The following is a 203,360-nucleotide window of genomic DNA, read 5'->3' as shown; positions in this document are numbered from 1 at the left end:
CGTCGCGCTGACGGCCCAGCTCGGATGTGATCGAGCCAAACAGCTCAGGATCACGGTCGGCAAGGGACTGGGTGAAAAAACCGGTATCACGAAGATTGGCGTTCATGGGGGCTCCACATGGCAGGAATTATCTTGCGGATTTCCTATCGGAAACGGCACATCTGCAAAAGCAGTAAAGCGACGATTTGGCCCGCTGTGGCGTCAAGACTGGCCTATCGGGGAAAGGTATGTTTGTTTCGGAACCAAATGTGCAAGACCGGAAACCGGAAAAGATGACGAAGAGAATCGCCTTTCTCGCCAGCGACGCCAAAGTGGCGCAAACTGCGCGGGACAGCCTTGTGAAACTTTATGGCAATGCCGCCCCCCGGGATGCGGATGTCGTGGTCGCCCTGGGCGGTGACGGGTTCATGCTGCACACACTGCACAACATGCAGCACCTCGATACACCTGTTTATGGCATGAATCGGGGCACCATCGGGTTCCTGATGAATGAGTTTCATGAGGCCGACCTGATGGATCGTTTGGCAGATGCCGAAGAAGAGGTGATCAACCCTCTGGCGATGCAGGCCATGGATCAGTCCGGCAAGCTACATGAAGCGCTGGCCATCAACGAGGTGTCTTTGTTGCGCGCCGGCCCGCAGGCGGCGCGGCTAAAGATCAGCGTCGACGGGCGGGTGCGGATGGCTGAGCTGGTCTGTGACGGCGCCTTGCTGTCTACGCCAGCAGGATCAACGGCTTACAACTATTCGGCGCATGGACCGATTCTGCCGATTGGGTCGGATGTGTTGGCCCTGACGGCAATCGCTGCATTTCGACCCCGCCGGTGGCGCGGGGCGCTTTTGCCCAAGATCGCCAAGGTTCGATTCGACGTGTTGGACGCCGACAAGCGCCCGGTGATGGCAGATGCGGATTCGGTGTCTTTTGCCGATATCGACTGGGTCGAGATCCGCTCGGAACCGTCTATCCAGCACCGCATTCTGTTCGACCCGGGGCACGGGTTGGAAGAGCGTCTGATCTCGGAACAGTTCACCTGAAGCTTTGGGGTCAAGGCTTTTTTCGGCTTATGTGACCCAGTTCACAGGCGTTTGATTCATCTTTTGATAATCTTAACTTGCCCGGAGAACACGCCTAGGTGGGAGTGAGTGGCCACCAAGCGGCGTTGTCGAATAATTGCGCAGTTTTCGCGCCGGCGAGGGTAGGTGGTGCTACGCTCGTTGACCGATCTCCTGGTTTATTTGAGTAAGCGGGCCCCGGGTACAAAAACCCGGGGTCAATTTCTTTGGTTGGGTTAGTTTATACGGTCTTAACCATTCTGTCCCAAAGCGGCAGGCACATCTGACCTACACGCGCCTCGATTGCGGCGGCGGCATCCACGGCCATATCTTCGCGCCAGCGCCGGGCGGCAATCTGGACGTTGATCGGTTGCGGTCCCTGCGGCAGATCAGCCAACCGCGCTGGAACGCAGGCGGCGGGCAGGCCCAGAAAATTCATTGCATAGGAATACACCGCGCAGCCGAGAACCTCGTGCACACCTTCGGCACCTTCGGTGTCCCGGTCGGGTTTGAAAAATGGCTGCGGCAGGAAGGGAGACAGGACCAAAGGGTAATCCTGCATGAACAGTGACCATTCCCGCGCATAATGGGTGCGCTTAGCCAGCATCTGAACCAGATCGGTGCCGACGATGGGCGGGAATTCCTGAAAATAGACGTCAAAGATATCGCGTATGGTCTCGGACCCCGCGGCCTCAATATCGCCCTTCAGTAGGGTGAGGACTTCACCCATCAGCGTGCGGTATCCCGTTCTGCCGCAATCGAACACGTCGGGCGGGCTGGCCTCTTCGACCTGATACCCCGCATCGATCAGAGCGTCGCGGGCCGTGTCCAGCGCCTTGTCGACCTCAGGGTGCAGGGCATAGCCGAACGTGTCCTTGGTGAAGGCGACCTTGATGGGACCGACCGGCGTTTCTCCGCGCCAGGGCATTGGCACATGGAACGGATCGCGCGGGTCGGCTGCGATAAGGCTGGGCATCGACAGGTGCAGATCGGCGGCGCAGCGTGTGATCAGCCCTTGCACGGACATGGATTGCGCCAGAAGTCCACGCTCGGCCTGTTGGCTGGGATTCCAAGCGGGTACGCGGCTGAGGCCGGGCTTTACCGTGACGGCCCCGTTGGCGGCGGCGGGAAAGCGCAGGCTGCCACCAATATCGTTGCCATGGGCCAGCGCACCAATTCCGGCCATCACGGCGGCGCCAGCACCCCCCGAAGACCCGCCGGGTGAGATATGCCGTCCCCATGGGTTATGCGTGCGGCCGTGCAGCAGATTGTCGGTGTCGGCCCGGAACGAGAACTCGGGCGTGTTGGTCCGACCGACCACCACGGCCCCTGCGTCTTGCAAGTTGCGTACGACGGGCGCGTCATCAGGGGCGATCACGTCTTTCAAAGCCACGACACCGTTTGACGTGGCGTGGCCCTTTTGATCGACGTTGATTTTTATGGTCACGGGCACGCCATGCAGCGACCCTGTCGGCGCTCCTTTCGCCCGCGCCTGATCAAGGCCGCGCGCACGTTCCAGCGCATCTGCGCTCAGATCCTCGACCACCGCGTTCAGGTCCGGGTTAACCTGATGCATCCGCTCAATGGACGCGCGTACGGCGTCTTCGGCGCTCAGGTCTCCGCTGCGGGTGAGGGCGGTCAGGTCGGTGGCGCTCAGTCGCCAGATGTCGGAATGTGTCATGCGGCCTCTTTGTCTTGGTCAGACAGTAGGGGCCTTGGTCCCGGTTGCAAGGGAAAGGCGCATAGCGGGCGATCAGAGACCGCCCGCAGCGCGTTTACTGGGCGTAGCCGATGGATTTCAGCGCCACGGTGATCTCGTCCAGAATGGCCGGATCGTCGATTGTTGCGGGCATCTTGTAGTCCTGACTGTCCGCAATCGACACCATCGTGCCGCGCAGGATTTTGCCCGAGCGGGTCTTGGGCAGGCGATCCACCACGACCGCCTGTTTGAAGGCGGCCACCGGGCCGATCTTTTCGCGGACCAGCTTGACCACATCCTGCACGACCTCACCGTGGTCACGGTCGCAACCTGCGTTCAGGCACAGGAAACCAACCGGCATCTGCCCTTTGAGCTGATCGGTCACACCAATCACGGCGCATTCGGCCACGTCGGGGTGGGCGGCCAGAACCTCTTCCATCCCGCCGGTGGACAGGCGGTGGCCCGCGACGTTGATCACGTCATCGGTGCGCGCCATGATATAAAGGTATCCGTCCTCATCAATCATGCCCGCATCGCCGGTTTCGTAGTAGCCGGGGAAGTGTTCTAGGTATGAGCTTTTGAACCGCTCTTCTGCGTTCCACAAAGTCGGCAAGGTGCCCGGAGGCAGCGGCAGTTTGACCGCAATCGCGCCCAGTTCGCCCGGCTTCATCGGGTGGCCGCCTTCGTCCAGGATCTGCACGTCATAACCCGGCATCGGCTTGGCCGGAGAGCCCAGCTTGACCGGCAGTTCCTCGATCCCCAGTGGGTTACCCGCGATGGCCCAACCGGTTTCCGTCTGCCACCAGTGGTCGATCACCGGAACCTTCAGCGCATTCTGAGCCCATTCGATCGTATCGGGATCGGCGCGCTCACCTGCCAGATACAAGGCGCGCAGGTTGGACAGGTCGTATTTCTCCAGCATCTCGCCCTTGGGGTCTTCGCGTTTGACGGCGCGGATGGCAGTGGGGGCTGTGAAGAAGCTTTTGACCTTGTGCTCGGAAATCACCCGCCAGAACGTGCCCGCGTCGGGGGTGCCGACCGGTTTGCCTTCGAAGACGATAGTGGTGTTGCCATGGATCAGGGGTGCGTAGCAGATGTAGGAATGCCCCACGACCCAGCCCACATCGGACGCCGCCCAGAATACGTCGCCGGGATCGACATCATAGATGTTCTTCATCGTCCAGTTCAGCGCAACCAGATGGCCTGCGGTCGGGCGCACGACACCCTTGGGCGCACCCGTGGTGCCCGAGGTGTAGAGGATATAGGCCGGATCGTTGCCATCCACCGGAACGCACTCCGCCGGTTCGACGCCGTATTGGAACCCGTGCCAGTTATAGTCACGCCCCTCGACCAGCTGCGCTACTTCCTGTTCGCGCTGGAAGATCACGCAGAAATCGGGCTTGTGGCTGGCCATGTCGATGGCGCCGTCCAGCAGGGGTTTGTAGTGCACGACGCGGCCCGGCTCCATCCCGCATGAGGCGGCGATGATTGCCTTGGGTTTTGCATCGTCAATCCGGACGGCCAGTTCGTTGCTGGCAAAGCCGCCGAATACCACCGAATGCACGGCGCCAAGACGAGCGCAAGCCAACATTGCCTCAAGCGCTTCGGGGATCATCGGCATGTAGATGATGACCCGGTCACCTTTTTCGACACCCTTGGCCCGCAGAGCGCCGGCCAGGTTGGCCACGCGGTTGCGCAGCTCGACATAGGAAATCTCGCGCTTGGTGTGGGTGATCGGGCTGTCATAGATGATGGCCGTCTGCTCTCCGCGGCCGTTTTCGACGTGGCGGTCCACCGCGTTCCAGCAGGTGTTGACCTTGGCATCGCAGAACCACTCATACATCGGCGCGTTGTCGTCAAACAGTGCTTTGGTCGGAGGTTGAACCCAGTCGATCCCTTTGGCGGCCTCCATCCAGTATGCCTCTGGATCGGATTTCCAGCTTTCGTAAACGTCCTGATAAGCCACGTTGGTCTCCTCCTTAAATCCCTTGCGCAGTGTGTAAGGTGGGTAGGGGGGCACACACAAGCGAGGGACATAACGGGGCGTCACTTTATCGCAAAATCTTTGCAGGATACGCCGAATTCGCCTGCAAATTTTTGCAAAGTGTTTTAAGAGGGCAAAGTTGCGCGTCTGGAGAGGAGGCTTTTGCAAATCTGCAAAGTTAGGCGTGCAAAGAATCACTGACGCCCGGGATTTGCTCAGGTGCCGTCGCGGGCACCCGAGCCCCTGTTTTCGGCGTTAGCCGTAATGCGCCACCGGCGTTCCGGCAATGGCGGCCATGTTCAACAACCCGCGGGCCGTGATGGATGGGGTCACGATATGCGCCTTGTTGCCCATGCCCATCAGGATCGGCCCGACTTCCAGTCCGTCAGCTTTCATCTTCAGGATATTGCGCACACCGCTGGCCGCATCTGCATGGGCGAAGATCAGTACATTTGCCGTGCCTTCCAGGCGCGAGTTCGGGAAAATCCGCGACCGCAGCTCTGGGTCCAGCGCCAGATCGAGGTTCATTTCACCTTCATAGGTAAAGTCGCGTGGTTCGGCATCCAGGATCTCCAGCGCGGCGCGCAGACGTTTGCCAGAGCCTTCGGCCTGATTGCCGAATTGCGATTGCGAGCAGAAGGCGATCTTGGGTTCGATACCGAAACGGCGCACGTGGCGCGCGGCCCCGAGTGTGGATTCGGCCAGTTCTTCGGGTGTCGGCAATTGCCGGACATGGGTGTCGGCGATGAACAGGGGTCCGTCCTCGAGGATCATCAGGGACAGCGCGCCGTGCGGGCGCAAGTCGCCATCGGCCAGAACCTGTTGCACATAGTTCAGATGCCAGCGGTATTCGCCGAAGGTACCGCAGATCAAGCTGTCAGCTTCTCCCCGGTGCACCATGATGGCGGCAATCGCAGTGTTGTTCGTTCGCATGATCGCCTTGGCCAGATCGGGCGTCACGCCGCGGCGCTGCATAAGCGCGTGGTACGAGTTCCAATAGTCATAGTACCGCGGGTCATCCTGCGGGTTCACGATCTGGAAATCCTCACCGGGGCGAACCGTCAGGCCCATCCTCTCGCACCGGGCGCTAATAACGTCGGGACGGCCAATCAGGATAGGTGTTTCTGTGGTTTCCTCCAGAATGGCCTGCGCGGCGCGCAGCACGCGTTCATCTTCACCCTCGGCAAATACGATCCGGCGCGAAGCGACTGCGGCAGCCTCGAATACAGGCCGCATGATCAGAGCGGATTTGAATACGGTCTGGTTCAGGCGTTCTTTATACGCCTCGATATCGTCGATCGGGCGCTTGGCGACGCCGCTGTCCATCGCTGCCTTAGCCACGGAGGAGGACACGACGCCTACCAGACGCGGGTCAAACGGTTTCGGGATCAGATAATCCGGGCCGAACGTCAGTTGCTCGCCCTTATAGGCCGCAGCGGCTTCGGCGCTGGTGGTGGCGCGGGCCATCTCGGCGATACCGTCCACGCAGGCAATCTGCATCTCGTCGTTGATCTCGGTTGCCCCCACATCCAGCGCGCCCCGGAAGATAAAGGGGAAACACAACACGTTGTTGACCTGATTGGGGAAGTCGCTGCGACCAGTGGCGATGATCGCATCCGGTGCGACCTCGCGCGCGGCCTGCGGCAGAATCTCGGGCGTCGGGTTGGCCAGCGCGAAGATGATCGGGCGCTTGGCCATTTTCTCGACCATCTCGGGCTTGAGCACATTGGGGCCGCTGAGGCCCAGGAATAGGTCGGCATCGCCAATCACGTCATCCAAAGTGCGCAAATCGGTTTTCTGTGCGAACTGGTCCTTGTGCGGGTTCATATCTTCGGCACGGCCTTCGTAGACCAATCCGTGAATGTCACACAGCCAGATATTCTCTCGTTTGACGCCCAGTTTGACCAGCATCATCAGGCAGGCAATGCCCGCCGCGCCACCGCCGGTCGAGACGACTTTGACATCCTCGAACTTCTTGCCTGCCACATGCAGCGCGTTCTTCGCGGCCGCGCCGACCACGATGGCAGTGCCGTGCTGATCGTCGTGAAAGACCGGAATGTTCATCCGCTCACGGCACAACTTTTCAACGACAAAGCAATCGGGGGCCTTAATGTCTTCCAGATTGATGGCACCAAAGGTTGGCTCCAGCGCGCAGACGATATCGGCCAGCTTTTCCGGGTCGGGCTGATCGACCTCGATGTCGAAACAATCGATGCCGGCGAACTTCTTGAACAGTACCGCCTTTCCCTCCATCACCGGTTTCGAGGCCAGCGCACCGATATTGCCCAGCCCCAGAACCGCCGTGCCGTTCGAGACAACCGCCACCAGATTGCCACGCGCGGTATAGCGTTCCGCGTTGGATGCATCCGCCTTGATCTCGAGGCTGGCCTCGGCCACACCGGGTGAATAGGCGCGCGCCAGATCACGACCGTTGGCCATCGGCTTGGTCGCCTTGATTTCCAGCTTCCCGGGTTTTGGATGGGCGTGGTATTCAAGCGCGGCCTGCCGCAAACTGGGTGTATCCGACATCGAAATTCAGCTCCCTTCTGAAATTTGATTTAGCCTTAAACTAATTTTTTGGGCTTGGCTACGCTGCGTCACTTAAGAACGCAAAGCGGGCCGATTTGCCGCTGTGCTTGATTTCTGTCGCAAAACATTTACATTCCCGCAACTTTCGAACCCACCCCGTTTGCATCGAGAAAACCTGCATGAGCTATCAGAAAAACGTCGAGACGGTCGCACACCTCTCGTCGAACAAAAGCAAATTTGGATCCGTGCTCAGCGCGGCCATTGTTCTGGGCATAGTGATCCTGTGCGCCATCTCGCTGTGGCCGATGCAGGCAGCGGAGTTTAACCAAGAGGGTGGCCTGATCGAGACCGGCTCGGCCGCGGCGTTGCTGGCCGCTGGTTTGGTGGCGCTCTACCGGTATCGCGGGATCAGCCGCCTGTATATTGGCGTGGTTCTGCTGTTGCTGGCGGAACGAGAGCTTGAGGCCGATATTTATGCGGTGGACAGCACGCCTTACTTTATTCTGAACGGTCTGGATGGCCTGCTGGATATGACGGTGGTACGGGTGGTGCTAGCGGTGATCGTGTTGGGCGGTCTGGTTTGGCACGGAATCCCGAACGGATGTCGAGCGTTCAAAGAACGGGCACCGTTTCTGCTGGTGTTCTTTCTGGCCGGTATGTGCGCTGTCATCGCGCAGGGGTTGGAAGAGGTCAGCAGCGCCATCGGCGCCGAGATGACAGCCGTCATGGCGACCCGTCTGTTCGTGCTGGAAGAAACGCTCGAGATGTTCTTTTCGGTTGGCATTTTGGCCGCCGTTCTGATCGGATGGCCGAAAGCCAAGGCCGATGAGACCATCCATGAACAAACCGCACGCCCAGACCCAAGCTGAATTCCGCCTGCCGACGCAGGAATTGCGCGACGACATTCCGTTCTTCACCAAGGTTCTGGGGATGCGGATGGACATGATCTATCCCGCCGACGATCCGCGCATCGCTGTGTTTTCGGGCCACGGCCTGCGTCTGCGGATCGAAAAAGACGCGCCCGAACCTCCCGGAACATTGCGCATCCTGACAGAAAGCCCGGATGAATTCGCGGGTGGTCAGCGCAGCCTTGTGGCCCCCAACGGCACCCGAGTGGAGATCGACGAGTTGAACCCACCTCTGGTCATGCCGGAGACGGTCCATTCTTTCGTGGTGCGCAGGCTCAAGGACCAGGCGCCTTGGATCATTGGCCGGGCCGGGATGCATTATCGCGATCTGGTGCCGGACCGGCTGGGTGGCTCGATCATCGCCAGCCATATTCGCATTCCGGACGGTGGGCCGGTTCCTGATATGGTGCATTTCCACAAGGTCGGGTTTCAGCTGATCTTCTGCATCCATGGCTGGGTCGATGTGGTCTACGAGGATCAGGGTGAGAAAATGCGCCTGACTGCGGGAGATTGCTTTATCCAGCCGCCGGAAATCCGCCATCGTGTGCTTGAGGCCTCGGACAATGTGCAGGTGATCGAGATCGGCGTGCCGGCCGAACATGTCACCGAGATCGATCATGAGATGGACTTGCCCACACCACACTACCGCCCGGAACGGGAATGGCAGGGCCAACGGTTCGTCTTCAATCAGTCCCAAGGGGCCGAATGGGGCCCGTTCCGCCTGCCGGGCTATATCTGTCGCGACACGACCATTGCCGAGAACACCAATAGTGTTGCCGGGGTGCAGGTCGTGCGCAAAGGGCAGGGCGATCCGGTCTGGGCTGCTCATTACACGGATATCCACTTTACCTTTGTAATGAATGGGGAAGTCACGCTGGAGGGTGAAGGCCGCGATCCGTTCCGGCTTGAACAGGGGGATGCTTTTGTCATTCCGCCCGGTATGCTTACCCGGCTGGCCGATCCCTCGGACGATGTTGAACTGCTCGAAGTGACCCTGCCGGGCACGTTCAATACGACGCTGGGCTAAGGAATCTGTCGCTCGGGGCTTCAACTCCCCGGATGGTTTCATTTAGGGTATGTCTTTCTGACCAGATGATCAAAAATTGGGGAATCGCCATGACTTTGAAAGACGCCGCACTGTCCGTCCGCGAGAAAGCATATGCGCCCTATTCGAATTTCAAAGTTGGCGCGGCGATCCGGTCGGCCTCGGGCGAGGTTTATTCCGGCTGCAACGTCGAAAACGTGGCCTATCCCGAAGGCACCTGTGCCGAGGCTGGCGCCATTGCCGCCATGGTCGCTGCGGGCGAACAGAGCCTGACTGAGGTTTACGTGGTCGCGTCCTCTCCGCAACCGGTGCCGCCCTGTGGGGGGTGCCGCCAGAAGCTGGCCGAATTCGGCAAGCGCGACGTCAAGGTGACGCTGGCCACGGTCGACGGGGCCGAGTTTGAAACCACCATCGGTGACCTGCTGCCTGGCGCGTTCGACGCCTCTCATTTGGAAGACATCTGAGCCCATGGACGCCCGTTCGATCATCGCAAAGCTGCGCCGGGGGCAGGTGCCCACCGGTGAGGAACTGACATGGTTCGCGCAGGGTCTGGCCGATGGCGGCGTCAGCGACGCGCAGGCCGGGGCCTTTGCCATGGCCGTTTGCATGGGCGGGTTGGGTGCGCAGGGGCGCGCTGATCTGACCGTGGCCATGCGCGAAAGCGGCGATGTATTGAGCTGGGATTTCGACGGTCCGGTGATCGACAAACACTCGACCGGAGGGGTGGGCGACAGCGTTTCTCTGGTGCTGGCCCCGGCACTGGCTGAACTCGGCGCATATGTTCCGATGATCTCGGGCCGTGGGCTGGGGCACACCGGTGGCACGCTGGATAAACTGGAATCCATTCCGGGCGTCAGCACGCAGATCGGGCAGGAACGTCTGACCCAGATCTTGCGCGACACCGGCGCAGCCATCGTCGGTGCAACGGGGCAGATTGCCCCCGCGGACAAGCGACTCTACGCGATCCGCGATGTGACGGCGACGGTGGAAAGTCTGGACCTCATCACCGCGTCGATCCTGTCCAAGAAACTGGCCGCCAGCCCCGAGGCCTTGGTGCTGGACGTCAAGGTTGGCTCTGGCGCGTTCATGAAGACGCTTGAAGATGCCTGCAATCTGGCGCGGGCCCTTACGGAAACGGCCAATGCCGCGGGGTGCAGGACCTCGGCCGTGATCACCGATATGCACCAACCTTTGGCCCCGGCGCTGGGCAACGCGCTGGAAGTGGCGGAGGTGATGAAGGTTCTGACCAGGGCGCATTATGAACCGCTGGCCGAAATCTCGGCCGAGTTGGGCGGGGTGCTTCTGGCCGATGTTGGTATGTTCGCAACCGCTGATGAGGGGCGCGACAAGATCACCGACGTTATCCGCGATGGTCGTGCGGCTGAACGGTTTGGCCGTATGATGGCCGCGGTCGGTGGACCCTTACAGTTTGTCGATAATTGGTCCCGCTACTTGCCCGAAGCCAGTGTGATCCTTGAGGTGCCCGCTGATACCGGCGGCTACGTCACTGAAATAGATGGCGAGGCGCTGGGCCTCGCCGTGGTCGCGCTGGGCGGCGGTCGGCAGGTCGAAGATGACGTGATCGATCCGGCGGTTGGTCTTTCGTGCATTGTCCGGCTGGGTGACAGGATCGAAAAGGGCGCGTCTTTGGCGGTGGTCCACGCTTCCCGTGAAGATGCTGCGCGGCAGGCTGCCGATGCAGTGAAAAAGGCCATTGTGATTGGCCCGGATGCAGGGCCGATGCCGACACTTGTGCACGAGAGGATCACGCAATGACCCGTACCTTTCTTGTGGTGATGGACTCGGTCGGAATTGGCGGCGCGCCGGATGCAGATCGGTTCTTTAACGGCGAAACCCCGGATACTGGCTCCAACACCCTGGCGCATATCGCGCAAGCCTGCGCCGAAGGCCGGGCAGAGGAGGGGCGCTCTGGCCCTCTGCACCTGCCCAACCTCGATGCGCTGGGACTGGGGGCCGCGACGCGTTTGGCTTCGAGCGCAGAAACGCCGGGATTACTGGCCGAACCCGCGGGCCTTTGGGGCTGCGCGCGCGAGCATTCGCGGGGCAAGGACACGCCCTCGGGCCATTGGGAGTTGGCCGGGCTGCCGGTGCCGTGGGATTGGCATTACTTCCCGGACACGACGTCGTCCTTTCCCGCCGATCTGAGCCGCGCAGCTGCAGAGGCCGCAGGAACCGATGGCATACTAGGTGATTGCCATGCCTCGGGCACGGCGATCATTGCCGAATTGGGGGCCGAGCACATGCGCACCGGCTGGCCGATCTGCTACACTTCGGCCGACAGCGTGTTCCAGATCGCCGCGCATGAGGAGAGCTTTGGTCTCGACCGCTTACTGAACATGTGCAAGGCGCTGGCCCCGCGTCTGCATGAGATGAAAGTCGGCCGAGTCATCGCGCGGCCTTTTGTGGGAACGTCCGAACAGGGCTTCACCCGCACCACCAACCGCAAGGACTTTGCCATTCTGCCGCCCGCGCCGGTCCTGACGAACTGGGCGCAGGATGCCGGGCGCCGCGTGCACGCGGTGGGCAAGATCGGTGACATCTTCTCGATGCAGGGGATCGACACCCTGCGCAAGGGTTCGGATGCCGAGCTGATGGGTTACCTGTCCGATTTGGTCAATGAGGCCGAAGAGGGCAGCCTGACCTTCGCCAATTTCGTCGAGTTTGACAGCCTCTATGGTCACCGCCGCGATATCAGCGGATATGCCCGCGCGCTGGAGTGGTTCGACCGTGAGATCGGCACGATCCTGTCGCGTCTGCGCCCCGGCGACCTGATGCTGTTGACCGCCGATCATGGCAATGACCCCAGCTGGATCGGAACCGATCACACGCGCGAACAGGTTCCTGTTCTTATTGCCGGGCGGGGCGCGGGTCAGATCGGCGCGGTTAATTTCACCGACGTGGCCGCCAGCATCGCGCACCATTTGGACATTCCGGCGCAAGGACCGGGGAAGAGTTTCCTATGACAGTCGCAGACCTGCCCAAGATCGAGCTTCACCTGCACCACGAGGGCGCGGCCCCGCCTGCTTTTATCCGTCAGCTGGCGCATGAAAAGCGCATCGATCTGAGCGGGATTTTCAAGCCCGACGGCAGCTATGACTTCCGCGACTTCGCGCATTTCCTCAGCGTTTATGAGGCCGCCTGTGAAGTGCTGAAAACGCCCGAGGATTTCCGTCGCCTAACGCTGGCGATCCTCGAAGAAAGCGCCGCCAACGGAGTGGTTTACTCAGAGACCTTCCTCAGCCCCGATTTCTGTGGAAGCGGTGACCTGCATGCTTGGCGCGATTACCTGAATGCGATTCAGGACGCGGCGGATGAGGCCGAGCGCAAGTTTGATATCACCCTGCGCGGTGTCGTGACTTGCGTGCGCCATTTCGGGCCCGAGCAAGCCAAGCGCAGCGCCCATTGCGCCGCCGAGACGGCGGGAGACTGGATCACCGGCTTTGGCATGGGTGGCAACGAATCCGTCGGCACGCAGGGCGATTACAAGTGGGCCTTCGACTGCGCCCGAGAGGCTGGGCTGCGCCTGACCACCCATGCCGGTGAATTCGGCGGGCCGGAAAGCGTGCGCGATGCGGTGCGCGATCTGGGGGTGGAGCGTATCGGCCACGGCGTCCGAGCCGTTGAAGACCCCGACCTGATCCGGGAACTGGTCGACCGTGAGGTGACACTGGAGGTTTGTCCGGGCTCGAATGTGGTTCTGGGCCTGTTCCCCGATTTCGCGACGCACCCGATTGCCCGGTTGCGCGACCATGGGGTCAACGTCACAATCTCAACCGACGACCCGCCGTTTTTCCACACCACCATGCGGCGCGAGTATGAAATGCTAAGCCAAGCCTTTGGTTGGGAGGCCGAAGACTTTACTGCCCTAAATGAAACGGCCCTGAACGCGGCCTTCTGCGATGAAGAGACCCGCGCGCGGGTCAAGAAAAGACTGGAGAGAACATGAGCGAACACCTGACCGTCGTTGACCACCCGCTGGTGCAGCACAAACTGACGCTCATGCGGGACAAGGGCACCTCGACCGCCGTTTTCCGGCAGTTGCTGCGCGAGATCACCCTGCTGCTGGCCTATGAGGTCACGCGCGAGCTGAAGCTGACCACCCGCCGCATAGAAACCCCGATGGAGGAGATGGACGCCCCCATTCTGGCAGGCAAGAAACTGGCGCTGGTGTCGATCCTGCGGGCCGGCAACGGGATGCTGGACGGAGTACTGGAACTGGTCCCCTCGGCGCGTGTCGGGTTTGTCGGGCTCTATCGTGACGAAGAGACCCTGAAGCCGGTGCAGTATTATTTCAAGGCGCCCGAAGGGTTGAAGGACCGTCTGGTGATTGCCGTTGATCCGATGCTGGCCACCGGCAACAGCTCGGCCGCGGCGATTGATCTGCTGAAAGAGGCGGGCGCGACCGATATCCGATTCCTCTGCCTGCTGGCCGCGCCCGAGGGTGTGGAACGTATGAAAGAGGCGCATCCGGATGTGAAAATCGTTACCGCATCTCTGGACCGCGAGTTGAATTCGAAGGGTTACATCATGCCCGGTCTTGGCGATGCGGGCGACCGGATGTTCGGAACCAAGTAACGCCTACTCTCCGCAGATATTTTGCAGCCGGACCCAATCGCGGTCCGGTAGAACCTGTTGCAAAGGACGGCCCGCCATCGGGTCAGCCTCGATCAGGCCCAGCACCGTCTCACCGGTGACATCCATCGCATAGGCATAAGGTGTCGACGGTAACGCGGCCTGCGCGAATACGGCCAGAAGATCGTCATCAGGCAAGGTCGGGCGCGGTTCGGCCAGCACCTGTTCGGTGTAGTTGTCGACAATCTCGGGCGTCAGTTCTCCGGTCGTCAGCAGGCGGAAGGCGGTTGTGACACCGGTGCGATCCAGCAACTCGTCCAGCGGATCCTGCGTCTGCGCCCGGGCGCGTTCGGCGATGATGTACCCAGCCGCGACCGAGGGGTCTTCGTGATCCTCGACCAAAGCCCGGTTCAGCAGAACGATGCCGCCTGGCAGGCTGAGGCTGTCTTGCACCCCGGCAGGCAGAATGATGACTTTTCGCACTCCGGTACGTGCGGCCAACTGGTCCAGCGCCGCCTCTGCATCCTCAGACGTGCAGGCTCGCCCCGAAACCCGCTCGATCCGGTGCAGAATCGCGTTGCCGATATCCTCGCGTTTAATCTCGGGCACGACCGAGACGACGTGGTTTTGCAAAGCCGACGGCATCCACAGCAGCAACAGCGCGGCCACGGCGGCCACCACACCCGCGACGCTGAGCCAGCGCAACCGCCCCGGATGGGGTCGCGCCCGGTCGATGGCCCGTTGCAGGCGGTCGATAGCCTCGATCATCGTGGTTTCGGAATCCTCCAGTTCCAACGTTTCATCCGGGTCGCCATCGGGGTTGAAGATCGCGGGGAACACACCCGGGTTCTGCCGTTCCAACGCGGCCAGAGACCAATGGGTCAACGCCTGTTCGTTGAAGTCCGAGATCGTCAGCGTAGCCTCACCAAGCGACACCACCACCTCTCGCCGCTGCGCATCGGGCGAGGGGCGCCACAGACCGGTGGCTTCGATCCGCTGGTACTGTTTAAGTGCCGTTTTCAAGATGAGGTATGCTCGTGATTATTTTGAGTTAGCTTAGCATGGTAAAATCCAAAGGCGCAAACCTGTTGCGCGCGGATTGTTAAATGTGCTGGATAACACGATGCGCGGCACTTAACGCCGCTTTGTAACCGGGGCTTTGAATGCAAGCGGAAAGTCAGACTTCACCGGTTTTGGCCTCGGTTCTGATGGTCAGTGCCATGGCCATCATCGGGGTGATCGACAACGTGGTAATCCTGCTGGCCGACACAATTGGCCTTTGGCAATTCCACCTGAGCCGCGCCCTGCTGATGTTACCGCTGATCGGTGGATTGTCGCTGTTAGGGATGGGCAGTTTGCGCCCGCAACGGCTGGGGCCTGTGATCCTGCGCAGCGTTCTGATCACACTGGCGATGCTGTTCTACTTTGCATCACTCGCGCTGATGCCGATTGCGCAGGCGCTGGCGGGGTTATTCACCTCGCCGATCTTCGTGCTGCTGATCTCGGCCCTTGCAATGGGCCAGAGGATCGGCCCGTGGCGCATTCTGGCCGTTCTGATCGGGTTTGCTGGTATTCTCTGTGTGTTGCAGCCCAATCCCCATGAATTCGATACCCAAACCCTGCTGCCGGTGGCCGGAGGACTTTTCTACGCGCTCAGTTCGATCATCACACGCAGCCATTGTGCTCAGGAAAGCACTGTCGCGCTGTTGGCGGCGATGATCACTACCCTTGGGATGGCCGGAGCGATAGGCCTGATCGTGTTTTCGACCCTGCCGCATTCCTTCCCCGATGGTTTTGTGACGCGGGGGATGGTCTGGCACATGCAACCGGCGCTGTTCTGGATCGTCGTGCAGGCCGTTGGATCGACGATTGCCGTTTTCATGCTGATCAAAGCCTATCAGATTGGTGAGACCTCCTATGTTGCGGTGTTCGAATACTCGGTGATGATCTTCGGTCCGCTCTTCGCCTGGGTCGCGCTGGGTCAGGTGATTGGTGTCATGCAGATTGCCGGGATCGGGTTGATCGCCGCAGCCGGAGCGTTGCTGGGCTGGCGATCAAGGCGCGCAGCCGCATTGGAGGACACAGCGTGATCATCTCGCGTGGGCGGCGCTATGTGTTCGTTCACATCCCCAAGACAGGCGGTACGTCGCTGGCGCAGGCGCTGGAACAGCGGGCGATGAAAGATGACATCCTTATCGGAGATACGCCCAAAGCCGTGAAGCGCCGCAAGCGGGCCAAGGCGCTGAAGGGCAGGGGGCGGTTGTGGAAGCACTCCACGCTGGCGGATATCGACGGGGTTCTGTCGATTGAAGAGTTACAGTCCCTGACCACGTTCACCCTTGTACGCAACCCATGGGACCGGATCGTTAGTTACTACCACTGGTTACGTGAGCAAAGCTTCGATCACGCCGCAGTTTCGCTGGCCAAGTCTTTGCCCTTCAATCAGTTCGTTCTACACCCCGACATAGGGCGATCTTTCCGGTTGAACCCCGCGCGCCACTACATGACAAGGGCTGATGGGGTTGAACAGTGCCGATTTTTCATCCGGCTTGAGCGCTTCGAAGAGGACGCTTCGCCTTTGTTCGATCATCTTGGATTTCAAATAAACTTGCCTCATCTCAACCGATCTGCACGAGCCAAGGATTATCGCCGATCCTATTCTGATCAGACGGCTTCTGTGGTGGCCGAGATTTGCGCAGAGGACGTTGCCAGATTCGGGTTCGCCTTTGATCCGGCGCTTGGTTCATAGTTTCCAATTAAATCCCAATGGCATCAGAAAGGGATCTGTTGTCTAGGTTTTGAGTGTTTGGTGGGCCCAGAATGACCCAAATGGGGCCTCAATATGTCAAAATTAAGTCACGCATCCCGACCCTGTGGTACTAACTAAGCTTAGTTTTTTGTGTGTAATAGTTGGGTTGGTTCTTGTTGAAAGTAGAGAGTGTTATAGATTTCGCAGAACGGTCCGAGTACCAGAGTAGCGCAAAACCACAGGCTGTGCTGAACGCTCGCCGAGGTGGTCTGGTGCACGGAACCAAAGTTGCGACAAGGGCAGGCTGGAAGCTTGTCGAAGAGCTTCAGGTCGGTGACTTTGTTCGCACTGTGGACAACGGTTTCAGGCCGGTAAACCGTATTTCGGAAGATTGCATTACAGTGCCGCACGGCGAAACCAAGGCCGAGTGCATGCCGGTTTGTGTACCTTCAAACGCGGCCTATAACGGGCGTCCAGTCTGGCTGATGCCAGAGCAAGGTGTCGTACTGGATAGCACCAAGCTGGGTCATGATCCGGTCACATCGCCAGCCAGAGAGCCGATCGTTTCGGCAAGGCTTCTGGGCGGGGTTTTCCAGATCACCCCGGATGTGCCCGCGACATGTTTTGACGTCACTACCCTCTTCTTCGATCAGGATGAGGTGATCTTTATCGAAGGCGGATTTCGGGCCTTTTGCCCCTCGGGACGCTTTGGGATTGGCCACCAATCCGGTGGTGCGTCGTACGAGGTTGTCACAGCTGAGGTTGCTGCGGATTTGATTTATCTGACCGCAAGACGCGGCGATATTGGTGTTCTGGCAAATTCGCTGGGCTCGCTGCCCGCGCCGGTCTTTGATCATCCGATTGTTCCGGTGAGGCCGGTCAGGGGCGCGCGTCGGGCCGGGCGACCGGGGCGGCCAGTGATGATGATCTGAACGGGAAACTATCTGAACCTACAAGGTGACGCTGGCGCATGGGGGTATGCGCCAGCGTTGTTTGTTTAGGCAGCCTTGGCTTCGGGGGCGAAGCGACCGTAGAAGCTCTGGCCCTTTTCAGCCATCTCACGCAGCAGCGGCGGGCAAGAGAAACGCTCGCCATAGGCCTCGGTCAATTGGTCGCAACGCTCGGCCGCGTAGGGTGTGCCGATGATGTCCAGCCAGCTGAGCGGACCGCCCGACCAAGGCGCGAAGCCCCAGCCTAGGATTGCGCCCACGTCGCCTTCGCGGATGTCTTCCAGAACGCCTTCTTCCAGCGCACGGACCGCTTCCAGAACCTGAGCGAACATCAGGCGTTCCTGCACTTCGATCAGGTCAGGCTGATCCTCGGCTAGCGGGTATTTATCCTGCAGGCCTTTCCAGTATTCGACGCGCTTGCCCTTTTCGTCATAGTCGAAGAAGCCCGCATTAGCCTTGCGGCCCAATCGGCCCTGTTCTTCCATCCAGAAGATCAGATCGTCCGCAGAGCTTGCGGGATAGGCATTACCCATCGCGGCCTTGGTTGCACGCGCGATCTTGGCACCCAGATCAATCGAGGTTTCATCGGTCAGCTGGATTGGCCCCACCGGGAAGCCCAACTGGCGTGCAGCGTTGTCGATCAGCACAGGGCTGACGCCCTCGGTGATCATACGCGCACCTTCGTTGATGTAAGGGATGATGCAGCGATTGGCGTAGAAGAAGCGCGCATCGTTGACCACGATCGGTGTCTTGCGGATCTGACGGACATAGTCCAATGCCTTGGCGACTGCGCGATCACCGGTTTCCTTGCCCTTGATGATCTCGACCAGGAACATCTTCTCAACCGGCGAGAAGAAGTGGATGCCGATGAACTGCTCTGGCCGCACTGACGCTTTCGCCAGATCGGTGATGGGCAGGGTCGAGGTGTTCGAGGCAAAGATGCAGTCCTCGGGGATGATAGCCTCGACCTTTTTGGTCATCTCGGCCTTGACGCCCGGGTCTTCGAACACTGCTTCGATGATCAGGTCGCAGCCTTTCAGATGCTCCAGATCGGGGGTCGCGGTAATGCGGGCCAGCAGGGCCTCTTTCTTTTCAGCCGTGGCTTTGCCGCGCTTGATGCCCTTGTCCATGTAGCTTTCGCTATAGGCCTTGCCCTTGTCGGCGGCTTCCTGATCACGGTCAATCAGAACCACCTCCATGCCAGCCTGAGCCGACACCAGTGCGATACCGGCACCCATCATGCCAGCGCCCAGCACGCCGACTTTCTGGACGCGTTGATCGGGCACATCTTTGGGGCGGACCGCGCCTTTCTCCAATGCTTCCTTGTTCAGGAACAGCGACCGGATCATCGCCGACGAGGACGGGTTCATCAGGACGTTGGTGAACCAACGCGCTTCGATCTTCAGGGCGGTGTCGAAATCGACCAGCGCCCCTTCGTAGATCGAGCTCAGCAGAGCTTTGGCCGCCGGGAAGGCGCCTTGGGTCTTGCCATTCACCATCGCGTTTGCGCCGACGAAGGTCATGAAACCAGCGGGGTGATAGGGCGCGCCGCCGGGCATCTTGTAACCCTTTGCATCCCAAGGTTTCACCAGATCGGCGTCCTTGGCGTTCAGAACCCACTCTTTTGCGGCTGCGACCGGATCATCCGCCACGGCGTCAATCAGTTGTGCGCCTTTGGCTTTCTTCGGGTCCATCATCTTGCCTTCCAGCAGGACAGGGGCCGCAGCCATCGCGCCGACCATACGGCTGAAACGCATGGTGCCGCCGCCGCCGGGGAAGATGCCAAGCAAAATTTCGGGCAGACCAATCTTGGATTTCGGGTTGCTGGTCATGACGCGGTGGTGACAGGCCAGCGCGATCTCGGTCCCGATCCCGGCGCAGGTGCCGTTGATGGCACAGGCGATCGGCTTGCCGCCCTTCTTGGTCTTGGGGTCCATGCCCGCCAGTTCCATCTTGCGCAAGATATGGTGGCCGCCCATCACGAAGTCGAACAGGGCTTGCGCCGGTTCATCACCCGATTCCTGACGGATGGTGGCCAGCGTGGTTAGATCCATGCCGCCAGCGAACGAGCCTTCTTTGCCCGAGGTGATGACGATGCCTTTGATCTCCTCATCATTCAGGGCCTGATCGATTAGTTGGCTGACCTCCTGAAAGGCCTCGCGCGTCAGCACGTTCATGGATTTGCCCTGGGCGTCCCAGGTGACAAAAGCGACGCCGTCTGCGTCTTTGCTCAGAGTGAAATCAGTCATTGTCATCTCCAATCTGGTCAGCCGTTAGCGGGCTGCCGTCTTTCCGGGTGAAAGAGAATCCGTTCTCATCATCCTTCACCATCATGTCTATGTCGCTGTAATAGCCGGTCTCGGTCGGGGTCCGTGTGCCCACAACCAGAAATGTCGCGGGCGCATCGTTTTTGTTCACAAGGTGGTGGCCGTTGGCCTCACCTGCGGGCCAAGCGGCGCAATCGCCGGGCTGCATCTCATGCTCACCGTCGTCGTCGATTAGCACGCAGGTGCCGCTGAGCATGATGGCAAATTCGTCCTGCTCCATGTGGTAGTGGCGCAGCGAAGACATGCCCTGCGGTTCCAGCCGCACGATGTTGACCCCGTATTGTGAAAACCCGCCTGCGTCGCCTACACGCTGGACGAAACGACCAGCCGTCGCCTCGGCTAGCTTGCCGGGATAGGACGAGCCGCCCTTGAACGGGATCTGAGAGAGATCCAGCTTGGGCATCAGACCCGCTCGATAATGGTTGCCGCACCCATGCCGGACGCGATGCAGAGCGTGGCCAGACCGGTTTCCTTGTCCTGACGCTCAAGTTCGTCCAGCAGTGTGCCAATGATCATCGCACCGGTCGCACCCAGCGGGTGACCCATCGCGATCGAGCCGCCGTTGACGTTCACCAGGGCCGGATCGACGTCGAACGCCTGCTGGAACCGCAGCACGACCGAGGCAAAGGCTTCGTTCACTTCGAACAGGTCCAGATCGCTGATCTTCATGCCATTGTCTGCCAGAATCTTCTCGGTCACCGGAACCGGGCCTGTCAGCATGATGGTCGGGTCGGTGCCGATCTTGGCGGTTGCCTTGATGCGGGCACGCGGCTTGAGGCCGTATTTCTCGCCAAATTCCTTGTTGCCGATCAGAACTGCGGCAGCCCCGTCCACAATGCCCGAGCTGTTGCCCGCGTGATGGATATGGTTCACGCGCTCAAGATGCGGATATTTTAGCATCGCAACCTTGTCGAAGCCCGGCATCTGCTCACCCATCATCGCGAAAGACGGGTTCAATGCGCCAAGGCTCTGCATGTCGGTGCCGGGGCGCATGTATTCGTCGCGATCCAGAATGGTCAGGCCGTTCTGGTCTTTGACGGTGATGACCGACTTTTCGAACCGATTGTCCTCCCACGCCTCTGCCGCGCGTTTCTGAGATTCTACTGCCAGTGCGTCAGCGTCGTCACGGCTAAAGCCATACTCCGTGGCAATGATGTCGGCCGAGATGCCCTGAGGCACGAAATAGGTATCCATCGCCAGCGTCGGATCAACGGCAATCGCCGCACCGTCGCTGCCCATCGCCACACGGCCCATCATCTCAACGCCGCCCGCGATATAGGCATCGCCCGCACCGCCCTTGACCTGGTTCGCCGCTAGGTTCACTGCTTCCATGCCCGAAGCGCAAAAACGGTTGATCGCCAGACCGGGGATCGACTGATCCAGATCCGAGGCCAGAACAGCCGAGCGCGCCAGACAGCCGCCTTGTTCCATCACCTGCGTGACGTTGCCCCAGATCACGTCTTCAACGGCGTGGCCTTCCAGATTGTTACGCTCTTTCATCGCGTTCAGGGTCAGGGCGGACAGACGCACCGAGGTAACTTCGTGCAGGCTGCCATCCTTGCGTCCCTTGCCGCGCGGGGTGCGCAGGGCGTCATAGATATAGGCTTCGGTCATGGGGTCTTCTCCTTAAGCTCGATCCGACGGTTTGCCGGGCATCAGGTCATATGGGTGTTTCCAGCCGGGCTGTTCGCTGAGGCGCGTCAGCCAGGCGTCGATATGGGGCCAGTCGGCGCGGTCAAAGCCGAATGGTTCAGGGTAATAAAGGTAGCCACAGCAGCTTATATCGGCGTTGGTCACGCCATCGCCGACGATCCAGTCGCGGCCCTCAAGGTGAGAATTGAGGACGTCGTAAGCTGCCTTGAGGCGCCCTTGGTTAAAGGCGATCACATCCGCATTGCGATGGTGCTCGGGCAAGAAGTTCATGAGAAACCGAGTCATCCCGGCCATTGAGCTGAGCTTGTGGTTGTCCCACAGCACCCAGCGGAAAATCTCGTAATTCTCATCCCGGTCCTTACCGCCGAACTTGCCCGATTTCTCGGTCACATAGGCTTGGATCGCTCCGGATTGCGTGGTGCGAAAATCGCCGTCGATCATGACGGGGGCTTCGCCCATCTCATTGACCTCGGCCCGGTATTCTGGCGTGCGAGTCTGGCCGTTGAAGAAATCGACAAAGACCGGCTCCCAATCCAGCCCGGACATCTCAAGCGCAAGTGCGGCTTTGTACGAGTTACCGCTTTCGCCGAAACAGTGAAGTTTGATGGTCATGCGATCGCCCCTCCCGTGGCGCATAGTGCAGTGCCGCAATCTGCGTATTTCGAGAAAGTTGAACTTGTAGCCGCGATAAGCTGTTCATCTTGCTGAAAACACGCACACCTAAAACCGATGTGACTGAAGTTGTTAACGCTTGCGCGCCTCAAGCTCAGAATTGAATTCTCGTAGTCGGCGCGTCAGTTTCTCCTCATCCGTGACGCTGTTGAAGTTTTCGAAGAGAAATGACAGGGCTTCACCTTCGTCCAGCCCGGCTTCGCGGGCAAATGCCCTGAGCTTTCGATAGCCGTCTTCGGTCATTGCGACCGGAAAGCGGCGGGTCAGGCGAAAGCGTTTGGGCATTCTCTCTCCTCGGAAAACCGGCTCCGGGGCGGGGCCCCGGAACCGTAGAGTGATCAGAAGTTCGCGGCCTCTAGCGCCATGACCGTGTCTGCGCCGGTTTGGATGCGCGACAGATGCAGCGCGGTGGCAGGCAGGCGGCGAGCCATGTAGAAACGACCGGTATTGATTTTGGTTTCGTAGAACTCTTTGTCCGACGCACCGCCGTCCAAAGCGTCCTGAGCCGCTTTCGCCATCCGTGCCCACATCAGACCCAAGCAGACATGTCCGAACATGTGCATGAAGTCATAAGAACCGGACAGCGCATTGTTCGGATTCTTCATGCCTTCCTGCATGAAATACATGCCAGCGGCCTGAAGATCCTTGGACGCGGCTTTCAACGGTTCGATGAAGGCTTTGTCATAGGATTCGTCTTTGCCGCCGTTTTCCTTGCAGAAGGTTTTGACCATGTCGAAGAAGGCCATGACGTGCTTGCCGCCATCCTGCGCCAGTTTCCGGCCGACAAGGTCCAGTGCCTGAACGCCGTTCGCCCCTTCGTAGATCATCGCAATCCGGGCGTCGCGGGTGTATTGAGACATGCCCCATTCTTCGATGTAGCCGTGGCCACCATAGACCTGCTGCGCCTGTACGGTCATGTCATAGCCCTGATCCGTCAGGAAGCCTTTGATGACCGGGGTCAGCAGAGATATCAGACCATCCGCATCCTTGTCACTTGAGCGGTGCGCCTTGTCGATCATGGTCGCGCCCCACAGGATGAACGCACGTGCGCCTTCGGTGAAGCTTTTCTGATCCATCAGGTTACGACGGATATCCGGGTGTACGATCAGTGGATCGGCCGGGCCATCGGGGTTCTTCACGCCGGTCACATCGCGCCCCTGCAGGCGGTCCTTGGCATACTCCAAGGCATTCTGGAACGCAGCCTCGGCCTGCGACAGGCCCTGCATACCCACGCCCAGACGCGCTTCGTTCATCATGGTGAACATGGCGCGCATACCTTTATGTTCTTCACCCAGCAGCCAGCCGGTGGCTTCGTCATAGTTCATGACGCAGGTCGAGTTGCCGTGGATGCCCATTTTCTCTTCGATCTTGCCGACCGAGACACCGTTGCGCTCACCCGGGGTGCCGTCTTCGTTGACGATGAACTTTGGTACGATGAACAGCGACACACCCTTGATGCCCTCGGGGCCGCCGGGGATCTTGGCCAGAACCAGATGAATGATGTTGTCGGCCATGTCGTGATCGCCGGACGAGATAAAGATCTTCTGACCGGAAATCTTGTAGCTGCCGTCACCCTGCGGTTCCGCCTTGGTGCGCATCAAGCCCAGATCAGTGCCGCAATGCGGTTCGGTCAGGTTCATGGTGCCGGTCCATTCGCAGCTGACCATGTTGGGAAGGTATTTGTTCTTCTGCTCATCGGTGCCATGCGCCAGAATGGCTGAGGCCGCGCCGTGGGTCAGGCCTTGGTACATCACAAACGCTTGGTTCGCGCCCGAGAACATCTCGCCCACGGCTGTGCCAATCACATAAGGCATGTTCTGGCCGCCATACTCTTCCGGCATGTCGAGGCCGGTCCAGCCGCCTTCCTTCATCTGCTCGAAGGCATCCTTGAACCCGGTCGGTGTGTAAACGATGCCGTTTTCCAACCGGCATCCTTCAGTGTCGCCTACCACGTTCAGCGGATGCAGAACGTTGGTGGCAACTTTGCCCGCTTCTTCCAGAACCGCGCCGGTAAATTCGGCCTCCAGTTCGCTATAGCCTGGAATATCGGATTCCGAGACTTTCAGCACATCGTGCAGAATGAACTGAGTGTCTTTGGTTGGCGCGTTGTAAACGGGCATTTGAAGCTCCCTTAAATTCAGATGTCCGGGGATTGAGCCGCGAGGGTTACCCGACGGCTGTTTTTTCGTTGTTAATCGAGGCGATGACTTTCTCGCCCCAGCGCAGCTGCTCTTTTAGATCGTCAATGGCTTGAGTCAGCTCTTCGCGGCGGGCTTCCATGTCCGAAAGACGTTCGCGTGCGATTTCAATCGTACGGATCATCTGGGTCTTTTGTTGGTCACCCACATGGTACAGATCCAGCAGTTGCCGGATCTCTTCCAGGCTAAAGCCGAAACGTTTGCCGCGCAGGATCAGTTTCAGGCGCGCCCGGTCTCGTTTGGTGAACAGGCGTTTCTGGCCCTCGCGGATCGGAAACAAAAGTTCCTTTGCCTCGTAAAAACGCAAGGTGCGCGGCGTGACCTCGTAGGTCTCGCACATTTCACGGATGGTCATCAGGTCTTCGGTCATGGTTTCAGCACTCTCGTCACTGGCGTCTATCAAAGTCAGTTGCGCAGTCGATGCGCACGTTACAACACGTAGATGACGTTCACGTAATGCAAACGCTACGTCACAAGGAAAGTTGACGTAGGATCCTCTCGCGTCAAGGTGTGCTTAACCCGACTTTTCGGACGTGACGTAACGGAATTTAGATTGGGGAGGGGCCGGGTATCCGGTGTGAGAACACAACCGGTCGACCATGGCCGCAGTGCTTGAGGCTTCGGAAATCAGTACAGAAGCGGAGTGGGGTCAGCGCAGGGACTTGGCGGTCTGGTCACGCAGGCGCTGGAGCTCATCCATCGCCTCGTCCAGTTGTTGCCGTTGCTTTTGTAGTTCCGGCATTTGCCGGTCAGCCAGTTTAATGAACTCGGCCATTTGGGCTTGGTTTCCCTGATCCTCGTAGATCAGCAGCCACTGGCGAATCTCTTCCAGCGAGAATCCAAACAGACGTCCGCGCATGATCAGCTTCATCCGCGCGCATTCACGGGGGCCGTAGTACCTGCTACGGCCTTCGCGTTCCGGCTGAAGCAGCTCGATATACTCGTAGTAACGCAAGGTGCGCTTGGTTACGTCGAACTCTTCGCACATCTCGTTTAATGACAAACGGTTGTCGGTCATTTTCGATCTCCTTGGCCGCAAACTAGGCCGTCGTCGCGGCAAGCGCAACAGGTGGTCTTGCTCTTTTGCAAGGCTCAGGCTCATAAAGAAAGAAATCAAGGGGGCACCACGACATGGTCGACAAAGTAGAAATTGCGCGCCGGTTTATCGAGGCAATCCCGCATGCCAAGGCGCTGGGGCTAAAGCTGACCACAATTAGCGATGGTGAGGCCGCGATCTCGATGCCGTACAACGCCGATCTGGTCGGAGATCCCCGAACCGGCGTCATCCACGGTGGCGCGGTGTTTGCTGCGCTGGACACTTGCTGCGGTGCGGCCGTGATGTCCCACCCGTCGGCGCCCGGCGGAACCGCGACCATTGATCTAAGGATCGACTACATGCGCGCCGCGACGCCGGGGCAGAGCATCACTGCTCATGCCACCTGCTACCACATCACCCGCAACGTCGCCTTTGTCCGGGCCACGGCGATAGATGAAAATCAGGACCTGCCGGTCGCAACCGCCGCGGGTTCCTTTACGGTGGAGGGTCTGTGATGGCGCGCCCTCGTCCCGAACCCATGCAGGTGGTCAAGCAACGCCGTGATGCAGCCCTTAACGCAATTGTCGAAGGGGTGCCGTATATCCGTTTCCTGAATATCACCTTCGACCGGCGTGGCGATGAACTGACTGGTGTGCTGAATTTCGACGACAAGCTGATCGGCAACCCGTTGCTGCCCGCGCTGCATGGCGGGGTGACGGCGGCTTTTCTTGAGGTCACTGCCGTTATCACTCTGAGTTGGGAGTATTTCTTTCCCATGATCGAAAGCGGTGAAATCGAAGCGGAAGAGCTGTTCCAGGCCGACTCGGTGCGCTTTCCCAAGACCGTTGATTTCACGGTGGATTACTTGCGCTCGGGCCTGCCACGCGACGCCTATGCCCGCGCCTTCGTCAGCCGGTCCGGTCGGCGCTATGCGTCGGTCCGGGTTGAGGCCTGGCAGGACAATCACGCGCGTCCGATTGCGCAGGCGACCGGGCATTTCCTGATGCCGCAATCCAAACCCAAAGCAGAGTAGATCACCGTGCAGACCGCCTCGGCACCTCTCACCCATAAACGGGTGCTGAAGATCGCGGTTCCGATCGTGCTTTCCAACGCCACGGTGCCCATTCTGGGGGCTGTTGATACCGGAGTGGTTGGGCAGATGGGGCAGGCAGCCCCTATCGGTGCTGTGGGCATGGGTGCGGTTATTCTGGCGACGATCTATTGGATCTTCGGTTTCCTGCGCATGGGAACTACCGGACTTGCTGCACAAGCACGCGGGGCCGGGGACACCGCCGAGACCGGCGCCTTGTTGATGCGCGGGCTGCTGTTGGGTGGTGCGGCGGGGCTGTTCTTTATTGTCACGCAGATCTGGGTGTTCTGGGGCGCGTTTGCCTTGTCACCCGCCAGCCCCGAGGTCGAGGCGCTGACGCGGGACTACCTGCAAATCCGCATCTGGGGTGCTCCGGCGACGATTGCCCTTTATGCCGTAACAGGCTGGTTGATCGCGGTCGAGCGAACGCGCGGTGTGTTCATCCTGCAGGTCTGGATGAACGGGCTGAACATCCTGCTGGACCTGTGGTTCGTGCTAGGGCTTGGCTGGGGTGTCGAAGGCGTCGCTATCGCCACCTTGATCGCCGAATGGACCGGGTTGACGCTGGGCCTGTGGTTGTGCCGCGATGCCTTTGGCGGAAACCAGTGGCGCGACTGGCCCCGGATTTTCGATGCCGCCCGGCTGCGGCGGATGTTGCAGGTGAACACGGACATCATGATCCGCTCGGTTCTGTTGACCGGGGCGTTCACCACCTTTCTGTTCGTGGGTTCTGATTTGGGGGATGTGAACCTCGCGGCCAATCAGGTGTTGCTGCAATTCCTTGAAATCACTGCCTTTGCGCTGGATGGCTTTGCCTTCTCTGCCGAGGCATTGGTCGGGAGCGCCGTGGGCGCGCGCGACCGGTATCAGGTCCGTCGCGCGTCAATCATGGCGTCGCAATGGGGCGTGGGTGGAGCCTTTGCGCTGGGCGCTGTGTTCTATTTGGCCGGACCAGCCCTGATCGATCTGATGACCACTTCACCCGAGGTTCGGGAGGCCGCACGGGACTACTTGATCTGGGCCGCGCTGGCCCCGGCGATCGGAGTGGCGAGTTGGATGTTCGACGGCATCTATATCGGGGCCACATGGACCCGCGCGATGCGCAACGCGATGATCCAGTCGGTCGCGATCTATGTCGTCGCGCTGTTCATTCTGGTGCCGATGCTGGGCAATCACGGGCTTTGGGCCGCGCTGATGGTTCTAAACATCGCGCGCGGCATAACTCTGGGCTGGCGCTATCCCCGGCTTGAGGCTCAGGTGGCTTAAAGCAGCGCCAGCAGATTTTCGGGCGGGCGGCCGATGGCAGCCTTGTCACCTGCAATGGCCAGAGGACGCTCGATCAGGATCGGGTTTTCAGCCATGGCGGTGATCAGGTCATCTGCAGGGGTGTCCTTGGTCAGACCCAGCTCTTTGAACCGCTTCTCTCCGGTCCGCATCATGTCGATGGCACCGATACCCAGCCGATCCAGCACCGCGCGGATTTCGTCAGCCGAGGGCGCATCCTCAAGGTATTTACGCACCTTAATCTGCGCACCGTTCTCTTCCAGCAGCGCTAACCCGGCGCGGGATTTCGAACAGCGGGGGTTGTGCCAATATGCGATCACAGCCAGTCCTCTCGTTTACTTCCAACGGCTTGCGCGACAGAGTTGAACCCGTCTCGGGCCAGCAACTCATCTAGGCGCTGCGCGATCTCAGCGGCCAGTGAAATACCGCCATAAACCAGAGCCGTGTAAAACTGCACAGCAGACGCACCGGCGCAAATCTTGGCATAGGCTTGGTCCGCATTGCTGATCCCACCCACTCCGATCAGGGGAATCTTCCCTTCGGTCAGGTGGCTGAGACGGGCCAGAACGTGTGTCGATTTCTCGAACAGAGGGGCACCGGACAACCCGCCCATTTCACCCTTATGGCCGCTGCGTAACCCGTCGCGCGACAGGGTGGTGTTGGTGGCAATCACCGCATCTACGCCGGTTTCCGATGCAACCTCGGCGATGTCCTGCAATTCCGCTTCGGTCAGATCAGGAGCGATCTTCAGAAAAATCGGGATCGGGCGTGGCAGCGTGTTACGTGTTTCGATCACACCGCCCAGAAGGGCACCAAGTGCCGCCTTGCCCTGCAAATCCCGCAGCTTTTCGGTGTTGGGGGACGAGACATTGACTGTGGCGAAATCCAGATGTGCCGCGCAGTGGGCCAGCACTTTGGCAAAATCACCTGGGCGGTCGTCACTGTCCTTATTCGCCCCCAGATTCAGGCCGATCACCGCGTCTTTGGGGCGATCGGCCAGACGGCTTGCCATCACCTCCATGCCCTCGTTGTTAAAGCCAAAGCGGTTGATGGCGGCCTTGTCCTCGGACAGGCGAAACAGACGAGGTTTGGGGTTGCCGGACTGCGGGCGCGGGGTGACGGCACCCACTTCGATGAACCCGAACCCTGTGCGGGACAGAGGGGTCAGGACCTCTCCGTTCTTGTCGAACCCTGCCGCCAACCCCACAGGGTTGGGCAGGTCCAGACCCGCCAACTGGGTTTTCAGACGGGCTGAGGTCACCGGCCCCGGCATCGGGGCCAGCCCGGCCTTCAACGCCTTTATCGACATGCTATGGGCGGCTTCGGGGTCCATTTTGTGCAGGACGGAAAGCCCCAGTTTCTCGGTCAGTTTCATCCGAAAGCCTCTCCGCTTTGGGTGGGTGCACAGCGGATCAGGCGCGAGGTTTCAACCGCTGCCTGCCGGTGTATGACGGCCTTCTGGTAATCCGGGTCGGTCACCATCTCAAGGAACGCGTGGGCTGTTGGATAGCGTGCGATGAATACCTCATCCCAAGCCTCATCCTGCGGGCCGATCAGAGTGGTCTGATACGCGCCGCGCCACAGGATCGACGCGCCCAGCCGAGCGATGATCGGGGCGGTCTCGACCCCATATTTGCGATAGGCCTGCGCGCCGGTCAGCCCGGCCTCGGACAGTTCGTGCCCGGCGGGATATTCCGCCTTGGCGCGGAACTTCACCAGATTCAGCATCTCGATCGGGTGATCGCGGTCCAGCGCCTTGAACGCCTCGAACTGGGCGCGGTCGGGGTCGACGAACGCGGTCATGCCATCTCGGCCGGGAACTGGTGTGCTTGCCCGTCAAAGGGCAGGGCGCGCGACCACACAACATCGGTCATGCGGATTTGGCGGTAGAGATGCGGGAAAAGGGCACCGCCGCGCGATACCTCCCATTTCAGATCGTCGCCCATGCCATCCGCATCGCACGCCAGCAGGGTCAACCCCTCGACCCCGGCGAAATGCTTGGCAGCGGTCTCGAGGGCCTGTTCGGCGGTTGAGAAATGGACAAACCCATCGGATACATCAATCGGCGCACCGTCCGAGGCACCCTGATCCTGCAAAAGGGCCCATTCATCGGCCCGGAAAATCTTGTAAACCAGCATGAGGTGGTGATGCCCCGCGTGACGGGCAGAATCAAGCCGGATTTCCCCCTTTGACTCTTCCTGCCGCTGAGCGCACCATCGCGTCAAACAAATACAGGGAGTATCAATATGTTCACCCGTTTTCTGGCGTCAGTGGCCGTTCTGGGCCTGACCGCAGGCATGGCCGCGGCGGAGTACAAGCTGACGATTCTGCACACAAATGACCTTCACAGCCGTATTGAGTCGATCAACAAATACGACTCGACCTGTGATGCCGAGGATGAAGCCGAAGGCAAGTGTTTCGGCGGTGTCGCCCGGTTGAAAACCATGGTTGATACCAAGCGGGATGAACTGGCGGATCAGAACGTGCTGCTGCTGGATGCAGGTGACCCGTTTCAGGGCTCGCTGTTCTATACGACCTATAAAGGTGCGGCTGAGGCCGAGTTCATGGAGGCCATCGGCTATGACGCCATGGCGGTCGGCAACCACGAGTTTGACGATGGTCCCGAAGGTCTAGCTGCGTTCATCGACACCGTCAGCTTTCCGGTCATTTCGGGCAACCTCGATCTGTCGTCATCGACCGAGCTGAACGGCAAGGTCGAAAACCACCTTGTGCTTGAGGTCGGCGGCCAGAAGATCGGCATCGTTTCGGCATTGGCCACGGACACAGTCGACACCTCCAGCCCCGGCAAGGACGTGGTGTTCCAGGATGAAATCGAAAGCCTGACCGCAGATGTCGAGGCGCTTCAGGCCGAAGGTGTCGATATCATCATCGCGCTGAACCATGTCGGTCTGGCCAAGGATATCGAGATTGCCGAGAAAGTACCGGGTCTGGATCTGGTGATCGGCGGGCACTCTCACACGCTACTGTCGAATACCGAGGAAGGCGCGGCGGGTTCGTACCCGCTGATGGTTGGCGATGTTCCGGTGGTTCAGGCTTATGCCTATTCCAAATATCTGGGCGAGGTCACGCTGACCTTCGACGACGATGGCAACCTGATTTCGGCGGAAGGTGAGCCGATTCTGTTGGATGCGTCGGTAGAACCCAATGCGGATATCGCCGCGCGCGTGGCCGAAATGGGCGCACCGATTGAAGAGATGAAAAAGCGCGTCGTTGCTGACTCTGCGGCTGCGATCCAAGGCGACCGCGCGGTCTGCCGCGTGCAGGAATGTGAGATGGGCAATCTGGTTGCCGACGCCATGCTGGCGCGGGTCGCGGATCAGGGCGCGCAGATCGCGATTGCCAACTCGGGCGGGCTGCGGGCGTCGATTGACCCCGGAGAGGTGACTATGGGCGAGGTGCTGACGGTGCTGCCCTTCCAGAATACGCTTTCGACCTTTGAAATCAACGGTCAAACTGTCATCGACGCGCTGGAAAACGGCGTCAGCCAGGTCGAAGAGGTCAAGGGCCGCTTTCCGCAGGTCGCAGGCCTGACTTTCACGTGGGATCCATCAGTTGCACCTAACGAAGGCCGCATCACCGAGGTGATGGTGGCCGAAGGTGACGGGTTCGTTCCCATAGATCCGGCCGCCACGTATCTGGTGGTCACCAACAACTATGTTCGCAACGGCGGTGATGGCTATTCGATGTTCGAAGGCGACGACAAAAATGCCTATGACTATGGGCCTGATCTGGCTGATGTGACGGCTGAATACCTGGCCGAAAACGCGCCGTATCAGCCCTATCTGGACGGTCGTATCAAGCAGAAATAACTCTGCACTGTAGCAACAAGAAAAGGCCGCATCACCCGATGCGGCTTTTTTTCGGGCTGGCTCAGCCGAGGTCGTATTCCGGCCAAAGCGCCGGGTCGAAACCGTCCAACATTGGGCCCAGATGTTCGGATACACTTTCCCAACCACCAATGGCTTGGGTCGAAATCTTGTTGCGAACCTGATCAATACTGGCCGTTCTGACCTGTTTCTTGTTTTTCTCGGGATGCATCATGGCTTCGTTCCACTCGATCCCGCAGAACTCCGCAACTTGTTGGCTGTAGGTCTCAGGGTCCGCGACCAATCGTTCATAGGGGACAGTCAGGGTTTGACCTGGGAATACGGCATCCCAATGAGCCATATAGCGGCGATACAAGTTCGCCGTTTGGGCAATGGCTTCAAGGTTTGATGCGTAGCGCATACCAACCGCCGGAAACAACCTGATCCATTTGGACAAGCCAACATCTCGCGGGTCGCGCAGCATGTTTATGATTTTGGCATTTGGGAAAGCTGCGAGCAGAAACCCGACGCGCTGATAATTGTGGGGCATTTTATCGACGAAGGCGGTCGATCCGTCTGCTATTGGCGGCATCAATCTTCGAAATTCGTTCGCAAATTCAGCGGCGTTTTCCGCATTGAATACGGAACCTTCCTTTTCGAAATCCAGTGACAGATCGGCCCCCAGCGTAAGCTCCCCGCATCCTGCGATCCCTGGCGCAGAGCTCAGCATCATTTCCATCAAGGTGGTGCCTGATCGGGGTTGGCCGACGACAAATATTGGCAAGGGAGTTTCACTTGAACCTGAATTTGGAGTCTCGTAACCGACAGGGAAAAGCCCGGTGATGTTGTTCAGTTTTGCTTCTTCAGCAGCAAAATCAAAAGGGTTGATATCGTGCTGAATCGCATTGGCGCGGGCGATTTGAGGCAAGGCTGCGGCCAAACCGTCTTTTGCAGAAATTAAATTGCCCTTCGCGAACTCCAAGTCTGCATTGTCGTGCCCGGTTTTGGCGATTGCTGCTTCGACGATTTCCAACAAGTGTGGAGTGTCTTCCGCGTTTGTCATCATCGACAGGTGTAGCAAGGTTGGTTTGTGCTCAGGGTTCTCGGCAAGCAGTTTTTGCAGGATTGCAGTTGATCCCGATTTGTCGCCGTGCCGATGCAGGTTAACCGCTCTTTGAAATGCGACCTTTTCGTTATTCGGGCTAAGCTCGTAAGCTCGGGTAATGTCGCGTGAATAGTCATCGAGAAAGCCAATATGTTCGTACGCTTTCGCGCGTTTGGCCAGAATTTCCACGTTGTCCGGATCGTTTAGTAGCTTCTTAGAAGCGTATTCTATGATCCTGCGCCAGTTGTTACCCTTGAGGTAAAGCTCATCCAAGACACGGTTCAGCTCTTTATTGTTGGGGAACTGCTCAAGTTTTTGCTCAGTATATTCCAGCGCCTTAAAAACCTGTCCGGTTTGCATCAGAGCGTTGGCCAAGTTTTCCACAAATTGCGGATCGTCGGGTTTCATCCGGGATGCCTCAACAAAATGCGGGATGGATCTCTTGTACTGTTCCATCTCGGTCAGCACAAAACCCGAGATGGCGTGGAAGTCCGGATCCTTTGGGAATTTCTTGACGCCGAGCTGCGCCTTTTTCAGTGCCTGTTGCAGTTTGCCAGCGTCAAGAGCCGCTACTGCCTTGCCTTTGAGGGTTTTCGCTGTTTGATTTTGCATGAGACCCCGTGACACCCTGTGCCTGTATGAAACGACTATCGATGGTTCATTACCTATGTGCGGACGGTTTGCAATAACACTTCCCAATGACGCGATGGCACAACTGTTTGCGGCACGACCAGCGAATACGCTGCCGTCTGTCCCGAATTTCAACGTGTGCCCGACAAATCAGGTGCATGTGGTCCGCGCCGGACAGGGCGGGCGCCGGCTGGACCCGCTGCGCTGGGGGTTTCTGCCGCATTGGTACAAGACCGAAACCGCCGGTCCTCTGCTGATCAATGCGCGGGCTGAGACGCTCGCTGAAAAACCTGCGTTTCGCGCTGCCTGCCGCGAACGGCGATGCCTGATCGTGGCGAGGGGGTTCTACGAATGGACCAAGACCGACCAAAACACGCGACTGCCTTGGTACATCCACCGCAAGGATGGCGCGCCTATTGCCTTTGCTGGTGTTTGGCAGGACTGGGGTACTGACGAGGCGCGGCAAGGTACCTGTGCCATCGTGACGACACCCGCCAACAACCACCTTAGTGCCATCCACCACCGGATGCCGTTGATCCTAGAGCCTGACGACTGGCCGCTCTGGCTGGGTGAGGCAGGGAAGGGGGCCGCGCGTCTGATGCAGCCCGGTGCCGAGGATGTGCTGGACTTTTATCGCGTAGATCCGGCGGTGAATTCGAACCGTGCCAGCGGGTCTGACCTGATCGAACCGATCCCAGAATAACGGTGTGCCTTTCCAATGCTACCTTTGCAGGATAGACCCTTGATATGGCTTTGAACTTCACCGACCTATCCAGCCTTTATGAGCATGACTTCGATACGGTGATTGATGTGCGCAGCCCGGCGGAATTTGCCGAGGACCATCTGCCCGGTGCCATCAATCTGCCGGTTCTTGACAATGACGAACGCGCGCGGGTTGGCACGATTTATGTGCAGGAAAGCCCTTTTCTGGCCCGCAAACTGGGCGCGGCGCTGGTGTTCCGTAACGCGGCTAACCACATCGAACACAGTCTGTCGCATCATGAAGGCGGCTGGAAACCTCTGGTTTATTGCTGGCGGGGTGGGCAGCGGTCCGGGTCGTTCACATGGATGCTGCAACAGATCGGCTGGCGGGCTGAGGTGGTCGAAGGCGGGTATCGCACCTATCGGCGTCTTGTGAACCGATTTCTTTACGAAGACCCCTTGCCGCATCGTCTGGTCGCTTTGGACGGTTACACGGGCACGGCCAAGACCGACCTTCTTGCGCATCTGAAAACGCGCGGCGTTCAGGTTGTGGACCTTGAAGGGCTGGCTAATCACCGTGGCTCATTGCTGGGTGAGATGCCCGGTGGGCAACCCAGCCAGAAGGCGTTCGAATCCGCTCTGGCTGCAGCATTATGCGGGCTCGACCCAGAACGCCCGGTTATTGTCGAGGCCGAGTCGTCCAAGATCGGAACCCTGATCCTTCCACCCAGCTTGTGGACCGCTTTGCGAAATGCGTCGCGTATTCAGGTTCAGGCCTCGATCGAAGCGCGCACCGCCTATCTGGCCCGTGCCTATGACGATATCCTGTCGGATGCCGACCGGTTGCGCGACCGGCTTTCTCCGCTGCGGTTCCACCGGGGGCACGAGGTGGTGGATGGCTGGCTCGCCCTGATCGACGCCGGTTACAAGCAGGCGCTGACGCGGGCGTTGATGGAGCAGCATTATGACCCGTCCTATGCCAAATCCAGCCGCGCTCGCACCGCCGAGGTTGTGGCGCGGGTCGATGCGGCCACACTGGACGATGCGGGTCTAAACGACACGGCCGCGCAGATCGTAAGGATATTGGATCAGCTTTGAAGGCGCAGACCCGGTGTGTCGGACATGTGTCCGATGATGACCGCCGGATAACCCGCGTGCCTCAGCTTTTCACACAACTTGTGCGCCTGATCGGGCGCGACGGCGGCCAATAACCCCCCAGCGGTTTGCGGATCGAACAACAGGTCAGCTTTGCCGCCGAACGGCAGGTTCGGCGCAACGGAGCGGTTTTCGTCGAAAATCGTTGACCGGACGCCTTGCGCGCTCAACTCCATCGCGCCAGCCATCAGCGGAATGGCGTCCAGATCGAGAGATGCGCCGCAGTCCGACGCCTCGCACATGCCCAACAGATGCCCGGCCAGACCAAAGCCCGTCACGTCAGTCATTGAATGGGCACCTGCCAGAATGCGTGAAGCTTCGCCCTGCGGATGAACCATTTGCAGGAACGCATCGACGACCCATTCGCCACGGGCCTTGCCCGCCATTTCTGCCGCCATCAACACGCCGCTGCCCAGCGGTTTGGTCAGGATCAACTTGTCGCCCGGGCGCGCACCCGACAGGGTGATTGGGTCATTCTCGCACAGGCCTGTCAGGGTGAAGCCGATGGTCATCTCATCCCCCATCGAGCTATGGCCACCCACGATCTCGGCCCCGGCGTTGCGCATGACCTCGGTCGCGATCGTCATGATCTCGGCCATGGTTCGGTGCTGCAATTCAGGCGACATGCGAGGCAGGATGATCGTTGCGGTTGCCGCTTGTGGGCTGGCGCCCATGGCCCAGATATCCCCCAGCGCGTGAACAGCTGCGATGCGGGTCATCAGCACCGGATCATTGGTGAACCCGCGCAGATGGTCCGAGGACATCACCTGCCGCGCCCCACCGGTTGTCAGCAGGGCCGCGTCGTCGCCGGGCAGGGCGGTGATATCGGCGCGCTCTGGCGCGGGCAGGTTGTGCAGTGCGGCCTGCAGCGCGCCGCGCCCAACCTTTGCACCGCAGCCACCGCACATGGGCTTGTCGCCCAGTGCCTCTTGCAGCCCTGCTGCATGAAGTCTCGGCGGGGAAGGTGGCGCCATTTCAGGCAGGTCGCGGAACCGGTTCATGAAACTCTGGTCGATATGATCCTTCCAGCGCCACATCAAGGACCCGCTGAACGAAGTGCCAAGTCGCTCGGCCAATGCGGATTTTCCGCCCAGTGAGATCAGTTTCAGATAGTCCTTCTGCGGCGTGTACCGCCGCATCCGTCCTGCCCCCAAAACGGCACGCAGGTTATCGTACAAGACCGGAGCCTCGCGCACCGCATAGACTCCCGCCTTGGGGCGTGGGTTTTCCGACAGATGGGCACAATCCCCGGCGGCGAAGATCGCCGGATCGCTGGATTGCAGGTAACCGTTCACGCGGATGTAACCGTCTTGCAGGTCAAGGCCCGTCTGGGCAATCCAGTCATAGGGCCGTGCACCGGCAGCCCCGGTCACGAAGGCGGCAGGGACTTTGCGACCATCACCCAGAACAATGTGATTGGCATCAATGCAGGAAATGGCCGTGTTTTCGATCAGCTCAACGTCCAGTTTCGCCATTGCCTTGCGAATGGTTGCGGCTGCCTTTGGTCCCGTCGCAGTGAGGGCTTGGGCATTGTCGATCAGTGTCACCTGCGCCGCACGGCCCTTGGCACTCAGGGCATGGGCCATGGCCAACACCAGCTCAACCCCCGCCACGCCGCCCCCAATCACCGCGACCGAAGCTGGACCGGTGCCTTGCAGATACGTGGCCCACCGCGCCGCGAACGGCCCCAAAGGTTTGGCTGGGACCGCATGGTCGGCAAACCCGGGCAGGGCGGGCATGTCCGAGGTGATCCCCACATTAACAGAGGCCACATCGTACGCCACCGGAGGGCGACCGGGCACATGGACGAGACGCTGATCAATATCGATCCCTTCGACCGGGCCAAGAATAACGCGTGCACCGGCAAACCGGGCCAGACGCACCAGATCGATGTTCAGTTCACTGCGCTCATAGTGGCCCGCGACAAAGCCGGGCAGCATCCCGGAATAAGGCGCAACAGGGCCGGGATTGATCACCGTCACTCGTGCGCCCGGCAGCGGGTTCATCCCCCATTTCCTCAGCACCAGTGCGTGGGTATGCCCGCCGCCAATCAGAACCAGATCACGGGTCAGGGGCAGCGGAGGGTGATGCATGGGTGTTAGTTCGCTGTGTGTTCCGGGACGTCTTCGACCTGCTCGACCGCGTGGGTGGCCCAAAGCTCATCCTCGCCCGCGTCCGGCAGATCGCTGGGCTTTTCATGGCGATGAATGTGCCATTTGGCAATGAACAGAGCCGTGATCGGCGCAGTCAGGAACAGGAACAGGGTGATCAGCAGTTCGTGCAACGACAGTTGCTGCTCGATCAGTACCGAGTGACAGATCGAGGCCAGCAACACGCCGCCCACGCCCAGCGTGGTCGCCTTGGTGGGCGCGTGCAGGCGGGACATCGGGTCTTTCAGTTTGATCATTCCAAACGACCCGACAAAGCCGAAGATGCCCGATATGATCAGGAAGAAGGCGATCAGAATTTCGAAAATGAACTCCATTTCACCCTCACTCGATGATATTGCCGCGCAGCATAAAGCGCGCATAGGCCACAGTTGAAACAAAGCCAAGCATCGCAATGATCATTGCGGCTTCGAAGAAAATCTCGGTTCCCAGGGCCAGCCCATAAAGGATCATCAGCGCGATGGTGTTGATCACCATCGTATCCAGCGCCAGAACGCGGGTGCCGACACCTTCGGCTGAGATGATCCGATACAGGCACAGCATGATGGCCGTTCCAAAACAGGCGAAGGCAAACCAGATCGCAACTTCGATCATTCGAAAATCTCCTTCAGGCGACGTTCATAGCGGTGTTTGATCTGATCCCGTACCGCTTCTGGGTCGGGCGCATCCAGGCAATGGACCAGCAAGTTATGCCCCTGCGCCGACAGATCCGAGCTTACCGTGCCAGGGGTCATCGTAATGGTACCGGCTAGAACGGTGATTGCCTCGGGCGTGCGCAGTTCCAGCGGGACGCAGATCCAGTTCGGTTGCCGGTCTGCATCGCGTTTGAACAGAATGATCCGGGCTACCGTGATGTTGGCGATCACAATATCCCAAAGCACCACAAGCATATACTCCACCACCATCGGCCAGTTGCGCAGCTTGGGGCGGTCAGGCCAGTACGGCTGGGTGATAAACGGGATGATGATCCCCAGGATCAGACCAAAAACCAGCGAGTTCAACGACGGCTTGTTGGCCAACAGAACCCATACAATGGTTAACAGAAAGGTCAGGTGAGGGTGCGGAAAAATCCGGTGCAGAAGTCTCATCATTCCTCTCCTCCCAGAACGGCCGAGATGTAGTGTTCGGGTGTGAACAGTTGCTCAGCGGTTTTGCCAGCATAATTCAGAGCCGGACCCGCGAACAGAGTCAGCATGACAAGGCCCAGCACCAGCCCAAAGACGGAGGTGAAGGCCAGCCCCGCGTTGGGTTCGGGCGCGGGTTGGGCAGGGGCCTCTTCGTCTGTTTCGGGCACTGGTGTGTATTGGGCGTCGTGACTTTTCCAGAAGATCAGTGAGCCCGCGCGTGCCAGCCCGACGATAGTGACAAACGACCCGATCAGGACAACGGCCCAGATCGCGTTTGCATCCGGCGCGTCGCGGGATGCGTCCAGCACCAGCAGCTTGCCGATGAAGCCCGACAGTGGCGGCATCCCCGCCAGCGCGATGGCCCCGACGAAGAACAGGGCCGAGATCAGACCGCTCTGCGGCATCGGCGCCTTGGGTTCGATGGCGCCGCCCCGACGTTCCATCACCAGATCGGCGACTAGGAACAGCAGCGCGGTCGCAAGGGTCGAGTGATAGATGTAATACAGCGCCGCTGCGGTGGCCGTTTCCGTGAACAGCGAAATCGCAATCAGCAGCGTGCCCATCGAGGCGATGGCGCAGAAGGCGACCATCCGCGCGATGTGCTGCGCACCCAGAATGCCGACGACCCCAACGGCCAGCGTCACCAGCGCCGCCGGTTGCAGCCACGCCCCTACCAGTCCTTGCGTTGCCTCAACCTCGGGGCCAAAGCCCAGCGTGTACATCCGCAGGATCGAATAGGCGCCGACCTTAGTCATGATCGCAAACAGCGCAGCCACGGGCAAAGGCGCGTTGGCATAGCTGGCGGGCAGCCAGAAATGCAGCGGCAGTACGGCGGCCTTAATGCAGAACACCAGCAGCAACAGCACGGCCCCCACACGCAGCAATGCCGTATCGTCAGCGGGCAGTTCCGCCACGCGCATTGCCATGTCCGCCATGTTCAGCGTGCCTGTCACCGCATAAAGCGTGCCAAGCGCAAACAGGAACAGGGTCGATCCAATCAGGTTATAGGCCACATATTGCACCCCGGCTTTCAGGCGCACGGAACCGCCCCCGTGCGTCATTAGACCGTAGGAGGCGATTAGCAGGACCTCGAAGAACACGAACAGGTTGAAAGCGTCCCCGGTCAGGAAAGCTCCGCAGACGCCCATAAGCTGAAAGTGAAACAATGCATGGAAATGCTTGCCCCGGTTGTCCCAACCCGAGGCAATGGCGTAAAGAACGATCGGCAAGGCCAGCAGCGCGGTCAGCAGAACCATCATGGCCGACAACCGATCCAACACCATTACGATGCCGAACGGCGCGGGCCAGTTGCCCAGCTCGTAGACCTGAATTTCGCCGCCAGAGGCCTGCGTAGTGATGGTCAGGGCAATCCCCAACAGGGCCACCACACCGGCGACCGAGAAGATGCGCTGAAGGTCCAGATGGTACCGCAGGACCATGATGATGAACGGGGCCAGGATCGCGGGCAGGACGATCGGCGCTACGATCCAATGGTTCATGCGTCTTCTCCTGGCGCGTCCACGCTGTCCTGCGCGGTCATGTCGATATGGTCATCCTTCGAGGACAGATAGGCCGAAAGCGCGATCATCACGATCACCGCCGTCATACCGAACGAGATCACGATGGCCGTCAGCACCAGTGCCTGCGGCAGGGGGTCGGTATAGGGCACGTCTTCGTATTTGTTCAGAACAGCAGGCGCGTCCAGCGCCAGCCGCCCGGTAGCGAACAGGAACACGTTCACCGCATAGGTGATCAGTGACAGGCCCAGAATAACCGGGAATGTGCGGCGACGCAGGATCAGGAAAATCCCGGCGGCGGTCATGATGCCTACGGCTGAGGCTACGAGCGCTTCCATCAGGCCTGCTCCTTCTCTTCTTCGTCTTTCAGGTCATCCCGCAGCGGATTGATATCCATCGGGAATTCCTGTGCCATGCCTGGTTGCCAAGCAAACCGTGAAAGGCTGTCCAGCGCCAGCATCACCGCACCCAGAACCGCAAGGAATACGCCGGTGTCGAACAGGATGGCGGTCGCCCATTCGAACTCTTCCAATGGGGGCCAGTTGATGTAGCCGAAATCACTGGTCAGGAACGGACGTTCGTTGAACCATGCGCCAAGACCCGTCGCGGCGGCGATCAATACACCCCAGCCGATTGTACCGTGGTAATAGAACCTCTGCCGTTCGATGGCCCAAGTATAGCCGCTGGCCATGTATTGCATCAGGTACGCAATGGCCACGATCAGACCGGCGATGAACCCGCCACCCGGTTGGTTGTGTCCGCGGAAAAAGATGTAGGCACCGACCATCAGCGCGATGGGCATCATCACGCGGGTCGCCACCACCATCATCAGCGGATGCGAGTCTCCCGATTGCGGCCAATGCGGTTTGCGGTTCAGCAAATAGGCGCGGACGTTCGAACCCAAGACTGACTCGGTCAGGGCAAAGATGATCAGCGCGGCGATGCCCAAAACGATGATCTCGCCAAAGGTATCAAAGCCCCGGAAGTCCACCAGGATCACGTTGACCACGTTGGTGCCGCCACCGCCTTTGTACGAATTCGCCAGATGGAATTCCGAGATCGTTGGGAAGGTAAAGTCCCGCAGCATCAGCGCATAGATCAACCCACCGGTACCAAGACCCGCCACAACTGAGATCGCCGCATCGCGCCAGCGTCGCGCGGCGCTGCTGTCCCACGGTGTGTCCGTGGGCAGGAAGTTCAGCGACAGCAGAAGCAGGATCATCGTCACCACCTCGACCGAGATCTGCGTCAGCGCCAGATCCGGGGCCGAGAGGTAGTTGAACGCCATCGAAACGATCAGGCCAACCACGCCGATCAGCACCAGCGACAACAGGCGGTTGCGGTGGAACCACATGATCGCCAGCGTCGCAGCAACCAGACAAATCCAGCCGATGAACGGGATAATTTGTATCGACAGCGGTTCGCGCGTTTCCGGGCCAATCGTGCCGGTCGTAAAGGCGTAATAGCCAAGCCCGACGGTGAAAGCGATCAGGATAATCGCATAGCGGCTGATCACGCCGTTATGCAGCTTATCGGTGACCCAGCGGCTCAGCGCCGTCAGGGCACCGATCACGGCGTCAAAGATTGTCTTGGCCTCGGGACGGGGCAGGGCGTTCCAGAGCGCCTCTCCTCGCCGGTGCAAGGCCAGCAGGAACAGACCGCCCAGCGTGGCCACGGCCGACATGTACAACGCGGGTGTGAATCCGTGCCACAGTTTCAGCGAGTAGTAGGGCAGTTTCTCACCACCGATCACGGCGCTGGAGACAACCGCGACCAAAGGCCCGACAATCGCTGCCGAGTAAAACCCGATCAGTACCACCAGAACCACAAGGAAGGCGGGCGCCAGCCACAGGCCCACCGGCGGGTCATGCGGGTGATGCGGATAATCGGTGCGCTGCGGGCCAAGGAAGACATGGCTGACAAAGCGGAACGAATAGGCCGCCGAGAACAGCGCAGCCAGCAACGCTAGACCCGGTACTAGGTAGTGCGAGTTCAGCCATGTTGTGTGAACCGTCTCCTCCAGCATCATTTCCTTGGACAGGAAGCCATTCAGCGGCGGCAGACCGGCCATGGACAGGGCGGCAATCGTGCCGATGGTAAAGGTGATCGGCATCAGATGCCGCAACCCGCCCAGACGTTTAATATCGCGGGTGCCACTCTCGTGATCCACGATCCCTGCGGTCATGAACAACGCCGCCTTGAACGTCGCGTGGTTGATGATGTGGAAGATCGCGGCCACAGCAGCAATCTTGGTGCCAAAGCCCAGTAGCATCGTCACCAGACCCAGATGCGACACGGTCGAAAACGCCAGCAGCGCCTTTAGGTCATCTTTGAACAGCGCAATGCAAGCACCGATCAACATGGTCACTAGCCCCGTGGTCGCAACGATATAGAACCACGCATCGGTCCCGGCTAGAACCGGCCACATCCGCGCCATAAGGAACAGCCCGGCCTTCACCATCGTGGCCGAGTGCAGATAAGCCGAAACAGGTGTTGGCGCAGCCATCGCGTGCGGCAGCCAGAAGTGAAACGGGAATTGCGCCGATTTGGTGAAACAGCCCAGCAGGATCAGGATCAGCGCGGGCATGTAATAGGGCGAGGACTGGATCAGCTCTTTGTTCTGCAGAATGACGCTCAGGTCATACGATCCCACGATATTTCCGAGGATCAGCATCCCCGCGATCATCGCCAGCCCGCCGGAACCGGTCACGGCCAGCGCCATTCGAGCACCTTGCCGCCCCTCGGGCAGGTGTTTCCAATAGCCGATCAGCAGGAATGAGCTAAGCGATGTAAGCTCCCAGAAAATAAGGAGAAGTAGGATATTGTCAGACAGAACAATCCCGACCATCGCGCCCTGAAACAGCAGCAGGTAAGTATAGAACTGCCCCATCGGGTCTTCGCGCGACAGGTAAAAGCGCGCGTAGAGGATGATCAGCAGGCCGATGCCAAGGATCAGCAGGGCAAACAGGAAGCCCAGACCGTCCAGCATGAAGTTCGCGTTCAGACCCAGCGCCGGGATCCAGTCGAACCGGGCGGTGACGACCTCTCCGCGCATGACGGAGGGGATGTGGATCAACAGCCCCATGAGCGCCAGAAAAGTGGTCAAGCCGGCCGCCGAGGCTGCTGCGTTTCGTCCTGCCCGGATCAGAAGGGCTGGGAAAACAGCTCCGAGGAAGGGAAGGGCCGCGATGAGGAATAGGGACAAGTGCGATACTCCGGTCTGAGCGGTCAATAGTAGTCTTGATTTTGTAAGGATAATTTTCTGACTGTCCAGCTATTGCAAGATTTTCACTGCGTTCCAGGGCCATTCATCAGGTCCATTTTCGCGAGTGAAATAATGACGTGAACTTGATCTGGGGATCGATTTTCCGCGCAGCTACATTTGGGCGATTGTGTTAAAACCGGCCTGACGGCTCAGGAGGGCATTTTATGGGAGATAGGGTGAACCGGACCCGAAGATGGGTTCTGTTGGGCGGGGGCGCTGCCATCACCGCCGGTTTTGCCATCCGGCAATACCGCCTGATTCCTCAGGACTATTCGGGCGGACGCCTTAGCGTTGCAGACGCGCATGAGCAGGCGTTGTCGGGCAATGTTCTGTTGGTGGATATCCGAACCCCGCGCGAATGGAAGGCAACGGGCGTTGGTGAAGGCGCATATCCATTGGATATGCGCCGCGATGATTTTGAGCAGGCGCTGGCGCAGCTCACCGGCGGAAACCGCAATACCCGGGTCGCGTTGATTTGCGCCCGCGGGGTGCGTTCGGCCCGCCTGAGCAACATTTTGACCGAAGCAGGGTTCACAAACGTCATAGATGTGCCCGAGGGTATGTTGGGGTCGGCCGCAGGGCCGGGATGGGTGCGCGCCGGTTTGCCGGTTCAGCGCAATACAGGAGAGACTGGATGATCCGTGAATTGACGCTGGCAACCGGGTTGGTTCTGGCGGGGCAGGCTGGCCTTGCCGCGTGTGCCGATCAGGAGGGTATGTGCGAAACCGCATCGGGCGGTTATCACATCGAACTGCCCGAGGTTGAAAACCCACCACTGGTCGTGTTCCTGCACGGCTATGGCGGCAGCGGTGCAGGGACAATGAAGAACCGCAGCATGGTCGAGCCTCTGTTGGCGCGCGGCTATGCCGTAATGGCGCCTGAAGGGCTTGAGCGACCTAGCCGCGACGGCATAAAAAGCTGGAACTTCTATCCGGGATTTGGCGAGCGAGATGAGACCGCGTTTCTGACCGAAGCCGTTCAGGACGCGGAAGAGAGGTTCGGGATCGACTCCGAGAGGGTTGTCCTGGGCGGGTTTTCTGCCGGTGCGTTCATGGTCTACTACCTCGCCTGCGCCGCGCCGGATACGTTTTCAGCCTATGTGCCCGTCTCAGGCGGGTTCTGGCGTCCGCATCCCGAGGCTTGCGACGGCCCAGTGCGGTTGTTTCACACCCATGGCTGGACCGACAATGTGGTGCCGCTAGAGGGGCGTCTGCTGGGCGGTGGCCGGTTCCATCAAGGCGACATCTTTGCCGGTCTGGAGATTTGGCGCGTTGCCAACGAGTGCGTTGACACCAAACCCAGCGGGTTCTCTACCACCGATCAATTCATGCGCCGCTATTGGACCGGATGCGCCGAGGGCAGCGCGCTGGAATTCGCGCTGTTCCCTGGCGGTCATGGAGTGCCCGAGGGCTGGGCAGACATGATGGTAGATTGGTACGAAGGTCTGCCGGGTGGATAATCACTCAGCTGGGGTCATCACGCCTTTGCCCTCGATCAGACGTTTCAGTTCGTTCCGGTGACGCCGGGCCGAGCGGGTGATTGCGGGCTCGCGGAAATCCTCACGCATCCCGACCATCCGCCGTGCCGCGCCAGCCGAGACACCGCTGAGCGCGGACAGTGGTATCGCCAGCGCAAGGCTGATCGCGATCGGAGCCAGCCAGACCGAGACGAGACCGGACAGGATACCGACGCTTAGTGCGAGGCCGCTGATGGTTTCCAGCGTGTGACACAGGATCAGGGTGCGCAGGCTATAGGTGCCGCCATCGCGCGCCTGCGGGGACCAGCCCTTTTGAATGCCAAGCGCTGTGCGGAATACAGCGATCATCTGCTGTACCATCAAGATCGGCGCGTAGAGGATCGACAGGATTACCTCGGCCAGGAAGGATGTCACGAACTTGGACCCACCGCCGAACTCGGCATAGCGCACTCCGCTCAGGGGCAGGGCCAGAACGCCCAGTACCTTGGGCGCCAGCAGCATCGCGTACATCACCAGAATGATCAGCACGTGGCGGGTTTCCGACATCTCAGGCCATTGCGGGAACATCGGGTTGTCGGGGCTGAAATAGTGCAGGACCGAGGCGTCCTCACCCTGACCGATCAGCGCCCACATCACCAGCAGGGCAAACCACAGCGGCGACATCAGATATCCGACCGCGCCGTGGAACATGTGGAACCGAGACACGGCGCGGAAGCCAGTTGAGCCCAGCAGTTTCAGGTGCTGTAGGTTGCCCTGACACCAGCGACGGTCCCGCAGGGCGTGGTCGATCAAAGTGGGCGGAGTTTCCTCATACGAGCCTCGGATGCGCGGCAGGAAGCGTACGCCCCAACCGGCGCGGCGCAGAAGGCCTGCCTCGACGAAATCGTGGCTCATGATCAGCTTTTCCTGACCATTGTACGCCCGCAGCTTCGGCAAACCAGCGCTTGTGGCAAAGGCGCGGGTGCGGATGATGGCGTTGTGCCCCCAATAGTTGCCTTCCTGCCCGCACCAGCGGGCGAGGCCTTCGGCGAAGGCAATGCCATAAACGCCATTGGCAAACTGCTGCATCCGGGCAAAGACCGACTGGGCTCCGATCAGTTGCGGGTAGCTTTGGATCAGACCGGCACCCGGATCACGCGCCAGCGAATCCGTCAGGCGCGTGATCGCCCGCCCGGTCATCAGGCTGTCGGCATCCAGCACCAGCATCGCGTCCCAATCAGCGCCCCAACGGCTGACCCAGTCGGCGATGTTGCCAACTTTCCGGTCGGTGTTTTCCTCGCGCCGACGGTAATGCAGCTCCAGACCGGGGGCGAGGGTGGTACGCAGAGCCTCGACACTGGCCTGTTCCTGCGCAGCGATCTCGGGGTCGCGGGTGTCGGACAGGATGAACATGGCATAGTGGTGCTGACCGCCGCGAGCGCGCAGGTCTTCGAGCATCGTACGGGCGTTGCCCAGCACGTTCCAAGGCACTTCGTTGTAAACCGGCGTCAGCAGCGCCACGCGCAGCGGCTGCGGGCGGGTTTCGCGTTTCGGCTGTTCCTGCCGCGACAAGGACACCATGCCCAGCAAGACGGTGCAGACCGTGAAAGAAATCCAGAAGAAGTTGAACGAGATCAGCGCCAGCAGGATGCCCTCGATCAGGTTGATGCCCTCAGCCCCGAACCAATCGCTCATGACCCACAAAAGGCCCAGCGTGGCCGCCATGGCCGGAGAGAACGCCAGCGCGCGCCAGAACCCGGCCGAGGGGCGCTGACCCGATGGTACCTGTGCATCCCGGAAGTCCGCGCTGAAATCCTGCGCAGGCATGTCCAAGGGCGCCTCGGGGGGCATGATGTGTAAATCCTGGGTCATGCGGTCCAACGATATAGCCAGACCTCAGAGGCCGGCTGTTTGTCTTTCAGCAACTGTGCGCGCAACTCCACATGGTCGCGGTCGCCCGGCTGGAACGAGAAAGCCAGCCGCAGGCCGCCGGTGTCCGGGTTGCGTTGCAAAACGCCCTCGGAGGTTTCGGCATGGGGTGAGTCAACAAAGATCGTCATAGCCTCGGGGTCGTCGAACAGCTCGCTTTCCTCAAAATCGACGACGGCCAGACGTCCTTCGCCAAAGGTGTTTTCCCCCATTGCTGTGTTGATCACACGCGGCATCGGTGTGCGCTGGGGTTCCTCGCCCCAGATCAGGCGATAGCTCAGGTCCACCTGGGTACCCGCAGCATAGGGTTCGGCGGGACGCCAATAGGCGACGATATTGTCGTAGATTTCCTGATCGGCTGGGATTTCGACCAGTGTGACCGAGCCCTTGCCCCAATCCGAGCCGGGTTCGACCCACAGGCTCGGGCGCTTGTGATAGTTCGCCTCAAGATCTGCGTAATCCGAGAAGTGCCTCTTGCGCTGCATCAGACCAAAGCCGCGCGGGTTCGTGTCAACGAAAGATGAAATCTGCAAGCGGGTCGGATTTGCCAGTGGCCGCCACAGAATTTCCCCGGCGCCGTTCCGGATCAGCAGGCCGTCGCTGTCATGCACGGCAGGACGGAAGTCGTCGAACCGGCTGTGGTTGGTCTGGTCGAACAGGAACATGGACGTGCCGGGTGCGATGCCGACATGGGTCAGCTCTTCGCGCGGGAAGAGGGTGGCTTCGATATCCATCACGCAATCCGCGCCTGCAGTGACGTTGAACCGATAGGCACCGGTGACGCTGGGGCTGTCCATCAACGCGTGAACCACCATGTCGCGCTGGCCGGGTTTGGGACGCTCCAGCCAGAAGCGGATGAATTCAGGGAACTCCTCACCATCCGGGTCGCCGGTTTTCAGCGCCAGACCGCGGGCCGACAGGCCGTAGACCTCGTGCAGGCCAATCGCACGGAAATAGCTCGCCCCCTGCCAGACGCAGAACTCGTCGGTTTTACCGGGACGGTGCATCTCGGTGCGCAAGCGCAGGCCGGAAAAGCCCAGCGTGTCGTCGATCGGTAATTCCGGCACATCCTCGGACTTGTCGAACATTCCAAGGTCAAAGGCGACGGGCGCGGCCATCCCGTTTTCGACCGTCATCACTTTGACCGAGCGTGGAAAGTACAGGCCGGGTGTGAAGAAATCGACGTTGAAGGGTGTCTCGGTCTCGTACCACAGCGCGCGGTCCAGACGGAACCGGATCGAGCGGTACTGCTGATACGTCAGATCCTGCCACTCCTGCGGCACCATCTCGCGCTCGGCATATGGCTGGCTGGCCAGTTCCCGTGCCATGGCAATGACGTCGTTACGGTCAAACGGGGTTTCCCCACCGGTGGCAAAGGTAGCAGGCGCAAAGGCAAGCGCCGAAGTCGAGGCCAAAAATGCGCGGCGTGTAAAATTCATTTCTTTGACTTCCAAGGTTGTGACTTGAACCAAGCGGCCATGTAGGCCACGCCGATGATCATCGCAAAGCCAATCATGTTAGCGACGAACACACTGGCAACATCCCGCCCACTGACGTCCAGTCCGACGCCGATAAGTCGTGCTGCTGCCATGGAAAATACGAACACTGCCAGCGATTGCTGCCCGACCTTGGTGATCACGGTCAGCAGGAACTGCCAGACTTTGGCAGCGGCACCGTGCCCGGTGGCGATCAGGCGGTGCCCACGCTCACCAGCGATGACCCAGCCCAGATAGGCCAGCGACAGGAAGTGCAGGTAACGGAACAGGCCAAAGTCTGTCTTGTCGCGGAGTTCCTTGGTAACCGGCCAGACCTTGCGGATTTCATCCGCCAGATCAGGGGCTGCTGCATTGATCCAGGTAAACACTTTCCACGAACCAAACGGCATCGAGAAAACCAGGAACAAAGCCGCTGCCCAGATCAACGTCTTCGACACCGGAGGCGCCGGGATCCAGCCGCGCATGAAAGCGAACCCGGTGAAGAACAGTAACTGCCAGCCGAATGGATTGAAAAACCACTGACGGTCCGACCATGGCTCGGCAGGTAGGTCCAGAACATCGGTCTGCGCCACCAGCCACAGCGTGACCGAGGCCACGGCAACTGCCCAAAATCCGATCCGGGACAGGCCCATTACCAGCGGCATCATCGCCAGCACCACCAGATACATCGGCAGGATGTCGAAATAGTTCGGGACGTAAGTAAGCGTGAATATCCCAACAATCTGTGGCGCCGGGTCGTTGAAGAAATGCTGCAGGTTCAGCGACGAGATATAGCTCTTTTCGAACATCCCGCTCTGATCCAGCGCCGCCATGGACATGGCGACAAAGAAGAACAGCGCTATGTGCGCCCAGTAGACCTGCCAGATTCGGAAGACGACACGGGCCGTGCCCATCCACCAGCCTTTGCGCAGAAACGCGCCGCCGAATGCGATGGCCGATGCCATGCCCGAGCAGAACACGAAAATCTCGGTCGCGTCAGAGAACCCAAACCGTGCGGGAATCCACTTGGCCCATGGGTCATTCGGAATATGAGCGATCAGGATGATGAACATCGCGATGCCGCGATAGAAATCCAGCCGCGGGTCGCGCGTGCGCGCAGGGGCAGAGGTCGAGGCCGCCACAGGCGCAAAATCAGAAGCGGGCGAAGCTGTCGCCATACGTATTCTGTCCTTCTTGGTCTTTTTTTGTTTTGTTATTCAGCCGGCACGCTTTGTGCGTCTCGGTCATCGCGGGCCGCGTCTATCAATGCGCGGCGCGCCAAGGCGTAATTGTCTTCTCCGCCGGCGCGTTTGGCTCGGCGATCGTCCAGGATGTGCTCGACAGCATCCAGACGGCCCGCGCGCAGACCGGAATCAATTGTGATGCGCTCGAATACATCACGTTGGGCGTGGCTGCCACCTGCCAGTTGCATACCATTTCGGGCGCTCGACAAAAAGTCGAAGGCTTGGCCATAGAGACCGTCACCAAAGGCCTCGAGCCCTTTGGCGGCTGCAATGCCCGGATCGGACATGCGGATCGGGGTGTCCCCCTGATTGCGCTGCGCGTCCTTCTGGATGCGGCTCAGTATTTTATTGGTCGCGTCGGTGCGGTTGTCGCCGGTCAGGGCCAGAAGGTAGTGCAGATCGGCAAAGATCAGACAGCCATCCTCGGTCCGGGCGGCGCTGAGATCGGCCAGCTCTTCCCAGCGGTTGCCAACATCGACGCCTTCCAGTTCCAGCCGCGACAGCAACGAGGTCGCGTTCGAAATATCGCGGTAATCGTCGGTTTTGTCCTGACGGATGTAGTTGTCATACAGCTCCATCACCTGATCGACCTGACCCAGATCCAGATGCATCAGCGCCTTGTGCCACCAGACGTGATAACGGAAGTTGTTACAGTGGGTCCAAGCATCCTCGCGACCGGCCAACCAATCCAGCCCCAGCTGCGCGTTACCCGTCATCTCATGTACATGCGCCACTGCGTGCAGGCCCCAAGCGTCGTCGGAAACCATCCACAGCGCCTGACGTCCGGCAATCTCGGCTTTCTCGTAGGCGCCGGTTTCCTCCAGTGCGAAGGAATGACAGCCCAGCAGGTAGCCGCGTCCGGGATGATCGGGTGCGTAAGCCGGCATGACCCGTTCAATGGACCGTCGCATACCCGCCGCGTCGCCCAGAACAAACCGTGTTGCGTGGCTGAGCTTCATCGCCAGCGTGTCCTGCGGATGGGCGCGTAGAATCTCCTCGAATTTCTGAATAGCCTGCGAAGGCAGGTCGGCCAGATACAGACCCAGCGCATCGATATACAACTGCTCGCGCGCGGAAACGGGTTGCCGTTCCTTGGCGGTATTTGCAGCCGTTAAAGCCTCAACCGCGACCGCCGTCATCTCACGCCGACCCAGCAAAACCATGAACAGACCTTTGATCGCATGACCCAGCGCAAAGTCAGGCTCAAGCTCCAGCACTTTACCCAGATGCTGTGGCGTTGTGGCCGAATGCGCCATGAAGCCAAGCAGAACACCATTCCACGCCTCGACGCTTGCGGGCTGGCTGAGGGTGTTCATCTGTCCGAAAACATCTTGTTTCATGCGTAAGGTCCGATCCAATTATGAATTTCTACAATATTTGATTTAGCAGAGACTTTGGCGGCGTCGTATCAGTATCGCCGCTGCTCTCGAATTGGTGAAATGCCGTGTGTGGAAAACGTGAAAAAAACCGCCGATTCAACGGCATGTTTCAGCAACATGCCGCCGAAACGGGCACTGTGTTTCAATCTTCGAATGGATTTTCAGCGTCCAGAACGCTCTGAGTGTCCGCCCCAAATACGGGCGGCGCACTGCGATATGTTACAGGAGTGCGCGACAGCTTCAGCGGATTCCCAATTAATTGCACCTCGCCCGGGGCAGCCCGCATGGCGATCTGCATTTGCCGTGCAGCGACCTGATCCGTTGCGAAAACCTGGTCCAGCGTTTGCACGGGACCAACCGGCACCTTGCGCGTTTCAAGCTCGGCGATGACCATGGCAGTGGCATAGGTCCGTACCGCCGGACGAAGCACCGCGTTCAGGGCGTCACGGTTTTCCAGTCGTGCCGGGTTGGTGGCAAAGCGTGGATCGTCGGCAAGCTCCGGGTGACCGATGAAATCGCAAAAGCGGCGGAATTGGCCGTCATTTCCCACGGCCAGAATGACGTGACCATCGGCGGTTTCATAAACGTCATAGGGCACAATATTGGGATGACCGTTGCCGCGCCGTTGGGGCACTTCGCCCGAGGTCAGGTAATTTACACCTTCATTGATCAGCCAGGACACTTGCGTATCGACCAGCGACAGGTCGATCTGCTGGCCTTCTCCGTTCTGATCGCGATGGCGCAGCGCGGCCAGAATACCGACGGTTGCATACATACCGCACATCACGTCGGAGATGCCGACGCCTACCTTCATCGGGGCACCTTCGGGATCTCCAGTCAGTGACATGATCCCGCCATAGCCCTGTGCCATCAGATCATAACCGGGTTTGGATGCGTTCGGCCCGGTCTGGCCGTATCCCGAGATCGAGCAATAAACGAGGCTGGGAAATTCCTGCGACAGGGTCGCGTAATCCAGCCCGTATTTCGCCAAGCAACCGGGTTTGAAATTCTCGACCAAGATGTCCGCGTGCGAGGCCAGTCGTTTGATCTGCGCCTGACCCTCAGCCGTTGTGATGTCGATGGCCACCGATTTCTTGTTGCGGTTGGTTGACATGAAATAGGCGCTCAAATCCGAGCGGTTGCCGTCAGCGTCTTCGACGTACGGAGGGCCCCATTGCCGCGTATCGTCACCGCCCGTCGCCGGGTTTTCGATCTTGATAACGCTGGCGCCCAGGTCGCCCAGCAATTGCGTGCAGGTCGGTCCGGCCAGAATGCGGCTGAGGTCCAGCACTTTGACGCCCTTCAGCGGTCCTTCAGATACGGCCATCATAGCCTCCACGGTCAATTTCGGCGGCGATCACGGTGAATGTATCGGCCTTGACGGCGGCATCAAGAGCGGCGCGCAGTTCCTGCCGATTGCGGACAGTATGGCCGTTACCTCCAAAGGCCCGGCCCATGGCGGCAAAGTCGTGACGGTCGAAGTCTACGCCCATATTACCCATCTGCCGCTGCCGCTGTTTCAACTCGATCAGCGCAAGGCTGGCATCGACAAAGATCAGAAAGATCGGGTTGCCGCCCATTTCAGCGGCAGTCGACAGCTCTCCGGCCACCATCAGGAACCCAGCATCGCCCGAGAAGCTGATCGCCGGGCGGTCCGGTTCAGCCAATTTCAGGCCAATTGCCATCGGCACCGCGCAGCCCATTGTGCACAGCGCCGAAGACTGGATCAGCCCGCGTTCCTCCTGGCAGTCCCACATCTGGCTCAGCATGATACGATGCGCGCCGCTATCGGCGGTGGCCAGTGTTTCAGCGGGCAGGGTGGCGCGGGTCTCAGCTATTACAGCGGCAGGTCCCCAGTCGTCATCAGTGGGGAAGGCCCGCGCCAAGGCAGCCTTGGCCTGGGCGGGTTCACCACCCGGCCATGTCGCGCGGGCGGGGTTGCCCTTTGCGATGGCCTCCAGCGTGGCGCCGGTATGGGCGACCAGGTTCAACCCGGCCTGATGCATGTAGTGGTCATTGACCACAGCAGAGATATCGATCACGCGCTTTTCCTCGGGGTCCCAGATCTCGCGCCAGCCGGGGCGCATCTCGATAGGGTCATAGCCGAGGCACAGCACCAGATCGGATTGTTCGACTAGCGGCACCAGATGTTTGTCGGCCAGCGGTGACAAACCGGCGCCCCCCAGACACAGGGGGTGATCTTCGGGGACCACACCCTTGGCTTTATAGGTGGTCACGAAAGGAATGTTGAAATGCTCCAGAAAAGCCTGCACGACATTGCGCGAGTCGTCATAAAGCACGTCCAGACCCACAATGGCGATGGGGCGTTCGGCTTCGGACACCCAGCGGCGGGCTTTTTCAACGCAATTCCCCTCGGGCGCGACGGCGGCGGGTTTGGTGAGGCGACGGCGTTTGACGCCGGACACGCGCGTATCCGCGACCGAAATCGGCACGTCAATATGCACCGGACCCGGGCGAGGCTGGTTGGCCAGCGATACCGCCTTGTCAGCGACGATATCAGCCCCTTGCGCGGTCAGGGTAAACGTCCCCTTTGTGATCGAGTGATAAACTTGGGCATGATCCATTACCTGATGGGTATAGGTCAGCGCTTCATCCGCATCCACGCAGCCGGTCAGCACTATCATCGGGACCCGGTCCTGTAGCGCGTTGGCCACCACGTTGATTCCGTTCATTGCGCCGGGGCCGAGAGTGGCGACCAGAATCGCGGGCGCGCCGTCGCGGTGATGCACGGCCTCAGCCATGAACCCGGCGGCGTTTTCGTGTTTGGTCAGGTGAAAGGTGATCCCCGCCTGTTCCAGCGCATCCACCAGCGTCAGAACTTCTCCGCCCGGCATGCCAAAGGCGTGGCGGCATCCCGCCTCATAGAGACGTTGTGCCAAAAGGTCAGCCGCACGGGGGGACAGGTCCTGCATCAGTCAAGCTCCGAAATCTTGTTTCATAGGAGATTGCGGAGGACGCGCCCGGACGCAAGCGGGTTCACGTCAGTGTGACTATTTGACTGCCGTTTCCGCCACCGCCTGAAACTTTGTGTCAAGTTCGGCGGCGATGTCACTCAGCGGTTCGCCACCGTCATAGACGTACGGCGCAAACACAAAGCTGGGCGTTTTGTAGGACAGGGTTGCAGTCCCGTCCTCGTTTTCAGTGATGTAGAACCGGATCGGGGCCTCGATCATCGCCCGGACCGAGGTTTCCAACACGCGCACCGCATAGTCGTTGTTAAAGGCTCCGATCACCAGATTGCCAGGAATGATGATGCCCCGCGCGGCCGCGGCCTTGGTCGGCCCTGCCTGCGTAACCACGATCAACCCGTTTTCTTTAACCGCAGCCCTGGTGTCGGCCACGAGGTCTTCATAGCTTTTGTCGGTATGATAAACCGCCCAGCCGACCAGAGGTTCTTCGGCCCAGGCGGGCAGCGTCAGACAGCAAAGCAAAGCCCATAGAACACGCATTCTTGTCACCTCCGGCATCATGACTGGTTTTATTGGTGACAGAGAACGGCCTGCGGCGCACTCACAATTCCGTGCGTTTTTGCAGCAGATAGATATCCATGATCCAGCCATGATCGGCACGAGCGCTGGCGCGGGTATCCAGAATCTGCTGCGCCACGTCAGTCAGAGGTCCCTTGATCAGAAGTTCCTCTTTCATACCCACATAGGCGCCCCACCAGATGTCATAGTCCTGCATCTTAAGGTCTTGGAACGAGCATTCACCGTCCAGCATAACCGCTACTTTCGAGGCGTTTACCGGCCAACCTTCATCCCGAATACGCCGCCCAGTGGTGACGACATAAGGCGCGCCCAAATCGTTGATCGGAATCGCATGGGCCGCCGTCAGCGCCTGCAGCGCCGTGATGCCGGGGATCACTCGGGTTTTCGGCTGCGGATCCAGCCGCGAGGCGATCCGCAGCGAGCTGTCGTATAGCGATGGGTCGCCCCAGATTAGTAGTGCTACATGTTGCGCCTCTGGATGGGCCTGGATCGCCTCGTGCCAGCGCAGGGCAATCGCGTCGTGCCATTCATCCACACCGCGCAGGTACCCATCGTCCGAGCGACGCTTCGGGATGTCGAAATAGGCGATCTGCGTCGGCGTGTCGGTTACGGTGCCGATGATCTCTTCCCTCAACCCGGCCAAGTCAGCCTTGTTCTCGCCCTTACGGGGGATCAGGATCAGGTCCGCATCACGGATCGCCTGCGCGCCCTGAAAAGTCACGTGATCCGGGTTGCCTGTGCCGATACCGATCAGGGTCAGATCATACATCTTCAAACTCCGCCAGCGGTCCATAGAGGATCAGTGCCGGGGCGGTGCCAATCTCGTTTGCCAGTTTTTCCGACAACGCGCCGATGGTGGCGCGATGCAGTTTCTGGTCAGGGGTCGAAACGGATTCAGCCATCAGGGCAGGGGTGTCCAACGGAAGACCATTCTCGTGCAAGGCCTCGACCAGCAGGGGGAAGGTCCGCTTGCCCATGAAAACGACGGTTGTCGCATCCGGATCGGCCAGCGCGGGCAGGTTCAGGTCTTCCGGTAATTGACCGCTGACATCGTGGCCGGTGACGAATTGCACCCGACGAGCGGTCAAGCGTCGCGTCAGAGGAATGCCAGCCGCCGCTGCGGCGGCCACGGCAGAGGGGATGCCGGGGATGATCTCATATTCGATCCCGGCTTCGCGCAGGGCGACCAGTTCTTCCTCAAGCCGACCGAACAGCCCTCCGTCGCCGGATTTCAACCGCACCACGCGGGCACCGGTCTTGGCATAGTCCACCAACAGGCGGCTGACATGATCCTGCTTGGGCGAGGGTCGCCCGGCGCGTTTGCCCACACCGACCAGATCCGAATCCTTGCGTGCGTGCTCCAGAATCGGGCCACTGCTCAGGTCGTCAAACAGTATCGCGTCGGCCTTTTGCATCCGGTCGACCGCTTTCAACGTAAGCAGTTCCGGATCACCGGGGCCTGAACCGATAAAGGAAACGAAGCCGCTCATGCCGTGGCCTCCGCAATCAGGTGGAAGAATGTGCCAGTGACGTTGCCACGCACCGATCCGGTTTGCGGCCCCTCGGCCCCTTCGGCATCAAAAACCCGCGCCAACGGTGCGTCCGGTTGTTCGACAATCGATGAATAGTGGAACTCATGCCCGCGCAGAGCTGTACCGGACGCATAGCCCGGCATCGGGGCCAAAAGTTCCGCCTTGCGATAGCCAAGGTTGAACTTGCGTTTCTCATACGAGGTCACCAGCCCCAGCAGACCGGCCATCTGGTGCTGAACACCTTCCTTGTCGATCAGCGCCTGGCCCAGCGCCATATATCCGCCGCACTCTCCGTGCACAGGCTTGGTTTCAGCGTGCTTACGCAACCCGGTCAGGAAGGTCTCTGCTGCGGCCAACGCCCCAGCATGCAACTCGGGGTACCCACCGGGCAGCCAGACCAGTTCAGCATTCTCTGCCGGTGCCTCATTCGCCAGCGGTGAAAACGGCAGAACCTCGGCCCCTGCGGCGCGCCAGCCTTCCAACAGGTGCGGATAAGTAAAGGAAAACGCAGCATCCCGAGCCAGCGCGATCCGTTGCGCCGGAGGGCTCGGCAGCGTGGCTGACGATGGCCCTTTCGGGCCTGAGGAAGCCGCCGCCTTAATGGCCTCCAGATCCACATTTTCACGCAGAAACGCCGCATAACCGGCAATCGCGCTTTCCAGATCGGGATGCTCAACCGCCTGGATCAGACCTAGATGGCGTTCTGGCAATGTCAGGTCTCCGCGTCGTGGCAACACGCCCAGCACCGGAAGGCCCGCACGCTCCATCCCTAGTCGCGTCAACCGTTCATGCCGAGGGCTGGCGCAGCGGTTCAGGATCACACCTGCAAACGGCAGGTCCGGGTTGTACATCCGGAACCCCAGCGCCGTGGCCGCAGCCGATTGCGCCTGACCACCCACATCCAGCACCAGTACAACAGGCCAGCCCATCCGCAACGCGGTCTCGGCGCTGGACCCGTGCCCCAGCTCTCCGGGCTTGGCGACGCCGTCGAACAGCCCCATCGAGCCTTCGGCGACCACGATATCCGCCCCCTCGGCCTGCGCCGAAATGGCGCTCAGTAGCGGATCACCCATCGCCCAACTGTCGAGATTGAACGAGGCTCGCCCCGCCGCCGCCTGATGAAAGGCCGGATCGATATAGTCCGGCCCGCTCTTGAACGGTTGAACGGCCAGCCCGTCCTCTGCCAGCGCCCTTAGCAGGCCCAGCATGACTGTGGTTTTACCCGTGCCCGAAGAGGGCGCAGAAATCAGAAGGCCCGGAGGGTTAGTCATCGCCGTGGTTCCAGCTTGACCATGGGCTGTCAGCGCTCTGCGGACGATAGCGGCGGTCGTAGTCCTTGGAATACAGGCAGCTTTCGTCAAAGCCTTCGCCAGCCAGCGCGGGCCCGACCATGATCAGCGCGGTGCGCGAGATGCTCTCGTCCAGCGCGTCTTTCAGCGTTGCCAGCGTGGCGCGGATGATCCGCTCGTCCGGCCAGCTGGCGCGATAAACTACGGCGACCGGGCAATCCGGGCCATAAGCCGGGGTCAGGTCGGTGATCACCTTGTCCAGATTGCCGATCGATAGGTGAATGGCCAGAGTCGCTCCGGTGCGGGCGAAGTTTTCCAGCGTCTCGCCTTCGGGCATCGACGACGCGCGTCCGGGTGTCCGGGTCAGAACCACAGACTGCGCCAGTCCGGGCAGAGTCAATTCAGCGCCAAGAGTAGCAGCCGCAGCGGCAAAGGACGGTACGCCGGGGGTTACGCTGACCGGGATGCCCATCTCTTTCAGGCGGCGGAGTTGTTCACCCATCGCCGACCACACCGATAGATCACCGGAATGCAACCGCGCCACATCCTGCCCGGCTTTATGTGCGGTTTCGATCTCGGCCATGATCTGGTCCAGATCCATCGGTGCGGTGTTGATGATCTTTGCTCCCTCGGGGCAGTGACCAAGGATTTCCTCGGGCACCAGCGAACCGGCATACAGGCACACCGGGCACGAGGCGATGATATCGCGCCCACGCAGGGTCAGCAGGTCGGCGGCGCCCGGTCCGGCGCCGATGAAATGAACGGTCATGTTTGTCCTCCGATGGCGACGGCGCAGGTGGCAAGCCGGTCGTCCGAGATATGTCTGGGTGAAGTCAGTCGCGCGCCCGATCCGGCGGCGGCAAGAGCGGATGCCTCGGCCACGCTGCCGGTGCCATAGGTGGCGCGACTGCGGTTCGAGCAGGTGAGGGTGCGCTGCCCGGCCAGATCCGCGGGCGCGATGAAATGCAGGGGCAGGGCGGTGGATGCGGCGAATTCGGTTAGTGCGATGTGACCTTCTTTGTCCGCAACTGTGGCCAACGCGTCGATTGCCTGTCCACTGCTGGCTCGGTCGAACGCTGCGCGCAGACTGTCCGCGGTAGCTGTTGATGAAAATCCCAATCCCGCGACGATCATAGGGTGACGCTCCACTGCACCACTGGATAGGCGGACTTCCAACCGCGACGGGGGCCGAGCGCCGCAGCCTGCGCAAGTTCAATGCGTAGCAATTCACCCCCCAGCTTGTCATGCCACTGCGCCAAAAGCGCCTCGCTTTCCAACGTCACCGCATTGGCGACCAGCCGAGTACCCGCAGGCAGGGTGTCATGTAGCCATTCCAGCAATTCGGTGCTCAGCCCGCCACCGATAAAGACGACATCCGGCGGGGTAAGATCGGTCAGCGAATTTGGCGCGGTGCCGTGGACCACGTTCAGCCGATCCTGTCCCAGTGCATCGGCATTGCGGCGAATACGTTCGGCGCGATCTACGCGGGGCTCGACGGTGGTGGCCGTCAGAGTCAGATCACACATCAGCCATTCGATGCTGACCGAACCGGTGCCACCGCCGATATCCCACAGATGCTCGCCTCGCTGCGGTGCCAGCGCCGACAGAGTCAGCGCGCGAACCGGGCGTTTGGTGATCTGGCCGTCGGTCTCAAAGATTTCGTCCGGTTTGCCCGAGGCCTTTGGAAAAGCCTGTCCTTCACCGGCGACTTCAAGCCCGACGCAGACAGGGTGGTCGAACCCACCCAAAAGCGCTTCGGTTAGCGACACAGAACGCGATCTTTCGCGAGGTCCGCCGAGCGCTTCCATCACGTGCAGGCGTGTGTCAGCAAATCCGGTCTCGGTCAGGTAGGTCGCCAGCTCCGCCACTGCAGCACCGTTGCGCAACAGGAGGATGGCGTGCAGGTCGGGTGCCAGATGTGGCCGCAGCCGGGTCAGCGGCGCGGCGTGCAGGCCAAAGGTCAACGTGCTTTCCAGCGGCCAGCCCAACCGTGCTGCGGCCAGAGAAAAGGTCGACTGACCGGGCAGGGCGGTCCATTCCCCGGCCTCGAAGTTACGAGCAATGACCGAACCCGCACCGAACCAGAACGGATCGCCCGAGGCCAGAACAACGGTTGGTCGTCCTCGAAACTCGGTCAAAATCGGCAGACCGTCAGCGAAAGGAACCGGCCATTCGACGCGCTGGGCGGTGGTCTTGGGTAGCAACGACAAGTGGCGCGGCGGGCCCATGATGATTTCGGCACGTTCCAGCACTTGACGGCTTGCGGGTGGCAGGCCATCCAGTCCATCTTCGCCCAAGCCCAGAACGGTCAGCCACGGAGCTTCATGCATGACACACCTCCTGATCCTTGGTGGCACGACCGAGGCCAACGCTTTGGCCAAAGCCGTGGCCGAACAGGGCATACCAGCCACCTATTCTTACGCTGGGCGCGTTGAAAACCCGCGCCCGCAGCCCTTGCCGGTGCGTGTTGGCGGGTTTGGCGGTGTTGACGGATTGGCAAGTTACCTGCGGGACCACTCGGTGTCTCATGTGGTTGATGCCACCCATCCGTTTGCCGCGCAGATGAGCGGGAACGCCATTCAAGCGTGCCGCGACGCCCACGTGCCTTTGGCCGCGCTGACCCGCTCGGCATGGACGGCGCAGGAGGGTGACAACTGGCATCACGTTGCGGATATCAACGGCGCGGTCGCCGCTCTGTCCGGTGCGCCGCAGCGCGTCTTTTTGGCCGTTGGACGAATGCATCTTGAGGACTTTGCCGCCCAGCCCCAGCACCACTACCTGCTGCGGTTGGTCGATGAACCGGGCGCGCTGCCATTGCCGAACTGTGATGTCGTTGTTTCGCGCGGGCCGTTCACCGTTGAGGATGACCGTGCGTTGATGCAGCAACATGGCATTGAGTTGGTGGTGTCCAAGAACGCAGGCGGCACCGGCGCGCGCGCCAAGCTGGACGTCGCTAGGGCGCTGGGCATGCCGGTGCTGATGATCGACCGCCCGGCCCTGCCGCAGCGGACCGAGCTGTCGAGTGTCGCACAGGTTCTGGGCTGGCTGGCTCATTCGGGCGTGAACCTCGGAGTGTAGACGATCGGGGTACTGTCCCGCTCGATCACGCGGGTCAGGGACGAGCCCACGATGACCACTGTCTGCATGTCGGCCATATCCGGCGTCGCTTCGGCCAGCATTGAAATCCGGATCGCCTCATCTTCGCGGGATACGGCGCGGGCGAATAGGATCAGGCGCTCGGGTTCGCATTCCTCACGCAGGATTTCCAGTGTCTTCACAAAGCCTTCGGGGCGGGACTTTGAGCGCGGGTTGTAGAACGCCATCGCGAAATCACCCTGTGCTGCAAGGCGCAGGCGCTTCTCGATCAGTGACCAGGGTTTCAGGTTATCGCTGAGGTTGATGGCGCAGAAATCGTGCCCCAAAGGCGCGCCTGCCCGGGCCGAGGCCGCCAGCATCGCAGTGATGCCGGGCAGGACGTCGATGGGGATGTTGCGCCATTCGGCGGGGCCGTTCTCCAACGCTTCGAACACTGCCGCCGCCATGGCAAAAACACCGGGATCGCCCGAGGAGACGACAACCACGCGTTTGCCTTCGGCCGCCATTTGCAGCGCGTGCTGCGAGCGGTCGATCTCGACCCGGTTGTCGCTGGCGTGCAGCGTCAAGCCGGGGCGTTCTGCCACGCGCGCGACGTAGGGGATGTAGCCAACGATATCCGTGGCCTCGGCCAGTGCGGCGGAAACCTCGGGTGTCACCAGATCCTCGTTGCCTGGCCCGAGACCCGCGATCTTGACCCAACCGCTCATGGCCGCCGCCCCTGACCATGCACGATGATGATCGAGAAATAGGGGGTGAACTTGCCGCAAGCCTCAGACAGCTTTGCCACGGTCTGGTTCGGCATCTGGGCAAATTCCACGATCCAGGCGCGGTCATACAGACCGGCCGTTTTCAGCGCCCGCTTCACCTTGTCGATGTTGCGTCCGATCTTCATCACGACCAGAGCGTCGGTCTGCGCCATACGCTGCGCCAGATCGTCCTCGGGCAGAGTGCCGACCAGTACGGTTAGCACATCGTCGCCCCATGTGATCGGATCGCCGGTCGCTGTCCATGCGCCGGACATACCGGTGATGGCAGGCACGACCTCTACCTCAGCTTCATCTCGCAAGCGGCTGTAAAGATGCATGAAAGAGCCGTAGAAAAACGGATCGCCCTCGCACAAAACCACCACGTCCTCTCCCTGATCCGACAGGGTTTTCAGATGCGCAGCGCAGTCTTGGTAAAAGGCCGAGAGTAGCTCGTTGTAGCGCGGGTCTGTCACCGGGATTTCGGTGGTGACCGGGTATTCCATCGGGAATTCCACCGCGTCGCTGGGGATCATGCCGTTGACGATCTTGCGCGCCTGACCGCTGCGGCCGGGCTTGCGGAAAAAGGCCACGTGGCGGGCATTGCGCAGCAAACGGTCGGCCCGGACGCTCATCAAGTCCGGGTCACCGGGACCAAGGCCCACGCCGTATATCTTGCCCGCGCTCATTCGGCGCGGCTCGCGATGGCGTTGACGGCGGCCACGGTGATGGCGCTGCCGCCCAGACGGCCTTTGACAATGCAGGACGGCACTGGTTGGGCCTCCCACAAGGCATCCTTGGATTCGACCGCGCCGACAAAGCCCACCGGGCAACCAATGATGGCAGCGGGGCGCGGGCAATCGGAGTCTTCCAACATATTCAGCAGGTGGAACAGCGCGGTCGGCGCGTTGCCAATCGCGACCAACGCGCCTTCCAGATGCGGACGCCACAGTTCCAGCGCAGCGGCTGAGCGCGTGTTGCTCATCTCGGCGGCCAGCGGGCGCACGCGCTCATCATGCAGGGTGCAGATCACCTCGTTATCGGCGGGCAGGCGAAAGCGGGTCACGCCCTCGCTGACCATGCGCGCGTCGCACAGGATCGGCGCGCCGTTTTCCAGAGCGGTGCGGGCGGTTGCCACAAAACCGGGCGAGAAATGGACGAACTCTTCCAGCCCAACCATCCCGGCGGCGTGGATCATGCGGACGGCGACCTGCTCTTCGTCGGCATCGAACCGGGCCAGATCGGCCTCGGACCGGATGGTGGCAAAGCTTTCTTTGTAGATCGCCGCGCCGTCGGTTTCGTATTCATAGGGCATCAGGTGAAGTCCATGGTCATAAGTGTTTCTTCGGTCAGGCCGTGCTGGCTGGGCTCATCCCCCGCACGGCCCTGTTTGACAAGATCAAATCGTCCGTTGCGGCCGACTAAAGTGACATCAGCCGCACCCATCCGGGCGCAGCCCTTGGTGCAGCCTGAGACATGCAGGCTGCCGCTGACACGCGGTGCAAGTGCGCGTGCGATCTCGCGTGTCTCTACTTGCGCCTGCGGGCAGAATGGTGCGCCGGGGCAGGCGTCGGTGGTCATCAGCGGATCGGTGCCATGGGTAACAAAGGCCGATGCGGGGATCGCCGCCCCGCCTTCCAGCAGGATCAGTCGCCACGGGGTGACCCGCAGGGCCGACGCGCCGGTGTCTTCGATCAGGGCGAACAGCCGCCGCGCGGGTAGTTGCCCGAAGGCCGCTCCGTATAGCGCGCCCAGAGCACAGGCCCCGGGTTGCAATGGCGCGCCGATGTCCGCCGGTGCGCTGCCCTGCCAGTCCTGCGGCAAGCCCTGCGCTGCAACCACCCGCGCCATGCGGCGTGTTTCGGGTGTGATATGCTCGGCGAACCACTCGGCCAGCGCTATCGCTCGGTCGATGGCGTCCGCTTCTGTCACGCGGCATCCGGTTTCGCACCCGTCGGCGCGCAGGATCAGACCTTCTGCACCGGTCTCAAGTCGGATATCTGCCGAGTCGCCAACCAGCAGGCGTTTGGGGCCGGTATCAACGGCAAAGCCGAATTTTGCAGGCAAGGCAGGCAGGTCGCCCAACCGGTTGATCAGCTGTCGCGTCAATCGGGCGGTCAGGTCTCCGGTTTCATAAAGGGGCGACACGAGGATATTGCGCCGCACTTCGATGCCGGGTTCCGCGTCCAGCAGGTCCAGCGCCGCCAGTTCCGTAAGCAGGGGCTGATGGTCGGATTCTTTCACGCCCCGCAATTGCAGGTTGGCGCGGTTGGTGAGGTCGATGGTGCCATTGCCGAACCGTTCTGCCAGTTCACACAGACCAAGCGCCTGCGCGGCGCTTAGCCGAGCCAGCCGAGGACGCACCCGCACCACCAAACCATCGCCCGACATCATCGGGCGATGTGCGCCGGGGCACCAGCCTTGGACGATTGGTGCGCTCATTCCAGCCCCTCCAGATTGGCGCGGATCGAATTGCGGCGAGTATTCCAAAGACCGGCTTCCAGCAGTGCAAGGAACCTATCCTTCATGGCTTGGTGGGCCTGTGGGTTGGCCTCTTGCAGGAAGGCGTCAACCTCTTCGTCGCCTAGAGTCGCATCGTGGTAGAGGTCGAAAAGATGCGGTGCGACGGTGTCGGACAGATGCGCGAAGGAGGCCATGTGATCCAGCGTCGCCGCGATCTCGGCAGCGCCGCGGAACCCGTGACGTTGCATACCAGCGATCCACCCCGGATTTGCGGCGCGGGCGTGTACAACGCGGCTGATCTCTTCGGGCAGGGTGCGGGCGCGCGGGTTTTCCGGGTTCGTGTTGTCCAAATGGTAAAGCTGCGCGCTGCCGCCTGTGATCTTCTTGGCGGCGGCAAATCCCGCCTCATGCGTGGCGTAGTCATTGGCCAGCAGCAGGTCGGTTTCGGTCAGGTCCTGCAGGTGCACGAAACTGTCGGCACTGGCGACGCGCTGGGTGATGCCGTCTTTGTCTTGCGCGATATGCTCGCCTTCCAGCGCGAAGGAACTGGCCTCCAGCCATGCTTCCCCCGCCTGTATGCGGGCCTCATCCGTATAGGTCTCGGACAGATGGGTCATGTTCAGGCCATAGCTGCCTGGTGCCGGGCCATAGACGCGAGCGGCCGGGGCCTGACCTGCATAGGGGTTCCAATCCATGGCCTCATCGCGCTGCGCGAGCGCCCGTACGGCCTGACCGAACAGCGCCGACAGCGTTGGGAAGACATCGCGGAACAGGCCTGAGACGCGCAGTGTCACGTCCAGGCGCGGGCGACTGAGGTCCGTAATCGGCAAAACTTCGATGCCGGAAACACGCTCGGAGCCCTTGTCCCACACTGGTTTCACGCCGAGCAGGTGCAGCGCCATGGCGAATTCCTCTCCGGCCGTGCGCATTGTGGCCGAACCCCACAGATCGACGATCAGCCCTTTGGGATAATCGCCTTCCTCTTGCAGATGCCGACGCACCAATTCCTCGGCCAGTTTCACGCCCTGCGTAAAAGCGGCGCGCGTCGGAACCGAGCGCGGATCGGTTGTGTAGAGGTTCCGCCCGGTCGGTAGCACATCCGACCGACCGCGATAGGGGGAGCCGGATGGGCCAGCTTCGATCCGATTGCCGGCCAGGGCGTTGATCAGGGCACTGCGTTCGGCATGGGCCGAGGGCGCGGGATCGAAATTGCCTGTTACCTCGGGCACGCGGCCAAAGATGTGCAGACCGTCACCGAACTGGCTTTCCTTGATGTCACAGACAAAGCGGTCGATGCGGGTGATTGCCTCGGCGGTGCAAGTGGCCTGATCGAGTCCCAGATCGCTTTCCAGCCCGATGGCCTGTGCTTCGTTGCGAATGTCTTCTTGCAGTCGATCGCGGCGCTTGGGGTCCAGCCCGTCGGCGTTCGAGAACTCGTCCAGCAACGATTCCAGCCGCACCATTCGATCCGGCGTGCCGCTTTCTTTCAGGGCGGGGGGGATGTGACCCAGCGTGACGGCCCCAATCCGGCGTTTGGCTTGCGCGGCTTCGCCGGGATCATTGACAATGAAAGGGTAGATGACCGGCAGATCACGGATCAGCGCCTCAGGCCAGCATTCGGCGGACAGGGCGACTGATTTGCCGGGCAGCCATTCCAAGGTGCCGTGCGCGCCGATATGGATCAGGGCGTCCGCGCCCAGCCTTTTGCGGAGCCACAGATAGAACGCGACATAGCTGTGGCGTGGAGTGCGCGAAAGGTCATGATAATCGTCATCGCGCAGCTCGGGCGTTCCACGTTCCGGCTGCAGCGCGACCAGCGCCTTGCCACGGCGCAGGGCGGTGAAGTGGAACGCGCCATCCAGGAAGGCCGGGTCGTTCTCGGGGTTACCCCAGACGGTTTGCAGATCTGCGCACAGTTGCTCGGGAACCTCGGTCAATGCCGCTTGGTAGTCGTCCAGTGACCACGAAATGCGGGCGTTCGGCAAAGCTTCAGAAATCGGCTCTGCTGGTGCGGTGTCATAGCCTTCGCTTTGCAGGTCGGACAGCATCGCCTCGGCCGAAGCCAGTGCGTCGAGACCCACGGCATGGGCCATCTGCCAATCCTTGCCGGGATAGGTGGACAGCACCAGTGCTGGAACTTGATCTGCCTTGGGCTTGTCGTGAAGGTTCAGCCAGCCGGTGACCCTGTCGATGATGGCATCAATCCGCTCAGGTTCGGCGCGATGGGCAAAGCGGGAGTATTCCAGATGCGGATCGCGTTTGCCCGGTTCCTTGAACGAGGCAATGCCCGCAGAAATGCGCCCGTCCACTTCGGGCAGCACCACATGCATGGCGAGGTCGGCCGGGGATAGGCCCCGTTCTGCTTCGGCCCAGGCTTTGCGGCGCGAGGTGGCGAGGGCGACCTGAAACACCGGCACGTTCGCCGCGTCCAGAGGTGACGTGCCCGAAGCGCCTTTGCCCGAGAATGAGGTGGCGTTGATGATAGCCGAGGGTTCCAGCGCCACGACCTGTTGACTTAGCCACGCAGCGGCTGCGGGCGCTTTCAGCGAGGGTGCGAACAGCCCAACCGCGTCCAGCCCCCGGTTGCGCAGGCTACGGATCAATGCCGAGACCGGGGCCGTATCGGCCGAGGTCAGGTAGGCGCGGTAGAAGGTGACGAGGATACGTTTCGCATCGCCTGTGAACGCCGTGTCCACCGGGATCACACCGCAATCCGGACACCACACGCCGCAATCCGGCAGCGTTTTGGCACCCATAACCGGGCCCGCATAAAGACCCGCCGCCAACGCCATCTGCGCCAAGGCGGCCTGCGCCGCGACTTCACCTCCCGTGTCGCAGAGATGCGCCAGCCGCCGTAGGGTTGAGACAGGTAGGGTGGAATACTCATCCAGCCGCGTGTCCTCGCGGCCGTCGGCAGGCAGGACGGCCAAAGCAATCCCCTTGGCCTGCGCCAGAGCCAGAACCTGCTGCAGACCGTAGGACCAGTAAGGAACACCACCGATCAGGCGGATCAGGATGCCCTTTGCGCCCTCCAGCGTCTGTTCCACGTACGTATCGACGGACAGAGGGTGCTTAAGCGCGGTCAGGTTGGCCAGACGCATCGTGGGCATCCGCCCCTCCGGTCCCCCACCGCGATGCCAGCCCGCCGCGAAAGCGCCAAGGTCGCTGTCGGAAAAGGACAGCACCACCAGATCCGCCGGGCTCTGGCCCAGATCGGTCGGGGTTTCGGTTTCTTCTAACCCGTGGCTTTCGCGGAAGACGACATGCATGGTTTATTCGGCGGCCTCGGTCACACCCACCAAGATATCGCGGATCGCGGCCTCTTTGATGTCGTCATGCTCGGCGATGATCACAAGACGCGAGCGGCGCTCTTCACCGGGCTCCCACGGGCGGTCGTACTGGTGTCGTACACGGGCACCCACGGCTTGCACCAGCAGGCGCATCGGTTTGCCTTCAACGGCGGCATAGCCTTTGACGCGCAGGATGTTCAGCTCATTGGCAAGACGTTCGATATTGGCGACCAGTTGAGCCGGATCGGTCTGTTCCGGGAGGTCGACGATGATGCTTTCGAAATCGTCATGCTCGTGATCGTGGTGGCCGTCGTGATGTGACGGACGGGCGTCCATGTCATCCTCAGCAGCAGCTTCCAAACCAAGAACGACGCGCACATCCACGGCACCTTCGGCGACTTCGACGACAGGCAGGGGACGTGGAGCTTCGGCTGCGATGATCTCTTTGGCTTTGGCCACACCCTCTGGACCGGCCAGATCGGGTTTGGTCAACAGGATGATATCAGCGCAGGAGACTTGATCTTCGAACACTTCGGACAAGGGTGTTTCATGGTCGATCGAGTCATCGGCCAAGCGCTGGGCATCCACGGCCTCGACATTCGGGGCAAAGCGACCGGCAGCGACGGCCTCGGCATCGGCCAGAGCGATCACACCGTCCACGGTGATCTTGGACCGGATATCGGGCCAATCGAAGGCCTTCAGCAGCGGTTTGGGTAGGGCGAGCCCGGAGGTTTCGATCAGGATGTGATCGGGGCGTGGCTCTAGTGCCATTAGCGCTTCGATGGTCGGAATGAAGTCATCGGCCACGGTGCAGCAGATGCAGCCGTTTGCCAGCTCCATGATGTTTTCGGCAGGGCAGTCAGGAATGGCGCAGGATTTCAGGATATCGCCATCGACACCAACATCGCCGAACTCATTGACGACAACGGCCAGACGCTTGCCCTGCGGGTTCTGCATCAGGTGTTTGACCAGAGTCGTTTTGCCCGAGCCCAGAAAGCCGGTGATCACAGTGACGGGTAGTTTCTCGAGGTTGCTCATTTCAGGGCTCCAATCGGGGGAATACGGGCCGCACAGTTTTTGCGGAAATGTTCGGGGCGTTCGCGCCATTTGACTAGGCCGTCCTCGGTCGCGAGGTATTTTGTGGCACCTTCCACGATGGTCTCGACATGGTCGTTTTCGTTGAGGTGCTCGTAGACAAATGTCCAGCGATCCGGCCCGCCTCGCAGAACGATGGAACAGCCCTCATCACAGTTCGACAGGCATTCCACGGCTTTCAGTGTGATGCCCTTGGGCAGATCCGCCTGTTCCAACGCTTTATGCAGTAAGGTGCCGGGTCGTTGCGCGTCGTCCTCGACGGGCAGGCCGCGGCGGCACGTGGTGCAGACCAGCAGCTCGACTGGTGCGGTCTCGGTCATGTCTCTCATCCCCCCAAATCCTCATCGCGGGGGACGGGGTTTCATGCGGGCCACGTGTTGCGACATGGACCCGACACCGGAACACCCCGCCCGGTTTCATCTTCGGGTGTTGGCAGGTCTCCCGGCTTGCGGATGTCAGAGGCGGGCCTCTGCCGGATGTCCCGCCTTCCCGGCCTATCAGGCCAGTGGCTTTGGGCACCCTCTCCGGTCACGGTCGCGGGGGCGGCTGCGTTTGACGGATGACCGCTGACGCATTCCCTTTTCATCCATCCGAAGATGGACACCAACGCAAGCGACATGCGGCACGGGCAGGGGCCTTGTCAAGCGCGAGACGCAGTGAGAAAGCGCAAGGATCAGAAAAGCGACCAGCCTATGTCAATCAGCGGCATCCGCTGCCAGCCGGTCCCGCAGCCAGGCACAGAACAACCCCGCCGCCGCAGTGGGTTGCACAGACTGTTGAGCACTGACTAGATAATGCGACTGGGCGAAAGGAATCGCCGGACCCGCAATTGCAATCGGCGCACCCTGCCGAATTGCGTTTTTGGCAAACCGTTCCAGGATAGTAGCGTATCCAGCACCAGCCATCACAAGTTGCAGCGCCGCCACCGTTGTATCCACTGAATGCCGGGGCGGTTGATCGGGGGGCGCAGTGCAGATGGCTTGAAAATACCGCGCCCAATTATCCTCGTATCCAAGGATGTGAATCAGCGGCCCATTTGTCAGTTTTGGTGAACGGTCTCCGGCTCGACAGATCGGAACCAGCTTTTCATCGGTGAGCTTTTCGGACCGAACCCCCGGCCAGTCGCCATAACCCAGCCGGATTTCCACGTCCACATCACCGGGCGTCCCGCTGTCGTTCCAGATGTGGGAAACCAAACGCACCGGGATATCCGGATGCCGCGTGGTGAAGTCGGGCAGCTCGGCAGCTACCCAATAGGCCGCTGTCGAAATCGCCGCCCGGATCGTTAGGGTCTGGCGCGAGGCAGGGCCAAACAGGCTATTAGTAGACAGCGCGATATCAGAAAGCGCCCGCCGCACCGTCAGGGAATAGGACTGCCCCAGTTCGGTCAGTTCCAGCCGGCGCGCGTTTCGGGTGAACAGCTTTTGCCCCAACTCGGCCTCAAGGGACCGAATATGCAATGAAACCGCCGTCTGCGTCAGGCCAAGTTCCTGCGCGGTGGTGGTGAAATTCAGATGGCGCGCTGCGGATTCAAAGCTGCGTAACCAAGCTGGGTTTGGAAGGCGATCCATACTACCACCAAAAATTTTTGACCATAATGCGCTTTATTATTCATTTCCGCTTCGGCCAAGCAACAGCGATGCTTTACGCAAACAGCGACTTTCGGGAGGGAAACATGAAAGTTGGATTTATCGGTCTGGGAAATGTCGGTGGTAAACTGTCCGGCTCATTGTTGCGCAACGGAATTGACCTGACGGTCCATGACCTCAACCCCGAATTGGAGACACAGTTCGTGGCCCAGGGGGCTAAAGCTGCCGAAAGCCCGGCGCAGATGATGCGGGATTGCGATGCAGTCATCACCTGTCTGCCGTCCCCCGCCGCCTCGGATGCTGTAATGCAACAGATGCTGCCCGAGGTCGGGCCGGGCAAAATCTGGATGGAGATGTCGACCACGGACGAGGCAGAAGTCAAGCGTCTGGGGGCGATGGTGATCGAACGTGGCGGTACCGCCGTCGATTGCCCCGTGTCCGGCGGCTGCCATCGGGCGGCAACCGGCAATATCTCGATCTTCGCAGGATGCGACCGTGAAACGTTCGAGCGAATTCTGTCGTTTCTGACCACGATGGGTAGACGCGTTCTGCATACCGGAGAACTGGGCACGGCCTCAGTTCTGAAGGTGTTGACGAACTATTTGGCCACCGCCAATCTGATCACCTGTGCCGAGGCGTTAGTGACCGCCAAGGCCGCCGGGATGGACCTCAACACCACATACGAGGCGATCAAAATCTCGTCCGGCACTTCGTTTGTGCATGAAACCGAAAGCCAGGTCATCCTGAATGGGTCGCGCGATATATCTTTCACGATGGACCTTGTGAAAAAGGATATCGGCCTGTTCCAGGACGTCGCCGACCGCGCCGGAGTACCGTTGGAAATCAATCCCGTGATGATCAAGATATTTGACGACGGTATTGCACGATTCGGAGAGCGCGAACTGTCACCGAACATTATCAAGCGGCTAGAAGAGGCCACTGGCCTGAACATCACAGCCCCCGGCTTCCCGACCGAGATGCTGGACGACGAGCCGGAAGAACCAGGCTACGAAGTCGTCCCTCAGGGCAGGCGGGCTGAATGATGCACTGAACGCAGGTTCGAAACCAACAACCAAATCGGAGAAGTGGAGGCGAGTGCCGGACTTGTAACTGTTCTGTAGGCAACGAAGTATTAATGGATATCGAGGTCTTGGTTCGCGTGTGCTTCCCGGCCTGGCGTTGCACAGATACTTAGGGAAGCGCTGTGCGCTGCCCTTCTTTTTCTCCATCACAGCGTGTGGCAAACGCTAGCGTAGTCGATTGAAGCAACAGTCATAGTTCACCACAGCTTAGCTCATTCAGATTTTGACGCCTCAATGTATCGCGTTGCAAGCTCCTCAGCGTCTGCGAAAAGCGACATTTCTAGTTCGTATAAATGTGCGGATCCCAGCTCATATATCACTCGCTTTAGGGTGCTAAGGTAGAACGTGTAGCAATCGTTCGACGCAAGGGCTGTCCAGCCAGTTTGCAACAATGCGCGACGCCGAGTTGATGGCAATTGCCTGAATTTTTGCAGCTTTGTGTTTCGCCCAGGAAGATAAGTGAACGCTATGCCCTGCTTCTCGTTTTGCAAAAGCTGAATTGCATTTAGACTTATGGCAACTCTAGCTTCGTAGATGGCAAATTCACTCAAGTCTATGAAGCTTAGAATTTTTGAGTAACTGGCAACGCCTTTTAGTTCGCTTGGATAACACCCTCCGCAAATCGCCTCAACGTAGTTGGCTATGGTCGCGGGCTTGTTGCCTTTTATACCACCCCAATCAGCAACCACCCATTTGGCGATTTCAAGCTTGTCGCCTTCTATCCAAATACGGGGAGATTGTTCTTTGAGTGTGATATTTTTCGCGTAGTTGTCGCCGTCTCCCTCGTTCACGTCTGCTAGATGTGAGTATGATGGGAAACTTCCTCGTTTCGGCCAAACATAGTTATCTGAAAGCTTGCCAAGCCCGAGCCCTCCAAAGTGGTCTTGCCCCCGAAAATACGCCAAAAGGTTGTTTTCTAGTTGATTTGTTGGGTTAGTCATTGAGTGTCTGCATCAATGTGTTTTCGTTGATAGAGGCTTCGTTTTTGCTGCCGGTGCTGCATCGTGATCTCTTCTGCCACGACGTAGTTTCGTCGTTCAACGTCAAGGTTCCTTAGTGCGCGCGGCACTGCTGCTGCAAGGCTCCTACATGTTGGCTTGGGGCTAAATTAAATGGTAAATTCCATGGGCTGGCCGCTCTGTTATGTGGCAGCTGATATTGAGCACAGTGCCTCTTTTTCGAATGCCGAGCGCGCGGAAGTCCTCGACCTATTGACGCGTGAAAAGCAACGTCGTGGGGACAAAACTGAATATGCAATTTTAATCGTCTCAGACGGAGCAACGATAAGGGAGAACTAAGTACTTGAAGTTAAATGGAGGCGAGTACCGGAATCGAACCGGTGTACACGGATTTGCAATCCGCTGCGTCACCACTCCGCCAACTCGCCTTTTCAAGTAAAATCAAATACTTGTCGTGGTGTGGCCGGCGTTTTAGCACCTTTCGTCAGGGGCGTCCAGTGGGTTGATCGCAAAAATCCATTCCCACCTGCCGTGACATTACACAGTGCGACACCAAGTTCCTGCGATCTGACGAAACTTTCCACGCCAAGCCGTTGCCGGTTTCGTCTGGATATGGCACAAGCCGGACATACTTGGGACTAACATGAGCGATCCAATGACAGATTTCGCAACTCGGCGCCGCACGATGGTTGATACGCAGGTCCGGCCTTCAGACGTCACGAAATTTCCCATCATTGACGCCATGCTGACCGTTCAGAGAGAGAACTTCGTGCCAGATGCGCAGCGCGAGGCTGCTTATGCCGAGGGCGTGATTGATCTGGGTAACGGGCGCTGCCTGCTGGAGCCGCGGACGCTGGCCAAGATGCTGGACGTGCTGAATATCTCGAATGATGAGGTTGTTTTGGATATCGCCCCCGCGATGGGGTATTCCACCGCAGTTGCGGCGCGCATTGCGCAATTGGTCGTGGCCGTGGAAGAAGACGAAGCCCTTGCCGCTGAAGCGCAGACGATCCTGATGGAAGCAGATGCCGACAACGCAATTGTGCATGTTGGACCGCTAGAGCAAGGCGCGACTGAGCATGGACCCTATGATGTGATTATGATTCAGGGCGGGGTCGAGCAGGTGCCCGATGCGGTGATCGCCCAACTCAAGGATCATGGGCGCATTGCCTGCCTTTTCGTTGAAAGAGAGCTGGGCACCGTTCGGATCGGGCATAAATCAGGTGGGCGGGTGACCTGGCGTCATGCCTTCAATGCCAACGCCCCGATTTTAAAGGCATTTTGTGCCGAGTGTGCATTTTCGCTATAGTTCTTTCTCATATTGCTGCGCTGCCTTGATTAGTTGAAGATAAACGCGCAAACTGCGCTCAGGGCAGCGTAATTTTAGTTTGAGAAGGATTTCGTTATGCGTTCATGGACGGGGGGGAAGCTTGTAAAGGCATTGGCACTGACTGCGGGAATCGCGCTTAGTACAGTGCCGGTGCGAGCGGTTTGGGCTGATAACCTGACCGACGCGTTTATCGGAGCTTACAATACCAGCGGCTTGCTGGAACAGAACCGAGCGTTGTTGCGCGCAGCTGATGAAGACGTCGCGATTGCATTGTCGGCGCTTCGGCCGATTATCAACTGGACGGTCGAAGTCAGTCAGGATTACACCCGCCGTACCACGAGTGATGTCGTTACGCGGACAGAACCATCCAACTTTTTTACGGGACTCACGCTGAGCCAACTGATTTACGACGGCGGCTTCTCGGTTCTTGGTAAGCAATCTGCGCAGGAAACTGTTCTGGCCACCCGCCAGACCCTTCTGGATGTCGAGCAAGATGTTCTGTTCCGCGGTCTGAACGCGTATTTGGGTGTTCTTTTACAAGAAGAAACCGTGCAGATTCGCCTGAACAACGTGGAAGTTTCAGCCGAAGAACTCCGCGCTTCTCAGGATCGCTTTGATGTGGGTGAGGTGACCCGGACTGACGTTGCGTTGTCCGAAGCCCAGTTGGCCAGTTCGCAAGCGGACTTGGCGGTTGCCCGCGGTAACCTGAGCATTGCGCAAGCGGAATACGTCAATGCTGTCGGTCGAGAGCCGGGGCGCACGGCAGGCCAACCAAGTTTGCCGAACCTGCCGCGGTCCGAGCCGGAAGCTGTAGGTCTCGCACAACGCAACCACCCGGCGATTCTGTCGGCGCAGCACCAAGTGCGTGCGCTTGATCTGGTCGTACAGCAGCAGCGCGCCAACCTCGGCCCGAATGTTAGCCTGAACGCGGACGCGGGAATCACCGAAAGCTATGACAACGACGACAACGTTGAAGACGCGACCGTCGCGCTACGCTTCACTCAGCCGATTTATGCTGGTGGCCGTTTGGCAGCCAGCGTACGTCGGGCGATGGCGACGCGGGATGCTTCGCGTGCAAACCTGCTGAACGTTCAAAAGGACATCACCCAAGGGGTTGCCGATGCCTATGCCGCTTTCCAGGCTGCCACTGCCAGCCTGCGGGCTTCGACCGAACGTGTCCGTGCATCGCAAGTTGCGTTTGACGGTATCCGTGAAGAAGCAACCTTGGGGGCACGTACAACTCTGGATGTTTTGAACGCACAGCAGGACTTACTGGATGCGCAACTGGCCGAGGTTGCCTCGCGAACCGAGCGGTCCCGCGCGGCATACCAGTTGCTGCAGGCGCAAGGTTTGCTGACGGCGGAACGTCTGGGGCTTGCCGTGCAGATTTACGATCCGACCCTTTACTATAATCTGGTCAAGAAAGCTCCGGCTCAGGTCAGCAGGCAGAGCAGGGATTTGGATCGCGTCCTCAAAGCGTTGCGTCGTGACTAACGGGCAATACTACCTGTTGTGAGGTCCGGTTTGTTTGTCTACACTCGATCCTGAGGATAGAGCGGTAGAGAACAATGACGGAAAAAGTCGTAAAAGCGGGAATCGAGGACGTTTTGTCCTCGATTAAACGTCTTGTAAGAGAAGAAGATAGAAAAACTCCGGGTACCCTTGCGTCGACCAATTCGCGAAAAACGGGCAGGTTGGTTTTGACTGACGCGCTGCGGGTCAATGAACCGTCGTTGGAAAAGCAGCCTCAGCCAGAAAAAACGGAAGCGGCCTATAAGGCCGAAGACTCTATCAAGCCGATGCTTCTGCGGGCTTGCGATATTGTAAAACACGCTGAACCAGCCGTTGAACAGCAAGCCGAGCCTGAGCCGGAGGAAGGTCTGGTTGGAAGTCTGAGCGCCAAAATCGAGGCGTTGGAGGCCGCAATTGCCCGGACCGAGGACCAGTGGGAGCCGGACGGCGATAGCGATGACGCATATTCAGGCACACCGACAATATCGCTTAAATGGCATGCTGAAGACCAGTTCATCGCCGTAAACAGCGACGTTGAAACAGCGACCGAATCAGAACAGCTTAAATCTGAGACGACAGCGACCTTCGCCCGGAATTCGGACTCCTCGACCGCTAAAAAGACCCGGTCCAGCGAGGCAGACGGTGAACAGTCGGCGCGGGTCATGGACGCAGACGCGCTGCGGGCACTGATCGCGCAGGTTGTTCGGGAAGAACTACAGGGTGTTCTGGGTCAGCGCATCACCCGCAACGTTCGCAAGATGGTTCGGCGCGAGATTTACCGAGCCCTGGCAGAGCGGGAACTGGACTAGGCCTCAGGGCCGTTTTGGCGGCCGGGCCAGATCCAGCAGGCTGTCCAGATCCATATGCTGCTCCAAATGGTCCGCAAGCGCTTCCAGCGTTTCCTCAACCCCGTCCTCATATGACAGGTCCGAGGTCGCGCCCAGCTGTTGCAGATAGCGGGCGCGGAACGTGTCGGACGAAAAGATACCGTGCAAATAGCTGCCCCGAATGCGGCCGGTCCGGTCGGCGGCACCCTCAGGACGGTTTTCAATCTCAAGCCATGCGCGATCGCAATCGGGGCCTTCGGTGCGCCCCATGTGAATTTCGTATCCGGTCACTGGTTCGTTTTCAGGAATGGTGCGCGCCGTGCGCAGAGTGACCTGTTTCTTGCCTGCCATGGTGGTGGTCACATCCAACAGGCCCAGCCCCTCAACCGTGCCGGGGCGACCGTCCACGCCATCGGGATCGGCGATAGTTTTGCCCATCATCTGAAAACCCCCGCACAGGCCCAGCACATGGCCGCCCCGGCGGACGTGGGCATAAAGGTCGATATCCCAGCCCTGCGCCCGGAAATAGGTCAGATCGCCGATGGTGGATTTGCTACCAGGCAGCAGCACAAGATCGGCATCGCCGGGCAGGGGGCGTCCAGCGGGAATGATTTCGACCGAGACGCCGGGTTCGGCGGACAATGGATCGAGATCGTCGAAATTGGCCATCCGCTCCAACTGCGGCACGACGACTTTGCAGGCTCCGCCGCTGTGGGATCGAATGTCCATCATGTCCTCGGCGGGCAGTTTCCAGGCGTCGTGGAACCATGGCACGACGCCCAGACAGGGCCAGCCGGTGCGCGCGGCAATGTCATCGCGGCCCTCGTCGAACAGCGAGACATCGCCCTTGAACCGGTTGACGGCAAAGCCGCGGATCATCTCCAGATCACCAGCATCCAGCACCGCCTGCGTGCCCACGATCTGAGCGATTACGCCGCCACGGTGGATATCTCCCACCAGGACGACCGGTGCGTCCGCGGCGCAAGCAAAGCCCATATTGGCGATGTCGCCCTTGCGCAGGTTGGTCTCGGCCGGGCTGCCTGCGCCTTCGATGAGTACCAGATCGGCGTCGTCGCACAGCCGGTTAAAGCTCTCCAGCGCGGCACCGAGCAGTTTGGATTTGTCTTTGCGATAATCGCCCGCTTTCATAGTGCCTGCGCGCTGTCCCTGTACGATGATCTGAGCGCCCGTATCAGTTTCCGGCTTCAACAGGATTGGGTTCATATCTGTGTGAGTAGCGCGCTTGGCGGCGCGTGCCTGCAGGGCCTGCGCACGGCCGATCTCACCCCCGTTTTCGGTAACGGCAGCGTTATTCGACATGTTCTGCGGCTTGAATGGAGCGACCCGCAATCCCCGCCGCGTATAGGCGCGCGCCAGCCCGGCGACCAAAACCGATTTTCCGACATTGCTGCCGGTGCCCTGAATCATGATGGCGCGAACCATAGCCGTCTCCTATACGTTGGCGCGTAGATGACCTGATTTGAGCCTAAAGGGAAAGCCCGGATGAACACGCCCGCGCATCTTTTGATCGGTGCCGCCGCCTTTGCGCGGCCAGCACGGGGGCGGATCCTTGCGGCCGCATTGCTGGGATCGTTGCTGCCCGATCTGTCGCTGTACGTGATGGCGAGCGTGTCGCTGTTTGTTTTAGGCATCCCCGAGCAGGTGGTGTTCGATCAGCTTTATTTTTCACCCGCCTGGCAAACAGTTTTTGCCATCGACAACTCGTTCATCTTGTGGGGGCTGGTGCTGTGCATTGGTCTTTGGTGTGGTTGGCGGTTCCTGAACGTGGCTGCGTCCGCTGGCCTTCTGCATTTGGTGATGGATTTCATGTTGCACGCTGGCGACGGGCGGCCGCAATTCTGGCCGCTGAGCGATTGGGTTTTTCACAGCCCGGTCAGCTATTGGGACAGCACTCATCACGCCCTGTTGGTAGCGCCGCTTTCAATAGCGGTTTGTGCGGGAGCCTATGTTGTGCTGTGGAACAGGGGGTTGTCCCTGTCGGGCAAGCTGTTCTTTGCTGCCCTGTTGGGTGCGGAAATCTGGGTCGCCCGTCAATGGCTGCTATTCTTTTGACAGGGCAAAAGAAAAACGCGCCCCGGAGTGCGGAGGCGCGTTTTTTCCTTCAGAAGTCGCGTTGTTTATGCAGCTTCTGCCTGCTGAGCGGCATTGCGGCGCTCGCTTTCTTCACGCGACAGTGCGACCGAGGTCCGCACGCCACGACCAACGAACTCCATCAGTCCGCTGACAACCCGTTCGTTCGGGTCGATACCCGCGCAGGACAGCACTTCGCGACCATCGCGCGAGCGCGCCCAGCGGGCGATCTGTTCGGGGCCATTGCCGTATTTCTTGTCGTCGGCGATGGCGTCATCCAGTGCAGCCAACACAACGGCCGCGAAAAGTTTGCGTGCACGATTGCCTTGCTCATTATTAAAGGCAGTGCCGTCAACGAAATCTCTCATCTCGTCTTCCTTGTTGTTCTTGCTCTTGCATTTTCGGCGTGACGGTCCTTATGACCTATTCAACGTGATTCGGATACAGCTAAAATGCATAGTTGCGTTGCGTCATGTGCATGGCTTGCTGCAAGTGCAGCACTAGGTGTCGTTGTCTTGTCAGGTGGTGTCCTGCCAGATATAGGGACGGGAACTGACGCATCAACCGTTTGTGAAGGAATTATGTAATGCCCAAGATAAATGGGAACGAAATTCGCCCCGGCAATGTGCTTGAGCATAACGACGGTCTGTGGGCCGCAGTCAAAGTCGACCACGTAAAGCCCGGTAAAGGCGGTGCTTTTGCGCAAGTCGAACTGCGCAACCTGCGCAATGGCTCGAAGCTGAACGAACGCTTCCGCTCGGCGGACAAGGTCGAACGCGTGCGCCTTGAGCAGAAAGATCAGCAGTTCCTGTACGAATCCGATGGCATGCTGGTGTTCATGGATTCCGAGACTTATGAGCAGATCGAACTGCCTGCCGAACTGCTGGGCGAGCGCCGCCCGTTTCTGCAGGACGGCATGACAATTGTCGTTGAATTCTACGAATCTGAGGCGTTGAACGCCACGCTGCCGCAAAAAGTGACCTGCAAGATCGTTGAGACCGAGCCGGTTGTGAAGGGGCAGACCGCTGCGAACTCGTTCAAACCGGCCATTCTGGACAACGGCGTCAAGGTCATGGTGCCGCCGTTCATTGGTCAGGATGAGATGATCGTGGTGAACACCGAAACCATGGAATATTCCGAGCGCGCGTAACCTGGCGTCTGTTCGAAACAGGAAAAGACCGCGCAGGCGTCGACCGCGCGGTCTTTTTAATGCCTGTCCTTCAGATACCGATAGCGCTCGGGATTGGGGCCGAAGAGTTCCATCATCAGCTCATACTTGATGCGGTTGGCGCTGACCTGTCGGTAGAAAGCAATCAGAAAGGCGGTTGGGCCTTGAATTCGGCCAAGGCCGCTGGTGGCCGCAACCACGGTGCCGACATCCGTTTTGCCGTTCAGAACCAAATAGCCGCCCAACATCAGGACGCCGACCGTGCCCGCGCCGTTGATGACGCTCAGCAGGAATTTGGCCGACAGTTTCCACAGGAACATGCGGCGGCGGGTTTCATAGATATCGTCGAACTGGGCGTCGATGTCGCGCGCGACATCATTGATGTCTTCGATCGTCAACTTGTCGGTAGCGTCGCGCAGAATGCGAACACGCTCGGCCACAAAGATGTTCACCTTGCGTTGTGAGATCAGCACGATGACGATCTGGGGCACGATCATGGAAAAGGCGATCATACCCAAACCGGGCTGCGTGGATGAGATATATCCGATCACGCTGATCAGCGTGCCGATCTGCACCACGGGGTCCGAAAATGCGCCCCCGGCGAACTTGCCCAATTCTTCCGCCTCGGCCGAAATGGCAGTGGTCATAGTGCCCTTGCGCACTGTTTCGCCGGATTCGCGGATGTCCGATGCGCGGACCAGCAGCCGTTGCCGGATCATGCGGATCATGTCCTCACCCAGCGTGCCTGCGCGGTAGCCCAGCAACCATTTCAGGGCGAGGCTCAGCAAGATGACTGACATCATACCCGTGCCCAGATAGATCAGCCGTTCAGTGGCGATATCGTCTGTCGTAAGGTGGTTGATGATATCGCGCTGAAACTCCAACGGGACCGCCGCCAGAGCAGCGATGGCGATGGAAAGGATAATAAGGATAATCTGCCGCCCAGCGCTGGCACGCCAGATCGCACGGTATAACCTAAACATTTGCGCATCCGTTCAGTGAACTGACCGCAGTGTGGCAGCGCCGAAGGTCCGGTTAAACGGGGCGGTGTTCGGCCAGCAGCCAGCCGTGCCGGAATCGCAACATGTTACGCCGTCAGGGTAACCGTGGCATCACCCGCCTGCATGTCTCCGGTCGCACGATCAAAGCGCAGATAGGCGATTCCCTGACCATTCGACTGGGTGAACAACGTGCCCGCCGGTTTGCCGCCGGACGTGATTTCCGTCCCGACCGGTGCCGAGCCTTCAACACGGACGCTTCGCAACCCTTTGCGCAGCTCGGTCTTGTGCTTCATCCGGGCGGTGACTTCTTGCCCGACATAGCAGCCCTTTTTGAAATCAACACCGTTCAGCGCTTCGAACCCGGATTCAAGGATATAGCTGTCGGGCGTCAGTTCGATGCCGGTTTCCGGGATGCAGTGCTGCACACGGATGGTATCCCAATCGGTGCCGTCATCTGTTTCAGCCTCGGGCGTGTAGGCCCGCCAGCCCATATCCGGGTGGCGCGGGTCGGGCAGGGCGCCTTTGGGTGCAGGACCGGTGCCGCGTTGCAGGTTTAGGCCACTATCCTCAATCGATACATCGGCGCGCAGCTTGTACATGCTCAGCCGTTTGACAAAGCCGTCGGCGATCTCTTCTGCGACATCCAGCAAGATCACGTCGCCTTCACGTTTCAAAAAGAAATCGGCCAGATACTTGCCCTGCGGGGTCAGCAAGGCCGCATAGACAAGCCCGCCATCAAGCCCTTCAATATCATTGGTCACCAGCCCCTGAAGAAAGCTGTCACTGTCCGAGCCGCTAAGGCGCAGAATACGGCGATTGGGCATCGGGTGGTCCTCGTCATTTCCCTCGGCCCCGTGATATAGGAGTTCCCGCCGCCATGACCAGAGGGTATCCACCTTGCCAGCACCGATCAGCATCGTCATCCCGACCCTGAACGCGGGTGAGGCCCTGTCGGAAACCTTGCCAGCACTGATGGAAGGCCTGCACACCGAGCTGATCCGCGAGTTAATCGTCACTGATGGCGGATCAACCGACCTTACACTGGAAATCGCGGACGAGGCCGGGGCCGAGATCGTCACCAGCGCGCCCTCACGCGGGGGGCAGTTGCGGCGGGGTTGTGCGGCTGCCAAGGCCGAGTGGTTGTTGGTCTTGCACGCCGACACCGTGCTGCAAGAGGGGTGGGCCAAAGAAGTGGCCGAACACCTCGCCACTGGCCAACCGGCGGCCTTTCGTCTGACCTTTGGGGCAAAAGGGTTCTGGCCCGCATGGGTCGCGGGTTGGGCCAATCTGCGCAGCCGGGTGTTTGGCCTGCCTTATGGAGATCAAGGGTTGCTGGTGCCGCGCCGCATGTACGAAAAAGTCGGAGGTTACCCCAATCAGCCACTGATGGAGGACGTAGCGCTGGTCCGTGCCTTGCCGCGCGTCACCTTGCTGAACACCCGCGCTGTTACGAGTGCGGAGCGTTATGCGCGGGTGGGGTGGCTGCGTCGGGGCGCGCGGAATCTGTGGACTCTGACCCGGTATTTTCTTGGGGCCGATCCGGAGCAACTGGCGCAGGCGTATCGGCGGTAAGGGTCGTTCGCAGCTCAACCACGGATTTGCCCAGACGGAACGGTGCGGCAAAGCTGACCAGACACAGGGCGATGATCTGCAGCACCAGAATATGCGCGTTGGCCTGCAGGTATTCCCATTCGTCCTTCAACTTGCCGACCTGTTCGACCAAATCATCATAGCTTTGGGCCAGGATCAGATAATCCCCTGCGATGGCGGGAACCTTGCGGCGCATGTTGTCGATAGCGGTCTGGGTTGTTTCATCCAGCGTCGTGAAGACAAGAAACTGGTCGATATTAAACGCGTCGGCCTTGGCGGCCATCTGGTCTATCTCTTCCTTTTCCTGGCGCCCGAATAGAAAATGAAGCCCTTGCAGCGGGGCGACCTCATTGGTCACCGCGATGAACAGGGGCAGGTCGGCATTGCTGGCCGTTGAGGCAGACAGGAACTCGACCCTGTCGCACAAGACAGCGGTGTCCGGGTCATAGGCTGGATCGCAGAACCGCAACCGGAACCGTGCCGCATCACGGTCAAAGGCCAGCGTGGCGGCATAGGCTACGTCGATCTGCCGGTCCAGCCGCGAGCTGTCTGAGGTATAGAGGCCTGCAAGAACCGCCAGCAATGCCCCGATCCCACCAAGGACAACCCAAACCAGATCCGCCAGTTTCCACGCCCGGTGCCCCGCCGGTTTGCGAAACAGAAACGCGGTGCCGATCGATCCGGCCAAAAAGAACAGGATCAGCAGCGGCAACTGGTTTTCGGTCACAAAGTTCATGACACCAAAGTGACCACCTGCCAGCGTGCTGGCAACACTCCTCACGGGCAGTTGTAGTTAAGAGCCAGAGCTTTGGCCGAATTTCCGGAACAGTTTGGTGCGGTCAAAGGCCTGTTCCAGCTCGGCGGTGCGGTCCTTGACCGAATCCCACAGTCGTTCCTGTACTTCGGCGATGACGCATTCCATCAGAACCAGAATAGACGCCATCGAATCCCAGGCCGACGGAACTGCGATGCGCGCCGCAAAGGTGTGCTTTGCCAGTCTGTGAATGGGCGAGCGCCATTGATCGGTGAACAGCACGATCTCGGCCTCGCGTTCCTGACAGAGTTGCCCGATCAACATGGTCGAATTCTCATAGCGCCGCACATCCAGCGCGATCAGCACGTCGTCCTTGCGCACATCCAACAAGTCATGGGTCCACGACGCCGCAAAAGGCAGCATCCGAACATCTGGGCGGATCATTTGCAGGTGCAAGTATAGGTATTGGGCCAACGCGCCGGTGATGCGCCCCCCGGTGATGAAAATGCGCCGGTTGGGATCGCAGAGTAGGTTGCAAAAGCTGTCAAACTCTGCCGGATCGACCTCATCAATCGTGCGCTTTTGATTGGCCAGCGCCTGCTGGGAATAGCGGTTCAGAATGTGTTCTTCCGGCAGGTCGTTTTGCCAGACGTCGCGTTTGGCGGCGGGCCCAGAGATCATCTCTTTGACCTCACCCCGCAACGCCGCTTGAAACTGTGGGTAGCCTCCAAACCCGGTCTTTTGCAGCATCCGCGCGACGGTTGTGGTTGAGACCGAAGCCGCGCTGGCCAGTTCCGTAATGCTGCCCAGCCCCGCCATGGGGTAGTCGTCCAACAGGACGCTGATAAGTTGCCTTTCAGACGGGGTCATCTTGTCCCGATGGGCCAGCAGCCTGTCCGTTACCCGCACCTGTGGGTCCTCCTGCAGCAATTTAGGCAAGTTGTGCAGAATTTTTCAGCACAACTTGCTCTGAAGAAATCTTTACAGGAAAATTATTGACAGGTGAATGTATCATGTGGAAATTTTTCCACAATTCACATTCACGGAATCGCAGGACGGCACATTGGACTTCGGAACGGTTGTTCACACGGATAACGCGGACGGCGCACCAAAGGTGCTGTTGGTTTGTGAACATGCCTCGAACCGTATTCCGGTATTTCTGAGAGATATGGGGCTGACGAACGAGGCGCTTGAAAGCCACATCGCGTGGGATCCCGGCGCGCTGGGCGTTGCGCAGCACATGGCTGGTTTGATGTCCGCACCGTTGGTGCATGGAGGAGTGTCCCGACTGGTCTATGACTGCAACCGCCCGCCTGAGGCTGTCGGTGCCATGCCGGTCAAAAGCGAGCAGTACGACATCCCTGCCAACGCCCGTATGACACCGGATGAGCGTCAGGTGCGGGTCGAGAACATATATGTTCCCTTCACGCAGGCTGTCTCAGGCCAGATCGCGCAGCACAGCCCGTCGCTGCAGCTGATGGTGACCGTGCACAGTTTCACGCCTGTTTTTCATGGCCTGCAACGCTCGGTCGAGCTTGGTATCCTGCATGGCCGTGACGATCGGTTTGCTATGGCGATGTCGGAGGCAGTGCCCGCGCAACCATCCTTTGTGACCCGTCTGAACGAACCCTATTCCGCAGCGGATGGAGTAGCACATACGCTGGATGCGCAGGCTTACCCAAGCGGATTGCTGAATGTCATGATCGAGATCCGCAACGATCTGATCCGCACGCCACAGCAGCAACGGGCCATGGCCGAGCATCTGGTGCCATGGATCGACCGCACCCTTGCTGGGTTCGACGAAGGGGGTTTCGCGTGATCAAGGTGATGGCGTCATATGTGCGGGTGGTCGATGCGATCAATTACCGGATCGGTCGGGTGATGATGTGGGGCCTGTTCGTGATGATGGGCATCCTGCTGTGGTCCTCGATCTCGAAGACGTTCTTCCTGCCGTCTCTTTGGACGCTGGAAATGGCGCAGTTCGCGATGGTGACATACTACATCGTCGGCGGGCCGTATTCGGTCCAGCTGGGCTCGAACGTGCGGATGGACCTGTTTTACCACAACTGGAGCCACAAAAAGAAAGCGTGGTTCGACGCCTTCACCGTGCTGTTGCTGATCCTGTATCTGAGTGTGCTGTTATACGGCGGTTTGGGGTCGACAGCTTATAGCCTTGGCTATTGGGGCGACGCGCCGGTCTCGTATTTCACCGGCCTGCTGACCGGCAGTGAAGAGATCGGACGGCTGGAGCGGTCTTCGACCGCGTGGCGGCCCTATATCTGGCCGATCAAGGCCATCATGGTGTTCGGCTTCTTCCTGATGCTGCTGCAGGCGATTTCGGAATTCTTCAAAGACATAGCCCGGATCAACGGGCAGGAAATCGGGGTGAGCCGGGCATGAGCCAGGAATTTATCGCCATCTTCATGTTCGCGCTGATGATGCTGATGCTGTTTACCGGCCAGCGTGTCTTTGGCGCGATCGGCGCGGTTGCCACCATCGCTGCGCTGGCGCTGTGGGGAACAGGCGGGCAGGACATCACGTTTTCAGCCGCGATGAAGCTGATGAAATGGTACCCGCTGCTGACGCTGCCGATGTTCATTTTCATGGGTTATGTGCTGAGCGAAAGCCGCCTGGCCGATGATCTGTATCGCATGTTCCATGTTTGGATGGGGCCGTTAAATGGCGGCTTGGCTATAGGCACCATCGGGTTGATGGTGCTGGTGTCGGCGATGAACGGCCTCAGCGTTGCGGGTATGGCAATCGGCGCGACCATTGCGCTGCCTGAGTTGCTGCGGCGGGGCTATGACAAGACCATGGTGACCGGTGTCATCCAGGCCGGGTCGAGTCTGGGTATCCTCGTGCCTCCCTCGGTGGTGCTTGTGCTTTACGCGATGATTGCGCGGCAGCCGGTCGGGCAGTTGTGGCTGGCAGGCATCCTGCCGGGTCTGCTGATGGCGGGCCTGTTTATCCTCTACATCTGGATTCGCTGCCGTATTCAGCCTGAACTCGGCCCTGCGATGGAAGACGCGCACGAAGTACCGTGGTCCGAGAAAATCCGCCTGCTTGGGGCAGGGGCTCTGCCGCTGATCATCTTCGCTGCCATGATGGTGCCCTTTGTGAATGGCTGGACCTCGCTGGTGGAAAGCTCGGCCATCGGTGCACTGACGGCGCTGGTCGTTTCGGTCATTAAACGCCGTATGACGTGGAAGATCTTCGAAGACTGCACCAAGCAAACGCTGGCGATTTCCTGCATGTTTATGTGGATCATCCTCGCCGCGCTGGGCTTTGGCGCCGTGTTCGACGGCCTCGGTGCAGTGAAAGCGATCGAGAACCTATTCACGCAACAGCTCGGCCTGTCGCCCTGGATGATCCTGATCCTGATGCAGCTTAGCTTTATCGTCATGGGTACGTTTCTGGATGACACTGCGATGCTGGTCATCGTGGCCCCGCTTTATGTGCCACTGGTCGGTGCGTTGGGGTTTGACCTGATCTGGTACGGGGTGCTGTACACGATCACCACGCAGATCGCCTATATGACACCGCCCTTCGGTTATAACCTGTTTCTGATGCGCGCGATGGCGCCACCCGAGATCGGGTTGAAGGACATCTACCGCTCAATCATTCCGTTTGTCGGCGTGATGGTGCTGGCCCTGATTATTATAATGATATTCCCGGAAATTGCCTTGTGGCTGCCCGGCTATGTCTATGGGAATTAACAAGAATGCCCGGTGAATGGGCACGCAAACTTCAACGGAGAGGAAATTGACATGACGACAAGACGTAAGTTTCTGAAGACCGCCGGGGTGGGCGTTGCCGCCGCACCGCTGGCCACGCCCGCGCTGGCGCAAGGCACGATCACGTGGCGGATGCAGACCTATGCCGGCCCTGCACTGGCCGAGCACGTGATTGACCCGGCCATCAAGATGTTCAACCAGATCGCCGGCGACCGGATGCAGATCGAGCTGTTCTATGCGGACCAACTGGTACCGACGGGTGAGCTGTTCCGCGCCATGCAGAAAGGCACCATCGACGCGGTGCAATCGGACGATGACTCGATGGCGTCGCCCACCGAGGTCACCGTGTTCGGCGGCTATTTCCCCTTTGCCTCGCGTTATTCGCTGGACGTGCCGGTCCTGTTCAACCAGTGGGGCCTGAACGAGATTTGGGATGAGGAATACTCCAAGGTCGGCGTCAAACATATCAGCGCTGGTGCATGGGACCCGTGCCATTTCGCCACCAAGGACCCGATCAACAGCCTCGCAGACTTGCAGGGCAAGCGCGTCTTCACCTTCCCGACGGCGGGCCGGTTCCTGTCGCAATTCGGCGTGGTGCCTGTTACCCTGCCTTGGGAAGATATCGAAGTCGCGGTGCAGACCGGCGAGTTGGACGGCATCGCATGGTCGGGCATCACCGAGGACTACACCGTAGGCTGGGCCGATGTGACCAACTATTTCCTGACCAACAATATCTCTGGCGCCTGGGCGGGGCACTTCTTTGCCAACATGGACCGCTGGAACGAACTGCCTGAAGACCTGCAGACCTTGTTCAAGGTTTGCTGTGATCAATCGCACTACTATCGTCAGTGGTGGTATTGGGGCGGAGAGGCCAATCTGCGCGTCAACGGCACCAAGATGCAGCTGACCACCATCCCGGACGAAGAATGGGCAACGGTCGAGGAAGCTGCGGTCAAGTTTTGGGATGAAATTGCCGCTGAGTCTGAGACCAAGGCTAAGGTTGTCGATATCTTCAAGCGCTATAATGCCGAAATGCTCAAGGCTGGACGGCCCTATCGCTATGGCTAAATGACCCGATTCCGGCGCGTTAGCGATACCACGCGCCGGAATCGAACCACAGGAAACGACTTTGCGAATGCTAGCATCCGTTCAGACACAGAAAAGAAAACTCCGGGCGCGCGGTGGTGCGACCCGGATCAGCGGGGTGTGAACGGATGGCTATAGCAGGCTTTTTGATCGAGATTTTCGCGGCAACCATGTTGCTGCTGTTTGCCGTGCGACTGGTGCGCACAGGGATTGAACGGCGCTTTGGGGCACTGTTCCAATCGATCCTGACGCGCCACTCGAACACATTTGTGGCGGGTGGGGCCGGTATGGTTCTGGCCACGATCCTGCAAAGCTCGGCCGCAGTAACAGTTCTGCTGACTGGATTTGCCGCGGCGGGGATGGTCACGTTTGGCCTTGCGCTGGCCGGGGTGCTGGGTGCCGATCTGGGTGCGGCGCTGGTCATTCAGGTGCTGTCCTACGATCTGGGGTGGCTGCAACCGGTGCTGCTGGCGCTGGGCGGCTGGCTGTACCTCAAGTCCGACCGAGCCAATGTGCGGCTTATCGGGCGGATCGTTCTGGGCATTGCCTTCATTCTGGTGTCGCTGCAGTTTCTGCGCGATGCGGTTGATCCAATCCGTGAAAGCGCGTTTTTGCCGGCCATCGCGGGTTATCTTGAAAGCGACTATTTCAGTGCGTTCATCGTGGGCGCGGTGCTGGCCTTTGTCATGCACAGTTCGGTCGCGACTATCCTGATGTGCGTGACGCTGGTGCAAGTCGGAGCAATCCCCTTTGCCGCAGGGCTGTCGCTGGTGCTGGGGGCCAATCTGGGCTCGGCTTTCATCCCGATCTGGCTGACGCGTGACATGACCATCTCGGCCCGACGCATTCCCTGGGCAAACCTGCTGCTGCGGGGCAGTGCAGCCTTGGTGATGCTGATCGTGGTTAACGTGACCGGCGCGCATGAAGCGCTGATGGTCGCAGGGGCAGGGCAGTCGCTGATCCTGGCCCATATCGGCTTCAACCTGACTGTCTTTGTGCTGGCCACCGGTTTCGTGAACTGGATGGAACGGCCAATGGCCCTGTTGCTGCCGGAACCGAAGGTCGAGGCAAACGTGATGGATCAGTTTACGGATGCGCTCAGCCCGTTGAGCGATCCCAGCGCATCTGGGGCGAATGTCGCGATGTCCTCGGTCCGGCATGAGCTATTGCAGATGGTCACGCAGGTCGAACGCATGTTCCGCCCGGTGCTGGATATCTATGAGCAGGATGACAGCGATGCCATCTCGGCCCTGTGGCAGCAGGATGAAAGGGTGAACGCGCAACTCACCGAAATCCGCCGCTTTGTCGCACGGATGCCACGCCAGAACATGAGCAAGGCGCAGATCAAGGCAGCGCGCGGTCTGGTGGAATATGCCATCCGGCTTGAGGCGGCAGGCGACGTGGTTTCCAACCGCATGACCCGCACCGCCCAGATCAAACACACCGAGCGCACCGAGTTTTCCGCGCAGGGGTGGAAAGAACTGACCGATCTGCACGCGGCCATTCTGGAAAGCTTCTCTCTGGCCCGTCACGTGCTGCTGGTCGATGACATGGACTGCGCCCGCCGGCTGGTTCTGGACAAGGCCGAGGTCAAACGCTTGTCTCGTCGCAGCCGGAAGGCGCATCTGAAACGGTTGGAGCGGGGGCAGACCGAAAGCTTCCAATCCAGCGATCTGCATCTTGAGACGTTGCGCGCCATGCGAGATCTGCACGGCCATATAGCCGCCGTCGCCTATCCGATCCTCTACAAGAGTGGACAGGTTCTTGAGACGCGTTTGGTGATGGAAATGGAAAAGGACGCGGCCGATGACTGACGGCTGCGAAAGGGAGCGCGAGACCGGGGTCTCGGAGGGTGACAAAGGATGAACGGGATGGGCAATGAAGCGCGTTTGGACGACCTGAAAGCCAAGGTTGACGCAGGCGAGGTGGATACCGTGCTGGTCTGCATGGTCGACATGCAGGGGCGGTTGATGGGCAAGCGGTTCCATGCCGGGCATTTCGTGGCGGGCGCGTGGCAGGAAACCCACTGTTGCAATTACCTGCTGGCCACCGATCTTGAGATGGCGACGCCAGATGGTTTTGCGGCCACTAGTTGGGAACGGGGCTATGGCGACTATGTCATGAAACCCGATCTCAGCACCCTGCGCCCGGTGCCGTGGCTGGAAGGTACAGTGATGGTGATGTGTGACGTGCTGGATCACCATACGCATGAAGAAGTGCCCCATGCGCCGCGCTCGATCCTGAAGAAACAGGTCAACCGTCTTAAGGCGATGGGCTATGACGCCATGTGCGCCACCGAGCTGGAGTTTTTCCTGTTTGAGAAAAGCTTTGACCAGATCCGCAAGGAAGGCTTCCGCGATCTGGAACCGATCTCGGGGTACAACGAGGATTACCACATCCTGCAGACCACCAAGGAAGAGCATGTGATGCGCCCGATCCGCAACCATTTGTGGAACGCGGGTATTCCGGTCGAAAATTCAAAGGGTGAGGCCGAAACCGGGCAGGAAGAGCTGAACATCAAATACGCCGGTGCGATGGAGACAGCCGAGTATCACTCGATCGCCAAAAACGCGGTGAAAGAGATCGCCTGGCAGCACGGCCACGCAGCAACTTTCCTACCGAAGTGGCATCACGACAAGGTGGGTAGTTCCTCGCACGTGCATCAGTCGCTTTGGGCCGATGGGCAACCGGCGTTTTACGATGCTGCGGATGAGCTGGGTATGTCAGCGCTGATGAAAAGCTACATGGCCGGGCTGCTGAAATACGCCCCGGACTACACCTATTTCATGGCGCCTTACATCAACAGCTATAAGCGTTTTATGAAAGGCACCTTTGCGCCCACGCGGATCATCTGGTCGGTGGACAACCGGACTGCGGGCTATCGTTTGTGCGGTGACGGTACAAAAGCGGTGCGGGTGGAATGCCGGATTCCAGGGTCCGACATGAACCCCTATCTGGCGATGGCCGGAATGCTGGCTGCAGGGATTGCGGGCTTCGAAGAGGGGCTGCAGTTGCAGCCACCGACCACAGGTGACGTCTATCAGGGCGATACCGGCATGATCCCCGGCAACCTGCGCGAAGCGCGCGAGGCGCTTCTTGCCTCAGCCATGTTGCGCGAGGCAATGGGGGATGAGGTAGTCGATCACTACGCCCGTGCGGCGGAGGTCGAGATTGAGGAATTCGAACGCGTGGTGACCGATTGGGAAGTTGCTCGCGGTTTCGAGCGAGCTTAGAGGGTAGGAGCGAGGGGCCAGCCCCTCGCGCTCCCCGGGATATTTTTGGCCAGATGAAGCAGGGGATCCTGTTTCCTTCGGAAATGGAGTGGATATGGGGCAGATGTTGAAATGTGTCTCACCGATTGATGGATCGGTTTTTGCTGAGCGGGAAGTGTTGTCTCGGGACGCGGCGTTTGAGGTTGCAGGCCGGGCCCGCGCGGCACAGGCCGCATGGGCGGCACGGCCTATGCAGGAGCGGATTGATCTTGTGATGGCCGGAGTGGCCGCAGTTGGCGCAATGAACGACGAGATCGTCCCAGAACTGGCCCATATGATGGGGCGCCCGGTGCGCTATGGCGGAGAGTTTGGCGGCTTCAACGAGCGCGCCAGTCATATGGCCGAGATCGCCGAAGCTTCGCTGGCCGATATCGCGGTGGGCGAGGATGAGACCTTCAAGCGCTATATCAAGCGCATCCCGCATGGCGTGGTGTTTGTGGTGGCGCCGTGGAACTACCCCTATATGACGGCGATCAACACGGTTGCCCCGGCGCTGATCGCGGGGAATACCGTGATCCTGAAACACGCCACGCAAACCCTGCTAGTGGGCGAGCAGATGGCGCAGGCGTTCCATTCGGCAGGTGTGCCAGAGGACGTGTTCCAGAATGTGTTCCTGAGCCATGACGTGACCAATGACCTGATCGCGGGCAATGCGTTTGACTTCGTGAACTTCACCGGCTCGGTCGGTGGCGGGCAGGCGATGGAACGGGCAGCTGCAGGCACCTTTACCGGCGTCGGGACTGAGTTGGGCGGCAAGGACCCCGGCTATGTGATGGATGACGCTGATCTGGATGCCGCAGTTGATACTCTGATCGATGGGGCGATGTTCAACTCGGGCCAGTGCTGCTGCGGGATCGAGCGGATCTACGTTCATGAAAGCCTCTATGACGATTTCGTCGCCAAGGCAGTTGAAGTCGTGAAGGGCTACAAACTGGGCAACCCGCTGGATTCTGAGACGACAATCGGCCCGATGGCCAATGTGCGCTTCGCGGACGAGGTTCGCGCGCAGATTGCCGAGGCAGTCGCAGACGGAGCAGTGACCCATATCGACACTTTCCCCGAAGATGACGGTGGCGCCTACCTGACCCCTCAGATCCTGACCAATGTTACTCATGATATGCGGGTGATGCGGGATGAGAGCTTTGGCCCGGTCGTGGGCATCATGAAGGTGTCCTCAGACGAAGAAGCCATCGCGCTTATGAATGACAGTGAGTTCGGCCTGACCGCCAGCCTTTGGACCCGCGATGTAGATCGCGCGGCACGGGTGGGTGACCAGATCGAAACCGGCACTGTGTTCATGAACCGGGCCGACTATCTGGACCCGGGCCTGTGCTGGACTGGCTGCAAGAATACCGGGCGTGGGGGTGGTCTTTCGGTCATCGGCTATCACAACCTCACCCGCCCCAAATCCTACCATCTAAAGAAGGTGACATCATGAGCCTTGTTGGAAACTGGTCCTACCCGACCGCAATCAAGTTCGGTGCTGGCCGTATCAAGGAATTGCCCGAGGCCTGCGCGGCGGCTGGCATGAAGCGCCCTCTGCTGGTGACCGACAAGGGGTTGGCCAATCTACCGATCACCACCGCGACGCTGGACATTATGGAGGCCGCAGGTCTGGGCCGCGGATTGTTCAGCGATGTGGACCCAAACCCGAATGAAAAGAACCTCGACGCGGGTGCTGCGGCCTATAAGGCAGGTGGCCATGACGGGGTGATCGCGTTTGGGGGTGGCTCAGGGCTGGATCTGGGCAAGATGGTGGCCTTCATGGCTGGTCAGACACGCCCTGTCTGGGATTTCGAGGATATCGGAGACTGGTGGACCCGAGCGGACGCCGATGCCATCGCCCCGATCATTGCCGTGCCAACGACGGCTGGAACGGGGTCCGAGGTGGGCCGCGCCAGCGTCATCACCAATTCCGAGACACACGCCAAGAAGATCATCTTCCACCCCAAGGTTCTGCCGACAGTGGTGATCTGTGACCCAGAGCTGACCGTTGGGATGCCCAAGTTCATCACCGCAGGCACCGGTCTGGATGCATTTGCGCATTGTGTCGAGGCGTATTCCAGCCCGCACTATCACCCGATGAGCCAGGGTATCGCGCTGGAAGGGATGCGTTTGGTGATGGAATACCTGCCGCGCGCCTATGCCGACGGATCCGACATCGAGGCCCGCGCTCAGATGATGAGCACGGCTGCGATGGGGGCTACCGCCTTCCAGAAAGGCCTCGGCGCCATCCACGCCATGAGCCACCCCGTTGGCGCGCATTTCAACACCCATCACGGCACCACTAACGCGGTCTGCATGCCTGCCGTGCTGGAGTTCAACGCGTCTGCCATCGCGGATCGGTTCCAATCCGCAGCCGCCTATCTGAACATAAACGGCGGCTTCGACGGCTTCCGCGCCTTTGTGCAGGAGTTCAACGATGAGCTGGGTATTCCGCGCAAACTGTCCGATCTGGGTGTGACCGAAACGGCGATCCCCGAACTGGTCAAAGGTGCGATCATTGACCCGTCCTGCGGTGGCAACCCGATCGAACTGACCGAAGACAACCTGACCACGCTGTTCAAAGCGGCGCTGTAACAGGCTTGCCGAACCCATCCCTCACCTCTCATACTGATCAGAGGTGAGGGAGATTTTGATGACCAAAGAGATTGTTCTGATCCACGGGGCCTTTGCCGGGCCGTGGTGTATGGAAGATTACGCGGGTTTCTTCCGCGACCGCGGCTGGACGGTGCACACCCCGGCCCTGCGCTATCATGGCGGAGATCCAAAGGCCGAACCCGATCCCGGCCTGACCGACACCAGCGTCATGGACTATGCCAACGACATCGCCGAATTCGTGCAGGGGTTGGACAGCAAACCGGTGCTGCTCGGCCACGCCATCGCTGGGGTGGTGGCGCAGCAGGTGGCGTCTCGCGGGTTAGCCAGCGCCATCGTGCTGATCAACCCGAACGCCGCCTGGGGGACGTTGCCCGAAACCGATGACGAACGCGCCATCCCGCGTGCGTTGATGGAGGGTGGTGCCTTCTGGAAACAGCCCATGCGGGTCGAGTTCGACCTGATGGCCCCCTTCGCGCTGAACAAAATGCCCGAGGCGCAGCAGCACGCTGTGTTCGATCGCCTCGGCGCCGAAAGCGGTCGGGTGATGTTTGAGATGTTCTTCTGGATGTTCGACGACCACCACGCGATGAAGGTGGATATCGACAAGGTCGATTGCCCCGTGCTGGTCGTCTCGGGCGCCGAGGATCGGGCGGTGAACCCCGACACCTGTCGCGCGCTGGCGGATCTATACGGAGATCGCGCGACCTTCATGCCCGTCAAAGACCACGCGCATTTCCTGTTCATGGAACCCGGCTGGGAGAAGCCCGCAGGCCAAATCGCCGACTGGCTGGACGAGAAGGTGGGCTAGAACGCCCACCCTGCGGGCTCAGTTATTGGTCGAGAACGTGCTCTGCGGTTTCCACTTGAGAGTGCCGTCGCCTTCCCGGTGACAGCGCAGCAGACGCTCTTGAATCGTGCTGACCGTTTCGGTGACGGTATTGTCGCCAGTCAGCAGGACAAAGGCGTCCTGCGAATAGGCCATACCGTCGTAATAGCAGAACCGTTTCTCGGCCCCTTCCGGAATTGGGGATGCGGTGCTGAGCATCTGCTGCGCCGGGGCTTGGGTGGCCAGCAGGGCAAAGGCCAGCCCGAGGGTTAATGTCTTCATGTCGTCCTCCCGTTCGAATATCTGTAGGTCTTTTTCGGCCTTGGACGCTCGGAACCTCAAATGTCGTTCTTGAATGACGGTTTGAGGGTAAGTGTGAACGAGATCAACGGGTTAGGCAAGGGTGGTGTTTGTGGGGCGCTGGTGGGGGGGGCTCGCGCTAGCCAGCCAATGCTTGATAGAAGGCATCATTCCTGCGCTTGAGCCGCCCCATCGGCGAGCACGAGAGCAGGTTACTGCGATTGCACCTGGTTACATTTGCATTACTAGAAGGACGTCAAGGATATTCGTTCTAGGTATATATGTCATGACAGGTTTTTTTGATTCTAGGCCATAGATCATGTTTCTCTATCTTTATAGAAACTAGAGTCCAAAAACCTCTCTCCAAATCTGCTCCGCTGACCTCTGGAGTCTTGTAGTGGTCTTCATCGAACCTAGCGTATTTGAAGCCTGATGAACAAATGATAACAAACTCTAGTAATTGCGCTGCAACGCCTGCACGAGAGACTATTTCTCCGTCTAGAACGACAATATCTTCCGTCGATGCTATGCGAAGAAGCTCTTTGCTTTCTAGAAACTGTTTGTGCCTTGCGGTGTGTACTTGTGCCCACGACATAAGTCTGGCCATGCTCTTAGAGCTTTCAGGGTCAGAATTCTCGACGCACTTTCCGATACGTTCGCAACTTGAAGTTATTCGCTCCCAGTCCAACTCGAAATTGGCGTTTGGGTAAACTACTTGTTGTGCAGCTCTTAAGAAGATGTCGTGGAGATCGTGAAGCGCCAAACCCAAGAGCGCCCGGTCTGCTTTGAGCTTTCGCGACGATTGCTCTGCTGACAACTCGCGTTCTTGCTGCATCTGTTTACGAATAGATTGAATGGTTAACGCAGCCGCACCAAGCGCTGCGATAGCCAACGACACATCCGAGTACGTTTCTTGATTTAGTTTCCAGTCTTTTGCCGCAGCATATGTGAGCGCAGAGCATGTTGCAGCAAGAAAAAGCCCGAACGCAAATCCTTCGTGAAATTGGATATTCTTCAAATCAGCGCCTTCAAACATCTAATTCTTCAGCAAACCGCGCGTTCTCCTGAATGTACTGGAACCGCAGTTCGGGTTTTTTGCCCATCAGACGCTCGACCAGATCGCCGGTCTCGCCGGGTTCGTCCTCGTCAATGGTGACCCGGATCAATTTCCGGGATTTCGGGTCCATCGTGGTCTCTTTCAGGTCCTTGGCATCCATTTCGCCCAGACCTTTGAAGCGGGACACGTCGATCTTGCCCTTGCCGCCCAGACCTTTCTCAAGCCACTCGTCCCGTTCAGCCTCGTCCAGACAGTAAACCCGTTTGGCGCCCTGGGTCAGGCGGTAGAGGGGCGGGCAGGCGAGGTACAGGTGGCCCGCGTCGATCATCGGGCGCATCTGGGTAAAGAAGAACGTCATCAGCAGCGAGGCGATATGCGCCCCGTCCACATCCGCGTCGGTCATGATGATAATTTTGTCATAGCGCAGGTCGTCGACGTTGAACTTGGTGCCAAGGCCCACACCCAGCGCTTGGGTCAAGTCGTTGATCTCGGCATTGGTGCCCAGTTTCGAACTGGCCGCGCCCAGCACGTTCAGGATTTTGCCGCGAAGGGGCAGCAGGGCCTGTGTTTTGCGGTCGCGACCCATTTTTGCTGAACCGCCCGCCGAGTCGCCCTCGACGATGAATAATTCGGTGCCGTCGCGTGTTGAACTGGAACAGTCCACCAACTTGCCGGGAAGACGAAGTTTCTTAGTGGCGGACTTGCGTTGTGTTTCCTTCTCGGCCCGTCGGCGCAGGCGTTCCTCAGCCCGCAGGATGAGGAAGTCCAGGATAGCGCCGGCGGATTTCGTGTCGGCGGCCAGCCAGTTGTCGAAATGGTCGCGGACCGAGTTTTCGACCAGCCGTTGCGCCTCGACCGTGGCAAGGCGGTCTTTGGTCTGGCCGACGAATTCCGGCTCGCTGATAAAGCACGACACCAAGGCGCAGCCGCCGGTCATCAGGTCATCACGAGTGATCTGCGCGGCCTTCTTGTTGTTGATCAACTCGCCATAAGCTTTGATCCCTTTGAGAACCGCTGCCCAGAAGCCCGCGACGTGCGTACCGCCTTCGGGCGTGGGGACGGTGTTACAGTAGGACTGGATGAACCCGTCGCGCGAGGGCGTCCAGTTGATCGCCCATTCGACCTTGCCCGGCGTCCCGAATTTCTCATTGAAGTCCACGGTGCCGGCAAAGGGCTGCTCGGCATAGGTAGACGATCCGTTCATCGTTTCCTTGAGATAGTCCGACAGGCCGCCGGGGAAGTGGAAACTGGCTTCGGTCGGTGTCTCACCGTCGTCGATGTGGGATTTCCAGCGGATTTCAACGCCCGAGAACAGATAGGCCTTGGAGCGGATCGACTTGAACAACCGAGCTGGTTTGAAACGGTGATGGCCGAAGATTTCCTCATCGGCGTGGAAGGTGACCGTGGTGCCACGTCGGTTGGGGGCCGCGCCGATTTTCTCGACCGGACCCAAAGGAACACCGCGTGAGAAACGCTGTTCGAACAGCGTTTTGTCGCGGGCCACCTGCACGACCATCGAATCCGACAGGGCGTTCACAACCGAGGCACCCACGCCGTGCAGACCGCCCGACGTCTGGTAAGCTTTGCCCGAGAACTTGCCACCCGCGTGCAGGGTGCAGAGAATAACCTCCAACGCAGATTTGTCTGGAAACTTGGGATGCGGATCGATCGGAATACCACGCCCGTTGTCGCGTACGGTCAGGGCGTAATCGGCGTGCAGCTCAACCTCGATCCGGTTGGCGTGGCCAGCGACCGCTTCGTCCATCGAGTTGTCGAGGATTTCCGCGACCATATGGTGCAGCGCGCGCTCATCGGTGCCGCCGATATACATACCGGGGCGTTTTCGGACCGGTTCCAGGCCTTCAAGCACTTCAATCGAGGAGGCGTCGTAGGTGGCGGTCGCGCTGGGCGTCAACAGATCGTCGGGCATCGGTGCTGCTCTTGTTTTTGGGTTGGGGCCCATTATGGCAGGTGATGTGGTCCGGGGGAAGAGGGCCCCGAGGTGTTGTGGGCGTTTGGCCGTAAGGAACGTTGAAAAGTCGCAACCCAGCGAGCAGGGGCCAGGGACAGTGCCAGCGATTAAAGTAAGGTTACTTAGGTTTTTCAGCGGTCAAACGTACCCCACCGATGCGGTGTTGCTGCACGTCTTTCACAAATTGAGCGTACATCTTCAGGAAATCATCGCCTTTGGACGGATTACCCGCGCGTTCGGCCTCGGCATCCAGTGTCTGATACATGCTGAGCCGGCGTGCCAGAATCTCGCCCCACGGGTCAGTGACATCTTCGGCGGATACAATTTCGAATCCGGCTTTCTGAAGCTGAGACTCGTATTCGGGGATGCTAAACAGAGACTGACAGGCAAAGCGCTGGCGGTATTGCTCGAACTCGTCTTCGGGCAGAGGCGTGTGCATCACCCAATCGGTAAAAGCAAAGCGACCGCCAGGGCGCAATACGCGAAAGACCTCCTGCAGAGCCTTGGGCTTGTCCGGAATGTGCAAGAAGGATTCCTGACTTACGGCTGCATCGAACTGCGCGTCGTCGAAGGGCAGATCCAAGGCGCTGGCCAGAATAGGGTGAATCTGATCCTGTAACCCAACCAGAGCGTTCAGCTCCTTTGCGCCATCTACGCGGTTGGGGCTGATGTCGATGCCAGTCACCTCTACTCCGCGTTGGGACACGTACCAGCGCGCAGGGCCACATAGCCCTGCACAGACGTCCAGAACACTGTCTCCGGCATTCATCCGGACCTTATCTGCCAGCCGGGAATTTGCCTCGAGACCGTCATAGTGATCCTGATCATAGGGATAGAGTTCTTGCGGGGTGACATCCTCAAGCGAACCGCGCAGGGACTTTAACTTCGTTAAAATGTGCGGGGCAGAGATCGGGTGACTCGCATACCAGTCCGCGACAGTTTTTTCCGCCATTTTCATTACACACTCCCCCCTCTTGTGTTTTGAGACCTTATCCCGACATGGTGAGGCAATCCAGTTTCGTCTCATGCACTATTGGGAAGAAACCGGTGCTGCAACGCAAGGCGCAATGACGGGGGGCAATATGAGTTGGATCAAGACTGTTCCGTTCGAAGAAGCCAGCGGCAAGCTGAGGAAGCTATACGAGCGGGTCACCGGGCCGGGCAACAACGTCGACAACATCATGATGGCGCATTCACTGCGTCCTCATTCGATGGAAGGCCATATGGCGCTGTACAAGAATGTCCTGCATCATTCGGCCAACAAGGTCCCAAAGTGGTTTCTTGAGGTGCTGGGGGTCTGGGTCAGTTCCTTGAACCAATGCGGGTATTGTGTTGAGCATCATTTCAGCGGGCTGCAACGCTTGCTGAATAATCCGGATAAAGGCACCGCGATCCGCCGGGCGATTGAGGCAGAAACGCTGAGTGATGCCCCGTTGGGTGAGGCGCAGATCGCGGCAATGCATTATGCGCGCAAGTTAACCGAAGCTCCGGCGGAAATGGTTAAGGCGGATGTTCAGGCCCTAAGAGATGCCGGCTGGGATGACGGTGAGATTCTCGAGATCAATCAAGTTTGCGCCTACTTTGCCTATGCGAACCGGACCGTTCTCGGGTTGGGGTGCTCGACCGAGGGTGACATTCTGGGCCTGTCGCCGAACAACTCGGACAACCCCGAGGATTGGGGCCATACCTAGGCGGTCAGTCCGCAACCCATTCCAGAATGGCCTGTGCGACGGCCTCTGGTCGCTGGTGATGCAGCCAGTGGTCGGTGCCGGGGATTTCGATGCGGGTCAGGTCGGGCGCGAACTCTTCCAATCCCGCGTTGGCCTCGGGCAGCAGGGCTTTGTCATCCGGCCCCCACAGCAGCAGGTGCGGGCAACGGACCATCAGGCGGTCCACTGGCAATTCAGGCAGATCGGTGCGCGGTTCTCCGGGCTTGGCGACGACCAGAGGCGAGGCGCGGTACCAGTTCAGCATCGCCTCAAGCCGATTGGGGCGGGCCCATTCGGTGCGATACTGCTCCATACGCGCGTCCGACAGCCAGTCTATGCCCATGCCGAAGCGAAAGAAGTGTTCAAGCCGCGCGAAATTGTCAGCCGAGAACTGTGGCGCAGCATCTGGCGCGCACAAGGCGTTGATATATTGCGACGCCTCGGATTGCGGGCCACCAGCGGCCATGGCGCGTTGAAACGGCACAGGGTGGACGCCGTTTGCGATGATCAGCCGACTGACCAGATCCGGGCGGAACATAGCCAGCCCATAGGCAACCGACGCGCCCCAGTCGTGACCAAGTACACAGGTCGGGCCTCCAACCTGTTCGATCAGCTCAGCCATGTCCGAGACCAGTTGAGACACGGCGTAGTTCCCCACGCCCGCAGGGCACCAGCTTTGCCCATAACCGCGCTGATCCGGCGCAATGCAATGAAAATGATCCGCCAGATGCGGTGCCAGATCGCTCCACGCTCCGCCATATTCTGGAAATCCGTGCAACATCAGCAGGGGCGGCAGGTCGGGCTTTCCCCAGCGCCGCAGAAAGAAGGTCTGGCCGTTTAATTCGATGGTATCCGTACGCATTCTGATCATCCTTTCAATCCTCGAATTGATGGGTTTTTCAGGCATCAATTTGACACCAATCAAAGCGAAAAGCTGCGTCTTCTGCTAGCCGTGTCCGCGGATAGTGAGAAAAGGAAAGACTGAATGGAAGCTGCGGTAAAAATCGAAGAAAAACAATCCCCCGTCAAAATTGTTCCGACCCCGAAACCCGAGCCGGCTCAGCCCAGCCCCGAGCGAATTCGACAAGCTTTCGAGAGCGGTAAATATCCCTATGGCCGCAAGATGGCGCGCGGCGCGTACGAGGCGCAGAAGGCTCAATTGCAAGCCGAATTGCTGAAGGTGCAACTTTGGGCACAGGAAACTGGCCAACGGTTCGTTCTGTTGTTCGAAGGCCGTGACGCGGCCGGTAAGGGCGGCACGATCAAACGGTTCATGGAGCACCTGAACCCCCGTCAGGCCCGCGTTGTGGCGCTGAATAAGCCGACCTGGGAAGAGAAAGGCCAGTGGTACTATCAGCGCTACATTCAGGAACTGCCGACAGTTGGGGAAATGGTGTTCTACGACCGCTCGTGGTACAACCGTGCGGGCGTTGAACGGGTCATGGGCTTCTGCTCGCCCAATGAATACCTTGAATTCATGCGCCAGACTCCCGAACTGGAACGGATGCTGGTCCGGTCGGGCATTCAGCTTTACAAATACTGGTTCTCGGTCACGCAGACCGAACAGCAGCGCCGGTTCAAAAGTCGTGAGACCGACCCGCTGAAGCAGTGGAAACTGTCACCGATCGACAAGGCCAGCCTCGACAAATGGGACGACTACACCGAGGCGAAAGAGGCGATGTTTTTCTATACCGACACCGCCGATGCGCCGTGGACCATTGTCAAATCGAACGACAAAAAACGCGCTCGTCTGAATACGATGCGGCATTTCCTGTCGACGCTGGACTACCCGGACAAGGATCACGATATCGTGGGACAACCTGATCCTCTGATCGTGGGGCAGGCACATCACGTGATCCATCGGTCCGAGCATATTCTGGGCAATACCCTGCACCCGGAAACGAAATGACCGGCTAAGCCAACAGGCCGCGCACAGATAGTCTCAACCTGAAATTTCACTTATCACCTCTTGTCCCGGCCTCTGGCCGGGCATAAGGCTGATGGGATGAATAAGGTGATGACATATCGCGGCCACTTCCGGGCCATCGCTGTGCTGGGTTTCCCGCTGATCGGCGGGCATCTGGCGCAGTTTGCGATTGGCCTGACTGACACGATCATGCTGGGCTGGTACGGGGTCGAGGCGCTGGCGGCAGTGACGCTGGCCAGCAGCTATTACTTTGTGCTGTTCCTGTTCGGGGCCGGGTTTGGCTGGGCGGTGATGCCCATAGTGGCCACCGCTGCCGCTGAAGAAGATGAGACCAGTATTCGTCGCTCAACCCGCATGGGGCTGTGGCTGTCGCTGATCTATGCGACGCTAATGATGCCACTTCTGTGGTGGTCTCAGCCGATCCTGATCGCTCTTAAGCAAGACCCGCAAGTCGCTGAAACCGCGTCACAATACCTGCGTGTCGCAGGGTGGGGGTTGTTCCCGGCGCTATTGGTCATGGTGCTGAAATCCTATTTGGCCGCGCTGGAGCGCACGCAGATCGTTTTGTGGATCACCGTCACCGCCGCAGTGGTGAATGCGGTGACGAACTATGCGCTGATCTTCGGCAACTGGGGGGCGCCCGAGTTGGGGGTGATGGGGGCGGCAATCGCCTCGGTCGTGACGCAGATCGTGTCTTTGGTCTTTGTCGTCATCTACGCAGTGCGGGTGCTGCCGGAACACAGCCTGTTCCAACGCTTCTGGCGACCGGATTGGGAATTCTTTTTCAGCGTCTTGCGCCTCGGCGTGCCCATTGGTCTGACCACGTTGGCCGAGGTCAGCCTGTTTGCTATGTCGGCTATCATGATGGGCTGGCTGGGTCAGGTGCCGCTTGCGGCGCATGGGATTGCGCTGAACCTGGCCTCTGCCACGTTCATGGTGCATCTGGGCCTGTCCAATGCGGCAACGATCCGGGCCGGGAATGCCTTGGGTCGCAAGGACCGGGCGCATCTTGAAAAGGGCGCTATAGCGGTGACGGGCATGTCTTTGGTGGTTTCGGTGATGACGGTCATCCTGTTCCTGACCTGTGCCGAGCCGCTGATCTCGCTGTTCATGGAAGCCGACGATCCGCAACGCCCGCAGATTCTGGCCATCGGCACGGGGCTGCTGGCCATGGCCGCTCTGTTCCAACTGGTGGACGGGGCGCAGGTTATTGCGCTGGGCCTGCTGCGTGGATTGCAGGACGCCAAGGTACCGATGGTGATGGCAGGGCTCAGCTATTGGGTCGTTGGGATACCGGCGTCGTACTATTTTGGCTTCGTGCAGGGCATGGACGGTATCGGCATCTGGCTGGGCCTCGTTCTGGGCCTTGCCTGCGCTGCGGTTTTGCTGATGGCGCGGTTCTGGATGCGTTCAGTTCGCGCTGTTGGTGTGCCAGCGGAATAGCTGCCCGATTAGCCCTTAGTCAGCCGATCCGCTTTTTTGCGCACCAAAACAGAGCGTAGATCGTGCATCGCCAGCAGCAACCGGTCCGTGACATCCTCTAGCTGCTCATCTGTCGCCTTAGACTGCGCCCATTGCGTCGTCAGGTTCATATAGTCAACCGCGCGGTGAATGTCGTCGATATCGCGCTGCGCCAGCAGGGCTTTGCGTTCCTCGATCCAACGCGCGATTTCGGCCTGATCAGCTTCGGTTAGGGTGCGTTGGCCTTGCGGTTTGACCTCTCCGTTGCGGATGTTGATGACCGCGATCTGATCCATCTCGATCCGCCGCTGGCGGTTTTCGGTGTCGATCCGAAACACCGCCGCGCCGTTCTCGCGGATGCGGAAGTAGTATTCGGGCAGTTCTGCGGTCATCGGGGCCTCCGGCTCAGGTCAGGGACGCGCAGAAGCGCTGGATGCGGGTGCAGGCCTCGGTCAGGGCTTCGTCCGAGGTCGCGTAGCTGACCCGGAAGTTCGGCGACAGACCAAAAGCCGCGCCGAAGACAACCGCCACGTCGGCCTCTTCCAGCAGGGCGGAGGCAAATGCCTCATCCGAGTCGATCACAGTACCCGACGGGGTGGTCTTGCCGATCAGACCTGCAATCGAAGGGTAGACATAGAACGCGCCTTCGGGCGTGGGGCAGGTGATACCGTCGATCTCGTTCAGCATTCGCACGACCAGATCGCGGCGGCGTTTGAAGGTCTCGTTGTTCGGGGCCAGAAAGGCCTGCGTGCCATTCAACGCCTCAACCGCCGCCCATTGGCTGATCGAGCAGGGGTTCGACGTGGACTGCGACTGGATTTTGCGCATCGCGGCAATGATCTCGACAGGGCCAGCAGCATATCCAATGCGCCAACCGGTCATGGCATAGGCTTTGGACACCCCGTTGCAGGTCAGCGTGCGATCATAGAGTCCGGGCTCGACCTCGGCCGGGGTGCAAAACTTGAACCCGTCATAGGCGAGGTGTTCATACATATCGTCGGACATGATCCAGACATGCGGATGACGCATCAGTACATCGGTCAGGGCCTTCAACTCGTCGCGGCTATAGCCCGCGCCGGTCGGGTTCGAAGGCGAGTTGAAGATGAACCACTTGGTCTTGGGCGTGATTGCGGCCTCAAGCTGATCTGCGGTCAGCTTGAAACTGTTTTCCAGCGTGGTTTCAACAACAAGCGGAGTACCCCCGGCCAGCAGCACCATATCCGGATAGCTGACCCAATAGGGCGCGGGGATGATGACCTCATCACCATCGTTCATCGTCGCCATCAGCGCGTTATACAGCGTTTGCTTGCCACCGGTTCCAACTGAAATCTGCGCGGGCGTATAGTCCAGCCCATGATCGCGCTTCATCTTGGCGCAGGCAGCCTGCTTCAGTTCGGGGATGCCATCGGGCGCAGTGTACTTGGTTTTACCCGCTGCAATGGCCGCCACCGCCGCATCCTTGATGTTTTGCGGCGTGTCGAAATCGGGTTCTCCCGCGCTCAGGCCGATCACGTCGCGACCGGCAGCTTTCAGCTCGGCCGCTTTTGCTGTCATCGCAATCGTCGGAGAGGGTTTTACGCGTGACAGTGTCGCAGACAGGAAACTCATGGTCGGCCTCGGTTTGTATGTTCAACCTGACTGTCATAGGGTGCGCCTGAATGACGATCAAGAAGTATAAAAAGCAGATTCAGGAGACCCCGATGAACGATGAAAACGACTGGTACGGAGCAGACGCAGCGACATTCGGGGACAGGCTGGCAGGCGCACGTGAGGCAGCAGGGATGACTCAGGCCCAGCTGGCCCGACGCCTGGGAGTAAAAAAGGCGACGATTGCAGCTTGGGAAAATGATCTGTCCGAGCCGCGCGCCAACCGGTTGTCGATGATGGCGGGCATGATCAACGTCTCGATCATGTGGCTGCTGACTGGTGAGGGTGAGGGCATGGAAGCCCCGGTCGAAGAAGGCGAGGGCGATCTGGAATTGGCGGACGCTGTTGCGGAGTTGCGCGCGATCCGTGGTGAGATGCGCGCCAGCGCTGAACGCGCCGCGCGTCTGGAAAAGAAGTTGAGGTTGATGCTGGAGCGGACCCAGTGACGGAAACACGAGAAGTACGGATCAAGCGTATGCAGATGCGGTCCATGCGGCGCGGGATCAAAGAAATGGACCTGATCCTGTCAGCCTATGCCGAACGCAACCTGAAAAAGATGGATGCAGCCGGTCTGGACCTGTACGACGCCATGCTACACGAAAACGATCAGGACCTTTATCAGTGGGTTACCGGTCAGGTCCAGCCGCCCGCAGTTTTTGCCGACCTCATTGCGGATATCGCGCAGACCTTTCAAAAATAAAGAAAATCCAGCTTAACCGATTTTTCGGGAATTCGATTCATGCTGCTTGAAACAGCGCGACTGAATCGGAGGATCGGATGAGTATGGAAATGCAGGTCTCCGCGCCTGAAGCCAAGGGGTTTATGACCAGCTATCTCGAAGCGCTCGCTTTGGTCGAGCGTCTGCACCGTTTGTTGCTGGACGTCATCAAGGATGAGTTCGAACGTGTCGGGGTGCTAGAGATCAACGCCGTTCAGGCCTTGTTGCTGTTCAATATCGGCGATCATGAGGTGACGGCGGGTGAACTGAAAAGCCGCGGTTATTACCAGGGCAGCAATGTCAGCTACAACCTCAAGAAGCTGGTTGAAATGGGTTATATGCACCACCAGCGATGCGAGATCGACAGACGCTCGGTCCGGGTGCGTCTGACCCCACGCGGGCGGGAAGTCCGCGATATCGTGTCCACGCTTTTTCTGCGCCATGCCGAAGGATTGCAGACCCGTGGTGTATTGGGGCTGGAGGGGATCGACGACATCACCACCTCTCTGCGCCGGGTCGAGCGATACTGGACAGACCAGATCCGGTATATCTACTGATCAGGGGCGGCGGGCAGGGACAATCTCTGCATATCTTTGATGTCGTCCATAAGAGCGCCTATTTGTTGCCCCTTCAGCTCCCGTTCCAATTTGCGCCGCATGGCGCGTTCAAAATCCTCGAACCCCTGCGCGACTTCCAGAAAAGCGCCGGGACCGTGCAGGACGTTGTTCTCGAAAAAGGGGATCAAATACAGCTCTCCCTCGAAATCGGCGGCATTGATGACCAGCCCGTTGACGACCGTGTTCTGAAAGGGAAAGTGCCGATAGGCCGAGTCCGGGCCGTAGCCGTCATTGTTCGATCCATCCCCCGACAGATCAATGGTCTGAAACAAACAAGGCGGGGCCTGTTGCATCAGGGTTGCGCCGAAGGCCAACGCATATCCCATCGCCGTGGCTGAACTGCTGTCGGACCGGACCGATTGCTGCACGTTCGCCGCCGCTGCCAGCAGGTCGGCCTGCGTGTTGATCATCGTCCAGTTCAGAATGATGCTCTGCGTGGAACGACCGCTCCATTCATACACGGCCAGCGCAACTGGCATGGGCGAGGAAAAGAACGCCTCCTTGACTTCGGGCGCGACCAGAGCGGCGGCCAACCCCTGCCGTTGCAGGGCGTCTTCGGTGGCATCCACCGAGGTCGAGATGTCCATGGCCAAAGCCAGGGCCAGGCGGCAGGTTTCGGCCCGAAGCGGGCTTGCCAAAACGGCAAGCCCCAGCGCTGTCAACCAGCGGATCACCAGTGACCGGTGCTTTCCATGCTGGCCCAGGGTTCTGCGGGATCCAACGCGTCACCGTTCTGCAGCAGCTCGACCGAGATATTGTCGGGGGACCGCACAAACGCCATGCGGCCATCGCGCGGCGGGCGATTGATCACGACGCCATTATCCTGCAGGTGCTGACAAGTTTCGTAGATGTTATCAACTCCGTAGGCCAGGTGCCCAAAATGGCGGCTGTCACTGGGCAGCGCATCGTCTCCGTCCCAGTTGTGGGTCAGTTCGATCGGTCGATCCTCTTGTCCCGGAGGCGCCATGAAGATCAGAGAAAACCGCCCCGACTCGCTGTCATAGCGGCGGGTTTCCTTCAGGCCCAGCAGCTCAAAAAACGCCATCGACTTCTCCAGATCCTTCACGCGGATCATGGTGTGAAGATATCTCAGCCCCATGTGTGGCTTCCTTTCTGTTCAGGTGATGCGCAGCAGCTTAGCGCGCCGGTTAAGCAAGTCGAGGGGCAGCGGGGACACAATTTGAAAATTGCGGAAATGATCGCACATATCGCGGTTCCGGTCAGTAAGTTGCCGATATATAGTGGCGGGCGACTCATCGCTGGAAAGGAAGTTTCATGCCGCTGTCCTCTGATCAACTGGCCGAGATCGAAGCGCAGCGGGCGCTATCGCATCAAACGCGCCGCGTTGTGGCTGCGGGTATGGAAGAGCACCTCTACACTGTCCATCAAGTTCTGGATCACGGTTATGTGCGTGTGATCGACTATATGGGTGATGACGCGGCGATCTGTCAGGCGGCACGGGTGTCCTACGGTAAAGGCACAATACCGGTGCAGAACGATGAGGGCCTGATCCGCTATCTGATGCGCCACTGGCACTCGACCCCGTTTGAGATGTGCGAGATCAAGCTGCACGTCAAACTGCCCGTGTTCGTGGCCCGGCAATGGATTCGTCACCGCACGGCGAATGTGAACGAATACTCCGCGCGCTACTCGATATTGGACCGCGAGTTCTACATTCCGGCACCCGATCACGTGGCCGCGCAGTCCGAGGTGAACAACCAGGGCCGTGGCGACTCGCTGCGAGGGGAAGAGGCCGCGCGTGTTCTTGAGATGCTCAAGGCCGACAGTGCGCGGTGCTATGACAATTACGAGGCGATGATCAGTCAGGATGGTCAGCAGGGGCTGGCGCGTGAATTGGCGCGGATGAACCTGCCCGCGAATATCTACACCCAGTGGTACTGGGAGATTTTAGGTGATGTTAGAATTCTCTATTTTGTGATAAATGGTTTTAAATCAGAGATTTATGAAAAAATGAGAGACTTATTCCCCATTTCCGTAATGACAGGTTTTTTCAAACGAGGATGGGTGGGGCGGCTAGATTCTGTTTGATTTACCGCGCTTCATAGACAGATCTCGATCCGAGATTAGGTCTGAGAGAACGTCGATGTGATTGCGCCATGGTATTAGCTATGAGGCGATGACGTCCAAGCTGCAGAAAGAAAGACGAGGGCACAGTTGAAGCAGTATCTAGATGCATTGAACGCCATTCTGGAATGTGGTGAAGAATCAACCGACCGCACGGGTACGGGTACAATCTCGTTATTCGGTTTGCAGTCGCGCTATCGGTTGGCGGAAGGTTTTCCCTTGGTAACTACCAAGAAGCTGCACCTGCGCTCAATTATTCACGAACTCTTGTGGTTCCTAGCCGGCGACACCAACATCAAATATTTGAACGATAATGGTGTTACGATTTGGGACGAATGGGCTGACGAAAATGGTGATCTGGGTCCTGTATATGGCCATCAATGGCGAGCTTTCCCCACACTTCAACCGACCGGGCAGGTGAAGGATGATGAACCCCTTTACTTTGGAAGGGGAGTTGACCAGATCACGCAGCTAGTCGAAACGATAAAGTCCACACCCGATAGTCGCCGCCTCATTGTCTCTGCATGGAATCCCGGAGATGTTCCGCGCATGGCACTCCCTCCTTGCCATACAATCTGGCAAGTTCGGGTCTTGAACGGTCGCATGCACCTTCAACTCTACCAGCGGTCAGCCGACATGTTCCTTGGCGTTCCATTCAACATTGCATCCTATGCATTACTTCTTGTGATGCTCGCTCATGTTACTGGTTACGAAGCGGGTGATTTTGTGCACACTATTGGCGATGCCCACATATACTCCAACCATATGGATCAGGTGAAATTGCAGCTCACTCGCAAGCCGAAGAGGCTGCCAACTATTCGCATTAAACGCGACGTGCCGTCCATTTTTGATTTCAGCTACGAAGACTTTGAGATCGTTAACTATGATCCCGAACCCGCGATCCCCGCGCCAGTGGCGGTCTAGACAATGATTACGTTGATCGTGGCGCGTACCAAAAATAGCGCAATCGGCCGAAATGGCGATATCCCCTGGCATCTTCCCGAGGACTTGAAGTCCTTTCAGCGGGAAACGCTTGGCGGTGCGCTGATAATGGGACGTAACACCTGGGAAAGCCTTCCGGTAAAACCACTGCCAAAGCGCCTAAATATCGTTGTATCTTCACAATCTGATGCCGCGGATATCGTGACCCCCTCGGTGTCCGCAGCCATTCAGACTGCCTCCGATGCGGGATATGATCGAATCTATGGCATCGGCGGAGCGCGGATTTATGAAGAGATGATCCCACTAGCGGATAGGTTGATGATTTCCGAGGTCGAAATTCAGGTTGGAGATGCCGATACATTTTTTCCCAGTTTTGATCTGGATTCCTGGCGTTTGATCAACAAGCGGCTACTGCGGCCAGACGGGCCCAAGTGTAGTTTGCACGAGTACCTAAGGCGTGGATCTCCGCCAATGCATATGGATGCAGGGGAGGCAAACGTCCTTAGCTGATTTATCAGAAATAACGGAAAGCGTTTTCTCCTTTATCATGGCTTGTGGCTCGCGAAGAAGGCTGCCGCATTTTTTAGAATATCCCTCTCCTCCTTGAGAATGCGGGTCTCTCGTCGAAGCCATTCGTTCTCTCGGGCAAGATCCGGGTCCTTGTAAGACACAGGGAAGCCACCAAGAAGACCTACGCTGCCGCTCCGGCACTGGTGGCTGATAACGGCGGCGATGCGCAGAAAGCAGACTTTGCAAAGTGTTCCAAAACAAATGGGGCACGCCACCAATCTACCATTGGCAGGCTGCTAACGAGTGCCCGGACGACGATGTAATCGGCTGACCTGACCAGCGGAGACAAACTGGTTCAGTGGACACCGTTGACCATCTCAAGAAAATGATCGACGCTTTTGTCGATCACTATAGTTTACCAGCGCTACAATGAGAGTTTCTAAACATCAAACCCGGTGCTTGCTTCACAGAAAATCTGCAACATAGTCAAAACAGCCAGATGAGCCAGACGCTCTCTTGGCTTAGGACGCTATCTGCCCAACTACCTGACGATGGACACTGAAGGAGTACTCTTGCAGGTGGTCAAACTTACCGGCAGCACAGAATTCGAACACGCGAAACAAAATTTGTGCAATCAACCATCGACCACCTTAAGCTTGTCGCATCATTCGTACTGCCGACCATCGAGCTAGGGACAACGACAGGCAGATCAATGGTCAAAAGTTACAGCAGATGCCCTTGTTACGGGCCCCACTACAAAACGATTTGAACATTACCATTCCAGGTAGTTTGCTCTGGGGCAATCTTGCTCGGTGTTCCTGAAACGTAGACTTCTTCAATCGCGCGATCATCACCCATCATCTGCAGGACAAACAATTCTTCTGCGAGACTTCCAACGCGATCCATACGCAGCGCCATGGCGGCTGTACTGCGGGCATTTAGCACCACGACATCTGCCTCGGTGCCGGGGTCGAGATTACCGATTTTATCTTCCAGGCCAAGAACGCAGGCATTTCCGCGTGTTGCCCAGTGAAACGCTTGTAGGGGATGCAGAGCCGACCCTTGCAACTGTAGAATCTTGTAACCTTCGTTGAGGGTCTGCAGCATCGAGTAACTGGTGCCTGCACCAACGTCTGTGGCGATCCCACTTGATATACCGCGTGCACTCAGCCCCTCATGATCAAAGAGGCCGCTGCCAAGGAACAGATTCGAGGTTGGGCAAAATACAGGATGCGCGCCTGTTTCTGCCAGCGCGTCGATCTCGCGCGGTTCCAGGTGAATGGAATGCCCAAGTAATGTCTTTTGGCCCAGCAGGCCATAAGACTGGTAGACGTCCAGGTAATCACGTGCTTGCGGATAAAGCTGCTTGGTAAATGCAATCTCATCCTTGTTTTCCGACAGATGTGTCTGGATGTGACAGTCCGGATGTTCTTGCGTTAAAGCCTGTGCCATTGCCATCTGTTCCGGCGTTGACGTGATCGCGAACCGAGGGGTGATGACATAGCCGTTGCGGCCCTTGCCGTGCCAGTCCGTGATTAGCGCTTTGGTGTCATCGTACCCGGTTTGCGGCGTATCCTGCAGATCTTCGGGTGCATTACGGTCCATCAGGACCTTGCCGCCAAGCATCCGCATGTTCCGTCCGGTCGCCTCGGTAAAGAAAGCGTCTGCCGAATTCTTGTGGACCGAGCAATAGGCAACCGCGGTGGTCGTGCCATGGGTGATGAGTTGATCGAAGAATGCCCGCGCCATCAGTGCACTGTGTTGATACGAGGCAAAACGGGTTTCTTCCGGGAAGGTGTAGTTATTTAGCCAGTCCAGAAGCTGCGCACCCCACGAGGCGATCACCTGTACCTGTGGAAAGTGAATATGCGTGTCGATGAAGCCAGCCATCATCAGATGTGGTCTATGGTCCGTCACTGGGACATCGCCAGAAGTTGCGCTCACCTCAGCAAAGGGTCCCGTTTCCTGGATGATTCCGTCCCGGATCAGCAGGGCGCCGTCCTCGAGATAGGTATAGGCACCGGTGTCTTCGCCGTTCAAGGGTTCGCGATGGAAGGTCAGCAGACGACCGCGAAGCAATCTCTGTGTCATGAAAGATCTCGTGCGTAAGTTAGGGAAAGGGTAGGGGGCCGCCATGCGGCTGCCCCGCTGTTGATCAGGCCTGCTGCGCCGGAGAGTCGTCGTCGATCAGATCAGGCTCATCCGGTACGATAACACGATGTTCGAGATCCTCTTTGGGGGCGAACATCGGGTAGACGTAGAGGAATGCGCCAATGATCAAGTAACCGATGGTGATCCCGTCGAATTGAGGCATCTGCAGTGTGTACGAGTGGATAACACCAACCGAAGACATCAGTCCGCCAGCGAAAGCAAACGCCCCGGCCATCCGGAAACGGCCATCAATCACGTCCGCCACAATGGCGCCCCAGATCAGGCCTGTGATGATTGCACCCTGGCTCAGGGCAAGATGCCCTTCGTAGTGGGCGCCCTCCATGAGAAGTGCCGCGGTCAAGCCTTCATCACCAAGCGAAGGCAACCCTTCGACACCGCTACTGCGCAATGCGTTCATCAGTGACCCCCATTTGACCATCAGAAAGGCCGAGATATGGGGCAGGATCGCGAAGGACACCGCAGCCATGTGCATCGGTTTCACAGCCCAGGCGGTATTGGTGATCAGGCTTACCGAGACAAAGACCAATACAGGGGCAGCAGCGGCAATCGGGATCAGGCCGGCAAGAAAAGACAAGAAGCCGAGGAAGGCAGCTGCAGCGATTACGACGGCCACGCCGACGATGTACCCGGCATGTGCATCAAGCCGTTTGTAGGCGGGATGACCAATGTAGACTGTGGTTGGGAAAGGCGAGCCAAAAAGAGCCCCCAACATGGTGCCCGCGCCATCCGTCACCTGACACACGCCGACCGGGTAATGGTCTCCTGCCGCCTCGGCCGATTCCACGTTGTTCATCGTTTCGATGAAGTTGTAGATTTGAACCGGGATCAGAACCAGAAAGAGTTCGGGATTGGCAAACAGGTACTGAACACCCGCGATGAGATCTCCAATGTAGGGAATTGGCGGGTAAAAGCCGAGGCCGCTTGTATCAATTTTGGCTTCACCAAGAACAAGGGCAATAACGGTACCGGCAGCAATCGCGACCAGACCGGCAGGGACGTTGCCCGGAAGGCGGAACCGACCGATCAGACCCCAAAGGATAAACAGTAGCGACGTAAAGCCGATGATGGGGTTTTCAAAGACTTCGGCCAGAGGCACTGAGCCGATGAAGACCAATGCGATGCCGCACAGCGTGCCCAACATCCCGGCGCGGGGTGTGATCCGCTTGAGGTATGGTCCAACGAAGGCACCCAAAGCCGCGACGATGCCGCCCATGAACCCGGCACCGATGCCCACTTGCCAAGCTAGCATCGGGTCGTTGGTGGCCCAGTAGATGGGACCGATCACGCCAAACAGGTAGACGAACATAACCGGCGTCGAGATGCCGTAGGGCAAGGCGGTTACATCTTCACCCCTTTTGTTCGCCGCGTATTTGGCGAGGTATGCGTAAACCGCGACACCGGCCAGGATCGCAATAGCGGCACCTGGGACGATGCGGCCAAAGACGATGTCCGCTGGCATCTGGAACACGAACTGACAGACCCCGGACAGGATCAGCAAGTTTACAAGGTTGTCCGTAAAAAGCGCCCAGAAAGCGCTGAAATCGCTGCGGGTAAACAGCTTGTATTCGTAGGTCCTCCCGTCCATGACGGTCTCCTCCTCTGATTTGACCGGAATTGCCCGACAGATGTCAGGCCGTTCTCCCTTTCCGGTCGCGATGGTGGCCCACAAGGGGCGCCTGGTTTGCCCCGGTCGGGGCGGTCGCGGCAGTTTCAGAGGTCAAATCAGCCATCACTTCGGCCACCACGAAGGCGGCGATGATGCTGGGCCGCTTATCACGGCTACCGCTTGCCCCAATGGGGCAATTCAAGTGTTCGATAGACTGTCCGTCACAGTTTTTGTGCGCCCAGTTTCTGAACTTTACCCGCTTGGTAGCGGATCCGATCATCCCCACATAAGCGGCGTCCCGACGTTCCAGCGCTGCTGAAGTCAGCAGGAAATCCAGCCCATGATCGTGGGTCAGAACGATAAAGGCGCTGCCTGCGGGCGCGCTCCAGATGTCGGCTTCGGGAATTGCGCTCACCCGGGTTTCGACATTTGCCGTGCAAAGTTCGATTTCCTCTGGCCGTGTGTCGACAAGGATGCAGCGCACTGGCAGGTGCTGAAGCTGATTGGCAAGCGCACGCCCCACATGACCCGCTCCCATCACGTATACATGGGGCAAGGCCTCATCCCGCCGCGCGGCGCGTTCTGTTGCCGCCCATTTGTCTGACGCACGCATGCGCGTCAGGTGCAATTCGACCCGGCCCCCACAGCATTGCCCAATTTCAGGACCAAGGGGGATATCCAGATCCTGGTGCAGCGCACCATCGCGCAACATATCCCGCGCGGCATTGATGGCCATGAACTCCAACTGTCCACCGCCAATGGTGCCCCACAACGCTCCTGGTGCCACGAACATTTCAGTCCCCTCATTGCGCGGCGAAGACCCGCGCACGCGCGTCAGCACGACGCGGATCACGCTGTGCTGAGTGGACAGAAATTCATTCAGGGAACCCGGGGCAGTCATGGCTCAGCGCCCCTCTTGCAGCCGCGACACGGCCATCAGGACACGCTCGGGCGTCGCTGGCGCGTCAAGGCGCGGGCATTCCCGGTAGTCGGCAACCGAGGCTACGGCCATGGACAGGGCCTCAAACACCGAAATACCCAGCATGAACGGCGGCTCACCAACAGCTTTGGAACGTTTGATGGTCAGCTCGCGATTTTCCGACCAGTCGGCGAGATTCACATTGAAGATACGCGGACGATCCGACGCGAGCGGGATCTTGTAGGTCGACGGCGCATGGGTGCGCAGACGGCCAGCATCATCCCACCACAGCTCTTCGGTGGTCAGCCATCCCATGCCCTGAATAAAGGCACCTTCGACCTGCCCCTTGTCGAGCACCGGGTTCAGGGAGCGACCGACGTCATGCAACACATCTGTACGGTCCACTCGGTACTCACCGGTCAGGGTGTCAATCGTCACCTCTGAACAGGACGCACCATATGCGTAATAGTAGAACGGACGGCCTTGTCCTTTGGCCCGGTCCCAGTAGATTTTCGGGGTCTTGTAGAACCCGGCCGCAGACAATTGCACACGCGCCAGATAGGCCTGCTTGATGAATGCATCGAAGGGCAGGATCTCTTCACCGATATGGACCTGATTGGCGTGGAAGACTACGTCGGCAGGGGCAACATTCCACTTCTCAGCTGCAAATTCCACCAGACGCGATTTGATCTGCTCGACCGCATTCAATGCCGCCATCCCATTCAGGTCCGTCCCGCTGGAGGCCGCTGTCGCCGACGTATTGGGAACCTTCTCGGTGGTTGTTTTGGTGATCTTGATACGGTTGAAATCAACCTGAAAGGCCTCGGCCACGACCTGCGCAACTTTGGTGTTCAGGCCTTGCCCCATTTCGGTGCCGCCGTGGTTCAGATGAATCGAGCCGTCATTGTAGACATGAACCAAGGCACCAGCCTGATTGTACCAGGTCGCGGTGAAGGAAATGCCGAACTTGACGGGTGTCAGCGTGATGCCTTTTTTCAGGATCGGTGACGTCTTGTTGAACGCGATGATGTCCTGTCGGCGCTGGCGGTACTCTGAGGTTTCTTCCAACTCTCCAACCAGCCGGTCGAGAATGCTGTCTTCGACCTCTTGGTGATACGGGGTTATGTTGCGGTCCTCGGTGCCGTAGAAATTGGCCTTGCGCACATCCAGCGGATCTTGCCCGGTGGCATAAGCGATTTCTTCGATCATCCGTTCTGCTGCGATCACGCCTTGCGGTCCACCAAACCCGCGAAACGCGGTATTCGAAACCGTATTGGTTTTCATCGGGTGGCTGTTCAGTCGCACGTTTGGATAGAAATAGGCGTTGTCCGCGTGGAAAAGCGCCCGGTCGGTCACAGGGCCCGAAAGATCGGCCGAGAAACCGCACCGCGCAGCAAAGCTGCCTTCAACCGCCTGAATTCGACCATTGTCATCAAAGGCGACATCATAATCGATCACGAAGTCATGGCGTTTACCGGTCGCCGTCATGTCCTGATCCCGGTCGGGGCGGATTTTGACGGCTCGGTTCCACTTTTTGGCAGCCATGGCGGCAACCGCGCAGAACAGGTTCATCTGGCTTTCCTTACCGCCAAATCCACCACCCATCCGGCGCACATTGACGACAACGGCATTGGACGGCACGCCAAGAACATGCGCCACCATATGCTGCGCCTCGGACGGGTGCTGAGTGGAACAATGTACGACAACATCATCGTCTTCACCCGGAACGGCAAAGGCAATGTGCCCTTCGAGGTACATATGATCCTGCCCGCCAACGCTCATCCGGCCCTTGATCCGGTTGGGTGCAGCGGCTTGTGCGGGGGCGACGTTACCGCGCTCCAACTTGAGGGGGGGCGTGACATGCGGGTACCCGGCTTCTTGCGCGGCAATTGGGTCCAGCGCGTGAGGCAGGGTTTCGTAGTCGATCTTTGCCAACTCTGCGGCGCGGCGCGCAATGTCGCGGGTTTCAGCAACCACGGCGAACAGAGGCTGGCCATGAAACTGAATGGCATCGGTCGGGAAAACCGGTTCGTCGTTCAGGTGGGTCGGGCTGATATCATTGACACCCGGTACGTCATCCGCAGTCAGCACCCCGACTACACCGGGTGTGGACAAAACCTCGGAAAAATCAATGTCCAAAAGCTTGGCGTGCGCGATGTTAGAAACACCGAGATACGCGTGCAGCGCGCCTTCGGGTAATGTAATGTCGTCGGTATAGTCGGCCTGCCCAGTAACGTGCTTGATCGCACTGTCATGCTTCACGTTGGTGTGGGCCGATCCCATGATGGAAACGATATCTTTCATTTTTGCGTCTCCTGATCAGGCATAAGCCAGTTGAACGGGGGTGTCGGTTTGGGCGTCGTTTTCAAGAAAGAACCGGCGCAGCAGGTTTTGCGCAGTCAGCATCCGATAGTCAGATGACGCCCGCCAATCGGTCAGAGGCGAGAAATCCTGCGGCAGTGCCAGGGCAGCGGCTTCGAAACTCTCGCGCGACCAGGGCCGACCATTGAGCGCCGCCTCGGCAGCCGATGCACGCTTCGGCGTGGCGGCCATGCCACCAAATGCGATGCGCGCATTGCTGATGGTACCTTCTTCGATTGTCATGTGGATGCCGACAGCCACCGAGGAGATGTCCTCATCACGACGCTTGGAAATTTTGTACGCCGCGTCCAGATCGTTAGGTCCCGGCAGGGGGACCTGGATGCTTGCGACAAACTCATCAGGCTGGCGGTCTTGCTTGCCGTAGTCGATGAAGAACTCATTCAACGGCAGCGTCCGGCATTCGGTGCCGCGCCGCAAGGTGATTTCCGCACCAAGGGCAATAAGAACCGGCGGCGTATCTCCGATGGGGGACCCGTTAGCGATGTTCCCTCCGACGGTTCCCATATTCCGCACCTGCCACCCTGCGATGCGATCCCAGTAGGAGGACAGGTGTGGCAAGTGCTCTGACAGGAGATCTTGGCAATCGGTGTAGCTGGCGCCAGCACCAATCAGGAGGAGGGACCCCTGTCTTTTGACGGTTTTCAGGTCTTCGAGGTGACCCGTGAAAATAGCGGGCCCGATGTTGCGCAGGAACTTGGTGACCCAAAGACCGACATCCGTGGCGCCGGCAACGATCGTGGCATTTGGATAGGCTTGCAGACACTCGGCAAGATCATCGACACTGGACGGGAGGATGCTCAGGCTATCCTTGGGCCCGGATACAACACGCCGTCCGTCCTTGAGGGCCGCAAGACGCGCGGTCATGGCGTCTCGTTCGGTATTCAGGTGATCCGATGCCGGGGTACCATAGCGACTGACAGCGACGGCGGCGCGAATGATTGGTTCATATCCGGTGCAGCGGCACAGGTTACCTTGCAGCGCGGTTTCAACCTGCGCCTCAGATGGTTCGGGCGTTTGCATCCAAAGGGCGTATAGCGCCATCACGAACCCCGGGGTGCAGAACCCACATTGGCTGCCGTGATGGTCGATCATGGCCTGTTGCACCGGGTGCAGACGACCGTCGGGGCCAGACAGATGTTCGACGGTAACGACATGACATCCATCGACAGAGGCCAGAAACCGGATACACGCATTCACGGGGACGTAGGTCAGGCCAGCGTCGCCAAGCCGTCCGACAAGTACGGTGCATGCTCCGCAGTCACCTTCGGCGCAGCCTTCCTTAGTGCCTGTCAGGCGGCGCTCCAGCCGCAGAAAATCCAGAAGTGTTTGGTCAGCCGATACATTTGGAACGGAAACATCCCTGCCATTCAGGACAAACTGGATGTCGGTGCGATACGTCATGAAATTCTCCCTCTGCCCTGCCTTCCGGTGGGGGTCAGCGGGACCATAAAAGTAAAGATTGAGTCGGAAAATCGCTGCAAACAGCAAATACTTTCAACAGAACGTTGAAAAAGAGAGATCCATGGCGCAGTCTTTCCGCACAGGGAGGATTGAATGTCTTACATCGAAAGTCTGCGGGTCTTTGTCAGAGTGATGGAGCTGGGCAGCATCACGTCCGGCGGGCGTGATTTGCGGTTGACGCCCGCAGTGGCCAGCAAGCGATTGAAAGAGTTGGAGAACCATCTGGGCGTGCGTCTTTTCAACAGAACGACCCGGTCGATGACACCGACCGAAGTGGGAACCGTCTTTTATGACGAGGCCAAGGCCGTTTTATTGGCATTGGACCATGCCGAAGCGCGAGTAGCCAGCTTTTCAGATGCCCCGCGCGGTGCAATCCGTATCACAGCGCCACTGGGCGTTGGGCGCAGAATCGTTGCGCCGCTGGTCCCTGAGTTTTCAGACCGCTACCCGGAAACCGAGATTCGCATGCGCCTGTCTGACCGTAAGGTGGACATTCTGGCCGACGGTCTGGATATAGCGTTCTTCATCGGAGAGCCTGGCGATTCCACGATGAAGCTGCGGAAATTCGCGGATTGTGATCGCGTGTTGTGCGCCTCGCCGGATTACTTGTCGAATTTTGGTGTGCCCAAAACGCCGGGTGATTTGTTGCATACGCCGCATAACTGCCTTCTGTTGCGCTATCCCAGATCGCCTGAATATTTCTGGATGCTGCAGACCGATATGGGGCCGCGAAAACTTGAAGTCCGCGGAAAGTACGACGCGGATGACGGCGACGTGCTGACAGACTGGGCATTGGCGGGCAAGGGGATCGTCAACAAACCGCGTTTCGATGTTCGGGAGCATCTGGAGGCTGGCCGATTGATCGAGGTCCTGCCGGATACGCCGCCATTGCCGACGATTTTTGGGTGTCTCTATCCGCACAAAAAACTTCAGGACCCAAAGGTGCGTCTGTTCGTTGAGCATATAGCGCAGCGCAGTAAACGGATTTTTGCGTAGCCCTCAGAGAACAAAAAAACTGGGCGAGGGAACCCAGTTCATGTGCCACAGTTCTGACGAGGGGCGGCTATTGGTCTCTGACTTCACGCACCCATGCAATGATAGTCTGGCGCGCGTCTTCGTCCATTTGAACCGCCGATGGCGGTGGCATTGCGTGGCTGATTCCGGCCTGCAGATAGATCTGGTCAGCTTGGCGCGCCACATCACCGGGTGTTTCAAGATAAACCTGTTTCGGAGCCCATTTCATCGTGCCATACACCGGTTCGCGTGCATGGCACATAGAGCAATTGCCCAGGACTGTGTCGTAGGCTTCTTCGAAACCCGCAGCCGATGCAAACTTCTGCTCGTAAGGGGTCAATTCGCGTGCTTCGGCGTCCTCCCATGTCTCAGTTGGCCTTACCGAAGACAACCACGCGATCACGACCATCAGCAGAACCGTGACAGCCCAAGTCCAGTGCGGTCCTTTTCCGGTTGCGTGCATTGTGTTGAAGTAGTGACGGATGGTGACACCAGTCAGGAAGATCAGGCTGGCGATGATCCACGAATACTCTGTGCCGAAAGCCAGTGGATAGTGGTTCGACAGCATCAGGAACACGACTGGCAAAGTCAGATAGTTGTTGTGAGTAGAGCGCACTTTGGCGATTTTGCCGTATTTGGCATCAGGCGTCCGACCTGCTTTGAGATCTTCAACTACAATCCGCTGGTTTGGCATGATCTGAAAGAACACGTTGGCGGTCATGATCGTCGCGGTGAAGGCACCAAGATGTAAAAGTGCGGCGCGGCCCGTGAAGATCTGATTGTAACCCCATGACATAATTACGAGAATCAAGAACAGCAGCAGCATCAGAACTGTCGGGTGATCGCTCAGCTTGGATTTGCACATCTGATCGTAGAGCAGCCAGCCAATAGTCAGCGATCCGCCAGAGATCAGTATCCCCTGCCACAAGGCGAGGTCCACTTTTGTTGGATCAAGCAGGAACAACTCGCCGCCGACCCAGTAGATAATCATGAGCAGTGCCGCACCAGAGAGCCACGTCGTATAGCTCTGCCATTTATGCCAGGTCAGGTGTTCAGGCATCCGGGCTGGTGCCACAAGGTATTTGACGGTGTGGTAGAACCCGCCCCCATGCACTTCCCATTCTTCGCCGTAGGCCCCGTCCGGCAGGGCTGGGTTCGGCTTTAGCATGAGGTCCAGCGCGATAAAGTAGAATGACGCGCCAATCCACGCCATCGCGGTGATCACATGCAGCCAGCGGACCGAAAAAGCGATCCACTCCCACATTACGGCCAGATCATACATGGCATTGCTCCTAAGTTTCTATAGTTGCCTGCACTCTAGGCGAGACTGTTTTGTTCTGGTATTGCTGGTAAAGACCAAGCAGTATCAAAAAATGCAAAAAAATGTCATATCTTGATAACATCAGAACCTTTGTCCGGGTCTACGAATTGGGCAGTATGTCCGCTGCGGGCCGTGACTTGCGGGTTTCACCGGCGGTAACGTCGGCGCGAATATCACAACTGGAAGAGCACCTTGGCGTACGTCTTTTTCAACGTACTACGCGCAGCCTCACGCCGACTGAGCAAGGAAAATCGTTCTATCGCGGGGCGGCAGACATTCTCGAAGCGGTCGATCGCGCAGAAGCACAAATTGTCAACATTACTGAGAACCTTAAAGGTTCGCTCTACGTCGCGGCGCCATTGGGTGTTGGCCGGCGATTGATTGCGCCTCAGGTGCCAAAGTTTCTCGCTGAATACCCTGAGGTGAGTGTCAGGCTTCGATTGACTGATCGAAAGGTGGATCTGACGACCGAAGGCCTGGACCTGGCCTTTTTTCTAGGTCAGCCAGAGGACAGCAATTTGCGCATCCGAAAGATTGCAGATGTGGAAAGAGTTCTTTGTGCATCCCCGAAATACATCAAAAAACGTGGGATGCCTGAAAGTGGCGAGGAAATTATCGCCGAATCGCATGAGTGCCTAAACCTTCGCTTTCCTGGAGCGACCGAATTTCAATGGCTGCTTAGAACAGATACTGGGCCAAAACGGTTCCGCGTCTCGGGGCGCTATGAGTCAGACGATGGCGACGTGCTGACAGACTGGGCGCTGGCCGGTCATGGCATTGCAATGAAGCCGATATTCGAGATTGCTCAGCACCTTAAGGCTGGAAACTTGGTTCCGGTGGCGCGAAAGACACCACCGGAACCGATACAAATGGCGTGTCTGTTTACGCACCGCCGAATGCAGGATCCCAAAACGCGACTTTTCATGGAATTTGTAATAGAACGCATTGGCTCTTCGATTGCAGCAGCAAACACGTCCTGGTAGGGGCCTCAGCTGCCGCGATAGGTTGAAAATCCAAACGGCGACAGAAGCAGTGGCACATGGTAATGCGAGTGCTCGGACATCCCGAAGCGGATCGGGATCACGTCCAGAAATCGTGGTTCTTCGTGTGGTGTGCCCGAGGCATCAAGATATTCTCCGGCATAGAATACCAGCTCGTATTCGCCAGTTGAAAACTCGGCTGCGGGCAGAATCTGCTCATCGGTGCGCCCGTCTGTATTGGTGACCAGGGATTTCAGTATTGTGCGGTTTGTACCTTCAATCCGAAACAGATCTATTTTCAAGCCTTCGGCGGGGCATCCCCGCGCCGTATCCAGTACATGTGTCGTAAGATAGCCGGTCATTAGAAGCATTCCTCAAGTTTTAAATCTAGTATTCCGATAACCGTGCAAGTGGCAAAGGGTGTCTGTCCTAAGGCAGCTTCGCGAATTTTTTGAAAAACATCGTTGATTGTCTGGGGTATTGATCAATTCAAGAAGAAGGAATTTGATGTGAAGCCTTATCCACGAGATATGACCGGCTACGGTGGACAAGTACCCAAAGCCAACTGGCCAAATGATGCCAAGATCGCGGTTCAGATCGTACTGAACTATGAAGAAGGCGGTGAAAACAACGTACTGCATGGAGATTCCGCCTCTGAGGCATTTCTGTCCGAGATCACCGGTGCGGCGCCTTGGCCCGGGCAGAGGCACTGGAATATGGAGTCCATATACGAATATGGCAGCCGCGCCGGCTTTTGGCGGGTGCATCAGCTTTTGCAGGATTTACCTGTCACCGTTTATGGCGTTGCCACCGCGCTGGCGCGTGCTCCGGCCCAAGTCTCTGCCATGCAACATGCAAGTTGGGAGATTGCCAGCCATGGTCTGAAGTGGGTTGAACACAAGGATATGGAGCCGGCGGAAGAACGGGCTCAGATACGTGAAGCGATCCGCCTGCACACTGAAGTCACGGGCCAAGCACCGCGGGGCTGGTATACAGGCCGCTGTTCCATGAACACTGTCGACTTGGCCGCTGAGGAAGGCAATTTCGCCTATATCGCCGACAGCTATGCCGACGATTTGCCGTATTGGACCAAGGCTGGGGGTAAGGATCAGCTCATCATGCCATACACAATGGATTGCAATGACATGCGGTTTGCGATCCAGGCTGGGTACACCAATGGGCAGCAGTTCGAAAGCTATCTGAAGGACAGCTTTGACATGCTTTACGCCGAGGGTGAGGTCGGCGCGCCGAAAATGCTCTCGATTGGACTGCATTGCCGGCTGATTGGTCGACCAGGTCGCGCCATGGCGCTGAAACGAGCGCTGGACTACTTCAAGAAACACGACGGTGTCTGGTTTGCGACGCGCGAACAGATAGCCGACCACTGGGCAAAGGAACACCCACCGATGCAGCGATTGTCCCCGTCCGAAATGGACCAACCCACCTTCGTTGCCGAATTTGGCGGCGTGTTTGAACACAGCCCGTGGATTGCCGAGGGTGCGTATGATCTTGAGCTGGGACCAACCCATGACAATGCTGCAGGTGTTCACAACGTGTTGGCACGAATATTCCGAACAGCCTCTGAGGAGCAACGGCTTGGTGTTCTGACTGCCCACCCGGATTTGGCGGGTAAGCTAGCCGCAGCCGGGCGTCTGACCAAGGAAAGTACTGCGGAACAGGCCGGTGCGGGTCTGGACATGCTGACCGATGAAGAGCGCGCGACGTTCATGGCGCTGAACGAGGCCTACACGACCAAGTTCGGCTTTCCCTTTATCATTGCCGTCAAGGACAACACAAAAGCCAGCATTCTGGATGCTTTTCACCGTCGTATCGACAGCGACCGCGACACCGAGTTCACCGAAGCCTGCCGCCAAGTCGAGCGGATTGCGGAACTGCGCCTGATTGAAAAGTTTTCGGGATGACTGCTGCTCTGAAACTCAGGCCTCTGACTTCCGAGGCGTTTGCGCCGTTTGGTGATGTCATCGAAGTGGCCGGCGATGTGGACAAGTACATAAATCAGGGCAAGTGCGCGCGGTATCACGACCGCGCCGCGCTGGATTTCCATGATGGACGAGCCGGGATTAGCGTGTTTCAGTCCGAAGCCTTTAGCCTGCCGATCAAATTGGAAATGGTTGAACGCCACCCGGATGGGAGCCAGGCCTTTCTACCTTTTTCGGACAAGCCCTTTGTCGTGGTTGTGGCCCCGGATGTAGACGGCACGCCGGGACAGCCTATCGCATTCAAAACAGCGCCTGGGCAGGGCGTGAACTATCACCGCAACACATGGCATGGTGTGCTGACCCCACTTCATGCGCCCGGACTTTTTGCGGTGGTCGACCGAATTGGGGCCGGGCCCAACCTCGAAGAACATTGGTTCGAGGAGGCTTTTACTATCACGGAATGAGGTGCGTCGCCGGAAGAGGAGCCGGCTTGCGAACCTCAAGGGAGGACAGACCAAATGTCAGATGCAACCATCGGAACGCCGGAACAGCTCCGCGATCCGAACTATACTCCGCCACTCATAAAAGCGGTGCCATTGGGAATTCAGCATGTGCTGGCGATGTTCGTGTCAAACGTCACGCCAGCCATTATTGTTTGTGGCGCAGCCGGATTTGGGTTCGGATCGAATAGCCCCGATTTTCCGCAGATGATCTACATGATTCAGATGTCGATGTTCTTTGCCGGCGTCGCGACATTGTTTCAGTCCATTGGTGTCGGCCCAGTGGGCGCCCGGCTGCCGATCGTTCAAGGGACTTCCTTTGCTTTCATCCCAATCATGATCCCGCTTGTCGTAGGAAAGGGTGTCGACGCCATTGCCGTCCTGATGGGCGGCGTAGTCGTCGGTGGTTTATTCCACGCCTTCCTTGGGTTGTTCATCGGCCGCATTCGCTTTGCTCTTCCGCCACTGGTCACAGGTCTAGTTGTGACCATGATCGGGTTGGCGTTAGTTAAGGTCGGCGTTCAGTATGCCGCCGGTGGTGTGCCTGCTATCGGGACCGAGGAATATGGCTCTGGCTTGAACTGGTTCATGGCCGGAATCGTAATTGTTGTCACGCTTGGTTTGAAGTTCTTTGCGCGGGGCATGTTGTCGGTGTCGGCAGTTCTGATCGGACTGCTGGTCGGCTACGCGGTGGCCTTTGTTCTGGGGCAGGTCAATTTGGGCAATGTTGGTCGTGCAGCCTCATTCGCGCTGCCGAATCCGTTGCATTTCGGGATTGAGTTCTCAGTTGCGGCCATCGTTGGCTTTTGTGCGATGTCTTTTGTTTCGGCGGTTGAAACCGTCGGGGACGTTTCCGGTATCACCAAGGGCGGTGCGGGGCGCGAAGCGACCGACAAGGAAATTCAGGGTGCAACCTACGCCGATGGTATTGGTACCGCGATCTCTGGTTTCTTTGGAGCATTGCCGAACACATCGTTCAGTCAAAACGTTGGCTTGATCGCCATGACTGGGGTCATGAGCAGAATGGTGGTGACCATCGGCGCGCTTTTCCTGATTGTATGCGGCCTTGTTCCGAAAATTGGTGCGATTATCTCGTCGATCCCGATCGAGGTCCTTGGTGGCGGTGTCATCGTGATGTTCGGTATGGTGGTCGCGGCGGGCGTCTCGATGCTGTCGGACGTGAACTGGAACCGCCGCAACATGGTGATTTTTGCAATTTCCCTCAGCCTTGGTTTGGGTTTGCAGCTTGAGCCGGGGGCGCTGCAGTATCTTCCGGGGACCCTAAAGGTTCTTGCCACATCAGGCATTCTTCCCGCTGCAGTTATCGCTATTGTGTTGAATCTGGTTCTTCCCGAGGAACTTTCAGACGAAGCGACGGAAGAGGTTTCCGGCGGTATGGCGGGTCACGGTCTGGGCTCCATTGGACATGACGATCATGTCTGATGGCTCTGGCATGAAGCGCTGAAGCCCAATGCAAGACGAAACGCGGCACGCTTTGGCGCGCCGCGTTTTTTTGTTCTTCTCGTTTACAAGACCCAGACGATATCCTTAACGGTAGTGCGTCGAGACAAGTTGCACCGGATTGTGATTAGAAATCGACCTCGATTGCGATCCCTTTCTGGACGGCAAGGTCAACGACGGACGATGCCACCGCAAGATCCTGAAGACCGACACCCGTGCCATCAAACAGGGTGATCTGATCATTCGATGTCCGACCCAGATTTGTGCCGTTGATAACCGCGCCAATCTGGGCCACGTCGCTTTCTTGGATCAGGCCTTGCGCGACGGCATGCTGTGCTTCACCGATGGTAACGGATTGCGCAACTTCGTCGGTAAATACCGTCGCCTTGACCAGCAGGGCCGCTTCAACTTCCTGTTTGCCCTTCGTGTCAGTACCCATACAGGCGATATGTGTGCCAGGGCTGACATGATCCACCATCAGCGACGGTGCAAATGCGGATGTAATCGAGATAATCACATCTGCCTCGGCCATGCCGTCAAGCTCGACCGCCTCAAAGGGAAGACCGGCTTCATTGGCGACCTTTTCGATATTCGGCAGCATCTCGGGGTGGTAGTTCCAGCCGATCACCTTCTCGAAAACGCGCTGCTCCAACGCTGCACGAAGCTGAAAAGCCGCTTGGTGGCCAGCGCCGACCATCCCGATCACCTTTGCGTCTTCACGCGCGAGGTGTTTGATCGATACGGACGATGCCGCCGCTGTGCGTAGGGCAGTCAGAAGGTTGCCCCCAACCATAGCTGAGGGTTTGCCTGTGTCGGGGTCGAAAAGGAACACGGTGGACTGGTGGTTAATAAGTCCGCGTTTTTCCAGATTGTTCGGCCAGTAACCGCCCGCTTTCAGGCCCAGTGTCAGGCCCGCGCGGTCAAATCCACCCTTAAAGCCATAGAGTGCCTCTTCATGCCCAATCGCTTCTCGCACGACGGGGAAGTTGTAGGCGTCGCCCGACGCCATGGCAGCAAAGACCTTTTCGACGGCGTCAAAGGCCGCTTGGCGGGTCATCAGGTCAGCGATCTCGCGCTCGGGTACGATCAGCATATTTTTCTCCACTCATAATTCGTGCACCCGCGTGCTTTTCCCGAAGGGAGGGAAGGCACACGGGCGGCTATCAGGCTACATTCGAGCCGGATTTTCCTGCCTTTAAATTGCTCGGCTCAATAAGCGCGACCGCGCGCGGATACTGGCCAGACGGCTTCGACCTTACCGTTGCGAACGCCGACGTACCAATCGTGCACATTTGCGGTCGGGTCGCAGTGCCCCGGCACCAGCTTCAGTTTGTCGTTTACCTTGAGCACCCCTTGCGGGTCCATGACGACGCCATGTTCGTCCGAGCACTTGATGTACTCGACATCGTCACGGCCGAAGACAACCGGCAGTCCGCTGTCAACGGATTGCGCCTTGAGACCCGCGTCGACGATTGCTTTGTCCGCCTTGGCGTGGCTCATGACGCTGGTCAGGATGAAGAAGGCGTTTTCCCATTCGCCCTGGTCGATTCGGTTGCCGTCCTTGTCCAGGATACGGCCATAGTCGGCATCCATGAACGCGTAGGACCCGCACTGCAGTTCGTTGTACACGCCCGAGTTGGATTCGAAGTAGTAGGAGCCAGTACCACCGCCCGAGACCAGCTCGCATTCGATGCCTTCTGCTTTCAAGCCCTCAACGGCGTCTTTCACCATCGCGATGGCTGTATCGAGCTTTTCCTTGCGCGCCTCGTAGGTGTCGAGGTGCTGCATAGCACCCTGATAGGCCTGAATGCCGGTGAACTTCAGGTTTTCGGCAGCTTCAACCGCTTTGGCGATCTCGATAACTTCGGGTGTCGTGGTCACACCACAACGGCCGGCGCCACAGTCGATTTCGATGAAAACCTCAAGTTGCGTTCCGTGATCAACAGCAGCACCCGAAAGATCCGCAACGTTGTCCAGATCATCAACGCAAACAATGATACGGCTGCCCAGCTTCGGCAAGCTGGCTAGGCGGTCGATTTTGGCAGGATCGCGTACCTGGTTCGACACCAGAACATCCTTGATGCCGCCGCGCACAAAGACCTCGGCCTCGGATACTTTCTGACAGCAGACACCGACGGCACCGCCGATTTTCTCCTGCAACTTGGCGACATCTACCGACTTGTGCATTTTGCCATGCACACGGTGACGCATGCCGTGATCTTTGGCGTAATCACCCATTTTCTTGATGTTCCGCTCAAGCGCGTCGAGATCCAGAACCAGGCTGGGGGTTTGGATATCTGCTTCATCCATTCCGGGCTTGGCCGGAATGTCATAGCCTACTTCGAACTGGTCGAGATTGGTCATATCTTTCATTTCCGTTTTCCTATGTCGAGATTGATGTCGGCTGAATTGCTGTCACACATTCAGCCAGGGCAGCTTGTCCAGATCGACATTGCCTCCGGTGATGATCAGGCCAACCCGCTTGCCCTTGAAGGCATCCGGGTTCTTTAGAATTGTGGCGAGCGGAACGGCTGAGGATGGCTCCATCACGATCCGCAGGTGTTTCCACGTCAACTTCATTGCATCGATGATCTCTTGCTCTGAGGCCGTGTAGATCTCGGATACGTGGTTCGAAACGAAGTGCCACGTGAGGTCTTTCAGTGGGACCAGCAGACCATCGGCAATCGTCTTTGGTGCATCATCTGCGATAATGTGGCCAGCCTTGAAGCTGCGATAGGCATCGTCAGCCTGTTCTGGTTCAGCCGCGATGATCGCTGTTTCGGGGGCAAGGTTTGACAAGGTCAGGCAAGTGCCCGACACCATGCCGCCGCCGCCGATGGGTGCTACAACCGCATCCAATCCATCTGTCTGTTCAATGAATTCACGCGAACATGTACCCTGTCCGGCGATTACACGCGGATCGTTGTAGGGATGGACAAAGTCACTTCCCGTTGCCGCCTGGACCTCGGCAAAAGTCGCTTCGCGCGACGAGGTTGAGGGCTCACATTCGGTGATCTTGCCGCCATAGCGACGAACCGTATCTTTCTTTGCCTGTGGCGCTGTACGTGGCATCACGACGTTGCAGGGAATACCTCGCTTCATCGCTGCATAGGACAGGCATGAGGCGTGGTTGCCCGAAGAATGCGTCGCAACGCCTTTCTTTGCTTGCTCTTCATCAAGGCCGAACACCGCGTTTGTGGCGCCGCGCACTTTGAACGCACCTGGTTCCTGAAAGTTCTCACATTTGAAGAACAGTTGCGCCCCGGTCAGCTCGTTCAGATAGTCTGAAGTCCGGACCGGGGTACGGCGGATAAAAGGTTCAATCCGATCATGCGCCGCAAGCATGTCCTCATAGGTTGGGATGTACATAGTGTAATCCTTCATCACGCGGCGTCCTTTTGAACGGCAGCTGAATGACCGCGATAGTATTCTTGCGCAGCGGCTACACCGGAGCCGAGTTGTATATTCAGACCCAGATCGACCATGCACATCTCGGCGGTGGCAATCCCGGACAGAGCCATGACGTCCGTCAGACTTCCAAGATGTCCAATCCGGAATACCTTGCCAGCGACTTCGCCGAGTCCCACACCGAAAGCAACGCCGTACTTTTCTGCTGCGTGCGTAACGATATCGGTTGCATTGAAACCGCTCGGGGTGCGGATCGCGCTTACAGTGTCAGAATACACCGTCGGGTCGGCTGCGCAAAGCTCCAGCCCCCAGGCACCAACGGCGGCGCGTACCCCTTCGGCAATCCGATGATGTCGGGCAAAGACGTTTTCTAAGCCTTCGTTCAACAGCATATCACAGGCCTGATTGAGGCCGTTCATCAAGCCAACTGCAGGAGTGTAAGGATAGGCGTTATTGGCATAGCCCTTCGCCATGTCATGCACATCAAAGAAGGTGCGGGGCAGGGTGCCCGTCTTGGTCGCCTCCATTGCCTTTTGGCTAAAGCCGACGATGGCAAGACCCGCGGGTAGCATGAAACCCTTTTGTGAGCCCGTGACAGCAACGTCGACGCCCCATTCGTCAAAACGGAAATCCATGGATGCGATAGACGATACGCCGTCAACAAACAGCAAGGCGGGATGCTGGGCCGCATTCAACGCCTTGCGCACAGCAGCGATATCCGACTTCACGCCAGTTGCCGTCTCATTATGCGTGGCAAGAACAACTTTGATTTCGTGGCTTGTGTCGGCGGTCAGAAACTCTTCGTAACGATCAGCTGGCAGACCTTCACCCCAAGGGGTTTCGACGACTTCGACATTCAGACCATGGCGCTGGCACATGTCGATCCAGCGATGGCTGAACATGCCATTGCGCGCCGCCAAAACCTTATCACCGGCGGACAGAGTGTTGGTCAGTGCGGTTTCCCAACCGCCGGTCCCGGTCGAAGGGAAGATGAAGACTTCGGCACTGTCGCTTTTCAGAATTTTCTGCACACCCGCGCGCGCAGGATGCAGAATTTGCCCGAACAGCGGCGAGCGGTGGTCGATCGTGGGCATATCGCAAGCCTTGCGCAGGCTTTCCGGGATATTTGTCGGCCCCGGGATGAAAACGGGATTTTGAAAGCTCATGGATGGTCTCCTTCCGTCGTTGCCCACACAATAAGCTCCAGCCGCTTAGTCGGATATATTTTTGAAATTGCCTTTCAAAAAGCGAAGATTGATATTTATTTTATATTTGTCAGTGGTTTCTATTTTTCATATGATGAATTCGTCTTTCACAAAGGATTGGAGGGTTTTTATGGATTCTCAAGAAAATACTCTCGGAGCCCGCCGAAAAGCCCGTGGAAGACCACGGGGATGGGACGACAAGACAGCGCAAAATACGATCAAGTCGCTCGACCGTGCGATGGAAGTTTTTGAGTATTTGAGCGAGGCGCAAGGCAAAGCGTTGACCGCGCTGTCTGACGAAATGGGTCAGTCACCGGCCACTGTTTATCGTATTCTCGTGACGTTGGAAGGCAGAGGACTCGTGGAATTCGATCATGTCGAGCAGGTTTGGCACATCGGGCCCCGTGCCTTCGTTATTGGTTCACGATTCTTGCGCCGCACCAGCCTTGTGGACCGGGCCAGACCAGTCATGCGAAAACTCATGGAAGCCACCGGCGAGACCGCCAATCTGGGGGTAGAGAAAGAAGGCGCGGTGTTGTTTCTGAGCCAAGTGGAAACACACGCCAGTATCCGTGCGTTCTTTCCACCTGGCACGTTGTCCCCAATGCACGCATCGGGGATCGGGAAAGCATTGCTGGCCTTTATGGATGAAGACAGGTTGGACCGATTGTTGTCCAACACCGAGCTTCAGGCATTCACGGATCGGTCGATTACCAATCCGGGAGCGTTGAAAGAGGACCTGGCAGCCGTCAGGGCGCAGGGCTTCTCTGTGGACAATGAAGAAAAAAATGCGGGTATGCGATGTATTGCGGCGCCGGTCTTCGATATCAACCGAGAGGCAGTGGCAGGGATTTCGGTGTCCGGGCCGACAAGCCGGGTCAGCGAGGCCGAGATTGAAAGGCTAAGCCGCCCCGTCATTGAGGCGGCACATCAGTTAACACTTGCCATCGGTGGAACAGTTACTCCGCTGCAGGCCTGAGGCGCTGGTGCTGCGGGTAGGCGGCAGGTCCCGGTCGCAGCGCCATATGCCGGTTAACGTCCTTGTATAGCAGGTAGCGAAACTTACCCGGGCCACCTGCATAGCAAGCCTGGGGGCAGAACGCCCGTAGCCACATATAGTCACCGGCTTCCACTTCGACCCAGTCGTTATTCAGTCGGTAGACTGCCTTTCCTTCCAGAACATAGAGACCGTGCTCCATGACATGGGTTTCAAGGAAGGGGATGACCGCGCCGGGTTCAAAGGTCACCACGGTTACATGCATGTCGTGGCGCAGATCGCTTGGGTCGACAAATCGCGTTGTAGCCCACTTTCCATCTGTCCCGGGCATGGGTGTTGGCGCGATCTCATTTTCGTTGAGGACAAGGATGTCGGGTCTATCAAGGCCTTCTACGGCTTCATAAGCCTTTCGAATCCAATGGAAACGCAGAACTTCATTCCCTTGGTTTCGCAGGGTCCAGTCACTTTCCGGGGGCAGATAGGCATAGCCTCCGGGTGTCAGATCATAGGTTGTGCCTTCGGCGACTAAGGTCGCGGTGCCTTCGACCACGAACAATACGCATTCGGCTTCGGGGTCCGTCTCGGGTCGGTCAGAGCCACCGCCGGGTTGCACTTCCATGATGTATTGTGAAAATGTCTCGGCAAAACCGCTCAGCGGACGTGAGATTACCCACAGGCGCGTGTCGTCCCAGAACGGGAGAAAACTGGTCACAATGTCCCGCATTGTGCCTTTTGGGATCACAGCATAAGCGTCAGTAAATACAGCGCGGTCCGTCAACAGTTGGTCTTGCCCGGGATGTCCACCGTGTGGCGCAAAGTACTTGGTGCTCATGCATGCTCCTGAGGAATAGCTGTGTCCGTTTACATATGCTCCGTTTGATGATCTCGAACCAGCCATAAGGAGACGACAGCTCTATCAATTGATTTTTGATAATCGTGCGAATTTTCAGGTGATAGTGACGGACCGCTTCTGTTGCGGGAGTTCCAGCCGCGGTGGCTCCGCTCTTGTCGGTTACGATCTTACCCGGGATCCCGTGTGAGGAATGCGCCTTAGCGAAGAACCTGCCTGCTGCCGGACGGTAGGGGGCGCCGATCACTATTCTTCTGACAAGAGTATCACGATTTGTCCGGGTGAAAGTCAAATAGGACGCTATGCCTTAGTAGCTATGGCAAGTGGATTGATGACCTTTTTTCCGACCTGAAAATTATTAGGCTCAGGACCTATCGATTTCCAAACGACGGCATGGTTCTCGGCTCGAAAACGAGCTGAACGTGTCTGATCTGGTCTTGTCAGAAGAACTTTGCTGTAGCAGGGCGGGGGTGTTGCGTAGCTTGTGCCCATGACAGACCTGCCTCTTTCAAGTACTTCAAAACCAGTCCCGAGATCATCCGCCTTGCGGTGATGCTTTACGTTCGGTTTCCGCTATCGCTTAGAAATGTAGAAGACCTGCTGCATGAGCGTGGCATCGAAGTCAGCCACGAGACAGTGTGGTATTGGTGGAACCGTTTCGGCCGGATGTTCGCATCGGAAATCCGGAGAAAACGGGACCAACAGCTGCGGGCATACTCAGGATCGAAATGCCACGTGGATGAAGTCTTCGTAAAGGTGAACGGCAAGCGGCATTATCTGTGGCGCGCAGAAGATCGTGAAGGTGAGGTGCTTGAAACCGTGGTCACCAAACGTCGAAACAAGCCGGCGGCATTGTAATTCCTCAGGAAATTAGTGAAGCGGCACGGCACCGCGAACGAGTTGGTCACGGACCGCTTCGCGTCCTATCGGGCGGCACTCAGAGAACTGGGTGTGACGGAAAAGCAGAAGACAGGCAGGTGGCTCAATAACCGCGCCGAGAGTTCGCATCTTCCGTTTCGGCGACGAGATCGCGCAATTCAGAGTTTCAGGTGCATGCGAAGTTTGCAGAAGTTCGCCGCCGTCCATTCTTCTGTCTACAACCACTTCACCCAAGAAAGATCGCTAGCCAACCGAGACATCTTCAAGCTGACACGCACCGCCGCTCTCGCCGAGTGACGCGAACTTAGTGCGGCATAAAGGCAGCTCTACTGGCCTAGCTGAGACTGGTTCGAATTTTTCTGACAGCACCTCCGGAGGGATAAGCTGCCGTTCACATTCTCCAGGCCTAGCTGCGTTGCGGCCCGTCAAAGCAGACATTCGCCGAGATGCTGCTGCTAGTTTGCTGCGAGGCGACCTTGCACACTCTAATTCGCATTCCTCGCTTGAATTGTCTTCAGCCTTCCAATTCTACAGCCAGCTCAGTTGTTCGGCTGAGGTAGTCGTCGCTGAAATCGGTCAATATCTCTATCCATACAGGCAAGTGGTCAGACATTTCGTTGGTCGTCCAACCACTGAATTTCTCGTCCCAATCATCAGCCGGTGCGGCGCGGCTGTTGGCGAGCGCCATCTCTGTAGCAATTGGTTTGTAAATCTCCGCTTGATCGTTCCTGAAAACCGAACCGCGCCAATCAAATGTTTTTGCTCTGACGAACTGAGTCATATCTTCTGGGCCAGTAAGCGCAATGTGATCGAAAACCTTGGTAAGCGGCAAATTTGTGGGCCCTACATCAGGAACGACGAAACCTCTGTCCGTCAAAGCCCTATGTTCCGGATCTTCGGTCCTATCGATATTGAGGTCACCCAGTAGAATTTGAACGCCATCCTCTCTCTTGGCACGCTCGACAAGCGTCTTTGCCACGCTTTCTATTTCGTCGAGGCGGGAAGGCTGCCCCTCTTTGTCCTTCTGAACGATGTGGACCGAATACAGAGTGAATTTGAACCACCCAGCTTGGAATGCAGCAAAGAATGGGCTTCGCGCGAACTGCCTTCCGCTAATTTCATCACTGTCAGGCAATACGAGCTCGCCAATTAAGGACCGAAAGAAAACTCTATCGGTGTTATAAACAAACGCGACCCTTTCATGGTTTCCGCGGCCGCCGCTTGCACTGTCGTTAACAAAGAATTCCCAGTTTGGACCAAGAAGCCGGGTGAGCCTCCTTACGGCCTCAACTGATTTGGCCTCCTGGATGGTGCAGATGTCAAAGTTGCTTATGATTTCCGCAATATAGTAAAAACTCTCTTCTAGTCTCGGCGAACCGCCATCGAAGTGTTTGATGTTCCAAGTGCCAATAACCAGACCTCTAGGATTGCGATCTTTTCCAATTTCTACAAATAGTTGTTCACGAAGCTTCAAGAGATGCGAAGAAATCCATCCCGCCTGCCCAGGCGCGCTCTTGCCCGCTGGGAACCCATCACGGCCAATGTCGCGAAGTTTGGAATACATAACCATCTGAACACCTTTGAGAATGTGCGAATCTATCCAGAGCCAGTCTAGCATGGCTCTTGTCAGAAGAACTTGGGTTGAGGCGGGTAGGGTGCTCTCGTAGCCTTCGCTAATGATTAAACAGTCGCCATTCAAGTACTTCAAGATTAGTCCAGAGGTCATTCGTTTGGCTGCAATGCTGTATGTTCGTTTCCCATTGTCGCTTCGAGACGTGGAAGACCTATTGCGCGAACGGGGAATTGAGGTGAGCCACGAAACCGTCCGATATTGGTGGCAAAGGTTCAGTCCGGTGTTTGCTGCTGAGATTAGACGAAAGCGAGATCAGCAGTTGCGCGCGTTCTCCAAATGGAAATGGCACGTGGACGAGGTTTTTGTGAAGGTGAATGGCAAGTGGCATTATCTTTGGAGGGCTGTTGATCGCGAAGGCGAGGTGCTGGAAGCCGTTGTCACAAAACGTCGAAACAAGCAGACCGCATTGAAATTACTAAGGAAATTGATGAAGCGGCACGGCAAAACGGAAGAAGTAGTCACCGGTCGCTTCGCTTCTTACAAGGCGGCACTCAGAGATTTGGGTGCACTCGAAAAACAAAGGACGGGCAGGTGGCTCAATAACCGCGTCGAGAATTCGCATCTTCCGTTTCGACGACGCGAACGCGCCATGCAACGTTTCAGACGGAAGCGAAGCTTGCAGAAGTTCGCCGCCGTCCACTCCTCTGTCTACAATCACTTCAACCAGGAAAGATAGCTATCAAACCGAGACACATTCAAGCTGACGCGCACCGCCGCTCTTGCAGATTGGCGTCAGTTTTGTTCCGGATAGGTTCACAGTTTGCGCATCAGACTGAGGCTGGTTCGAATTCGTCTGACAGCACCATCTGGCAAACCGCTTTTGGATGAATTGTTTCGTGATGACCGTCGGCGGCTCGAACGCATTAAACCTGACAAGGACAAGGAAACCCGGTTCCAGTCAGCCTGCAGTCCGGTCGAAGAGGGCAAGGTGTATTTGCCAACCGAAGCTCCCTGGCTGACAGCGTTCAAACGCGAGTTGCAGTCCTTTCCGCGCGGGCGCAACGACGATCAGGTCGACAGCTTCTCTCAGTTCCCGAACTGGACCAAAGGTCTGGGATTTTACCGGGCGCTTGGTCGTGATCACTAGATCAACATCCAACCTCGGGAGTGCAATCGCGAAAGGGTCACCCACGCCGGAAACCGTCGTCCCGATGGACCAAAGGCCATTCATGCACTAACAATCAAACTGGACCACTTCTGTGGGGCCGATCATGGGCTAAGCTAATGAGGAGATGCTTGCTGGTAGGGCAAATGTAGTGGTTCTGCTATTACCGCAAGTAAAACTAATTTATGTCCGATCTCGAGTCTTGGTTAAAGAAATATGGTTTATCCAAATATGCTGCCGCCTTTGCTGAACATGAAATCGAGCTTGGTGACCTGTCTGAATTAACTGACGAAGACCTTTTAACGATTGGGCTGCCTCTGGGGCCGAGGAGGAGGTTTCTGAAGGCCGTTCGCGATAGCACGGAAAATGGTCTGCAACCGCCCAGAAAAACCGCCAGCCCCGAGATCGTGGCCGAGCGGCGACAGCTTACGGTCATGTTTATCGATCTTGTCGGATCAACTGAAATTGCGCAACGCGTTGATCCGGAAGATCTGGCCGATGTGCTTCGACTCTTTAAGGAGACCTGTGCTGCGGCTGTCGCAGCTTTTGATGGCCATATTGCCAGCTACTATGGTGACGGGATTATGGTCTTTTTTGGTTTTCCGCACGCCCACGAAGATGATCCGGAGCGTGCTATTCGCGCAGGTCTACGTATCATTAATGAGATGCCGGATGTTCGCACCCACGCGAAACTTAATGTCCGTATTGGGGTAGCAACCGGATTGGTTGTGGTCGGTGATCTGCGAGGCGAGAAAATGTTTGAGGACGGAACGGCGATGGGCGAGACGCCCAATCTGGCCGCACGTCTTCAAGCAATGGCGGAATCGGGGACGATGATCATTGCCCCAACCACTCATCAGTTAGCCGGTGAAGCTTTTGAGTACATTCTGCGCGGCGCGTTCAAGCTCAAGGGTTTTGCTAAAGAAGTCGAAGCGTGGCAAGTGACCGGAGAGCGCGAAACAGTCAGCCGGTTCATGGCGATCGACGATGTTTTGCTCAAGCCGTTGGTCGGTCGCGTTGCGGAAATGGAAGCGCTGAACGAGAAGTGGGCGCTAGCTGGTGATCGTCAGGGGCAGGTTGTGTTGGTGTCAGGCGAGCCAGGAATTGGCAAATCGCGTCTGGTCGAGGAATTTCGACAGAACATTTCCGAATTGCCCCACACGCAAGCGCGATATCAGTGTTCTCCATATCATTTTGCGACCGCACTGTATCCTGTCATTCGCCAACTTGAGGGCGCTGCTGATCTTTGTGCTGATGAGCCCAACCACGTTAAGCTTGAAAAAATTCGCGGCGTATTGAGCGATCAATCGGACGAAGCTTTGAAGCTGGCAGCATCGCTTCTTTCCCTGCCGTTTGAAGATCGTTTGGGGCCATTGAAGCTGACACCTCAGCAGATCATGAATCAGTCTTTGGATTTGTTACTGAGCAATCTTTCGTCAGCGGCTGCGGGTTATCCGGTACTTTTCCTGTTTGAAGATGCTCATTGGATAGATCCAACGACCAAATTGCTGATGGATCGGATCGTGGACCGAATTCGTGAACTTCCGGTGCTGGTCGTTATGACATTCAGACCCGAGTTCGACCCAAGTTGGATACTTCAATCGAACCTGACAAAAATCGACTTGAAGCAACTAAATTTTCAACAGGTCAAGAGCATTGTCGACGAAGTTGCCAAAGGCGAGATGGTCGCTGACGAGATGTATGACGTGGTCGCGGCAAGATCTAACGGCGTGCCTCTATACGTCGAGGAGGTAACCAAAGATCTCCTTGAAGCGGGGGACCTGACTAAGGGTAGAGACACGTACACTATGGGTGGCGCTTCTCCGGCGAACTCGGTGCCCAGCACTTTACATGATGCATTAATGGCGCGCCTTGACCGCTTGAGTTCTGCCAAAGAGATCGCACAGATCGGAGCTGTCATTGGACCTCAGTTTACGTATCAGTTGATCTCTAAAGTGGCCGACATTAGCGATAATGCGCTGCGTGCGGGTCTGGAGCTTCTGGTAGAGGCAGGGATAGTTACAGTTTCTCGCGAAGAGGATTTTAAAACCTTCAGCTACTGTCATGCCCTTATTCGTGACACCGCCTACAACAGTCTCTTAAAGCGGGAACGTCGAGTTCTACACTCTAGTGTCGCGCAACACTTGAATGACACGTCGGCTCAAACTGGTGATGCAAGTCCGGAAATTCTGGCTCATCATTACACTATGGCGGGAATGAGTAAGGAAGCCGTGGATTACCGTTACCTTGCAGGCCAACGAGCAGTTCAGCGGTCCGCCAACACGGAGGCAAGCACACAACTGTCCTTGGCACTTGAGCAGCTTGGCGAACTGGATCAAGGTATTGAGCGGGACCGCAGGGAAATTGAGATTCAGGTTCTCAGGGCCGGTGTATTACGATCGACCGAAGGAATAGCCGCCGATGAAACCGGTACTGTTTACGCAAGAATACGCGACTTGTGTGAGCGCGTTGAAGAAACAGAGCATCTGTTCCCAGTTCTGAATGGTTTGTATTCCTTCCATTTGGTGCGTGCCGAGTATGATTTGGCTAGGAACGTCGCGGCGCAATTGTTGGACTTAGCGGCTTCGACTCATGAGACGCAGCATCAGATGGTGGCGCATCGCGCAATGGGTGCTGTATTGTTCCACATCGGTGACCTAGAGCCAGCATACGAGCAATTAAACAGAGCACTGGAACTCTACAGCCGGAAACGAGATGGACACCTCGCTTACATCTATGGATCAGACCATGCGGCGATCACCTCGTGCTTTTTAAGCTTGGCAATGTGGATGCGCGGAGACCCTGACAAAGCGCTTGAGGTTCAAAAACTCGCGGTGGTGGGTGCAAAGAATCTAGAACATGCTCACAGCATCGCACAGTCACTGACCTATCTGTGCATGCTTTACCTGCTGCGTCGTGAGCCAGAAAAAGTCTTAGAGGTGGTAGAGCAACTTGAGGAGGTTTCAGACAGGCATTCATTCACGTTCATGTCTGTGACTGCGACCTTGTGGCGAAGTTGGGTAAGTGCCTATGTTTCACCCAAACAAGAAACGATCGACGCACTAAACCAAGCGTCGAAAGCGTGGTGGGACAGTGGTGCGGGAAACTACAAGCCGTTCTTTCTGACTTTAGTTGCGGAACTCACCTTGAAAATGGGTGATCGGGAAGGAGCCTTAAACTTGTTAGCTCAGGCCCGAGATCAACAGCGTAAAACAAATGAGGGATGGGCTCAGTCTGAGACGGATCGAGTCTACGCGCTCGCACGTTGCGAGAATGAGTTGGCGGACAAAGAATTTCTTAAGGCGTTAAACACTGCGAGAAAGCAAAAAGCAAAGATGTTCGAACTCAGAACATCGGTAGATTATGCAAAGCAGTGTAAACTATTTGGACAGGCGAATAGTGCGATCTTTGATCTTCGTACTGCTTTGTCTGAGATTGCGGCAGGTGAGCATACGTCCGATGTGAGGGATGCTTTAAAGCTAATTACTAACAGATCTGCCAACTGAACTCCTGATTTTTAAGGGTTTTCATGTGGCGCTACTGATTGCGGGGTCTTGTCTGAAGAACATTGCTTGAGCGGGGCAGGGCGGTTGCGAAGCTTTTGCCCATGACCAGACCTGTCTCTTTGAAATACTTCAAAACCAGTCCCGAGATCATCCGCCTTGCGGTGATGCTTTTCGTTCGGTTCCCGCTATCGCTTCGAAACGTGGAAGATCTGTTGCATGAGCGCGGCATTGAAGTGAGCCACGAGACAGTGCGGTATTGGTGGAACCGTTTCGGTCCGATGTTCGCGGCGGAGATCCGGAGAAAACGGGTCCAGCAGCTGCGGGCATACTCAAAATCGAAATGGCATGTCGACGAAGTCTTCGTAAAGGTAGACGGTCGGCGGCACTACCTGTTGCGCGCCGTTGATCACGAACGCGAGGTGCTTGAAACCGTGGTCACCAAGCGTCGAAACAAGCCGGCGGCATTGAAATTACTCAGGAAATTTATGAAGCGGCACGGTACAGTGAACGAGTTGGTCACGGATCGCTTCGCATCCTATCGGGCGGTACTCAGAGAACTCGGTGTGACGGAAAAGCAGAAGACGGGCAGGTGGCTCATTAACCGGGTTGAGAACTCACACCTCCCGTTTCGACGACGCGAACGCGCCATGCAACGTTTCAGGCGGATGCGAAGTCTGCAGAAGTTCGCCGCCGTTCATTCTTCTGTCTACAACCACTTCAACCAGGAAAGATCGCTAGCCAGCCGCGACACCTTCAAGCTGACATGCACCGTTGCTCTCGCCGAGAGGTGCAAGCTTGGTGCGGCATAAAGAGCAGCGATATCAACATAGCTGAGACTGGTTCGAATTCGTCTGACAGCACCCTTTTTTAGTGAATGGGCGCATGGAGAGCTTTTTTAGACGGCTTTTGGGATGCTTGGTTTTCGGTTTCGCACCGCTCTGCAAAGTCTTTTTCTTTACTGATCTTTTCATTGCGCTCTCTTGCCCGGATGGTGAAACAAGAACGACGACAGGATGCTATTCCTCTGACAGAACCCGTGCAGAATGGCGCAAGCTTGGTACTGCATGAAGGGCAGCTATACTGACTTAACTGGGACTGGTTCGAACCGGTCGCACAATTTCCACCAAATTGCTTTTTGATCCTTGTCAAGATTTGAACGGGCAAGAAGTGGTACAGTCAATGGCAATTCAGGGGGAGGATTCATGGAAGAGTTGATTGAAATCGGTAGATCCTTCGTTCAGGCCATGCGTGAGCGCAGGGGCCTTGGAAGTGTTGATGAGATGTATGCCGAAAACGCGCAGTCGATAGAGGCTGTTGTGCCTCCGGTTCGACAATTCCGCGTTACAAAGGGTCGAGAAGCCATCAAGGGAAAAAGAGAGGATTGGTTGGCGTCGCATGAAATCCAAGAACTAGAAGTGGATGGGCCCTACGTCCACCCACCCAACCGCTTTGGAGTACGCTTCAGAGCTGAAGTGATTCAGAAGGCTACGGGTGAGCGTATGACCCTGCGCGAGATCGCAGAGTATTCGGTGGCGGACGGCAAGATTGTGCTGGAAGAGTTCTTCATGCTGCCGAAGTAAGAAGATCGACCAACAACATTGTCTCTTCTTTGGTTTAATCCGTGCGCACGGCTCTCGGGCAAATTGAAATTCCGGACGGAGGTCGGGAATGCAATACAGAACAGTGGCATATTACGTAGGAATTGATACTGACGACGCGTCGATTTTGGAATGCGCTGAAACTTCCCGTAACCAGAACAGTCACTTGAATTGCGTGTTGATCGCGGGCTTACCCAACCTGCCTTACCTAAAGTATGGATCAAACAGGTTTGTTGAGGCGGGTCTTCCTTCAAACTGGCTGGATGTTCTTAACAGAAAAAATGCCGCCTTGAAGTCCCGCGCCACAGAAGTTGAAGCGCTCCTGGTCGGGCAGGGCGTATCTGCAAATGTAATTGCCTTTATGGGATCTGGAACAGAGTTAAAGCATCTTGTGGCTAGTCAAGCCAATAGCTCTGATATCGCCTTTCTAGACGCTGAGTTGCGAAAAGACCCCGATTTGTTTCATGAGATCGCCTACGGAGTATTGTTCCATTCGCCGGTAGCCCTGATGATAAACGGAGATCCGTTTGCCCAACGCGACTGCATATTTTTGGCATGGAATGATAGCCTGCCTGCGTCTAGGGTTGCGCATTTAGCTTTACCCATTCTTCTGGCGGCCAACGAAGTTGTGATTGGGTGTTTTGATTTGTCGTCGCCTGATGACGTAGAAGGTCAAGTGCCCGGAACTGACCTAGCTGGATGGCTTAGCCATCACGGTTGCACCGTGACCGTGTCGCAGTTCCCGTGCGGCGGGAATTCAATTGAACACTGCATTCAGGAACGCGCACGAGAACTGGGGGCCGACCTCGTTGTTATGGGCGCTTACGGGCATTCCCATTTGCGTCAGTCGGTATTGGGGGGAACGACGCAAGCAATGTTGGAGCAGACAAGTTTGCCAGTGCTATTCGGACACTGATGAAGAAAACAGGCGATTGTGATTTGCTGGGATAGGTGGCTCTATGCGTTCATCGGGTAATACGGGAACAGCCAGTTGTTATTGGGTACTTGCTTGAGGTTAAGGTTGATTTGCCCGACCGGATCCGCCAAGAAAACCTATCACAATTGACGTCAGTTCATCCCAGTCAGTAAATTCCCGTACCCCATCTTGTGGATCGATTTTTCGACCAAGCAAGACAACGTGCTTAAGGATCTCCCTCTCAAAATACCCGTAGTTTTCCGGCTTCACTGCGCCTGCGACCAACGCCGTTGCATCTGGTTCAAAACCTGTTCGCATTAGCATTTCGTTGAGATAGTCGCGCGCTTCTTCTCGACCTGACGCGAAAGCAGCTTTTAGACCGACGGAAAGCACGAGAGACTTTCGTTTCATTAGGGCATCTCTATTTGAAGCGACAAAAGCCTCGAATGACTCGGGGTGTCTACGCTCGTGGACAGGGGCCAGAAGAACAATCTTGACCACATCGTCAAGCGATACGTGGCTGGACATTTCATCGGTATTGATCAGCTTTGTGTTGAAACCGGCATTCTTTGCGACATTGTTGATGAAGCGCGCAATCTTTGCTGTCTGGCCTTCGACTGTAGCGAAGGCGATGAGTACGGTCATTCCGATCCTCCCATAAATCGGTCTGAATAGATTGCTGATTATGAATAAGAGGCGTGCTTTGCCCTTGATCTCCATCAAAGGCGTTACTTGGGAGAGTTGTGAAACTCCTTTTCTGTCCATGCAGATCATGTCTTTTGAGGAAGTTCGCGACGACATACATCTCCAAGCAAATCAGCCATTTTCGGCTGATAGTTTTGAAGTTAGCCAAGGCTTAATAGTCTGCCTGGCTACCGTAAGGAAAAGGCCAAGACAGCGATGAAGACTATGAAACTGAAGCACCAAACTGCGAACTTCACCTTTTTGCGTGTGGGCAGGTTTCTGAGCAGTCTAATCATAGTCAAACCTTTCAGACAAAATACGGTGGGTCTCGGTGCCCCGTGCGATCAGATGATCCTCGACGGCGTCCATCATGGCAGGGGGGCCGCAGAGAACAAAAAGCCAGCTTTCAAATTGTTCAGCAGACAAATTGCGATCCAACAGGGGACCGTCGATCAAGCCTGTCTCTCCGGACCAATCCCTTCGCGGTTCGGATAGAACAAATACTGTTTCTTCTTTGGACAACTCCTGGCGAAAAACAATCTGCTCCTCCACCCGGTTGCCATAGATAAGCTTGAGATCGCGCTGTGTTCGACTCAGTCGAACTTGACGCATAATGCTCAACATGGGCGCGATCCCGACACCACCTGCGATTAAAACAATTCCTGTCTCAGGGCGGTGGCTGATCGACAGATTCCCATGTGGGGCATCCAGATAGACCCGGGTTTGCAGGGCGATCTGTCCGAGACCACATGTGAAATCCCCAAGTTCCTTTATCAGGAATGAAACTTCGGGGCCTTCGGCTGGTGCCGAACTAATCGAGAATGGGTTCTCGTGCAGCGAGAAAGCTCTGTGGCCGACGTTTAGCCAGGCAAACTGCCCTGCTTCGAAGTTTAGTCCGCTGTGATCATGGGGCTCGAGGCGTAACTCCCATTGCCTCGGTGTTAGTCGAGACACAGAAATGACGCGCCACGGCCTTTTCCTCTGACGCAAAGGCCGAACGAGATAGACATACAGCAAAGTTCCGACTGCAATACTGGTCAGGGCAAGCCAGAGATACGTCAATAGCGGATGCCCACCGTAGCGCCCAGCATAGACAGTGTGGTGCAACAGGAGGCAGGCAATCACCAAGGCTCCCAGCCCGTGAAAGAGGCGCCATGTCTCGTACTTGTAATCAAGGGACTTACGGGCAATTGCGGAGGCGACCAGAATGAACAGTAAAAAATAAGCGCCGATGCCCGATACCAGCGCTGAAAAGTCGGTCGAAATCGTAATTTGATTTGTTTCATCCCACGGTCGGCGTCCGCCAGAAGGCGTACCCTGATACAGAAGCGGGTGTATCAGCGCAAAGCCGAGTGCTGTACGCGCCATCAACTGATGCACCCGTATGGTCACATCCATACCCAAGCCGGAAGAGATGAACCTGAACCGCCCAGACAGCAGAAACTCGACTAAGATTATTGAAAACGCAAGCATTCCAAGCCCAGACGCGAGTTCTTGATGAAATGATCGCGGTGGCCATCCCAGAGACCAAGAAAAACCCAAGGGAGCCAAGATCAGCAAAACGTAAATCAGCGCCAGATAAGGCCATTTCATACGTTTCTGCTCCACTGTGCTAAAGGTAGGCAACTCGGGCTTATTCAGAATAGACGCTAAGCTGACCTAGGGTTCCGATCAAGACTACTTAGATCGGTGCTAACCAGAAAGGAACGCGCGGTCCCGCCAGCGTCGCATTTTCTGCGTTCGCTACACGTTGTTTTCCCACAGAATCGGCTGTAACCTGCCTCTTCCTGCCCATACTTGACGATCCAGTGGCAAGAAATTCTAAAATCTTTTGCCGTCAAAGCTATTTAGCTAGCACAGCGAAGTTTTCGACCAGCTTCCTTATGCCTTTTATCTTTGCTTCTCCTCAGCTTTCTGCTTCAAACTCACCTTCAATTGCGGCCCAGGTCCGAGGTAAAATGGGAACCTTATCGTTCTCCGCCATATCGCAGAGCCGAGCTACTGTGTTGATTGATGTTCCTGAGGCAGTGCAGTCGAAGCGACCTTCGGAGCCGACGATACCGACCGTTGCATAGCCGTAAGAGATCCCGATGCCGAATCCGAGCTGATGGCCCAATTTCTTCCAATCGGCGAAAAGTTCACGCATCTTCTTTCGCATTTCCACGGTCAAATGCACTGCGTCGCCGGCAGGATCATCAACAGTAATCGGATCATTATGTCTGACGTCAGCACAGATGGTCGACAGCCTGCGCAGAATGCTGGCGGGTGAGACGGTCACACAAGAGAACTCGGGCATGACCGCGCGGGAATGGCGCGAGTTCGAGGTCGTTATCCGCGAAGGCTGATCGCGCATATCGTTTGTCTATACAGGGCGTCATGAAGTTGTTACATTCATTTCATGACGCTTTCTACTGCAATCCGAACCGCGTGCCTGTGCCTCGCACTGCCACCCGCAGCGCAGGCCAAATCTCCGATCGCCGAGGTGATTTGCGAGCCGACCGCCCGGATGCACGAAAAGCTGGAACGTCAGTTCGGCTCGGAACGTGCGGCGACCGGCATTCGCGGACCTGAGCAACTGATGGAGGTCTGGACCAGCAAATCCGGTGACTGGACGATGGTGGTCACCTATGCGACCGGGACGTCCTGCATCGTGGCGATGGGCGAAAACTGGTACACTCATGCCAAGGTCGACCCGGCGCGAGGGTAAGGTTTTCTAACCTTTGAAGGATGGTCAACGGCCGGTAATTGGCCGTTGGCCTGTTTTGATAGCCCGCAGACCGCGGTTTTTTATAGTGGCTTCAAATCAGCTGCCATTTGGCGGCCGTCGCGTCCGTCTTGCAGCTCGTACGAGACTTTCTGATTGTCAGCGAGCCCGGTCAGACCGGACCGTTCAACGGCCGAGATATGAACAAATACGTCCTTGCCGCCTTCATCGGGGGCAATAAACCCGTAGCCTTTCGTGGTATTAAACCACTTCACGGTGCCAGTTGGCATTTCCCGTGTCTCCTTCTACTTTCACGTTGTCCCACAAAATTGGTGGGGGTAGTGGTTGACGCCGCCGCAACACATCACTGTATCGCCCACACGATACAGCCCGGATTGCGTGTTTCGTCTTTTTCAACATTGCACGGTGAAGTAAAAAATCAAGAATTACCGAAGCGATCCGGCAAAATTGCCGAAAATTGAACCAGATACAGGAGACCCCCGCAGATGCGCCTTTTTGGCCTGAAGACCTGTGACACCTGCCGTAAGGCGCTGAAATCACTGCCAGATGCAGAATTTGTCGACGTTCGGGCCGACGGCGTGCCGGATTCCGTGCTTGCGCGGGCTTTTGATACCTTCGGCGGGGCTTTGCTCAACACCCGCTCGACAACCTGGCGGGGTTTGGATGATGCGGAACGCGCGCGGCCTCCGTTGGAGCTGCTTGCGGACAATCCGACTCTGATGAAGCGCCCCCTGATCGAGCAAGACGGCACGCTGTATCTGGGCTGGACTGCGGAAACGAAACAGGGGCTTGGCGTTGCGTGACCGGGTAACTATGTGAATTGACGCAAGTTAGAGGGTTTTGAATGCGCAACGCAGCTATGATTCTGGGCGTCATTGCCGGATTGATCGGGATGATCGTTGGCTTTGTCGGGTATGGCTATGTCGAAATCATCGATACTTACGGTGAGATCGAGGGTTTGGCCGAACAGGTGGACAACGCTCAGGTCATACAAGTGGTTTCGATCATTGCACCTCTGCTGGCCATCGCCGGTGGCGCGATGGCTCATGCGCGTGCTTTGGTCGGGGGTGTGTTGTTGCTGATCTCAGCCGCCGGCATGTACTACGCCTTTGGTTTCAACGTTTTCACCATGTTTCCGGTGGCGTTTGCGGCCGTGGCGGGCCTCCTTGGGCTGGCCGCGGTTAAACCGGACGAGCCCAAGGCACATTTCTAGATCACTTGATGCGCAGGATACGGTCAACCGACAGCGGGCCTGCGCCGTTGATCACAATCACCAGCAGCACGAAGGACCACAGTGTCCGGTCATCCAGCAAGCTCACGGCGTTGGTGAAGTAGCTGCCCAGTTCAGTGCCATGTCCGTTGACGTCCACAATGGTCTGAACCCAGACAAACGCGATCATGCCCAATGCGGCAAACCGCGAGAGCAGGCCGATCACAATCAGCGCGGGCAGCAGGAATTCAGCCCATGTTCCCGCAACGGCAATGGCCCAGTGCATGATTCCCAATTGCGAACTGTCATAGCTGACCGCCTCCATCGCTTTGGGAAAGATTTGCACATAAGCACCGTCTGATGGGCGGAGGAACCCGAAGAACCCGCTGCCCAGCTTGGTTGTAGCCGAGTTCCAATAGTAGATCAGCAACGTCGCTGCAAAGACCAGCCGCGCCAAGGTCGGAGTCAACCAGCCAGCGGTCATTTCCAACCGTCCCAGGGTGTTGTTGTGCAATGAGATCAGGGCAGTCATGTTGCCAGCCTTTCGATAGTCACAGAGGTTATTGCGCCGCCCTGCAAAAGCAGCGCCAGAGTGGCCCCAAGGTCAAAATCGGGGAATTTGGTCGTCGTTTCTTCAAACGTGTCGCCAATGGTTTGTCCGGCCCGAAGGCCCGCGATCCAATGCGCGCCGCCCTCGGGCAGCAGGTGCGGAGCTGGGTCATAGTCGGGTCGGGTGATCAGTACAGCCTCGGGTCCCGGCGCCGGTTTGGGTGCGCCCTCTTCGGTGTTGAAGCGCCAGATTGAGAAAATCGGCCAGTCCGATGCCAAAACCTGCATGGCCGGGGCGAACCGCAACCGCGCCCGCATGATATCTTCGGGCGGCACGGCGAGCGCCTCCGCCGGAGCGGGTGTGCTGTCGGCTGCGTGGTAAGATCGGCGCAGCGCCAACTCCAGTCGCGCGACGTCGGGCAGATAGCCCAGATGAGATAGCTGCTCCATTCCGGTCAGGAAGTCCGGAAACGCCTCACCATAGAACATCATCAGGGGGGAAGAGGGGGGGTGTTTGCGCAGGAATATCCCCGACAGGCCATCCATGTTCTGCGGCCCCAAAAGCTTGGTAATCACAGGAAAGGCCTGATGCATCGCCTCGGTCAGGGAGACGGCCACATTGTTGCGGTACACGCTGAACCGGCGACCGGCGGGCTGCGCGTCGGCGTCCAGCAAACCCTCGGGGATAGCTGCCGACGGCTCCAGCAATGACGCGTGGAAGGTTGTTTGCGAAACGCTCATGCCGGGATGCGGTCCAGGGCCGCCTGTGCGCGGTCTGCCTCGGCCCGCAGAACGGGCCAGTCGGGGACGTCCGTGTCCCACTCGATCAGCACCGGTTTCGGGCCCGAGCGCTCCAAAACATAATCCAGCAAAGCCCAGACCGGATCGACCACTTCGCGCCCGTGGCTGTCGATCAGCAGCGGGTGGCCGTGGTCGTCTTCGTCCTCGTCATGGCCACCGAGGTGAATCTCACCCACCTTGTCCAGAGGATAGGCGTCGATATAGCCCTGCGGTGAGAAATCCAGATTGGTGGCCGAGACAAAGACGTTGTTCACGTCCAGCAGCAAGCCGCAGCCTGTGCGGCGGGCAATCTCGCGCAGGAAATCGGGTTCGGACCATGTGCTTTCCTCAAACGCCAGATAGCTCGAGGGGTTTTCGAGCAGCATCTGCCGTCCAACGGTGTCCTGCACTTGATCAATGTGGTTACAGACGCGGTCCAGCGTGGCGTCGGTATAGGGCAGGGGCAGCAGGTCGTTCAGGAAATGGCTGTCATGGGTGGACCAAGCCAGATGTTCGGAAAAACTGGCGGGGTTCAGCCAGCCGACCAAATGTTTCAGACGGGAAAGATGAACCGCGTCTAGTGGGCCTTCGCCGCCGATCGACAGGCCGACGCCATGGACGGAAATTGGAAACTGTTCCGACAAGTGACGCAGCTGTGCAATGGGACGGCCACCGTCACCCATGTAGTTCTCGGCGTGAATCTCAAGCCATGCGACGGGGTTGGTGTGGTCCAGAATCTGCGCATAGTGCTGTGGCTTGTAGCCAACGCCCGGTGCGGCAGGAAGATTGTTCGGTCTGGTTGAATTGTCCAACATGTGCGTGCTCTCCAATCACAAGAAAGAGGCGGGCGATATGGCCCGCCCCTTCGGTTCTTGAAAGCGTGGGCTTATGCCGGCAGGTCGCGGTCCAGCGGTTCCAGCGAACCTTTGCGGTTGTCCGGCAGTTCGATATCGGCGCAGGTGCCTGCGTCGACCAGAGTCCAGGCGTTGCCCTGATAGTCAACGGTCGAGGTGCCCGCGCAGGTTGTGCCGGGGCCTGCGGCGCAGTCGTTCTGACCGGCCAGCGATACGCCATAGCATTTCTCTTTGGCCTGTGCGGTTGCAGTGGTTGCTGCGCCCGAAACGGCGGCTGCGACTGCGCTTGCGATAACCAGTGTTTTTGCGGTGTTCGACATCTCGGAAATCCCTTTTGATGACTGCGTATGTCTGCTTGTGACAATGACAAAGGTAGTGCTTGCGGGGCTGCAGTTGAATTCACGAGCCCGTGTCTCACAACCCCGTCAGGACATGGCATGCCCTCTTGAAGGGTAACAAATTGTTTTTGAAAAGAAAAAGGGAAAATGTTTCAATCCGGCCCCTATTTTGGGGCCGGATACAGGGCGATTTATCGCCTAATGTTACAGCAGGTCTGGCGGGGTTGCCGCTTTCGACAGCTCATTTGTTACAGCCTCAAGCGGTTGAACCTGCGTCTGTTTTTCACCCAGACGACGGACGCTGACGGTGCGCTCTTCAACCTCGCGGTGACCGACGGCCAAAATGACCGGTACCTTGCCGACCGAGTGTTCGCGGACTTTGTAGTTGATCTTCTCGTTGCGGATATCCGCCTCGGCGCGGACACCTGCGGCCTTGAGCGTTTCGACCACTTCCATGACATAGTCATCCGCCTCGGACGTGATCGAGGCGACAACGACCTGACGCGGGGCCAGCCAGAAGGGCAGCTTGCCGGCGTGTTCTTCGATCAGAATGCCAATGAAGCGCTCGAACGACCCCAGAGTTGCCCGGTGCAGCATGAACGGGCGATGCTTCGCGCCGTCAGCTCCGATAAAGCTGGCGTCCAGACGCTCGGGCAGGTTGGGGTCAACCTGCAGCGTGCCGCACTGCCACGTCCGGCCAATCGCGTCGGTCAGCGTGAATTCCAGCTTCGGCCCGTAGAACGCGCCTTCCCCTTCGAGAATTTCATAGTCATATCCGGCGGCCTTACAGGCATCGCCCAAGGCCTTTTCCACCAGATCCCAGCTTTCATCCGAGCCGATGCGCTTTTCCGGGCGGGTGGAAAGTTTGATCGTCCAGTCATGGAAGCCCAGATCGGCATAAACCTTGGACAGGAAGGCGATGAACTTGGCGGTTTCAGACTCGATCTGATCCTCGGCGCAGAAGATGTGGCCATCGTCTTGCGTGAACCCGCGCACCCGCATGATTCCGTGTAGCGCGCCAGACGGTTCATAGCGCGCGCACGAGCCGAACTCGGCCATACGCAGCGGCAGGTCGCGATAGGACTTCAGACCCTGATTGAACACCTGCACGTGGCACGGACAGTTCATTGGCTTCAGCGCGTTGATCGCCTTTTCGCGGGCATGTTCTTCGTCGACTTCGACGATGAACATGTTTTCCTGGTATTTGTCCCAGTGGCCCGAAGCCTCCCACAGTTTGCGGTCAACGACCTGCGGGGTGTTCACCTCGACATAGCCGTCACGCTCCTGCATCCGGCGCATGTAGTCTTGCAGGGTGGTATAGATTTTCCAGCCATTCGGGTGCCAGAAGATCTGGCCCGGGGCCTCTTCCTGCATGTGGAACAGATTCATCTCGCGGCCCAGCTTGCGGTGGTCGCGCTTGGCGGCCTCTTCGAGCATATGCAGGTGCGCTTTCAGCTTTTCCTTGCCGGTGAAAGCTACACCATAGATACGTTGCAGCATCGCCCGGTCGCTGTCACCGCGCCAATAGGCGCCTGCGATAGACATCAGTTTGAACGCGTCCCCGGGCAGTTGGCCGGTGTGCTGCAGGTGCGGGCCGCGGCACAGGTCTTGCCAATGGCCGTGCCAGTACATGCGCAGAGGCTCATCGCCGGGAATGGCTTCGATCAGCTCAACTTTGTAGGGCTCATTGTTGGCCTTGTAGAACTCGATCGCGCGCTGACGGTCCCAGACCTCGGTGGTGACGGGGTCGCGCTTGTTGATGATCTCTTTCATCTTTTTCTCGATGAGGCCGAGATCTTCGGGCGTGAACGGTTCTTCACGGTCAAAGTCATAGTACCAGCCGTTTTCGATGACGGGGCCGATGGTGACCTTGGTCGCGGGCCAGATTTCCTGCACCGCGCGGGCCATGACATGGGCCAGATCGTGGCGGATCAGCTCATTGGCCTGTTCTTCATCCTTCATGGTGTGGATGGCAATATCGGCATCAGCTTCGATGGGCCACTGCAGGTCCCAGTGCTGGCCGTTCACCGTGGCCGAGATGGCCTTTTTCGCCAGCGAGGTCGAGATATCGGCTGCCACCTGCGCGGGCGTGACGCCTGCGTCATAGGAACGTGAATTGCCATCGGGAAATTTGAGAGAGACTGACTGTGAGTCTAAGGCCATATCGGCTCTCCTCGTCGGTTTGGCGCCCACTGAACGCCCGGTTGCGGGTTATGTGTGTCGCGCTGATTTGGCAGGTGCAGCATAACCTGTCAAGAGCAGAAGGGGCGGGCGTCGATTCTGTGGGGCGCAGAAATTCGGGAATTGCGACCACTGGTTTGCCGTGCATGATGTTTCTTAAAGAGAAAGAGGGTTTCATGACTGCGACGGATTTTCTGGAAACACCGCAGGGGCGGCAATTGGCCTATCACAAGAGCGAAGGTTCTGGCCCGACCATTGTTTTCCTGGGCGGTCTCAAGTCGGATATGGAGGGCACCAAGGCGGTGCATCTGGAAGCCTGGGCGCAAACGCGCGGGCAAGCCTTTTTACGGTTCGACTATTCCGGTCATGGCGAAAGCTCGGGGGCGTTTGAAGAAGGCTGCATCGGTGACTGGCATCAGGATACTGTGGCGGCCGTATCCGAATTGACCGAGGGGCCGCTGATTGTCGTCGGATCCTCGATGGGCGGGTGGCAAGCGCTGTTGCTGGCCAAGGCGATGCCCGAGCGGATTGCAGGGATGGTGACCATCGCAGCTGCGCCGGACTTTACCGAGGACGGTTATTGGGCGTCGTTCAGTAACGCGCAAAAGGAGGCACTAGATACCGTCGGGCATGTCGAACTGCCCTCGGACTACATGGAGCCCTACATTATAACCAAGCGGATGATCGAAGACGGGCGGCAACAGCTGGTGTTGCGCGATTTGCTGGAGCTGCCTTTTCCGGTGCGCTGCCTGCAGGGCACTGCAGATACTGCAGTGTCCACCGAAACGGCTGTGCGTTTGCTGAACCACGCCTCGAGCGTGGACATGCGTCTGTTGTTGGTCAAGGATGCCGACCATCGTTTCTCGGACGGTCCCTGCCTGGGGCTGATCGAGAATGCGGTGCTTGAAGTGATAGGGAGTACCTGATGCAGCGATTTGGTTGGATACTGGGCCGTCTGCTGTTGGTGCTGATTGTTCTCGCTGGGTTGATCTACTGGTTCGGGCCGCGCGAGGAGGTTGATTTGCATCCGCGCTTTGATGCGCGCAAATTCGGTGAGGGCGTTCAGGTCTATTTCGAAAGTACGGAATCTGCCTTCGACGACATCGTTCCGGGCGTCGAGAAACGGGTGGTTTGGCAGGACGGTTTCAAGGAACAACGCACGCCGATTTCTGTTCTTTACGTGCACGGCTTTTCCGCCTCATCCGAGGAAATTCGACCCGTGCCGGACAGGGTGGCCGACGCACTGGGGGCCAATCTGGTCTATACACGACTGCAGGGTCATGGGCGGGATGGCCCCGCAATGGCCGAGGCAACACCCTCGGGCTGGATGCAGGACATGGCCGAGGGGTTGGCGGCAGCGCGAGCCGTTGGCGATAAGGTTGTGGTGATGTCGACCTCGACCGGTGGAACGCTGGCTGCAGCTGCCGCAATGGACCCGGAACTCAGTCAGGATGTTGCGGCGATGATCTTTGTATCGCCCAACTTTGGGGTGAACACGCCCGGCGCGGGACTTCCTGCCTTGCCATGGGCGCGCGAATGGCTGCCGTTGGTGATGGGAGAGCAACGCGACGTCTCTGGCCCGAACCCCGAAAAGAACAAATATTGGACGTCGGTCTACCCGTGGGAGGCCGTCGTGCCGATGACCGTGCTGGTTGAAACCGTCTATGCACTGGACTTCTCAGGCGCACTGGTGCCAGCGTTGTTCTGGTTCTCGGACGACGATCAGGTGGTGCGGCCCGACCGAACGCACAAGGTGGCGGAAAGTTGGGGCGGTCCTTCCACAGTCAATCTGGTGACGATGGGGCCGGGGGACGATCCTGCGTCACATGTAGTCGCCGGGCGATTGATGTCTCCGGGGCAGACTGACGCGACTGTATCGGGCATTCTGAACTGGCTCAAAGGGATAGGTGTAGAATAGCGATGCGCAAGCCGGGCAGCATGTGGAGCCTTGAAACGCTTGGTCGCGTGCGCCTGTCGCGGCATTTTTTCATGCGGGATTTCCTGTACTCCGAGATCGGGAATTTCCATGAAAAACAGAACCTTCCCGACAATCCCGATCTGGCCATCGAGACCGGTCGCGCATTTTGCCAGACCCTGCTAGACCCGCTTGAGGAGACCTTCGGGCGGGTCGCGGTTCGGTCCGGATATCGTTCACCTTCGCTGAACCGGTTCGGGAATGAGAACCGTCTGAACTGCGCCCGGAACGACAACCCTCTGGAATGCCACATCTGGGATCGGGGCGAGGGCGACGCGCGGATTGCGGGTGCCTCAATCGTCATTCCGTGGTTTGCCGATCAGTATGAGACCGGGCGGGATTGGCGCGATCTGGCGTGGTGGATGCACGACCATCTGGACTATTCCGAAATCTGGTTTTTCCCTAAACTCTGCGCCTTCAACTTGGTTTGGAGACCCAAGCCCCATCGCCGGATCGACAGCTATATCGCACCGCGAGGCTGTTTGCTTCGCCCCGGTGCCGAGCCAGAAGAGGACCTGTCTTTGAGGCAAGAACGGTATGCGGATTTCCCGACCTTCCGGGGCATCAACTATCCCTGAAGTTTAACTTGCCCACGCCCGCAAAACCTCTCATGCTGTAGAGTAAGAATAACGTCCGAAAAGGTCGATTTTTACGAGGCCCCGCGTGATCGAGCCGCTGGTTTTACTGCCCGAAATGATGTGCGATGCACGGATTTTTGAACCCCAGATCATTTGTCTGTCGCGTCAGCGTGCCGTGATGGTTGCGCCTGTTTCGCTGGGGGAACGGATTGAAGAGATCGCCTCGGCCCTGCTGGACCAGTTGCCGCATCGCTTTGCGCTGGGCGGGCTGGGGATGGGCGGCGTGGTGGCGCTGGAACTTATCCGCCGCGCGCCGGACCGGGTGTCGCGCTTGTGCCTGATGGCGGCGGATGCGCAGGCCGATACACCTCAGTTGGCCGTCGCGCGCGAGGAGCTTTTGGTTGGTGCAAAGGCAGGGCGGCTTGAGGACGTGATGCGGCGGGTCATCGGTTCTGACGCACTGGCCCCGGGACCGCGGCGCATTCCAATATTGAACAGCCTGATTGAAATGGCTCTGGATTTGGGGCCTGCAGTGTTCGAACGCCAGGTTCGTGCCCTGCAAAGGCGTCCGGATCAACAGGGTGAGTTGAGGCGCATCCGGGTTCCGACGTTGGTTCTGTGCGGCGTACACGACACGCTGGTGCCACAGAGAAAACACGCCTTCATGGCGGATATGATCCCCGACGCTGAACTGCAGGTCGTCGAAGGGGCCGGGCATCTGCCGACGTTGGAAGCGGCTAGGGTTGTGAATGACGCGCTGACCAAATGGCTGTGCACACCCGCACGGGCGGTCTACGTGTAAAACTTCGCGCGCTCAGTCTTGCTGAGGATCGTCGGGGCCGCTACCGGTTTACCGGTATCGGTATTGAAAAACGGCGTGTTCCTCCAACTGCCTGACACCCAGGATTTCGTCAGGCGTGACAGAAGCCCGACCGCTGCGTAGCGCAGTTTTTCGTGTGACTGCTTGCCGTCCGGTTGTGGCACAAAACCACGGGTGGTGACCGGACCAAGAACACCCGGATCAGCGATGCGCTTGACGATAAAACCAGCGAAGGGGAACCTGGCTGTCCGCGACGTCGTTGCGATCGGGGCGTTGCAGCAATCTGCGTACCATCGAAGCATCCCCTTGGGGCTGATTTGCATCAGTGCCAGATATTCCACGCCGCTATCGATGCGGATGTCTTCCGGGCTCATTTGCAACACGTCGACGGGTCCGGGGGCCGGGTCGGGTTGCCCGAAATACAGCTGAGCCGCGCGGCAATCATGGCAAAAACACACAACATGGGTGCCGGATTGAACACCTGCAGCCGTTATATGCCCGCTAAGCTTGCCGCAATTGCAGGAGAAGGGCAGTTCCTTTGCCACTCTCCTGCGCACTGAGGTCAGGCCACCTTGTTGCTGTTGGCGGCGCGGCGTTTCGATTTGCGCGAATTAGCGTTCATGAAGTCAATCACAAGCGGCCGGATATTGTCGCGCCAGCTGCGCCCGGCAAAGATGCCATAGTGACCGGCACCGGGCTCAACATGGCTGGCCTTTTTCGATTCCGGCAGACCGGTGCACAGGTTCAGCGCCGCGATGCACTGGCCGGGGGCCGAGATGTCATCATTGGCGCCTTCGACCGTCTTGACGGCAACATCGGTGATCTTGCCGATATCGACCTTATGGCCGGCAACCACGAATTCATTCTTCGCAATCTCTCGGTTTTTGAAGATACGTTCAACCGTGGACAGGTAGAACTCGGCGGTCATATCCATGACGGCCAGATATTCATCGTAGAAGCGGTTATGGGCATCGTGGTCCGAGGCCTCATCGCGCATCACGCGCTGGATCTGGTCCGAGAACGCTTTAGAGTGGCGATCCGCATTCATCGACATGAACGACGCCAGCTGCAATAGGCCGGGATAGACCATGCGGCCCACGCCCTTGTACTTGAAGCCAACGCGCTGGATCATAGTTTCTTCCAACTGACCCATGGTGACGCGGCGGCCAAAGTCGGTCACGTCGGTCGGGGTGGCGTCGGGGTCGACCGGGCCACCGATCAGGGTCAGGGTGCTGGGTTGCGCCTTGGGCTCAACCTCGGCCAGATAGGCGGTCGCGGCCAACGTCAGCGGAACAGGTTGGCAGACGGCCACAACATGGGTGTCCGGGCCAAGTTCCTTCATGAAATCGACAAGATAGAGTGTATAGTCCTCGACATCGAACTTGCCTTCGGACACGGGAATGTCGCGCGCGTTATGCCAGTCGGTAATGTAAACTTCGCAATTGACCAGCAGGCTTTTCACGGTCGACCGCAGCAGTGTGGCATAGTGCCCCGACATCGGCGCGACCAGCAGAACCTTGCGGGGCTGTTCTTCGCGGCCGTTTACACGGAAATGGACCAGATCACCAAAAGGGCGTTCGACAACAGTGGTCACATCGACCAGATGGTCCTTGCCGTCCTCGCAGGTAAAGGTGCGGATACCCCAGTCGGGTTTAACGATCATGCGTTGGAATGTCCGCTCGGTCACCTCACCCCAGGCTGCCATCATACTGAAAGCGGGGTTGGGAACCATCGAGAACATAGGATAAGATGCAAAGGCGCTGGCAGTTGCGCCCATCCATTGGTTGGTGTTGCGCATCGTTTCCATCAAGTCGTAAGTCATCATGTAGCGCATGAAAAAGGGGCCTCCTGCGTGTCAGCCTGTATTAAGTTCGGACCATTCGCCGCTTTGCCCCCCGAGACCCACGACGTTATTCTGCGTAGCAGCGAGATTAAGCGGGAATTGTTAAAATGACAACAAGTGAAGACCAGACGCCGGAATTGACTGAAGAAAACATTGAACGCCTTAAAGAAAATATGGAGAAGGTTGAAGCGCTCTCGAAGAGGCTGATTGAAGTCATGGCTACGAAAAAGTCGCATACGCCGGCTTTGGACGGTCCGAATCAAGAGCTTTTCGCACGAGCAGCAACGGCATATTGGACCGATGCTTGGCAGAATCCCGCCAAGTTGTTGGAGCAACAGATAGAATTCTGGGGTAAGTCGGTTCTCAACTTCGCCGAGGCGCAGCAGGCGATGACTACGGGCGAAGTTGAAGGCGAAGATGCCAAGCCCGGCGACAAACGGTTCTCCAACCCGCTTTGGGAGACCAATCCCTATTTCAGGCTGATCCGTCAGCAATATCAGACCAATTCCGAGGCCATCGCCCAAGCTGTCGCATCAGTCGATGATTTGGATGCCAAGGACAAACAGCGTCTGGGTTACTTCTCGCAACAGATTATCGACATGATGTCGCCCACGAATTTTTTGGCGACAAACCCGGACGCGCTGCAGAAGGCCGTTGAAACCGAAGGCCAGTCTTTGATTCAGGGCCTCGAGAACCTTGTCTCGGACCTGGAGGCCAACAATGGTGAACTGGTCGTCAAGCTGGCCGACGAGAGCGCGTTTGAAGTTGGCGGAAATCTGGCGACGACGCCGGGTGACGTGGTCTATCGCAACCGCATGATGGAGTTGATCCAGTACAAGCCCTCGACCGAAACAGTCCATGAAACGCCAATCGTCCTGTTCCCACCCTGGATCAACAAATTCTACATTCTCGACCTCAAGGCGCAGAACAGCCTGATCAAATGGGTGACCGAGCAAGGCTATACCCTGTTTGTCGTCAGCTGGGTCAACCCGGACGAAAGCTATGCCGACACCGGGATGGAGGACTATATTCAGGACGGGTTCCTGACCGCGATCGAAGAAGCCAAGAAGATCTGCAAGGTCAAGCAGGTCAATGCGATCGGATATTGCATCGCTGGTACCACGCTCAGCCTGACACTGGCGCTGATGAAGCATCGCGGCGATAAATCAGTCAAATCGGCAACCTTGTTTACTGCCCTGACCGACTTTTCCGAGCAGGGGGAATTCACACCCTTCCTGCAGAACGATTTCATCGACGGAATCGAAGAAGAGGTGAACAAAGAGGGCGTGCTGCGGTCCTGGATCATGGCACGCACCATGTCCTTCCTGCGCTCCCGCGATCTGGTTTATGGACCGGCGATCCGCAGCTACATGCTGGGTGAGGTGCCTCCGGCCTTTGATCTGCTGTACTGGAATGGCGACGGGGCCAATCTTCCAGCGAAGATGACGGTCGAGTATCTTCGTGGCCTATGTCAGCGCAACGAATTTGCCACTGACGGGTTTGAACTGTTCGGTCACAAGTTGAAACTCAGCGACGTGGATGTGCCGCTGATGGCTGTCACATGCGAGACAGATCATATTGCGGCGTGGAAAGACTGCTATCGTGGTGTCCAAAAGATGGGATCGAGAAACAAAACCTTCGTTGTTTCGGAATCCGGCCATATTGCCGGCATCATCAATCCGCCCAGCAAGAAGAAATATGGACACTATACCAACCCGGATTTGAAGGCAGATGCTGATACCTGGCTGAAAGAGGCTGATTTCCACGAAGGTTCGTGGTGGCCGTTGTGGGAGGCATGGCTGAAGAAACGCTCGGGCAAGCAGGTTCCTGCGCGTGACACCGGTGATTCGGATCACCCTCGGTTAGCCCCGGCGCCTGGTACCTATGTTGTGGCCCATCCAAACGGCTGATTTCATTTTGAAACTTAAAAAAATTCTGCGTCGCAGCAAAAAAAACTTGAAATGCTGCGGCGCAGCATTCATATTGTCCTCAAGCTGATGAAAGCCGGGGTGGGCTCGGTTCGGCAAAAAGGATTAGGACAATGGCAAAGACTCAAGACTTTACCGCGACCCTGAAAGAAATGATGGGCGCATTCCCCGTTGACACCACCGCTCTGGAAGGTGCCTTCAAATCGACCGCTTCGCTGAACGAAAAGCTGTCGGGCGTTGCTCTGGAAGCCGCTGAAAAATCGGCTGAAATCTCGAACAAATGGACCAAGGACACCCTGGCCAAACTGACCGAGATGTCGAAAGCAAAAGCCGAGCCGGCAGACTACGCAAAAGCCGCCACCGATTTCGCAAGCGCTTCGGCTGAAGTTGCTGCTGAAAACATGGCTGCTTTCGCAGAAATCGCGAAAAAACTGCAGACAGAAACCGTCGAGCTGCTGATGGCTGCAGGCAAAGAAGCTGCTGAAGATGCAACCGCTGCCGTCAAGAAAGCAACCAACGACGTGACAGCTGCTGCCAAGAAAGCCGCAACTGCCAAGTAAGGAATGCCGCGAGGCGCGCCCAATCCTCCCAACGGGTGCAATCGCGCAGGGCAGGTCTTTTGACCTGCCCTTTCTTTTTGTTCTGCAGTCGCATAATCTCTGCTGCAACGCATCATCCTTGGGGAGGGCAAACGGTGCCAAAACAAGAAAAACCGCTGTTGATCAAACGCTATGCAAGCCGTCGGCTGTATAACACCGAGACCAGCGACTATGTCACACTGGAAGATATTGCGGCGTTTATCCGCGACGGTCGAGAAGTGCAGATTATCGATCTGAAAAGCGGTGACGATCTGACCCGGCAGTACCTGCTTCAAATCATTGCTGAACATGAAAGCCGGGGCGAGAACGTTCTGCCGGTGAATGTTCTGAACGACCTGGTGCGCAGCTACATGATTCCGGGCGGTGGGATGATGCCGCAATTCCTGCAAAGCTCGTTTGAGATGTTGCGCGAAAGCCAAAGCAAGATGATGGAAAACATGAACGCCATGAACCCGATGTCGCAGATGCCGGGGTTTGAGGCGATGCAGGCGCAGCAACAGGCGTTTTTGAAGGCGATGACGGGTGGTCTGTCCGGCAACTGGTCCGGGCCGGGCAAGGATGACGAAGATAACCCGGAATCTAAAGAAGATCTGGACGAAATCAAAAAGCAACTTGCCGAGTTGCAGCAAAAGCTCTCCAAGCTCAACTGACCGCGCAACGATGCGCTGGCTGGTCCTGAGTGTCGCATTACTTTGGACGCAGCCTGCGCTGTCGCAGGGCGTTTATTCGGAAAACTGGTCTCCGGTCTGCAGACTGGGCAGCCAATCCGGTGCCGGATGTGAGGCTGTCCGCAATCGCGAGATTCTGGATGCAGGCCAGCCACCCTGGCGCGCCATCGGGCGGATCAACTTTGCCAGCCGGGATCAGAGGTCCCATTGCACCGGCGTACTGGTGTCGGATCGACTAGTCCTGACTGCCGCCCACTGCCTGTACAATGCGCCACGTCGACGGTGGATTCCACCCTCAAGCATTCGATTTGCCGCTGGGTATCAGAGAGGGGAGGCTGTCGCATTGTCAGACGTAAATGGGTATCGCCTTCATCCCGACCAGGGCAAAGACGAAGCGTTTGATAATCGTACTGATCTGGATTGGGCAGTTCTGGAACTCAGCGAACCGATCGGTCAGCAGGTCGGATATCTGCCGCTTGCAAGTGCCGATGATGCTTTGGCTTTTGTTGCAGGGTATCCCGGAGTGCGGCCACATGTACTCAGCCAAACCAAAGCCTGTCCCCCGCAACGGCATCAGGGCGGGGTTCTGACTGCGGTTTGCCCTGTGATGATGGGGGATTCCGGCGCGCCGCTGTTGGTGGAAACTCCCGCCGGTCTGCAGGTGGTTGCGATCCTTTCGCGCGTCGCCGCAACCCCCGAAGGGGTCACGGCGTTGTTTCTGTCGACCGAGCTGTTTGACCTTAACCCACAATAGCCGTCAGGTGCCGTAGACCGGAACCGGGCCGGTCACTTCGCCGACCGAGGCCAGCAGGATATCGGCGATCACGTCCAGCTCTTCGCGCGTGAGGCGAACGGGCAGGCGGACGTCACAGGCCTTCATCAGCATGTCGCGCGTCTGCGGCAGTTCGAACTTCTCGGGCAGGAACTGCCAGTTCCAGAAGGCTCGGGCGTTGTCCTCGCTCAGTCCGAAAACCTGAACCTTCACACCGCGCGCTTCGGAGGCGGCGGCAAAGGCGCGGATCTCGGCCTCATCCATTCCGACCAGATTGAACTGGATCGAATCCGGCGCGCGACGTTCCGGTGTCAGTGGGGCGGGGACGTCGATGTAATCCGAAGTGTTCAGGCGTTCCGCCATATAGTCGTGGTTCGCAAGCCCGTCACGCACACGACGTGCCAGTTCCGGGATTTGCGGGCGGATCACGGCGGCGCTCAGATTGCTCATGCGCAGGTTATAAAGCGGCAGTTGGTTCTGCCAGCGGGCAAAGGCCTGCTCCAACTCAGGCGAGTTGTCGCCGTGCGGACCTTTGTGCTTTTTCCAGTTATGCTCATAGGCGCCAGACATAATCACGGCGCGGGCCACCAGATTGGGGTCATCGGTGATCAGGATGCCACCTTCGCCAGCGTTGATCATCTTGTAAGATTGGAACGAGAAGCAGCCGACCTTTCCGATGGTGCCGATGTTCTGACCGTGCCACGTGGTGCCCAGCGAATGGGCCGCGTCCTCAATCACTGGAATATTGCGTTCGTTGCACAGGGCCATGATCGCGTCCATGTCGGACGTGTGGCCGCGCATATGGCTGATGATCACCGCCTGCACGTCATTCAGCTTGGCGGAGAAGTCCTCCATGTCGATGCGATAGTTTTCGCCCACTTCGCACAGCACCGGAATGCAATCCGCGTGCACGATCGACGACGGCACGGCGGCGAAGGTAAAGCCGGGGATCAGCACCCGCGCGTCCCGCGGCAGGCCCAAGGCTTTCAGCGACAGGAACAAAGCGGCCGAGCAGGACGAAACCGCCAGCGCGTATTTCGTATCCAGCAAGGCGGCGAATTCAGCCTCAAGCAAAGCGACTGGTGCATCCTGCGGTGCGGTATAGCGGAACAGGTCGCCTGACTGCATGATGGCGTCGATGGCTTCGCGGGCGGCTGCGGGGATGGGTTCGGCGTCATGAACGTTTGGAGGAAGCGTCATATTTGGTTTTCCCGAATTCTATATTTGGGAAAGATAAAGCTAAACATGGGGCAATAAAACCCCTCAATCGCCTTGTGGGCGAAATTTCACCAATCTGTCGCAAATTCTTTAGGTCAGACCCCGAGGCGATCCCGCAGGGCAAACCACGTCATTGCCAACACCAGCAGAGGGCTGCGCAGGGCGGTGCCGCCGGGGAAGGGTTGGGCGGGAACGCGGGCCATGGTGTCGAACCCTTCGGCCTGACCCTGAATGGCCAGTGCCATCAGTTGCCCGGCATGGGTCGCGGTGCCAACCCCGTGGCCGGAATAGCCCGAGGCTGACAGGATGTTCGGCGTAACCCGCGCCAGATAGGGCATCCGCCGCATGGTGATGGCCAGAGTGCCGCCCCAGGCGTAGTCGATCTTGACGTCACGCAGATGCGGGAAAATCTCGGTCATCGGTTTGCGGACCTTGGCGGCAATATCTTCCGGGAAGCGATAGCCATAGCTCTCGCCGCCGCCAAACAGCAGGCGACTATCACTGCTGAGGCGGAAATAGTTCACTACAAACTTGGTGTCGGCGACTGCAACATCGCGGGTCAGAACGCGGGCAGCGTCTGCCCCCAACGGCTCGGTCGCGGCGATGAAGTTGTTGATTGGCATGACCCGCGACGCCACCTTGCCATTCAAGTCGCCGAGGTACCCATTGCAGGCCAGTATCACATGGTCGGCGGTTACGTTCCCTTGTGCAGTGCGCACGATGGCGGGGTGAGTTTCGTCAACGCCCGTAACCTCGGTGCCTTCAAAGATGCGAACGCCGGCTTTCGCCGTTGCCTGTGCCAGCCCCAGTGCAAAGTTAAGTGGATGCAGATGCGCGGCACCCATGTCCAAGTAACCGCCGCGATAGGCCGGCGAAGGACACAGCGCGTGGCCTGCGCCTTCGTCCAGTAACTCCATCTGGTCATAGCCGTATCGGTCAGACAGGTGCGCCGCGTGGTCGTGCAATTCTTGCTTTTCGCCAGAACTGAGACCCAGAACCGCTACGCCGGGTTTCAGGTCGCAATCGATCTGATGCTTGGCGATCAGCGATTTGACCAGATCCTTGGCATCCTCGGCCAAATCCCAGAGCTTCGCCGCGTCGTCATCGCCGACCAGCCGCTCAAGGTCTTCCTGATCCATCCGTTGCGCGCTGCCCAGCTGACCGCCATTGCGGCCCGACGCGCCGAACCCAACGCGGTGCGCCTCAAGCAGCACCACATCGAACCCGGCCTCGGCCAGGTGCAGTGCGGCGGACAAGCCGGTATAGCCGCCTCCGACCACGCAAACGTCAGCTTTTTCATCCCCAGAAAACGCGGGAAATCGATCCAGAGCATTGGCCGTTGCAGCGTACCAACTGGCCGGATACTCGGCCTTGCGGTCATTGGCATAGAGCAGGTTCATCGCGCGTATCAGACGTTCATCAGCAGATGTTCACGCTCCCACGGAGAGATGACTTGCAGGAACTCCTCATACTCTGCGCGTTTAACGATGCCGTAGACGCGGGCAAATTCGGGGCCGAGGACTTCGTGCAGCGCGGTCGCTTCGTCGAACAGATCCAGCGCGTTGCCCATGACCTGAGGGATATCGCCGTCGCCTTCATAGGCGTCGCCATAGAACTGGCGGCGTGGGCGTTCTTGCTGGATTAGGCCCAGATAACCGCAGGCCAAAGAGAGTGCGATGCCCAGATAAGGATTGCAGTCCATCCCTGCGATGCGGTTTTCGACCCGTCGAGCCTCAGGGCCGGACAGAGGCACACGAATACCGGTGGTGCGGTTGTCACGCGCCCATTCCAGATTGATCGGGGCGGCGTGATCTTTCACGTAGCGGCGGTAGGAGTTCACATAGGGCGCCATCACCGCCAGCCCGGCGGGCAGGTGGTTCTGCAGCCCAGCGATGAAGTGATAGAACGCGTCTGTCTCACCGCCTTGGGGGCCGGAGAAGATGTTCTGGCCCGTCTCGATATCGATGATTGAGTGATGGATGTGCATGGCTGAGCCGGGCTCATCCTCGATTGGCTTTGCCATGAATGTGGCAAAGCAGTTGTGGCGCAGCGCGGCCTCGCGGATCAGGCGTTTGAAATAGAACACTTCGTCGGCCAGCTTGACCGGGTTGCCGTGGCGCAGGTTGATCTCCAACTGGCCCGCGCCGCCTTCCTGCGTGATGCCGTCGATTTCAAACCCCTGGTGTTCTGCGAAATCATAGATGTCGTCGATCACCGGGCCGAATTCATCCACCGCCGTCATTGAATAGGCCTGACGCGCGGCTGCCGGACGACCCGAGCGGCCCATCATTGGCTTGATCCCTTGGGCCGGGTCCACGTTTGGGGCGACCAGAAAGAACTCCATCTCGGGCGCGACGACCGGCTTCCAACCCTTGTCGTGATACAGTTGCACCACACGTTTCAACACGTTGCGGGGGCTGAACGGGATCGGGTTGTCGTCCCGGTCATAGGCGTCGTGGATCACCTGCAGCGTCCAGTCACCAGTCCATGGCGCGGCGGAGGCAGTCGTGAAATCGGGTCTGAGGATCATGTCCCGTTCGATGAACCCGTCTTCACCGGCGGCCTCACCCCAGTCACCGGTGATGGTTTGGTAAAAGATGCTGTCGGGAAGGTGGAAATAGGACTGCTTGGCAAATTTCGACGCAGGCACCGCCTTGCCTCGGGCAATGCCGGGCAGGTCCGAGATGATGCACTCGACCTCATCCAATCGCTGGCCTTCGATATAGGTCCGGGCTGCCTGTGGCAGCTGATCTTTCCAGTCGGCCATCAGGCCCTCTCTTTCTTCAGAAATTCTGCCATGAGCTGCGCGATCTTTGGATTGTCATCCTTGGCGGGCAGGCGATTGGCGGCCGCTTGCATCAGGGCATCAGGCACGACGCCTTTGCCGCGGGTTTCCATCAGGCCCTTGATAAAGCCGTCACCGTATTCCGGATGTGCCTGAACAGTCCAGATCGTGTCACCGTAGGCTACCATAGCGTTGCGGCAGAAAGCATTCGAGCCGGTCACCTTGGCCCCTTCGGGCAATTCGACAACCTGATCCTGATGCCAGGCGTTCAGAGTCGCCGTCTGCCCGTCATAGTCGTAATCCGTCCGCCCGATGGCCCAGCCGCCTGAGAACTTTTCGACTTTGCCGCCAAGCGCCTGCGCGATGATCTGATGTCCGAAGCAAACGCCGATCAATGGTTGGCCGTTCGTCCAGATTTCGCGGATAAGGTCTTCCAGCGGTGGAATCCACGTGTGGTCTTCATATGCCCCGTGGCGCGAGCCGGTGATGATCCAGCCATCGGCCTGATCGGCGCTGTCGGGGAACTGATTGTCGACGACTGCAAAGCTATCGAACTCAAAGCCGTTTCCATCCAGCAAGGTGCGAAACATTGCGTCATATGCGCCAAATTGTTCGCGCAATTCGTCAGGCGGGTGGCCAGTTACCAGGATGCCGATTTTCATGGGTCACCAAATTTGATCAAATTTATTCTAGCCCACCGAATTCAAGCGGGCAAGGGGGTCACACCGCTTCGAGATAGCTGAGCCAATGTTCCTCGGGCGGACGCTCATCAAAGCGCTGGATTTCCTGCCGCTTGGTCATCGCGAAAAAGCGGATCAGATCGGCGGGAAAGATGCGGGCGACCTGCGGGTCGGTCTCGAAGGCGGCAATCGCCGACGCCCAGTCGGCTGCCAGTTGAGGCAGGCCGTCGATTTCGTAAGCGTTGCCCGAGATCGGGGCGGGCGGTTCGGTTTCGTCCTCGACCCCGTTCATAGCCGCGCCCAGCACGGCCGCCAGCATCAGGTAGGGGTTGATATCGCCGCCGGCAACGCGATGCTCGATCCGGCGCGCGGCGGGGGCACCCCCGGGGATGCGCAGGGCGGCGGTGCGGTTTTCATAGGCCCAGCTTGCGCCGGTCGGGGCGTGCGCGCCGGGCACGAGCCGTGTGTAGGAATTTCCGTGCGGCGCAAAGACCAGTGTACATCCCGGCATCGCGGCCAGACATCCGGCGACGGCCCAACGCAGCAGATCGGTGCCTTCAGGCCCGTCGTTGTCGAATACGTTTCGGCCCTTATCGTCCACGACCGAGAAGTGCACATGCATCCCGTTGCCGGCATCATCGGCATAAGGCTTAGACATGAAGGTGGCTGTAAACCCATGTTTGCGGGCAAGACCGCGCGTCAAGGTTTTGAAAAGCCACGTATCATCAGCGCAACGCATTGCGCCCTGATGGTTCAGGTTGATCTCGAACTGCCCGATACCGCTTTCCGAGATTGCCGTCTGCGCGGGAATGCCCATTGCGGCACACCCGTCATATAACTCGGTAAAGAAGGCGTCGAACGCGTCCATTTCGGCCATGGACAGGACCGATTCATCCGCCAACCTGCGCCCGGTCACCGGGTTGATCGGGGGCTGCGGTTGCGCGCCCGACGCATCGAGCAGTGTGAATTCCAGCTCGGTCGCCGCGATGACGGACCAGCCGCGTTGGGCGTAGCGCTCCAACACCGCGGCCAGAGCGTGTCGCGGGTCGCCTGCAAAGGGCGCACCCGCGTCATCGTACAGGCACATCGGAACCAGCGCCGTGTCCGCCGCCAGCCACGGCATCGGCACCGGCCCGCGTTCTGTGGGCAGCAGCATTCCATCCGCATCACCGGATTCGAAGACCAGAGGGCTGCCGTCAATATCAGCGCCCCACAGGTCCACGTTCAGAGCGGAAAAGGGCATCCGCACCGTTCCTTTGGCCAGCTTGTGAGCATAAGAGGGCGGCACACGCTTGCCACGCATCTGGCCGTTAAGGTCACAAGCAGCGACGCGAAAACTGTGCAGAACGCTCAGGTCCATCTGGGGCTCCATCACTTGGGATGTTCGAGATGTAATTGAGACCGGGCGCTTTGTCATCAAATTTGATCAAATTTTTTGTGAGTTGAGCTTCAGGCGTTTCGCGTCAAAGGGGGCAATCCCGAATTCGCCCCTTTTGTGCCAAAGCGTTTGACGCGCGCGGCTGAAATAGTGGGACTCGCCGGCCTCAAGCTCCTAGAAGCCTTCTGCCCCGTCTCTTCGCTTTGTGGAAGGGGACATTCCGCAACTACGGGGGCCCGGCTTTCGGGGGCGTTCTGAGTTGTTGTAAGTTGGCGGGCATTCTGAGCGGTAGTGGTCGCGACACGGCGTTGTGTGCTGTCGTTGAGTTTGGTCATGGATTCCATCCCATCTTGGTTTCGGTAATGGGGAAGCCGGTTCGAACACCCAAGAACATTCAGGGTTTGATAGCCGATTTCCGCTGTGCAGGGGAAAGAAGGGAAAGGTGGCGGCGGCTCAGTAACCAGCAGCATTCGGGCTGCTGTTTGTGTTCTCTGGATGTGCTACACCATAGCACGCTCGAATCGAAAACCCCCGGAAAAACCACGAAACCCAAGGAAATCGTGCTACACGCCTTTTGGGATTGCATGGAGTTAACGCTTTGAAAAATAACGCACAAAAAGCGGCGCGCTTAAGCGTGGCACCGATGATGGACTGGACCTACTAAGCCAAAGTAGGCTTATTTTATTGGGTGTTCTGTATCGCGTTTGGTTTTTGGCATACTTTTGGCATACCGGTTCAAGTTTTTTGGCGACAATATCGCCGATCTGGACGTTAGATCACATGCGCTTTGTGCGCAAACTCATACACAACATAGCACACATGAAAAACAACACAGATTTCATGCGCGCGATGGAACTGAAGCTGAAAGAAATGGACCATAGTTTTTGTCTCCCAGAGATGATCAAGGCAAAAGTAACTTAAGATGTGTATAGTGTGTATAGTAAGGAGATTGTGGTGTCAAGTATTTGACGCACTGTGTGTATAGTGATACTCTTGTTTTATGAAAAAACTTGGTGAACATCCTCCTCAAAGACTGCAAATACTGATGACCGACGAAGAACTGTCAGACATCAAAGCCTACACTCATCAAAACCAGATTTACGGACGTTCAGCGGCAATCCGTGAACTCGTGAAGATCGGACTAGAAGCGGAGAGGGTTGCCGGAAGATTCAAAAAGGAAGGCTAAACCAGCCAAACAGTCTTTGTGGAAATTTCTTACACACTGGGGGAAATTGCTTTCTTTTGTACGAAGTAATGGATAGAGCACCCAAATTTTGGTTTTGGGCAACCCTTCAATTTTGGTCTCTTTGAGACCCAAGGGCGGCCAGTAATCCTTTCGACAATTTGAACGCCGAAATTCCTTTAAAAAGTTTTAAACCGCTTTTGTGTCATGTGCTTTCTGGCGATCAGAGGTCATGACCACATCCCTGAAGTTGGAGTGACGGCAGTCCTGGTCGCATGAAATTGCGGTCAGAGGCACGGAGCCGATTTAGCTCGAAACAACAGCCGTCCTTTGGCCCGTGACCGAAGGGTACAGGTTGTGAAAAAGACTAACGCGGGCCAATCCCGCGAACAAAGAAGTTGTGCGCAACGAAGGTGTGATCACCAAAATTCCAGGCAGAATAGTGGACAAGCAAAGCACATCTATGGGCATGAGGTGCTCCCACCAAAAACGCTACGCCAGGTCGGGCGAAAAGTTGAATATCGCGGCGGTTTCCGCCTCGGTTCAGGTTCCGAAAGGTATCGGAAGATGTCTGCCGTTGTTGCCGAGATGGCGGCAGAAGTAGGTCACGACCTATACAGACCCGGCAAGAAGAAAGCGGCACAGTTTCTGCTAGGTCTGCCAGACAACGAATACCTGGCAATATGCTACCCAGCATTCAAACACGACAAGCGGCTGCCTTCAGTTGCCATGGTGGATACAACACAGACAGCGGCCAATCTCCAATACCATTATGAAACCAAAGTGCAGGGTCGAGCCCAGTTAGCGGCGCTGACATTTCCGGCGCTGGAAAGCCGTGTTTCGATAGACGACTATGACGCTGGCGTCGCCTTGGCGTTCAAACGCATGAACAAGCTCAAAACTGCGCTCAGAAAATCCGGCATGGGCGACTTTGTGTATGTTCAGTTGGAAGCGCCATTTCAGCCTGAAACGGAATCTTTCTACCTGCATTTTCATATTTTCCTGACCTTCGATCTTGGTGATGTACATCGTCGAAGAGCATTGGCATTCATCAAGGAGAATTCTCCTTGGTTGCAAAGTAAGGCCGGCGTTCATCTAAAACGCATTGCACATCAGGATGTCGCCCGATCCATCCGATATGGAACCAAGCCAAGCACGACAGCATATGAGATTGCCACGTCTAAAAACAAAAAAGTGTTCGAAGCTTATCTGGCTGTCTCCAAGGGGCGGCGTCTTACAAGAACGGAAGGTTCGCTTAAAGAGACAATGCAGGAACTAAAGGCGCAGGGGCGACGCGCGAAGTTTTCCCAATGCGAAAACACCGGGCGTTTTTCTGTCTGTCTGGCGGAAAAAGTTGGTAGAGGCGAACCAGGGGCCATTGAACAGGTAGATCGCAAGGGGAGCAGGGGACAAGACACGCAGAAGCCAAAGACCGGGGACAATGCAAATAATATCTATTGCGGTTGCGGTCGTCCTGTCGCGTCGCCAGATGGTCGCCTGGTGGCTTTTGGGTACGTCCAGGACTTTTGTGAAAAATCCTTCGAACCTGGCTATGGGAAAGGTGTTCAAGGCAGTCTATTTGAGGTTAATCGGATCGCTCGACTTGCCTGGGAGGTGAACACTGGAAAACCGTTCGATTTAAAAGAATTCCTTTCTCCAATTGCCGATGACATCATGCGGTTGTTCCGTGATGCTGATGTTCAGAGTTACACGGTAATCGCCTCGCCAAACGTTCTGAAGACGCTCCGGCAAATTCAAAAGGAGCGTGAGCAAAGATCCCGATGCCAAAAGAGGGTTCAACGAGGAAGGTTTGGCCAGAAAGGATTTGCGAGAACTCTAAGACGTTGGGCTTCCAGAATGAGCGGCGTTTTAGATTGGTTCAAAAATTCGATGAATAGAATTTCCGGCGAAACCAGCAGGCCATCTTCGGGTACTTTTACCAACTAAAATCAGGCTGCCCATTGTACTTCCATCAATATTACAATATGTTACACGAATGAACAGAAACCGGATCCTCATTCATCTGATATGACCAGCATTTTTGCTGATCGATATCTATTGAATGCAGGCTTAGAATTTCCAAACAAACCTTCTTGGATTTCATCACCTGCGACACTCGCATGAAGGTGTTCACATGCCAAGAATTGTTCCGTTGCTTACCGATCTAAAGCTGTTCGAAACCGAAGATGATGACATTGAAAGACGTTTGAGGAACCACTTGGAAGAACTCCGGTACTCAAGCTGCAAAGAAGGCAAAACCGAAGAGCCTAAGCGTGTGACTTGGCAGGACACTGACAAGATCCGTCGTCGCGCAAAGAAAATTATCGAAGCCCGTGGCAAGTATTCTCAAGGTCGGCATTTGTCCCGAGCTGACAGAAAGATGTTGCGGCCTGTTATGAATGGCGTTGCGGTCGGAGGCCCGTCAACGGAACATCAAGTCGATGAAATCGCAGCAATGTTGTATGACGAGTTGCCTTGGATGCAGCGGGTTATCCATGAAATCTGGTTGGACATGCGCCACAATGTCATTGAGCATGGGCCAGGTTTGAGATTGAGACCGACGCTATTGATTGGCGGAGCTGGATTGGGAAAAACTCACCTTGTTCGTCGGGTTGCAGAACTTTCTAGTCTGCCGGTCGTTCACATTGATGGAGGCGCAAGTTCAGAGGGGTTTCCTGTCGCTGGATTGAGCCGAGGCTGGGGTGGTGCCGAATGTGGACGGCCTCTGAAAGCCATGTTGTCTACACAGGTGGCGAACCCAGTGGTTGTCATTGATGAAGTCGATAAAGCGGGAACTGCCTTCGGTACTAGTGGTCACAGCACATCCATGCATTCTGCTTTGCTTGGCTTGTTGGAGCCAGTGTCGGCCGTCGATTGGCACTGTCCTTATTTTCAAATTGGTTTCGATATGAGTCGGATCAGTTGGTTGATGACGGCCAATGATGCCAGTGTTCTTCCGGCATTGCTCCGGTCTCGTGTTCGTACAATCCACGTTGATCCGCCGAACGAAGCTCAACTGGAAACTTTTATTGAAAAAGAAGTCCGTAGGCGATCACTATCTGAGGAATGCGTGGGCCAGATTGCGAATGTTATCCAGAGGCACGGAGGGAACAAAGCCGTTAGCGTTCGCTTCGTTGTAAAACTTCTGGAGGAAGTTCAAAGGTTCGAGGCACTGCCGCTGAAACACTAATTGTCAATCGGTGCTCAATACTGACTCACTTTAGGCATTCAACTTTAGCTCCGTTGGTAATGAGTTGGCCGACGCTGCGTAGTCTGTGTACCTCCGGTGAGCCCGAACAAACGCGTTTGATAGTGGGTGTTTAAGTGTCCATCATCGATAGTGGCCGGACCAACATTGTCAGGATGCCTGACTTCATGGCTGGTTACACTTGGTTCTGCTGCACATTCGGAGCCCAAAGCCGTTCGCTCGACAGGTATCGGCGAAAAGGCAATGGAGGACAATAGTTTATAGCCCAAGTAGAAAACCCACAAGAAACTCCACGAAGGTGTCCAGATTTCGCTGTTTTCTTCGTTTCTGTTCCCTCCCAAAATCAGGGGTTCGTCACGGAAAACTCAAACCGAAAAAACAGGAAAGTCGGTTGTCAGTGCGGTTCGGCAGGACGGTTACTCTGAAAGTTGCAATTGACTCGAACCAATTTTCTCAGAAAATTCAAAAGTTCGTAGCTTTTACCCGAAATAGTCCAAAAATTTGACTAGGAGATATACATTGAAAACTGTTGTACAAATCTTGTCGATCATCTCAGCGCTGGCCATCGGAGCAATACAAGCAATTGCTCAAGAATGGAACACCCAGCCCGAGGACGAACGCCTGAACCGAGCCGATCTTCAAGCTGAGTTGAAAGGCAACACTCTAGTTTATGAAGGGGGGCAGAAGTCAATATTCAATAGCGATGGAACGTATGAGTTTGTCGTCGAAGGACAGACATATCAATATTATTACGAGTTCACCGAAGAGGGGGAAGTTTGTATCACTTCTGCTGAATTCGGAACGCGCTGCGACCTTTTAGTTTTAAATGGAGCAGATTATATTTCAATTAATGACAAAGGCGAAAGATACAAGGCGTCACTCGTCCAGGGAGAATGAGGATTTTGCGCAATCTTATCCACGCCCTGCTTTCGGCTTACTTTTTGGCCCCCTCTGTGGCTACCGCCTCTGAATGGCCGGTCGCTTGTATTCAGAAACACCTGAATGACCTCGGCTTTAGTGCTGGGGCTGAAGATGGGATTCTGGGTCGTGGAACCCGGCAGGCACTAGTCAGTTTTAGGAAGACCGCTGCATTTGAAGGTGAATTTGAACTAAGCGGTAAGCATGATGCCCTTAGAGTTTGTTTTGATTTCAAGTCAATCGGGGTGAACAGGGTTACTATCCCGATTAATGGAGAAAACGAGTTCAAACTAGACGCGTTGTTGTTTCGTTCTGATTGGTCCACTAAATCCTCTTCCTCCGTTATCCTGCTCCATGGATGGGGGGGCAGCGCTAGTGACGTGATGTTCTCTGGAAGGCTGTTGGCGGCATCGGGCTATAATGCGTTGGCCGTTTCAATGAGGGGCTGGGGGCGCTCATCGGGCACTGATGACTGCGGAGAACTTCAAGCACGTGATTTAAGCTCTGTTATAGACTGGGTGAAGAAAGAGCTACATCTCGAAGAAAAAGATTTGTTTCTGATGGGTTACTCACAAGGAGGACAGGTGTCTCTACTCTCGGCAGTAAATCACGAAGACCTCGCTGGGGTGGTTGCCTTCTCATCACCGACAGATATGAAAAGCTGGGCAAGTCAAACGACGTTTTCAGGCGTTTCGGAATATGTGGGAACAGTTTGCTCCGTAAACTTTCAGTCTCGTTCACCTTTGAAATTTGCCCACAAAATACGAGCACCAGTACTATTGTTTCACGGAACCAGGGATTCTCGCGTTCCTACAATTCAGTCCATATCAATGAAGTCGGCGATGGAATCAGCGGGTGGTAATGTCGAGTTAAAGCTACTTCCTGGTGCGCGCCACCATTTCAATGCCGATCAATGGGCGGTTGCCTGGGAAAAGTTGTTAGTATTCCTTGAGGCCAATAGTGCTGTAGAAAATTTACCAACTATTGAATCCTATCCTGCTGTTCGGACGAACGCCGACGCGCACCGCTATTGGGTTTCTCCTAACTCACCATTGCTTGGGTTCGTTTCAACGCAAAACAAAAAGTCTAGAAACTCGAAGTTATTCTACATGTTGCCGGCATGTCTGCACTGTGGGGAGAGGTTTCTTAACCGTATCCACAGTCTCGATAAAGCTGACAATGTTACATTCGTTTTTGGCGGCAGGTCAGATGATGAAATTGATACGTTGGTAACTTTGTTTTGCAGCGACCCGAAGGATCTTCCTTTTGTTCTGGTAGGTTACTACAATACTCTTATTTCTACTCAAAAACTGTTGAAGACATTTAATCTTGAGGAGCGTTCCAAAATTGCGAAACTTGTCGCAGAGCAGATTGTAATGTCCTTCGGCACAAACAAACAAGAACTTGAAATTTGCAGTGCAAATAAAGATTTTGAGTTTGCTTCGGTAGCGTCAGTTTTCCTTCATGAAGCAAGTTTGCAGAGCACTGATGGGCACACTAGCACACCCAATTACTTCCAGCTTATTGAACCTTTTTTTTCTGGAGGTGCAGGTAACGGTATACAGCCTGAAATGGCGCGCATCCGATATTTTTCTCGCCCTGAATACAGCCGTGATGAATATCTGGCAGAAAAAGAAGCTGTTCTAGAAAAGAACCGCGACTATCTAAGATTGCAAAACCGAGTCGTTCTAGGTGCTGCTGTTGATGAAGGCCTATCAAAGATTATGGGCCCTATGGGCTCCGCCTACACACTGTTCAAAGTCGCCGGGTTTGCTGTCCAAGGTGAAAATGAGATGGCGCAGGAAGCGGCCAAATCATTCGCAGCAGGCGTAGTTGCAGCTCGTTTTGGGGAAATACCTGAGGTTATCGTTGGTGGAACATTCGATGTTTTGGGAGCAAAAAGCTTCGGAGAAGAGTACGCAGCTAAAAAAATTGCAGAGCAAATGGTTTATCAGGCCGCAATCGAATTAGAAGACGCCAAAAAAAATGCGCCCTCGGTAGTTGTTGTTCCAGCCCAATAGTTTGGAGCAAACACGCACACACTACCACTCGCATTAATAGGTGCAAAGTTTAGGATTTGATCTGACTGACATCGTAGCTTCACAACAGAAGCAGAGACAGAGATTCGACTAAATAGACCTTGGCTTTCTGTATTGCTTTGATGATGGATATGCAGATGGGATAGTTTTTGATTTTGATCACTAGCTCATTTTGTCAAACCACCAAAAAAGTGTGCGACAAACCCTAACCCGGTCAATTCACCAACATGTCCAAATCGATTTTTTAGACAAATTCGGTTGCGGACGCTCATTAACCGAAACTAGAGTCGATAGTCATTGCCAGTTGCATTGGATGTCCAAAATGAGTGGACTCTAAGACGACACAACGACCGAACTAAAAATATGCTATTTTGTGTCAAAAAAGAGTTGTTTTCAAATCAGATTAACACTTTTCGATTATACTCTAGAGGTAAACTGAACAAGGGGTATTCAGTGGGTAGAAAAATCGGTTATCGCCGTGTGAGTTCCGAGGAGCAGAACCTTGATCGTCAAGATCTCAGCTTTTGTGATCGTGTTTTTGAAGAGAAGCTTTCTGGAGGCTCCACGAAGCGTCCTGAGCTAAAGAAGATGTTGGATTTTTTGTGGATGGGCGATGAAGTCCACGTCTGGTCAATTGATAGGTTGGCCCGTTCGATGTCCGACCTCCTTGATATTTTGCAAGCGATCAGCGAAGCGGGCGCAAGTTTGCACTTCATCAGCGAAAATCTGAAATTTTCGGGAAGTCCAGATCAGGATGATGCTGTCGCAACATTGCAGTTGCATATGCTTGGTGCCTTCGCGCAGTTTGAGAGATCAATCATCCGGAAGCGGCAGATGGAAGGCATCGCCAAAGCCAAGGCTGCAAAAAAGTACAAAGGACGAAAACCCTCGGTGAATCGCGAAGATGTAAAGCGTCGGCTGGAGTTGAAGTTGCCGGTTTCTCAAGTTGCGAGGGAAATGCAGATCTCTCGATCTACTGTCTATGCTATCGCCAAAGAATTGGGGTTCCAAGCCAGGCCAGGTATGTTGGCCCCTGAACAAATAAAGCGAGAGTAAGTAGGTAAATTTCAAGTTTAAAGTGTTTGTATTTCTAGAAGTTTCGACAACCTAAAGCCTATGGCTGAGCGGCCGAAACGAAAGAATGAAAATGGGATACATAACAATTCCGCGACAGGTCCAATCAAATAGGATGCCAGTGTAAAGACATCGCGAGAGATGCCCGCCCAGCATTCATCTATTGGCTTATCTAGGTAGAGACGGCTCGCCCTATACTTTCTGCCTCTGATTGGTTTAGGTTCTTAAAAAAAACGAAGCAGAATCCAAGAGTCTCCGGTGTCTCAATCTATAAATAACCTTGCCTCTTTCATATGGTCGCATGCAGACCTTCTCTGCGGTCACTTTCGCCAGAGCCTGTATGGTAGAATATTCGACGTCAGCGCCTACCGGACAGATATGGGGGATTGGGTGCTGGAGGACATTGCTTCCCGGCAATGATGCTGATGTTCCTTCCACAGGAGCAGACTACCCGCAACAGCGAAGTATTTAGCAGTCTTAAGGTAAAACAGATGGTTGCGACTTTCCAGTTATGTCCAATTTGTCCATTGTGGCCAAAGTTCGAGGGCGATTAAGGCACATGAAACTCGTGTCTGCGAGGGAGGCGAAGAACTCGGTTGGAAAGCTCATTGTTGATGCGCCCGTCGCGCCTGTTGCTATTGAGAGGCACTGGCGACCGCTCGAAGTGATATTTGGCATGGACAGGTTGGAAAAAATGAAATCAAGCGGGCAGGGCCGGGTGCAAGATCGCCATAATGACAGGGTGCTTAGACCAACTTCACCGCAGCAACATGAAAAATAAGGCTAAGACCGTGCAGGTCACATATCCAATCATCGACGTATTCGCGGGTCCGGGTGGGCTCGGGGAAGGGTTCGCGTCCCTTACCGCTGATGGCGAAACAAGACGATTCACAGACGCGCTTTCAATTGAGCGGGATGAGTATGCCCACAGCACGCTTCTTCTGCGTCACTTCTTCAGGCAATTTCCCAATGGTGAAGCACCTGAAGATTATTACGCCTACCTGCGCGAAGAAATCGACAGGGGCGAGCTGTTTCGGCGCCATCCGGAGGCCTTCAAATCTGCTATGAGCAGTGCTGTGAAGCTCTCACTTGGGCCCGAAAATCACACGAATGTCAGTAATTTGATCAAGGGCGCTCTTGCCAAGAGAAAGGACTGGGTCCTTGTTGGAGGGCCGCCGTGCCAAGCCTATTCCCTCGTAGGTCGCTCGCGGATGCAGTCTGATCCCCGCTTCGAAGATGACGAACGTCACTTCCTCTATAGAGAATACCTGCAAATCATTGTTGACCACCGCCCGCCAGTCTTTGTCATGGAGAACGTCAAAGGCCTTCTCTCAGCCCGCGTGCGTGGAGAGCTGATGATCAACAAAATACTGGATGACCTAGCTCAGCCGGTGTCTGCGCTTAGCCGCAACAAAAATGGCCTACGATACAATCTGTATTCGCTCTCTGACTCTGATGAGCCGAAAGAAGAGGCTGACCCACGAAGCTTTCTTGTGCGCGCGGAGGAGTATGGTGTTCCTCAGGCACGGCATCGAATGTTCATTGTTGGTATCCGCGGTGATATCGACGTCCGTCCTGAGGCGCTATCGCCACACGTGGCTCCCACCGTACGTGAGACCATATCTGATCTTCCTGAGGTTCGCAGCGGTATATCAAGACAGAAAGACAGCTATGAGGCGTGGAGCAAGGCTGTTGCTCAGCTTTCAAAAATTAGGCTAAAGCGTCAGCTGAACGGCTCACCTTTTGCTGAAGACATCATTGAGCGAATTAAAGAGCTGGCTGCTAACGGGTATACGACCGGAGGCCGCTCATCATCGAGATACAGGGCGCCAAAACAGACCGACCACGCGTCGATTTCTATGTTAGGCGACACACGCCTCGGCGTTCTAACCGGGCACGAAGCACGCTCTCACATGAGCACAGATTTACAGCGCTACGCGTTCGCCACAGTGTTCGCGGAGTTTAATGGGAGAAGTCCAAAGCTATCGGATTTTCCGGAAAAGCTGTTGCCGGATCATCGGAACGTCGAGCTCGGCAGAGAAGGTAAAATGTTCTCTGATCGTTTCCGCGTTCAAATGCCGGACAGTGTCGCGACGACTATCACCTCGCACATTTCAAAAGATGGTCACTACTTCATCCACTACGATCCGAAGCAGTGCCGAAGTCTGACTGTTCGAGAAGCCGCGCGACTTCAAACCTTCCCAGACAACTATAAATTCGAGGGTCCGCGAACCGCGCAATACCACCAAGTTGGCAACGCTGTGCCGGCATACCTCGCTAAGCAGATTGCCGCGATAATCGCTGATGTGCTCGACAGAGCCGGAGAGATTGCATGATGGCGGATCGCATCTCGGCAGAGCACAGAAGTTGGAATATGTCTCGAATTCGAGGAAAGAACACGAAACCGGAACTAGTGCTGCGATCACTCATGCATCGCGCCGGTTTTCGCTATCGACTACATGATAAAATGCTTCCCGGAAAACCTGATATTGTTCTGCCGAAGTACAAAACAGCTATCTTTGTGAACGGCTGCTACTGGCATCGCCATTGGGGTTGCTCGAAGGCGACAACACCAAAGACAAACACTGTTTTCTGGACAAGGAAGTTTGAAGAGACCGTCGAGCGTGACGCACGAAAGAAATCCGAACTAATAGAGAGTGGCTGGCGTGTAGTTACCGTCTGGGAATGTGAGCTGGAGAACGATCCGGTCAGTGTTGTCGAAGGTTTGCGCAGTCAGTTGAAAGGGGGGGCTGATGGCTAGAGAGCATCGTCTGCCTCCAAGTGCTTCATCCTTATCCGCATCGATGCGAGACCTGGGCTATTCGCTTGAAACGGCGATTGCTGATCTCGTTGACAACAGCATTTCCGCAGAAGCAACCTCGGTCGATATCTTCTGTGATATGACGCAACAGAACCCAACGCTATGCATCATCGACAATGGCCGCGGTATGGACGAAGCAGGCATAATAGATGCTTTGCGTCACGGCTCAAAGAATCCTTCGGAAACCCGCTCACCAAAGGATCTTGGTCGTTTTGGTTTGGGACTCAAGACAGCCTCATTCTCCCAGTGTGAAAGACTCACTGTAGTCAGTAACGATGGTGGCGGGCTGCACGCAGCGGAATGGAACCTCGACACCGTTCACAGGAAAGATGACTGGCTTATCGCGATCCTTGAACCTGAAGAGATCGCAGAACTTCCATTTCAGGAGTTGATCACCGGCAAGGGAACGGCAGTCGTTTGGCGCAACCTTGATCGACTGTTTGAAGATGAGACCGGAGCCAAACGCGACGAGATTGTCAACGAGAAGCTCGATGTTGTCGAGAAACACCTGTCGCTGGTGTTTCACCGATTTCTGAGTGGCGAGGTGCGTGGCCGGAAGAAGCTCTCTCTTTCCCTCAACGGTCACCCTATCGAGGCTTTTGATCCGTTCTGCCGAAAGAACTCAGCGACACAGATGCTGCCGGAGGAGGTTGTCCGCATTGGCGGTGTGGCTGTTCATATGCAGCCTTACATCCTCCCTCACCACAGCAAACTGAGCGCAAAAGAGTACGACTTTTATCAGAACCGCAGCGACTTCATCTCGAACCAAGGCGCTTATGTGTACCGGGGCGGACGGCTCATGGCCTGGGGCGACTGGTTCAGACTAATTCCCAAAGGAGAAGCCACAAAGCTGGCCCGTGTGCAGATAGACTTTCCCAATAGTCTTGATGAGATGTGGACCATCGACATTAAGAAGTCACGAGCGCGCCCTCCAGCGCCGGTCAGAGCCCGGCTGCGCCAGATCATCGATAAGGTCTCGACACGTAGCACAACAGTGCATCGCGGTAGAGGGAAGAAGCTCTTTGATGAGATCAAGGCGCCAGTCTGGGAGCGATACGCTGATCAGGGAAACATCCGATATGCACTGAACAAGGAACATCCGTTGATTGACGCGATTCGCTCCGAACTGAGTGATGAGAATAGTCGCCGCCTTTCAACGCTCATAGAAGCGATCTCATCATCGCTTCCGGTAGAAATGATCTACTCGGATTTCTCGACCCATCCGCGCGACATCGATCAGAACAAAACCACACAGGATGAGATCAATGAGCGCCTAAGTGCCTTAAAAGAATGCCTTTTTGGAGATGGCGAATTTGATGTCGAGAGCTTCAGAGAAGTCATGCGTTCAACAAGGTTCTTCGAAGGATTTGAAGATGTTGCAGAAGAATACATTGCGAAAGAGCTGAAGAAATGAATTTCAATAAGGTCGAAAGTCAGAAGAATTTCACGAGTGCGCTTATTTCAGCGCTATCGCTGCTGCCGGAGACGCCAACGCGCGAGGAAGTTGGAGAACGTGCAAAACAGCTTGCTGCTGCATTTAGCTATGATGGCCCGCTGGAAACCGTCATCGAAGATGCCCTCATCGCCGTGGACTCGCGTATGGGCGCTGGCGTTTCCCTCGTCGATGTCGAAGCTGACCACGACGATGAGTGGGTGTATAAGCGCGATGATATCACTTGGACATATTCTGATGCCTATGAGGAGTATCTGAAAAAGGAACAGATGCATCCAACTGTTGTTCGCTCCCTTAGTGATGTCGGAACCAAAATTCTAGGTCATTTGCAGGACCCGATTAGCGAAGGAAAATGGGATCGTCGAGGTCTTGTTATTGGGCACGTACAATCAGGTAAGACCGCAAACTACATGGGCGTAATCGCCAAGGCTGCCGACGCCGGTTACAAGTTCATTATCGTTATCGCCGGTATTCACAACAACCTGAGAAAGCAGACCCAGGAACGCATTGACGAAGGGTTCGTTGGACGCTCCAGCGATCCGGAAGACCGCAAGAGAGTTGGCGTCGGCCTGACCCCTGACTATCCGCATCCTGCCACGCTCACAAACATCAATGATGACTTCAGTAAAAAGACAGCCAACCAAAGCGGATGGAAAATCAACGATCTGAACAAGCCGACCGTCCTTGTCATCAAGAAGAATGTTAGCACACTGAAAGCTCTTCATGTCTGGCTCAAGGAGATGAACGCGCAGGCGGATGGCGTGATTGGCGATGTTCCAATGCTCATGATCGACGATGAGGCCGACAACGCCTCGATCAATACCAATAAGCCCGAACTCGATCCCACTAAAACGAATGCGATGCTTCGGAAGATCCTCGGCCTCTTCGCGAAGTCCTGTTACGTTGGCTACACCGCTACACCATTTGCAAACATCTTCATCAATCCGGATTCCTACGATGAGGAAGCTTATGAGGAGCTGTTCCCGCGAGACTTCATTGTCAGTCTTGATGCCCCCAACACTTACTTCGGGCCGGATAAGGTCTTCCTTGACGATATCAGCAGCGCAAGGACTGTGAGGCCGATCTGGGATTGTGAAGAGTACCTTCCCTTCTCTCATAAAAAGGATGATCTGGTCCCTGAGCTTCCACCCAGCCTCTATGAAGCGATTGATCAGTTCATTGTTGCAAAAGCTATCCGCAATCTGAGGGGACAGGTTAACAAACATTGCTCAATGATGATCAACGTATCACGATTTGTAGCAACGCAGAATACTGTGCGGAATTTCGTGAGCCTTTATCAGAAAAAAGTCAGAGAGGCGGTGAAAGCAAATTATGCGATGCCGGATTCGGTATCGCAAAAGAATGAAGTCATGATTTCATTGAAGGCTTGCCTTGATAAAGAGTTCTCTGACTGCGGTTTCACATGGTCTGACATCAAAGTCGCCCTGAACGATGTCTTCGACAACCTTCGTATCTTCGTCGTGAACAGTAAGTCCGATGAAGCACTCGACTACAAAAAGTACGAACGTGATGGGAACAGCCTTACCGCCATCGCTATTGGCGGACTGAGCCTCTCGCGTGGCCTGACCATCGAAGGCCTCACCGTGAGCTATATGTACCGCAACACGCGTATGTATGACACGCTCATGCAGATGGGGCGTTGGTTTGGTTACAGACCAGGTTTTGAAGACGTGTGCCGGGTCCATTTGTCCCCGGACTCAATCAACTGGTATGGCCACATCGCTGAAGCTTCGGAAGAGCTACGACAGCAGATCAAGAGAATGCGACGCGACAGAATGAGTCCGAAGCAGTTCGGCCTTTATGTGAAGGCTCATCCTGACAGGCTACTTATTACTGCCGCCAACAAGATGAGGGCAGGTGAGAAAATCACTGTAAACCAAAACTTTAGCGGGAAGATTGTTGAGAGTAGCCTTTTGCCTACAGATAGTAAGGTCAATAAGGAGAACGAGGCTCTGATTGCTGAATACTGGAAGAAGAAATTCGGCTGTGACGCATTGGAGGAGACCGGGAAGGGCTGGCTTGCAAGAAATGCGAAGATTTCGGAGATAGAAGAGTTCCTTACTAAGTTTCGGAGCCACCCCGACTTTGCAGACCGGAAGGCCGCTGCACTGAGTTACCTGCGCGCTCTTTCAGACAAATACGATGCCGGAGATGTCCTGCTGATTTCAGTTTCATCCAACGGCGAGGACGCGGACAACCACACACTCGGAACTCAAGAACGTAATAGCGCACGTCGCGATGGTGATGCTTGGCGAACAAGCAAGGATCGTGTCGCTAGCCGTGGAGACGAGAAGCTTGGACTCTCAACCGCACAGCGCGATGAAGCTGCTGCACTAGCTAAAGAACTAGACAAGGACAAAAGGCCGTCCGACTTCCATTTTCGCTCTGTGCGCAAGAAGCCTTTGTTGATGCTTCACGTTCTTGGGCCGGTTGGGAATGATACCAATGCCCGTGTGCCAGCGTTCGGCCTTAGTTTCCCTGATGGTCACTACCAAACTGAAGTTGAAGTCGTTGCAAACCAGGTGTGGATCGAACGTATGCAGGGTGGATCGTTCGATACGCCCGACGAAGAGGAAGATTATGACGAGTAACAAGGCACCATGGGATGAAATGAAGACCCCGGACAAAGACTACACTGTCCGCTATGTGACGGCCCCGGGCGACGTCACCCTGTGCTGGGGCAAAGACGTGCAGGGACAGTGTCTGTTCATAGTTCAGCTTGCGGGTGATCACACGGAACAGTTCCGAAAGAACGCCACCACCGTGAACGGTATAGAAGTGGATCTACGCCAGTTGCCGGAACCCGGCAAACAGGGCCTGATCCTTACCCTCGAAAAACACGTGGATCGCGATCTCTTCCACGGCCTTTGTCAGACGCTGATTGGGAATCTCGATGGGATTTCTGATCCTGCCGCAGCGTTGGGTGTCGCCCTGAACCACATCAAGCGTTGGAAGGCTTTCCTTGCAGGCAAGCGAACGCGGGTTCTATCGGCGGAAGAGGTAAGAGGTCTTTTTACTGAGCTGAGTTTCCTCCGACTTCTCAAGGAAAAACACCTGACCGATGCTCAAGCGGTTGAAGCCTGGTGCGGTCCTGATCGCACACATCAGGACTTCATCTTTGGCGATACAGCGGTCGAGGTGAAGTCGATCAGTGGTCGGGATCGGAGCATAGTGCGCGTCTCTTCTGAAGATCAGCTGGAGACCGTCTCAGAGCACCTCTTTCTCAAAGTCTACCGCCTCACGGAGGCACCTGACGGAACTCCCGCCCAGTCACTCAACGAGCTGGTGTCGGTCATCGGACATGAACTGAGCGACGCCGAAGCAATCGAAGACTACTGGCGAAAACTGGCGACCTACGGATACGTGGAGATGAGGGAATATGATAACCCGAAGTTCCTCGTGAACGACTCGAACGCCTACCGCGTAGCTGATGGCTTTCCTCGGCTGGTGAGATCGGAACTGCCGGACGGCGTTGTTGATACGAAGTACAGTCTCCAGCTGGAGAAAATTGCGACGTTCGAGTGTAACCAGAACGAGATTTGGGGGAGCTGATGGAACAGACAGCCCCAGAATTTTTTCATGATTTTCGTCAGGAGCTTATGGCGGGAGCTGAGGCTCACGGAGCATTTCAGCTCTCCGAATTCATGGAGGCATTCTCAACCGAGTTAATCGAAACCGGATTCATCGAGGGTTTCGAACTCTGCCACTACAGAGCGCAGCGCGGAATGCGCGTTGACGGATACTGGTTCAATGATGAAGGCGCACTTGATCTTTTCGTTGCAGACTTTGACTGTCGCGATGAGCTCCAGTCGCTGACGCAGACAGATGTGAGTGCTTTATTTAAAAGGGTGGAGAACTTCTTCGAAGCAAGCCTCTCAAAGCGTTTCTTTAACGACCTTGATGAAACCACCCCTGAGTACGGACTGTCCCGGCAGATATCGGATCGCAAGGCCCTGATTCGTAAGGTCAACTTTTTCCTCGTATCCGAGCGCGCGCTGAGCGACCGCATGCGGAGCATTGAAGGTCGGCTGGTCTGCGATATCGAGGCAACATATCACATCTGGGACGTCTCGCGCCTGCAACGCCAGCGCAGCTCCCGCGGTCACAAAGAAGCGCTGGATATCGATTTCAAGGAAGAATTTGGAAGTGGGTTGAACAGCCTGCCAGCACACCTCGGCTCCGGCGCCTATCCGTCATACCTTATAGTTATGCCCGGAGATGTGCTTGCAGCACTGTACGGCAAGCACGGGGCACGCCTTCTCGAACAAAACGTGCGCTCTTTCCTCCAGGCACGCGGCAAAGTGAACAAAGGTATCCGCACGACGATACTAAACGAACCAGGGATGTTCTTTGCCTATAACAATGGCATCACGGCCACAGCTCAGGAGGTAGAGGTAGAGCAAGGCGACGAAGGACTGGAAATCGTTCGCATCAAGGACCTTCAGATCGTCAATGGAGGACAGACCACGGCCTCGCTCTTTCATACCAAGAGACGTGACAAGGCAGCATTGGATGGTGTGTTCGTTCAGATGAAGCTCTCGGTCATCAGTCCGGAAGACAGTGAGATCGTTGTTCCGAGAATTTCGGAGTACGCCAATACTCAGAACCGCGTGAACGCAGCCGACTTTTTTTCCAACCACCCCTTCCATGTTCGGATGGAAGAATTCTCACGGCGCATCTGGGCACCGGCTCATAGTGGCGCCATGCGTGAAACCAAGTGGTTCTATGAGAGAGCCAGGGGGCAGTACGCTGACGCACAGTCCAAGTTGTCGCCGGGCGAGCAAAAGCGCTTCAAGGCTGAGTATCCGAAACCGCAAATGTTCACCAAGACTGACATCGCAAAGTTTGAAAATGTCTGGGACGATCATCCCAAGTGGGTCAACCTCGGCGCCCAGAAGAACTTCGCGCGCTATGCCGCTCGTATAGGCAGAACCTGGACGAAAAACCAAGACAGCTTCAACGAACTCTACTTTCGACGCGCAATAGCCCGAGCGATCATTTTCAGGTGGACCGAGAAGATGGTCTCGGGCGAACCGTGGTACAATGGCGGTTACCGGGCCAACATCGTTGCCTATGCCATCGCGACGATCAACGAGCTATGCAAGCGGGCTGACAAGGTTGTCGACTTTCAGATGTGCTGGAACACTCAGGCGGTTTACGAGGAACTTGCAGAGGCTTTGCGCAAGGCCGCGAAGTTCGTGAACGATGACATATCGCAACCGCCTCAGGGGATTTCGAACATATCTGAATGGTGCAAGAAGGATTCCTGCTGGGATCGGATTCAAGGAAAAATTGACCAGCTGGAAAAAGACATCAGCTCAAGTTTCTTCAAAACCCTTGTCGGCATTGATGAACAAAAAGCCGAGCAGAAGCAGGCAAAGAAAACGCAACAGATCGATGACGGCATCGACGCCCAACGGAAAGTGCTCGAAGTTCCAGCCCAGAAGTGGAGCAAAATAAAACAAGTGGGAATCGAGAAGCGATTTCTCTCCGAAAAAGAGGTGGGCATCATAAAAGTTGCCGAGCAGATTCCTCAAAAAATTCCATCCGAGAAACAGAGTGAAGTACTTGTTGGAGTTCTCGAAAAAGCTCAAGCGGAAGGGTTACTATGAGTCTGTGGAATGGCTAAGTGCCCTGAGCCCCTTAATCGCCTCCAACTCTCTGTAGATTCCGTCCAGCTTAAGGACGGATAAACGAAGACGACTGTCTCCTGCGAACAGGACATTGGCAGGATCGTGGAGCACAAGGCGGGCGTGAACGCGCAGGCGCTTTGAAGTACTTGCCACGATTGTGGGTCGTTCTTTGTCAGGTGTGAGGATGGCGCGTAAACTGGACGCCTGATCAGGCGGCATTGCCAGCCCGATATGAAAGTCTCGAACACCTATTGTGATCGACTGCGATCCGAGAAGTGATCGCAAAACCAGTACTTATGAAGGTAATTCGGGAAGCTTTGAGCACCGACATGTCAGTTTTTGCTCTCATGAGTTAGTCTGCGGCCTATCTCCGAAATTTTCTGAAGACTTGTGTGTACCTCTAAAGGTTGATTTGCGCTGACTCAGTCATTTATCGCCTCCAAGATGAAGTCACTTTCCCTAGTGGCAAGCAGTCGCCGCAGCGCCAAATCTGAAACATACATCACACCTCCGTGATTCGCCTTAAGGTAATAAAATTTTTGACTCGCGTCAGGTCACCTGTGGGAATGTCAACTAGGAAGCAAGAAAATGTGCCGCAGCTAGCGTGAAACGCAGGAAAATTTTTGGTTTGAGGTAATACGAGGCACCAGCGGTACATCCGGGAACATCAACTCAGGGTTGGGTTAGGCTTCTGATTTAAAAGGAAAAAAATTCTTGACCCTTGTTCTAAATACCGGATGAAGGGGCCCAGACAGATCCGAGCCAGAACTTGAACCGAGGTCTGCTAACCTGGCGTAAATGAAACGAAAGAGATCGAAGAATGAAAGATAGCTACTTGGTACAACCTTGTCGCAGAGAACTTTGGGCAGCATTCGATCATTTGATGAACACCGCTAAACAGCAGTCCAGCTCATCATTTGTTGCCAGAGACTTGCTCGTATACTCGCATTGCAGGGATAGCTTCGACATCGGTGGAACTTTCAAGTTCGACGGCCCAAATCGAGTAGCAGCGATTGCCGTCCTATTGCACACCATCAACGGCGGAGATGATCAGGAGTTCGGCAACTATTTGAAACATAATGATTTAACAGAGCTACCGTGGTTAAAGGATCGCGTTTGGGTCACTTGGTAGGACCTCGTTGTTTCGGAGTTCAGCCAGCAAGGCACGCCGACTGACGCGATTCTGGAACATGTCCCGAGCAGAAGCAGAACCTGAGCCGGTGGCTGCCTACAGCGACAAACAAAAATAAGAAAATGGAGCGCATATTGAATACACAGTTCCTATTGATGGCCAGATATGAGGGCGCAGCGATGATACCGGCGGATACGGTTCGCAAGGACTTTTTCCCCAACCTGACCCACCGGATTTTTCTCCGCAAGATCGCGGATGGTGACATCAAACTACCGTTGGTTCAGATGGAGGCGAGTCAGAAGAGTGCCAAGGGGGTCGATATTCGAGACCTTGCTTCCTACTATGACGAACGGCGAGACCAAGCCCGCCGCGAGTTGGAAAAGCTTCATGATTGATGTCATCAATTTACGAAGGCTTGCAGGTAAAAACGTTTTGCACACGGTACATTCTTTGCCGGCGATAGATCGCTGCTACGTTACGGCTTCAATCCATTTCCAGTTTTCGTACTTGTCGCCGGTCTGGCGTACATGCGTGTAACGCTCAAGGCTCTTCCATGCCTTGTGTCCGGTCACAGCGGCGAGTTGAGGCACTGTCAGCCCCATTTCAGCTAAACGGCTAGTACCTTCGTGGCGCAGGTCATGAAAGTGTAGGTCATCTATGCCGAGGAACTTGCATGCCTCCGTAAACCGGCGACTGACCGTGTCCGAGTTGAATGGAAAAATCCGGTTCTGTTCTCGTGGCATGGCATCGATAATGGCGCGGCATGGGGCAGGTAGCTCCACCCATGTATCCAATCCGCGTTTCTCGCCCGGATTCTTCATCTTACGAACGAGGACTCTCTTGTGCTCAGGTTCGTAGTCGTTCCATGTGATCCGGCAAATCTCGGCCTGGCGGCGAGTGCTGAAAATCGCGAACGCGGTTACGATGTGCATGGGCATCGTGCGGGAATCTGCCTCCGTTGCCCGCTGAAAGTGAGTCATGAGCTTGTCCAGTTCTTCTGGCGAGGGGCGGCGTGTCCGTTCTTCAGGTTTACTGACAAATCCCATGGTCAAGCACACCTTTTGGGCGTCCTGCATAGCCAGCGAATTCAAAGGATAGCCCCAAAGGGGGCGAGCAGTCGAAAAGACGCCTGAAAGGTGTGAAAGGTAGTTTAGCGCTGTCGCCGGGGAATTCAGGCCGGGGCGCTTGTGCAGTTCTTTGACGAAGGCGACGATATGGTGGGACTGGATTTTGTCACAAGACATATTTGAGATATCGTATTCTTCCCTAATCGTTCTTAGTACTTGCGCCTTAGTCTTACCGATTTCTCGCATTGACTCCGCAATGTATTTGTCGATGGCGTCTCCAAGAGTAACTATCTTGTCTTTTCTCTTCTTAACTTCTCTCCCTGCCGCAATATCTGCATCGATTTCGGCCTCGCGTTTTTTTGCCCAAGCCGCCACTAGCTTCTGCTTTGCATCGGTCTTGGTTTCCTGATACCTCTCACCGTCAATCTTGCGAGTGATGATTGCTGTGTAGCTGGTTTTGCCGCTTTTCAGTGGGCGTGCTCGGATCGTTGCCAAGTCGTATGACTCCGTTGGTCTTAGTATGACTCTGAGTCATACAAGCTGCCAAAATAAGTGTAAATGGGCCAGAATAGACTGAAATGTTGTTAAGTCAGTATGATAAATAATCCAACAAAAACAAATATTTCATCATCGGCCCGTTTATCTGTCGCGCCGATGATGGATTGGACCGATCGGCACTGCCGCTACGTGCACCGGCTCCTGAGCGGACAGGCGTTGCTCTACACCGAAATGGTGACGGCTCCGGCTTTGGTGCGGGGTGGGGCGATGCATCTGTTGGACTATAGCCCGCAAGAGCACCCGGTCGCGCTGCAGCTTGGCGGCTCTGACCCGGAAGAACTGGCGCAGGCGGCGCGGTTCGGGGCAGATGCGGGCTATGATGAGATCAACCTGAACTGCGGTTGCCCCTCGGATCGGGTTCAATCCGGCACGTTCGGGGCGGTGCTGATGAAAGAACCTAGCCGAGTTGCCGAATGTGTTGCGGCCATGCGTGAGGCGGTTGATGTCGAAGTGACGGTAAAGTGCCGCATCGGCGTTGATGAACAAGACCCAGAGGGGGTACTGCCTGCGTTTCTGGAGCAGATCCGCACTGCGGGGTGTGAGCGGGTGACGATCCATGCGCGCAAGGCCTGGCTGCAGGGTCTCAGCCCGAAAGAGAACCGGGATATTCCGCCTCTGGACTATGATCTGGTGCACCGAATGAAGGCTGCGTTTCCGGAAATGCATATCTCGATCAACGGTGGCATTACGTCGTTGGATCAGGCGCGCGCGCATCTCGACGCTGGGTTGGACGGCGTCATGATCGGCCGTGCGGCTTATCACCAGCCGACCGATATTCTGGCCGGGGCCGATCCGCTGATCTACGCAACAGGGCAGGCGACAGACCCGATTGAAGTTGTTCACAAAATGGTGCCCTATGTCGAACGTCACCTTGTCGAAGGCGGGCGGTTGCACCAGATCACCCGCCATATGCTGGGTCTGTTCGCCGGGCGTCCCGGTGCGCGGGCTTGGCGAAGGGCCCTGTCCGAAGGCGCAGTGCATGAGGGCGCGGGCCCCGAGGTGATGCTGCAGGCGCTGGAGCGCGTGGCGCCTCTGGCCGAGGCCTAAACGAACGAAGATCGGTAGGGGGGAAGATGCCCGAGACGATGTTGCTGGCCCAGATGCTGGGCCTTTTGCTTGTGATCGGGGCGCTGGCCGGTGTGCTGGCCGGATTGCTGGGCGTTGGTGGGGGCATCGTATTGGTGCCCGCGTTTTTTTATGCGTTTCAGACGCTCGGATATGGCGGCCCGCAACTGATGCAGTTGTGTTTGGCAACCTCTTTGGCAACAATCATCGTGACCTCGATGCGATCGGTGCTGGCGCATAACAAAAAGGGCGCCGTGGATTGGGGTATCCTGCGTGGCTGGGGGCCGGGGATCGCCGTGGGCGCAATTGTGGGCGTGCTGGCGGCCTCAGCGCTGAGAACCGAGGCGTTGCAGGCGTTGTTCGGTCTGCTTGGGATGGTCATCGGCGCATATCTTGGGCTGGGCAAGTCGGAATGGCGGCTGGGCGATGCCATGCCTAAGGGCATCCGTCGCGCGGTGCTGTCTCCGTCCGTGGGGTTTCTCTCGGTGCTGATGGGGATCGGAGGCGGCAGTTTCGGTGTGCCGCTGATGAGTCTGTTCAACACGCCCATTCACCGCGCCGTAGCTACGGCAGCCGGGTTTGGTGTGATCATTGCTGTTCCATCCGTTCTGGGCTTTCTGTTTCTGAATATCGCGCCGGAACATCGCCCGCCGCTGACCATCGGAGCGGTAAATCTGGTCGCCTTTGCCATCGTCGTCGCCACGACAATGATCACCGCGCCTTGGGGCGTGAAGCTGGCGCACGCCATGGATCCTAAACCGCTCAAGCGCGTCTTTGCTGTTTTCCTGACACTGGTCGCTTTAAACATGCTGCGTAAAGCACTGGGGCTGTGAGAAATTTTCACAACAAGGGCTGGGTCAGGTTCCCCTATGATCCGAAGCTGGCTGATTGGGTGGGGCACGCCTTGCCCGCGGCACGGACGTCGGTCACAGACCCGGCCTATGCAGAATGGCTGGACTGCGAAGGCACGTGGTTCATCGGAGTGGACGCTTTGGACAATGACCCGCAAGGGCGGGTCGGGCAGTCAGGCGCGCTGTCCGGGCAGGCCATGGATTTCGTCACCCAACAATACGGAGAGCTACCGCTGCACAAGGGGCAGGTCTCGGTCATCTACCCTGGCTATCCGCAGCCGCGACGGGGCGAAGGCGACAGTTCTGCGCGGTATCGGTTGAAACGGGACGCGGCGCATGTGGACGGGTTGCGGCCGATGGGGCCGGATAGGCGGCGTCGGGTGGATGAACCTCATGCCTGGATATTGGGTATTCCGTTGACCGAGGCCAGCGCGGATGCCGCCCCGATGGTGCTATGGGAAGGTAGCCACAAAATCCTGCGCGCCGCGTTCGAACGCGCGCTCGAGGGTCATCCCCGTGATGCCCTGCATCAGGTCGACGTAACGGATATTTATCAGGCCGCCCGCCGCGAGGTGTTCGACACTTGCCCGCGCATCGAACTGCCCGCCAAACCGGGCGAGGCTTATTTACTGCATCGCCACTGCCTGCATGGAGTCGCGCCTTGGGGCGCCAATGCCTCTGCCGGGCCGGATGGACGGATGATCGCCTATTTCCGCCCCGAATGCGCTAGGGGAGTAGCCGAATGGATCGAAACCGCCTAACGTACTGTCCTTATTAAGGTTTGGAGGTTTGTCCGATGATTACGGTCCACAGGAATTCCGACGGCGCGCTGCTCGAAGTCGAATTGTCAGGCGAGGTGACCAGCAAGGACTACAGCGAAGTTTTGGTCCCGGCGATCGAGGCCGCACTGGCCGAACATGACACCGTGCGCCTGCTTGCGGTCGTTCAGCCAGAATTCAAGGGCTACGATATGGGTGCGGCATGGGCGGACACCAAGCTGGGCCTCAGCCATTGGCGCGGCTTTGACCGGATTGCCGTGGCCGCGGATCAGGGCTGGGTGCAGACCGGTATCCGTCTGGCCTCTCCGATTCTGCCATGTCCGGTGCAGGTTTTCGAACTCTCCGAACTGGAGGCCGCGCGGCGCTGGATGCGTGAATCTCTGGGCGCCATCCATGTGATCGATCTGGGCAGTCCCTGCGTTCAGGTCAGCCTGCTGGGCAAACTGGACCCCGAGGAATATGCGCGGGCCGAGGTGGAGCTGGACAATCTTCTGGTAGGCAAAAGCGGGTTTCGACTGTTGGTCGATCTGCGCGAATTTGATGGTTGGCAGGGGCTTACGGCGCTGGCATCGCATTTCCAACTGGTACGCAAACACGCCGGGTTGCTGAACCGTGCGGCCATCGTGGGGGACAAAACCTGGCAGCATATCGCGCAAAAAGCGGCTAGTCATATACTGGGAACCCGCACCCAGTTCTTTCCTTCAGAGGATTTCGAAAATGCCAAGGCGTGGCTTGCAGCTGGTTAAAAACTGTAAGCCTTCAAAGTTGACGCAACGTAATGAAATGTAAAATTCTGGTTTTTCTTGACTGCTGGGTCAAGAAATTTACACAGGTTTTATTCTTCTGTCGTACCACTGCGGGAGAATACATATTCTGAAGCGCGCCGCTATGGACTGCCACTCACTCACCACACGAGTCCGAACTTGACCCCCTCGAAGTTCACACCAGCCTGCAGCGGCGCAGGTTCAGTCCAAAGTGATTATCGAGAAACAGGTTATGTGTTGTTCACACGCGCGGAACGACCACCGCGGCGCTTGGCCAGACGCGGCTTGCGCGAGGGCAATTCGTCCATGATCCCGGCGCGTTCGGTGCTGTCCATTTTTGACCAGCGTGTGATCTCGTCAATCGTGCGATAGCAGCCGGTGCAGATGCGTTCCGTCGGATGCACGACACAGATCTGGACGCACGGGCTTTCAACCTCGTTCCTTTTCCAAACCATGTTTGTCATCGGCTTACTCCGTCCGTTACAGAAAGCGCAGCCTGTCCAGCGCTCCTTGCAGAATATAGCCTGCAGCGACGTGATCGATAACCTCTCCGCGACGTTTTCGTGTCGTATCCGCCTCTAAAAGCGCCTTTTCGGCCGCAACGGTGCTGAGTCGCTCGTCCCAGAAGCCAATCGAAACCTCGGTCAGACGGGACAGGTTGCGGGCAAAGGCGCGGGTCGATTGACAGCGGGGCCCTTCGGTTCCGTCCATGTTTTTCGGTAGGCCTAGGATAATGCCGCCAATCTCGCGGTCGGCGATGATCTCAAGCAGGCGGGCGGAATCCAGCGTGAATTTCTTGCGCCGAACGGTTTCCAGTGGGCTGGCCACGCCGCGCATTCGGTCCGAGACGGCCACACCAATGGTCTTTTCCCCCAAATCCAGCCCCATCAGCGCGGTCATCGGCGGCAACGCGGCTGCAAACTCTTCAAACGCGTCGTGGATCATTGGGCGATCCCGGCCTGCAATGCAGCGGCGTCGATCAGTTCAATAGCCTCGGCATTGCCTGCAAAGACTTCCATCGCCTCGTTTTTGATACCGATGGCGCGTTGACCCTCGCCCAGAACGCCAAGGGCTGCGATCAGGCGCGCCCACTCCTCGGGAGAGCCACCTTCGCTGGCAAGACGTTCAGACAGTTGGTTTACCATGCCTTTGATCATCTCTTGCCGCTCTTCCGGGGTCAGCGCGGCAGCGGCGTCTACGTCATCCTGACTGGGGCCGGTAGCAGCGGGGGCGGGAATGTCCGGAGCGTTGAAGACGCCCGCACGGAAGGCCAGCTCGTCCAGCTGCGCGAGAATGGCATCAGCCCACGGTGCCCCCGCCGGGGCATCGCGCAGGGCATCGATCCAGATGCGGTATCCGACGTCGGGGCGCCCGATCTGAACCATCATCTGACCCAGATAGTATTGTGCCGGACCGTGGCGCGGGTCGCGCTGCAAGGCTTGTTTCAGGGCGTCTTCCGCCTCGGGCGAGACATAGCCGCCTGCAGACAGGATCAGCATCTCGGCCAGATGCGAATAGGCGTCGGCCGGGGCTGCATCGCCAGACAATTCGATTACGCGTTGTTGCGCCTTGTATGCAGCCGGGAAATTGCCCGCATTGGCCTCGTGCTGCGCCAGCAGTATATGACCCTGTAGATCATCGGGACGCGCTGCAACAGTGTCGCGCAACTGCGCCAAAAGATTGGCATAACTCTCATCCAGCTGCGGCAGCTCGGCGAGTTGCGCGGCGGCTTCGGCCTCGGCCTGGCTGGGACGTTCAGCGCGCAGGACCTCTGCCTGCTCCTTGCGCTTCGACAGAGGTTGATCCGGAAGCCCGGCGGCCCCCATCTGGCGGTACATTTCGGCACCGCCTCCAACTACGACAGCAGCTATAACGGCAAAGGCGGCAAGGGTGGCCCACGTCGGCGCCCCGGCCTGCTTCGTCCCTGCCTGCATCTGAGCGTCGGCGGCCAGAATGCGACGTGAGATTTCCGTGCGTACCCGGTCGGCGTCAGCTTCGCCGATTACACCCCGCGCCAAATCCTTATCGACGCCGGCCAACTGCTCGCGGTAGACGCGAAGGTCATAGGCGGCGGCAGGTTCGCGTGTTTGACGCCCGCGCAGCAAAGAAAGACCCAGGATCAGCGCCGTCAGCGCCGCGGTTAGGATTGTGACGACCAGGAACGACATGGCTACTCCGATATGGCTGCCCTGACTTAGACCTCTCGGCGGGGTGAAAAAAGGGGCAAATGGCCGCGCGTGGACGTCATGTCGCAATAATCGGGCGGATGTCGCAATAGTTCGATATTGTGGCGTTGTGTGGCAGGGCTAAACCGTCCGCACACGGCATACCTGCGCCAATCACCGAACCGGATGGATTCGCTCATGAAACACTACTCAGCCTTTGCTGTGGCGCGGGAGGCCCTGCGCTATCACACCGGGTGGGAGCGCGCGTGGCGCTCGCCCGAACCCAAGAAACGCTATGACGTCATCATCATTGGCGCTGGCGGACATGGTCTGGCGACCGCCTATTACCTTGGCAAGAACTACGGCATCCAGAACGTCGCCGTCATCGAAAAAGGCTGGCTGGGCGGTGGTAACACCGGCCGGAACACGACCATCATCCGGTCGAACTACCTACAAGACCCTTCGGCGGCGCTGTACGAAAAGGCGCGCGGCCTCTACGAGGATCTGAGCCAGGACCTGAACTACAACGTCATGTTCAGCCCGCGCGGCGTCATGATGCTGGCCCAGACTCAGCACGAAATCCGTGGTTATCAGCGCACGGCGCACGCCAACGCCCTGCAAGGCGTCAAGACCGAGTGGATTGGCCCCGAGCGCGTGAAGCAGCTGGTGCCGATCATCAACATCGACGGCCCGCGCTATCCGGTTCTGGGGGCGCTGTGGCAGGAACGCGGTGGCACCGCCCGTCACGACGCCGTGGCCTGGGGTTATGCGCGCGCGTGTTCCGCGATGGGCATGGACATCATCCAGCAGTGCGAAGTCACCGGCGTGCGCTCGGACAACGGTCGCGTTGTCGGCGTTGATACCACCAAAGGTGCTATCGACTGTGACAAGCTGGGCATCGTGGTCGCGGGCCATTCCGGTCAGCTGGCCGAGATGGCAGGTTTCCGTCTGCCGCTTGAGGCCATCGCGCTGCAGGCGCTGGTTTCCGAGCCGATCAAACCCTGCATGGACGTGGTCGTGATGGCCAACACTGTGCACGGCTACATGTCGCAGTCCGACAAGGGCGAGATGGTGATCGGCGGCGGTACAGACGCATACAACAACTTCACCCAGCGCGGCTCGTTCCACCATATCGAGGAAACGGTGCGTGCACTGGTCGAGACCTTCCCGATGATCTCGCGCCTGAAAATGCTGCGCCAGTGGGGCGGTATCGTGGATATGACCGGCGACCGCTCGCCCATCCTGTCGACGACGCCTCTGGGCAACTGCTTCATCAACTGCGGTTGGGGCACCGGTGGCTTCAAGGCAATCCCGGGGTCTGGCTGGGGTATGGCACAGTTGATGGCTACTGGTCATTCACCGCTGACCGAAGCCTTCACGCTGGACCGCTTTAAAGAGGGCCGCTTCATCGACGAAAGCGTCGCCGCCGGGGTGGCACACTAAGGGCTTTGCCCGAGGTGACCAGCTAATAGAATTCAGGTCGGCCCAAGTGCCGACCGACCGCCAAAAAGGATGACCATATGCTGATCCTGAATTGCCCGTATTGCGGCATCGATGCCGAAGAAACCGAACTGGCCGCTGGTGGCGAGGCGCATCTGAAGCGTTTCGGGCCGGGCTCGTCGGATGACGATTTCCACGACTATCTGTTCATGCGTGAAAACCCCAAAGGTGTTCACTTTGAACGCTGGCGCCATGTGAATGGCTGCGGCAAGTGGTTCCACGCCGCCCGCTGCACGAGCACGCTGGAAGTGTTCGGCACGTATCCGGCCCAGACCACCGAACCGCCGCAAGAGATCAAGGACGCCATCACCGCAAAACGTCCGGGATGGACATGGAGAGAGTTCTCCTGATGCTTCATCTTTTCAAAAATACTCCCGCCGGAGGCTCTGACGTCTCCACCTGCGAAAGGTCCGCAAAATGAGCACCCGTCTCGCAAAACAGGGCCGGCTGATTAACCGGTCAAAACAGGTCACCTTTACCTTTAACGGCACCTCGATGCAGGGGTACGAGGGCGACACGCTCGCCTCGGCCCTGCTGGCCAATGATCAGATGATGGTGGGCCGGTCGTTCAAATACCACCGTCCCCGCGGCGTTGTCGCCAGCGGCGCTGAAGAGCCGAACGCTCTGGTCGGTCTGGGGCAGGGCAACCGGTTCGAGCCGAACCAGCGCACCACCACGACCGAGTTGTTCAACGGCCTGACCGCGATTTCACAGAACCACTGGCCGAACCTCGAGTTCGACATCGGCGCAGTGAACACTGCGTTTGCGCGTTTCTTGCCGGCCGGTTTCTACTACAAGACGTTCATCCATCCGAAACCGTTCTGGAAACACGTCTACGAACCGTTCATCCGTCAGTCTGCCGGTCTGGGCAAAGCGCCCGACAAGGACAGCCGCGACGCGGACACCTATGAACACTTCTACCACTTCACCGATGTACTGGTGATCGGTGGCGGTGTGGCTGGTCTGCAAGCCGCGAAAGCCGCCGCGCAGTCCGGCGCCAAAGTCATGCTGATTGAGCAGACCGCACATTGGGGCGGTCGCGCTCCGGTTGACGGCGGCACCGTCGATGGTGAGCCTGTGGATAAGTTCGTGGAACAATTGGTTTCCGAACTCGAAACAATGGACAACGTTACTCTGCGCAATCGCTGCATGGGTGCGGGCGTCTATGACCACGGTTATGTGTTGGGGTATGAGCGCCTGACCGACCACACTCCGGGCGTGCAAGGCCCGCGTCACCGTCTGTGGCGCATTCGTGCGAAACAGGTCGTGACCGCCACCGGCGCAATCGAGCGTCCGCTGTCTTTTGCGGGCAACGATGTGCCCGGCGTAATGCTGGCCGCAGCTATGCGTGATTACGTGGTGAACTGGGGCGTGACCCCGGGCGAGCGTGTGATCGTCGCCACCAACAACGACGACGCCTACCGCACTGCGATCATCTTGAAACAGGCGGGTGTGGACGTTCTGCGTATCGTCGATGCGCGTACTGCTGCCGGTCCTCTGGCCGAAGAGGCGCGCCAGCTTGGTATTCAGGTCGACCCGGGCAAAGCGATTGCCAAAGTTAAGGGCGGCAAGCGCGTCAAGAAGGTTGCGCTGTGCAATCAGGAAGGCATCGGTGGCGCTCGCGAAGAAGTTGAGTGCGACGCGGTTGCCATGTCGGGCGGCTGGTCTCCGGTCGTGCACATGTGGTCGCACTGCGGCGGCAAGCTGATCTGGGATGAGGCAAACGCCCATTTCCGCCCCGATCCCGAACGTCCGCCGTTGGGCGCAAATGGCGAAGGCTTTGTGGTTGCCGCCGGTTCGGCCAATGGTCCGCTGGCTCTGGGCGATGTACTGTCAGACGCACAGACCGCTGGCGAAGCTGCCGCCAGTGGCGCGGGCTGCAAACCCAAGACGGCTGATGCTCCGAAAGGGGAAACCACCACTGAAGCTCCGATGGAGCCGGTCTGGCTGATGCCCTCGAATGCCGAAATCGGGCTGCGCATGAAGTCTTGGTTGGATTTCCAAAACGACGTCAAAGTGTCCGACGTTCAACTGGCTGCACGCGAAGGCTATGAAAGCGTCGAGCACACCAAGCGTTACACCACGCTGGGTATGGCGACCGATCAGGGTAAGCTTAGTAATATCAACGGTTTGGCGATCCTTGCTGATGCATTGGATGCGGAAATTCCCAAGGTTGGTACGACTACTTTCCGTCCGCCTTACACGCCCATCTCGCTGGCATCGATTGGTGGCGAAGCGCGTGGCGAGGTGTTCCAGCCGATCCGCCGCACGCCGATGCATGACTGGCACGACAAAAACGGCGCCGATTGGGAGCCGGTCGGCCACTGGCGCCGGACCTATGCCTATGTCCGTCCCGGTGAATCTGTGCATGACGCCGTGAACCGCGAGGTGAAAAATACCCGCGAAAACCTCGGCCTGCTGGATGCCTCGACGCTGGGCAAGCTGATCGTCAAAGGCCCGGATGCAGGCAAGTTCCTGGACATGCTGTACACCAACATGATGTCCACGCTGAAGGTCGGTAAATGCCGCTATGGCCTGATGTGCTCGGAAAACGGCTTCCTGATCGACGACGGTGTTGTTGCCCGTATCGACGAGGACACCTGGCTGTGCCACACAACCACAGGCGGAGCCGAACGCATCCATGCTCATATGGAAGAGTGGCTGCAGACCGAGTGGTGGGATTGGAAAGTCTACGTTGCCAACGTGACCGAGCAATACGCGCAGGTCGCCGTGGTTGGCCCCAATGCCCGCAAGGTGCTGGAGAAGCTGAACGCGCAGGCCGGTGGCGGCATGGATCTGTCGAAAGAGGCGCTGCCCTTCATGGAATGGCGCGACGGCAAGATCGGTGAGTTCGATGCGCGGGCCTACCGCATTTCGTTCTCGGGTGAGCTGTCCTATGAAATCGCGGTTCCCGCGTCTCAGGGTCAGGCGTTCTGGGATGCGCTGATCGCGGCAGGTCAGGAATTTGGTGTCATGCCATACGGCACCGAATGTCTGCACATCTTGCGGGCCGAAAAGGGCTTTATCATGATCGGGGACGAGACCGATGGCACCGTGATCCCGCAGGATCTGGGGCTGCACTGGGCGCTCTCGAAAAAGAAAGAGGACTACCTCGGCAAACGCGCCCATACGCGCACCCATATGGCCGATCCGGAACGCTGGAAACTGGTGGGTCTCGAGACTGTGGATGGTTCCGTCATTCCCGACGGCGCTTACGCAGTGGGCGAGGGCGTCAACGCCAACGGTCAGCGCAACATGATCGGACGGGTGACCTCGACCTATTATTCGGCCAACCTGGGCAAAGGCATCGCAATGGGCCTGATCAAGCACGGTCCTGATCGCATGGGCGAGATTGTCGATTTCCCGGGCACGGACGGTAAAACCTACAAAGCCAAGATCGTGGACCCGATCTTCTTCGATAAAGACGGGGAGAAGCAGAATGTCTGAACCTATCAGCGCACTGAACCACGCCAGCTATGACGGCATCGCAAAGGTCGAGGAATGCGGCCTGCAGGGAATGATCACCCTGCGCGGCGACCTGTCCGACAAGGTGCTGGCCAAGGCCGTTAAGGACGCCACCGGGCAGAAAATGCCCGGTCAGCGCGAAGCACTGGTCAACGGTGATACCGGCGTCTGCTGGATGTCCACTGACGAACTGCTGGTGTTGGTGCCTTACGCCGAGGTCGAGGCCAAGCTGGCCGCGATGAACAACGCGCTCAGCGGTACGCATGCACTGGCCGTCAACGTCTCGGACGCGCGTGCTGTTTTCCGTATCTCGGGCGCAAGCGCGCGTGAGGTGATGGGCAAGCTGGCACCTGTTGACCTGTCGGCTGAGGCGTTCCAACCCGGTCAAATCCGCCGCTCACGTCTGGCACAGGTCGCGGGCGCGTTCTGGATGGACGATGCTGAAACCTTCCGCGTCGTCTGTTTCCGCTCGGCCGCGGACTACGCGTTCAAATTGCTGAAGGTTGCGGCGCAGCCCGGCAGTGAGGTTGGGATTTACTAATTGCGTTGAACAACAGGTTAATGGGAGCCCCGGTTTTAAAATCGGGGCTTCTTCGTTCATCGAGGTACACAGGTTCCTAGACCGTATGGTCTGTTAGCAAAGTCTGTGTGTACGAAAGTCATCCGAACTTTGACTGTGTTTTGGGCAGTGTTTAGGTTTGCCTGATACCGAAGTCGCTGGCTTCCGCCCACCGAGGCCTTTTCGGTGATGTCCCAAGACATCCGAAATTGATTGCCCCCCTTCTTTTTTTAATCGGACGGGCATCCAATCTTGGTATTGCGTGTCAGACATCGCGGTTCCTGCCGCCTCGTCTATCCGAAATGAATACTAAGGCGCAATCCAGCCGCCATCGTCTTGCTTGGTCATATTGCAGACATAGGTGACTGATTCCGCTGCGGCAAAATGTGCGCCAAGCAGGGTTAATACAGCGATAGTAAGGTATTTCATTTGTTCCATTTTTTTCTTGTGTGATGTTCGCACAGAAACAGCCTGACCGTGAGTATTCAAGGCGAAAAACACGATTTGCGACACAAGCGACAGCAGTTGTTTAATTGTGCAGCAATACCGTTTGGTACTGCCCAAGAACATCTGGTTCCAGTAGCTGCGCGACATCTAGAGAACGGGATTTTTCGTCCTTGATGTGAGGGTAGAAATCCAGCAATCCCAGCAACAAGGTTGTTCGTCTTAGCCTGTCCTGCTCGGGCAAAAGGGGCGAGTGCAGCGACAGATACAAGCTGGGGCGCTTTCGTTTCAACCAATCTATGAGGGTTGGCAAAACAAAAAACTCTGCCCCTTCGATATCCATTTTCACCAGCGAAACACTGGACAAGTCGTTGACTGCTTCAAACTGATCCCAAGCGATGGTTAACGCGTCGCTGCCATGCACACCATCATGCAGCAAGGAACTGGTGGAATCGCCCGGTTCTCCGCGAACCGAGGCCATGCGGGCCACGCCGAACTGGTCCGACAACGCCACGCCAAAGGCCGAGACGTTGTGGATGTCGTTCAGGTCAAGATTCCATGCCAGATGCCGGAAAGCAGTAGGGTCGGGTTCGAAACACCACACATGTCGTGCCTTGCGCGCACCGTACAGGACCGTAGGGCCGATCCAGGCGCCGATATCCAGATAGTCGCTGTCCAGGGTCAGGTATTTGTCGAGCACGGCGAAGGTTTCGGGTTCCCACGTACCGGCGGAGGCCTTGCGCCAGAATTTCGAATGATAGGGATCAAGTCGAAACGGCTCCCCGTTCAGGTTTCCCGCATAGTATCCGCGGGCGCGGTAGAACATCTTGCGCGCCTGAGTCAGCATCGCGGGCCTCCGGGTTTTGTTATCTCTGCCCTTGACCTGAGGCGCTTGCCAAAGCATTTAACCCTTGGGAACCGCAACTTATATTTAACAGGGGGCCGAGATGGCTTTTGAACTTCCTGATCTTCCTTATGCACATGATGCGCTGGCAGCCAAGGGTATGTCCGCGGAAACATTGGAATATCACCACGACCTGCACCACAAGGCATATGTCGACAACGGCAACAAGCTGATCGCCGGAACCGAGTGGGACGGCAAGTCGCTGGAAGAGATCATCGTTGGCACCTATGACGCAAGCGCTGTGGCGCAGAACGGCATCTTCAACAACATCAGCCAGCTGTGGAATCACAACCAGTTCTGGGAAATGATGGGCCCCGGCGATAACGCCATGCCCGGTGAGCTGGAAAAGGCTCTTACCGAAAGCTTCGGCTCGGTTGACGAATTCAAATCGCAGTTCAGCGCTGCTGGTGCCGGTCAGTTCGGCTCAGGCTGGGCGTGGCTGGTCAAGAACGCAGACGGCTCGCTGGCTGTGACCAAGACCGAGAACGGCGTGAACCCGCTGTGCTTCGGCCAGACCGCGCTGCTGGGTTGTGACGTGTGGGAACACTCGTACTACATCGATTTCCGCAACAAGCGCCCGGCTTACCTGTCGAACTTCCTCGACAATCTGGTGAACTGGGAAAACGTTGCATCGCGGATGTAATCCTTGACCCGACGAGGGTTTATCAAGGGCCTGCTGGCGACCACGCTGGCAGGCCTTTTTGTTGCCGCGTGGGGATTTTTCATCGAACCGGCCCTGCGATTGCGCGTGCGGAAATGGCGGATCAGGCGCGCGGATTGGACAGCAAAGCCGCTACGGATCGCGGTTTTGGCCGATATGCATGTCGGTGAGCCTCATGTCGGGCTGGGGCGCATTCGGCGGGTGGTGCAGCGCACAAATGCTCTGTCTCCGGACTTGATCTTGTTGTTGGGGGACTTTGCCGCTGGGCACAAGATGGTTTCGCAGCCCGTTGAAATCACCAAGCTCGCGCCGGTGTTGGCGAACTTGCAAGCCGAATACGGCGTCTATGCGGTATTGGGTAACCACGACTGGTGGGACGATTTGTCAGCGCAGAAGCGGGGAGGGGGTCCGAACCTCTATGCTGATGCTTTGCGACAGAACGGAATCCCTGTGCTTTCGAACGAGGCTATAAAATTGGACGGCCCCGGCATTTGGTTGGCTGGCCTAGAGGATCAATTGGCCATTGCCCAAGGGGGGGGGCGATTCCGCGGGTTGGACGATTTACCGGGAACGTTGTCGCAGATCACCGATGACGCGCCGGTAGTGATGATGGCTCATGAGCCCGACATATTTCCCAAGGTCCCAGAGCGCGTGGCGCTGACCCTGTCCGGGCATACGCATGGTGGTCAAGTGCGGCTGTTCGGTTGGTCTCCGATTGTGCCGTCACGGTTTGGCAATCGCTACGCTTATGGGCATGTACACGAAGGTGGGCGCGATCTGGTTGTCTCAGGTGGGATTGGGTGCTCGATCCTGCCGGTGCGCTTTGGCGTAACACCAGAAATCACGGTTATCGAGCTGTCTGCCTGACAGGAGAAATCCCGCCGATGAAGAAAGTTTCATACTGAGACGGGATTGCACCCTGCCCCGAAATGCTTACCTAAGGTGAGGCGGAGGGAGAGAACCGCTAACCATTTGAAACAAATCAGGCAACGCACCGGAATACTCTGGCCGCCTCAGGGTGGAGTATTGCCTGATAGTAGAGGGATGGCCGTTCCGGCCATTACAGGAGAGAGCAATATGGTCGCACTTGAGCAGGGAACTTGGGTTGTCATTGCCGATGGGGAAAAGGCGTTGTTTGTCGAGAACATCACTGATGCCGAAGACCCCAATCTGGTTGTTGTCTCGGTTGAGGAACAGGACGCGTTCGCTGGCCCGTCTGACCGGGCAGGGCGGCGTTTCGATGGCGGACCGAACCAGAAATCGGCGGTTGAGGAGCCGAACTGGAAAACCCATGCGAAGTCCCTTTTTGTGCAAGACGTTGCCAACCTGCTGAACCGCAAGGGATTGAAGGGCGCGTTCAACCGTCTGGTTTTGGTCGCCAGCCCGCACGTGCTGGGTTTGCTGCGCCGACGCCTGCACAGCGAAGTTCTGGCCAAGGTGGTGGCCGAGGTCGACAAGACCCTGACCAATCATCCTATTCACAAGGTTGAAAAGCTGTTGACCAGTCGTCTGAACCCTGCGGCGCAGCCGGTGTAGCTTTGGACGGGCGGTCTTGGGCCGCCCTTCCACTTGTCAGTTCAGGAAGCCGCGCAGGGTGGACATTGCCTCTGCCGGGTCATTGACCCAAGTGATGAAATCCGCCAGCGACCCGTCAGCAAATCCCTGTCCGATGACTTGTTGCAACAGATCGTGAAGCGCATCCCAGTAACCATCTACATTCATTACCAGAATGGGCTTTTCGTGCAGACCCAGCTGGCGCCATGTCAGGGCCTCGAACAGCTCGTCCAACGACCCGGGACCGCCGGGTAGAACCACGACGGCATCCGCATTCATGATCATGACCTTTTTCCGCTCGTGCATCGTTTCAGTGATCACGAAACGGGTCAGATCGGTCTTGCCAACCTCGCGCCGCAGCAGGTGAACCGGGATCACGCCGAACGTGTCGCCTCCGGCCGCTTGTGCTGCGCGGGCGACCTCACCCATCAGGCCAACGTCTCCGGCCCCGTAAACCAGCCGCCAGCCTTCCTGCGCCAGCAGGGTGCCAAAGGTTTTGGCGGCTTCGGAATAGGCGGAATTTGCGCCGTTACGTGACCCGCAATACACACAAACAGATTTCTGAGTCATCAAGAACGCTCTCCGGGGTTGTGCCAGGGGTTTTGACCCCTGATAGCGGTATTGGTAGATTGGCTCAACCGTCAGTCAGAAGGTGTTTTAGTCAAGGCACTTGCACTGCGGAGTGAAAGGAAAAAAATGAACGCCGAGTCGGGAAACGGAAGCTCTGGTGGTGTCGTTTGGGGGGCGATCGCCGGTATCGTGGTTGTGATCGGAGCGGGCGGGTTCTTGCTGTCCGGTATGCGTGACGACGCGCCCGAAGAGTTGGCGCCGCAGGAAGAGGTTGCAGTTCTAACCACGGAAGAAAGCACTCTGGATGAACCTGTTGAACAGGAACCCGAGGCTGAGGCACCAGTAGCTGAGGAAGAAATCATAGAAGAGACCGCTCCACAGGTCTCACCCTCTCTGGACCAGATTTTTGTTGAGCCGGACGGCAATGCGGTACTGTCCGGCACGGCCGAACCCGGCACCGAGGTAAACGTGTTGCTGGACGGTGAGCCAGTCCATAGCTTTACGGTCGACCCCAGCGGGCAGTTTGCCGAGTTTGTGTTGATCCCGTTTTCCGAAACCGCGCGGGGCCTGACGCTGGAAACACAGAGCGATCAGCCGATGCGTTCGGACGACTATGTTATTGCGCCACTACCCGAACCGGAGCCCGTGGAAGAAGATGTGCCGCCCACTCAAACGGCCGAGGCAGTCCCAGAAGAAACGGAAGTCGCCGAGGCCGATCCCGAGACGGGCAAAACGCCTGAGGCTACCGATGCATCTACGCCCGAGGCAGAGCCTGAGGAGGAGCAGACGGCACAAGTAGCTCCTGAGGATGAGGGGGAGGAGACGCAGTCCCAAGGGGTTGCCGTCCTTCGATCAGGCGAAGACGGGGTTGAACTGGTCCAAGCACCAACAGTGCAACAGCAGGAGCCGGAACAGGTGGCGCTAGACACGATCGGCTATTCCGATACCGGTGAGGTAGAACTGACGGGCAGGGTGCCAGACGGGTCGGTGGTTCGTTTGTATCTGGACAACCGGCTGGTGGATGATCTGACCCCAGAGGATGACGGCAAATGGCGAAGCGAGTTGGAAGGGGTTGAACCTGGCGTCTACACCCTGCGTGTGGATGAGGTTGGGGCAGACGGGACCGTCGCCAGCCGACTTGAAACGCCCTTCAAACGCGAGCCGATTGAGGTTCTGCGCGCCGTCGAAGCTTCGGAGGAACCAGAACCAGATGCTGGCACGCCGCCGATCCGCTCGGTGACCGTGCAGGAGGGCGACACGCTTTGGGCTATTTCGCGCGAAAGGTTCGGTGATGGTGTTCTCTATGTACGGCTGTTCGAAGCCAACAAGGATTCGATCCGCGATCCAGATCTGATTTATCCGGGTCAGATTTTTACGATCCCCGAATAAACCTTTTGCCTCTGGCCCTTTCCGGGGCAGGGGCTATCTCTGACCGCAGATCAGGTACGTGATGAGACGAACAGCACCGATGCATTCCGACGACATGCCCAAAACCGACGAGCGCCAGTCTGGCTGGCGCACGATACGAAAGGTTGCGCCGTATCTCTGGCCCGAGGATGAGCCCTGGGTCAAACGCCGCGTGATTCTGGCGCTTGGGATGTTGGTGCTGGCCAAACTGATCGCAGTCTACACGCCGATCCTGTACAAGGGCGCGGTTGACGCTCTGGCTGGTGAGGGGGTGCCACCGCTGGCACTGGGGGCCGTGGGGCTGACCGTTGCCTATGGCGTAGCGCGGATGATGACCGTGGGGTTTCAGCAGTTGCGCGATGCGGCCTTTGCACCGGTCGGGCAGCGCGCCTTGCGGGCGTTGGCGCTTGAGACGTTTCAGCACATCCACCAACTCTCGATGCGCTACCACGTAACCCGCCGCACCGGGGGCCTCAGCCGGATCATCGAGCGCGGCGTGAAAGGGGTTGAGTTTCTGCTGCGGTTCCTGCTGTTCTCGATCGGGCCGCTGATCCTGGAACTGCTGCTGGTCGCGATCATCCTGATGTGGTTGTTCGATGTCTGGTATCTGGTCGTCGTGGCGGTGACCATCGGGTTCTATATCTGGTTCACCTTCGCCGTCACCGAGTGGCGCGTAAAGCTGCGGCGCGAGATGAACGATCAGGATACCGAGGCCAATCAGCGTGCCATCGACAGTCTGCTGAATTTTGAAACCGTCAAGTATTTCAATGCCGAACAGCGCGAAGCTGAACGCTATGACGTGTCGATGAAGGCCTATGCCGGGGCGGCGTTGAAAACGGCATACTCGCTGGCCTTTCTGAATTTCGGTCAGTCTTTTCTGATCACTTGCGGGCTGATCGGTGTGATGGTTCTGGCCGCCCTTGGGGTTCAGAACGGTTCGCTGACCGTGGGCGATTTCGTCATGGTCAACGCCTACATGATCCAGATCACCGTGCCGCTGAACTTTCTGGGTACA

General features: G+C 57.5%; 191 protein-coding genes, 1 tRNA gene, 4 pseudogenes and 1 riboswitch (1 of these 197 cut by a window edge). Of the genes and pseudogenes, 98 read left to right on the top strand and 98 right to left on the bottom strand.

Features of this window, described 5'->3' with window-relative positions; all coding sequences use genetic code 11:
- Positions 1-272: 272 nt before the first annotated feature.
- Positions 273-1,034: an NAD kinase gene (locus GOW98_RS02335; protein WP_254437875.1), complete on the top strand. Its 762-nt coding sequence runs from the start codon at positions 273-275 to the stop codon at positions 1,032-1,034.
- 259 nt (positions 1,035-1,293) lie between these two features.
- Here the strand turns inward: GOW98_RS02335 and GOW98_RS02330 are convergent, their stop codons facing one another.
- The 3 genes from GOW98_RS02330 to GOW98_RS02320 form a co-directional block, all read right to left on the bottom strand.
- Entirely contained in the window at positions 1,294-2,733 is a 1,440-nt protein-coding gene (locus GOW98_RS02330) for an amidase family protein (protein WP_170329435.1), read from the bottom strand.
- Between the two features lie 94 nt (positions 2,734-2,827).
- Positions 2,828-4,717 (bottom strand): propionate-CoA ligase PrpE, encoded by a 1,890-nt coding sequence (gene prpE / locus GOW98_RS02325; protein WP_170329434.1) that lies wholly within the window; start codon positions 4,715-4,717, stop codon positions 2,828-2,830.
- Between the two features lie 273 nt (positions 4,718-4,990).
- The gene (locus tag GOW98_RS02320; RefSeq protein WP_170329433.1) at positions 4,991-7,264 is read right to left on the bottom strand and encodes an NADP-dependent malic enzyme; all 2,274 of its coding nucleotides are present in this window, start codon (positions 7,262-7,264) and stop codon (positions 4,991-4,993) included.
- Between the two features lie 179 nt (positions 7,265-7,443).
- On the opposite strand from GOW98_RS02320, the gene GOW98_RS02315 reads away from it, so the two are divergent.
- The 7 genes from GOW98_RS02315 (at position 7,444) to upp (ending at position 13,813) form a co-directional block, all read left to right on the top strand.
- A complete protein-coding gene (locus GOW98_RS02315; protein ID WP_170329432.1) occupies positions 7,444-8,133 on the top strand; it encodes a hypothetical protein in 690 nt (229 codons plus the stop codon).
- Complete coding sequence (locus GOW98_RS02310) at positions 8,102-9,199, top strand: cupin domain-containing protein (RefSeq protein WP_170329431.1); 1,098 nt, start codon at positions 8,102-8,104, stop codon at positions 9,197-9,199. Before GOW98_RS02315 ends, GOW98_RS02310 begins: the two co-directional genes overlap by 32 nt.
- Before the next feature lie 89 nt (positions 9,200-9,288).
- Entirely contained in the window at positions 9,289-9,681 is a 393-nt protein-coding gene (locus GOW98_RS02305; RefSeq protein WP_170329430.1) for a cytidine deaminase, read from the top strand.
- A gap of 4 nt (positions 9,682-9,685) precedes the next feature.
- On the top strand, positions 9,686-10,993 hold the full coding sequence (locus GOW98_RS02300) for a thymidine phosphorylase (RefSeq protein ID WP_170329429.1): 1,308 nt from the start codon (positions 9,686-9,688) through the stop codon (positions 10,991-10,993).
- Positions 10,990-12,201, top strand: coding sequence for a phosphopentomutase (locus tag GOW98_RS02295; protein WP_170329428.1), 1,212 nt, complete (start codon positions 10,990-10,992; stop codon positions 12,199-12,201). The genes GOW98_RS02300 and GOW98_RS02295 overlap by 4 nt, the downstream gene beginning before the upstream one ends.
- The gene (locus GOW98_RS02290; protein WP_170329427.1) at positions 12,198-13,184 is read left to right on the top strand and encodes an adenosine deaminase; all 987 of its coding nucleotides are present in this window, start codon (positions 12,198-12,200) and stop codon (positions 13,182-13,184) included. The genes GOW98_RS02295 and GOW98_RS02290 overlap by 4 nt, the downstream gene beginning before the upstream one ends.
- A complete protein-coding gene (upp, locus tag GOW98_RS02285) occupies positions 13,181-13,813 on the top strand; it encodes a uracil phosphoribosyltransferase (RefSeq protein WP_170329426.1) in 633 nt (210 codons plus the stop codon). The genes GOW98_RS02290 and upp overlap by 4 nt, the downstream gene beginning before the upstream one ends.
- Positions 13,814-13,816: 3 nt before the next feature.
- Here upp and GOW98_RS02280 read toward each other — a convergent pair whose 3' ends face one another.
- On the bottom strand, positions 13,817-14,833 hold the full coding sequence (locus tag GOW98_RS02280; RefSeq protein ID WP_170329425.1) for a hypothetical protein: 1,017 nt from the start codon (positions 14,831-14,833) through the stop codon (positions 13,817-13,819).
- 140 nt (positions 14,834-14,973) lie between these two features.
- On the opposite strand from GOW98_RS02280, the gene GOW98_RS02275 reads away from it, so the two are divergent.
- The 3 genes from GOW98_RS02275 to GOW98_RS02265 all read left to right on the top strand — a co-directional run bounded on the left by GOW98_RS02275 (position 14,974) and on the right by GOW98_RS02265 (position 17,491).
- Entirely contained in the window at positions 14,974-15,900 is a 927-nt protein-coding gene (locus GOW98_RS02275; RefSeq protein ID WP_170329424.1) for a DMT family transporter, read from the top strand.
- Positions 15,897-16,559: a sulfotransferase family 2 domain-containing protein gene (locus GOW98_RS02270; protein WP_170329423.1), complete on the top strand. Its 663-nt coding sequence runs from the start codon at positions 15,897-15,899 to the stop codon at positions 16,557-16,559. The genes GOW98_RS02275 and GOW98_RS02270 overlap by 4 nt, the downstream gene beginning before the upstream one ends.
- Before the next feature lie 272 nt (positions 16,560-16,831).
- Positions 16,832-17,491: a Hint domain-containing protein gene (locus tag GOW98_RS02265; protein ID WP_367646787.1), complete on the top strand. Its 660-nt coding sequence runs from the start codon at positions 16,832-16,834 to the stop codon at positions 17,489-17,491.
- Between the two features lie 65 nt (positions 17,492-17,556).
- Here the strand turns inward: GOW98_RS02265 and GOW98_RS02260 are convergent, their stop codons facing one another.
- The 8 genes from GOW98_RS02260 to GOW98_RS02225 all read right to left on the bottom strand — a co-directional run bounded on the left by GOW98_RS02260 (position 17,557) and on the right by GOW98_RS02225 (position 25,377).
- Entirely contained in the window at positions 17,557-19,758 is a 2,202-nt protein-coding gene (locus tag GOW98_RS02260; protein ID WP_170329422.1) for a 3-hydroxyacyl-CoA dehydrogenase NAD-binding domain-containing protein, read from the bottom strand.
- A complete protein-coding gene (locus tag GOW98_RS02255) occupies positions 19,751-20,239 on the bottom strand; it encodes a cupin domain-containing protein (protein WP_170329421.1) in 489 nt (162 codons plus the stop codon). The genes GOW98_RS02260 and GOW98_RS02255 overlap by 8 nt, the downstream gene beginning before the upstream one ends.
- Positions 20,239-21,450 carry an acetyl-CoA C-acetyltransferase gene (locus GOW98_RS02250; protein ID WP_170329420.1) on the bottom strand — a complete coding sequence of 404 codons (1,212 nt, stop codon included), beginning with the start codon at positions 21,448-21,450 and terminating at the stop codon, positions 20,239-20,241. The genes GOW98_RS02255 and GOW98_RS02250 overlap by 1 nt, the downstream gene beginning before the upstream one ends.
- 12 nt (positions 21,451-21,462) lie before the next feature.
- A complete protein-coding gene (locus GOW98_RS02245; RefSeq protein ID WP_170329419.1) occupies positions 21,463-22,101 on the bottom strand; it encodes a glutathione S-transferase family protein in 639 nt (212 codons plus the stop codon).
- A 132-nt stretch (positions 22,102-22,233) separates the two neighbouring features.
- Positions 22,234-22,446, bottom strand: a complete 213-nt coding sequence (locus GOW98_RS02240; RefSeq protein WP_170329418.1) for a hypothetical protein — start codon at positions 22,444-22,446, stop codon at positions 22,234-22,236.
- A 53-nt stretch (positions 22,447-22,499) separates the two neighbouring features.
- Complete coding sequence (locus GOW98_RS02235) at positions 22,500-24,281, bottom strand: acyl-CoA dehydrogenase C-terminal domain-containing protein (RefSeq protein ID WP_170329417.1); 1,782 nt, start codon at positions 24,279-24,281, stop codon at positions 22,500-22,502.
- Between the two features lie 46 nt (positions 24,282-24,327).
- Positions 24,328-24,729 carry a MerR family transcriptional regulator gene (locus tag GOW98_RS02230; RefSeq protein WP_170329416.1) on the bottom strand — a complete coding sequence of 134 codons (402 nt, stop codon included), beginning with the start codon at positions 24,727-24,729 and terminating at the stop codon, positions 24,328-24,330.
- Positions 24,730-25,008: 279 nt separating this feature from the next.
- Positions 25,009-25,377, bottom strand: coding sequence for a MerR family transcriptional regulator (locus GOW98_RS02225; protein WP_170329415.1), 369 nt, complete (start codon positions 25,375-25,377; stop codon positions 25,009-25,011).
- 113 nt (positions 25,378-25,490) lie between these two features.
- On the opposite strand from GOW98_RS02225, the gene GOW98_RS02220 reads away from it, so the two are divergent.
- From GOW98_RS02220 to GOW98_RS02210, 3 genes are read left to right on the top strand one after another with little or no spacing between them, the layout of a single operon-like run.
- Complete coding sequence (locus GOW98_RS02220) at positions 25,491-25,910, top strand: PaaI family thioesterase (RefSeq protein WP_170329414.1); 420 nt, start codon at positions 25,491-25,493, stop codon at positions 25,908-25,910.
- Positions 25,910-26,428 carry a PaaI family thioesterase gene (locus tag GOW98_RS02215; RefSeq protein ID WP_170329413.1) on the top strand — a complete coding sequence of 173 codons (519 nt, stop codon included), beginning with the start codon at positions 25,910-25,912 and terminating at the stop codon, positions 26,426-26,428. Before GOW98_RS02220 ends, GOW98_RS02215 begins: the two co-directional genes overlap by 1 nt.
- Positions 26,429-26,434: 6 nt before the next feature.
- Positions 26,435-27,751 (top strand): MATE family efflux transporter, encoded by a 1,317-nt coding sequence (locus tag GOW98_RS02210; protein WP_170329412.1) that lies wholly within the window; start codon positions 26,435-26,437, stop codon positions 27,749-27,751.
- Here the strand turns inward: GOW98_RS02210 and arsC are convergent.
- Genes arsC through GOW98_RS02190 form a run of 4 tightly spaced genes read right to left on the bottom strand, consistent with a single transcriptional unit; the run spans position 27,748 to position 29,907 of the window.
- A complete protein-coding gene (arsC, locus tag GOW98_RS02205) occupies positions 27,748-28,089 on the bottom strand; it encodes an arsenate reductase (glutaredoxin) (protein ID WP_170329411.1) in 342 nt (113 codons plus the stop codon). The genes GOW98_RS02210 and arsC overlap by 4 nt on opposite strands.
- The gene (locus GOW98_RS02200) at positions 28,086-29,144 is read right to left on the bottom strand and encodes a quinone-dependent dihydroorotate dehydrogenase (RefSeq protein WP_170329410.1); all 1,059 of its coding nucleotides are present in this window, start codon (positions 29,142-29,144) and stop codon (positions 28,086-28,088) included. The genes arsC and GOW98_RS02200 overlap by 4 nt, the downstream gene beginning before the upstream one ends.
- Complete coding sequence (locus GOW98_RS02195) at positions 29,141-29,572, bottom strand: DUF1330 domain-containing protein (RefSeq protein WP_170329409.1); 432 nt, start codon at positions 29,570-29,572, stop codon at positions 29,141-29,143. Before GOW98_RS02195 ends, GOW98_RS02200 begins: the two co-directional genes overlap by 4 nt.
- Positions 29,569-29,907 carry a DUF952 domain-containing protein gene (locus GOW98_RS02190; RefSeq protein ID WP_170329408.1) on the bottom strand — a complete coding sequence of 113 codons (339 nt, stop codon included), beginning with the start codon at positions 29,905-29,907 and terminating at the stop codon, positions 29,569-29,571. Before GOW98_RS02190 ends, GOW98_RS02195 begins: the two co-directional genes overlap by 4 nt.
- 108 nt (positions 29,908-30,015) lie before the next feature.
- Between GOW98_RS02190 and GOW98_RS02185 the strand changes: the two genes are divergently transcribed.
- Complete coding sequence (locus tag GOW98_RS02185; RefSeq protein WP_170329407.1) at positions 30,016-31,599, top strand: bifunctional metallophosphatase/5'-nucleotidase; 1,584 nt, start codon at positions 30,016-30,018, stop codon at positions 31,597-31,599.
- 61 nt (positions 31,600-31,660) lie between these two features.
- On the opposite strand, the gene GOW98_RS02180 is transcribed toward GOW98_RS02185, so the two are convergent.
- Positions 31,661-33,313 carry a tetratricopeptide repeat-containing sulfotransferase family protein gene (locus GOW98_RS02180; protein WP_170329406.1) on the bottom strand — a complete coding sequence of 551 codons (1,653 nt, stop codon included), beginning with the start codon at positions 33,311-33,313 and terminating at the stop codon, positions 31,661-31,663.
- Positions 33,314-33,368: 55 nt separating this feature from the next.
- Between GOW98_RS02180 and GOW98_RS02175 the strand changes: the two genes are divergently transcribed.
- Positions 33,369-34,034 carry an SOS response-associated peptidase gene (locus GOW98_RS02175; protein ID WP_170329457.1) on the top strand — a complete coding sequence of 222 codons (666 nt, stop codon included), beginning with the start codon at positions 33,369-33,371 and terminating at the stop codon, positions 34,032-34,034.
- 44 nt (positions 34,035-34,078) lie between these two features.
- Positions 34,079-35,131 carry a tRNA 2-selenouridine(34) synthase MnmH gene (gene mnmH, locus GOW98_RS02170; RefSeq protein ID WP_170329405.1) on the top strand — a complete coding sequence of 351 codons (1,053 nt, stop codon included), beginning with the start codon at positions 34,079-34,081 and terminating at the stop codon, positions 35,129-35,131.
- On the opposite strand, the gene selD is transcribed toward mnmH, so the two are convergent.
- The 7 genes from selD to GOW98_RS02135 are packed head-to-tail and all read right to left on the bottom strand — an operon-like array spanning position 35,122 to position 43,205.
- Positions 35,122-37,281 (bottom strand): selenide, water dikinase SelD, encoded by a 2,160-nt coding sequence (selD, locus tag GOW98_RS02165; RefSeq protein WP_170329404.1) that lies wholly within the window; start codon positions 37,279-37,281, stop codon positions 35,122-35,124. The two genes, mnmH and selD, sit on opposite strands and share 10 nt — an antisense overlap.
- Before the next feature lie 5 nt (positions 37,282-37,286).
- A complete protein-coding gene (locus GOW98_RS02160; RefSeq protein WP_170329403.1) occupies positions 37,287-37,673 on the bottom strand; it encodes a Na+/H+ antiporter subunit G in 387 nt (128 codons plus the stop codon).
- Between the two features lie 7 nt (positions 37,674-37,680).
- A complete protein-coding gene (locus tag GOW98_RS02155; protein ID WP_170325459.1) occupies positions 37,681-37,950 on the bottom strand; it encodes a K+/H+ antiporter subunit F in 270 nt (89 codons plus the stop codon).
- Positions 37,947-38,444 (bottom strand): Na+/H+ antiporter subunit E, encoded by a 498-nt coding sequence (locus GOW98_RS02150; protein WP_170329456.1) that lies wholly within the window; start codon positions 38,442-38,444, stop codon positions 37,947-37,949. The genes GOW98_RS02155 and GOW98_RS02150 overlap by 4 nt, the downstream gene beginning before the upstream one ends.
- Positions 38,444-39,982 carry a monovalent cation/H+ antiporter subunit D gene (locus GOW98_RS02145; RefSeq protein ID WP_170329402.1) on the bottom strand — a complete coding sequence of 513 codons (1,539 nt, stop codon included), beginning with the start codon at positions 39,980-39,982 and terminating at the stop codon, positions 38,444-38,446. The genes GOW98_RS02150 and GOW98_RS02145 overlap by 1 nt, the downstream gene beginning before the upstream one ends.
- Complete coding sequence (locus GOW98_RS02140) at positions 39,979-40,338, bottom strand: Na+/H+ antiporter subunit C (protein WP_170329401.1); 360 nt, start codon at positions 40,336-40,338, stop codon at positions 39,979-39,981. The genes GOW98_RS02145 and GOW98_RS02140 overlap by 4 nt, the downstream gene beginning before the upstream one ends.
- On the bottom strand, positions 40,338-43,205 hold the full coding sequence (locus GOW98_RS02135) for a monovalent cation/H+ antiporter subunit A (RefSeq protein ID WP_170329400.1): 2,868 nt from the start codon (positions 43,203-43,205) through the stop codon (positions 40,338-40,340). The genes GOW98_RS02140 and GOW98_RS02135 overlap by 1 nt, the downstream gene beginning before the upstream one ends.
- A gap of 224 nt (positions 43,206-43,429) precedes the next feature.
- Here GOW98_RS02135 and GOW98_RS02130 point away from each other — a divergent pair, with 224 nt between their 5' ends.
- Both GOW98_RS02130 and GOW98_RS02125 read left to right on the top strand, forming a co-directional pair.
- Positions 43,430-43,903, top strand: a complete 474-nt coding sequence (locus GOW98_RS02130) for a rhodanese-like domain-containing protein (RefSeq protein ID WP_170329399.1) — start codon at positions 43,430-43,432, stop codon at positions 43,901-43,903.
- The gene (locus tag GOW98_RS02125) at positions 43,900-44,724 is read left to right on the top strand and encodes an alpha/beta hydrolase family esterase (protein ID WP_170329398.1); all 825 of its coding nucleotides are present in this window, start codon (positions 43,900-43,902) and stop codon (positions 44,722-44,724) included. The genes GOW98_RS02130 and GOW98_RS02125 overlap by 4 nt, the downstream gene beginning before the upstream one ends.
- Here GOW98_RS02125 and mdoH read toward each other — a convergent pair whose 3' ends face one another.
- The 13 genes from mdoH to cbiE form a co-directional block, all read right to left on the bottom strand.
- Complete coding sequence (gene mdoH, locus GOW98_RS02120) at positions 44,725-46,593, bottom strand: glucans biosynthesis glucosyltransferase MdoH (RefSeq protein WP_170329397.1); 1,869 nt, start codon at positions 46,591-46,593, stop codon at positions 44,725-44,727.
- Positions 46,590-48,089, bottom strand: a complete 1,500-nt coding sequence (locus GOW98_RS02115; RefSeq protein WP_170329396.1) for a glucan biosynthesis protein — start codon at positions 48,087-48,089, stop codon at positions 46,590-46,592. The genes mdoH and GOW98_RS02115 overlap by 4 nt, the downstream gene beginning before the upstream one ends.
- Positions 48,086-49,303 (bottom strand): OpgC family protein, encoded by a 1,218-nt coding sequence (locus tag GOW98_RS02110; protein WP_170329395.1) that lies wholly within the window; start codon positions 49,301-49,303, stop codon positions 48,086-48,088. Before GOW98_RS02110 ends, GOW98_RS02115 begins: the two co-directional genes overlap by 4 nt.
- Positions 49,304-49,338: 35 nt before the next feature.
- A complete protein-coding gene (locus GOW98_RS02105; RefSeq protein WP_170329394.1) occupies positions 49,339-50,709 on the bottom strand; it encodes a tetratricopeptide repeat protein in 1,371 nt (456 codons plus the stop codon).
- A 181-nt stretch (positions 50,710-50,890) separates the two neighbouring features.
- The gene (locus GOW98_RS02100) at positions 50,891-52,075 is read right to left on the bottom strand and encodes a CaiB/BaiF CoA transferase family protein (RefSeq protein WP_170329393.1); all 1,185 of its coding nucleotides are present in this window, start codon (positions 52,073-52,075) and stop codon (positions 50,891-50,893) included.
- On the bottom strand, positions 52,062-53,681 hold the full coding sequence (locus GOW98_RS02095; RefSeq protein WP_170329392.1) for a thiamine pyrophosphate-binding protein: 1,620 nt from the start codon (positions 53,679-53,681) through the stop codon (positions 52,062-52,064). The genes GOW98_RS02100 and GOW98_RS02095 overlap by 14 nt, the downstream gene beginning before the upstream one ends.
- A 78-nt stretch (positions 53,682-53,759) precedes the next feature.
- Positions 53,760-54,218 (bottom strand): DUF302 domain-containing protein, encoded by a 459-nt coding sequence (locus GOW98_RS02090; protein WP_170329391.1) that lies wholly within the window; start codon positions 54,216-54,218, stop codon positions 53,760-53,762.
- A 61-nt stretch (positions 54,219-54,279) separates the two neighbouring features.
- Positions 54,280-55,026, bottom strand: coding sequence for a precorrin-6A synthase (deacetylating) (gene cobF / locus GOW98_RS02085; RefSeq protein WP_170329390.1), 747 nt, complete (start codon positions 55,024-55,026; stop codon positions 54,280-54,282).
- A complete protein-coding gene (gene cobA / locus GOW98_RS02080) occupies positions 55,019-55,747 on the bottom strand; it encodes a uroporphyrinogen-III C-methyltransferase (RefSeq protein WP_170329389.1) in 729 nt (242 codons plus the stop codon). Before cobA ends, cobF begins: the two co-directional genes overlap by 8 nt.
- Entirely contained in the window at positions 55,744-57,060 is a 1,317-nt protein-coding gene (locus GOW98_RS02075) for a cobyrinate a,c-diamide synthase (RefSeq protein ID WP_170329388.1), read from the bottom strand. The genes cobA and GOW98_RS02075 overlap by 4 nt, the downstream gene beginning before the upstream one ends.
- Complete coding sequence (gene cobM, locus GOW98_RS02070) at positions 57,053-57,847, bottom strand: precorrin-4 C(11)-methyltransferase (RefSeq protein ID WP_170329387.1); 795 nt, start codon at positions 57,845-57,847, stop codon at positions 57,053-57,055. The genes GOW98_RS02075 and cobM overlap by 8 nt, the downstream gene beginning before the upstream one ends.
- A complete protein-coding gene (locus GOW98_RS02065) occupies positions 57,844-58,212 on the bottom strand; it encodes a cobalamin biosynthesis protein (RefSeq protein WP_170329386.1) in 369 nt (122 codons plus the stop codon). Before GOW98_RS02065 ends, cobM begins: the two co-directional genes overlap by 4 nt.
- Positions 58,209-59,408 carry a precorrin-6y C5,15-methyltransferase (decarboxylating) subunit CbiE gene (gene cbiE / locus GOW98_RS02060; RefSeq protein ID WP_170329385.1) on the bottom strand — a complete coding sequence of 400 codons (1,200 nt, stop codon included), beginning with the start codon at positions 59,406-59,408 and terminating at the stop codon, positions 58,209-58,211. Before cbiE ends, GOW98_RS02065 begins: the two co-directional genes overlap by 4 nt.
- Here cbiE and GOW98_RS02055 point away from each other — a divergent pair.
- A complete protein-coding gene (locus GOW98_RS02055) occupies positions 59,407-60,156 on the top strand; it encodes a cobalt-precorrin-6A reductase (RefSeq protein ID WP_170329384.1) in 750 nt (249 codons plus the stop codon). The two genes, cbiE and GOW98_RS02055, sit on opposite strands and share 2 nt — an antisense overlap.
- On the opposite strand, the gene cobJ is transcribed toward GOW98_RS02055, so the two are convergent.
- The 8 genes from cobJ to GOW98_RS02015 form a co-directional block, all read right to left on the bottom strand.
- Positions 60,129-60,881: a precorrin-3B C(17)-methyltransferase gene (gene cobJ / locus GOW98_RS02050; RefSeq protein WP_170329383.1), complete on the bottom strand. Its 753-nt coding sequence runs from the start codon at positions 60,879-60,881 to the stop codon at positions 60,129-60,131. The genes GOW98_RS02055 and cobJ overlap by 28 nt on opposite strands.
- Positions 60,878-61,606 carry a precorrin-2 C(20)-methyltransferase gene (locus GOW98_RS02045; protein ID WP_170329382.1) on the bottom strand — a complete coding sequence of 243 codons (729 nt, stop codon included), beginning with the start codon at positions 61,604-61,606 and terminating at the stop codon, positions 60,878-60,880. The genes cobJ and GOW98_RS02045 overlap by 4 nt, the downstream gene beginning before the upstream one ends.
- On the bottom strand, positions 61,603-62,232 hold the full coding sequence (locus GOW98_RS02040; RefSeq protein WP_170329381.1) for a precorrin-8X methylmutase: 630 nt from the start codon (positions 62,230-62,232) through the stop codon (positions 61,603-61,605). The genes GOW98_RS02045 and GOW98_RS02040 overlap by 4 nt, the downstream gene beginning before the upstream one ends.
- Complete coding sequence (locus GOW98_RS02035) at positions 62,232-63,359, bottom strand: cobalamin biosynthesis protein CobG (protein ID WP_170329380.1); 1,128 nt, start codon at positions 63,357-63,359, stop codon at positions 62,232-62,234. Before GOW98_RS02035 ends, GOW98_RS02040 begins: the two co-directional genes overlap by 1 nt.
- Positions 63,356-66,649, bottom strand: a complete 3,294-nt coding sequence (gene cobN / locus GOW98_RS02030) for a cobaltochelatase subunit CobN (protein WP_170329379.1) — start codon at positions 66,647-66,649, stop codon at positions 63,356-63,358. The genes GOW98_RS02035 and cobN overlap by 4 nt, the downstream gene beginning before the upstream one ends.
- A 3-nt stretch (positions 66,650-66,652) precedes the next feature.
- Positions 66,653-67,708, bottom strand: coding sequence for a cobalamin biosynthesis protein CobW (gene cobW / locus GOW98_RS02025; RefSeq protein WP_170329378.1), 1,056 nt, complete (start codon positions 67,706-67,708; stop codon positions 66,653-66,655).
- Complete coding sequence (locus GOW98_RS02020) at positions 67,705-68,085, bottom strand: DUF1636 family protein (RefSeq protein WP_170329377.1); 381 nt, start codon at positions 68,083-68,085, stop codon at positions 67,705-67,707. Before GOW98_RS02020 ends, cobW begins: the two co-directional genes overlap by 4 nt.
- A gap of 94 nt (positions 68,086-68,179) precedes the next feature.
- Positions 68,180-68,388: riboswitch (cobalamin riboswitch) on the bottom strand.
- Positions 68,389-68,460: 72 nt separating this feature from the next.
- On the bottom strand, positions 68,461-69,336 hold the full coding sequence (locus GOW98_RS02015) for a LysR substrate-binding domain-containing protein (protein WP_170329376.1): 876 nt from the start codon (positions 69,334-69,336) through the stop codon (positions 68,461-68,463).
- Positions 69,337-69,440: 104 nt separating this feature from the next.
- On the opposite strand from GOW98_RS02015, the gene GOW98_RS02010 reads away from it, so the two are divergent.
- Positions 69,441-70,397, top strand: coding sequence for an NAD(P)-dependent oxidoreductase (locus GOW98_RS02010; protein WP_170329375.1), 957 nt, complete (start codon positions 69,441-69,443; stop codon positions 70,395-70,397).
- 251 nt (positions 70,398-70,648) lie between these two features.
- On the opposite strand, the gene GOW98_RS02005 is transcribed toward GOW98_RS02010, so the two are convergent.
- The gene (locus GOW98_RS02005) at positions 70,649-71,377 is read right to left on the bottom strand and encodes a hypothetical protein (protein ID WP_170329374.1); all 729 of its coding nucleotides are present in this window, start codon (positions 71,375-71,377) and stop codon (positions 70,649-70,651) included.
- 183 nt (positions 71,378-71,560) lie between these two features.
- Between GOW98_RS02005 and GOW98_RS25540 the strand changes: the two genes are divergently transcribed.
- Complete coding sequence (locus GOW98_RS25540; protein WP_217359252.1) at positions 71,561-71,734, top strand: hypothetical protein; 174 nt, start codon at positions 71,561-71,563, stop codon at positions 71,732-71,734.
- A gap of 15 nt (positions 71,735-71,749) precedes the next feature.
- Here the strand turns inward: GOW98_RS25540 and GOW98_RS02000 are convergent.
- Positions 71,750-71,823 (bottom strand) — tRNA-Cys (locus GOW98_RS02000).
- A 227-nt stretch (positions 71,824-72,050) separates the two neighbouring features.
- Between GOW98_RS02000 and GOW98_RS01995 the strand changes: the two genes are divergently transcribed.
- From GOW98_RS01995 to GOW98_RS01985, 3 genes are all read left to right on the top strand, one after another.
- Positions 72,051-72,704 (top strand): protein-L-isoaspartate O-methyltransferase family protein, encoded by a 654-nt coding sequence (locus GOW98_RS01995; protein WP_170329373.1) that lies wholly within the window; start codon positions 72,051-72,053, stop codon positions 72,702-72,704.
- A gap of 96 nt (positions 72,705-72,800) precedes the next feature.
- Positions 72,801-74,219: a TolC family outer membrane protein gene (locus GOW98_RS01990; protein ID WP_170329372.1), complete on the top strand. Its 1,419-nt coding sequence runs from the start codon at positions 72,801-72,803 to the stop codon at positions 74,217-74,219.
- 206 nt (positions 74,220-74,425) lie between these two features.
- Positions 74,426-75,046, top strand: a complete 621-nt coding sequence (locus tag GOW98_RS01985; protein ID WP_254437874.1) for a hypothetical protein — start codon at positions 74,426-74,428, stop codon at positions 75,044-75,046.
- A gap of 3 nt (positions 75,047-75,049) precedes the next feature.
- Here GOW98_RS01985 and GOW98_RS01980 read toward each other — a convergent pair whose 3' ends face one another.
- Positions 75,050-76,507 (bottom strand): cobyric acid synthase, encoded by a 1,458-nt coding sequence (locus tag GOW98_RS01980; protein WP_170329370.1) that lies wholly within the window; start codon positions 76,505-76,507, stop codon positions 75,050-75,052.
- A 60-nt stretch (positions 76,508-76,567) separates the two neighbouring features.
- Between GOW98_RS01980 and GOW98_RS01975 the strand changes: the two genes are divergently transcribed.
- Positions 76,568-77,137: a cobalamin biosynthesis protein CobQ gene (locus tag GOW98_RS01975; RefSeq protein ID WP_170329369.1), complete on the top strand. Its 570-nt coding sequence runs from the start codon at positions 76,568-76,570 to the stop codon at positions 77,135-77,137.
- Between the two features lie 65 nt (positions 77,138-77,202).
- Here the strand turns inward: GOW98_RS01975 and GOW98_RS01970 are convergent, their stop codons facing one another.
- The gene (locus tag GOW98_RS01970) at positions 77,203-77,523 is read right to left on the bottom strand and encodes a DUF6280 family protein (protein WP_037310273.1); all 321 of its coding nucleotides are present in this window, start codon (positions 77,521-77,523) and stop codon (positions 77,203-77,205) included.
- A 218-nt stretch (positions 77,524-77,741) separates the two neighbouring features.
- Here GOW98_RS01970 and efp point away from each other — a divergent pair, with 218 nt between their 5' ends.
- Positions 77,742-78,305, top strand: coding sequence for an elongation factor P (gene efp, locus GOW98_RS01965; RefSeq protein ID WP_170325421.1), 564 nt, complete (start codon positions 77,742-77,744; stop codon positions 78,303-78,305).
- 56 nt (positions 78,306-78,361) lie between these two features.
- Here efp and GOW98_RS01960 read toward each other — a convergent pair whose 3' ends face one another.
- Both GOW98_RS01960 and ygfZ read right to left on the bottom strand, forming a co-directional pair.
- Positions 78,362-79,306, bottom strand: a complete 945-nt coding sequence (locus GOW98_RS01960) for an ABC transporter transmembrane domain-containing protein (RefSeq protein WP_170329368.1) — start codon at positions 79,304-79,306, stop codon at positions 78,362-78,364.
- Between the two features lie 104 nt (positions 79,307-79,410).
- Positions 79,411-80,148 carry a CAF17-like 4Fe-4S cluster assembly/insertion protein YgfZ gene (gene ygfZ, locus GOW98_RS01955; protein ID WP_170329455.1) on the bottom strand — a complete coding sequence of 246 codons (738 nt, stop codon included), beginning with the start codon at positions 80,146-80,148 and terminating at the stop codon, positions 79,411-79,413.
- A gap of 73 nt (positions 80,149-80,221) precedes the next feature.
- On the opposite strand from ygfZ, the gene GOW98_RS01950 reads away from it, so the two are divergent.
- Complete coding sequence (locus GOW98_RS01950; protein ID WP_170329367.1) at positions 80,222-80,896, top strand: TIGR04283 family arsenosugar biosynthesis glycosyltransferase; 675 nt, start codon at positions 80,222-80,224, stop codon at positions 80,894-80,896.
- Between the two features lie 7 nt (positions 80,897-80,903).
- On the opposite strand, the pseudogene GOW98_RS01945 reads toward GOW98_RS01950, so the two are convergent.
- A pseudogene (locus GOW98_RS01945) lies at positions 80,904-81,650 on the bottom strand (hypothetical protein); the annotation flags it as partial.
- Positions 81,651-81,707: 57 nt separating this feature from the next.
- On the bottom strand, positions 81,708-82,607 hold the full coding sequence (locus GOW98_RS01940; protein ID WP_254437873.1) for a MurR/RpiR family transcriptional regulator: 900 nt from the start codon (positions 82,605-82,607) through the stop codon (positions 81,708-81,710).
- Between the two features lie 67 nt (positions 82,608-82,674).
- On the opposite strand from GOW98_RS01940, the gene GOW98_RS01935 reads away from it, so the two are divergent.
- The 9 genes from GOW98_RS01935 (at position 82,675) to GOW98_RS01895 (ending at position 93,169) form a co-directional block, all read left to right on the top strand.
- Positions 82,675-83,487, top strand: coding sequence for an N-formylglutamate amidohydrolase (locus GOW98_RS01935; protein ID WP_170329366.1), 813 nt, complete (start codon positions 82,675-82,677; stop codon positions 83,485-83,487).
- An 8-nt stretch (positions 83,488-83,495) separates the two neighbouring features.
- The gene (locus tag GOW98_RS01930; protein ID WP_170329453.1) at positions 83,496-84,068 is read left to right on the top strand and encodes a TRAP transporter small permease subunit; all 573 of its coding nucleotides are present in this window, start codon (positions 83,496-83,498) and stop codon (positions 84,066-84,068) included.
- Positions 84,065-85,384 (top strand): TRAP transporter large permease, encoded by a 1,320-nt coding sequence (locus GOW98_RS01925; protein ID WP_170329365.1) that lies wholly within the window; start codon positions 84,065-84,067, stop codon positions 85,382-85,384. Before GOW98_RS01930 ends, GOW98_RS01925 begins: the two co-directional genes overlap by 4 nt.
- Positions 85,385-85,435: 51 nt before the next feature.
- Positions 85,436-86,470, top strand: coding sequence for a TRAP transporter substrate-binding protein (locus tag GOW98_RS01920; RefSeq protein ID WP_170329364.1), 1,035 nt, complete (start codon positions 85,436-85,438; stop codon positions 86,468-86,470).
- Positions 86,471-86,616: 146 nt separating this feature from the next.
- Positions 86,617-88,302: a Na/Pi cotransporter family protein gene (locus tag GOW98_RS01915; protein WP_170329363.1), complete on the top strand. Its 1,686-nt coding sequence runs from the start codon at positions 86,617-86,619 to the stop codon at positions 88,300-88,302.
- 57 nt (positions 88,303-88,359) lie between these two features.
- On the top strand, positions 88,360-89,721 hold the full coding sequence (locus tag GOW98_RS01910; protein WP_170329362.1) for a glutamine synthetase family protein: 1,362 nt from the start codon (positions 88,360-88,362) through the stop codon (positions 89,719-89,721).
- Between the two features lie 94 nt (positions 89,722-89,815).
- Positions 89,816-91,198: an aldehyde dehydrogenase family protein gene (locus tag GOW98_RS01905; RefSeq protein ID WP_170329361.1), complete on the top strand. Its 1,383-nt coding sequence runs from the start codon at positions 89,816-89,818 to the stop codon at positions 91,196-91,198.
- Positions 91,195-92,340 carry an iron-containing alcohol dehydrogenase gene (locus tag GOW98_RS01900; protein ID WP_170329360.1) on the top strand — a complete coding sequence of 382 codons (1,146 nt, stop codon included), beginning with the start codon at positions 91,195-91,197 and terminating at the stop codon, positions 92,338-92,340. Before GOW98_RS01905 ends, GOW98_RS01900 begins: the two co-directional genes overlap by 4 nt.
- Before the next feature lie 58 nt (positions 92,341-92,398).
- Positions 92,399-93,169: an alpha/beta hydrolase gene (locus tag GOW98_RS01895; protein ID WP_170329359.1), complete on the top strand. Its 771-nt coding sequence runs from the start codon at positions 92,399-92,401 to the stop codon at positions 93,167-93,169.
- 18 nt (positions 93,170-93,187) lie between these two features.
- On the opposite strand, the gene GOW98_RS01890 is transcribed toward GOW98_RS01895, so the two are convergent.
- The 4 genes from GOW98_RS01890 to GOW98_RS01875 form a co-directional block, all read right to left on the bottom strand.
- The gene (locus tag GOW98_RS01890) at positions 93,188-93,469 is read right to left on the bottom strand and encodes a hypothetical protein (RefSeq protein WP_170329358.1); all 282 of its coding nucleotides are present in this window, start codon (positions 93,467-93,469) and stop codon (positions 93,188-93,190) included.
- A 289-nt stretch (positions 93,470-93,758) separates the two neighbouring features.
- Complete coding sequence (locus GOW98_RS01885; protein ID WP_170329357.1) at positions 93,759-94,523, bottom strand: hypothetical protein; 765 nt, start codon at positions 94,521-94,523, stop codon at positions 93,759-93,761.
- Positions 94,516-96,474, bottom strand: coding sequence for a DNA topoisomerase IV subunit B (gene parE, locus GOW98_RS01880; protein ID WP_170329356.1), 1,959 nt, complete (start codon positions 96,472-96,474; stop codon positions 94,516-94,518). The genes GOW98_RS01885 and parE overlap by 8 nt, the downstream gene beginning before the upstream one ends.
- 160 nt (positions 96,475-96,634) lie before the next feature.
- Positions 96,635-97,468 (bottom strand): class I SAM-dependent methyltransferase, encoded by an 834-nt coding sequence (locus GOW98_RS01875; RefSeq protein ID WP_217359250.1) that lies wholly within the window; start codon positions 97,466-97,468, stop codon positions 96,635-96,637.
- A 130-nt stretch (positions 97,469-97,598) separates the two neighbouring features.
- Here GOW98_RS01875 and GOW98_RS01870 point away from each other — a divergent pair, with 130 nt between their 5' ends.
- Positions 97,599-98,207 carry a peroxidase-related enzyme gene (locus GOW98_RS01870; RefSeq protein ID WP_170329354.1) on the top strand — a complete coding sequence of 203 codons (609 nt, stop codon included), beginning with the start codon at positions 97,599-97,601 and terminating at the stop codon, positions 98,205-98,207.
- Between the two features lie 4 nt (positions 98,208-98,211).
- Here GOW98_RS01870 and GOW98_RS01865 read toward each other — a convergent pair whose 3' ends face one another.
- On the bottom strand, positions 98,212-99,087 hold the full coding sequence (locus GOW98_RS01865) for an alpha/beta fold hydrolase (RefSeq protein WP_437436846.1): 876 nt from the start codon (positions 99,085-99,087) through the stop codon (positions 98,212-98,214).
- A 123-nt stretch (positions 99,088-99,210) separates the two neighbouring features.
- On the opposite strand from GOW98_RS01865, the gene ppk2 reads away from it, so the two are divergent.
- Positions 99,211-100,134 carry a polyphosphate kinase 2 gene (ppk2, locus tag GOW98_RS01860; RefSeq protein WP_170329352.1) on the top strand — a complete coding sequence of 308 codons (924 nt, stop codon included), beginning with the start codon at positions 99,211-99,213 and terminating at the stop codon, positions 100,132-100,134.
- A 108-nt stretch (positions 100,135-100,242) separates the two neighbouring features.
- Complete coding sequence (locus GOW98_RS01855; protein ID WP_254437872.1) at positions 100,243-101,595, top strand: MATE family efflux transporter; 1,353 nt, start codon at positions 100,243-100,245, stop codon at positions 101,593-101,595.
- A gap of 8 nt (positions 101,596-101,603) precedes the next feature.
- On the opposite strand, the gene GOW98_RS01850 is transcribed toward GOW98_RS01855, so the two are convergent.
- A complete protein-coding gene (locus GOW98_RS01850; RefSeq protein ID WP_170329350.1) occupies positions 101,604-102,005 on the bottom strand; it encodes a hypothetical protein in 402 nt (133 codons plus the stop codon).
- A gap of 13 nt (positions 102,006-102,018) precedes the next feature.
- On the bottom strand, positions 102,019-103,221 hold the full coding sequence (locus GOW98_RS01845) for a pyridoxal phosphate-dependent aminotransferase (protein WP_170329349.1): 1,203 nt from the start codon (positions 103,219-103,221) through the stop codon (positions 102,019-102,021).
- A 92-nt stretch (positions 103,222-103,313) separates the two neighbouring features.
- On the opposite strand from GOW98_RS01845, the gene GOW98_RS01840 reads away from it, so the two are divergent.
- From GOW98_RS01840 to GOW98_RS01830, 3 genes are all read left to right on the top strand, one after another.
- The gene (locus tag GOW98_RS01840) at positions 103,314-103,706 is read left to right on the top strand and encodes a helix-turn-helix domain-containing protein (protein WP_170329452.1); all 393 of its coding nucleotides are present in this window, start codon (positions 103,314-103,316) and stop codon (positions 103,704-103,706) included.
- Complete coding sequence (locus GOW98_RS01835; protein ID WP_170329348.1) at positions 103,703-103,960, top strand: succinate dehydrogenase assembly factor 2; 258 nt, start codon at positions 103,703-103,705, stop codon at positions 103,958-103,960. The genes GOW98_RS01840 and GOW98_RS01835 overlap by 4 nt, the downstream gene beginning before the upstream one ends.
- Before the next feature lie 77 nt (positions 103,961-104,037).
- Positions 104,038-104,535 (top strand): MarR family winged helix-turn-helix transcriptional regulator, encoded by a 498-nt coding sequence (locus tag GOW98_RS01830; RefSeq protein WP_437436845.1) that lies wholly within the window; start codon positions 104,038-104,040, stop codon positions 104,533-104,535.
- On the opposite strand, the gene GOW98_RS01825 is transcribed toward GOW98_RS01830, so the two are convergent.
- Together GOW98_RS01825 and GOW98_RS01820 are read right to left on the bottom strand one after the other, a co-directional pair.
- Entirely contained in the window at positions 104,529-105,269 is a 741-nt protein-coding gene (locus tag GOW98_RS01825; RefSeq protein ID WP_170329347.1) for a DUF1194 domain-containing protein, read from the bottom strand. The genes GOW98_RS01830 and GOW98_RS01825 overlap by 7 nt on opposite strands.
- The gene (locus GOW98_RS01820) at positions 105,266-105,694 is read right to left on the bottom strand and encodes a VOC family protein (RefSeq protein WP_170329346.1); all 429 of its coding nucleotides are present in this window, start codon (positions 105,692-105,694) and stop codon (positions 105,266-105,268) included. The genes GOW98_RS01825 and GOW98_RS01820 overlap by 4 nt, the downstream gene beginning before the upstream one ends.
- Positions 105,695-105,870: 176 nt before the next feature.
- Between GOW98_RS01820 and thyX the strand changes: the two genes are divergently transcribed.
- From thyX to GOW98_RS01805, 3 genes are all read left to right on the top strand, one after another.
- Positions 105,871-106,644: an FAD-dependent thymidylate synthase gene (gene thyX, locus GOW98_RS01815; RefSeq protein WP_254437871.1), complete on the top strand. Its 774-nt coding sequence runs from the start codon at positions 105,871-105,873 to the stop codon at positions 106,642-106,644.
- Positions 106,645-106,770: 126 nt separating this feature from the next.
- Positions 106,771-107,604, top strand: coding sequence for a thymidylate synthase (locus GOW98_RS01810; protein WP_170329345.1), 834 nt, complete (start codon positions 106,771-106,773; stop codon positions 107,602-107,604).
- Positions 107,605-107,607: 3 nt separating this feature from the next.
- The gene (locus tag GOW98_RS01805; RefSeq protein ID WP_170329344.1) at positions 107,608-108,132 is read left to right on the top strand and encodes a dihydrofolate reductase; all 525 of its coding nucleotides are present in this window, start codon (positions 107,608-107,610) and stop codon (positions 108,130-108,132) included.
- A 753-nt stretch (positions 108,133-108,885) separates the two neighbouring features.
- Here GOW98_RS01805 and guaD read toward each other — a convergent pair.
- From guaD to xdhA, 5 genes are all read right to left on the bottom strand, one after another.
- On the bottom strand, positions 108,886-110,223 hold the full coding sequence (guaD, locus tag GOW98_RS01800; protein ID WP_170329343.1) for a guanine deaminase: 1,338 nt from the start codon (positions 110,221-110,223) through the stop codon (positions 108,886-108,888).
- A 64-nt stretch (positions 110,224-110,287) separates the two neighbouring features.
- Positions 110,288-111,889 (bottom strand): xanthine/uracil/vitamin C permease, encoded by a 1,602-nt coding sequence (locus GOW98_RS01795; RefSeq protein ID WP_170329342.1) that lies wholly within the window; start codon positions 111,887-111,889, stop codon positions 110,288-110,290.
- 43 nt (positions 111,890-111,932) lie between these two features.
- Complete coding sequence (xdhC, locus tag GOW98_RS01790) at positions 111,933-112,811, bottom strand: xanthine dehydrogenase accessory protein XdhC (RefSeq protein ID WP_170329341.1); 879 nt, start codon at positions 112,809-112,811, stop codon at positions 111,933-111,935.
- Positions 112,812-112,814: 3 nt separating this feature from the next.
- Complete coding sequence (gene xdhB, locus GOW98_RS01785; protein WP_170329340.1) at positions 112,815-115,133, bottom strand: xanthine dehydrogenase molybdopterin binding subunit; 2,319 nt, start codon at positions 115,131-115,133, stop codon at positions 112,815-112,817.
- 15 nt (positions 115,134-115,148) lie between these two features.
- Positions 115,149-116,612 carry a xanthine dehydrogenase small subunit gene (xdhA, locus tag GOW98_RS01780; protein ID WP_170329339.1) on the bottom strand — a complete coding sequence of 488 codons (1,464 nt, stop codon included), beginning with the start codon at positions 116,610-116,612 and terminating at the stop codon, positions 115,149-115,151.
- A gap of 153 nt (positions 116,613-116,765) precedes the next feature.
- Here xdhA and GOW98_RS01775 point away from each other — a divergent pair, with 153 nt between their 5' ends.
- Positions 116,766-117,668, top strand: a complete 903-nt coding sequence (locus GOW98_RS01775; protein ID WP_170329338.1) for a LysR family transcriptional regulator — start codon at positions 116,766-116,768, stop codon at positions 117,666-117,668.
- 67 nt (positions 117,669-117,735) lie between these two features.
- Here GOW98_RS01775 and GOW98_RS01770 read toward each other — a convergent pair whose 3' ends face one another.
- Positions 117,736-118,968, bottom strand: a complete 1,233-nt coding sequence (locus GOW98_RS01770; protein ID WP_170329337.1) for a urate hydroxylase PuuD — start codon at positions 118,966-118,968, stop codon at positions 117,736-117,738.
- Positions 118,969-119,069: 101 nt separating this feature from the next.
- On the opposite strand from GOW98_RS01770, the gene GOW98_RS01765 reads away from it, so the two are divergent.
- Positions 119,070-119,990, top strand: a complete 921-nt coding sequence (locus GOW98_RS01765) for a LysR family transcriptional regulator (RefSeq protein ID WP_170329336.1) — start codon at positions 119,070-119,072, stop codon at positions 119,988-119,990.
- A 5-nt stretch (positions 119,991-119,995) separates the two neighbouring features.
- On the opposite strand, the gene uraH is transcribed toward GOW98_RS01765, so the two are convergent.
- Positions 119,996-120,349 carry a hydroxyisourate hydrolase gene (gene uraH / locus GOW98_RS01760; protein WP_170329335.1) on the bottom strand — a complete coding sequence of 118 codons (354 nt, stop codon included), beginning with the start codon at positions 120,347-120,349 and terminating at the stop codon, positions 119,996-119,998.
- A gap of 147 nt (positions 120,350-120,496) precedes the next feature.
- On the opposite strand from uraH, the gene puuE reads away from it, so the two are divergent.
- Genes puuE through GOW98_RS01745 form a run of 3 tightly spaced genes read left to right on the top strand, consistent with a single transcriptional unit; the run spans position 120,497 to position 123,870 of the window.
- Entirely contained in the window at positions 120,497-121,909 is a 1,413-nt protein-coding gene (gene puuE, locus GOW98_RS01755; protein ID WP_170329334.1) for an allantoinase PuuE, read from the top strand.
- Positions 121,906-122,391, top strand: coding sequence for an ureidoglycolate lyase (locus tag GOW98_RS01750; RefSeq protein WP_170329333.1), 486 nt, complete (start codon positions 121,906-121,908; stop codon positions 122,389-122,391). Before puuE ends, GOW98_RS01750 begins: the two co-directional genes overlap by 4 nt.
- Before the next feature lie 54 nt (positions 122,392-122,445).
- Positions 122,446-123,870 (top strand): uracil-xanthine permease family protein, encoded by a 1,425-nt coding sequence (locus GOW98_RS01745; protein ID WP_170329332.1) that lies wholly within the window; start codon positions 122,446-122,448, stop codon positions 123,868-123,870.
- A 145-nt stretch (positions 123,871-124,015) separates the two neighbouring features.
- On the opposite strand, the gene bhcD is transcribed toward GOW98_RS01745, so the two are convergent.
- The 4 genes from bhcD to bhcA all read right to left on the bottom strand — a co-directional run bounded on the left by bhcD (position 124,016) and on the right by bhcA (position 128,462).
- On the bottom strand, positions 124,016-124,981 hold the full coding sequence (gene bhcD, locus GOW98_RS01740; protein ID WP_170329331.1) for an iminosuccinate reductase BhcD: 966 nt from the start codon (positions 124,979-124,981) through the stop codon (positions 124,016-124,018).
- 116 nt (positions 124,982-125,097) lie between these two features.
- Positions 125,098-126,261, bottom strand: a complete 1,164-nt coding sequence (bhcC, locus tag GOW98_RS01735) for a 3-hydroxy-D-aspartate aldolase BhcC (protein WP_170329330.1) — start codon at positions 126,259-126,261, stop codon at positions 125,098-125,100.
- A gap of 42 nt (positions 126,262-126,303) precedes the next feature.
- Entirely contained in the window at positions 126,304-127,272 is a 969-nt protein-coding gene (bhcB, locus tag GOW98_RS01730) for a beta-hydroxyaspartate dehydratase BhcB (RefSeq protein WP_170329329.1), read from the bottom strand.
- Positions 127,272-128,462: an L-aspartate--glyoxylate aminotransferase BhcA gene (gene bhcA / locus GOW98_RS01725; protein ID WP_170329328.1), complete on the bottom strand. Its 1,191-nt coding sequence runs from the start codon at positions 128,460-128,462 to the stop codon at positions 127,272-127,274. Before bhcA ends, bhcB begins: the two co-directional genes overlap by 1 nt.
- Positions 128,463-128,631: 169 nt before the next feature.
- On the opposite strand from bhcA, the gene bhcR reads away from it, so the two are divergent.
- Positions 128,632-129,480 (top strand): HTH-type transcriptional regulator BhcR, encoded by an 849-nt coding sequence (gene bhcR / locus GOW98_RS01720; RefSeq protein ID WP_170329450.1) that lies wholly within the window; start codon positions 128,632-128,634, stop codon positions 129,478-129,480.
- Here the strand turns inward: bhcR and GOW98_RS01715 are convergent.
- Positions 129,461-130,330: a bifunctional allantoicase/(S)-ureidoglycine aminohydrolase gene (locus GOW98_RS01715; RefSeq protein ID WP_170329327.1), complete on the bottom strand. Its 870-nt coding sequence runs from the start codon at positions 130,328-130,330 to the stop codon at positions 129,461-129,463. The two genes, bhcR and GOW98_RS01715, sit on opposite strands and share 20 nt — an antisense overlap.
- 552 nt (positions 130,331-130,882) lie before the next feature.
- Between GOW98_RS01715 and GOW98_RS01710 the strand changes: the two are divergent.
- Positions 130,883-131,524 (top strand): annotated as a pseudogene (locus GOW98_RS01710) (IS6 family transposase).
- A gap of 217 nt (positions 131,525-131,741) precedes the next feature.
- Here the strand turns inward: GOW98_RS01710 and GOW98_RS01705 are convergent.
- Complete coding sequence (locus GOW98_RS01705) at positions 131,742-132,845, bottom strand: endonuclease/exonuclease/phosphatase family protein (RefSeq protein WP_170329326.1); 1,104 nt, start codon at positions 132,843-132,845, stop codon at positions 131,742-131,744.
- A 58-nt stretch (positions 132,846-132,903) separates the two neighbouring features.
- On the opposite strand from GOW98_RS01705, the pseudogene GOW98_RS01700 reads away from it, so the two are divergent.
- The 6 genes and pseudogenes from GOW98_RS01700 to GOW98_RS01675 form a co-directional block, all read left to right on the top strand.
- A pseudogene (locus GOW98_RS01700) lies at positions 132,904-133,533 on the top strand (IS6 family transposase); the annotation flags it as partial.
- Positions 133,534-133,620: 87 nt separating this feature from the next.
- On the top strand, positions 133,621-133,947 hold the full coding sequence (gene terL / locus GOW98_RS01695; RefSeq protein ID WP_170329325.1) for a phage terminase large subunit: 327 nt from the start codon (positions 133,621-133,623) through the stop codon (positions 133,945-133,947).
- Positions 133,948-134,150: 203 nt separating this feature from the next.
- On the top strand, positions 134,151-137,471 hold the full coding sequence (locus tag GOW98_RS01690; RefSeq protein ID WP_170329324.1) for an adenylate/guanylate cyclase domain-containing protein: 3,321 nt from the start codon (positions 134,151-134,153) through the stop codon (positions 137,469-137,471).
- Positions 137,472-137,572: 101 nt separating this feature from the next.
- Positions 137,573-138,280: an IS6 family transposase gene (locus GOW98_RS01685; protein WP_170329323.1), complete on the top strand. Its 708-nt coding sequence runs from the start codon at positions 137,573-137,575 to the stop codon at positions 138,278-138,280.
- A gap of 393 nt (positions 138,281-138,673) precedes the next feature.
- Positions 138,674-139,051, top strand: coding sequence for a nuclear transport factor 2 family protein (locus GOW98_RS01680; RefSeq protein ID WP_170329322.1), 378 nt, complete (start codon positions 138,674-138,676; stop codon positions 139,049-139,051).
- A gap of 88 nt (positions 139,052-139,139) precedes the next feature.
- The gene (locus GOW98_RS01675) at positions 139,140-139,985 is read left to right on the top strand and encodes a universal stress protein (protein WP_170329321.1); all 846 of its coding nucleotides are present in this window, start codon (positions 139,140-139,142) and stop codon (positions 139,983-139,985) included.
- A 99-nt stretch (positions 139,986-140,084) separates the two neighbouring features.
- Here the strand turns inward: GOW98_RS01675 and GOW98_RS01670 are convergent, their stop codons facing one another.
- From GOW98_RS01670 to GOW98_RS01660, 3 genes are all read right to left on the bottom strand, one after another.
- On the bottom strand, positions 140,085-140,630 hold the full coding sequence (locus GOW98_RS01670) for a flavodoxin domain-containing protein (protein ID WP_170329320.1): 546 nt from the start codon (positions 140,628-140,630) through the stop codon (positions 140,085-140,087).
- A gap of 327 nt (positions 140,631-140,957) precedes the next feature.
- Positions 140,958-142,262 carry a ferredoxin reductase family protein gene (locus tag GOW98_RS01665; RefSeq protein ID WP_170329319.1) on the bottom strand — a complete coding sequence of 435 codons (1,305 nt, stop codon included), beginning with the start codon at positions 142,260-142,262 and terminating at the stop codon, positions 140,958-140,960.
- Between the two features lie 313 nt (positions 142,263-142,575).
- A complete protein-coding gene (locus GOW98_RS01660; protein WP_254437870.1) occupies positions 142,576-142,815 on the bottom strand; it encodes a hypothetical protein in 240 nt (79 codons plus the stop codon).
- A gap of 79 nt (positions 142,816-142,894) precedes the next feature.
- On the opposite strand from GOW98_RS01660, the pseudogene GOW98_RS26445 reads away from it, so the two are divergent.
- Together GOW98_RS26445 and GOW98_RS01655 are read left to right on the top strand one after the other, a co-directional pair.
- A pseudogene (locus GOW98_RS26445) lies at positions 142,895-143,014 on the top strand (FAD-dependent thymidylate synthase); the annotation flags it as partial.
- 53 nt (positions 143,015-143,067) lie between these two features.
- Entirely contained in the window at positions 143,068-143,376 is a 309-nt protein-coding gene (locus tag GOW98_RS01655) for a hypothetical protein (protein WP_170329317.1), read from the top strand.
- An 80-nt stretch (positions 143,377-143,456) separates the two neighbouring features.
- Here GOW98_RS01655 and GOW98_RS01650 read toward each other — a convergent pair whose 3' ends face one another.
- Entirely contained in the window at positions 143,457-143,663 is a 207-nt protein-coding gene (locus tag GOW98_RS01650) for a cold-shock protein (RefSeq protein WP_008758035.1), read from the bottom strand.
- A 216-nt stretch (positions 143,664-143,879) separates the two neighbouring features.
- Here GOW98_RS01650 and GOW98_RS01645 point away from each other — a divergent pair, with 216 nt between their 5' ends.
- Positions 143,880-144,197, top strand: a complete 318-nt coding sequence (locus tag GOW98_RS01645) for an ArsC/Spx/MgsR family protein (protein ID WP_170329316.1) — start codon at positions 143,880-143,882, stop codon at positions 144,195-144,197.
- A 41-nt stretch (positions 144,198-144,238) separates the two neighbouring features.
- Positions 144,239-144,607 (top strand): hypothetical protein, encoded by a 369-nt coding sequence (locus GOW98_RS01640; protein WP_170329315.1) that lies wholly within the window; start codon positions 144,239-144,241, stop codon positions 144,605-144,607.
- Between the two features lies 1 nt (position 144,608).
- Here GOW98_RS01640 and GOW98_RS01635 read toward each other — a convergent pair whose 3' ends face one another.
- From GOW98_RS01635 to thrS, 5 genes are all read right to left on the bottom strand, one after another.
- Positions 144,609-145,136, bottom strand: coding sequence for a DoxX family protein (locus tag GOW98_RS01635; RefSeq protein ID WP_170329314.1), 528 nt, complete (start codon positions 145,134-145,136; stop codon positions 144,609-144,611).
- The gene (locus GOW98_RS01630) at positions 145,133-145,894 is read right to left on the bottom strand and encodes an HvfC/BufC N-terminal domain-containing protein (RefSeq protein WP_170329313.1); all 762 of its coding nucleotides are present in this window, start codon (positions 145,892-145,894) and stop codon (positions 145,133-145,135) included. The genes GOW98_RS01635 and GOW98_RS01630 overlap by 4 nt, the downstream gene beginning before the upstream one ends.
- Positions 145,891-146,748, bottom strand: coding sequence for an MNIO family bufferin maturase (gene bufB, locus GOW98_RS01625; protein ID WP_170329312.1), 858 nt, complete (start codon positions 146,746-146,748; stop codon positions 145,891-145,893). Before bufB ends, GOW98_RS01630 begins: the two co-directional genes overlap by 4 nt.
- 71 nt (positions 146,749-146,819) lie before the next feature.
- Positions 146,820-147,107: a BufA1 family periplasmic bufferin-type metallophore gene (locus tag GOW98_RS01620; protein ID WP_170325388.1), complete on the bottom strand. Its 288-nt coding sequence runs from the start codon at positions 147,105-147,107 to the stop codon at positions 146,820-146,822.
- Between the two features lie 222 nt (positions 147,108-147,329).
- Positions 147,330-149,288 carry a threonine--tRNA ligase gene (thrS, locus tag GOW98_RS01615; RefSeq protein ID WP_170329311.1) on the bottom strand — a complete coding sequence of 653 codons (1,959 nt, stop codon included), beginning with the start codon at positions 149,286-149,288 and terminating at the stop codon, positions 147,330-147,332.
- A 194-nt stretch (positions 149,289-149,482) separates the two neighbouring features.
- Between thrS and GOW98_RS01610 the strand changes: the two genes are divergently transcribed.
- The 4 genes from GOW98_RS01610 (at position 149,483) to GOW98_RS01595 (ending at position 152,661) form a co-directional block, all read left to right on the top strand.
- Positions 149,483-150,232 (top strand): alpha/beta fold hydrolase, encoded by a 750-nt coding sequence (locus tag GOW98_RS01610; RefSeq protein ID WP_170329310.1) that lies wholly within the window; start codon positions 149,483-149,485, stop codon positions 150,230-150,232.
- Positions 150,232-151,224, top strand: coding sequence for an alpha/beta hydrolase (locus tag GOW98_RS01605; RefSeq protein ID WP_170329309.1), 993 nt, complete (start codon positions 150,232-150,234; stop codon positions 151,222-151,224). Before GOW98_RS01610 ends, GOW98_RS01605 begins: the two co-directional genes overlap by 1 nt.
- 20 nt (positions 151,225-151,244) lie before the next feature.
- Positions 151,245-151,859 (top strand): hypothetical protein, encoded by a 615-nt coding sequence (locus tag GOW98_RS01600; RefSeq protein WP_170329449.1) that lies wholly within the window; start codon positions 151,245-151,247, stop codon positions 151,857-151,859.
- Between the two features lie 85 nt (positions 151,860-151,944).
- Entirely contained in the window at positions 151,945-152,661 is a 717-nt protein-coding gene (locus GOW98_RS01595; protein WP_170329308.1) for an alpha/beta fold hydrolase, read from the top strand.
- Here the strand turns inward: GOW98_RS01595 and GOW98_RS01590 are convergent.
- Positions 152,652-153,224 carry a DUF6151 family protein gene (locus tag GOW98_RS01590; protein ID WP_367646784.1) on the bottom strand — a complete coding sequence of 191 codons (573 nt, stop codon included), beginning with the start codon at positions 153,222-153,224 and terminating at the stop codon, positions 152,652-152,654. The genes GOW98_RS01595 and GOW98_RS01590 overlap by 10 nt on opposite strands.
- A gap of 17 nt (positions 153,225-153,241) precedes the next feature.
- Positions 153,242-154,513: a polyhydroxyalkanoate depolymerase gene (gene phaZ / locus GOW98_RS01585; protein ID WP_170329306.1), complete on the bottom strand. Its 1,272-nt coding sequence runs from the start codon at positions 154,511-154,513 to the stop codon at positions 153,242-153,244.
- A gap of 116 nt (positions 154,514-154,629) precedes the next feature.
- Between phaZ and GOW98_RS01580 the strand changes: the two genes are divergently transcribed.
- From GOW98_RS01580 to GOW98_RS01565, 4 genes are all read left to right on the top strand, one after another.
- Complete coding sequence (locus GOW98_RS01580; RefSeq protein WP_170329305.1) at positions 154,630-156,432, top strand: PHA/PHB synthase family protein; 1,803 nt, start codon at positions 154,630-154,632, stop codon at positions 156,430-156,432.
- Positions 156,433-156,563: 131 nt separating this feature from the next.
- Entirely contained in the window at positions 156,564-157,010 is a 447-nt protein-coding gene (locus tag GOW98_RS01575; RefSeq protein ID WP_170329304.1) for a phasin family protein, read from the top strand.
- 134 nt (positions 157,011-157,144) lie between these two features.
- Positions 157,145-157,699 (top strand): polyhydroxyalkanoate synthesis repressor PhaR, encoded by a 555-nt coding sequence (gene phaR / locus GOW98_RS01570; RefSeq protein ID WP_170329303.1) that lies wholly within the window; start codon positions 157,145-157,147, stop codon positions 157,697-157,699.
- A gap of 10 nt (positions 157,700-157,709) precedes the next feature.
- Positions 157,710-158,471, top strand: a complete 762-nt coding sequence (locus GOW98_RS01565; protein ID WP_170329302.1) for a trypsin-like serine peptidase — start codon at positions 157,710-157,712, stop codon at positions 158,469-158,471.
- Between the two features lie 3 nt (positions 158,472-158,474).
- Here GOW98_RS01565 and GOW98_RS01560 read toward each other — a convergent pair whose 3' ends face one another.
- From GOW98_RS01560 to GOW98_RS01540, 5 genes are all read right to left on the bottom strand, one after another.
- Positions 158,475-159,689, bottom strand: a complete 1,215-nt coding sequence (locus GOW98_RS01560; protein ID WP_170329301.1) for a DegT/DnrJ/EryC1/StrS family aminotransferase — start codon at positions 159,687-159,689, stop codon at positions 158,475-158,477.
- 113 nt (positions 159,690-159,802) lie between these two features.
- The gene (locus GOW98_RS01555; protein ID WP_170329300.1) at positions 159,803-161,107 is read right to left on the bottom strand and encodes an NAD(P)/FAD-dependent oxidoreductase; all 1,305 of its coding nucleotides are present in this window, start codon (positions 161,105-161,107) and stop codon (positions 159,803-159,805) included.
- 8 nt (positions 161,108-161,115) lie between these two features.
- Positions 161,116-162,474, bottom strand: coding sequence for a glutamine synthetase family protein (locus tag GOW98_RS01550; RefSeq protein ID WP_170329299.1), 1,359 nt, complete (start codon positions 162,472-162,474; stop codon positions 161,116-161,118).
- Positions 162,474-163,154, bottom strand: a complete 681-nt coding sequence (locus tag GOW98_RS01545) for a type 1 glutamine amidotransferase (protein WP_170329298.1) — start codon at positions 163,152-163,154, stop codon at positions 162,474-162,476. Before GOW98_RS01545 ends, GOW98_RS01550 begins: the two co-directional genes overlap by 1 nt.
- A 58-nt stretch (positions 163,155-163,212) precedes the next feature.
- Positions 163,213-164,532 (bottom strand): glutamine synthetase family protein, encoded by a 1,320-nt coding sequence (locus tag GOW98_RS01540; RefSeq protein WP_170329297.1) that lies wholly within the window; start codon positions 164,530-164,532, stop codon positions 163,213-163,215.
- A gap of 1,018 nt (positions 164,533-165,550) precedes the next feature.
- Between GOW98_RS01540 and GOW98_RS01535 the strand changes: the two genes are divergently transcribed.
- From GOW98_RS01535 to GOW98_RS01470, 14 genes are all read left to right on the top strand, one after another.
- Positions 165,551-165,736 (top strand): hypothetical protein, encoded by a 186-nt coding sequence (locus GOW98_RS01535; RefSeq protein ID WP_170329296.1) that lies wholly within the window; start codon positions 165,551-165,553, stop codon positions 165,734-165,736.
- A gap of 564 nt (positions 165,737-166,300) precedes the next feature.
- Positions 166,301-167,680 (top strand): hypothetical protein, encoded by a 1,380-nt coding sequence (locus GOW98_RS01530; RefSeq protein ID WP_170329295.1) that lies wholly within the window; start codon positions 166,301-166,303, stop codon positions 167,678-167,680.
- Positions 167,681-167,867: 187 nt separating this feature from the next.
- On the top strand, positions 167,868-168,923 hold the full coding sequence (locus tag GOW98_RS01525) for an AAA family ATPase (RefSeq protein WP_170329294.1): 1,056 nt from the start codon (positions 167,868-167,870) through the stop codon (positions 168,921-168,923).
- Between the two features lie 537 nt (positions 168,924-169,460).
- Complete coding sequence (locus GOW98_RS01520) at positions 169,461-169,838, top strand: hypothetical protein (RefSeq protein ID WP_170329293.1); 378 nt, start codon at positions 169,461-169,463, stop codon at positions 169,836-169,838.
- A complete protein-coding gene (locus GOW98_RS01515) occupies positions 169,835-171,880 on the top strand; it encodes an alpha/beta fold hydrolase (RefSeq protein WP_170329292.1) in 2,046 nt (681 codons plus the stop codon). Before GOW98_RS01520 ends, GOW98_RS01515 begins: the two co-directional genes overlap by 4 nt.
- A gap of 471 nt (positions 171,881-172,351) precedes the next feature.
- Positions 172,352-172,954, top strand: coding sequence for a recombinase family protein (locus tag GOW98_RS01510; protein ID WP_367646783.1), 603 nt, complete (start codon positions 172,352-172,354; stop codon positions 172,952-172,954).
- A 788-nt stretch (positions 172,955-173,742) separates the two neighbouring features.
- Positions 173,743-175,308 (top strand): DNA cytosine methyltransferase, encoded by a 1,566-nt coding sequence (locus GOW98_RS01505; protein ID WP_170329291.1) that lies wholly within the window; start codon positions 173,743-173,745, stop codon positions 175,306-175,308.
- Positions 175,308-175,733: a very short patch repair endonuclease gene (locus GOW98_RS01500; protein ID WP_170329290.1), complete on the top strand. Its 426-nt coding sequence runs from the start codon at positions 175,308-175,310 to the stop codon at positions 175,731-175,733. The genes GOW98_RS01505 and GOW98_RS01500 overlap by 1 nt, the downstream gene beginning before the upstream one ends.
- Complete coding sequence (locus GOW98_RS01495) at positions 175,726-177,207, top strand: ATP-binding protein (RefSeq protein WP_170329289.1); 1,482 nt, start codon at positions 175,726-175,728, stop codon at positions 177,205-177,207. Before GOW98_RS01500 ends, GOW98_RS01495 begins: the two co-directional genes overlap by 8 nt.
- Positions 177,204-179,858: a Z1 domain-containing protein gene (locus GOW98_RS01490; RefSeq protein WP_170329288.1), complete on the top strand. Its 2,655-nt coding sequence runs from the start codon at positions 177,204-177,206 to the stop codon at positions 179,856-179,858. Before GOW98_RS01495 ends, GOW98_RS01490 begins: the two co-directional genes overlap by 4 nt.
- Entirely contained in the window at positions 179,848-180,819 is a 972-nt protein-coding gene (locus GOW98_RS01485; RefSeq protein WP_170329287.1) for a PD-(D/E)XK motif protein, read from the top strand. Before GOW98_RS01490 ends, GOW98_RS01485 begins: the two co-directional genes overlap by 11 nt.
- Entirely contained in the window at positions 180,819-182,879 is a 2,061-nt protein-coding gene (locus GOW98_RS01480; RefSeq protein ID WP_170329286.1) for an AIPR family protein, read from the top strand. Before GOW98_RS01485 ends, GOW98_RS01480 begins: the two co-directional genes overlap by 1 nt.
- 841 nt (positions 182,880-183,720) lie before the next feature.
- A complete protein-coding gene (locus GOW98_RS01475; RefSeq protein WP_170329285.1) occupies positions 183,721-184,032 on the top strand; it encodes a hypothetical protein in 312 nt (103 codons plus the stop codon).
- 122 nt (positions 184,033-184,154) lie between these two features.
- Positions 184,155-184,427, top strand: a complete 273-nt coding sequence (locus GOW98_RS01470; RefSeq protein WP_217359246.1) for a pyocin activator PrtN family protein — start codon at positions 184,155-184,157, stop codon at positions 184,425-184,427.
- Positions 184,428-184,502: 75 nt separating this feature from the next.
- Here GOW98_RS01470 and GOW98_RS25660 read toward each other — a convergent pair whose 3' ends face one another.
- Positions 184,503-185,594, bottom strand: coding sequence for a tyrosine-type recombinase/integrase (locus GOW98_RS25660; RefSeq protein WP_170329283.1), 1,092 nt, complete (start codon positions 185,592-185,594; stop codon positions 184,503-184,505).
- A 99-nt stretch (positions 185,595-185,693) separates the two neighbouring features.
- On the opposite strand from GOW98_RS25660, the gene dusA reads away from it, so the two are divergent.
- Genes dusA through GOW98_RS01445 form a run of 4 tightly spaced genes read left to right on the top strand, consistent with a single transcriptional unit; the run spans position 185,694 to position 189,098 of the window.
- Positions 185,694-186,704 carry a tRNA dihydrouridine(20/20a) synthase DusA gene (gene dusA / locus GOW98_RS01460; RefSeq protein WP_170329282.1) on the top strand — a complete coding sequence of 337 codons (1,011 nt, stop codon included), beginning with the start codon at positions 185,694-185,696 and terminating at the stop codon, positions 186,702-186,704.
- Positions 186,705-186,730: 26 nt separating this feature from the next.
- Entirely contained in the window at positions 186,731-187,555 is an 825-nt protein-coding gene (locus GOW98_RS01455; protein ID WP_170329281.1) for a sulfite exporter TauE/SafE family protein, read from the top strand.
- Entirely contained in the window at positions 187,552-188,334 is a 783-nt protein-coding gene (locus tag GOW98_RS01450) for a hypothetical protein (RefSeq protein WP_170329280.1), read from the top strand. Before GOW98_RS01455 ends, GOW98_RS01450 begins: the two co-directional genes overlap by 4 nt.
- 35 nt (positions 188,335-188,369) lie before the next feature.
- Complete coding sequence (locus tag GOW98_RS01445; protein ID WP_170329279.1) at positions 188,370-189,098, top strand: STAS/SEC14 domain-containing protein; 729 nt, start codon at positions 188,370-188,372, stop codon at positions 189,096-189,098.
- A gap of 248 nt (positions 189,099-189,346) precedes the next feature.
- Here GOW98_RS01445 and GOW98_RS01440 read toward each other — a convergent pair whose 3' ends face one another.
- From GOW98_RS01440 to ccmI, 3 genes are read right to left on the bottom strand one after another with little or no spacing between them, the layout of a single operon-like run.
- Positions 189,347-189,580, bottom strand: a complete 234-nt coding sequence (locus GOW98_RS01440) for a DUF1289 domain-containing protein (RefSeq protein WP_170329278.1) — start codon at positions 189,578-189,580, stop codon at positions 189,347-189,349.
- A gap of 16 nt (positions 189,581-189,596) precedes the next feature.
- A complete protein-coding gene (gene ruvX / locus GOW98_RS01435; protein ID WP_170329277.1) occupies positions 189,597-190,061 on the bottom strand; it encodes a Holliday junction resolvase RuvX in 465 nt (154 codons plus the stop codon).
- The gene (ccmI, locus tag GOW98_RS01430; RefSeq protein ID WP_170329276.1) at positions 190,058-191,284 is read right to left on the bottom strand and encodes a c-type cytochrome biogenesis protein CcmI; all 1,227 of its coding nucleotides are present in this window, start codon (positions 191,282-191,284) and stop codon (positions 190,058-190,060) included. The genes ruvX and ccmI overlap by 4 nt, the downstream gene beginning before the upstream one ends.
- 195 nt (positions 191,285-191,479) lie before the next feature.
- Between ccmI and GOW98_RS01425 the strand changes: the two genes are divergently transcribed.
- From GOW98_RS01425 to GOW98_RS01410, 4 genes are all read left to right on the top strand, one after another.
- Entirely contained in the window at positions 191,480-192,724 is a 1,245-nt protein-coding gene (locus GOW98_RS01425; RefSeq protein WP_170329275.1) for a sarcosine oxidase subunit beta family protein, read from the top strand.
- A 77-nt stretch (positions 192,725-192,801) separates the two neighbouring features.
- Entirely contained in the window at positions 192,802-193,131 is a 330-nt protein-coding gene (locus GOW98_RS01420) for a sarcosine oxidase subunit delta (protein WP_170329274.1), read from the top strand.
- A 67-nt stretch (positions 193,132-193,198) separates the two neighbouring features.
- Positions 193,199-196,228, top strand: a complete 3,030-nt coding sequence (locus tag GOW98_RS01415; protein WP_170329273.1) for a sarcosine oxidase subunit alpha family protein — start codon at positions 193,199-193,201, stop codon at positions 196,226-196,228.
- Positions 196,221-196,787 (top strand): sarcosine oxidase subunit gamma, encoded by a 567-nt coding sequence (locus GOW98_RS01410; RefSeq protein ID WP_170329272.1) that lies wholly within the window; start codon positions 196,221-196,223, stop codon positions 196,785-196,787. The genes GOW98_RS01415 and GOW98_RS01410 overlap by 8 nt, the downstream gene beginning before the upstream one ends.
- A 327-nt stretch (positions 196,788-197,114) precedes the next feature.
- Here the strand turns inward: GOW98_RS01410 and GOW98_RS25530 are convergent, their stop codons facing one another.
- Both GOW98_RS25530 and GOW98_RS01405 read right to left on the bottom strand, forming a co-directional pair.
- The gene (locus GOW98_RS25530) at positions 197,115-197,369 is read right to left on the bottom strand and encodes a hypothetical protein (protein ID WP_217359245.1); all 255 of its coding nucleotides are present in this window, start codon (positions 197,367-197,369) and stop codon (positions 197,115-197,117) included.
- Positions 197,335-198,096 (bottom strand): FkbM family methyltransferase, encoded by a 762-nt coding sequence (locus GOW98_RS01405; protein ID WP_170329271.1) that lies wholly within the window; start codon positions 198,094-198,096, stop codon positions 197,335-197,337. Before GOW98_RS01405 ends, GOW98_RS25530 begins: the two co-directional genes overlap by 35 nt.
- A 100-nt stretch (positions 198,097-198,196) precedes the next feature.
- On the opposite strand from GOW98_RS01405, the gene GOW98_RS01400 reads away from it, so the two are divergent.
- The 3 genes from GOW98_RS01400 (at position 198,197) to GOW98_RS01390 (ending at position 200,350) form a co-directional block, all read left to right on the top strand.
- Entirely contained in the window at positions 198,197-198,796 is a 600-nt protein-coding gene (locus GOW98_RS01400) for a superoxide dismutase (protein WP_170329270.1), read from the top strand.
- 3 nt (positions 198,797-198,799) lie between these two features.
- Positions 198,800-199,681, top strand: a complete 882-nt coding sequence (locus tag GOW98_RS01395) for a metallophosphoesterase (RefSeq protein ID WP_170329269.1) — start codon at positions 198,800-198,802, stop codon at positions 199,679-199,681.
- Between the two features lie 210 nt (positions 199,682-199,891).
- Positions 199,892-200,350, top strand: a complete 459-nt coding sequence (locus GOW98_RS01390; RefSeq protein WP_170329268.1) for a host attachment family protein — start codon at positions 199,892-199,894, stop codon at positions 200,348-200,350.
- 36 nt (positions 200,351-200,386) lie between these two features.
- Here GOW98_RS01390 and GOW98_RS01385 read toward each other — a convergent pair whose 3' ends face one another.
- Entirely contained in the window at positions 200,387-200,938 is a 552-nt protein-coding gene (locus tag GOW98_RS01385; RefSeq protein ID WP_170329267.1) for a TIGR00730 family Rossman fold protein, read from the bottom strand.
- A gap of 126 nt (positions 200,939-201,064) precedes the next feature.
- Here GOW98_RS01385 and GOW98_RS01380 point away from each other — a divergent pair, with 126 nt between their 5' ends.
- Together GOW98_RS01380 and GOW98_RS01375 are read left to right on the top strand one after the other, a co-directional pair.
- The gene (locus GOW98_RS01380) at positions 201,065-202,327 is read left to right on the top strand and encodes a LysM peptidoglycan-binding domain-containing protein (protein WP_170329266.1); all 1,263 of its coding nucleotides are present in this window, start codon (positions 201,065-201,067) and stop codon (positions 202,325-202,327) included.
- 94 nt (positions 202,328-202,421) lie between these two features.
- Positions 202,422-203,360: the 5' portion of an ABCB family ABC transporter ATP-binding protein/permease gene (locus GOW98_RS01375; RefSeq protein WP_254437867.1), read on the top strand. 852 nt of this gene lie beyond the right edge of the window; 939 of the gene's 1,791 nt are visible here — the first part of the coding sequence; the start codon lies at positions 202,422-202,424; its stop codon lies beyond the right edge, outside the window.

This window comes from Ruegeria arenilitoris (assembly GCF_013032445.1).
Classification (GTDB): domain Bacteria; phylum Pseudomonadota; class Alphaproteobacteria; order Rhodobacterales; family Rhodobacteraceae; genus Ruegeria; species Ruegeria arenilitoris_F.
This window is presented reverse-complemented; position numbering and strand designations above follow the sequence as displayed.

What these genes read in the sequence shown, in the direction of transcription:
- GOW98_RS25540 (WP_217359252.1), top strand. Translation starts at nt 71,561, where the DNA reads ATGGGCTGGCCGCTCTGTTATGTGGCAGCTGATATTGAGCACAGTGCC.
- upp (WP_170329426.1), top strand. Translation starts at nt 13,181, where the DNA reads ATGAGCGAACACCTGACCGTCGTTGACCACCCGCTGGTGCAGCACAAA.
- GOW98_RS01960 (WP_170329368.1), bottom strand. Translation starts at nt 79,306, where the DNA reads ATGTTTAGGTTATACCGTGCGATCTGGCGTGCCAGCGCTGGGCGGCAG.
- cobW (WP_170329378.1), bottom strand. Translation starts at nt 67,708, where the DNA reads ATGAGCAACCTCGAGAAACTACCCGTCACTGTGATCACCGGCTTTCTG.
- xdhB (WP_170329340.1), bottom strand. Translation starts at nt 115,133, where the DNA reads ATGAAAGATATCGTTTCCATCATGGGATCGGCCCACACCAACGTGAAG.
- GOW98_RS02125 (WP_170329398.1), top strand. Translation starts at nt 43,900, where the DNA reads ATGATCCGTGAATTGACGCTGGCAACCGGGTTGGTTCTGGCGGGGCAG.
- GOW98_RS02160 (WP_170329403.1), bottom strand. Translation starts at nt 37,673, where the DNA reads ATGGAGTTCATTTTCGAAATTCTGATCGCCTTCTTCCTGATCATATCG.
- GOW98_RS02020 (WP_170329377.1), bottom strand. Translation starts at nt 68,085, where the DNA reads ATGACCGAGACCGCACCAGTCGAGCTGCTGGTCTGCACCACGTGCCGC.
- GOW98_RS01870 (WP_170329354.1), top strand. Translation starts at nt 97,599, where the DNA reads ATGAGTTGGATCAAGACTGTTCCGTTCGAAGAAGCCAGCGGCAAGCTG.
- GOW98_RS02185 (WP_170329407.1), top strand. Translation starts at nt 30,016, where the DNA reads ATGTTCACCCGTTTTCTGGCGTCAGTGGCCGTTCTGGGCCTGACCGCA.
- GOW98_RS01600 (WP_170329449.1), top strand. Translation starts at nt 151,245, where the DNA reads ATGTGGAGCCTTGAAACGCTTGGTCGCGTGCGCCTGTCGCGGCATTTT.
- GOW98_RS01640 (WP_170329315.1), top strand. Translation starts at nt 144,239, where the DNA reads ATGCGCAACGCAGCTATGATTCTGGGCGTCATTGCCGGATTGATCGGG.
- GOW98_RS01650 (WP_008758035.1), bottom strand. Translation starts at nt 143,663, where the DNA reads ATGCCAACTGGCACCGTGAAGTGGTTTAATACCACGAAAGGCTACGGG.
- GOW98_RS02095 (WP_170329392.1), bottom strand. Translation starts at nt 53,681, where the DNA reads ATGCAGGACCTGTCCCCCCGTGCGGCTGACCTTTTGGCACAACGTCTC.
- bhcR (WP_170329450.1), top strand. Translation starts at nt 128,632, where the DNA reads ATGGATTCTCAAGAAAATACTCTCGGAGCCCGCCGAAAAGCCCGTGGA.
- guaD (WP_170329343.1), bottom strand. Translation starts at nt 110,223, where the DNA reads ATGACACAGAGATTGCTTCGCGGTCGTCTGCTGACCTTCCATCGCGAA.
- GOW98_RS01935 (WP_170329366.1), top strand. Translation starts at nt 82,675, where the DNA reads ATGTATCATGTGGAAATTTTTCCACAATTCACATTCACGGAATCGCAG.
- GOW98_RS02190 (WP_170329408.1), bottom strand. Translation starts at nt 29,907, where the DNA reads ATGCTGGTTTACAAGATTTTCCGGGCCGATGAATGGGCCCTTTTGCAG.
- GOW98_RS01910 (WP_170329362.1), top strand. Translation starts at nt 88,360, where the DNA reads ATGGGCAATGAAGCGCGTTTGGACGACCTGAAAGCCAAGGTTGACGCA.
- uraH (WP_170329335.1), bottom strand. Translation starts at nt 120,349, where the DNA reads ATGACCGGCTATCTTACGACACATGTACTGGATACGGCGCGGGGATGC.
- GOW98_RS02155 (WP_170325459.1), bottom strand. Translation starts at nt 37,950, where the DNA reads ATGATCGAAGTTGCGATCTGGTTTGCCTTCGCCTGTTTTGGAACGGCC.
- GOW98_RS01575 (WP_170329304.1), top strand. Translation starts at nt 156,564, where the DNA reads ATGGCAAAGACTCAAGACTTTACCGCGACCCTGAAAGAAATGATGGGC.
- GOW98_RS01830 (WP_437436845.1), top strand. Translation starts at nt 104,038, where the DNA reads ATGAGTATGGAAATGCAGGTCTCCGCGCCTGAAGCCAAGGGGTTTATG.
- GOW98_RS01745 (WP_170329332.1), top strand. Translation starts at nt 122,446, where the DNA reads ATGTCAGATGCAACCATCGGAACGCCGGAACAGCTCCGCGATCCGAAC.
- GOW98_RS01490 (WP_170329288.1), top strand. Translation starts at nt 177,204, where the DNA reads ATGAATTTCAATAAGGTCGAAAGTCAGAAGAATTTCACGAGTGCGCTT.
- GOW98_RS01850 (WP_170329350.1), bottom strand. Translation starts at nt 102,005, where the DNA reads ATGACCGCAGAACTGCCCGAATACTACTTCCGCATCCGCGAGAACGGC.
- GOW98_RS02180 (WP_170329406.1), bottom strand. Translation starts at nt 33,313, where the DNA reads ATGCAAAATCAAACAGCGAAAACCCTCAAAGGCAAGGCAGTAGCGGCT.
- GOW98_RS01805 (WP_170329344.1), top strand. Translation starts at nt 107,608, where the DNA reads ATGATTACGTTGATCGTGGCGCGTACCAAAAATAGCGCAATCGGCCGA.
- GOW98_RS02015 (WP_170329376.1), bottom strand. Translation starts at nt 69,336, where the DNA reads ATGGATCGCCTTCCAAACCCAGCTTGGTTACGCAGCTTTGAATCCGCA.
- GOW98_RS01540 (WP_170329297.1), bottom strand. Translation starts at nt 164,532, where the DNA reads ATGGACCTGAGCGTTCTGCACAGTTTTCGCGTCGCTGCTTGTGACCTT.
- GOW98_RS01505 (WP_170329291.1), top strand. Translation starts at nt 173,743, where the DNA reads ATGAAAAATAAGGCTAAGACCGTGCAGGTCACATATCCAATCATCGAC.
- cobA (WP_170329389.1), bottom strand. Translation starts at nt 55,747, where the DNA reads ATGAGCGGCTTCGTTTCCTTTATCGGTTCAGGCCCCGGTGATCCGGAA.
- GOW98_RS02310 (WP_170329431.1), top strand. Translation starts at nt 8,102, where the DNA reads ATGAACAAACCGCACGCCCAGACCCAAGCTGAATTCCGCCTGCCGACG.
- GOW98_RS01550 (WP_170329299.1), bottom strand. Translation starts at nt 162,474, where the DNA reads ATGGCCGACTGGAAAGATCAGCTGCCACAGGCAGCCCGGACCTATATC.
- GOW98_RS02055 (WP_170329384.1), top strand. Translation starts at nt 59,407, where the DNA reads ATGACACACCTCCTGATCCTTGGTGGCACGACCGAGGCCAACGCTTTG.
- ccmI (WP_170329276.1), bottom strand. Translation starts at nt 191,284, where the DNA reads ATGTCGTTCCTGGTCGTCACAATCCTAACCGCGGCGCTGACGGCGCTG.
- GOW98_RS01670 (WP_170329320.1), bottom strand. Translation starts at nt 140,630, where the DNA reads ATGACCGTACTCATCGCCTTCGCTACAGTCGAAGGCCAGACAGCAAAG.
- GOW98_RS02305 (WP_170329430.1), top strand. Translation starts at nt 9,289, where the DNA reads ATGACTTTGAAAGACGCCGCACTGTCCGTCCGCGAGAAAGCATATGCG.
- GOW98_RS01530 (WP_170329295.1), top strand. Translation starts at nt 166,301, where the DNA reads ATGTCTGCCGTTGTTGCCGAGATGGCGGCAGAAGTAGGTCACGACCTA.
- GOW98_RS01980 (WP_170329370.1), bottom strand. Translation starts at nt 76,507, where the DNA reads ATGGTTCGCGCCATCATGATTCAGGGCACCGGCAGCAATGTCGGAAAA.
- GOW98_RS01905 (WP_170329361.1), top strand. Translation starts at nt 89,816, where the DNA reads ATGGGGCAGATGTTGAAATGTGTCTCACCGATTGATGGATCGGTTTTT.
- GOW98_RS02330 (WP_170329435.1), bottom strand. Translation starts at nt 2,733, where the DNA reads ATGACACATTCCGACATCTGGCGACTGAGCGCCACCGACCTGACCGCC.
- xdhC (WP_170329341.1), bottom strand. Translation starts at nt 112,811, where the DNA reads ATGACTGCCCCGGGTTCCCTGAATGAATTTCTGTCCACTCAGCACAGC.
- GOW98_RS01440 (WP_170329278.1), bottom strand. Translation starts at nt 189,580, where the DNA reads ATGACAAACATGGTTTGGAAAAGGAACGAGGTTGAAAGCCCGTGCGTC.
- GOW98_RS02200 (WP_170329410.1), bottom strand. Translation starts at nt 29,144, where the DNA reads ATGAAACTGACCGAGAAACTGGGGCTTTCCGTCCTGCACAAAATGGAC.
- bhcA (WP_170329328.1), bottom strand. Translation starts at nt 128,462, where the DNA reads ATGAGCTTTCAAAATCCCGTTTTCATCCCGGGGCCGACAAATATCCCG.
- GOW98_RS01680 (WP_170329322.1), top strand. Translation starts at nt 138,674, where the DNA reads ATGGAAGAGTTGATTGAAATCGGTAGATCCTTCGTTCAGGCCATGCGT.
- GOW98_RS01705 (WP_170329326.1), bottom strand. Translation starts at nt 132,845, where the DNA reads ATGCTAGACTGGCTCTGGATAGATTCGCACATTCTCAAAGGTGTTCAG.
- GOW98_RS02290 (WP_170329427.1), top strand. Translation starts at nt 12,198, where the DNA reads ATGACAGTCGCAGACCTGCCCAAGATCGAGCTTCACCTGCACCACGAG.
- GOW98_RS01675 (WP_170329321.1), top strand. Translation starts at nt 139,140, where the DNA reads ATGCAATACAGAACAGTGGCATATTACGTAGGAATTGATACTGACGAC.
- GOW98_RS01425 (WP_170329275.1), top strand. Translation starts at nt 191,480, where the DNA reads ATGAAACACTACTCAGCCTTTGCTGTGGCGCGGGAGGCCCTGCGCTAT.
- GOW98_RS01480 (WP_170329286.1), top strand. Translation starts at nt 180,819, where the DNA reads ATGGAACAGACAGCCCCAGAATTTTTTCATGATTTTCGTCAGGAGCTT.
- GOW98_RS01455 (WP_170329281.1), top strand. Translation starts at nt 186,731, where the DNA reads ATGCCCGAGACGATGTTGCTGGCCCAGATGCTGGGCCTTTTGCTTGTG.
- GOW98_RS01855 (WP_254437872.1), top strand. Translation starts at nt 100,243, where the DNA reads ATGACATATCGCGGCCACTTCCGGGCCATCGCTGTGCTGGGTTTCCCG.
- GOW98_RS01380 (WP_170329266.1), top strand. Translation starts at nt 201,065, where the DNA reads ATGAACGCCGAGTCGGGAAACGGAAGCTCTGGTGGTGTCGTTTGGGGG.
- GOW98_RS02035 (WP_170329380.1), bottom strand. Translation starts at nt 63,359, where the DNA reads ATGAGCGCACCAATCGTCCAAGGCTGGTGCCCCGGCGCACATCGCCCG.
- GOW98_RS01660 (WP_254437870.1), bottom strand. Translation starts at nt 142,815, where the DNA reads ATGCGTGAACTTTTCGCCGATTGGAAGAAATTGGGCCATCAGCTCGGA.
- GOW98_RS01915 (WP_170329363.1), top strand. Translation starts at nt 86,617, where the DNA reads ATGGCTATAGCAGGCTTTTTGATCGAGATTTTCGCGGCAACCATGTTG.
- GOW98_RS02040 (WP_170329381.1), bottom strand. Translation starts at nt 62,232, where the DNA reads ATGCCCTATGAATACGAAACCGACGGCGCGGCGATCTACAAAGAAAGC.
- GOW98_RS01385 (WP_170329267.1), bottom strand. Translation starts at nt 200,938, where the DNA reads ATGACTCAGAAATCTGTTTGTGTGTATTGCGGGTCACGTAACGGCGCA.
- ygfZ (WP_170329455.1), bottom strand. Translation starts at nt 80,148, where the DNA reads ATGCCCAATCGCCGTATTCTGCGCCTTAGCGGCTCGGACAGTGACAGC.
- GOW98_RS02300 (WP_170329429.1), top strand. Translation starts at nt 9,686, where the DNA reads ATGGACGCCCGTTCGATCATCGCAAAGCTGCGCCGGGGGCAGGTGCCC.
- cobJ (WP_170329383.1), bottom strand. Translation starts at nt 60,881, where the DNA reads ATGAGCGGTTGGGTCAAGATCGCGGGTCTCGGGCCAGGCAACGAGGAT.
- GOW98_RS01820 (WP_170329346.1), bottom strand. Translation starts at nt 105,694, where the DNA reads ATGGGGCTGAGATATCTTCACACCATGATCCGCGTGAAGGATCTGGAG.
- GOW98_RS02255 (WP_170329421.1), bottom strand. Translation starts at nt 20,239, where the DNA reads ATGCCCAAGCTGGATCTCTCTCAGATCCCGTTCAAGGGCGGCTCGTCC.
- GOW98_RS02075 (WP_170329388.1), bottom strand. Translation starts at nt 57,060, where the DNA reads ATGACTAACCCTCCGGGCCTTCTGATTTCTGCGCCCTCTTCGGGCACG.
- GOW98_RS02115 (WP_170329396.1), bottom strand. Translation starts at nt 48,089, where the DNA reads ATGAATTTTACACGCCGCGCATTTTTGGCCTCGACTTCGGCGCTTGCC.
- cobM (WP_170329387.1), bottom strand. Translation starts at nt 57,847, where the DNA reads ATGACCGTTCATTTCATCGGCGCCGGACCGGGCGCCGCCGACCTGCTG.
- mdoH (WP_170329397.1), bottom strand. Translation starts at nt 46,593, where the DNA reads ATGACCCAGGATTTACACATCATGCCCCCCGAGGCGCCCTTGGACATG.
- cobF (WP_170329390.1), bottom strand. Translation starts at nt 55,026, where the DNA reads ATGTATGATCTGACCCTGATCGGTATCGGCACAGGCAACCCGGATCAC.
- parE (WP_170329356.1), bottom strand. Translation starts at nt 96,474, where the DNA reads ATGCCCGACGATCTGTTGACGCCCAGCGCGACCGCCACCTACGACGCC.
- thrS (WP_170329311.1), bottom strand. Translation starts at nt 149,288, where the DNA reads ATGGCCTTAGACTCACAGTCAGTCTCTCTCAAATTTCCCGATGGCAAT.
- GOW98_RS01990 (WP_170329372.1), top strand. Translation starts at nt 72,801, where the DNA reads ATGCGTTCATGGACGGGGGGGAAGCTTGTAAAGGCATTGGCACTGACT.
- GOW98_RS02100 (WP_170329393.1), bottom strand. Translation starts at nt 52,075, where the DNA reads ATGGCCGTATCTGAAGGACCGCTGAAGGGCGTCAAAGTGCTGGACCTC.
- GOW98_RS01930 (WP_170329453.1), top strand. Translation starts at nt 83,496, where the DNA reads ATGGCGTCATATGTGCGGGTGGTCGATGCGATCAATTACCGGATCGGT.
- GOW98_RS01665 (WP_170329319.1), bottom strand. Translation starts at nt 142,262, where the DNA reads ATGAAATGGCCTTATCTGGCGCTGATTTACGTTTTGCTGATCTTGGCT.
- bhcB (WP_170329329.1), bottom strand. Translation starts at nt 127,272, where the DNA reads ATGAAGGATTACACTATGTACATCCCAACCTATGAGGACATGCTTGCG.
- GOW98_RS02235 (WP_170329417.1), bottom strand. Translation starts at nt 24,281, where the DNA reads ATGCCCGTTTACAACGCGCCAACCAAAGACACTCAGTTCATTCTGCAC.
- GOW98_RS01560 (WP_170329301.1), bottom strand. Translation starts at nt 159,689, where the DNA reads ATGACGCTTCCTCCAAACGTTCATGACGCCGAACCCATCCCCGCAGCC.
- GOW98_RS01840 (WP_170329452.1), top strand. Translation starts at nt 103,314, where the DNA reads ATGAACGATGAAAACGACTGGTACGGAGCAGACGCAGCGACATTCGGG.
- GOW98_RS01565 (WP_170329302.1), top strand. Translation starts at nt 157,710, where the DNA reads ATGCGCTGGCTGGTCCTGAGTGTCGCATTACTTTGGACGCAGCCTGCG.
- GOW98_RS02150 (WP_170329456.1), bottom strand. Translation starts at nt 38,444, where the DNA reads ATGAGACTTCTGCACCGGATTTTTCCGCACCCTCACCTGACCTTTCTG.
- bhcD (WP_170329331.1), bottom strand. Translation starts at nt 124,981, where the DNA reads ATGCTGATCGTACCCGAGCGCGAGATCGCTGACCTGATGACCCGCCAA.
- GOW98_RS01630 (WP_170329313.1), bottom strand. Translation starts at nt 145,894, where the DNA reads ATGAGCGTTTCGCAAACAACCTTCCACGCGTCATTGCTGGAGCCGTCG.
- GOW98_RS01645 (WP_170329316.1), top strand. Translation starts at nt 143,880, where the DNA reads ATGCGCCTTTTTGGCCTGAAGACCTGTGACACCTGCCGTAAGGCGCTG.
- GOW98_RS01515 (WP_170329292.1), top strand. Translation starts at nt 169,835, where the DNA reads ATGAGGATTTTGCGCAATCTTATCCACGCCCTGCTTTCGGCTTACTTT.
- GOW98_RS02090 (WP_170329391.1), bottom strand. Translation starts at nt 54,218, where the DNA reads ATGCGTGTTCTATGGGCTTTGCTTTGCTGTCTGACGCTGCCCGCCTGG.
- GOW98_RS01485 (WP_170329287.1), top strand. Translation starts at nt 179,848, where the DNA reads ATGACGAGTAACAAGGCACCATGGGATGAAATGAAGACCCCGGACAAA.
- GOW98_RS01970 (WP_037310273.1), bottom strand. Translation starts at nt 77,523, where the DNA reads ATGAGAGATTTCGTTGACGGCACTGCCTTTAATAATGAGCAAGGCAAT.
- GOW98_RS01525 (WP_170329294.1), top strand. Translation starts at nt 167,868, where the DNA reads ATGCCAAGAATTGTTCCGTTGCTTACCGATCTAAAGCTGTTCGAAACC.
- GOW98_RS01715 (WP_170329327.1), bottom strand. Translation starts at nt 130,330, where the DNA reads ATGAGCACCAAGTACTTTGCGCCACACGGTGGACATCCCGGGCAAGAC.
- efp (WP_170325421.1), top strand. Translation starts at nt 77,742, where the DNA reads ATGCCCAAGATAAATGGGAACGAAATTCGCCCCGGCAATGTGCTTGAG.
- GOW98_RS02240 (WP_170329418.1), bottom strand. Translation starts at nt 22,446, where the DNA reads ATGCCCAAACGCTTTCGCCTGACCCGCCGCTTTCCGGTCGCAATGACC.
- GOW98_RS01420 (WP_170329274.1), top strand. Translation starts at nt 192,802, where the DNA reads ATGCTGATCCTGAATTGCCCGTATTGCGGCATCGATGCCGAAGAAACC.
- GOW98_RS01405 (WP_170329271.1), bottom strand. Translation starts at nt 198,096, where the DNA reads ATGCTGACTCAGGCGCGCAAGATGTTCTACCGCGCCCGCGGATACTAT.
- cbiE (WP_170329385.1), bottom strand. Translation starts at nt 59,408, where the DNA reads ATGCATGAAGCTCCGTGGCTGACCGTTCTGGGCTTGGGCGAAGATGGA.
- GOW98_RS01410 (WP_170329272.1), top strand. Translation starts at nt 196,221, where the DNA reads ATGTCTGAACCTATCAGCGCACTGAACCACGCCAGCTATGACGGCATC.
- GOW98_RS01415 (WP_170329273.1), top strand. Translation starts at nt 193,199, where the DNA reads ATGAGCACCCGTCTCGCAAAACAGGGCCGGCTGATTAACCGGTCAAAA.
- GOW98_RS01920 (WP_170329364.1), top strand. Translation starts at nt 85,436, where the DNA reads ATGACGACAAGACGTAAGTTTCTGAAGACCGCCGGGGTGGGCGTTGCC.
- GOW98_RS02130 (WP_170329399.1), top strand. Translation starts at nt 43,430, where the DNA reads ATGGGAGATAGGGTGAACCGGACCCGAAGATGGGTTCTGTTGGGCGGG.
- GOW98_RS01865 (WP_437436846.1), bottom strand. Translation starts at nt 99,087, where the DNA reads ATGCGTACGGATACCATCGAATTAAACGGCCAGACCTTCTTTCTGCGG.
- GOW98_RS01470 (WP_217359246.1), top strand. Translation starts at nt 184,155, where the DNA reads ATGGAGCGCATATTGAATACACAGTTCCTATTGATGGCCAGATATGAG.
- GOW98_RS02315 (WP_170329432.1), top strand. Translation starts at nt 7,444, where the DNA reads ATGAGCTATCAGAAAAACGTCGAGACGGTCGCACACCTCTCGTCGAAC.
- phaZ (WP_170329306.1), bottom strand. Translation starts at nt 154,513, where the DNA reads ATGCGCTACATGATGACTTACGACTTGATGGAAACGATGCGCAACACC.
- ruvX (WP_170329277.1), bottom strand. Translation starts at nt 190,061, where the DNA reads ATGATCCACGACGCGTTTGAAGAGTTTGCAGCCGCGTTGCCGCCGATG.
- GOW98_RS01750 (WP_170329333.1), top strand. Translation starts at nt 121,906, where the DNA reads ATGACTGCTGCTCTGAAACTCAGGCCTCTGACTTCCGAGGCGTTTGCG.
- GOW98_RS01555 (WP_170329300.1), bottom strand. Translation starts at nt 161,107, where the DNA reads ATGAACCTGCTCTATGCCAATGACCGCAAGGCCGAGTATCCGGCCAGT.
- GOW98_RS02110 (WP_170329395.1), bottom strand. Translation starts at nt 49,303, where the DNA reads ATGGCGACAGCTTCGCCCGCTTCTGATTTTGCGCCTGTGGCGGCCTCG.
- GOW98_RS01995 (WP_170329373.1), top strand. Translation starts at nt 72,051, where the DNA reads ATGACAGATTTCGCAACTCGGCGCCGCACGATGGTTGATACGCAGGTC.
- GOW98_RS01900 (WP_170329360.1), top strand. Translation starts at nt 91,195, where the DNA reads ATGAGCCTTGTTGGAAACTGGTCCTACCCGACCGCAATCAAGTTCGGT.
- GOW98_RS02245 (WP_170329419.1), bottom strand. Translation starts at nt 22,101, where the DNA reads ATGACCATCAAACTTCACTGTTTCGGCGAAAGCGGTAACTCGTACAAA.
- GOW98_RS02195 (WP_170329409.1), bottom strand. Translation starts at nt 29,572, where the DNA reads ATGACCGCGTTCGTCGACCCCGACCGCGCCCAGTTCGAGGCGTTCAAG.
- GOW98_RS02250 (WP_170329420.1), bottom strand. Translation starts at nt 21,450, where the DNA reads ATGACCGAAGCCTATATCTATGACGCCCTGCGCACCCCGCGCGGCAAG.
- mnmH (WP_170329405.1), top strand. Translation starts at nt 34,079, where the DNA reads ATGGCTTTGAACTTCACCGACCTATCCAGCCTTTATGAGCATGACTTC.
- GOW98_RS01845 (WP_170329349.1), bottom strand. Translation starts at nt 103,221, where the DNA reads ATGAGTTTCCTGTCTGCGACACTGTCACGCGTAAAACCCTCTCCGACG.
- ppk2 (WP_170329352.1), top strand. Translation starts at nt 99,211, where the DNA reads ATGGAAGCTGCGGTAAAAATCGAAGAAAAACAATCCCCCGTCAAAATT.
- GOW98_RS02105 (WP_170329394.1), bottom strand. Translation starts at nt 50,709, where the DNA reads ATGAAACAAGATGTTTTCGGACAGATGAACACCCTCAGCCAGCCCGCA.
- GOW98_RS01685 (WP_170329323.1), top strand. Translation starts at nt 137,573, where the DNA reads ATGACCAGACCTGTCTCTTTGAAATACTTCAAAACCAGTCCCGAGATC.
- GOW98_RS02230 (WP_170329416.1), bottom strand. Translation starts at nt 24,729, where the DNA reads ATGACCGAAGACCTGATGACCATCCGTGAAATGTGCGAGACCTACGAG.
- GOW98_RS02140 (WP_170329401.1), bottom strand. Translation starts at nt 40,338, where the DNA reads ATGGAAGCGCTCGTAGCCTCAGCCGTAGGCATCATGACCGCCGCCGGG.
- thyX (WP_254437871.1), top strand. Translation starts at nt 105,871, where the DNA reads ATGCCGCTGTCCTCTGATCAACTGGCCGAGATCGAAGCGCAGCGGGCG.
- GOW98_RS01795 (WP_170329342.1), bottom strand. Translation starts at nt 111,889, where the DNA reads ATGGACGGGAGGACCTACGAATACAAGCTGTTTACCCGCAGCGATTTC.
- GOW98_RS02220 (WP_170329414.1), top strand. Translation starts at nt 25,491, where the DNA reads ATGGTCGACAAAGTAGAAATTGCGCGCCGGTTTATCGAGGCAATCCCG.
- bufB (WP_170329312.1), bottom strand. Translation starts at nt 146,748, where the DNA reads ATGTTGGACAATTCAACCAGACCGAACAATCTTCCTGCCGCACCGGGC.
- GOW98_RS01895 (WP_170329359.1), top strand. Translation starts at nt 92,399, where the DNA reads ATGACCAAAGAGATTGTTCTGATCCACGGGGCCTTTGCCGGGCCGTGG.
- GOW98_RS01605 (WP_170329309.1), top strand. Translation starts at nt 150,232, where the DNA reads ATGCAGCGATTTGGTTGGATACTGGGCCGTCTGCTGTTGGTGCTGATT.
- selD (WP_170329404.1), bottom strand. Translation starts at nt 37,281, where the DNA reads ATGCATCACCCTCCGCTGCCCCTGACCCGTGATCTGGTTCTGATTGGC.
- GOW98_RS02335 (WP_254437875.1), top strand. Translation starts at nt 273, where the DNA reads ATGACGAAGAGAATCGCCTTTCTCGCCAGCGACGCCAAAGTGGCGCAA.
- GOW98_RS02260 (WP_170329422.1), bottom strand. Translation starts at nt 19,758, where the DNA reads ATGACTGATTTCACTCTGAGCAAAGACGCAGACGGCGTCGCTTTTGTC.
- cobN (WP_170329379.1), bottom strand. Translation starts at nt 66,649, where the DNA reads ATGCATGTCGTCTTCCGCGAAAGCCACGGGTTAGAAGAAACCGAAACC.
- GOW98_RS02145 (WP_170329402.1), bottom strand. Translation starts at nt 39,982, where the DNA reads ATGAACCATTGGATCGTAGCGCCGATCGTCCTGCCCGCGATCCTGGCC.
- GOW98_RS01580 (WP_170329305.1), top strand. Translation starts at nt 154,630, where the DNA reads ATGACAACAAGTGAAGACCAGACGCCGGAATTGACTGAAGAAAACATT.
- GOW98_RS02010 (WP_170329375.1), top strand. Translation starts at nt 69,441, where the DNA reads ATGAAAGTTGGATTTATCGGTCTGGGAAATGTCGGTGGTAAACTGTCC.
- GOW98_RS01500 (WP_170329290.1), top strand. Translation starts at nt 175,308, where the DNA reads ATGGCGGATCGCATCTCGGCAGAGCACAGAAGTTGGAATATGTCTCGA.
- GOW98_RS01475 (WP_170329285.1), top strand. Translation starts at nt 183,721, where the DNA reads ATGAAAGATAGCTACTTGGTACAACCTTGTCGCAGAGAACTTTGGGCA.
- GOW98_RS01765 (WP_170329336.1), top strand. Translation starts at nt 119,070, where the DNA reads ATGTCATATCTTGATAACATCAGAACCTTTGTCCGGGTCTACGAATTG.
- GOW98_RS01770 (WP_170329337.1), bottom strand. Translation starts at nt 118,968, where the DNA reads ATGTATGATCTGGCCGTAATGTGGGAGTGGATCGCTTTTTCGGTCCGC.
- bhcC (WP_170329330.1), bottom strand. Translation starts at nt 126,261, where the DNA reads ATGAAAGATATGACCAATCTCGACCAGTTCGAAGTAGGCTATGACATT.
- GOW98_RS01885 (WP_170329357.1), bottom strand. Translation starts at nt 94,523, where the DNA reads ATGTTTGAAGGCGCTGATTTGAAGAATATCCAATTTCACGAAGGATTT.
- GOW98_RS01655 (WP_170329317.1), top strand. Translation starts at nt 143,068, where the DNA reads ATGACGCTTTCTACTGCAATCCGAACCGCGTGCCTGTGCCTCGCACTG.
- GOW98_RS01610 (WP_170329310.1), top strand. Translation starts at nt 149,483, where the DNA reads ATGACTGCGACGGATTTTCTGGAAACACCGCAGGGGCGGCAATTGGCC.
- GOW98_RS01875 (WP_217359250.1), bottom strand. Translation starts at nt 97,468, where the DNA reads ATGGCGGAAAAAACTGTCGCGGACTGGTATGCGAGTCACCCGATCTCT.
- GOW98_RS01890 (WP_170329358.1), bottom strand. Translation starts at nt 93,469, where the DNA reads ATGAAGACATTAACCCTCGGGCTGGCCTTTGCCCTGCTGGCCACCCAA.
- GOW98_RS02005 (WP_170329374.1), bottom strand. Translation starts at nt 71,377, where the DNA reads ATGACTAACCCAACAAATCAACTAGAAAACAACCTTTTGGCGTATTTT.
- GOW98_RS01775 (WP_170329338.1), top strand. Translation starts at nt 116,766, where the DNA reads ATGTCTTACATCGAAAGTCTGCGGGTCTTTGTCAGAGTGATGGAGCTG.
- GOW98_RS01390 (WP_170329268.1), top strand. Translation starts at nt 199,892, where the DNA reads ATGGTCGCACTTGAGCAGGGAACTTGGGTTGTCATTGCCGATGGGGAA.
- GOW98_RS01690 (WP_170329324.1), top strand. Translation starts at nt 134,151, where the DNA reads ATGTCCGATCTCGAGTCTTGGTTAAAGAAATATGGTTTATCCAAATAT.
- GOW98_RS01635 (WP_170329314.1), bottom strand. Translation starts at nt 145,136, where the DNA reads ATGACTGCCCTGATCTCATTGCACAACAACACCCTGGGACGGTTGGAA.
- GOW98_RS01925 (WP_170329365.1), top strand. Translation starts at nt 84,065, where the DNA reads ATGAGCCAGGAATTTATCGCCATCTTCATGTTCGCGCTGATGATGCTG.
- GOW98_RS02175 (WP_170329457.1), top strand. Translation starts at nt 33,369, where the DNA reads ATGTGCGGACGGTTTGCAATAACACTTCCCAATGACGCGATGGCACAA.
- GOW98_RS02320 (WP_170329433.1), bottom strand. Translation starts at nt 7,264, where the DNA reads ATGTCGGATACACCCAGTTTGCGGCAGGCCGCGCTTGAATACCACGCC.
- GOW98_RS01620 (WP_170325388.1), bottom strand. Translation starts at nt 147,107, where the DNA reads ATGTCGAACACCGCAAAAACACTGGTTATCGCAAGCGCAGTCGCAGCC.
- GOW98_RS02215 (WP_170329413.1), top strand. Translation starts at nt 25,910, where the DNA reads ATGGCGCGCCCTCGTCCCGAACCCATGCAGGTGGTCAAGCAACGCCGT.
- GOW98_RS01495 (WP_170329289.1), top strand. Translation starts at nt 175,726, where the DNA reads ATGGCTAGAGAGCATCGTCTGCCTCCAAGTGCTTCATCCTTATCCGCA.
- GOW98_RS01535 (WP_170329296.1), top strand. Translation starts at nt 165,551, where the DNA reads ATGAAAAAACTTGGTGAACATCCTCCTCAAAGACTGCAAATACTGATG.
- GOW98_RS02065 (WP_170329386.1), bottom strand. Translation starts at nt 58,212, where the DNA reads ATGATCGTCGCGGGATTGGGATTTTCATCAACAGCTACCGCGGACAGT.
- GOW98_RS02045 (WP_170329382.1), bottom strand. Translation starts at nt 61,606, where the DNA reads ATGAGCGCGGGCAAGATATACGGCGTGGGCCTTGGTCCCGGTGACCCG.
- GOW98_RS02275 (WP_170329424.1), top strand. Translation starts at nt 14,974, where the DNA reads ATGCAAGCGGAAAGTCAGACTTCACCGGTTTTGGCCTCGGTTCTGATG.
- GOW98_RS01975 (WP_170329369.1), top strand. Translation starts at nt 76,568, where the DNA reads ATGAACACGCCCGCGCATCTTTTGATCGGTGCCGCCGCCTTTGCGCGG.
- GOW98_RS02295 (WP_170329428.1), top strand. Translation starts at nt 10,990, where the DNA reads ATGACCCGTACCTTTCTTGTGGTGATGGACTCGGTCGGAATTGGCGGC.
- xdhA (WP_170329339.1), bottom strand. Translation starts at nt 116,612, where the DNA reads ATGACGTATCGCACCGACATCCAGTTTGTCCTGAATGGCAGGGATGTT.
- dusA (WP_170329282.1), top strand. Translation starts at nt 185,694, where the DNA reads ATGATAAATAATCCAACAAAAACAAATATTTCATCATCGGCCCGTTTA.
- GOW98_RS01545 (WP_170329298.1), bottom strand. Translation starts at nt 163,154, where the DNA reads ATGAAAATCGGCATCCTGGTAACTGGCCACCCGCCTGACGAATTGCGC.
- GOW98_RS01445 (WP_170329279.1), top strand. Translation starts at nt 188,370, where the DNA reads ATGATTACGGTCCACAGGAATTCCGACGGCGCGCTGCTCGAAGTCGAA.
- GOW98_RS01400 (WP_170329270.1), top strand. Translation starts at nt 198,197, where the DNA reads ATGGCTTTTGAACTTCCTGATCTTCCTTATGCACATGATGCGCTGGCA.
- GOW98_RS02225 (WP_170329415.1), bottom strand. Translation starts at nt 25,377, where the DNA reads ATGACCGACAACCGTTTGTCATTAAACGAGATGTGCGAAGAGTTCGAC.